Below are 230,686 nucleotides of genomic sequence, written 5' to 3'. Positions count from 1 at the left end.
GGTCATTACATCGCAGGTAGTGCATACGATGCACCTCTTTGAAACAGTGAGAGTGTTTGACCTTAGCTTCGAAGTGAATGGCCAGAACATTACAGCCCCGAACTGGGTGCACGTCTTTGCCATTGCCATCGAGTCGGCTATCCTGATGTTTATCCTGAACGGCAAGCGTCTTCCCTCGAAGATCTACGCAGTCGGATCACTGGCTACCAACCTGTTATATTATAAGGCCTGGCAACTGCCAATGTCGGGCATGGCTGCCAGCATACTGATCAGCACCATGCTGGCCGGTTCCATCTGGTTCTTCTCTGACCTCTTTGCCGAGAAAGTCGACGCCCCACGAATGAAGGCCAAGACTTCTGACGAAGAGGACAACCTGAAAGATCTCTTGGCCGAGGAAACCCGTAAGATCACCTTTAAAACTACGATGCCGGCAACCGCCCGCTAATATAGATACTAGGAATAGGTTAATGATTATATGCAGATGGTGTGCCGCAAGGCAACACCGTCTGCATATTCTGTTTTTTACATTGCGCGGCACATCTGGCGCGCAACGCTGGTCTTTCTGCCACAGAACCGGGGTATGCATATAGCATACTTATAGGCATGCATATAGCATGCTTATAGCAAACATATGGATACCTTATTGTAAGCTTAGTATGAGTATAGTAAAATGAAAGTTGCGAAGCTTGCCGGCGCTCTCCATTCATTATCTAATCCCGGCTCACATCCTTCAAAATAACGCGCAATTCATTCAGCATCATCGCCGTCGCGCCCCAGACAACCTCTCCTTCAATCTCGAAATGCGGCGCCATCATGCGATATTGCCCGGCTGCTAATATCTCCTTTTTCAGCACCGATTCTTCCCGCAACAGATCAAATAAGTCGCCATAGATCATCCCGGCCGTTTCATACGGATCCGGCTTGAACACAATCGGCCCGTGCATGGCCGCCACGACGGGTGTTACCGTGAAGTTGCTGGCGATCACAAACAACTCCGTCAGCATCCCCAATACCTCTACCCGGCTGCGGTCCAGCCCTATCTCCTCCTCGGCCTCGCGCAACGCCGTGTCTACGGCCGTCTCCCCCGCCTCGGCCTTGCCACCCGGCAGGCTGATCTGCCCGCTGTGCGCGCCGGCATACGTTGCCCGTTTGATCAGCGGCAGCTTTACAATGCCGGCTTCCGGATACAGCAGGATCAGCACCGCCCCCGGTCGCGCCGGGTTGCTGTGGTCCAGTTTGGGACGCCAGTGGCCGATGGGCTCGGCCTTCATCAGGTCGTGCGCGGCATGACCCGGTAACGGTAGCTGTAGCCGCGTGCGAAGGTCGTTCAGAAAGTGATCGAAGTTCATTTCGTCTTACAGTAATCCGGCAGCGTACCTCCTGGCAATTCACCGCGTTCGGCCGCCTGCCTGTATTCTTTGCACGCAGCGCCGGTGTTGCCTTGTTGGTGATAGGCTTCGCCTAAATAATAGTGCACCTTTTCGATGAAGGGATCGGCTTTCACCGCCCGCTCCAGCAACCGTAATGCGTCGGCGGGTTGCTTTTTAAGCAGGAAGTAAATGCCTTTGTTGCGATAGGCCCAGCCGTTATAGGGGTCGATGCCGATGCTGGCGTCGATGTCGGCGCGGCCGGCTTCGAGATCGCCGGTCATGAGCAATATATAGCCGCGGTTGTTGAGAAAATAGGCGTCGTCAGCCTTCAGCCGCAGGGCTTTCTCCACCAATCCCCTGGCTTCGTCGTAGCGGCCCTGGTCGGCGGCCACCATGGCCTGGGCGTTGAAGACGTTGGCTTCCTGGGGTTTTACTGCCAGCACGGCATCAAAGATCTGGCCGGCGCTGTCATATTCTTTCTTGTAGTAATACAACGTGCCGAGGTTCACCTGGATCTCTACATCCTGCGCATCGAGCGCACGCGCACGCCGGAACGACCTCATGGCGTCATCGAACTTCCGCAACTTGGTATAGATCAATCCCCGTACGACGTGTAGTGCCACGGTGTCGGGCTTTACCCGCTCGACATGCGACAGATCTTCTAACGCGCGATAATATTCCTGCACTTCATAGGCCGCGTTGGCTCGGTTCAGGTATGCCTCCCAGTAGCCCGGACGGCAGCGCAGCGCCTCATCATAGGCGTCGAGCGCTTCGGTATATTTTCGTTGTTGGTAATACAGGCTGCCCAGGTTATTCCAGGCATCGGCATAACACGAATCTAATTTGACAGCCTCGCGAAAATGACGTTCGGCCTCTTCCATGTTCTGCAGCGTCACCATCTCGTTGCCCTGCAGCAGGTGCCGCTGCATGCGCGTCTCGCGGCTGTCGCTGCACCCTGCCAGTAACCAAACTCCCCAAACACACCAAACAAACTGTCTCATAGTCTCTAATATAGACTGCTCTTTGTAGCAGTCGCCAATGTTAATCAAAATCTGTAAACTTCAGCCAACCGGCCAGCGGACAAACCTGCCCATGGGGCTACCAAACAAGCACCAGGAAGACCCTGCCTAACGGCAGGCAGGCTTTGCCAGGACGCTGTATACGCATACAACACTTGTAAGGCTCAAAAAATTTGCGGCACGGCTTTGACTTATCAACTCTATTCGTGTTATTCGCATCACAATATTATGATTAACACGATCACCATCGGCTTCCACCACCACCATCATGTACTCCACACGGTGCGTGGCATGGCCTATTAGTGATTATCTAAGAATACAAAAGATACAAGGCTTGTCACGATGTGACAAGCCTTTTTTATTTACTAACACGTATGAATACGCTACTTCGCATCGCCATTCAAAAATCCGGACGCCTGCAAGAAGGCTCGCTGGAGCTGCTCAAAGAGAGCGGCCTCTCCATCAGCAACGGCAAAGACCAGCTGAAAACGCAGGCTCGTAACTTCCCGGTAGAGGTACTCTTTCTCCGCGACGACGACATTCCGCAATATGTCGAAGACCAGGTGGCCGACATCGGCATCGTCGGCGAGAATGTATTTGCCGAAAAGAAAAAAGACAATCGCCTGATCAAGCGTCTGGACTTTTCCAAATGCCGCTTATCGATGGCGGTGCCCCGGGGCGAAAATTATACCGGCGTGCAGTGGCTGCAAGGCAAAAACATCGCTACCTCCTACCCCAACATCGTCAAAGGCTTCCTGGCCAAGCACAACGTGGAAGCGGGCATTCATGAGATCAGCGGCTCGGTAGAAATTGCACCGGGCATCGGCCTGGCCGACGCCATCTGCGATATCGTCAGCACGGGCAGCACGCTGCTCAGCAACGGTCTGCAGGAAGTGGAGATCGTCATGCAGTCCGAAGCGGTGATCATCGCGAGCCCGACGCTGTCGCCCGAAAAACAAAAGATCCTCGACAAGCTGTTGTTCCGCATCGAAGCGGTGAAGAAAGCCAAGAACAGCAAATATATATTATTGAACTGCCCCAACGAGTCGATCGAAAAGATCACCCAGGTGATACCGGGCATGAAGAGCCCTACCATCATTCCGCTAACGCGTGCGGGCTGGAGCTCGCTGCATTCCGTCGTAGACGAAAATGATTTCTGGGAGCGGATCGACCAACTGCGCGAGTTTGGCGCCGAAGGCATCTTGGTGGTACCGATCGAAAAGATGATTGTATGAAGACGTATACCAACCCCACTCCCGACACCTGGGCCGAGCTTTGCCAGCGTCCTCAGCTCGAGCTCGAGTTCCTGGAAAGCTCCGTACGCAACGTATTGAACCGCGTGCGTAAATCCGGCGACGAAGCGCTGCTCGAGCTGACAGCCCAATATGACAAGGTACAGCTCGCATCCCTGGAGGTTGGTGCGGCCGAGATCGAAGCCGCCGGCCGCGCACTGCCCGAAGCCCTGAAAGACGCTATCCGCACGGCCGCCGCCAATATTGAAAAATTCCACGCCGCCCAACGCCGCGATGTGTTGAAGGTCGAGACCACGCCGGGGGTACACTGCTGGCGCAAGGGTGTCGCCATCGACAAGGTGGGCATCTATATACCGGGCGGATCGGCACCGCTGTTCTCGACGGTACTGATGCTGGGCATCCCGGCGCGCCTGGCCGGCTGCCGCGAAATAGTACTTTGCTCGCCGCCGGACAAGACCGGTGCCATCAACCCGGCCATACTCTTTGCGGCCGCGCACGTCGGCATTAAACGCATCTGCAAGGTAGGCGGTGCACAAGCCATCGCCGCCATGGCCTACGGCACGCCGAGCGTACCGAAGGTATATAAGATCTTCGGTCCCGGAAACCAGTACGTTACCAAAGCCAAACAGCTGGTGCAGGAAGAAGGACTGGCCATCGACATGCCCGCCGGCCCTTCGGAAGTACTGGTCATGGCCGACGAAACCGCCGAGCCGGCCTTCGTGGCCGCAGACCTGCTTTCGCAAGCCGAACACGGCGAAGACAGCCAGGTGATGCTCGTACTGAACGACGCCCGTCTGCTCGCGCCGGTCGAAGCTGAAATAGAAAGGCAACTGACCCAACTGCCCCGCCGCGACATCGCCCGCAAGGCGCTGGCCAACAGCCGGGCCGTGGTGCTGGCCGACCGCCAGCAGGCCCTCGACTTCGTCAACACCTATGCGCCCGAGCACCTCATTCTCAACATTGCACGGGCCGACGCCGTAGCCGGCGCGGTGATCAATGCCGGCTCGGTGTTCATTGGCAACTATACCCCCGAGGCCATGGGCGACTATGCCTCCGGCACCAACCACACCCTGCCGACCAATGGCTTTGCGCGCGCCTTTGCCGGCGTGTCGCTCGAAAGCTTTATGAAGTATATCACCTTCCAGGAAGTAAGCGCAGCCGGCATCCGCGCCCTCGGCCCCGTGGTCGAGCGCATGGCCGAAGCCGAGCAACTGGAAGCACACAAAATGGCCATCCGTGTACGCCTGGACAAACTGGCCTCCAACCCCTGACCTACTGTATGAGTAAGAAAAAAGCATTTCCCGATATCAACTCCCTGGTGCGGAAGAACATTCTGACCATGAAACCCTATTCCTCGGCCCGCGACGAGTTTAAGGGCGAAGCCGATATATACCTGGACGCCAACGAAAACCCCTACCCGTCGCCCTACAACCGGTACCCCGACCCATTGCAACGGCGTGTGAAAGAAGAGCTGGCCGCTGTCCGAGAAGTCCGTCCCGAGCAGATCTTCCTGGGCAACGGCAGCGACGAGGCCATCGACCTCATCATCCGCGCGTTCTGCGAGCCCAACCAGGATTCGATCCTCATTACCGAGCCCACGTACGGCATGTACTCGGTATGTGCCGAAGTGAACGCCGTGAACGTGCAGCAGGTATTGCTCACACCCGACTTCGACCTCGACCTGGACGCTTTTCCTAAAACGTTTGACGCCACCACCAAGGTGATCTTCCTCTGCAGTCCCAACAACCCCACGGGCAATCTGCTGAGCCGCGACAAGATCCTGGAGGTATTGAAGCGCTTTTACGGATTGGTGGTGATCGACGAAGCCTACATCGACTTTGCCAAAGGCAAAAGCTTCCTGCAGGAGCTCGACAAATATCCCAACCTGGTCGTGCTGCAAACATTTTCCAAGGCCTGGGGCCTTGCGGGCTTGCGCCTCGGTATGTGCTTTGCGTCGGAAGCGATCATCAACGTGCTCAATAAGATCAAGTATCCGTACAACGTCAACATCCGCACACAAGAGCTGGCCCTCGATGCCATCGAGAACCGCCACGTGATGGAAGACGCGGTAAAGCAGATCGTACAACAACGCACCCGGGTGATCAAAGCCCTGGAGAAGTTGCGCATTACCGAGAAAGTGTTCCCCACCGACAGCAACTTTGTGCTGGTGCGTGTGCAGGATGCCCCGGCTACGTATAAATACCTGCTCGACCAAAAGATCATCGTACGTGACCGCTCGCGCGTGGTATTATGCTATAACTGTTTGCGCATTACCATCGGTACCGCCGGAGAAAACGACCGCCTCATCAACGCCCTGGAAGAATTATGAAAAAAGTATTGTTTATAGACCGCGACGGCACGCTGATACTCGAACCACCCGACGAGCAGATCGATTCGCTGGAGAAGCTCGAATATTACCCCGGCGTTTTTACCTGGCTGGGAAAGATTGCCGCCGAAGGCGACTACGAATTGGTGATGGTCACCAACCAGGATGGCCTCGGCACCAACAGCTTTCCCGAAGACACGTTCTGGCCGGCGCACAACCGCATGCTGCAAACTTTTGCCAACGAGTCGATCGTCTTCCCGAAGATCTTTATCGACCGCAGCTTTGCGCGCGAAAATAAACCCACACGCAAGCCCGGCACCGGCATGCTGACGGAGTTCCTGACCGGCGGGTACGACCTGGCCAACTCCTACGTGATCGGCGACCGCGCCACGGACGTAGAGCTCGCCCGCAACCTGGGCGCCAAAGGCATCTTGCTAAACAACGGCAGCCTGCAAGAGAAGCTGGACAGCCAGGGCCTCGCCCCGCACTGCGCGCTTGTTACCACCACATGGAAAGATATTCACGCGCTGCTGACCGCGCCGCCGCGTAAGGCGACCGTTAAGCGAACGACAAAAGAGACCGATATCGATATAGCCATCAACCTCGACGGCAGCGGCAAGTCGTCTATCCATACGGGCCTCGGCTTCTTCGACCACATGCTCGACCAACTGGCCCGCCACGGCAACATCGATCTGGAGATCCGCGTGAAGGGTGACCTGCACATCGACGAGCACCATACCATTGAAGACACCGCCCTTGCCCTGGGCGAAGCGTTCCAGCAGGCGCTCGGCGACAAACGCGGCATTGGCCGCTACGGCTTCTGCCTGCCCATGGACGACTGCCTCGCGCAAGTAGCGATCGACTTTGGTGGCCGCCCCTGGATGGTGTGGGATGCCGAGTTCAAGCGCGAGAAGATCGGCGAGATGCCGACGGAAATGTTCCACCACTTTTTCAAGTCGTTTTCCGATACATCGAAAAGCAACCTGAACGTGCGCGTGGAAGGAACCAACGAGCACCACAAGATCGAAGCGATCTTCAAGGCTTTTGCCAAGGCCATACGCATGGCGATCAGGAAAGAAGGCAACCAGTTGCCGTCAACAAAAGGAACACTGTAAACACAGGCCCCGAACATGAAGCTTGTTATCATTAAATACAACGCCGGCAATATCCAGTCCGTATCTTTTGCCCTTGAGCGGCTCGGTGTAGACTTTACAATCACCGACCAGGCCGAGGTCATTCAACAGGCCGACAAGGTGATCTTTCCGGGCGTCGGCGAAGCCAGTACGACCATGCAATACTTGCGCGACCATAAGCTCGACGCCGTCATTCGCGGTTTGCGGCAACCTGTACTGGGCATTTGCCTCGGCATGCAGCTCTTGTGCAGGCACTCGGAAGAGAACGATACACCCTGCCTGGGCATCTTTGAAGAGACCGTGAAACGCTTCGAGCCGCAGCCCGATAAGAAGGTGCCGCACATGGGCTGGAACAACCTCACGCTGACCGCCAACAGCTGGCTCGACCCGGCGCTGGAGAATAAGTTCGCCTACTTCGTACACAGCTACTATGTTCCTGTCTATGCACACACCAGCGCCCTCACGGAATATACCGTGCCGTTCAGCGCGGCCATGCACCGCGACAATTTTTATGCCGTACAGTTCCACCCCGAGAAATCGGCGGAAGCCGGCGTGCTGGTACTCCAAAGCTTTTTGAACGCCTAACCCCTCCTACTCCGTGAGAATCATACCCGCTATCGACATCATTGACGGTAAATGCGTACGCCTGACGCAGGGCGATTATGCGCAAAAGAAAATATACCACGAAAATCCACTCGACGCCGCGCGCGCGTTTGAAGACGCCGGCCTGCAATACCTGCACCTGGTCGACCTCGACGGCGCCAAGGCCGGTAAGGTCATCAACTGGGACGTGGCCGAAATGCTCACCCGCAATACCTCGCTGCAAATAGACTTCGGCGGCGGCATCAAAACCGACCGTGAAGTAAACGACCTCTTTGCCTTGGGGATACAACAGGTCAACCTCGGCAGCATCGCGGTAAAAGAACCCGAGAAGGTTGCCGGGTGGATCGAAACCTTTGGCGCACAGCGCATCATCCTGAGCGCCGACGTAAAGGACGAACGCATCGCCATTGCCGGCTGGCAGGAGAACGCGCCCATTACGATCACGCAATTCCTGCGCAACTATGTGCAGCTCGGCATCGAGTATGTAACGTGTACCGACATCCGCACCGACGGTATGCTGACGGGCCCTAACGTTGAGCTATACAAAAGACTGCTGCTCAATTTTCCGCAGTTGGCGCTGATCGCCAGCGGCGGGGTGAGCTGTATCGAAGACTTGCAGCAGCTGAAGCAGATCGGTGTCGACGGCGTCATCGTCGGCAAAGCCATCTATGAAGGACGAATTACCTTACCAGAATTAACAACGCTCTGACCGTGCTTACGAAACGCATCATCCCCTGTCTCGACATTAAAGACGGTCGTACCGTAAAAGGTGTCAACTTTGTCAACATCCGCGATGCCGGTGACCCGGTGGAGCTCGGCGCGCGATATGCCCAAGAGGGCGCCGACGAGCTGGTATTTCTCGACATCTCCGCCACCAACGAGCAGCGCAAGACCTTTGCTTCGCTGGTGCGCGACATTGCCCGTCACATCAACATTCCCTTTACGGTGGGCGGTGGCATCAGCAGTGTTGCCGACGTGGCACCCCTGCTCGAAGCGGGCGCCGACAAGGTCAGTATCAACTCGGCCGCCGTGCGCAACCCGGGCCTGATCGATGAGCTGTCGCGGGCCTTCGGCGCCCAGTGTATCGTCCTGGCAATCGATGCCCGCAAAGTAGACAACGCCTGGGTGGTGCACACCCACGGCGGAAAGAACGCCACGGATAAAAAACTTTTCACCTGGGCCAAAGAAGGCCAGGAACGCGGTGCCGGCGAGATCCTCTTTACCAGTATGGACCACGACGGTACAAAGGCCGGCTTTGCCAACGACGCGTTAAGTAAACTGCATGCGCTTCTGCAAATACCGGTGATCGCTTCGGGCGGCGCGGGTGGAGCTGAACATTTTATGGATACCTTTATACTCGGGCAAGCGGATGCTGCCCTGGCGGCCAGTATCTTTCACTTCGGCGAAGTAAAACTTCCCGAGCTCAAAGGCTATCTGCGGCAGCGTGGCATCAGCATCCGGTAAATACAACACGATCGTTACAACACCATGGCATCACGACCTACTATAAACTTTACCAAACTCGACGGCCTCGTGCCGTGCATCGTACAGGATACCCGCACACGGCGCGTACTGATGCTGGGCTTTATGAACCAGGAAGCCTACGACAAAACCGTGCGCGACAAACGCGTGACATTCTTCAGCCGCAGCAAACAGCGCCTCTGGACCAAGGGCGAAACGTCCGGCAATTTCCTGGAACTCGACGAGATCCTGCTCGATTGCGACCAGGACACCGTCTTGATCAAGGCAACGCCCAAAGGCCCGGCCTGTCACACCGGGGCCGACACGTGCTTTCAGGAAACCAACGATCATCCTTTCGACGTCCATACGCTCGAAGCCATCATACACGATCGCAAGGCCAACCCACGCAAGGGTTCGTACACCAACACCCTGCTTGACCTGGGCATTAACAAAGTAGCGCAAAAGGTGGGAGAAGAAGCTGTCGAGCTGATCATCGAAGCCAAGGACAACAATAAGGACTTGTTCCTGGGCGAAGCATCCGACCTGCTATACCACTACCTGGTACTGCTGACGGCCAAAGGCTATACGCTGGAGGACGTATTGAGCGTCCTGAAAAAAAGACATCAGAAATAAAACGATCCTGGCTCAGAAGCGGATGTCGGCATATACGCCGGCGGAATAGGTGCGGCATGAAAGGCGACCCTTCAGCGCATCAGGCTTGAACAACGACTTGTTCAACAGCATGCGTACACACTCCTGTATCCCCTCGGTAATGGACGGGTGCGGATGCACACATTCCGCCAGCTCTTCGATGCCCTTGTCCATCGAGATCAGCAACGCCACGGCCTGGATCGCGCTGGAGGCTTGATTGCCGATCACTTTCATGCCGAGGATCTTCATGTCGTCGTCATGCGTTACCAGCAATTTGATAAACCCCTGCGTATTGCGCTTGGCAATGGCCCGAGGTATACAGCTGTAGTCCAACGTCACCACCTTATAGTCGATGCCCCGTTCGCGCGCCTGGGTTTCGTTCAGCCCTACGCCCGCTACCTCGGGATTGAGGAACATGATCGTGCTGATGTTCTCATACAACAGCTTGCGGTCGGGGCTGCCGAAGATCTTTTCGACGGCATACCGCCCTTCCAGCTCACCGACGTTCACCAGCGAAATGTCGGCCGTGATATCGCCCACGGCATAAATATTGGAAATATTGGTTTGTGTATCGTTGTCTTCGATACCGCGCTTGGAAATGGTAATATTTACACCGCTGTCCCACAGGTCTTCATAGTTCGGCATACGCCCGACCGCCACCAGCGCCCTGGCGACGTTAAACACGGCTTTACTGCCGTCGTCGTACTCCAGCTCATACTCCACACGTTCGTGTTTCACTTCCATTCGCACCAACCGCGAGTTACGGTGTATCAGCACACCGCTGTTTTCCATATTCCGCTCGATCACGCGCACGATGTCTTCATCTTCAAATGGCAGGATGCGGTCACCTTTATCGATCAGGTGTACTTTGGTCTGGCCGAAGCCGGAAAAGATCGTGGCGTATTCGCAACCGATGACACCGGCACCGACGATCACCATACTCTCGGGAAAATCGTCCATCGTCTCCACGCCATCGCTGGTCATGACATACTTCTCGTCGATGGGCAGCTCGGGCAGGTAACGCGGGCGGCTACCGGTCGCCAGGATGATGTTTTCCGTCCAGACCACTTCGCGGCCAAGCACCGGATGGCTGATCTCTACTTCATGTTGGCTCAACAGGCGGGCTACGCCTTTCTTAAAGGACAACAGCCCGGCATAATGCGAATCGTGTATGAGTCGCAAATGCTCTTCCAGCATGTCCGTGCGTTCGGCCACGGCACGCCCGACCTCAGCTTGTATCTCTTTATAATTGATGCTGGGCACCTCCAGGTTAAAGCGCCGCAGGTTCTTGCGGAAGGAGGCGGTTTCGCGGGAGAGCTCCCACCAGGTCTTTGACGATAGGGCACCGTTGGTAACACCTGCACCGCCAACGTTGTTTTTCTCGATTAGCAGCACTTTCTTCTTAAAATCCAATGCGCGCATCGCCGCGGCATATCCCGAAGGGCCTGCCCCGATAACAACCAGGTCATATTTTTCCATAAAAAACCAAAAAAGACAATGATTTGTACACAAGATACGGTTTACCCCGCGGGTTCAAAACGGGATTTACCCTAAAAATCATTCTTCTTAAATACCGTGAAAAACCCCGCGCATAGTTCTGTACATTTATTCTTAGATTTGATCTCCTAACCCACCAGGGTCCAAGCCGAATGAGTCTTATCCATCCCGTACTATACGCAGGGCAAAAATTTGTCGACACGGCCGCGGGCAAGCGTGGGGTCATTCTCTCCAATGCCATCAGCCTGAGCCTGCTGGGCTTGAGCCTGATCTTATTCGCATTCTACTATATCTGGTTTGACTGGAACTTCGTCACGATCTCCATCCCCTGCGTGGGGCTGTTGGCCTGTGCCAGCATCCTGTTAAACTCCCTGGGGTACACGCACACCAGCCGTATATGGATCTGCGTCCTCATCCCCGGCCTCATCACGGCATTGTCTATTTACTCCAAACACATCTATTACGCCACGCAGGAAGAGCTGGATTACTTCACCTTCCGGTTCATTATCCTGGGCAGCTGTTCTTTTCCCTGGATATTCTTTTCCATCCGCGAGAAACGATACCTCATCGGCTGCTCCCTGGCAGGGCTTAGCATCCTGATGCTGTTCGACCCGCTCCACGCCGCTTTTGGTGTAGGCTATGACAAGCCGTACATGACCATCGAGATGTATTACTTTACCAACATTGTAATCTTTATCTCGTATTGCATCCTGATCAGCGCACTGGCCTTTCTAAAATGGATATCCGAGAAGAACGAGCTGCGCAGCCTGGAGCTGATCGAAGAATTGCACCAGGCCAATGAGCTGCTGACCGAAAAGAACGCCGAGATCGAAGCGCAAAGCGCAGAGCTGCAGGCCCAGAGCGACGTGCTCCAGAATAACCAAAAAGATCTCGTCAACGCCTACGATATCATACAAGAACAAAAGGAACGGCTGTTCTCCAAGAACCAGCTGCTTTCGACAGAGCTCCTGGCGAAAAACAAAGACCTCACCGATACCAACAGCGAGCTCATCAAACACAACAACGAGCTGCGGCAGTTCTCCTATACCGTGTCGCACAACTTGCGCGGACCGGTGGCCAGCCTGCTGGGCCTGGTAGACCTGGTACCACCGGACCGATTCCGACCCGAAGATGCCGAGGTGATGCAGCACATTCGCATTTCCGCCGAAAACCTCGACACGATCATCAAAGACCTTACGAAGATCATCGACATTCGCCACGACATCTTCAAGATCCGCCAGAAGATCATTCTTCAAAACGAGGTACACGATACGGTACAGCTACTGCAAAAGGATATTCACCAGCACCACATCGAGATCCGCACAAACTTCACGGCGTGCCCCTATATCTATTCCGTCAAGCCGATGGTGCATAGCATTCTGTACAACCTGCTGAGCAATGCCATTAAGTACCGCTCGCCCGAGCGTGCTCCCGTCATCGAGGTCAGCGCCCGCGAAAGCGACCGCTACACCGTGCTGGAAGTACGCGACAACGGCATGGGCATGGACCTGAAGCAGCACAAGGACAATCTCTTTAAGCTCTACAAGCGTTTTCATTTCCACACCGAAGGCAAGGGCCTGGGCTTGTACCTGGTCAAGCTCCAGGCCGAGGCGCTGGGCGGTACGGTGGACGTTGAAAGCGAGCTAAACCGGTTTACAACGTTTAAAGTATACCTGCGAAAACCCGACGACGTCGAGCGCCAGATACTCTATAAAGAATCCTACGCAGAGATATTCTTCGATGCCCGCCTGAACGCCACGGGAGTCATTTGGTCCGGCCCGGTCACCGACGAGCAATACCGCCTCGCCTATCGCAAGTGCCTGGACTTTGTCAAGACGTACAATTCTCCCAACTATATCGCCGACATTTCGCAACAGGGCCACATCGAAGACAACGAGCTGCAGTGGATGCTCGACTCCATCCTACCCGAAGCCGCGCGCAACGGTCTGCGTCGTATCGCGACGATACGACATGACGCCGAAGACGAACATGTACAGGAATACATACGGCGCATCGCAGAGCAGCTCCGGACACTGAACATCGTCAGCCGGTATTTCCGCACGTTCCAGGAAGCCACACTTTGGCTTGAACAGGAAAATGAACAGTTGGTGCTGAAGAACGCACCGGTAAAAAAACCGTAGCGCTCGATCAGCAACAGCCCCGTGCCAGTACAATTACAAGAAGGCCGGGCTGGTATATCGTTATTATTGTGGTAACTTACCCTTCCATCAAACCCGTGTAGACGATGTTTTCGAAAAATGCCCGCTTCTCCTGGGGCCGCGCCCTGGCGGTTTATAGCTATATCATATTTCTGACTGCCTGCAGCGACGACGACGCCCCGGAAACCAGGCCGGATGCCGAGCAGCCCACCGTTTCCGTCACCGGTCTTTCCAATGATGCGCGTGTCTGGAACACTATTACCCTCACCATCGAAGCCGGCGATAACGAGTCGGTAAAACAGGTAGAGATCCAGGTGGATAACGCCACCGTCCTCACAAGCATGGATCAATCCTTTACCTATGAGCTCGACACGAAGGACCTGGCAGACGGCCGGCATACATTGACCCTGCTCGTGACCGACGGAGCGGACAACACCAAAACACAACCGTATACCTTTTTCGTACAGAATACGCTGGTCTCGATCGACGTGCCGGAGGATTTTCCGGGCGCCGGCAAAAAAGGGTTTGTCCTTCTATCAGACGATGCGGGCCAGGTACTCGCAAGCCGCACGTACCAGAACGGCGACACCCTGCGCATCCGGAACGCCGCCTTTAACGGCGGAGAATTTTACCTGACCGAAGTATATATCGACGAGGGCGACAATTACCAGGAGCTCCGCACCTACACCCACATCCAACGCGGCGATACCTGGGCGCCGCGCCGTGGCGATATCCAGTTTGGCGTCACCCCACCGCCGGCCGGCACGGCATACCTCAACTTCACCAACGCACTACCCGACGTTACTTACGTCGTTACATCCGACGTCGAAGCCACCTTCGTGCAAAGCGATCTCCCGACCGCCTCCCTGGATCTACAGCGGGAAGATGGGAAACTTTACATTACCCGCAGCGAGAACGACCCGGACGAATACATGACGCACTACCTGCTCACCGCACCGGTGGCCATCGGCGAAAATGCCGGTAACGACGCGATCGATCTGGGCCAGGTCAGCAACGCGTTGACGATCGGGAACAAGGATCTCAGTATGCATGGCTTCCACGAGGGTAACCTGCACATTACCGGCCACGTGACCGCCGGCGATTACCTGAATAAATATGGGGTATCAGACAGTTACGTGGAAGATGATCACATCCGGTATCGTTACCCCGGCGAAGCGTTCGCGGCGTACTACTCCCGCGCCGACCTTTACGGCGACGGATATTCTATTCACAACTATGTCAACGGTCTGCCCGACGTAGAACCCCTGGATTGTGCGATCGACGTGCACCTGCATAACAATACCTTCACGGGCACCATCACCGGCGACGACATTGATTTTACGGAATTCCGCATCGGTTACGATAACCATACAGAGTGGTATATTTTTTCACCGGGCGGCACGATCGACTTTACGCTTCCCGATCTGCCGGACGACATTCTCGCATTTGTTTCACTGGAAAGTACCGGGCGTGTATCCAGCGCAGCCGCCATCCACAGCTTTGATTTCGATGGCTACGACGCTTTCCTGGAATATATCCAGTCGTCGGACTATGGCTCTCACTTCGCCGAAAACTTTGGTGCTGCCTATAAACGGTACGACGTGGCATTGAATCCGGATGCAACCGGACGCTTACGCCAACGAAAATACATACAGCCCGAGGATACAAAGCGAAAATAGTAGGGCGGAATACGAACCAGCTACGCATATATTTCCCAACATGCGGTTTTAACCATAAAAAGCCATGGCATAACGCCACGGCTTTTTTACTTTTACCGCATGGAGCAACTTGTCGAATGGGATAAAGCGTTTTTTTTATACCTCAACGGCCAGCATACATCCTGGCTGGACCCGATCATGATGGTGCTATCGCACCGGCTGACGTGGGTACCGCTATACCTGATGTTGCTGGTATTCATCATACGGCGCCACGGCCGGGAAAGCTGGATTCCCGTTGTCGGCATTGCCCTTACCATCCTGTTGGCCGACCAGGTATGCAGCAGCCTGCTAAAGCCCCTCTTTGCCCGGCTTCGCCCGTCGCACGAGCCGTCGCTCGACGGCCTGGTACACATCGTTGACGGCTACCGCGGTGGTCACTATGGGTTTGCATCCAGCCACGCCGGCAACACGTTTGGCCTGGCAATGTTCTTTGTGCTGCGTTACCACCGGATCTGGAAGTGGACGTGGATATTATTCCCGTGGGCCGCGATCGTGGCCTATACACGCATCTATCTCGGCGTGCATTATCCGGGCGATGTGATCGTAGGCGCCCTGATAGGCATGCTTGCAGCGTACGCCGGTCATAGGACCTGCCGCCTGCTGAAGAAGGCCATTCACGGCCGGCGCCCCACCTCGGCCGTCTAACACCTGGAAAGCCGGAGGTGCTACTTGCCCAGCAGCCGCTTTACATACTTGCCGATAATATCAAACTCGAGATTGACCGTGTCGCCGGTCTTTAGCTGGTGGAAATTGGTGTGCTCGTAGGTGTAGGGAATGATCGCCACGGTAAAGCCGTTATCGCGGCTATTAAAGCAAGTGAGGCTGACGCCGTTCACGGCGATCGAACCTTTCTCGACCGTTACATTGCCTTTGCCGGGGTCGTATTCAAAATCGAATAACCAGCTGCCGTCTTGCTCGGTGACGCGCGTTACCACGCCGGTTTGGTCTACATGCCCCTGTACAACGTGACCGTCAAAACGCCCGTTGTTGAGCATGCAGCGCTCCAGGTTTACGACGTCGCCCGGCTGCAACGCCCCCAGGTTGGATTTCTGGAGGGTTTCATCGATGGCTACAACCTGGTACCGGTCCGGTGCCGTCTCGACAACCGTCAGACAGACACCGTTATGCGAAACACTTTGGTCTATCTTCAATTCCTGGCTAAGGGCGCTGTTGATGGTAAAACGGCGATTGCTTCCCTCCTGGCGCACGGCCTCTACACGACCGGCGGCTTCAATGATCCCTGTAAACATGCTCCAAAATAGCGTTTTCCAGGCCCTTATGATAAACTATTTTGGTTTATAAAATAAACCACTTTACATTCATATAAACATTCACCCACTATGGAACCTACCGCTAACCCCATGACCGCCCAGGAAAGTCTGGACCTCATCACGCGCATGATCCGCCAGGCTCAGCACAATGTGCGGCAAAGCAGCTTCTATTTCCTGCTCTGGGGCTGGGTAGTGGGCCTAGCCCATGCCGGCGCCTACCTCCTGATCTTGCTGAACTACCCCCGGCCGTACCTGGTCTGGTTGATCACCATCCCGGCCTGGCTCGTCACGTTTTACAAGTCGTGGCGGCAGGACCGTACCGCCCGCATCGTATCGCATTTCGATCACATCAATTGGGCGCTTTGGATCGGCTTTGGCATCTGCATTTTTACCTTGATCGCCTTTGGGTATAAAATCAACTTTCAGCTCAACGCCGTCATTCTGCTGGTGTGTGCGCTGCCGACAAGCGTTACGGGCGTGATCCTGCGGTTCAAACCGCTGGTGTGGGGTGGCGTTTGTTTCTGGCTGTGCGGCATTGCCAGTTTCCTGCTACCGGCCTCGTGGCAGCACCTGGCAGGCCTTGTGGCGATCGTATCGGGTTATCTCGTGCCCGGGTATATGCTGCGCAATAGATCGAATAATGTTTAAGGACCTCGACCCGCTGTTACATGCGCAGTTGCGCCTGGCCGTCATGTCGCTGCTCATGAGTCTGGAGTCGGCCGAGTTTACATTTTTGAAGGAGAAGACGAACAGCACGGCCGGCAACCTCAGCGTACAGCTCGACAAGCTTGCCGAGGCAGGGTATATCTCGCTCGAAAAAACCTTTCGCGGCAAGAAACCGCTGACGACCTGCCGCATCACACCCAAGGGTGTAGCGGCCTTCGAGCAATATGTGAACGACCTCAAACAATACTTAAATCATAACCCCTTATGAAGAACACATTGATCCTCCTCCTGATGCTGGGCATGCACCTGCTGTTCAGCACGGCCGTATCCGCACAAGATGCCGGCACCGACAATCTCAAACCTTTTGCTGCCTGGATCGGCCACTGGCAAGGCGAAAGCTCCATGAAGATGGGCAACGGCCCCGCCCGTACTGCGCGCATGGACGAGCGCGTGGAATCAAAGCTCGAAGGCACCATCATTGTCGTCGAAGGCGTAGGCAAAGCGGTAAATGCCGCTACCCAGCAAGAGACGGTGGTACACCATGCCTTCGGAGTCTTGTCGTACGACCTGAACACCAAAGAGTACAAATTCAAAACATACCTGAAAGACGGCCGCGCCACCGAGGCCTGGGTGAAGCCTACCGGCGACAACGCCTTTCAATGGGGCTTTGATATTCCCAATCGTGGCAAAACCCGCTACTCCATCACCATCGACCCGGCAAAAAAGACCTGGCATGAGACCGGCGAGTTCTCCGCCGATGGCACCACCTGGTCACCCTTCATCGAAATGAACCTGACACGGGTCGATTAGTGTTCTGAATGTGCTAGTTTTACCGCCAGCACGTTTTACACATCAATACCGCTATGGAATTTGGAAAGGTCGATCCGGCCATGCTCGACACTATCGACTTTACGCTCCCCGCAGACCCGACCGAGACCCTGGCGATCCTGCAGGCGACGAACCATGCCAGGCCCGAGATCTTTGTGGGGTGTGCCAAGTGGGGACGTAAAGACTGGATCGGCAAGATCTATCCGCCCGGCACAAAGGAGTCGGACTTCCTGGAACACTACGCGCGGCATTTCAACTGTATTGAAATGAATGCTACGTTTTATGGCATGCCGACGGTACGTCAAACCAATAGCTGGCGTGAAAAGGTGGGACCGGACTTTAAGTTCTGCCCCAAGTTTACGGAAGAGATCACCCACATAAAGCGGTTGAAAGATGTACAGGAGCTAACCGATCGTTTCCTGGAAGGTATCGCCGGCTTCCAAAATAACCTGGGACCTATCTTCCTGATGCCACATCCCAACATGGGGCCGGAGACGCAGGATGTTCTCGCTGCCTTTTTGGAAACCTTGCCGCGCAACCTCGATGTCTTCGTAGAATTCCGGAACCCGGGTTGGTTCAGCGACGCGCAGGCGTTCGGGTCCGTGTTTGATATGTTAGCGCAAAACCATCGCGGTACAGTTATTTCCGATGCCTCGGGGCGGCGCGATTGCGTACATATGCGGCTGACGACGCCCGAGGCTTTCATCCGGTTTGTGGGCAATGGCCTTCATCCCACCGACTACACGCGCATCGACGAGTGGGTCCTGCGTATCAAACAATGGACGGGGTATGGCATTCGCAAGATATACTTCTTTATGCACCAGCACGACGAGCTCCACTCACCCGAGCTGATAAAATACTTCATCGCCGAGCTGAACAGACATTGCGGCACGCAGGTTCGGGAGCCCGCGTTTATTCCTCAGCAAAGCACGTTGTTCGATCTGCCGCCGGCGAGCGCCCCCGCCAGGCGAAGACCCTCACGAAGATCCTGAGCTATTGTACCGCAACCGTGTCGGCGCCTACTTCTTCGGTCATATCCACGACCGAGTCGGCTTCGGCATCATAGTCGCCAAGGTCGTCGTTATCGTCTTCCTCGTAGCTGAATACCAATCGCTGGATCTCTTTCCAGTCGGTATGGAAAATGGGTTCCGGTTTTATCGTATAGTTCTTCTTCAGCTGGATGATCTTCTCTGCGCGCTCATCCGTATCGGGGTGTGTGCTGATCCAGACAAGCTCCTCGGGCTGATCATGCTTGCGCGCAAGGCGGAAGAAAAAGTCGCTGAGGTGCTGCGGGTCAATATTCGCAGCCGACAGCGCTTCCACGGCAAACGCATCCGCTTCGGCTTCCTTGTCGCGGTCAAAGGCCGATGACGATAGCGTCCTGGCCGTTTCCCGGGCGATCTTACCGCCAGCTTCACCACCGGCAATGGAGAAGAGCATCGACAGGCCGATATCTTTGGTAAGCTTTTTCATAACGTGGTTCTTTTCTATATGCCCGATCTCATGGGCCATGACACCCGCCACTTCTTCGGCATTCTCGGCATACTCCAGCAACCCCGTAAACACCACCAGGTGGTCGTCCGGCAACGCAAAAGCATTTACCTCGCTGTTACGCACCAGGTGCAACTTGATCTTACTGCAGTCCAATTGTTTTCCTTCGCACAGACGCACCTTAATGGAATCAAGCATCGCCTGCAGCTTTTTGTTGTTCACCTCTTCACTGGTCAGTGTAATGCTTTCAAGAATGACCTCGCCAAGCTTTTGTTCGCTCTCCGCGGCGAATTTCTCCACCTGGTCACGATCAACAAAGTCGATGCGGCTGAGGAGAAACCACAGACCGAAGAAAGAGATGACCAGTACAGCAAACTGGATCAGTATTTTTTCCATGATATCAGTCTTTACAGATGAGGGCGGTTAACGGCCCGAAGAACCAAAATGACACATGTTGTCCCTTACGGGTAACAATCGCGGCGTATACCGTCGCAATAAACTCGCCGATGTTGAACAACACCACCGTGATCATATAAGCAACGTAGGTGTTCGTCACCGTGGCGTCGCGGAAGATAATGGATATCGTCCAGGCAAACCCGGCGCTGTTCATACACAGCACGGTAACCTGCGAAAGCAAGGCCTGTGTACAATGCCAGCGCACAAAGAAGGTACCCTTGCGATTGCCGAAGTAAAAGAATAGCGTAGCAAGCAGGTTGATAATGGGGAGTGGCAGGCCGGCGATCACCGCTACCACAGACATGAGATAGCTGTTCGATGCCTTTTCACTTTCGTAGTCATCGGGGCGGTATACAAATTCCGATACTTGAGCCATGGTTAAAGATCTTTTAGGATGTTCCAACCCCAGTTCACGAGGACAAGGGCGATTAGCGGTACATATAACAGCTTGTGTTGCTGCAGGCGAAGCTCCGCCCAACGGTAGGCTGCGGGCAGCGTACCCTTGCGCTGTACGCCGTCATACAACGCCCAGGCTGGCAGGATTGTCAACAGGATGGCGGCCACAAGGCCGAGGGGATTGATCCACAACGCTTCCTGAATATTTCCATGCAGGAGAGAAAGAAGGGACCGGGTAACACCACACGACGGACACGGTACACCTGTCATGTGCTTGAACACGCACAGCGTAACGTGGGCATGGTCGTCACCTCCGAAGAAGTGATATCCCAGCCAGGCATACCCGGCCCCAGACAAGAATACGATCAAACCATAAACACTGCGGTTACTGCGTGCCATAGATCGGATTCCGGTAAATGGTTTATACCACTTGCAGCAGACGTTCGAAGTTCACTTCGCGCGTGCGTGATTGGATCATGAACCAGTCAACAATGGTCCAGATACCGAGGCCACCGCACGTGAGAAGCTTTGCAATGCCAAGACCTGTGTCGCCAATCATGAAACGGTCGATACCAAGACCACCGGCCAGGATAGAAACGATCAGGATAGTAGTAGGGTCCTTCAAATTTACAGCGTGGAGTTGTGTAAAACGGCTTTCGTCCAACGCCACGAGGCGTTCGCGTATCAGGGCAACTTTGTTACCGTCGAAGAACTTGGCGTTCGTCATCAGGTACATGTCAATCTTAGATGAATCCATGATTATTAAGGAAAGGTTAGAATGGTGAATTTTCGTGAAAGATATCCATTACCGCAAAAAAGTCAATGAACATGACAGAAATGTGACCACTTTACAGTTTTTTCACCATCAAAGGGCCTTACGCCCTACCCCGCCGAAGGTATAAAGTGTGGCCTCCTGTACGGCAGCGGGCAGCACGAGCTGCCGCGAAGGCTGCGACAGGTAGCCCGCCCCGTAGAATAATTCCACACGCTGTTTCCGGCCGTCTGTATATACTACCTCCAGCCTGCAGTCGAGCGGCCCCGGTGTGATCCGGCGGCTCCCGGCCGGTATCGGCGCCTGGAACACCTTCAGACTATCGCGGTTTTGTGACGCCAGGAATAGCTCGCCGGTCGGCGTCGCCACGCGCACCAGCGCCTTGGCGTCGCCCGGCACATAGAAACCGCTTTGTTCTGACGATACCACACTAAAGCGCCCCTTTCCATCGCCCAGCAATACCAACCCGGTAAAGGCGTCGTACCGGCCCGCAAACACCTCGTTGCCATAGTCATTACCGACAAGCAGCACGTCCTGGTGGCCGTCGTGATTGATGTCGGCTGTCACCATGCCGTTGACAGGAGCTACCTGTACGGCCATCGGCAAGGCATGCAGGGCAAACGTACCTCCTCCTTTGTTTTCAATATAGGCCGAGCGCATCTGGTTCGCTTCGAGCACCACAGCGTCTTTCAGATCCTCAGACGAAAGAAGGCTTTCCATCGTCACCTTGCTGTATTGCTTGTAGCGTGCGTACTTGTTCCGGAACTTTGGGCTTTGTGAGTTTAGCTCATCCCAGAAGTGTACGGGGAACAAGCGCTTGGTATCGTCTGTCATAGACGTCTTCATGTAGCAAGCCAGCACAGGGTCGATGCTGCCGTTGCCGTCAACGTCCTTGGCGGTAAGGCGTAAGGGATATTCCCTGGTTACCTGGAAGCCGTTGTTATCGCCCAGGTTGCCGGCGATATAATCCGTGTCGCCGTCTTCGTCGAAGTCGCCGGCTACCAGGCTGTTCCACCATCCTACCGATGTTTCAACACCCGTCTGCCCCAGGCGTTGCAGCTTGCCGGCTTGATTCCGGAAGAACGTAACGGGCATAAACTCACCCGCGATGACAAGGTCGGTCTGGCCGTCGTTGTCGATGTCGGACCAGAGCGCATCCGTGATCATACCGGCGCGGCGCAACCCGGGGGCCACGGCGTCGGTCACATCGGTGAACCGGCCGTCCTTGTTTTGCAGCAGGTAGCTGTCGGGTGGCAGCGGATAGCTGCCGGGGATGACACGTCCCCCGACAAACAGGTCCAGGTCGCCGTCGGCGTCATAATCCGCCGCCCGTACACAGGCGCCGCTGGTCTGTACAACCGGGAGCCTATCGGGCGCCGCTGCAAACTTGCCTTTGCCGTTGTTGATGTACAGGCTGTGGCGATACCGTTCGGGCGTGGCGTTCTCGACACTTCCGGCCGCGACATACAGGTCGAGGTCACCGTCCAGGTCTGCGTCAAACAGCAGCAGGCCGGCCATCTCGCGTTCGTTGTCGTCCGACGTAAGTGCCTGGGGTTGGCGTTGAAAGGTGCCGCCCTTCTTTTGCAGGAATACCACTGGCTCCTGGTTCGCCGAGGCGCCGATGATCACATCCTCGAGGCCATCGCCGTTGACATCGCCGCTGCACAGCGCGGGCCCCGCCTGTGAAAATTTGTGCGGCAAGGTACGCTGCAGGTTGAAGTCGATCTTATCCTCTTCCTGGTGGCGGTACACAAGCCCTTCGGTCGCGGGCATCACTAGCGGGACCGTGGGATTGTCCATCCAGGCCGGCCGTGACGCCGGCCGTGCGTCCGCCGCCGGCTTCGCATCCACCACCTGGTTGGCTGCTACCTGCACCAACTGCTGCAGCTTGCCGTCCGGCCACGCGATCCACACCGTGTCTGCCTGACGGGAAGCCCCTAAACCGAAGTGCAGCACCGGCTCGACCGTAGACAGGAAACCACGGCTGGGATAATACTCCTGGTACTGCGTACGGTTTCCGTCGCGCAGCCACACTTTCGCGCCCACCGCCGCGGCACCTTGCGGGAACCGCACACGCAGGAAGTTTGTCGCGCGCGGTGCGTCACTCCCATTGGTATACAATGTATTTTCAAAGAACAGCGCGGCTTCGTTGATGTCGTTCACGACATAGTCCAGGTCGCCGTCGTTGTCAAAGTCCGCGTAGGCAGCGCCGTTGGAGAACGACGGTACGTCGAGGCCCCACGATCGGGTGGCATCCGTAAAGGTGAGGTCGCCATTGTTGCGGAAAGCATAGTTCGGTATGCGCACGACCGGGATCGAGTCGATGAGCTGCGCAGCACTGGCCACTTTACCCACGTCGTTGCGATAGTTGGAAAAATCTTTATCGGTTACGTCCTTCGGAAAACCGTTGGTAACAAGCAAGTCTTTGTAGCCGTCGTTATCGACATCGGCAAACAATGGCGACCAGCTCCACTCCGTCTGAAATACCCCCGCCAGCTGGCCGATCTCGCTAAACTTGATACCCTTCTCCAGTCCGTTGTTCAAATGCAGCATGTTGCGCACATACTGATATTCGTATCCGTACTTTTCGTTGTGGATGTAGTTCAGGTACGATTTGTTGCTGATCGTGGTTTTCTTGCGATCGTTGTTCTCCGGCAGCATGTCGGCGGTAATGATATCCGGACGACCATCGTTGTTGATGTCGCCAGCGTCGTTGCCCATGGAGAACTGGCTTTGGTGGCCGATGTATTCGGCAATCTGATTGCGGAATGTGCCGTCGTGCTGGTTGATGTATAACACATCGTTCGACAGGTAGTCGTTCGAGATATAGAGGTCCGGCCAGCCGTCGAGGTTCAGGTCGGCGACCGAGAGGCCCAGGCCGAAACCTTCCAGTGTGATTCCGGCCGCGACAGACACATCGGTAAAGGTGCCGTTGCCATTGTTGCGATAGAGGCGGTCGTTGTTCAGCGCCGTGCCATCGGCGATCTTGGGCCGGTAGTTGGTCGGCAGGTGATCCATGCGCTGGTTGATCAGCACAAAGAGGTCGAGATCACCATCGCGGTCGTAATCCAGGAAAGCAGCCGTAACACTATAGCCACCATCGGTAACACCATAGGCCCTGGCCTCGTCGGCAAAGACAGGCACCCCTTTGTCGTCAAGGCCTTTGTTGATGAACAACATGTTCTGGCGATCGGCCGAGTCGGCTTTCATGGTAGCACAGACATAGATATCCATCTTGCCGTCCTGGTTGACATCAGCGATGGCCACGCCGGAGTTCCACCGGCCGGGTATATTTACCTTTGCTGTCTCGGTAACATCCTCAAACGAGAGATCACCGCGATTGAGGTACAACCGGTTGGGCACGGCATTGCCGGCGAAGAAAATGTCTTGTAGGCCGTCGTTGTTAAAGTCGGCCACCCCTACCCCGCCGCCGTTGTAGATATACTCTTGCGTCAGGATGTTAAAGGAGTCGCTCTCTTGTATGGTATTCTCAAAATCTATACCGGTCTGGTCGGCAGACAGCCGCCGGAAAAGCGTATTCGAGGGTTTGTCGCACGAGCACGCCAGGAAGGCAACCAATGCAAGCGAAAATAAGGATGCTTTATACATGGATACAGGTCAGGCTAATAAAAAGGCAAGACCAATATAAACTGGTCTTGCCTTTCTTGAAAGTATTATCGGAATCTTAATACCCGGGGTTTTGCGTCAGCGCCGATTCGCCGCCGGTCTGCTCGAGGTCGATCTGGTTTTGCGGCAGCGGGTAGTACTCGTGCTTGTTTACAACAAAGGTTACACCTCTGTAAATGCCAAGGCGTGTACCTTCGTAATCCAGGTAGGCCTGCAGGTTCACCGGGTTGCCACTGGCGCTGGTGGTTTCACCCCACCGTACCAGGTCAAAGAAACGGTGGCCTTCCATGCCGAGCTCGAGCTTGCGCTCGAAGTGAATGGCGCGCAGCGCATAAGTAGCGTCGGGGAAAGAAGGATACTCGGCGATAACATATCGCGCAGCAGGCTGAGACGCTACCGTTCCGTCCAGGTAAGCGTCCCAGTCGGTCTTGCCGTTCTGCACGCTCACCTTTACAAAGCCTGCCGGGTTGGCGGCTCTGCGACGGATCATATTGACATATTCGCGGGCTTTCACCAGGTCGCCACCCGTGCCGGCTTTCACCAGCTCGGCTTCGGCTTCGGCCGCCCACAGCAGTACGTCCGCGTAACGAATGAACTGCACGTTGATACCGGTCAGACCTTTCGTCCACGAGCTGCCGTCGGTCACAGACGATTCGTCGGCTTTGGCATAAGCATGTTTCTTAGGCGAGTACGGTCCACCATTGGATTGCAGACGTACCCAGGATGCACCCGGGTGTGTACCCCAGTCCAGGTACGGCACACCGCGGCGGCCGATCGTCCAGTCGATGCGCGGATCGAGGTTGCCGGCGTCCGGTGAAAACGAAGCGTCGTCTACCGCAATGCCCATGTCGTCTTTCAACTGTTCTGTGGTGTTGTACGTCGCGTTGAGCAGCGGCAGACCGGCACCGTCCGTTCGGTATGAATTAGCCAGGTCGAACGACGGCTGGAAGAAACCGCAGCAACCACCGGGACCGTTGTTATAGGGCCAGTTCAGGATCTCGGAGAAGTTCGAGTTGTTACCGCCGGAACCGTCGTTGATCGATGCCTGGTAAGCGAACACAGATTCCTTGTTGTTGTCGTTCTTCATCTCGAAGTTGTCGTGGAACTTATCCATCAGGCCGTAGCGTGCGCCGCCGGGCGTCGTGCCTTCGGCAATGATGGCATCCAGCACCGCTTTGGCCTCCGTGAACTTACGCTGGAACATATAGGCTTTGGCCAGAAACGCTCCCGCAGCCCATTTGTTTGCGCGGCCCGCGGCCATGCCGCTGCCAGCCAGGTTGTCGTAGCCGAACTTGAAGTCCGCTTCGATGTCGGCCCAGATGTCCCGGTCGTTCGGAACTTTGTAGTTGCCCAGCAGGTAGTCGATCTTCTCGTCTACATACGGCACCATGTTCCACATCTTCTTCACTTCCATGTGATAGAAACCGCGCAGGAAACGGGCCTCCGCACGCAGCGTGGTTTTGTCGGCGTCGGAGATCTCGCTGGCATCCAGCTTGTCGAGGATCTTGATCGTCGAGTTCGCACGGTTGATACCGTCGTAGTTCGTGATCCACTTCGCATTGAAATAGCTGTTGGTCGACGTTGCCGTAAAGTTGGCAATCGGGTTGATATCCGACTGGTCACCGGCGTCAGACCCCTTGTGGGCGTCGCCACCGACGATACTGCCAAATACCCAACCGGTATTTGCACCGTTGTAGTTGCCTTGGGTACCCTTCAGGGCGGCATAGGCACCGATCAGGCTTTGCTCGGCACCTTTCTTCGTGATCACGAGCTCGTCGCCCAACGCACCCTTTTGCGGCTGCTCCAGGAAGCTGTCGTTGCACGAATAGGCAACCATGAGCGCCGCCGGAAACATCCAGGCTATGGTCTTGATGATTATATTCTTATTCATAGCAATTTCTGTTAAAGTCGTCTGTCAATTAAAGCCCCAGGTTGATGCCCAGAGAATAGATCCGCGTAGCTGGGTAGTTACCCACGTCGATACCCAGGGTCGTGTCGACACTGGAAGCGATCTCAGGATCTTTGCCCTGATACTTGGTGATCGTAAACAGGTTCACGGCCTGCAGGTATACCTTCAGTTGTTTGATGCGGGCACGGTCGAGCAGCTGCAGCGGCACGTTGTAGGTCAGCTGCAGGTTCTTCATCCGCATATACGCACCGCTTTCCACGTACCAGGAGTTAGCCTGGGTGTTGGTACTGAAGTTCGAGACGTTTTCGAAGATCGGCGTGTCGGCACCTCTGTTCTCCGGCGTCCACGAGCCGAGTGTGCGCTCTCCGATGGCAGCACCCGAGAAAGAAGGATAGAAATCGGTGAACCACTTCGAGAAGTTTACGATGTCGTTACCCGCTTTACCGTAGAAGAACGCTTCCAGGGTGAAAGCCTTGTAGTTTGCCATGATGTTCAGACCGTAGGTGAATTTAGGGATCGGCGTGCCCATGTATACCCGGTCGTTGGGATCGATGCGGTTGTCGCCGTTGATGTCGGCAAACTTAAAGCGGCCCGGGCCGGCACCATCCTGCTTCGGCGAATTCGCCACGTCTTCGGCGTCCTGGAAGAACCCGATGGTTTTATAACCATAGAAAGACGACAAGCTCTGACCTACCGCGTTGCGCACGAAGGTCAGGTTCCGGTACGTACCGTTGTCGAAGAAGTCGAGGCCGTCGGCAATGGTTTTGATCTCGTTGTGGATAAAGCCGATATTACCTTCCACCACGAAGTCGAGGTCGGTATTCACACGCTGGCGTTTGATGATCTGCAGATCCACACCGCGGTTGTCGATACTACCTACGTTCACGAAAGGATATTGCGAGAACACACCGCCGGTCGCCGCAAAGGCTGGGTTATACAGCAGGTCTTCGGTTTTCTTGCGCCATACGTCCAACACGATTTCGAGGGTACCTTTCATGAGGGTTGCATCCAGGCCGACGTTGGTGGTGATGTTTTTCTCCCACTTACCGGTAGGGTTACCGATCTGCAGCGGTATAATACCCGGTGATACCGAGCTGTTGGCACCGTTGATGTCGTAACCCACCGAAGGGTTACCACCATACAGCGTATACTGGTTGGTAGGATTGATGTTCTGGTTACCCATGATACCCCAGCCACCGCGTATTTTCAGGTCGTCCAGGAATGTGAGACCCTGCATAAAGCTTTCTTGCGAGATCCGCCACGCAGCCGTGATAGAGGGGAAGTAACCAAAGCGTTTTTCGCTACCAAAGGCCGACGAGCCGTCGTGACGCAGCGTGAAGCTGGCATAGTATTTCTCCTGGAAGTTGTAGTCCAGTTTACCGAACTCAGACACCAGGGTACGCGAAGTGCCTTGCGGGCCGCTGTTCACCTGGCGACCGGTAGACGACGAGTTCGAAATGCTGATGTAGTTCGGGTCGATACTGAACGGGTTCAGACCTACACCGTTGATGAAACGGCCACGGGCCGGATCTTTGATCGCTTCATACCCCACGAGCACTTTGAAGCTGTGCTCGTCGAGCTTCAGGTTGTAATTCACCGTATTGGTCCAGATCCAGTTGGCACCATAGAAACCAGCCTCGTTGATCGAGTACGCACCGTTGTTTTCGGAGTTCTCATACGTGCGGAAACCGAACTGCATGGCATAGCCGCTCGCCAGCGAACCACCAAACGATGTACGCACCGTCAGGTTCTTCAATACATCTACTTCGGCGTAAGCATTGCCGAACAGGCCCCAGGCCGTTTGCTGGTTGTAATCTTTGCTCAGGCGTTTCAAGCTGGCCACGGGGTTGGCCGGGTTGTTCAAGCCTGGCGCGGCCGTGCCGGCCCATCCACCAAACTCGTCGTAGACCGGGATGATCGGATTCATCCGGTATGCCATGTTCAGCTGGTTCTCGCTTTGCGGGTCACCGATCTGCGGGTTATCGCGATACGTTACCTGCAGGTTTTCGCCGATGCGTATGATAGACGCCGGTTTGAACTCCGAGTTAAAACGAGCAGTATAGCGTTTGAGGTATTGGTTGATGGCAATACCCTGCTGGTTGTAATAGCCGAGCCCCATGTAATAGTGGCTGCGTTCGTTGCCACCCGACAAGCCGAGGGAATGGCGCGTAACGGGGGCCACGCGGGTCATTTCGTCGTACCAGTCGGTACCTTCCTTGTTCGCACGCACGACTTGTCTGATCGAACCTTTGTCGAAATCCACGTTGTAGTTTTCACGGGCAATGGCAATGCGCGGGTCACCTTCGTTCACTCCGGCAGCCACAGACCAGTTGCCTTTATCATCTTGCACGGCAACGTTGATATAGTCCGGCAGCACAGGCGTAGCGCCGTCGCCATATTGCGGGTGCTTGGTATCCTGGCCTGCATTGCGGAACGCCTCCCAGGTCTTTTCAGCGGTTTGCTGCGGGTTGAGCAGCTCAATACCCTTGCCGGGAAAGTTCAAACCGACGCTCATGTCGTAGCTCACCTTAATGGTGCCGTCAGGCTTGCCATGCTTGGTCGTATACACCACAACGCCCGACGCAGCACGCGCACCATAGATGGAGGCCGCACCTGCGTCTTTCAACACCGTAGTAGACTCGATGTCGTTCGGGTTCAGGTTGTCGACGTTAAAGGTGGGTACACCGTCTACGATATACAGCGGCGTATTGTTTGTGAACGAACCATAGCCGCGAATACGCACCTGGCTGGTAGCACCGGGCTGACCCGAGGTGATCACTTGCACACCGGCCACGCGTCCCTGGATCGCCTGCTCCACGTTCGGGATCGGAATCGCTGTTGTGTTCTTATTCGACAGTGTCGATACGGCGGCGACGATATCCTGCTTCCGTTCCGTTGTATAACCCGTCACCACGACTTCTTCGAGGGACGCTACATCGGGATTCATGGAGATCGCAATCGACGTGCGGTTATCGACCGATACCTCCTGTGATTGATAACCGATGAAGGAGAACGTCAGCACGGGATTGTCCGTGCGCAAGGTTAAAGTATACTTACCGTCGGTGTCACTGGTGGTACCGTTGGTTGTACCTTTTTCAAGAATGCTTACCCCGGGAATCGGGGCGCCGGCCTCATCCAGGATCGTTCCGGAGACCGACTTCTGTGCGTAGAGCACACCGGCCGCGCTCATCAACCCTATCACCAGGGTGACGCGCAACCATAAGATATAAAGATTTTTCATCGTTCGCTCAGGTTTGGGTTATTGGAGGTAAAGAACACTGACTTTGTAAGTGGCCCAATACGTTACACCACCATCCAGACGACTGTCGGTCACAGGCAGCCGGAACGTTACGTTCTTGGCATAGTCTACCATGTCACCTTGCGCGAAGGGCACCCAGTTGCCGTTGGCATCCTGATACTCGAGGTCATTCGCCGAAGCAGTAACGCCGGCAGGCAGTTCTTCAATCCACGCCTCGGTGGAGAATTCCGTGCCGGCGATCTTTAACACCTTCAGCGTGACGGTAAAGTCTTCGACGGTACCTTCTACCGGGGGGACGAGGCTGGGAAACCGGAAATTCAGCTTCGGTGCGTCGGTGGCATAGACCCTATAGTCCTGTGTGCCGCCGGTACCCAGCGAGTCTTGTGAATAAGCCTCTACCGTAGCTGCGTCCGGATTCAGGTCGAACTCAGTGTCCTGCTTGAGCTTTTTATCGGCAAACTTGAGGTAGGAGAATTTGCCGGCCATTTCATAGTTCAAGGAGATCTTGTCGAAGGCCGTGGCGGGTGCGCCGGCCGGACCATAGAGCACGATGGTGTGATTGTCGTTGTCGACCGCACCGGTCAGCACTTTGTCTTTGAGGTCGCCTTCCAGCACTTTGCCGGTAGCAGCCTTAACGTCAAACGTCTGCTCGACCGGTGTGACATCTACCGTAACGGTGTAATTCACGGTAGTGCCATCGTTGGCTTCGACAGTATAGACAACCGGGTTGGTGAAATCGTTTGTCGTACCGTCGCTCGTTTGTGCCGTGCCGCCCACGGTCACGGTAGAGAAGGAACTTGCTGTAAACTTGGCCTTCAGCTTTGTCACGTCCGTACCATATGGCACCACGACTGTGATCGTCCGCGCAGCCTGATCGATCTCGGTGCTTGTACTCTTCTCGAATGAGAAGTCAGAGATCTCATTACGATTGCTGGTGATCGTTACAGTCTTTGGGTCCGAAAATGTTGATTTGACACTTTCTCCATCCGCGCTGTGGTTGTTGGTCACTACCACCGCCTCGAACGTTCCGACCTCTTCATACTTGAACGTCACCGTCGCCTTACCATCCTTAAAGTTGGTGATGCGGATCCCACCCAGATTGGGGCGTTCGGTACCGTACGGTAGTAGAGAAATGTCGCCTGCATTTACCTCGTCCACCACAAAAGTGAACTCGGTATCATTGGCCAGGCCGGAGGTTTTGTCCACCGTGAAGGTGGTTTTCGGAGGAGAAGATGCCTCGTCGTCGTCGCACCTGATCAGCAGCAAGGCCGCGGCACAGGCAAACAGAAAAGGAGTAAATCTTTTCATCATAAGGTTTACGTTTGGGTTAATTGATTTAGGTGAAAATTTCGATTCAAAACCCTGCTCCAGAATTTCGTTTCGGAAATCATACTATTTCGAAAGTAAATATTTCACCTTTCATGTAAGTAAAAAGCCGAAAAAATACTTTAGTAAACGTTACCACAAACGTTTCCGAATCCGTTTGTGAAAGTTGTTGCGCAAGCGTTTGCTAGTCGGTTATTGATTCAATTTGGGACAACATCCACTATTAAGAAATAAAATGCCGTGTTTTGCGCCAGAATCGGCACGTTTCCGACAACATGGATAATGTGCACGCGAACATACCGGCATGAATGCTTTCTATTGAGCCAAAAAAGCACGAGACCGCCGCAGGTGTCAGATTTTCCCCTGTAGAAACCATTTCCCAACAAAAAATTACCGGAAACGTAAGCGATAACTGTCCGCAAATGTCCAGATTGGGCACCTACATATTAAATAAGTATTTTCGGCCGATTTTTAGTTATGGAGCTTTACGATAAATACCCCGTCCACCTATCGAATTCCCTGGGAGGTAAAAAAGAACTTTTCACACCCGTCAATCCCGGCCACGTCGGCATGTACGTCTGCGGACCTACCGTCTATAACGATGTGCACCTGGGCAACGTCCGAACCTTCTTAACCTTTGATATAGTATCCCGCTATTTCCGCCACCTCGGCTATAAAGTGCGTTACGTACGCAACATCACCGACGTCGGCCACCTGGAGAACGACGCCGACGAAGGTGAAGACAAGATCTCCAAGAAAGCACGCCTGGAGCAGCTCGAGCCCATGGAAGTAGTGAAGCATTATACCGAGGGTTTTCACGAAGTATCGCGCCAGTTTAACATCCTGCCGCCCAGCATCGAACCGTCGGCTACCGGGCACATCGTCGAACAGATCCAGATCACGCAAAAGCTTATCGACCTCGGCCTGGCGTATGAGGTTAATGGCTCGGTATATTTTGACGTGCTGGCCTACGATAAAAACAACCACTACGGCATCTTGTCGGGCCGCGTCATAGAAGACCTGATGGAAAGCGGGCGCAAGCTCGACAGCCAGGACGAAAAACGTAACAAGATCGACTTCGCCCTGTGGAAAAAAGCGTCGCCGTATCACATCATGCGCTGGCCCTCCCCGTGGGGCGAAGGTTTTCCGGGCTGGCACATCGAATGTACCGTGATGAGCACGAAGTACCTCGGCGAGACGTTCGATATACACGGCGGCGGCATGGACCTCAAGTTCCCCCACCACGAATGCGAGATCGCACAAGCGGTCGGCGCCCACGGCAAGGCTCCCGCCAACTACTGGATGCACTCCAATATGCTAACGGTAAACGGTCAGAAGATGAGCAAGTCCCTCGGCAACTCGTTCCTGCCACGTCAGTTGTTCACCGGTGACCACCCCATGCTGGAGCGTGGCTACGGTCCGATGACCGTGCGCTTCTTCATGCTGCAATCGCATTACTCCAGCACGCTGGACTTCTCGAACGAAGCGCTCAACGCGGCCGAGAAAGGCTTCCGGAAATTATCCAACGCCCTGGGCATTATCAAAAAGATGAACCATCCGGGCGGCGGTGCCGCGACCGGCAACAGCGACCTCGACAAGCTGGTGACCGACGCCTATACCAACATGAGCGACGACTTCAACACCGCCAAAACATTGGCCGTGCTGTTTGAAATGGCGTCGCGCATCAACGACATGAAGTCGGGCAACCTGTCACTCAAGAGCGTGTCGGAAGAAAGCTTCCAAACATTTAAAAAGACCTATACCGCCGTCATGGAAGACGTGCTCGGTTTGCGCGAAGAGCAGGAGCACGACCACGAATTGCTGAAGGGTGTGATCCACGTGCTGATCGACCTGCGCAAGAAGGCCCGGGAAGACCGCAACTATGCCCTGTCAGACCGCATCCGCGACGACCTCAAGAGGCTGGGCGTCCAGCTGATGGACGGCAAGGAAGGCGAGATGAGCTATACACTGGAATAATATTACCGCACAGCGGCGACGCCTGGCGTTACCGCTGTGCTTTCTCTTTTTGAAGGCCATGCTGCGCAAGCTTTTTATATTGCCCATACGGTTCTACCAGCTTTTTATATCCCCGTTGTTGGGATCGAACTGCCGGCACACGCCAACCTGTTCGCAGTATGCCATCGAGGCCATTCGCGAGTGGGGAGTGTTCAAAGGCGTGTGGCTGGGGTTGCGTCGCATTGCGCGGTGTCACCCATGGGGCACGAGCGGGTACGATCCGGTGCCCCGGAAAAACCACGAAGCACAGTAAGGCGACACCGGCATCGTGGCCGTTGATCGTACCGTTGGTCAAATTCAATTTGCCTCCCTCCCGTTTTTGGCGTATCATCGTTCTGTTAATTCTTTTTGTAAACAACCATCACGATATTATCATGCCCCTGAAAAAGTCAACACCCCCGTCCGCTATCTCGCGGAGAAGCTTTATCAAAACAGCCGGTATGACGGCCGCCGCGTTTACCATCGTTCCCCGTTTTGTATTGGGTGGACAAGGTTATCGCGCGCCCAGCGACAAGCTCTACATCGCCGGCATCGGTGTGGGCGGCAAAGGTCAAAGCGATATTGCCAGCTTCGCCAAAAGCGGTAAAGCAGAGATCGCGTATCTGTGCGACGTGCACGACAGCCGCGCCGCCAACTCGGTGAAGGCTTTCCCGAAGGCCGTATACTATAAAGACTTCCGCAAGATGCTCGACAAAGAGCACAAGCATATCGACGCCGTATCGGTATCGACACCCGACCACAACCACGCCGTGCAAGCCATGGCCGCCATGCAGCTGGGCAAACACGTATATGTACAAAAGCCGCTGACGCACGACATCTACGAAGCCCGGATGCTGACCGAAGCCGCCAAAAAATATAAGGTGGTAACACAGATGGGCAACCAGGGTGCGTCCGGCGACGGGGTGCGCAAGCTGATGGAGTGGTACCAGGCCGGCCTGATCGGTGAAGTCAACGAGGTGTACTGCTGGACCAACCGCCCCGTATGGCCGCAAGGCATTGCCTGGTCGGATAAAAAAACCGCCGTGCCCGCTGACCTCGACTGGGACCTGTGGCTGGGCACAGCGCCGTATAAGGAGTACGTTGAAAAGCTCGTACCCTTCAACTGGCGCGGCTGGTGGGACTACGGCACGGGCGCCCTGGGCGACATGGGTTGCCACATTGTAGAACCCCCCTTCCGTGTACTCGGCCTCCAATATCCTACCGACGTAACCGCCAGCGTAGGAAGCGTCTACGTCGATGAATTTAAACGCGGCTATTTCCCCGACAGCTGCCCGCCGTCATCCTATACCGTATTGACCTTCCCCGGCAAGAACGGCAAGACGGTAAAAATGCACTGGATGGACGGTGGCATTCAACCCGAGCGCCCCGAAGAGCTTGGCGCGAACGAGATCATGGGCGACGGTGGCAACGGCGTGATCTTCATCGGCAGCAAAGGCAAGATGATGTGCGGCACGTACGGTGCAGACCCGAAGCTGCTGCCGACCTCGCGGAATAAAGAAGACAAAACCCCGCAGACCATCAAGCGCGTACCCGGTGGTGCCGAAGGCCACTATGCACAGTGGGTCGAAGCCTGTCTGGCCGGTTACGGCAAGATGGAAGTGAGCTCGCCGTTTGAAATTGCCGGTCCGTTGACCGAAACGGTACTGATGGGCAACCTCGCCATCCGCAGCTTCGACGTGCGCGTGCCAAAGGCCGACAAGCCCGACCAGTTCGACTTCCCGGGCCGGAACATCAAGTTGCTCTGGGATGGCGCCAACATGAAGATCACTAACTTCGACGCTGCCAACCAGTTCGTAAAACGCGAATACCGCCAGGGCTGGAAACTGGGCGCCTGAAAGCGCCCCGCCAACAGCGACTAATCTATAGGAGAGTCCCGCCGGAAGGTTTTCCAGCGGGACTTTTTGTTTTACCTTGCGCGCATTATCGATGCGGACGCCGCGGGGTTCTTGCAGTATGGGTACATCAGATCGTCGTTATCTTCTTACCGGGTTACTTTTCTCGATGTTATGGGCGTCGGCCTCCGTGGCCGGCAAGTTTGGCCTGAAAGGCGCAGAGCCGCTCGTTTTCTTCACCCTGCGTTTTCTGCTGGCGGGAGCCCTTCTGCTGGCGTATGTATCCCTGGTGGAGAAGAGCCGGCTGCCCGCAGGCCGGGAATGGGTACAGCTCACCATTTTTGGCACGCTGAACACCACCTTATACCTGGGCCTCTTTATCGTGGCTTTGCAGCACGTCACCCCCGGTATCACGACATTGGCGATCGCCCTGAATCCTTTGTTCATTAGTATCATGTCGGCGTTGCTGATGAAGCGCCGGGTGAAAGGCATCGAGTGGCTCAGCATTGCATTGGGTGTAGCGGGCGTGATCATCGCGGCCTATCCGCTGCTGCGCGACAGCCAGGCTACCACCACGGGCATGCTCTTGCTGGCCGCCAGCATGGTTGCCTACTCGTATGGCGCCGTGTATTATGCCGGCGTGGACTGGCAGCTTTCCCGCACCACGATCAACGCCTGGCAGGTATTCCTGGGCGGCATCCTGATTGCGCCCTTTGCCGGGCTGTTGCACAAGGTGCCCAGCCGGTTCGATCTTACCTTCTGGCTTTCGCTTGCCTGGCTTATTGTGCCCGTATCGATCGGAGCCGTGCAGCTCTGGCTGCGGCTGCTCAAGACAGACGCCGTGCGGGCCTCGCTCTGGCTGTACCTCTGCCCGGTGTTCGGCTTCCTGTATGCGGCCGTCCTGCTACACGAGCCGCTGACACTTTTTACACTTGCCGGTACGGCCCTGGTGCTGCTGGCCCTGTACCTGGGCCAGCAAAAACAGCAGCAATAGCCCCAGGCTACATCCTGCCGCTTTCGGCTGCACATTTGACAATATTTGCCTTTCTTTGCGGTTTAATAAAAAAGTATCTATGAAAGTACTCGTTCTCTGCGCCGCTGTCTTGACCGGAACTGTCTTGCATGCCCAATCTAAAAAAGAGCTTCAGGCCGAAGTCACCAAGCTGAAAGCCGAAATCACCGAATTGAAGAAGCCCAAAGATGTCGAACTGACCGACAAGCATAAGAAGGCCAGCTACGGCCTGGGTGTGCTGATGGCCGCCAACATCAAAACGCAAGGTGCAGACTCGCTCGACGTGGAAGCGATCAACATCGCCTTCCGCGATGTATTTCAAGGCAAGACGCTGAAGATCGAGAAACAGGAAGCGCTGACGATCGTACAGGAATATATGCAAGCGGCCATGGAACGCAAAACGGCTGTGCTGAAGGCTGAAGGCCAGGCCTTCCACGAAGGCAACAAGACCAAGCCCGGCGTCGTCACCACCGCCAGCGGCCTGCAATACAAAGTGCTGACCACCGGCAAAGGCAAAGCCCCGAGCGCCACCTCCAACGTGACCGTACACTACACCGGCAAACTGCTGGACGGCACCGTATTCGATAGCTCCGTCGAGCGCGGCGAACCGGCTTCCTTCGGCGTAAGCGACGTTATCGGCGGCTGGACGGAAGCCCTCCAACTGATGCACGAAGGCGACAAATGGGAACTCTACATCCCCTATGACCTCGCCTATGGCGAGCGCGGCGCCGGCGGCCAAATCCCCCCCTTCGCCACCCTCGTCTTCGAAGTTGAGCTGATCAAAGTAAACTAACAAGTATACTATACATCGCCCGACGGCGACGCTAAAGCCCTTGCTGGAAACCAGTGAGGGCTTTTTTGTTATGTGTCACCATACATCGACAACGCTCCCCCCTGCCTTTAACATCTCATTAACGACATCACGTCACAAATCAAACGATATTAGCCCACACAAACTCAACCCCATGAAATCATTCTATACCCTCTGCCTGATCATACTCTGCCACATCGCCTCCGCCCAGGTAGAGCTCCCCGACCCCAGCCCCGAAGCCTCATTCTCACAACACGTAGGCTATACCCGCATCAACCTCCGCTATGGTCGCCCTGCCGCCCGTAACCGAAAGATCTTCGGAGCCCTGGTTCCCTACGGCAAAGTATGGCGTACCGGCGCCGGCCGCTGCACCATCGTGCAATTTGACGCCTCCGTGACGATCGGCGGACGGAATATCCCGGCCGGGGCCTATGCACTATTGACAATGCCCAATACAAACCGCTGGACCGTTATCCTCAATAGCGACACAACAAAAGTCTACGGGCGACCAGACGACTATCGTACAACAACAGAATTGTACCGCTTCGACGTCACGCCCGAAAAGACCGCACGATACTACGAGTCGCTGAGCCTGATGCTCGACGTGACACGATACGACGCCGAGCTCACCCTGGCCTGGGAAAATACACAGATCCGATTCGGCATACAGACCCATAGCGACAGTGTGGCAACCGCCCGGTTGGAAACAGCATTGAAACAATCTCCCGACAATCCCGACCTCCTGGGCCAGGCGGTGGAATACATGGCGCTCCATTACAACAAGGACATGCCCCGGCAGTTGCAATTAGTCGACCGCGCACTGGCAATTGAGAAAAGTGCCTGGCTGTATCGACTGAAAACAGATATCTATAGCCGCCAGGGACGACCGGCAGACCTGCAGAAGACGGTAAAAGAAGCTGTGGCCTTTCTAAAGGAAACAAAGCCGGAAGGCTGGCAACGGACCATTGGACTATTTGAGGAACAATTGAACCACTAAAACACTAATGCTGGCGCAAGTTTAAGCGCGGAGCGCGGAACTTGTGCCACCAAGCCACCATACAACACCCCATAACTCAGGTATATATTACAGAGTATAGCCACCTCGTTTAACGACGGGATAAAACTTTTAAAGAAATTTTAACACGCCGGCGCACCCTATGAAATCATTCAAACGATTGTGGTGATCCCGGTAAACTTATCGGCACCAGCGACGCCTTTTCTTCCTTGTTTGAATAAAGTATATTTAACGTAACATGGTAAAGATAGTCGTTGTCGATCAGCACGCCCTCTCCAGGATCGGTCTGGTAGCGCTTCTTCAACAGGATGCGCGGTTCGAGCTGACGGGCGAGTATAAGAGCTTCCATGCCGTGCGTCCGCTCGTACCCACCCTTGCGGCCGACCTGGTCATCATCGATATTTCCCTGAACCGTGAAGGTGACGGCGAAGATGTCGCCACCTATGTCAAACAGCTGCGACAGGATATCAAGGTCATCATCCTCACCTTCCACAAAGAGGAATTTCACATTCTCAACGCCGTAGAAACAGGCATCGACGGCTACATCCACAAAGACGCAGAGCCCGAGGAATTGCTATTAGGCATCAACCGGGTGCTCGAAGGCGAGAAATTCTTTTCGCGCGAAGTCTCCAACCTCCTCATCGGCAACCTGGCCAAGAAAAATTACCGCGGCCACCCCTTCCTGACCAGCAAAGAGAAAGAGATCATCCGTTATATCATGGAAGGCTACTCCAGCAAAGAAATCGCCGCCCTGCTGGATGTCAGTCCCCGCACGATCGACACCCACCGCGCCAACATCCTCGGTAAATTTAATCTCAAGAACACCACCGAATTGATCACACGCATTGCAGAACAAAAGATCCGGTTGTAAATTCGCTTCGATCAGTGATTCGTTGTACAACAATAGCAAGCCCACGAGATTATCGCGACCTTACAGCGACCTTACAGTGACCTTATAGCGACCTTATAGCGATATTCAGCCATACCAAAGCCATACATCAGCCAGGGATAAGCCATACCAACGTTATCCCAACCTTATATATACATTTGGCACGAGGTGTTGTCATAAGATTCAGGTAGTGGATTAATAATTTCGTATTAACTATACCTGGCGCCGGCATTTAGCCCATCTCGGGAGACCGATGCTTCACTCGGCCCTGCCTGCCGGCAGGCAGGGTTGACACCGGCCAGATACAGCCAGCTTTTCTATCTTATCTCAACGCTAACGATCGAAAAAACCCCAATCCCAATTTCCCTTCTCACTACCGACACAAACCTCCGTATTTTTTCCAGCGCGGCCTAGGTAAAAATGCGGATTGATTCGATCGTAGGGTCGGTGTTACCTTACTATAGCAAAAAAACTATTCTGAAACCTAAATCCATGCTATATATGAAACCTATATTTCACCCGCTGCGCCTCTAAGCAGGCAGTCCATGTTTAAGATCTAACGGATCCTCTTTGTTTGCCCGGCGCGTCGGTTGCCTTTCAGGCCGCCTGATCGTATCCTATTTTCTTTTTTGTAAGGAACATTCACCCGCGTGGGGTGAAGCGAGATCGTATTGTTTAAAAAGTATACCCCATCCCAACATGAAGATGAAATTATTTATACCCTTTATATGTACACTCCTGCTGTCGGCTGCAGCCCTTCCCGGGCTTGCGCAGACAAAGACCATTACCGGTAAAGTATATTCCACCGATGGCACCCCTCTGCCCGGGGTGAGTGTCATCATTAAGGGAAGCGCCGGCAAGGGCACGCTGACGGATGCACAGGGACTTTATACACTGGAAGCCACGCCTGACGATGTGCTGGTCTTTTCTTTTATCGGCCTGAAGTCGAAGGAGATCGTGGTGGGCGCGGGCTCGACGATCGACGCGCCGATGGAAGAGTCGCTGAACGAGCTCACCGAGATCGTCGTGACGGGTACCCGCAGCGTGGGGCGTACGGTGCTGGAAACACCGGTACCGGTCGACGTTATTCCGATCCAGGATATCATGGGTGAGCTCCCCCAGATCGACCTGGGCCAGATGCTGGCGACCCTGGCCCCGAGCTTTAACGCCGTTCGTTCGCAAGGTGGTGACCTCGACTCGCACGTCGATCCCGCGCAGCTGCGCAACCTCGCGCCGAACCAGACCCTGGTGCTCGTCAACGGCAAGCGTCGTCACACGTCCGCGCTGCTGATCACGTCGACCGCCGTCGGAAGTCCCTCCACCTCTGTCGACCTGATGACCATTCCTGCATCGGCCATCGAGAAGGTCGAGATCCTGCGCGACGGCGCCGCCGCGCAGTATGGTTCAGACGCGGTGGCCGGGGTGATCAACATCGTGCTTAAGAAAGGCACCGACAAGCTTACCGGCAGCTTTACCGGCGGCGGCTACCTGAACTCCGGCGGTGATGCGGGTCCGTTGACCAGGAGCGGCGATCCCGACGGCTATAACTACCAGATGACCGCAAACTACGGCTTCTCACTCGGTACAAAAGGCTTTATCAATTTGTCGGGCGAAATCACCCAACGCCGTGCGACCCTACGCCCCTTCGTAAACGATTGGGAGGTATACGATGCTTCTTACCTGGGCAACACCCGCACGGATAAAAACGGCAATCCGATCATTACAAACCCGGAACTCATTTCAGCACAGGCTTCGGGAAACGAGGCACTCGCCTCATCCCTCCTCACACAAGAGGGGTTGATGAACGCCCGTGGTCTGTCGTGGGACGACTATGCCGTCTATGCCGGCATGCCCGCCATTACACTCGGCAGCTTGTTCTATAACTCCGAATACGCCATCGGCCCCCATACCACCTTCTATACCTTCGGCGGCATGTCGTATAAATTCCTGGAAGGATACTCCTGTTATTTCCGCCGGCCCGCGCAAACAGACCGATTCAATTACCTGCTGTATCCCAACGGCTTCCGTCCGCAGATGACCTCGAACACCGCCGACTTCTCTAATACGGTCGGCATCCGCAGTAAGACAGGCCTGTTCAATATGGACTTCAGCAATACGTTCGGTCGCAATAAGATGCGCATCGGCATGGTCAATACGTTTAACGCGTCTATTGGTTCCAACTCGCCGGTGGAAATGAACCTGGGCACGCACCAGTTCACACAGAACTCCACCAACCTCGACTTCTCTCACAACTTCAAAGATATCGCCAACGGTCTCAACATTGCATTTGGCGCAGAAATGCGCGTCGAGAATTACAAGATCATGAAAGGCCAGGATGAAAGCTTTGCCTTTGGTGATGCCGGCGTATTAAAAATTACGGAAGACGGCTATCTCGTAGGACCCGATGGCAAACCTCTCCAGAATGAAAAAGGGGAGCCGATCGTAGATGCCAATGGCGACCCGCTCTGGGTTCAACGCGGCGACGAGATCGTTGTTAAGAATTTTGCCTCCAACTGCCAGTGCTTTGCCGGGTTCGGCCCTAAAAACGAGCGTGATGAATATCGCACGATGCTGGCGGCGTATGTCGACGCAGAATTAGACCTGACCGAAGATCTGCTGGTGGCCGGTGCCACCCGGGTTGAAAATTACTCCGACTTCGGTAGTGTCGTGACCGGCAAAATCGCCGCGCGGTATACGGTGATGAAAAACCTGGCCGTCCGTGCTTCGGTATCTTCCGGGTTCCGCGCGCCATCCTTACAGGAATTAAATTATACCCATACCGCCACGGCGTTTCTTCCCGATGCAAACGGTGTTCCGCAACCGGTCGACAACACCACGTTCCCGACCAACAGCACTGCCGCCCGCGCCATCGGTATCCGGGAACTGTCGGAAGAACGTTCCACCAGCTACGGTGTAGGATTGACTTTCCAACCCACCATGGGATTTGAGCTTACGGTAGATGCCTATCAGATCGACGTGCGCGACCGGATCTTCCGCACGAACACGTTTAACGCCACCGAGGTGGGCCACAACTACGAAGAGGTGATCGGCGCCGGCAGCGAAGCGCAGTTCTTCGTCAATGGCGCGAACGTTCGCTCGAAAGGTATCGAAATGGTCGGCACCTATACTACCAGCCTGACCGGCACGTCACAGATCTCATTCAGCCTCGCAGCGATCCTGAGCAAAAATGAAATTACCAGGCGCAAGATCCTCGACCTCGATGTCGACAATCTGACCGACGAAGAGTTGGTTGAGAAATACCTGAACCGCCAGGTAATGGGTCAATTCGAGACCGGTACACCCCGCACCAAGATCATCGGATCGGTAAACTATCGCATCGGTAAACTTTCCACGATGGCACGCGGAACATATTTCGGAAAAGTTACCGAGCTCTCGATCGACGATGATGGTGCCGGAAATTACTGGGATCAAACGTTTTCGGCACAAACTATATTTGATCTCAGCTTTAACTATGACCTGAGCCCCAATATAAAATTATCCATTGGCGGTAATAATATACTCGATACTTATCCCGATATTATGCGTGTGGAGAACAGAGGATTCTACCTGTATTCCAACAATCAGCAGGGATCCAGCGGGGCGTATTATTATGGTCGTATCATGTTTAACTTCTAATGTGTATACCGCTATGAAATCTATCTATATCAAACAATCGATCCTGACCCTGCTTGGTCTCTGCCTGGTCGTTACCCTGATCACTTCCTGCGAGCAGGAAGAACTTGAGCCTGAGATGAATGCCGCCCCGGGCGGTGGCACTATCTCCACCTACAAGGCCTATACAATCGATGCCGCTCCCGGCAGCGAAGTACATGGCCGGATTGTTTTCTGGCAGGATAACGCCGGCCATACGCTTATACAGCTGTCACTCACCAATACAGATGAGGGTACGTCGTACCCCTCTGCTATATTCGACGGCGCCGTGGCGGAAGCATCCACTATCAAGCTCGAGCCGCTGTACGACATCGACGGCGCCACGGGATCTTTCAACACATCCAAATTCTATATCATAAGTGATAAAGAATTCTTCGAATCGCTCGACACCTACGATGCGCACGTGAGTGTGCTATTGGATGATGACATCATCGCGACGGGCGACGTCGGCGTGAATGCAGATCCTGTCGCCATCGGCGAGTAACGTACCCAGAACATGACATCCTACATCCACCAAAAAGAACAAAACATGAAAAACTCCGGTATCAGCAGAAGAACATGGTTGAAACGCAGCACCGTAACGGCCGGCGGTATCCTCACAGGCGTGGCCCTCTCCGAATCGCTCCTGGCAAAGCCCGCCTTCGGTATGGCGCCGCTCAAAGGAAGCTATCATCTACTCGAACAATATCACGTAGCACCGCCCGATATGGAAAACCTCAAGGCCCGCTTGCTGGCTAATGAGAATCCCTGGGGCCCTTCCAAGAAAGCCGTCGCGGCGATCGGGCTCGCCGCCGCCAAGGGCAATCGGTATGTATACAGCAGCTGTCTGAAGATGATCGAGATCGTCGCCGAAAAAGAAGGCGTCGCAAAGGAGAACATTCTGCTGGCGCCGGGATCGACCGATGTGCTGGAGAAAGTGGCCTTTGCCCTTTGTCGCACCGGCGGCAACGTCATCTCCGCAGACCCTTCCTATATGTCGCTCGTCAACACGGCCACCTCCATCGGCGCCACCTGGAAGAATATACCCCTGCGGGCCGACTATGCGCACGACCTGACCGCCATGGCGGGCGCTGTCGATGCGCAGACGAAGCTGGTCTATATTTGCAATCCTAACAATCCCACGGGTACGCTCACGCCGATTGCCGAGATCCAGACCTTCTGCCGCCAGGTAGCCCCTAAGGCGCCGGTCTTCATCGACGAAGCCTACCTCGAGCTGCTCGATGTACCCGAATCTCAAACCGCCGTAAACCTGGTCAAAGAAGGGCACGATGTGATCATCAGCCGTACATTCTCCAAGATCCACGGCATGGCGGGCCTGCGCATTGGTTATATGATCGCCAAGCCCGAGCGTGTCAAGATGATCCAGGACCTGGTCCGCACCGAAATGGGCATCAGCGTAACATCGCTCGAAGGCGCGCTGGCCAGCTTGCAAGACACCGAGTTTCAGCTCTTCACCCGCGCGAACAATAAAAAGAACCGCGAGTATGTATTCCAGGAGCTGAAGAAAGCCGGGCTCAATCCCATTCCGTCGTATACCAGCTTTGTATTGTTCCCGCTGCAAATGCCCGTCAGGCAAATGATGGATGGCATGCTGGCCAAAGGCGTGGGCATACGGGGCTATGACATTCACGGCAAGCCGTACGGGCGTGTGAGCGTCGGCACGATGGACGAGCTCAAGCTCTTTGTCAAAACACTCAACGAAATCGTCAGCTAACAAAAAAGCTGCACGGCCGGGGCACGATCCAACCGGAGCGGATCGTCTCCGGTAAAGGGCGGCGGCGGTAATAACCGTCGCCCTGTCTATCTATTTCCATCACTATTCCGAGAAGACTTTACGCATGAGCACTGCCACCACCAAGACCATATCGTTACTGCTGTTGATCCTCATCGGCTACCTGTTCCGAAACAAGATCAGGAGTAAAGATCAGCGCGACGGCATCAGAACCCTGATCCTGAGCCTGGCCCTGCCGGCCACCATCTTCATCGCCCTGCTCCAGATCGACTTTAAATCCGATCTCGTCGTCATCCCCATTCTATCCCTGGGCTTTAACATCATCATGCACCTGCTCATCGACAAGCTGCCGCTCCGACCGGTATTCAACATTCCGGTAAATCAATATCGCACCTTGATCATGCTCATCCCCTCCCTGGCACCGGGCCTTTCCTGTTTTCCGTTCATCATGGAGTATAGCGGACAAGGCCCGCTGGCAATGGCCGCCCTGGCCGACGTCGGAAACAAGATCTTCGTCCTCATCATCTCCTACACCATCGCCATGAAGTGGTACTACGAAAACAACAAACACCACACCGCCAATGGCCGCAGTAAAATAAAAGACCTTCTCCTTTCCCTCGTAAACGAACCTGTGAACATCGTAATCGTCACCGCCCTGACCATGCTGGGCCTCGGCCTCGGCTACGACGCCTTCCCGGAATTCATCCGCCTGAGCATCGACCGGCTCAGCGTCATGATGACACCCCTGGTCCTTTTATTCATCGGCATGTCCATGCGCCTCACCTGGGAACAGGTCCGCACGATCTTCTCATTTCTGTTCTTTCGCTCCGGCGTAGCGTATTTGATCAGTGGTATATTGTTGCTGTTGTTTCCGGTAAACGATATCCCAACCATCCTTCTGATCGTGGTCTTCCCCCAAAGTGCCTGCAGCTTCTGGCCCTGCGCACACATGGCCGCCGTAAGCCGGCTGGAAGCGAACAATGCAGTAAAGACCTTCGACCAGGACTTTGCCATGAACATATTGGCTTGCTCGATGCCATTCTCGGTCATCCAGATCCTCTCGATCTACGCCTCCGGTGATTTTTTCGCAGGAACGACGAACGTGTTTATTTGTGCGGGCGTGCTGCTGACATTGGCTGTCGTGATCACGGTTGTGTCCACGCGGCTGACGCCGGTATATCAGGAAGAGACGAGGGAGAATGCAACGGCTTCATAGCCACTGGCGCCAGTTTAGCGCGCAGCGCGGAACTTGTGCCTACCCGGTTGCCAGTCTTTGACTGGCGGGCAGATGTATTATTGCCTCGTCCTTTTCGTCAACTGCGCAATCCGCTGTACAAACTGCTCCCGCAATTCATCCATCAACTTACCACGATCAGGCTCAACAGCCAGTTGATAGCTCTGCGACTGAAGCAACGCTTCCAATGCCGCTGCCAGCTGCTCCTTCTTATGCAGTAGGAAATTGCGCGTAGCATTTCCCGCCACGGCATACGGCGTATGCCGCAATGGCTGTTCGCCCAGGATGTGCTCATGAAAATCGCGCAGCGCTTCGAGATCACCACGTTCGTATAACGCATTCAAATGCGTCGTCAACGCCGCCGCCTGCCGTCCCTCCGCTTCGCTCGCTTCGGGAAACTTATCGGGATGCACCTGTACAATCGCCTCGCGGTACAGCCGCTTTAACTCGGCCGGGCCGTCGCCAACCGGCGCGTCGTCTTCCCGCGTCTCCTGGGGCCGCAGCAGGCCCTGCGGTTCTTTATAGTTTTTTCCCCTGCGCTTCTGCTCGCGCCGCTTCTCTTTCTTCGCAGCCTTCCGGGCTTTATATACCGCTGTCAGGACGCGTATCTGCCGGATCTGCTCCCCCAGCTGCGCACGCACCGCCTGCTCAAAGGCGTTCAGCGTCGCCTCCGCCCGTTGCAGTTCAGCCTCCAGTCGCAGCACCTCCTGCTCCAGCCCTTCGGGAGGTTCAGCTAGATGCGCGGGGTGAACAGGCGTAGACATGGCAAACCGTATTATTCCAGGATCTCCTGCACGCGGCCGATCTGCCCGTCCTGCAGCCGCACCTTAATCCCGCGGTGATGTTTCGGCGCGGATGTCAACAGGTCTTTCACAATGCCTTCTGTGAGCGTGCCCGTCTTCTGATCCTTCTTCAGGACGATCTTCACATGGCTGCCGGGCTTTATGTTCGCGCGTATGGTTCCGTTCATAGACTTTTTGTTGAGGTTGTTTACTTCGCTTCGTACCGCCGGTATTTCTTATTAAATACCTGCTGCAACCAGATCTCCACTGTCACCGCACCCATAACCTGCTTCATATAGTTATGCTTGCCCTGTACGTGCGGCTCCAGGAACTTCGCGACGTAGTCATCCGATGTGTATTGTGCATACAACGCCGTTTTACGATCGAGCAGTTGCCGGATCGCGGCAGCGGTTTCGGGCACCTTGATCCAGTTGTATACGTCGGTGTACGAGGTCGGGATGCCCAGTTTGTACTTCACGGCATATACCAGCTTGTTATATTTCTTGCGCAGCGTATAGGCCAGCGTAGGATGCTCCACGAGCGGCACGCCGGAAGAAGCGTTGGGTATGGCCTTGTAGAACTCCGGGTATTTACGCAGCAGCGCACGATAATATACGCGGCTGTGAGCACGGTATTCGTCCGGCAGACCGTACGACAACGCCATGAGCTTGTTGTCCATGAACGGCACGCGCTGCGGTATGATCTTCGCCGCCTCTTCGGCGCCCATGCCGATCATGCGGCGGCCCCGGTTATAAAACAGGTACGGGTCTACTTTGTCGAGGTCGAAGAAGGAATCGTTCAGGTCACACTGGGTATGGTAGGGACCGTAATAGTGTCTGGCAACGTCGGCATTGATGCGTTGGCTCATGAAGGTCTTGCCCTTTTTGCTGAGGTACGTACCCCCGATCACGGCGTCGCCCAGGAAGCCGCTCAGGTTTACGTCCATCACGGCGGCGATCTTGTCCATGAGGTGCGAGTAGTGCATGTGGTACATGTTAAACATGCCGTCGGTCTTCCAGATACCGCTGAAGCGCCGTTCCAGCCAGTGATCCACATGTGTGTCGTAGGCGATGTGATTCACACCCGCCACCGCCACGACCTGTCTGGCCACCGCCACATCCGCGCTGCCCTCTATGCCAAACGTATACGTGGGCGGATGCTGCCGGTGCACCGCGGCAAGGATCGCGCGGGAGTCCATACCCCCGCTCAATGCCACGCCCACCGTGTAGCCGTCCTGCATCGCGCGCGACTTGTTGGCCTGGTCCAGCAGCATGCCCATTTCTTCGGCGGCTTCGTCCAGCGTCAGCGACACGGGCTTCATCGAGGCCCAGGTCCAATAACGCTTCTGCCGCAGGCTGTCGTCGTCCAGCGAGTAGGTATACCACGTAGACGGGGCCGCTACCCATACGCCCTCGAACCAGGTGGTGTCGCCCAGGAAATGCTCCAGATGCATAAAGCTGTCGACCATATCCCGCCGGATGCGCGGTGTGAACGTTTCGAGCTCGAGAAAACACTTTACTTCGGCGCCGAAGAGCAGATGGCCCTGGCCATGATACAGGTAAAAGGGGCGCAGGCCGTAGCGGTCCGCCATGACGTGCAGCTGGCGGCGGTCGGTGTCGTATAGCAAGGCAACGAATACCCCATCCACGCGGGCCAGCAGTTGTTCCAGGCGGCCGTCGCGGTAGTGTTGCAGGAGCGTGTCGGCAAATGCCTCTCCGGGTGCGGTGGACAGCTCCGGCTGATTGTATATCTCACCATCGACCCAGACGTGCAGACCTCCGGCTTGCGCCTGCTGGCGTGTCGTCTCTAAAAAGCCGAAGTACGACCGGTGCACGATCAGCGCGTGATCCGTAAACACCGGGGCCGCGGTAGCTTTGGGGGAATATACCGTTTCCTGCGCGGCGCGGGCCACGGACGCGTCGGTGACAGACAATGCACGACTACAGGCGCCTACAAATCCGGCCATCGTTATTTTATTATTTTAAATGGATCGATCAGTTTTACTTCGTTGCGGTATGCCACGTACAACAATCCCGCGCACAACACGCCATAGCCCAGGTGTACCGGCAGCGGATAATGCACGCCCAGCAGGGGCTCGCCCACCACGATGACGACAAACATCAGCAGCGGCGCAATAAATAATTTAAACGCATTGAAGCGCATCGTGTAATCATCCTTCAGATTATACCACAGCAGTACGAGCTCGACCGCATACGCTACTACCGCCGACGCCACCACGCCGTACAGCTGCCACTGGGCGATGAGCCCTACCATCAGGCCGATCTTCAGCGCCGAGACAAACACGTTGATGGCGGTAAGCGTGCCCATCTTCTTCAGGATGGTATACGGTGTGACAAAATACAGGCGCATCGCCCGGAAGATAAAGACCACGGCAATGAACGGTATATAGGGCAACGCGGCTGCATACCCGCTCTTTTTCACAAACAGGTCGACGATCCACGGTATGAAGGCGATCGACAGGCACAACATCAGCAGGATGACCGACACCAGCCCGTAGTAGTACCGGTTGATCTCCGGCGTGGCGGTCTTGACCTTCTGCTCGTTCATGCGCTGTACCACCTTGGGGCCGATGGTGCTGTTCAGTCCGTTGAGCGTAAGCTCGACCGGCACCAGGCACTTGGTGGCAAAGTCATAGATCCCGACCGCCGAAAACGTGAGGTAGATGGGGATCAGCATTTTGTCGAAATAGTTGATCACCCATTGCAGCACCTGGTATACAAACGCCAGGGCGTTAAACCGGGCGGAGGTCTGCAGCCAGGGGCTTTTGAAATGCCATCCGTACGCGCGGAACACGCGCACGAGTACCCACGCCGTCATGAGCCCGCCCGACAGCAGCCGGCCGCCCAGGGGGCCGATCAGCGTATCCGGAAAAAGGACCATGCCGGTGACCGACGTCACGGCAATGATCGTAAAGTTGATGACGTTGGCCCACAGGTATGTCTCCGACTTCTCGCGTGTCTGCAGCAGGTTACTGTGCACCTTGAAGATCGCCTGGAACACCCCGATGCCTACCGAGATCAGCCCGTAAGGATAAAACGAAAGTTGTTTCTTCTTGATGAAGTACGTGAAGAGGAACTCACCGCTCAGCGCAAAGAACAGCATGAGCACGACGCCCAGCATCAGCATAAAGATAAACGCCGAGCTGACATACATGCGCAGGCGCGCGGCATCGTGCTTCAGCTCATGATAATTTACATACAGGGACGTGTCGAAGCTGTAGGACGCCAGGATCTGCACCAGGGCCGAGAACGCCAGGCAGACCATACCCACCCCGTACAGGTCGGTGGACAGGTACTGGATGTAGAACGGCATGAGGATCACCGCGCTGGCCATGGGCAGCATGCCTGCCACGGTATAGATCAACGAACTCTTGATAAAGCCTTTACTGATGCGCACGGTGCCGAAGTATAGCGGGCAAAAGTAAGCACAAACCCCCGAAGATCACGGCCCGGCGTAAAAAACCTGCCCACCCCTTGGACGATATGGCGATCACGTTAACTTTACCGGAACAATCGTTTGATGCCTAACCTTAGCCTGTATGAAATACGCAACCCTGTCCGCTATGTTTTTTCTCCTGGCAGCCTGTACCTCCAAAGAAACCGGTCCCATCGGCACCGTAGAACGTCTTGACCCCGGCCTGGACGCCATTTTACAACGCGGCACGCAGCCCGAAGTGATCGCCTCCGGTTTCGAGTGGAGCGAAGGCCCCCTCTGGCTGGAAGAGACCAAGACCCTGATCTTCTCAGACGTGCCCACCAACACCATTCACCAGTGGTCGGAGGGCAAAGGAGTCTCCGTATACCTCACACCCTCCGGCTATACCGGCGAGACACCCCGCGGCGGCGAGATGGGCTCCAACGGCCTAACGCTTAGCCTGGATGGAAAACTGGTGCTCTGCCAGCACGGCGACCGCCGCGTGGCCATGATGGCCGCACCGCTCAACAACCCGCAGCCCAACTTTGTGACCCTGTCCGACACGATCGGCGGCAAAAAGCTCAGCAGTCCCAACGATGCCGTCTATCGCCCCAACGGCGACCTATACTTTACCGATCCCCCCTACGGCCTGCTGACCCAGGCCGATACCGACAGTGCAAAAGAGACGCCGATCAACGGCGTATACCGCATGTCGCACGGCAAGACCACGGTCGCGGTAGACTCGCTTACCCGCCCCAACGGCATCGCCTTCCTGCCGGGTGGCAAGACCTTCATCGTGGCCAACTCCGACTCGAAGAAAGCGATCTGGTACGCCTTTGACATTGCCGAAGACGACTCGATCGTAAACGCCCGCATTTTCTACGACGCCACGAAAGCAGCGTCCTCCGAACAAGGCCTGCCCGACGGACTGAAGGTAGACAAGCAGGGCAACATCTTTGCCAGCGGCCCCGGCGGCCTCTGGATCTTCAACAGCGCCGGAAAAGTGCTGGGCAAGATCAAAATGCCGGTGCCGGTGTCCAACTGCGCCCTGACGGCCGATGAGAAAACCCTGTTTATGACCGCGGATATGCACGTCGTACGCGTACATTTGCGGGACTAGTGTTGTAACCACTACACTTTACTGACTATACCTTAAAATCGCTTCTTCCGGATGCACGCCGTCAACCAAATAACCCCCGAAGTACTGCTTGTGATGTGCATCGGGGGAATCGCTTTTATCCTGATATTCAAGGCCATATTCCGCAAAGGAAGGTAAGGTTTGTGGCCGGTTTGCCACAATCGCCGACGATTCCGGCGATCAGTGACGCTTTTAATCGTCAGGATGATTTTATAATTTCAGCGGGGGATCGTTATTTACCCAGAACATTCAATGATCAAATCCTGTATGAAAAAGACACTTGCTCTGTCCGCGGCCCTTTTGATGGCCGTCGTGACATTTGCTCAAACCACCAAAAAGACCCTGGAACTGCCGGAATTCAAGGGAATCTATGTAAACTCCAACTATACCGTTTACCTGAAACAAACCAACAAGCAGGAGGTTACCGTAGAAGCCCTGACCGAGATCTTTTCGGTGAGCGATATCAAAGTCGAGAACGGCATCCTCATGATCAACATCGAGCGCAAGCCTGAGTCGCCCAACAAGAGCTTGTAGGCCAAGATCGACGACATCAAATTAAACCCCACCATGAAGCTGTTCGTAAGCGTGAAGAACATCAACGACCTGCAGGTGAACGGCGGCGGCAAGATCATTTCCGAAAACTCGATCGCAGCCGACTACGTCAACCTCGGTGTAAACGGCGGCGGCACGATGGACGTCGACCTCAAAGGCAACACCATAAAAGCCGAAGTGAGCGGTTCCGGCTCGCTGACACTGAAAGGCTATGCTACTTCGGTGGACGCTACCGTCAGCGGATCGGGCGCCATCAAAGGCTTTAACTGCCCGCTGGAAACAGCCAAGGTAAAAGTTACCGGCAGCGGCACCGCCGAACTGAACGTATCAAACAACATCGACGCCGTCATTCAGGGCAGCGGCAGCGTAAAACACAAAGGCAATACAAAGACCGCCACCAAGAAAATCTATGGATCGGGCACGGTGGACCGCGCTTACTAAGCACCGACCGCAGCCATATAAAAGGCCATTCTGCTTCGAGAACAGAATGGCCTTTTTGCTTCCAGCACGGACAAAGGCAGGGATGCCTTAGCGTTACGCCAGACTTCCGACAGGCTTACGCCAGAGATGAAATAGTTTCTAAAGGACAGGCGCATCTGCATGCCACTGGTTGCGGGCCTCCTGCCCTGCTCCCGGGTACCGTCTCTTACCGCGGTATCGTCATGTGTGTACTCACACCGATGCGGTTCCAGGCATTGATCAGCACCGAGGCCATAATGATCTGCGCGATCGTTTCAGCACTAAAGAACTTCTCAGCCTGTTTATATGTCTCGTCCGTCACGCCGTTCTGGTGAATGAGCGTTACCTCCTCCGTCAGCGCCAGCAGCGCTTTTTCTTCCTCCGTAAAAAGATCGGTTTCGCGCCAGGCGCTCAGTACAAAGAGGCGTTGTGGGGTCTCTCCATATTTGAGGGCGTCGCGGGTATGCATGTCGAGGCAGTAAGCACAGGAATTAAGCTGAGACGCACGGATCTTGATCAGTTCTTTCTGGATCGGTGTCAGATTGGTTTTGCTCAAGGCAGTGACGAGCCCCATCATGCCTTTGATGGCTTCCGGAAATACCTGATCGATCTTAATTCTTTGTTCCATTGTTGTTGTGGTTTGATGGAACAAAGGTACCGGGCCGCCGGGCCGCAATTCTTAAACAGGTTTAAGATCGCCTCTTCGCGCGGATCTCGCTCAGGTACTCGGGGGTAAAGCCGAGGAAAGACGCCAGCAGGTACTGGGGCACCCGTTGTACGAACTCCGGGTATTGCCGCGCAAAGTTCAGGTACTGATCTTCGCGCGAGAAATTATATTGCCCGCGGATGCGCCGCTGCGAGGCAGCGTGCGCCCGCTGGTGCATCAACCGGTAATAACGTTCCATCACCGGATATTGCGCCAGCATCTTTTCCTGCGCCTGGTAGTGCAGCGCCAATACCTCCGCCCGCTCGACGGCCTGAATGGAAAACAGTCCGGGCTTTTGATGGGTGAACGAATCGTAGTCCGCCATCCACCAGTTCTCCAGTGCAAACTGGATCGTCTGCTCGTCGCCTTTGTCGTTGATGTAAAACATGCGCAGGCAGCCCTTCACTACAAAGTAGTTCGCGTGACAGACGTTGCCTTCCGCCAGCAGGTTCTCTTTCTTCTTGAGGTGCAGGGGCGTGAAGCAGGCCAGTATCCCGGACATGTCTTCGTCCGGGATCCTGACAAACTTTTGAATATGTTGTTGTAAGGCAGATACCATGCGGGCACGTTGGCTACAGCTGCAACCTGATCCTGAGCTTGTTCAACCCGATCACGAGGGCCATGATGGCCACGGCAAACACCATCGACCACACGATGCCGACAACCCCTTCATACAGGAACGTGGGAAAATGCGTGTGGAGCAGGCGCAGAAGTGCATACAGGATAAACGGTATGATATAGGTCAGCAACGGGTTGGCGGCCGCAGGCTTAAAAAACGCCGTCCAGCGGTTGATGCGCTTCAGGTCGACGAGCCAATACAGCAGCGCGAAGATGACGCAGCAACTCGCCGCGCTGTAGAACGCCCAGGAAGGCGTAGCATAGATCTTGGAGATCTTGTAATACGGACGCAGCAGAAAGGCCGCAGCCACCAGGATGAGCGCAAACGCAAATACTTCAAGGAACCGGCGGTCATTGCTGTGCGCGTGCTTGCGGTCAAAGACAATGAGCGAGGTGGCGATGCCGCAGAGTACGATCGCCGTATGGATGGCATGCCCTGCCTGGCCGGCGATCCACCCCAGTACCGGCACATCTTTCACAATACCCGCTTTGCCAAGTATATACAAGCCCAGGCACAAAACGATGCCGGCGCAGATACCGAACAGCCTTCCGCGCGCCAGCTGGTACCACAGGCAAGCCACCAGGTACGCCCAGCCGATGAGACCCAGTATCCCCCACCATTGCGGTGTCATCGTTTCCGTGCCGTCTTCGCCCCCGCGATACAGCCACGCCAGCACCAACAGCAATACCACGCCCGCGGCCCGAAGGGCGTATACAACAGGCTTGCTCAGCGAAGTATAGACATTCCAGATCAGGATCACCCCAACGTAGAACAACAGCGACCACAACGCCAGCGAGATGACCATGGCAGCTTCATTATAGCCACCCTCGGCATTGACCATAAAGAAGCCAAGGACCAGTAGCCCGAGCGTGCGGAAGAGGATGTGCGCATTCAGTTGGACTACACTGTCGCCTTTCGCGCGGCGGCTGGCAATAGCGAAGGGTATAGACATGCCGACAATAAACAGGAAGGCCGGAAACACCACGTCGACAAACGTCATGGCGTCGGCTGTCGCTGGCATGTGTTTCATCCAGGCCGGTATGCCCTGCACGCCGGCCAGCTCGTTCACAAAGATCATGACCAGGATCGTTATGCCGCGAAAGGCATCGATCGATAACACACGTTGGGTTGTCAAAGAGTTTTGCATAAGGCTATCGGGTTAGGGGTTCCTGACGGTGCTGGTTCTTCCGGCGCGGCCGCGTGTATTGAATGCTTTTATTTTGATCTCTCCTTTGGCGGCAATGGGTGCTGTATAGACCGGGCTCTTCACCGTAGGCTCGGTGCCGTCGGTCGTATAGCGCAGCGTAAAGCCGGGCAGCTGTTGATTCACGACCACCTTGCCGTCCACCACGGCGGCCCCCGGCGACGGTATGCGGTACTGAAAACCGCCGGCATAATAATCCAGCCGGGGCAGCTCGCGCGTGCCGATGATAGTAGAGAACGACGACCATGCGTCGGTATACAGCGCCTCGCTCCGGGCCGGGTCTTTCTCCGTCGCCCACGCAGGGTCAGACGCCCAGGCGCGCTCGGCCAGGCCCAGCATCTTGGGCAATATTTTATACTCCAGCTGCTCCGGCCCGCGCACCGTTTCCTCCCAGATCAACCCCTGAATGCCGACAATGTTGGATTTGCCATAGTCGGTCAGGCGTTCCTTGCCGATAAAGATCGACCGGTCTAACGGATTGCCCAGGCGGTCTTCCTTCGCGTTTTTGAAATAGTCGTACGGAATGAAGTAGAAGGGCTTGTCTACGTCGACAAATGCGCCCCAGTAATAGCCGGGCTCGTCAAAGGCCTTGTATACCGCCATATCGAAGTACAGGTGGCTCACACACGACAGCACAACCTTGTAGCCTGCATTGGCCAGGCGATAGGCCAGGTCCTCGGAGCCCCAGCCCAGCGCATTGTTCCAGACATCTACCTGGAATCCCTTCTGCACAAAGTCGGGATTGGGTATATAGTGCGGTTTGCCGTCGAGCAGCGTCTTGCGCATGGCGATCTCTTCCCAGCCATACATATACAATCCTTTGCCGGCGGCCATCTGGCTTACCTTTCCATAGAAATAATACCACAGGTCGTTGGTTGTCTTGACCGTGGGCTCGGCGGCCATGAGTTTCTGCACGGCGGGAGATCTTTCCCACACGCCGGCCGGCACTTCGTCACCGCCGTAGTGAATCGTTTTAAGCGGTGCGCCGGCTTCCTTGTACAGGGCGATCACTTCGTCGGTCACTTTTTCGAGGAAGGTGTAGACAGAAGGCATGGCCACGTTCATGACGTTGTCCGTCCAGCCTTGCACGGAAAGATATTCCGAAGCGTCTTCCGGATCGCGCAGCAGGTAGCGGGCAGCCTCTTCGCGTTTCCCCTCCTGTTGCAGGCGTTTGGCGCGCACATTCATGGCTACCACGGCCGCGCGCGCATGGCCCGGCGTTTCCAGCTCGGGAATAACCTCGATGTGCCGCTCGGTAGCATACTTCAGGATCTCGATATAATCGCCCCGCGTGTAATAGCCCGAGCCAAAACGTCCGTTCACGTCCGGGCCGGAGCCGAAGGAAGGCTGCAGATGATCTTCGCCCGTCGTGGTATGGCCGCGGCGGCCGCCGATCTCGGTCAGTTCCGGCAGGCCGGGTATTTCCAGGCGCCACCCTTCGTCGTCCGTCACGTGAAAGTGCAGCACATTGAGCTTATACAGCGCCATCAGGTCGAGTAGCTTCAGGATCTCTTTCTTCTCCTGGAAGTTGCGGCAGACATCGATAAAGAACGCGCGGTACCCGAAGCGGGGGGCGTCTTGTACGGTCGTTTCCGGAATCCGGACCACGCTGTTGGGTGCGGCCCACGCCGCGGGTGGTATAAGCGTCTTCAACGACTGTATGCCGTAAAATATACCTTTGGCAGAACCTGCCGCAATGGTAATGCCCTCTGGCTTTACCTCCAGGCTATAGGCCTCTTCGGGCATCGCCTTCTGTTGCAGGATGATCTTGGCGGCGCCTCCCGTGGCCGCGGCCAGCAGCGGACGTTTGCCCAGCAACGTGGCGAGCTCGCCGGCCAGGTAATTGGCTTCACGTTTAAAGGCCGCATCGGCCTGGATCGGCACTTGTGGCGTCAGAATAAAAGTGCTGTTGCCGCTGCGGTACGACACCGGCGTCGGGAAGACAGGCGCCTGCTGCTGCACCGGTACTTCGCGGGAGCGCTTGTTTTGCTCGTACAACACCTGCGGCGTAATGAGCCCGATCTTGTCGCCGTCAAAGCGATTGTATTGGCGTGGTTCGGTAGAGGGCAGCACAGTATAGTTCGTTATCGGTATACCGGCAGCGGGCGCATCCTGCCACACCAGGTACAGACCGGCGGGGGCATCGGTATAATTGATCACCCAGTCGCGTGCGATAAACTCTACGCGCAGCGACTTGCCGGCCGGTATCCCGGCAAAGCCGGCTTGCGGCACCAGGCGGAACAAATCGCCGTTCAGGCGCTCGACGTTTACCCCACCCGTGGTCGTGCCCGCGAGGGGTGTGCGGATAAAATTGAAGTATAGCGTCCACCCTTCTTTGGGAAAATCAGTCTTGCCGGTGTTGGTGAACGTAAAGGCAGAAAGGAACTGCGTTCTGCCCTGGTAATTGTTCTCGACAATCTCCCAGCGCACCTGCAGGTACCTGACGTCAAAGCCAGGCGCAGCCAGGGTGGGTGCTGCCAGGGCCAGGACCAACAGCCAGGCAGCCAAAAATGTTCGTGTCATATTGGGTTGTTCGGTTAGGTCGGCGAATATGCGGAATTGTACTCTACCAAACTACCGTGTGCGCATGTGTCTGCTGCCATTGTCGTGCTTTTGCCAGAACACACGGTAAGGCGCTCCGATGTGCGTTGTGTGTGACGCGCCGGCAACTGTCGTATAGGGCAGGCGATGTGTCTATACCCCTCCGCCACACCCGGCGCAACGGTTTGAAAAACCTGATTTGGTTCGTCAACTTCTATTCCGCCGGCGGCTAAAAGGATGGGGCAACGGGGCCGGCGGGCATCCCGGTGTTGTCCGGGACACTAAAAAAACCGTGTTTTTAGGCTAAAAATGAAGAAAACTGCGAAAATTTGAAAATTCAAAAAATTCCTTACCTTGCATATGTTAATTGTCACGCTTTACTAAGACCCTCGAAGTAGTTTCCAGGTAAGTTTGCCAGTTCACACAAACTAATTTCTCATTTACTATTTTTCAACAATGAACATTTACGTTGCCAACATCCCTTTTAAGGCGTCCGAGCAGGAATTGAAGGGATTATTCGAAGAGTATGGCGAAGTTTCTTCGGCCAAGATCATCATGGACAAAGTAACGCAGCGCAGCCGTGGTTTCGGTTTTATCGAAATGGCGGATGAGTCTGCTGGTCGTCAGGCTATCACTAGCCTTAACGGATTCAACTTCCTGGGCAAAACCCTGGTCGTAAACGAAGCAAGACCCAAGACCGATGCTCCCCGCGGTGGCGGTGGTGGCTACAGAAGCGGTGGCGGTGGTGGCGGTGGTTACAACCGCAGAAACAACGACTATTAATCCCTAAAGGAAATACAAATAATGTCCTGGCCTCCACACCAGGACATTTTTGTTTTAAGCCACACAGGCGTTACTGCCATTAATTGTCATCCATACACTATAACGAGATAACCTTCCCTCCTCCGCATTTTCCTACACATTCTTCCCAAAAAATTACATGTCGGCCGGCTACGACTCGTCATACTCCATCACCATTTTGCGGATGCGATCTTCGATCTTCTCGGTCGTGAGTTTTTCGCGCATGCGGTCTACCATGATGGGAAAGGCAAAGGGCGTAGGCTTTTTGGGATACGTGATCATGATCTTCTGATGGGCGATGCGGTCCAGCGCCCGGCGCAGGCGCGCCTCCTCTAACTGAAAGTCCATCACCTCCTCGTAGGCCTGGCGCAGCAGCAGGTTGTGCCCTTCATAGTCGTGAAAGACGTTGAAGAACAACTGCGACGATGACTGCAGGTGCCGGTCTTTGACCGGCTTGCCGGGGTAGCCTTTGAACACCAGTCCCGAAATGGCGGCGATGTCGCGAAACTTGCGGCGGGCCATTTCGGTCGAGTTGACGCTGGCCTGAATGTCTTTTAACAGGTCTGTCGTGCCGAGCACGTCGGTCTCGAGTGCCTCTTCGATGGGGATCGGCTGATCGGACAACAGCTCGAAGCCATAGTCGTTCATGGCGATCGAGAATGTGATCGGCTGGATCTGGGCGATGCGATACGCCACCAGCGCCGCCACGCCCTCGTGCACAAACCGGCCTTCAAAGGGATACATCGTGACGTGATATCCCTCGTCGCTCTGAAAGTACTCTACCAGAAAGTCGCTTTTACCCGGCAGGTGCGAGCGCTGGCGCTGCAGGTCGAACAGCGGCCGTAAAAAGAGCAGCTCTTCGTCGTGCGCCACGCCGCGCACGACTTCGTCGAGCTTGTTGCGGATCAATTCACTCATCTGCGAGGAGAGCGGCATCCGCCCCCCTTGCCACGATGGCACCAGGCCGGACTTCTTGTTGGACTTGCGCACCCGCGCCTCCATGTCTTTGATGCGCACCAGCTCCAGGTTGCGGCCCGCGAACCAGAATACATCGCCGGGACTGAGGCGTGAAATAAAATACTCTTCGATCGTGCCCAGGTATTTGCCCGACACAAACTTGACGTACATCGAGCTATCGCTCACGATCGTGCCGATCGACAACCGGTGGCGCATGGCAATGGCGCGGTTCTCGACGCGGTACACGCCGTTGTGCGGCACCACCTTGCGGTATTCATCATAGGCCTGTAACGAGTCGCCCCCGTTGGTGAGGAAGTTGAGGATCCAGATCCACTCGTCGTCGGTCACGCTGGCAAAGCTGAAGGTGCCGCGTATCTCCGCCAGTGTGCTGTCGGCGTCAAAGCCGTCGGACACCGCGAGCGTCACCAGGTATTGCATCAATACGTCGAACGACCGGATATAGGGCAGCCGGTCTTCCACCACCTTGCGTTCGATCGCTTCTCGTATGGCCGCCGCTTCCATGAGCTCCAGCGAGTGTGTCGGTACAAAGTATATACGGCTTACGGCCCCCGGCTGGTGACCACTGCGGCCGGCGCGCTGCAGGAAGCGCGCAACACCTTTGGGCCCACCGACCTGCACCACCGTTTCCACCGGACGGAAGTCTACGCCCAGGTCGAGGCTCGACGTACAGACCACGACTTTCAGCTTGCCGGTGTGGAGCTGCTCCTCCACCCAGTTGCGCAGCTCCTGGCTGATCGAGCCGTGGTGCATCGCGATAACACCCGACAGCTCCGGCGCTTTGTCCAGCATCTTCTGATACCAGATCTCGGCAAACGACCGCGTATTGGTAAAGATCAGCGTCGTCTGACTCTTCCGGACAATATCGATGACCTTATCCAACAGCAGGATGCCCAGGTGTCCCGCCCACGGCATGCGTTCGAGTGTATCCGGCATGACCGAGATCACTTCGATCTTTTTTTGAATATCGGCGCGGATCGTTTTGAACGGACGGTCATAGTAATAATTTCCGAGCAAAGCTTGCAGGGCTTCCTCCATGTTGCCGATCGTTGCCGAGATGCCCCACACCCTGAATGCCGGCGCCAGGGTCTTGAGGCGTGACAACGCCAGCTCCACCTGCACGCCGCGCTTGCTGCCCATCAGCTCGTGCCACTCGTCGGCAACCAATACCTTCAGCTCCCGGAAGAAATCCGCGTAGCCCTTCTGTGCCAGCAGCAGGTGCAGGCTTTCGGGCGTCGTGATGAGCAGCTCGGGCGGTTTGGTACGCTGCGCGGCCCGCTCTTTGGTAGAGGTATCGCCCGAGCGCACGCCGACGCGCCACGGCAGGCCCAGCCCGTTGATCAGGCGGTTCGCCGACAGCTCGATCTCTTTGGACAGCGCCCGGATGGGCGTGATCCAGATGGCCTGCAGGCCGTTGTTGCGGCGCGTTCTGTAGTCGTCGGGATGGTTGCGTATATACTCCAGCATGACCGGTATCATCAGCGAGTAGGTCTTACCACTGCCCGTGGGCGCGTTGACCAGGCCGCTGTACCCGTCCAGGTATGCCTGCCACGATTCTTCCTGAAAAGGAAAAGGACTCCATCCCTGCGCGGAAAACCAGTCTTTTGCTATTTTTAGAACCTCCACGGACATACCGAACCAGGGTTGGGATCAGGAATATAGAACTTCCCACAGATAATGATAGATAAAAAAAACATTTTTGGCCTTCCGGGGTTTTTAGAACGTTAATAAACGGTTATGGGTAAATATTCGATCAAGGAACTCGAGAAACTTTCGGGTATCAAAGCGCACACCATCCGCATCTGGGAGAAACGCCATAAAATAATTGCGCCCGCCCGCACGACGACCAACATCCGGTATTATTCCGATGACGACCTCAAAAAGCTGATCAACGTTTCCCTGCTCAACAACAACGGCATCAAGATCTCGCGTATTGCCGAGATGAGCCTGGACGAGATGAATCGCAAGGTTCTTGAGATCAGCGAGCTGCGCGGCGACGCAGCCGTACACATCGACCAGCTCGTGCTGGCCATGATCGGCCTGGAAGAAGAGATGTTTGAAAAGAACCTGAATACGCTCATCCTGCGCTACGGTTTTGAGAAGACCATCTCGGATATCATTTACCCATTCCTTGAAAAGATCGGCATCCTGTGGCAGACGCAGAACATCACACCCGCCCACGAGCATTTTATCTCCAACCTCATTCGCCAGAAGATCATTGTCGCCATCGACGGCCTGACCCTGCCCGCCAAAGGTTCACGCAAGCTGCTGCTATACCTGCCCGAAGGTGAGATGCACGAGCTAGGTTTGTTATTCTATAACTTCCTGGCGCGCAAAGCCGGCTTCCGCACGTATTATCTGGGGCAGAATGTGCCGCACGAAGACCTGGTCAGGATCGTAGAGGTGCAACAGCCCGCCATCCTGGTAACCGTCATTACCAGTCCGCTCACCGGCAGTCTCGAAAGCTATTATAAGAAACTCACCCACGACTTTCCGAATCTTACCGTGCTCGCATCAGGTGTACAAACTACGCGGTTCCAGGGCGAGACGGTGGGCAACGTGCAGACCTTTTCCACACCCGCCGGGCTGCAACGCTTCTTCTAAGTCCCGAACGCGTTTTACACTTTCAAAATCCCGCGAAATCGTTAGCGGGTATGATATTTTCTTGTGTAAATTATCTATACAACGGCCGCTCACCGTTCGTCCAGTCATTTTATGCCTTACCCATTTCGTTTAGTTTTTTAAACAAAAAATTGAACAATCATTGCATCATTTTGTCATTTCAGTATATTTGTTGAATATAATTAGGTGTTATTTAAACAAAAAAAGACATGACCTCTGTCGAATTCACGTACCAAATCGCCCGCCTGCGACCTACCCTGCAGATGTTTACGCGCCGGTTCACCAGCGATCGTGAGGAATCACATGACCTTGTACAAGATACCATGCTCAAGGCCCTGCTGTACCGTGACAAGTTCCGCGACGAAACCAACCTGAACGGATGGCTGTTTACGATCATGCGGAACACGTTCATCAATAACTACCGGCGTTCACAACGGGCGCGTACCACGCACGACGACACGAAGAAGCTGTACCTGCTCAATCTCGAGGAGGAACACACTTTTGCCCGGCCGCAGGAGCGTATGCAGTTCCAGGAGATCTGGCGCAATGTGCACGCCATCAAAGAGGACCTGCTCATGCCGTTCAAGATGTATACCACCGGGTATCGCTACCACGAGATTGCCGAACGCCTCGGCATTCCCATCGGCACGGTGAAGAATCGCATCTTCCAGGCGCGGAAAGAGATCCAGAAAAGACTGCAGGGATATTAAACCATGCCGCGTGTAGCAGTAATCGGTTCCGGCTTTGCCGGGTTGTCGGCAGCATGTTTCCTGGCCCGTGACGGCTTTGATGTAACGGTTTTCGAAAAGAACGCCCGGGCGGGCGGGCGGGCCAGCGTCTTCGAGGCCGACGGCTTTACGTTCGACATGGGCCCCAGCTGGTATTGGATGCCCGACGTGTTCGAACAGTTCTTCGGACAGTTTGGAAAAAAAACCTCCGACTATTACACCCTCGGGCGGCTCGATCCCTCTTACCGCATTGTCTATGCAGCCGGCGATGTGCTCGACATACCCGCGGGCACAGAGGCCCTGTACCGCATGTTCGAGCGGCTGGAGCCCGGCAGCAGCCGGCAGCTGCAACGCTTCCTGGAGGAAGGTAAGTTCAAATACGACATCGGCATGCGCGACCTGGTATATCAGCCCGGGCTATCCGTGCGCGAGCTGCTGCGTACGGACGTGATCAGGAACACGTTCCGCCTGCACGTCTTCCAATCCATTTCGGCATACATCCGGAAGTTCTTTCGCGACCCGCGGCTGGTACAGCTGCTGGAGTTTCCCGTGCTCTTTCTGGGGGCTTCGCCCGAAAAGATCCCGGCGTTATACAGCCTCATGAACTACGCCGATATGGCATTGGGCACCTGGTACCCCCAGGGTGGCATGTACCGCATCATCGAAGGCATAACGGCGCTAGCCCGTACGCTGGACGTGCGTTTCGTCTTTAACAGCCCGGTAGAGAAGCTTGCCCTGGACGGCGCGGAGGCCACCGGCGTGGTCGTCGACGGTGTGTTCCACCCGTTCGACTATATCGTGGCCGGCGCGGATTACCACCACGTAGAGCAACACCTGCTGCCGGCGTCGCACCGGCAGTATAGCGAAGTCTACTGGCAAAAGCGCGTGCTGGCACCATCAAGCCTGATATACTTTCTGGGCATCGGCAAAAAGCTCCACGGATTGTTGCATCACACGCTGTTCTTCGACGAAGACTTCCGCCGGCATGCCGCGGAAATATACGATCACCCGCGGTGGCCTTCGGCGCCGCAGTTCTATGTCTCCTGCCCGTCACAGACAGATCCCACGACGGCGCCGGCGGGCTGCGAAAATCTTTTTATACTGATCCCCGTCGCACCGGGCCTGACCGACACCACCGCGATCCGCGAACAGTACTTACATCGCGTGCTGACGCGGCTGGAGCAGCTCACGGGGCAATCGGTGCGCGAGCATATCGTCTATCAACGCAGCTATGCCCACCAGGATTTTATACAGGATTACAACGCATTCAAGGGAAATGCCTATGGCCTCGCCAACACCTTGCTACAGACGGCGAACCTAAAGCCTTCCATGCGAAACAAAAAGGTACGTAACCTGTTTTATACAGGACAGCTCACGGTACCGGGACCGGGTGTACCACCCGCCCTGATCTCCGGCCAGGTAGCCGCGCGCGAGCTTATTAAAACCCATCAGGAATTTGTACATTGATCGTTATGAAACAGCTCTTTGACCATGTTTCAATACGGTGCAGCCGGCTGACGACAAAGGCCTATAGCACCTCGTTCTCGCTGGGCATCCTGTGCCTGGGCAAAGGGCTGCGCGACCCGATCTACTCCATCTATGGGTTTGTGCGTTTTGCCGATGAGATCGTCGATTCGTTCCACGACTACGACAAGGCCTCCCTGCTGACGCGCTTTCGCGAAGAGACCTATCGCGCGATCGAGGAAGGCATCAGCCTGAATCCTATTCTGAACAGCTTTCAACATACGGTTCGTCAGTACCAGATCGACCGCGCGCTGATCGACCAGTTCCTCCACAGCATGGAAATGGACCTGACGCACGTGGAATATACGCCGGAGACCTTTCAGGAGTACATTCTGGGGTCGGCCGAAGTCGTGGGCCTGATGTGCCTGCGGGTATTCTGCCAGCACAACGATGCCCTGTACCAGCAGCTGAAACCCGCGGCCATGCGGCTGGGGGCGGCCTTTCAGAAGATCAACTTCCTGCGCGACCTGCGGGCGGATTTCAGCGGCATGGGGCGGTCGTACTTCCCCGGCATCGATCTGCGCATCTTTAACGACACCTGCAAGGCGACCATCGAGGCGAGCATCGCCGAAGACTTTCGCGCCGCGTACGTGGGCATCAAAAAACTACCGCACGCCGCGCGACTGGGTGTATATGTCGCGTACGTATATTACCTTGCCCTCTTTCGGAAGATACGCAACACGCCGTCGGAACTGGTGATGAAAAGCCGCATTCGCATTCGAAACCGGCACAAGGCCCGGCTGTTGGCATACTCTTATGTGAAACATCAACTGAATATGATCTGATGGAACATGTGATATTGGTAAACGAGCAGGACGAGGCCATCGGAACCATGGAAAAAATGGAGGCACACCAGAAGGGCATCCTGCACCGGGCGTTCTCCATTCTGTTGTTCAACGCCAGGGGAGAGCTCCTGCTGCAGCAACGCGCGCTGGACAAATACCACAGCGGCGGGTTGTGGACCAACACCTGTTGCAGCCACCCGCTACCGGGCGAGTCGATGGAGGCGGCCACCCGCCGCAAGCTATACCAGGAAATGGGCATCGACCTGCAGCCGACGTTTGCCTACAAGTTTATTTACCGCGCTCCGCTCGATCACGACCTGGTCGAGCATGAATATGATCATGTATACACGGGCTTTTACGACGGCGCGCCGGCCATCAACCGCGACGAGGTAGCCGACTGGAAATACATGAGCCTACCGTCGCTGCAGGAAGACATGCGCCGGCACCCGGCGCACTACACGTACTGGTTCAAGCTCATCGTGGAACGAGGCCTGGAAAACCAGGGCATCGGCCGGGCCATCCTGAACGAGCGGTAGCCTTTGAAAAAAAAGATCTCCTCCTTTACCGCCGCGGCAGCCGCCGAAGTAATCGGCAACGATACGACTATATTCTGGTTCCGCCGTGACCTGCGTCTGACCGACAATGCCGGGCTATACCATGCCCTGCGCGACAACAAGCCGGTCGTGCCGGTCTTCATCTTCGACACCGAGATCCTCGACGCGCTGGAAGACCCCGGAGACCGCCGCGTAGCGTTCATTCATCAAACCCTGGCGGAGCTGAAAGAGCAGTTGGAGACACTCGGCACCTCCCTCGTCGTTTTGTACGGCAACCCGGTAACGCTCTACCGTTCCCTGCACCCACGCGCGGTCTATACGAACCACGACTACGAACCCTACGCCCGCGCGCGCGACAACGCCGTCCAGGCGCTGCTGGAGAAAAAAGGCGTTGCCTTTCATACTTGCAAAGACCAGGTGATCTTCGACAAAGACGAAGTTGTCAAGGACGACGGCAAACCCTATACGGTCTTTACCCCATACAGCCGCCGGTGGAAGGCCCGGCTTACGCCATTCTATCTCAAGCGTTACCCGGTGGAAAAATATACCGGCCACTTTAAGAAGATCAAACATCAACCGTTTCCTGCGCTGGAAGACCTCGGCTTCCGCGGCACGGGCGCGTCGTTTCCGGAGCGGGTGATCCGCACGGGCATCATCGAAAAGTACGATCGCACACGCGACTTCCCTGCGATACAGGGCACCACACGCCTGAGCATACATATACGCTTTGGCACGGTCAGCATCCGCAGGCTGTGCCAGGTGGCGCTGCGGAAGAACCCGGTGTGGCTGAACGAGCTGATCTGGCGTGAGTTCTATGCCATGATCCTGTGGCATTTCCCGCAGGTGCAGACGGCGTCGTTCAAGCCGGCGTACGATCGCATTGCCTGGCGCAACGACCCGGCGGAGTTCGACCGGTGGTGCACCGGGCAGACGGGCTACCCCATTGTCGACGCCGGCATGCGCGAGCTGAACGCCACGGGCTTTATGCACAACCGCGTGCGCATGATCACCGCCAGCTTTCTGACCAAACACCTGCTGATCGACTGGCGCTGGGGCGAAGCCTACTTCGGTCAAAAGCTGCTGGACTACGACCTGGCCTCCAACAACGGCGGCTGGCAGTGGGCGGCCGGCTCGGGCTGCGACGCCGCCCCCTATTTCCGGGTCTTTAACCCCGCGCTGCAAACAAAGAAGTTCGACCCCGATTACGCCTATATCAAAAAGTGGGTGCCCGAATACCAGGACGGCGCGTATGCCAGGCCCGTGGTCGAGCACGCTTTTGCGCGCCAGCGGGCGTTAAATACTTATAAAAAAACCCTTGGATAAACCGTCATGAAGATCTATTCTATAAAACACGTACAGGTACTACCCACATCGTTGGACGACGCCTGGAACTTCTTTTCGTCCCCGCGTAACCTGAGTCTGATTACCCCCGGTAAACTGAACATCCGCATTCAGCATATCTCAGGTTCGGAGAAAATGTATGCAGGACAGCTGATCCGCTATAAAATCAGCGTACTGCCGGGCATTACCGTCAACTGGCTTACGGAGATTACGCATGCACAGGAGCCACACTATTTTGTTGACGAGCAACGCTTCGGACCCTATGCGCTGTGGCATCACCAGCATTCGTTCCTCGCCGTGCCCAACGGGGTAGAGATAACAGACGAGGTGCACTATGCCATCCCCTTGGGCATCCTGGGCCGATTCGTCCACTGGCTGTTTGTGAAGCGTCGCCTAAATGCTATTTTTGACTATCGCCGCGAGGTGCTGAGTCGCCATTTTTCATAAGCCATGAGTACCCTTACCATCCTGCTGTGTGCGCTGATCGTGATCGGAACATTCCTGTTCTGGGAGCTCGTCGCCTGGTTTACGCACAAGTACATCATGCACGGTTTTTTGTGGGTATGGCACCGTTCGCACCACACTGTACATGACCACGCGCTCGAACGCAACGACTGGTTTGCCGTGGTCTTCAGCCTGCCTTCCATCGGCTTGTTTTACTATGCCACACTCGTAACCTACAATCCATACCTCCTGGCCGTGGGCCTCGGCATACTGTGTTACGGTATCTTTTACTTTATCTTCCACGACATCATCGTCCATCAACGCCTCCGGTGGCGGCCGTCCAAACGCAGCCGCTACCTGCAGCGGATGATCCACGCGCACTACATACACCACGCCCGCCACACCAAAGAAGGCTGTGAGGCTTTCGGTTTTTTATATGCTCCCCGGAAATACGAGCCGGGAAAATTTGAGTTTAAGAAAGACCGCCAGGAGACGCAATGACCAATACCCCTATCAAAACCATTTTGAACCCGCACTATCTTTACTTACTGCTCGACCTGCTTTCGTTTGCGTTTCCCTTTTTATGCAGCTTTTACCGGCCGGCGCCGTTTTACAAGCAGTGGAAATACCTGTGGCCGGCGATCCTGATCCCCGCTATCCTGTTCCTGGCGTGGGATGAAGTCTTTACCCGGGCCGGCATCTGGGGCTTCAACCCACAATACCTGACGGGTATTATGATCGGCTCGTTGCCCCTGGAAGAGATCCTGTTCTTTATCTGTATACCGTATGCCTGTGTGTTCACTTACTTTGCCCTGACACACCTCCTCGAACGGGACCGTCTCTTTCCGCACCAGGAGCTGATCACCAGCGCGCTGATCGTCGCCATGCTGGTCATCGGGATGTATCACCTCGAGAAACTGTATACGGGCATGACGTTCGTGGGCCTGGGACTTTTTCTGGCCTTCCAGCTGCTGAAGCTCCGCCCGCGGTATATGGGGCGATTCTACATCGCCTTTGCCGTGATCCTGATCCCGTTCTTCCTGGTCAACGGTATTCTCACGGGATCCTTCATCGAGGGCGAGGTGGTGTGGTATAACGACGCGCATAACCTGGGCATACGCATGGGTACCATTCCGCTGGAAGACCTGTTCTACGGCATGCTGATGATCGTGATGAACGTATCCATCTTCGAATGGCTGCGCCAGCGGTAGCTGCGGCAGGCCCATAAAAAAAGACCTCTGTCTGCACAGAGGTCTTTTTTATATCCGATCGTCTGGAGACTAGATCTTCTTTTCCAGTTCGGTGATCTTGTCTTGCGCTTCGTTCTTGCCCATCGACAGTGCTTTTTTGTACAGCTCGACAGCCTCTTTCAAAGTTTCTTTCTTCTTGCGGGGCGCCAGCTTGGTGCGGTTAGCAGCTTCTTCCACGGCCTGGGCACGGGCAAAGTATGCGTCGGCTTCGGTCATTTTGCTTTGGATCATCAGCTCTTGCACACGGGCTTCGATCAGGGCGAGCTCTTGTGTTTTGGTCTCGATCTGTATTTGCTTGTCCGATAGCTCGGCTTCCTGCATGCTTACCGTAGAGATCAGGTTCTGGTTTTCGCTGCGGTATTTTTCAACTTGCTCTTGCAGCTGCACGATCTCCTGTGTTTTGCTTTCCAGGTCGGCCTTCAGTTTCTTCAGAAGCTTAGCGTTTGCACTGTTCTTGGAGTTAGAAGACGCTACCGATTTTTCCAGGTCGTCGATCTTCTTTTGCGTGTCGCGCACATAGCCGTTGATGTCTTTCATACGCGATGTATAATCGTCGTAGGTAGTGCCTTCTACCATGTTTACGCGAAGCAGCTGGCGGCTGGCATCGATGGAGTCCATCAGCACACCTACTTCGGTCAGGGTATTGGCCATTTTCTGGCTGGTCTCAAGTTCCACTTTCAGAGAGTCCACCTGTGAGCGCAGTTGATCCTTCTCTTTTGTATCACACCCAAAAACAAGGGCGGCAAGCGGCAATGCAAAAACTAAATTTTTAGTCATAACTCGTTGATTTTAGAGGTTATAGGGCAAAAGTACAGTTGATTTTGCTGTCAAACGGTTGCACTACCACAAATTATTTTTGTTATACGCCGAATTGCCATTAGTGCCGTCCTGTAACCGTAATGTACCCATCGCAACATTACCGGGTTTTTCTTTTTACCATTCCCGGAAGGAATTACATTTGCCACCGTTTTGCAGCCAGCAGGGGTAACAAAGCACTTTCGGTCACCGGGCGGTGGGCATATTTTTTTATGTTGTGCCGCGGTTGTGCCGAGCGGCCGGCATCACCCCTCTCCCCCATGGATGCTTTCTTACCAGTCGGGCAGAGGGAAATGTTAGATTTTAGGAAAATAACAGCGGTTTAGACATATACACTTTTCCGGATTACGCACATGCCCAAACTGATAAACACTCATACCCGTATTGTCGATGAGGGCAAACCCCGTATCATCGTCATCGGCGGCGGCTTTGGCGGTCTGGAAGTCGTAAAAGGCCTCAAAGGTTTTAAGGCACAAACCGTACTCTTCGACAAGTATAATCACCACTGTTTTCAACCCCTGCTATACCAGGTTGCCACCTCGGGCCTCGAGTCCGGCTCTATCGTGTTCCCATTCCGGAAACGCTTTGGACCTCAACGCGACTTTTACTTCCGTTTAGGAGAAGTAACACAGATAAAACCCGAAGAAAATACGATCGAAACTTCCATCGGCAGTATAAAATACGATTACCTGGTACTGGCCAACGGTGCCACCACCAACTACTATGGCATGAAGGATGTCGAAGAGCACGCCATGCCGATGAAGACGATCGTCGACTCGATCAAACTGCGGAATCTCATCATACGCAACTTCGAAACCGCCCTGCTGACCGACGACCCGGAGCTGGTCAATAGCCTGATGGATATCGTGATTGTTGGCGGCGGCCCGACCGGCGTCGAGCTGGCCGGCGCGCTGAGCGAGCTGAAAAACCACGTGTTTCCGAAAGATTACCCCGAGCTGGAAATGAGCCAGATGGACATCCACCTGGTAGAAGCAACACCCAAGCTGCTGAACGGCATGTCCGACGCCGCCTCGAAAAAGGCGCTGGAGTATCTGCAGCACATGGGCGTAAAAGTGCACCTGAACTGCGCCGTAAAATCGTACGACGGCCACGAGACGATGTTCAACACCGGCGAGCGGCTTATTACGCGCACGATGATCTGGGCGGCCGGCGTGAAAGGCCAGCCGGTGCAAGGCATCGCCGCTTCGTCGCTGGGACGTGCCGCGCGCGCGACGGTAGACGAGTACAACCGTGTGAAAGGCTATGAGAATATCTTCGCCATTGGTGATGCAGCTATTATGACCGGCGACGCCGGTTTTCCCAACGGCCACCCGCAGATGGCGCAACCGGCTATCCAGCAGGGACGATTGCTGGCCCGGAACCTGCGCCGGCTGATCAACCAGAAGCCGCTCAAGCCTTTTCAGTACAAAGATCTGGGGTCGATGGCCACCGTTGGCCGCAACCGCGCCGTGGCGGACCTGGGCAAGGTAAAGCTCAAAGGATTTCCGGCATGGGTGGTGTGGATGTTCATTCACCTGATCTCCATCATGGGCTTTAAGAACAAATTCTTTGTTCTGCTAAGCTGGCTGTGGAGCTACTTTTCCTACGACAAGAGTAACCGCTTGATTATCGCCCGTCCCAAAGACGGCGTGCAATAGTATATGGCTAATTCATCTGATAAACACCTGACGCCGTTATCTGTTGGCGGTGTGCTGGTCTCGTTGGGCATTATTTATGGCGACATTGGTACTTCACCGTTGTACGTATTCAAGGCCATTGTCGGCACCCAGACGATCAACCAGGACCTGATCTTCGGTGGACTGTCGTGTGTATTCTGGACATTAACCCTTGTCACCACCTTCAAGTATGTATACCTGGCGCTGAACGCCGATAACAAGGGTGAAGGTGGAATATTCGCCCTCTATGCGTTAGTGCGCCGGTATAAAGCCGCGTGGGTGATCTATCCCGCCATCATCGGCTGCTGTACATTGATCGCCGACGGGTTTATTACGCCGGCCATCTCGGTGTCATCGGCCATCGAAGGCTTGCGCATTCTCAATCCTGAAATTCCCACCGTCACCATCGTGATCGTGATCATGACGGCGCTGTTCGTATTCCAGCAGTTCGGTACCAGCGTGGTGGGCAAGATCTTCGGCCCGATCATGACGGTGTGGTTCTGTACCATTGCCGCGTTCGGCATCATGCAGTTCTACGATCACCCGCAGATCTTCCAGGCGCTGAATCCGTACTATGCCTATCACCTCATTGCCGAATATCCCAACGGCTTCTGGCTGCTGGGCGCCGTGTTCCTCTGTACTACCGGGGCGGAAGCGCTGTACTCCGACCTGGGCCACTGCGGCAAAGGCAACATTCGTGTAGGCTGGACGATCGTCAAGATCGCATTGCTTTGCAACTACTTCGGCCAGGGCGCATGGTTGCTCGATCACCAGGGCACAGTACTGGGCGAGCAGATTCCGTTCTATGCCATCATTCCGCGCGACTTCCTGATCTTCGGGATCATCATCGCCACCCTCGCGGCCATCATCGCCAGCCAGGCGTTGATCTCCGGTACGTTCACGCTCGTAAACGAAGCCATGAAGCTGAAGCTGTGGCCCGCCACCCGCGTGCGTTACCCCAGCCAGGTGAAGGGCCAGATCTATGTACCGGCGATCAACTGGATCCTGCTGGTGGGCTGTATCGGCGTGGTGCTCATCTTCCGCGAGTCGTCGCGTATGGAAGGCGCGTACGGTCTTGCGATCACCATCAACATGTTGATGACCACCTCGCTGCTGGTGTTTTATTTTATCACCACCAAAAAGTCGAAGGTGCGCTCGGCCATCATGGCGGCGATCTTCTTCTCGCTGGAGGGCATGTTCCTCTTCTCGAACCTGGACAAATTCCATCACGGTGGCTGGTTTGCTTTCAGCATCGCCTTCCTGTTCTTTATCATGATGTATGTGTTGCTGCACGCACGCCGCCTGCGCGACCGGCATACGGAGTTCGTCGACTTAAAGCACTATGTGGGCATGCTGCAAGACCTGCAGGCCGATACCACGGTGCCGAAAGAGGCTACCAACCTGGTATACCTGGCCATGGCCGACAGCAAGCGCTATATCGACTCGAACATTATATACTCCATCTTCAAGAAGCGTCCGAAGCGCGCCGATGTATTCTGGTTCGTGCACGTCGATACCGTCGACAACCCGTTCACCAGCAAGTACGTGGTGGACACGATCATTCCCCGCAAGTGCTTTTTTGTGCGGATCAAGCTCGGGTTCAAGACCGATCACCGTGTAAACCTGTTGTTTAACAAGATCATCCACGAAATGGCTGACGCCGGCGAAATCGATCTGACCAGCCCCTACCCTTCGCTGCACAAATACAGCATGATGGCCGACTTTAAGTTTATCATCCTGCATTCCTGGGCGTCGTCAGACAGCGAGATCTCGAGCTTTGACCGGTTGATCATTCAAGGCTATCGCCTGTTGAAAGAATACAGCTTGTCCACAGAAGAGCTGTACGGCATCGAAGCCGCCAACCTGGAGCTGGAGCGGGTGCCGATACAGGTCGGCCCGCAGGCCCGCGTCAAGATCAAACGCGAGCGCGAAGATTAGGCCAAAAAGAGATCTCCACAATCGTTTTCGAAAACCAGCCGGGCATTGGAACCAACTGTACCGGCTGGCTTGTTTTCAGTCCATCAGCACACTATTTCATCGTGGCGAAAGTCTGCTCCTGGCATGCCGGAGAGCGCGATAAAGTATTGGCTGTTAGCAAGTTACAAGGAAACAGGCGCGTGTGGGCGGGAAGCAGGGATTAATCCAACCCTTGTACCTTTTAGATTGCAATTGCAATCGTAATCATTGTCCGCAATAATGTATATTTGGTATACGTTTTGCCAAAATAATGCGCATGAAACTAACCCCTGCAGCTCTCCTCCTGTGTTTGGCCTGCCCGCTGGCAAAGGCACAGTACAACCAGCATTTTGCTGCCCGTACGAGGCCCTCAGCACCGGTAAAGATCGACCTGCTTATGCCCGAAGAGGCCCAGGAGGTCGAACCAGAAGCACCGAGCAAGGGTCATGCCCTCTGGCAAGCGGTGCGCGTACCCACGGTCCTGATCGGCCTGGGCGTATATTCCACCATCCGCCCCGATGTCATTAACCGCTACGAAGTGCGCGAAGAGCGGAACGAACACCTGCCTAATTTCCACCATACCGCCGACAATTACCTGATGCACGCCCCGATCCTGATCGTGTATGGTTTGAATGCTGCCGGCGTAAAAGGCAAACACGACTTTAAAAACCGCACGCTGCTGCTGGCCAAATCAGAAATGATCATGGCTGCCCTGACGTTCTCCTTCAAGAAAGTGACCAGCGTGCCGCGTCCCGACGACAGCAATAACTTTTCTTTTCCTTCCGGCCACACCGCCCAGGCGTTTGCCACGGCAACGTTCCTGGCCAAGGAATATGGCGACCAGAGCGTCTGGTATAAGATCGGCGCCTATGGCATGGCCACCACGGTGGGCGCCATGCGCATCCTCAACAACCGCCACTGGGTGTCTGATGTGCTGGCCGGTGCCGGCATCGGGATCCTGTCGACGAACCTGGCGTATCTTACCCACCAATATAAGTGGAAGAATAAGAACAGCAACCTGACCATCGTGCCGGTGTATTCCAATGGCCCCGGCGTTTATATGGGGTTAAGGCTCTAGCATTTCCATAAAAGATACCACGTTGTAAAAGCCGCCGTTGGGTGGCTTTTTTGTTTGTATGGCAACCGTGCCGCATATCGGCCGGAATCGCGAGCGCCTTCCGGCACGGAGCCATAAGCATGACCAGAGCATGCCTTTAGTATGCCTTTTCCCGGCTTTGTGTAGGGCTTTGATACGGGTAATGCTCCTCCGTACGCCCTATTTTTCCTTACCATGCGCCGTTTCTCTCCTATCTTCTGATCATCTTTGCCCACCCGATTAGACGTCTACCCCAATTTTGGGGTGAACAGCGCTTTTGGGCCAAAAGAATCTTTCTTAGATTTCTTTGCAACCTTAATTAACTTTACATCGTTAAGTAAATAACCACTGAACAATATGTCCATCGCGGAAAGAAAAGAACGTCAAAAGATCGAGTTGCGGACCAAGATCCTGGATGCAGCCCGCACGTTGTTCCTGGAGCAGGGCTATGAACAGACCTCCATCCGCAACATTGCGGACCGGATTGAATACTCTCCCACTACCATCTATCTCTATTTTAAAGACAAGGACGACGTCTTTTATGCGCTTCACCAGGACGGTTTCGCCCTGCTGCGGCAGTTCATGCGGCCGCTGGAGCATGTATCAGACCCCTTTGAGCGGCTCAAGGCCCTGTCGAAGGTTTACACCACCTTTGCCATGGAAAATACCGAGCTCTACGACCTGATGTTCACCATGCCGGCTCCCATGAAGGCACTGGCGGAAAAGGAGGAATGGACCGAAGGTGACAATGCTTTTAACTTCTTGCTGCAAACCGTACGCGAATGCCAGTCTCAAGGCTATTTTGAGGGCATGGATGCAGAGGTTCTTTCCTACACCGTATGGTCGATGGTCCACGGCATTTGCAGCCTCGAAATCCGTGGGCGTTGCGTTAAGGTACTCAGCGAAGCCACCTATGAAAACATCGTATCCAAGGCGACTGCCCAGGTGGTGGAAATTTTGGATCGAATGCACACCAAACGCTAGACTAAAAAATTTTGCCTTACGACTTAACAGTGTAAACTAAATAATCAATGAACATTCAATCATCCTTCCGCCGCCTCAGGAACGCCTGCTCCCTCCTGGCGCTGACCCTGATCCCGGCCGGTATGTATGCGCAGCCGGTGCTCGATGGCTACGTGGCCGAAGGGCTTCGCAGCAACATCGTGCTGCAACAGCGAAACATCTCGCTGCAGCAAGCCGAAAACTCCCTGCGCATCGCTCGCACCTACTTCCTCCCATCGGTCACCTTGCTCGGCGATTATACTTCGGGCAAAGGCGGTCGGAGCATCGACATCCCCATCGGCGACCTGCTTAATCCGGTGTATTCATCGCTCAACCAGCTCACGGGCAGCGACGCTTTTCCGCAGGTACAGAACGTCAGCCAGAACTTCTTTCCGCACGACTTCTACGACGCCAAGGTGCGTACGTCCCTGCCGTTGATCAACACCGACCTGTATCTGAACCGCGCCATTCAGCACGACCAGGTGGTGTTGAAACAGTTCGAGGTCGATGCTTATAAACGCCAGCTGGTGTTCGACATCAAACGCTCCTACTACGATTACCTCGCGGCCGTCGAGGCGGTAAAGATCCACGAGAGCGGCCTGGTACTGGTCAATAAGAATGTAGAGATCAATGAATCCCTGACACGCAATGGCAAAGGCCTTCCCGCCAACCTGCTGCGCTCGCGCAGCGAAGCCGATCGCCTGCGGGCCGACCTGAACAGCGCCAGCAACACCGCCGAGAACGCGCGTCGTTACTTCAACTTCCTGCTGAACAAACCCCTGGAAAGCACCGTGACAATAGACACGGCGGTAATGAGCATGCCGCTGCCCGACACGGTGCAGCAAGATGCTTCCGCGCGTGAAGAGCTTTCGATGCTGCGCACGGCAAGGGCCATCAATCAATCGCAGATCCGCATGACCCGCCTCAACCGGGTACCCAAGCTCAGCGCGTTCCTGGACCTTGGCTCGCAGGCTACGCATTGGGAGTTCAACAACGACTCGCGCTATTACCTGGTGGGCGTACAGCTCTCGCTGCCACTCTTCCAGGGCTTCCGCAACGGTTATACCATCCGCCACTATCGATACGATCTGCAAAAGACGGAGCTGGAGCTGAGCAATACCACGCGACAGCTGGAGCTTGCTGCTTCCATCGCGCAAAACGACTTACAAACCGCGACGCAGAACCTGCAGGCGGCGCACCAGCAGCAACGGTCGGCACAGAGCTACTTTACACTGATCGAAAAAGGATATCAGCAAGGTGTCAATAGCCTGATCGAGTTCCTCGACGCCCGCAACCAGCTGACAGCCTCCGCCCTGCAGCTCAACCTGCGCACCTTCGATGTGCTGCGCGCCGCGGCTCGGCTGGAGCGCGAAACAGCTTCTTATACCCTCACATCAAACTAACCGGTTCTAACGACCTCAACATACGCACTTATGAAACGCATACGCATTTTCGTCCTTTCTTCCCTGGCGATCATCGCCACCCTGGCCACGATGCAGGCTTGCTCTGACAGCAAGGGGAACACCCGCACCATTCCTTCGCGCTCCGAGCCCGTGCCTGTAAAGGTCATGGCGCTGGAGAAAAATACTGCTGCTACGGCGGTCATTGCTTCCGGACAACTCAGCACCGAAGACGAATCCATCCTGGCCTTTAAGATCGGTGGCGTGGTAAGCCGCGTGCTGGTCAAGGAAGGAGACGCGGTCAAAAAAGGACAACTGCTGGCGACGCTCGACCAGACCGAGATCGATGCCACCGTCGCACAAGCCCGCCACGGCTTTGAGAAAGCCCAGCGCGACTATGAACGCACCAGCCACCTGTATACGGACAGTGTCGCTACGCTGGAACAATGGCAGAACGCTCAGACCGCGCTGGACGTGGCACGCGAACAGCTTGCCGCGGCCCGCTTTAACAAGAGCCACGCCGAGATCCATGCCGCCGGCAACGGCTATGTATTGAGCAAGTTCATCCATCCCGGTCAGGTGGTAGGCGTAGGCGAACGCGCATTGCAGTGTAACGTTACGTCCAGTGGCAATTGGATCCTGAAAGTGAGCGTGAGCGACAAACAATGGGCTCTGCTGACGGTCGGAGAAAAGGCCACGATCACCATCGATGCCTTTCCCGATCAGTCGTTCCCGGCTGTTATTTCGCGGAAGTCTGAAACGGTCGATCGTCAGACGGGTACGTTTACGGTCGAGCTTCGCCTGGAGGCTACCCGGGCACGCCTGGCGACGGGTATGTTCGGCTCCGCGAAGATCCAATCCGCGCAAACCAATACCTTCTGGTCGGTGCCATATGAGAGTGTGCTCGATGCCAGCGGCGACGAAGGATTTGTGTTCGTTACCCACGACGACAAGACCGCGCATAAGCAGCGCGTTACGGTCGCGTCGTTCGATGGTGAACACATCAACATCCGCGGCGGCCTGGAGGATGCCGGTAAGCTCATCATCTCCGGCAGCGCCTACCTGTCTGACAACTCTCCTATCACCATTATACCGTAAACTGTATGAAGATCTCCGAATACGCTGTCAAGAATTATCAGTTTACGCTGATCATGTTCCTCATGGCCGCTGCGGTGGGCATCACCACGCTGCTGACCATGCCCCGGGGTGAAGACCCCGAAACCGAAGCGCCGCAGTTCTCTGTCGTCGTAGTATATCCCGGCACCAGCCCCAAGGACATGGAAGAACTGGTGGTCGACCCGATGGAGGAACGCATCCACGAACTGGACGACATCAAGAAGATCAAGACCACCATCAAAGACGGCCTGGCCGTGGTGAACGTGCTCTATAAGTACGAAACCGATCCCGACGATAAGTACCAGGAAATGGTGCGCGAGATCGGCAGCCTGCGCCAGGAATTGCCCCGCGACATCTATAGCATCGACATCATGAAATTCCAGCCTTCGGATGTAAACGTGCTGCAGGTAGCCCTGGTGTCGGACAATGCTTCGCGCAGCCGTCTGAAAGAGTATGCCGAAAACCTGCAGGACGAGCTGGAGCGCCTGTCGCCGCTGAAGAATGTAGAGATCCATGGCCTGCCGGAGCAGATCGTACGCGTAGACCTGCGGCTGGAGAAGATCGCCCAGATGCACATTCCCCTGGAAGCCATCACGGGCAGCCTTCAAAGCGAAATGGCCAACATCCCGGGGGGTAGCGTCGTGGCGGGTTCCAAATCCCTCAACATTAAAACCAGCGGCAACTATACTTCCCTGGAAGAGATCAAAAACACGATCGTCTATACCGCCAACGGTCACAACATCCTGCTACGCGACGTGGCCGACGCTTACCTCACCTTTGAAGAGAGCAATCACACCACACGGCTGAATGGCCACCGCAGTGTATTTGTCGTAGCGGCACAAAAGGCCGGTTTTAATATATCGAGCACAAAGGAGATCTATACGCCGGTGCTGGAAGAGTTTGCCAAAACCCTGCCCGGCAACATTGCCATGGTCAAGAACTTCGATCAGGCCGACAACGTCAACAAACGCCTGAGCGGTCTGGGCATGGACTTCCTGATCGCCATCCTGCTGGTATCCATCACATTGTTGCCCCTGGGCTGGCGTGCCGCCATCGTGGTCATGATCTCGATTCCGCTGTCGCTTGCGATCGGCCTGGTGATGCTCAACCTGTTCGGCATCAGCCTGAACCAGCTGAGCATCGTAGGCCTGGTGGTAGCGTTGGGGTTGCTGGTGGACGATAGCATCGTCGTGGTCGAGAACATCGAGCGCTGGATGCGGGAAGGCCACTCGCGCCTGGAGGCGACGATCAAAGGTACAAGCCAGATCGGCCTGGCTGTTATGGGTTGTACGGCTACGCTGATCATCGCCTTCCTGCCGCTGGTATTTTTGCCGGAAGCATCCGGCGACTTTATCCGCGGTCTACCCCTGGCGGTGATCTTCGGGGTCTTTGCCTCGATGATCGTATCGCTGACTGTGATTCCCTTCCTTTCCAGCCGCCTGCTCAAGAACCACAGTGGCGAGAACATCTTCCTGAAAGTATTACAACGCCTTATCTCGGGCAGTTATGCACGTCTGCTGGATAAAGCCCTGAAGCACCCCATCGCCACGCTGATCATCGCCGGTGTGATCTTCTTCGGCTCGCTGCAGCTCTTTCCCGTAATCGGGTTCAGCATCTTCCCGTCATCGGAAAAACCGCAGTTCCTGATCAATACCATTACACCCTTGCAGACCAGCCTGGAACAGACAGACTCGGTGGCGAGCTATGTTGAAGCAACGCTGGATACTATACCTGAAGTAAAATATTTTGCTACCAACGTAGGCCGCGGCAACCCGCGGGTATACTACAACGTGATCCAGGAAAACGAACGCACCGACTTCTCGCAGACGTTCGTACAACTCGACGAGCACGCTTCGGTCGATACGAAAATGGCCATCATCAATTCGCTGCGGGAAAAGTTCAAGGACTACCCCGGCGCCAAGATCGAGGTCAAGAATTTTGAGCAAGGTCCGCCAGTACTGGCCCCCGTCGAGGTACGGCTCTTTGGTGACAACCTCGATACGCTCCGCGCACTGGCCGGCCGTGTAGAGGCCATGCTGAAACAGACATCCGGTACGATCTATGTAAACAACCCGGTCAGCAACCTGATGAGCAACATCCGCGTCGATATCAACCAGGAGAAGTCGCGCATGGCGGGCATCAACACCGTAGACATCGACCGCACCGTACGCCTGGCCGTGGCCGGCCTGAACCTGGGGAATTTCTCCGACAGCGACGGCGAGGACTACGACATCGTCGTGACCACGCCCAAACAAGAGCGCGCCACACTGGCATCGCTCGACAACCTCTTCGTCAACAACCGGAATGGCGCCGCTATACCCCTGGCGCAGATCGCCGAGCTGAAGCTGGAGACCTCCCCCATCAGCATTGACCACTACGACAAGATCCGTATGGTAGCGGTCTCGTCGTTCGTTGAAAAAGGTTATCTCAACGACCGCGTCATTACCGAAGTGGTGGACAAGATGAACCACATGAACTTACCCGCCGGCTATAGCTACCGCATGGGCGGCGACGTAGAGGCCAGCCAGGAGTCGTTCGGCGGACTGGGCACGATCATTATCGTCACGGTGTTCCTCTTCGTGGCAGTGCTGCTGCTGATGTTCAAGACGTTCAAGAGCCTGTTGATCGTGTTGAGCGTGATTCCCCTGGGAATCGTGGGAGCGGTGATTGGACTGTTGGTGACCGGGAACACACTGTCGTTCGTCGCGATCATCGGATTGATTGCGTTGGCGGGAGTAGAAGTGAAGAACTCTATCTTGCTGGTGGACTTCACCAACCAGCTGCGTCAGCAGGGTAAATCGGTAGATGACGCAATCCGCGAAGCGGGTGAAGTGCGGTTCCTGCCAATCGTGCTGACATCGCTGACAGCGATCGGCGGTTTGATGCCGATCGCGTTGTCGGTCAACCCGTTGATCTCGCCGCTGGCGGTAGTGTTGATCGGGGGGTTGATCAGCTCGACACTGCTGTCGCGGATCGTGACGCCGGTGGTGTATAAGTTGATCCCGCCGAGGATATAGTGATTTCCAGTATGTATATGAAAGGCTCCGGTGAATACCGGGGCCTTTGCATTTTTTGCCGGCATGTCTGCGCGAAGCGGAGACGGGCGCCAGCAAGCACGGCCAGCAGATCCGGCGACTACGACGTCCGCCGTTTTGCGCCCCGCACGGCCTCTGCCGTCCAGGGGTCTTCGGGCCAGTGGTGGCGCGGGTAGCGCATGCGTAGCTCTTTGCGTACTTCGTGATAGGTGGTTTGCCAGAAGCTCTTGAGGTCTTGCGTTACTTGTACCGGTTTGTAGCCTGGTGACAGCAAATGCAGCAGCACTTTCGTGCGTCCCTCGTTGATCGAAGGCGTTTCCAGCAACCCGAACATCTCTTGCAGCCGTACTTCGATGACCGGAAACCGACCGTCGACAAAATACTGCAGCTGGATCATGGAGCCGCTCGGCACCTGGATCCGCACCGGCGCCAACGTGTCGAGGCGGCTGCCGAGCTCCCAGGGTAATAAGGACGGAAGGATATCGTGCCAGTTCAGGCGCTGCAATTCACTGAGCCGCGACAGGCCTGTCAGGAACGGTGCCAGCCAGACCTCCAGCGTTTGGAGTAGGGCTTCCTCTTGTACGTCCGGCCAGGACTCCCCGGGGCGCCAGTGTTTCAGGCTCATGACACGGGCCTGCCACGCTTGTTGTGCCTCATCCCAGCCAATGGCCTTCAGCCCTTTGTCGCGTATATAGTTGCAAATAACCGCGATGCGGTTTTCATCCGACACCTGGCCCAGCGGTTTGCTTTCCAGCAACAGGGTGCCCACGCGCTTTTCAAGGTTGCCGACGACGGCTTTGCGCTCGTCGTCCCAACGCACCACTTCCTGCTCGCGTGCCTGGGCCACCAGGTCTGCGGGGCTGACGGCTGTCGCGAGGAAGATCTTGCCTTCGCCGCTGCCGGCATCAAGCTGTGCGACGCACAACCACGTCTCGCGGTGCAGCGGGTCGTGCTCCTGCAATTTGGCCACGCGGCCGTTGGCCAGCTTGTAGCGCTCGCTGTTCTTGCCTTGCTGCTGCGCGACACGCTCGGGGTATGCGGCGAGCAGCAGGCGGCCGATCGTTTCGTCTTTTGGGATGATGTTGTCTTCTTCCACCTTCAGCATGCGGCGCCAGTTGGCCGCCAGCTTCTCTACGCGCTCCAGCACACCGCGGTCGGCGAAGGACTTCTCGCCTTTACGCCACTTGCGCAGGGCCTCCACGCGCAAGGCCAGGTCGGCGCCGGCTTCTTTCGGTAACGGGTCACGCTCTTCCAGCAGCGCCGCGATGTCGGCCGCCAGGGCCACTTGCTTGTCGGCCGCGGCTTCCAGTAACAGGTGGGCTATACGCGGATGTGTCGGTAGCTTCAGCATCTCCCGGCCGCGGCCGGTAATGATACCTTCGTTTGTGGCGCCGAGCGCCTGTAACAATTCCTTTGCCTGGTTTACAGTTCCTGCCGGTGGCACCGTCGCCCACGTGAGCTCCCGCATCTCGCGCACGCCCCACTGGCTCAGCTCGAGTACGAGGGGCGCGAGGTCGGCTTCTACTATTTCCGGCGTCCGGTTTGCGACGAGCGTGGCCTGGATCGACTCCGTCCACAATCGGTAGCACGTGCCGGCGGTCAGGCGGCCGGCGCGGCCGGCGCGCTGGTCGGCAGCATCGCGGGTCACCCGCACGGTGTCGAGCCGGGTCAGGCCGCTGCGGGGGTCGAACCTGGGCACCCGCGCCAGGCCGCTGTCGATCACGATGCGAATGCCCTCGATCGTCAACGACGTTTCGGCGATCGACGTCGCGATCACTACCTTGCGCCGGCCCGCCGGGTGCGGCAGAATGGCTTCCTGTTGTTTCTGAAAAGGTAGATCACCATACAGTGGGTGCAGGCTCGCGTCTATACCCTCTTCTTCCAGCAGCGATTGTACACGGTTGATCTCGCCTGCGCCGGGCAGGAAGGCCAGTATATCTCCCTCCTCATCACGCCAGGCGCGGCGGATGGCTTTGGCCATGCGGGTAGCGATGGGTACAAACTCGTCGTCCTGGCTATAGCGTATGGCCACCGGGTACTGCCGGCCGGTGGAAGTAATGATCGGTGCTTTTAGCAATGCCGAGAGATAGTCGCCGTCGAGCGTCGCCGACATGATGAGGATACGCAGGTCGTCGCGCAACAACTGTTGCGCTTGCAGCGCCAGGGCCAATGCCAGATCGGCGTGCAGGCTGCGCTCGTGAAATTCGTCAAAGATCAGCAGGCCGGCTTCCTCCAGGCTGTTGTCAGTCTGTAACATGCGGGTCAGGATGCCCTCGGTCACGACTTCGATGCGGGTCTGTTTACCGACACGCGTCTCGAACCGCACCCGGTAGCCGATGGTATCGCCTACACTTTCATCGCGCAGGTTAGCCATGCGCTGCGCCACCGACCGTGCGGCCAGGCGGCGGGGCTCCAGCATAATGATCTTTTTACCCTGCAGCCAGGGCTCCTCCAGCAGCTCCAGCGGCAGCACGGTGGATTTTCCCGCGCCCGGGGGTGCCTGAAGAATAGCGATGTTGGATTCGGCGAGCCTCGTACGGAGCGCCGGAAGTGTCTCGAGAACTGGATACTGCATTACAGCGGCAAAGGTAATGCACAAGAGTGGGAAGTCCGAAAGAGGCTATTCGACCGGCGGCGAGGTCTGGTCCAGCAGGCGGTAGAGGCAGTAGGTTACATACGCGCCGCTGCCGGGGCCGTACCAGTTCATGAGGCGGGTTTCGTAGTGCTCCCGGTCGTAGTAACGGTCGTTGGTGACGTAGCCGATATAACCACCGTTAAAGCTGGTGACCATGACGTGCTGGCCCCGAACCGCCGCCAGCGAGTCGAGCGGCCTGGTGAGCTCGCCCGAATAGTCACACGGCGTGCCCAGCATGATCAGGTTGCCCATGCGCAGGGTAGTGAGGTATACCGGGTATTCGCCAAAGGCGGCGCGGAACAGCCAGGGTCGTACGCCCCAGTCTTCCAATACTTTGGCATTGGGCCGCGGCAACGCCAGCCGTACGCGGTACATGCCCAGCGTGGTATCGGTCACGGGCTGTAGGGCGCCTCGGTGTGCCTGAAAGGCGTCCTTCAACGTCGTGGCCATCCAATCGATACACGGTTCGCCGAACTCCGGCGCCGCGGCTTTGTGGCTGCCTACGGCGCCCGCCATATACATGGCGAACGTATAGCCCGCCTTCTCCATGGCGTCCACCAATTCACCCGGATAGTCGCGTGACAGCGCCAGGTCTTTCGAGAACAGGCACGTGGCGTGGGCGGTAAAGCTCATCAGCAATAACCGGGTGCTGTCCGTGCGGCGCACTTCCAACACGCGCAGCAGCGAGTCGACACCGCCGTCTTTTGACAGCCGGTTCAGCACGGCGTTCCCGACGGGAATTTCGGCCGTCCGCAACTGCGCGGGCACAAGGTTGGCGGATGCCTTTTGAATGGATTCTTTGATCTTGTGAACAATGAACTGGACGACGGTGTCCTCATAGCTTCCGTACAGGATGCCTGTCGCGCCTTCGCCCCAGTTGCCGATGCTGTTGTGGGTATGCGTGGCGCCGAGATACGTATTGTCGATGTGAAAACCGATGTCCGGCAACTGGCGCTGCAACAACGCACTGACTGTTGGCGGAATGATGAGCAGGTCGGCGCTGACGATGGCGACGCGGGCCGTGCCATTGTCGACCACCATGGTGCGGACGTATATGGAGTCACGCACGCTGCTATATACCTTCCCCATGCGGTTGCCATAGCCGGCCAGGGCGATGGGTGCCGCCGGTGTCAGATTCACCTTCGCATATCCCACGGCGAAGCCTTTCATTTCTTCCGACACGAGGGGCTGTACGCTGTCCAGTCGTTGCATCATGGTTTTGTAGGCAGCCTGCTCGCGCACAGGGGTGCGGCGGAGCGGCACGATGCTCACCAGCAGGAATACGAGGACGATGCCCAGGGTGACGGCAAGGGTGATGCCGGCGTAGCGAAGGATTTTCCGGATGATCATGGCTCCCCAAGATACGGTTTTCAGCTTACCGGGCACAGCCCGGCGTGACGTGCGGGTACAATTTTTCCCTGTATGGAGTATAGTTTCCAGCATTGACAGCGGATTATGAATAGGTTACCCGTGGTATTCGGTTCTTTCTTGAAATGGCTCTGGCCCGGCCGGCGTCAGCACGGTGGCGTGCTGTTACTTTTCTTCAACGCCTTTACCGGCGCGTGTACATTCGGTTCCACACCTCTACGGTGCTTGTTTGGCGTAATGCTGGCAGGTGTGCTCTCGACCGGCTGCGGCTTCGCCCAGCCTATGCAGGATGATTCAACACAGATCTTGCAACATGGCGAATTGCTCTTCCGTCGTCATTGCAACGCCTGTCACAGCGTGCACCGTGAGGTGGTCGGACCCATGCTGGCCAGCGTCACCAAGAAACGCAGCCATGCCTGGCTGATCCGTTTTATCAGCAACTCGGAGCAAGTCATTGCCTCCGGCGACGCATACGCACGCCACTTGTCCGATGCGTATAACAACCAGGTGATGCCGACTTTTTCTATGTTGTCGCAGCAAGACATCGCATCCATCCTGGCGTATATCGAGCATGAGTCACTCGTGCAGGTGGACGAAACGCCGGTACACGACCGCATCACGGTCAAGAGCGATAGCAGTATACTGCGCGGCCGCGTGTTGTTCCGCGACCAGTGCTCGTCGTGTCATTTCATTCACTATGAAGGGCGATATGCCCCGGCCCTGGGCAGCGTCTCCAAGCGCCTACCGCGGGAGTGGCTGATCCCCTTCATTCAAAATTCACAGAAGGTAGTTCGAAGCGGTGACGAATATGCGGAGGCACTTTTCGAGCGTTATCACAGGCGGGTCATGGTCCCGATGAATTTTCTGACTGAAAACGACATTACTGACATCCTGAATTATATTGCATATTCGTCCACAAGCATGGTCGAAACCGTCGCGCCGGAGGAGCGAGCCCATGGGCCGGGCGTGGTCACGAACACGGCCGCTGACGGCGAAGTACCTGATCAAGAAACACGTCCCACGTTTTCTTTGCAGACCACGTCGTGGATGCTGATCACACTGTTCGTTGCATTGACGATTATTGCCGTGATCGGTACCGCCTTTGCTATCAAAATGCTTCGTTCGTTGTGGCGTAAAGATTAAGTTCGACTCCAACCCACTGCCGTCGTCATGTATACACCTTCCCCAGTTTACCGGCGGCTATCACGGTTTGTGGGATATTGGTATCTTTTGCCCAAATTCACCGTATGGTCAAGTTCTATCTGTCTCCTGAAATCACGGCACACCACGCTCCGATCACCTATATCCTGTCCCTATGGGGCAAACACACCGGCTGCGCTGTAACGTTTGCTCCTACGCCCGAGGGCGCCCTTACGATCGGAACATCGGCCGACGCCACCTTCCGCATCGGCGGCGGCTTTCAACCCGACGACTTCCGCCAGGTTGCGCTCAGCCCCATGGGTATGCTGACCGGTACCGACGATCAACCCGACATCTTGCGCACTGCTTTCTACCTCATCAATACCCTGCAGGAATACAACGCCCCGCAACCCGACGCACTGGGCCGCTTCCAGTATGTCAACAGCTACCAGCATCGGCTGAATGTTGCGCGTGAGAACATCGTACAACGTTGCTTTGATGCCGTCTCGAAGGCGGCAGGCGTCGCACCCCGCCGGGAGAAAACACAATTCATGCTCTCACACGACATCGACCTGGTACATCGCGCCGTAATTGAAGACGGCTTTAACGTGTTAAAGAAAGGCCGCATAGACCAGTTCCTGGCCATCCTCATGCGGGCAGCGATGGGCCGCCCCGATTGGCTCAACATCGACCAGATCGTGAAGATTGAAAGCCTTTACGACTGCCGGTCGGTGTTCTTCTGGATCGTAAACCGGGGCGGGCTGAATGCCGACTATACCTTCCACTCGCCGCGCATGCAGCGTCAGTTCCGGGCAGTAACGGCCGGTGGATCGGATAACGGTTTGCACAAGAGCATCTCGGAGGAGTCGTTTGAACAAGAGCTGCAAAAATACGGACCGGGTGCCATTTCCAACCGCTACCATTACCTGAAGTTCCACCTTCCTCAGGCCTATCACGACATCGAGGCTGCCGGCCTGAAGCTGGACGCCAGTGTGGGCTTTGCCGAAGAAGCCGGCTTCCGCAACAATTATGGCCTGCCCTTTAACCCCTATAACTTTCAGACCCAAAAGCCTTTCCCATTTTTAGAAGTACCCCTGCACGTCATGGACCGTACGTACTTTCAATACAAGAAATTCACCCCGGCAGCGGCGGAAAAAGATATTTTAAGCTTTTTTGACCAGCACCGTGAAAATTGCGTGCTTTCCGTGCTGTGGCACAATAACTTCTTTACAAACTATAAGTTTAAGGGCTACCTGGACCTCTACAAGAAAATACTGGCTTATATTCGCGACAATAAACTCAAGACCGTCTCTCAACAGGAGATCATCAACCAGTATTCCATTCACTAATGGCCATAACCATACGCTTACTTCGCGACGACGAAATTCAGTTAGCCAATAACTTTTTTAATGCCATCTACGGAACGAACCGCCCGCTGGTAAACTTCCGATGGGAGTTTCTGGAAGGACCGTTTGGCAAGGCTATTTACGTCGTAGCGATCGATGACAGTGTGACCGACACAACAAAAGTAGTGGGCATTCAGTGCGCTATTCCTATCGAGCTGATCAACGGCCGGGGTGAACGGGTGTTAACCGCCAAGTCGGAAGATACGCTGGTCGACCCCGCGTACCGCGGTCAGAAGATCTTCGAGCGTATGTACGACCTGTTGTTCGAAGCCTGCAAGAACGCCGGCATCCGCTACATCTGGGGCTTCACGCCCGCGAAGAAAGCATTCGAACGCATTGGCTTTGCCATTCCGTTTGCGACGGAGCAAGCCCTGCTGGTATTCCAGCCCATGGCGGCCTATCGTTACCTGAAGAGCCTGAACGAGCAGAACAAGACCCTCGACAAAGTAAAGGTCCTGGGTCTGTGCTTTCTGTCGTGGCTGAAGGGCATAAAGCTTATGTTTACCGGCCGCCTGGCGCTGACCGAGACACCGCTCTCCGGTAAAGACAAAGCCTTTCAAAAACACTATGCCGGTCAGGACCTCTTCACCTTACACGAGACCACTGCATACCTCACCTGGCGCCTGGCGCACAACCCCTTTGGCAATCATTACCGCAGCTATCAATCCGCCGACGGCACGTTTGATGCGCTTGTGAACAGCCGCCCGAACGTGGGGTATATCGAGCAGGTCTTTACCCCTGTCGAAAACCGGCACCATGCCGGCATTCACAGCCTGGTAGACATTCTGCGCAAACAACGTGTGCCGCTGATCCGCACCTTTAACTTTAGTTCTAACGACGTGTTGAAAGCGCAGGGGCGGCAGCTATCGGAAGCGGGGTTTACGTATCTGAAACGAGGCAGCTTTTTTGTCTGGAAGTCTCTGGATGACCAGGACCGTATAAAACCTTCGCAGTTGCTGATCAACCGGTTGTTTACACAGGGGAACCTTTAACGGAACTCTCGGATCAGTGCCGACCCTGGGGCCAATTCAACCATCTCCCCTACAACGCCAATAATTCTGCAACCCTGCTTCTAAACGCTTCTGCTTCATAGTATGCTTCGTCCGGTCGTGTACAAAAGGCTGCAACCTCTCCTTTTCTTATAACCGATATCCCGGCAAGGGTTCCTTCAAATTGCAGGACATAAAAGTCATCGCCCTTCCAAATATCGAGCATAACGGCTCCCGAATCGAATTCATGAGTTTCATATTTTAAGTGAAGGCTCTTGAGTTGTGAAACAACTTCCTCGTACAGGGCAGTACTATTCATAGCGATCTAGGCTTTCACACACAAAAAAGCCCCGGCTTAGTCCGGGGCTTTTTTATGTATATATTAATGCAATAGTCAGTTATTTCTTCTCTACGAGCGCATTCAGATCGACCACGCGCACCTCCACACGTCTACCCTCCTCTTTCGAAGCCGTAGCCGTAGTCTGCGATGCACCGTAGCCCTTTGCTACAATGCGGCGGCGTACAACGCCCTTGTGGTTGAAGTAGTCCAGCACGGCGATCGCACGCTTGTTCGAGATCTCGCGGTTCAGCTCTTCGCTGCCTTCTGCTGAAGCGAAGCCCGAGATCTCGACGCCCAGGTCGGGGAACTTGCTGAGCTCGGCCAGAACGGCGTCGAGCTGCGTGTTATATTGGGCTTTCAGGTCGCTCTTACCGGCGTCGAAGTAAATCTTGACAAACTTGGTGAGCGACGCTTTGTCAAAGGTCGATTTCTTCACAGCGTTCTCCTTCTGTTTTTTGGCTTCTTCCGAGAAGCTGAACGTGGGCAGCGAGAAGATGGTCTTGCCGTCGATCTTCTTTTGCTCGAACTTGCTTTCGTCGCTTTCGTCGTAGTAATAGGTACGTGACGCTACCTCGATACGGGAGTTTTCCTTCTCATTGAAGTTTACGTCCTCGATCGGGTTCTTCATCTGGATCAGGTCCGTGAGGTAGTCGATACCTTCTTTATCGCCGGAGGCCATCAGGTCCAGCATCAGGTCGTATACATCGACGTTACCCCCTTGTACCAGTTTGGCTTCGTGTGTTTTACGCAGGTCGGCCTTTACGTCCTGGTCTGTGTCGTAGAAGGCATTCTTAACTTCTACCTCCTGCCCTACGACGACGTCAAATTGTTTGATGGTACGCAGGTTGATCATCTGGTACAGCTCGTAGAAGTACGTCTGGTTCGGAATGTTGATGTTCAGCGTATAGGGCAGGAAACCTTCCGATTCGATCACCATGTCGTAGTTCTTCGACGGCGGCAGAATGACGAGGTAATTGCCCGTCTTGGGATCGGGATCGTATACGAAGTCGAGCTTCTTGCCGGTGCTGTTGTCGATCAGGTAGATCTTCGTCGGCATGGGTTTACCGGTTTCGGCATTGAGGATCTTACCCTTGATCATCGTCAGCGGAATGTCAGCCGATGATGCCGGCATGTCGAGGTAATAGATGTCCTGGCCGCCATGGCCGCCTTTGCGGTCCGATGAAAAATAGGCACGGGTACCGTCGGCGATCAGGGTAAAATAATTGTCGTTGGCCGTGGTGTTCACGGGGTAGCCCATGTTCTCGGGCGACGACCATTTCTCACCGACCAGCTTCGACATAAAGATGTCGCGTCCGCCCATGGAGTTGTGGCCGTTCGAGGTAAAGAACAGCGTTTTCTGGTCGGGGTGAATGAAGGGCGCATCTTCGTCTGCCTTGGTGTTTACGGGAGCCCCCAGGTTTACCGGTGCGGTCCAGCTGCCATTTGCCTGCAGCGTGGTCCTGTAGATGTCCAACCCGCCCTGGCCGCCGAGGCGGTCGCTGGCGAAGTAAATGGTCTTGCCGTCGGGCGTGATGCTGGCGGTAGACTCCAGGTATTTGGGGGTGTTGATGTTTGGCGTCAGCAGCGAAGCCTTTGACCAGGTGTCGCCTGTTTTGGTGATCTGATACAAGCCGCCCGGATCGGTAGCACCGCCCATGAAGACGATCATCTTCTGGCCGTCGGCTGAGATGCCGGCTGTACCGACGTTGTAGTTGTGGGCGAGCGGAATCTGTTTTGGCTCCGTCCAGCTGCCGTTGTTGTTGTAGGATATGTATAGCTCTTCGATGAACTTGTCGCCGGTGCGGGTCTTGCCCGTGTTGGGGCGCAGGGCCGTATAGGCCATTACGCTTTCATCGGCCGACACCACGGGGTTGTACTCCGTGTATTGGGTGTTGATCATCGAGTTGAAGTAGTTCACTTTAAAGTCGCGCGGCACCGACATCAGGGCCATGGCGTTGGAGCATGTGCGAATGGCGTCGTCGGCCTGCGCGATGGCCTTTTTGTCGGCCTTGTTGCTCAGTTGGCGGAACCTGGTGAAGCTCTCGAGCGCTTTGGGCACGTTCTCATCCTTGAGGTAAAGATCGCCCAGGTCGTAGTGCAACGTGGTGGGTATGCTCTTGCCGTTGGCGACGGCATACTCGAAGTACGGGATCGCTTTGATCTGTTCGGTCAGCTCGGGAGACTTCTGGTAACAAACACCAGCCCGGTAGTGTACCATAGGATCTTTTTCGCCCGCCTGGATGGCTTCCTGGTACTTGGCCAACGCGGCCTCGTAGCTCTTGATTCCGAAATAGCGCTCGGCTTCCGCCAGCGATTTGTTGCTTTGCGCAAACAAGGATCCTGTTGCAAAAAATAAGCTGAGCAACAGATAAATACACTTCTTGATCATAAGAAACTCGGTTCTATTTTGGTTTTCAATACTACAAAGAATATGGACGACTTTAAGCACATGGCGTGCCACAGATTCGTCGTTTTGGGAAGTAAACCTACATGCATGCTGCATCGCCTGCCCGGTTAACCCTTCTGACGCAAAACCACCCGGTCGATATCCGTTCGACGAAAAGTGGGGTAAAATCCGGTTTTTACTTCCGAATATAAAGTATCACTTGAGGTTACAAAGTTAAGAAGTTCGGAACTAATGTCTTGCAGAGGTACTAAAAAAGTACTACATGGTCTCTGATTATAGGATATTCCCTGAAATATCCCGACTTTTATGGCTATCCGTCGAATTGGCATGAAAGCACAAATACTGCGTTTTCTGGATGTTGAGTATGGTGAGGGTAGCCGGGTGGCCCTCCTCCTGATCATGAGTTTCTTCATGGGCATGTTCCTGGCGACTTTCAGCGTGGCATCCCAGACGCTGTTCCTGAAATACTTTGACGAGCAGCGCGATCTGCCGATCGCCCTGTTGGTATCCGGTGCTTACGCACTGGCAGCCACTGCGTTATACAATTTTTTTCAGAACCGCATTCCTTTCCAGCGGCTGGCCGCTTTCAGCCTGACGACCATCATTATCCTGACCGCCTTTATCGAGTTTGGCGAGTCGGCGCTCCAGGACTCCGAGAGCATCTACTTCTTTGGTTTTACCGTACTGGCACCGTTTTCTTTCATCATCTATCTCATCTTCTGGGGCTCGTTCGGCCGTGCGTTCAACCTGCGGCAGTCCAAACGCCTCATCGGCACGGTAGACCTGGGCGCTATGATCGCTTCTTTTATTGCCTTCTTCTCGATCACGCAGTACCTGCAGGCCGAAAACGCGGACACCGAAAATCTATACTCCGTGGCACTGGTCAGTATCCTCGCCTTTACGGTTTCATTTTTATACCTGTCCATCAAGTGGCTAAACAAGCGACGTACGTTTGCCGAAGAGAAGACGATCTATAAGAAGCTTGTCATCGGCGACTTTATTCAAAACCGGTACATCTTGTACATGTCGTTGTTTGTCGTGGTATCGATGCTGGCGGCGAACTTCGTGGACTATTCCTTCCTGAACGTTACCACGCTGTACATGGACGAAAGCCGTCTGGCGAGCTTCATCTCCTCCTTCGAGATGACGATCGTGATCTTCGGGTTCCTGTTCCAGACGATCGCCACCGACCGCATCATCCGCGAGTACGGCATGCGGATCTCGCTGCTGGTAACGCCGGTGCTCATCGGCCTGTTTACCGTGGCCGCGTTGATCCTGGGTGCTGTCTTTGGCTATTCCCCTCAGGACAACCTGTTTGTGGTGTTCTTCCTGATCATCTCCATCAGCAAGCTACTGATCCGCTCGCTGAAGGACTCGCTGGACAACCCCACCTTTAAGTTATACCTGCTGCCGATCGAAAGCCATATCCGCATCGACGTGCAGACCAAGATCGAAGGGCTTGTGACCGCCTTCGCCAGCTTGCTGGCGGGTGCGTTGATCTTGCTGATCAACCGGGTTGAAATATTCGACCTGTTATACATCACGCTGTTTACGGTGCCCCTGCTGGCCTTCTGGTTCTTCGTCGCCAACCGTATGCACTCCAGTTATCGCCATACTCTGCAAAACGCCCTTGTGCGCAGTAAGGGCACCGGTTCGCGTCAGCGCGAAAAGGAGTATAACCTCAGCACAGTATTAGAGAAAGAAGTCAACAGCACGGCAGAAGATAAAGTGCTCTACGGTTTAACGCTCATGGAGAAGCTGGAACCGGCTGTGTTCGAGAGCACCATCACCCGCCTGGCCGAACGGCCGCTGTCGGCGGCGGTGCGCAAGTTCGCGCAGGAAAAGATCCAGTTGCTGGGGCTTACCGCCGAAATCGAAAAGAGCGAGATCCGTACCCTGGCCGAGAAGGCCTATGGCGAATTGGAGGATGGCGATGTGCTTTCCATCGCCCCGGAAAAGTTATTGCGTCTGAGTAAATCCGTGCGTCAGGCCGATCGCCTCTTGGCGGCCAAGCTGCTGCGCAAGCTGATCGGCCCCAAAACGATCTTCGTGTTACTCGAGCTGCTGCGCGATGCCGATCCGCGCGTGCGTTACGAAGCGCTTTATACTGCGCGCAAGGTAAAACGGCCGGAGACCTGGCCGATCCTGATCGAGCTGTTAGGCTCGCCCTGGTATAGCCACCATGCTTCCGCCGCCTTGCAAGAAGCGGGCGAGCCGGTACTGGCGGCCCTCGAGGCGGCCTTTCACAAGTCGGGCCAGAGCGACCTGGTCATGCTGCGCATTGTGCAGATCATGGGCCGCATCGGCGGGCGCCATGCGCTGGAGCTGCTGTGGAGCAAAGCCGATTATCCCGACAAACGTATTGTCAAACAGATCCTGTTCTCCCTGCGGTTCATCAACTACCAGGCTAAAGGCCGTGAGCTGCGCGACGTGATCAACCTGCTGGAAACCGAAATGAGCAAGGCCATCTGGAACATGGCGGCCCTGCACGAGCTGCCGGAAACGGAAACATTCCAGTACCTGCGCGAAGCGTTGGAAGAAGAAGTGGCCGAGAACTACGACCAACTCTACATGCTGCTGTCGATCCTATACGATCCGCAGTCCGTGCAGCTGGTGCGCGACAACATCGAAACCAACGACCCCGACAACATTGCCTTTGCCATGGAGCTGCTCGACCTCTTTATCGATGCCGAGCTCAAGCCCAAACTGCTCCCCCTTCTGGACGACTCGCGCACATCGGTCAAGCTCAAGGCGCTGCAGCTATACTTCCCGCGTGAAAGTTATAACCCGGTACAGGTCATCAATTATATCCTGAACCGCGACTTTAACCTCAACAACCGCTGGACCAAGGCGTGTGCCATTCACGCCGCAGCCTTCCTGCCGGAGTTCCGCATCAGCCGCGGACTGGTGGCGCAAATGTTCAATTCGGACAGGCTTCTGCAAGAGACCGCCGCGTGGGTGATCTACCACAAAGATCAGCAGGCGTATCAGGCCATCCTGGACCGGCTGCCGGAGCGTGACAAGAAATTTATCGATTCGTCGATCGAGAACAACCGCCTGCTGGACGGCCTCAACGACGGTTTTTTCCTGTGGATCGAAAAAGTTATGTTCATCAAGCAGGTGCCGGCTTTCCGGTCGATACACGGCTCGTTGCTGGCCGACCTGGCGGACAAGATCATGCCGCTGGACTTCGATCCGGGCGAGCGCATTCGTTTGAATGGTGAAGACCACAATGCGCCGATCCTCATTGCGGCACACGGCGAGATCGTGCTGCGCCACGCCGGCGAGACTGTGGCCCACCTCAAGAAAGGTGACATCCTCGGCGAACTTTTTAGCGACACTGCCGTAAAGGCATCCGAAGCCGTCGCGCCCGGGCGAGCCGTTGCCTTCCGGATCAACGCCATGGACTTCTATTTTGTCATGGCCAACCACCACGAACTGGTGCAGGGGCTCATCAAGAACCTGAAAGAAGAACAACCCACGCCGATCGAATAATACCCTAAACGCATCATCTATACCGCATCTATACCAAAAGACCATGCCCTTCGATATTGACGTATTAATTGTCTATGCTGACCGCGACAATGAACCTGCCCACGCCGGTGAGCCCGGCTGGGTAACGCAGTTCCGCAAGTTCCTGGAGCTGATGCTAACCCAGGTGCTGGGCGAAAAACCGAACGTACAGCTCAAAAGCGAATCGTCGCTGCGTGGCGGTGTAGATAACGCGGCCGTGTGGGTGGCGCTGCTCTCGCAGGATTTTGTCCAGTCGGGCCGTTGCTTAGATCATATAGAAGCCGTCTTTAAACATGCCGGCACCGAGGCCCGCAGCCGCGTCTTCAAAGTATTCAAGACCCCGCTCAACGTGCAGGATCAGCCGCCACGGCTGCGCGAGCTGCTGGGATATGAAATGTACCAGCTGGATCCCGACTCCGGCGAGATCCGCGAGTATACCGATTACTTCAGCACCGAGGCTGAGCGTCAGTATTGGATGAAGATGGTCGACCTGGCCTACGACATCTACGAAACGTTGCTGCGCCTGCGCAACAGCACCTCACCTACCGAAAGTAAAAACCTGTACAAACGCAAAACCATCTACCTGGCCGAAACGGCCCACGACCTTTCGGTACAGCGCAACATCATCAAACGCGAGCTGCAGCGCCACGGCTACACGGTGTTGCCCAACCAAACGTTGCCGGGCAGCGTACAAGAGCTGGAGCGCCTCGTGCGCCGCGACCTGGACGAGTCTGCGCTTTCGATCCATTTGATCGGCAATGCCTATGGCGAAATACCCGAGGGTTCCGACCGCTCGCTCGTAGACATTCAGAATAAGCTGGCGGCTGAAAAAAGCCTGCAAACAAAAGAGCATGCCCAGGCCTTCACACGCCTGATCTGGATCTCGCCGCACCTGGCCCACGCCAGTGAAAAACAAAAAGGTTTTATCGAAACCATCAAGCGCGACGTCGAAGCGCAGGAAGGTGCCGAAATATTGCAAACCCCGCTCGAGGATTTCAAGAACATCATGCGGGAAGAGCTGGAAGAAGCGGGCGGCAAGCGTGTGTTTGCCGAGACCAGCGGGCGCTCGATCTACTTTATGCACGACAAAGTAGACCACCGTGAGGCGAAGCCCCTCATCGACGTGATCAGACAGTCGGGCTTTGAAGTGCTAGTACCCTCCTTTGAAGGAGACCTGCTGGACCTGCGTCAGCAGCACATCGACCACCTCTGCAACCTCGACGGCGCCATCATCTATCAGGGAAAAGTAAACGAACAGTGGGTGCGCATGAAAGCCCTGGACCTGTTAAAGGCGCCTGGTTTTGGCCGGCGCAAGCCCATCGTAGCAAAAGCGATCGTGACAGCACCCGGTGCCAGCCTCGACCCGGCCGGTTTTAAGAGTCAAAACCTGCAGGTCATAGAAGAAGATGCAAACAGACCGCTGGAGTCCCTGAAGAACTTTTTACTTGAATTTAACGCCTGATCATGCACGCTGTAGCAGAAGACAGTTTAACGGCCAACCCCTTCCCCGGGCTGCGGCCGTTTAAGATCGAAGAGAGCCACCTCTTCTTTGGCCGCGAGGGCCAGAGCGACGAGGTGCTGCTCAAGCTTTCGAAGAACCGCTTCGTCGGCGTGATCGGTCCCAGCGGTAGCGGTAAGTCGTCGTTTATATACTGCGGCGTCATGCCCATCCTCTACGGCGGCTTCCTGACCGATGCCAGCCCCAACTGGGAAGTGGTCGTTACCCGTCCGGGGGCAGGCCCCATCGATAACCTGGCCGAGGCGTTGTTAAAGAACAACCGCGAGTATCTCAAAGCCGACGCCGAAGAGAAACGCATCAAGCGCACCATCTTCTCGACGTTGCTGCGCAGCAGCTCCCTGGGGCTGGTGGAAGCGATCGAACAAACGCGCAAGGACGCTGACGTGAACTACCTCATCCTCGTCGACCAGTTCGAGGAGCTGTTCCGCTTTAAAGAAGGCCTCGATGCCAACTCGGTGAACGAAACGCTGGCGTTTGTCAACCTGTTGATGGAAGCGGTGAACTATCCCGATGCGCCGGTATACGTGGCCATCACCATGCGTTCCGACTTTATCGGCGACTGCGCGCAATTTCCCGAGCTTACGCGTAAGATCAACGACAGTCACTACCTCATTCCCCAACTTACCCGCGACCAGAAACGCAAGGCCATCGAAGGCCCAGTAGCCGTGGGAGGTGCCCTGATCGCGCCGCGCCTGGTGCAGCAGTTGCTGAATGACCTCGGCGACAACCCCGATCAGCTGCCAATCCTGCAACACGCGCTGATGCGTACGTGGACCTACTGGTCAAAGTACCGCGACTTTGACGAAGAGCCGGTAGACCTGAAACACTACGAGGCCATCGGCACGATGTCCGAGGCCCTCTCCCAACACGCCAACGAAGCCTACGACGAGCTTTCCGAAGACGAGAAGCGCATCTGTGAAATGATGTTCAAGGCCATCACGGAAAAACGGGGTGAGAACTTTGGCATCCGTCGGCCTACCAAGTTGCACGAGATCGCGGCGATCTCGGATGTGACCGAAGAAGATGTTATTGCGGTGATCGATCGCTTTCGCGAACCGGGGCGTTCGTTGCTGACGCCGGCCGCGGGCTCGCCGATCTCGTCGAAGTCCATGGTCGATATCTCGCATGAGAGCTTGATGCGGATCTGGGTGCGCCTGAAGAACTGGGTAGACGACGAAGCCGAAGCCGTGCAAATGTATACCCGCCTGGCCGAGGCCGCTGCGATGCACCAGGTAGGCAAGGCCGGCTTGTGGCGCCCGCCGGATCTCCAGCTGGCGCTGAACTGGCAGGCCAAACACAAGCCCACCCTGGTGTGGGGACAGCGTTATAACCCGGCCTTCGAGCGTACCATGATCTTCCTGGAGTATTCGCGGAAGGAGTGGGAAACCGAGCAGCGCATCAAAGAGCTGGAGCAAAAGCGCAAGCTCAAACGCGCCCGGGTCATCGCCCTGATCATGGCTACGGCCGTGGTGATCTGTTTGTTGTTCCTGATGTATGCGTTCGTGCAGAAGGCACGTGCCGACGAGCAGTTCCAACTGGCGCAAGTACAGCGCCTCAAGGCAGAGAATAACGCCAAAGAGGCCGAGCGTCAGAAAGGCGTAGCCGAAGAAAAACAACGCGAAGCCGAACGGGCCACGGCTGCCGCCCTTTCCGCCAAGGAAGCCGAAGCCAGGCAACGCGAGCTCGCCCAGCAGGCCGAACGCGCCGCGGTGGAAAACGCCGAGCTTGCCAAACGCAATGCGGCCGAGGCCCGCAAGAATGCCGAAGAGGCACGCCTCAACGCCCTGCGCGCGCAGACCAACGAGAAGTTTGCCAAGGAGCAGGAGCTCATCGCCATTCAGAACGCCAAGGAAGCCATGCGGCAGCGTTACATCGCCCAGGCCAAAGCCATGGCGGTGAAGTCGAAGGAATTGAACGACATCGAGCAACAGGCGCTGATCGCCCAGCAAGCCTATAAGTTCAACTCGGAGCACGAAGGGTATATCTACGACAACGATATCTACAACGGCCTCTATGCCGCGCTGAAGAAGCAGGATCACCCGCTGACCAAAAGCCTGGAAGCGCACGAACGGGGTGCGGCCCGTGCCCTTATGTCGGCTCCGACAGGCAACCATTTGTTCTCGGCGGGCAGCGACGGCAAGATCATCCGCTGGACCGAACAAGGCAACCAGTGGAAGTCAGAGGTGCTGGTGAAACAAAACAACTACCAGTATTATACCCTCGACATCAGCCGCGACGGCCGTTGGCTTGTGGCGGCCGGTCTGAATACCCTCAGCGAGTCGCGCAACTTTGTCGAGCTCTATGACCTCGATAACATCGGTAGCGCTCCCAAGCGCATCGACGGTTATACCTATGCCATCGAGAACCTGCGCTTTACACCCGACGGTAAAGGCTTCTATGCCCGTGATAATTCCGGCAAGAGCATCCGCTACAGCGACCTGAGCACCAGCCGCGAGGTCATCGCCGCGCCGGTGAAGATCAACGCCATCGACCTGAGCGCCGACGGTTCGCAACTGGCGGGCGCCGGCGACAACGGCAGCATGTTCCTGTGGGATACGCGTAACAACTATGCCCCGGTGGAAATAAAAGCGCTGGGTGCACACCTGTCGTCAGTAGCCTTCGGGCCGGAAGGCCGCCGCATTGTGCTGGGTGACAACACCGGTATCGTGAAGATCTTCGACTATCAGGCCAATATGGTGATCCGCGTACTGTCGGGGCACACGTCGGAAATCGCCGAGATCCGCTTCAACCACGCGGGCAACTTCCTGGCTACTGCCAGCAAGGATAAGACGGTGCGCCTCTGGAACCTGAACCACCTCAAGGAGCAGCCCATTGTGCTGAGCGACCATAGCGATTGGGTCTGGAGCGTAGCCTTTACGCCCGACGACGAGCAACTGCTCGCCAGCATCCATAGCTCTGTGGAGACGGTGAAGGGCGTCGAGCACACCATACACGCATGGCCGACCAAAATACCGGTCATGGCCGACATCCTCTGCGGACGCGTACGGCGTAACATCAGCAAAGATGAGTGGGAGATCTTCGTGGGGGACGACCTTCCCTACGAGTCTACCTGTGCCGCGCTGCCACCCAACAATGACTAATGCCGATGAAAAGATCTATACCTCTCGTTCTCCTGATGCTGTTCATGTCGCTGGAAGGATATTCTCAGCTGGTTTCCTGCTCGCAGACCTTGCGGCTGGCGCGCTCGACGTATGAGCAGGGCCGCCTGCATGAAATCCCGGCGCTGCTTGCCAAATGTCTTGCCGGAGGCTTCTCCCAGCAAGAGAAAGTGGAAGCCTACAAGCTGCTTTGCCTGTCGTATATATACCTGGAAGAGCCACAAAAGGCAGACGAAGCCATGCTCAGCCTGCTGCGCACCGACCATTACTTCAAGATCAATCCGGGTACTGATCCGGCGGAGTTCATTGCGCTCTACAACACCTTTCGCACGCATCCCATTTACCGTATCGGTGGCAAGCTGGGCGTCAACGCCAGCGCTCCAAACGTCGTCACGGCGGTGGAAGCCAACGATGGCGAAAGCAAATACAACCGTCAGATCGGCTTTCTGGTGCACGTGTCGGGTGAGATCCCGCTGACCGACAAGCTGATACTGAACCCCGAGCTTGGCCTGGCACAGCGCAACTTCGAGTATACCAACCACGTGAGCTTTACCGACACGACGTTTACGACTACCGCCGAGGAAAAACAGACCTGGATCACACTGCCTGTAACGTTGCGCTATCAAATAGCGCGCAAATCGTTTATGCCCTACGTGGGCCTGGGCGTAGAAGCGGCATACCTGGTGAACGCTTCGCTGAACGGCAACCGCACCCGCCAGGGCTTCCAGTTCATTGAAGACAAATCGTTTGACCTGAAGCCGCAACGGGAGCAATTCAACATCAGCGCCGTGGCCACGGCGGGCGCACACTTTCCGCTGGGCAGCGGCTTTGTCGTGACCGAGCTACGGTTTGTGTACGGCATCACGAAAGTGAATTCCGACAAGACCGCCTTCGCCGTCGACAGCAGCCTGCCTTTTGAATATGGCTACGCCGACAGCGTCTATAAATTAAACTCTTTGTCGATCACGGCAGGGTATGTATACAACATCTTCAACCCCAAAAAACTGAACAAACGAAAATGAGGGTACGCATTATACTCTGCGGGCTTGGGCTTTATTTCTGGGGTTGCAACAACATCGAGGACGCTTCGCCTTCCGACCGCAGCACCTTTATGCATTTTTATGAGGCCCCGCACAACCTGTACGGGGTGCAGGCCGAACCGCTTGCCGACGGGTATATCATCGTGGGGAACGAGCTGCTGGCCAATGGTAACCAAAACGGCTACATCATCCGCACCGACAGCCGGGGCCAACGGGTTGCCGACGATGTGGTCCTGGAAGGCGGCTCGATCAGTGATGTGAAGGTGACGGCCGACGGTTACTACGTAATCGGCGATAGTATAAAGTCCAACCTGGAGTCGGGCGACGTGTCGGTGTTCGACCTCGTGGTATACTCCGCTCGCCTGTTCAAGCTGGACTTAAACGGAAACATCGTGAAAAAGCTCGTCATTGCCGACCGCGAGAACGCTACCAACATGACCGATATACACGGTGGTGCCCTGACGTTAAACGAACAGGGCCAGGTCGTGGTATTGGGTACCTTGCGCAAGGCGGGTGCTGCGACGACCGAAAACCCGTATCTGACGGTGCTGGAACCACAGGGGCTGAATACCGTGTGGACACGCACGTACGACGTACTGGAACGCGATTATGTCAATACCCGCGCGGTACACGTTGCCCCGTCGGGCACGATCATCTGGGCTACGGCATTGCTGCGTGAAAATCAGAACTTCTCACGCTCGTTCCTCGGCATTCCCTATATCCAGGAGAATTCCACATTTGAGAACTTTGCCCAGTTCGGCGAACAGACAGAACAACAACTCTACGCACACGATATACAGCCTGCCGCTTCGGCGACGTCCGGCTTTGGTGTGATCGGCACGTATGCCACGCCGACGGGCGCCAACGCGAATATGTTCTTTCTGCGGGTCACGCAAACCGGTGGCATTATACCGGGCAGCGAGCGTTACTTCGACGGCATCCTGTCGGCAGAAAATGCGACGGTGGGTGAAGGCGATTCGCAAAGCGAGGATACGGGCGATGCGCTGACGGCCACGCGCGACGGCGGTTTTGTACTGGCCGGCTCGATGCTCACCACCCCGGCACGCGGCAAGGGTGGAAAAGATATATTCCTGGTAAAGGTGGACGCTTTTGGCAATGTGTTGTGGAATAAAATCCTGGGCGGTACGGGCAACGAAACTGTCAGCAGCATCCGCGAAACCGCCGATGGCGGTTTACTTCTGTGTGGCGCCAACGAGGTATCCGGTTTGTCTTCGATCTTTATTATCAAGACCGACGCAAACGGTGAACTGACACAATAACCCGTTTTGCCGGTGGCTGCGGCCTGCCGGCAAGACGATCATTCCGACGCTATAGTTTAGTACAAATATTTTATTGTTTTCACGCATGTATCATTCTACTCTGAGAAGGTGTTTTACGGTTCTGCTCGCACTGACGGGTCTGTCTGCTTTTGCGCAGCCCGCCAATTACCCCACGGGCTTAGTAGCTACAACACTTAGCGCCACCTCCATCAGGATCGACTGGGTGGGGTCGGCGGGTAGCCCTGCGCCCACGAACTATGTCATCTATGTCAAGAGCTCTACGGGCACCATTACGCCCCCGACAGACGGTACGTTGTTGCCGAACGACGCGAGCTACGGCGACGGAGCGGGCTTTGAGCACGTAGCTGCGGCGGCCAGTACATTCACCTTTAACGGTTTGCCCACAGACGAAACCTTTACGTTCGTGATCTACCCGTACATAACAGGCGGCACACCCGATCCCGACTATAAGACCGACGGTACCGCGCCTTCTGTTACCGGCTCGACCAAAGCGCCCGTCATGGTATCTACCACGCCGGCCAGCAACATCACGGTGAACAGCGCCGACCTGGGCGGCGAAGTCGGCTCCGCGCCCAACAACATTACCGAACGTGGCACGGTATGGAAAAACGGCTCCGGTGTAACCCTCGGCGACAACAAGCTGGCCGAGGGCGGCACGGGCACGGGCACCTTCACGGACAACCGCGGCAGCCTGCCATCCGGGGTAAGAATCTATTACCGGGCGTATGCCACAAACGCTGTTGGCACTACGCTGTCGCCCGAAGCATCATTCTTTACGTATTCTACCGCGCCGGTCTCACAGCCCAGCATCACTGCAGAAGCCCAAAGCACGACCGAGATCAGACTGACATTCCCGGCGGCCAGCACGATCTCAAGCGCAGTGGGGTATATCATTCTCCGTACGACAGGCTCCGCCCCCACGGCGGCCAGCATCCAGGACGGTATTGCTCCCGGCTCGCTGAACCTGAATGGCGCCACGCTCGTGACGACCATTACCAACACCAGCACAACGACCTACACCAATACGGGGCTCACCCCCAACACGCGTTATTACTATGCGGCTGTACCGTTTAACTGGAACGGCACGGACCCCGAGACCTATAACTATCGCGGCGGCGCATTCAATACCGACGACGATGTGACGCTGTCGAGCGCCTCCACGGTGGTGTTTACCAACGGCTCCACCGCTTCAACGCCCATCGCTTACCGGACTTACCAAAACGGCAACCTGAACAACGACGGCAGCAACAGCATTCAGCTGGCCACCTTCCAGCTCCGCGATGGTGGTGCATCGAACAATGATGCCGACACGAAGCCCACGCTGCTCAAGAGCATTACCTTCAGTATCACCAATGCTGCGAACCTGCGCCGGGTAGCGTTGTACAACGGTACGACGGAAATCACCGGCACCGAGCAGGATGCGGCGAACACGGTAACCTTCACGGCCAACAGTGCTATTCAGGCAAACGACAACGGCAACACCAGCTTCTCGATCCGTGCTACCTTTAAAACGTCTGTCACCGACAATCAAACGATCCACTTCACCGTCACCGGTGTCACGACCGATCCGGGCACGCCGGGCTCCAACTTTGCGGCGGCCAACGGGGGCGGCGCTGCTTCGTCGCCGTCTACCGACAACAAGATCAATGTGGTAGCTTCGAAGTTCCTGTATACATCGATACCGGGTACGCCCCTGAGCACCGGTACCGACTTCGACCTCATCGTACATGCCGTCGATGGCGGCCCGTACAATAACCGGGACCTGGACTATAACAAACAGGTAACGCTCGAAGTGAGCGGTGGCACCGGCACGCTACAGCCTGGCGGCACCAACATGACCCCCCATCTGCTGAATGGTGAGTACGAATGGTCGAACGTCTCGTTCGCTGTTGCCGGCACCTACGCCCTTCGGGTGACCGATGATAATTACAATCCCGATCCCGACCTGAACGAAGTTTCCGGCAACGTAACGATCACCAGCGCGGGGGTCAACATCACTCCACCCCCATCAACCCTAAACCTGTGCTTTGGCGGTATCGCTCAACCGCTTGGTAATATCGTGATCGCGGAGACTGATGTGACCGACTTCTCCAACTCCGGTACGGTGTCGCTGGCTTTGCCCCCGGGCTTTGTCTTTGATCAGACTGTTACCACCCAACCCACTATTTCTCCGGCTGGGAATGCCGATATCTCGAGTCCCTCGAACCTGAGCTATCCCGCCACAAACGTGGTGGAGTTCAGCTATACCGTCAGCGGAATGGACAAGCTTTCGACCATCACCATCACGGGATTAAAAGTTCGGTATACAGGGACTACAGCAAGCTCGGGTAACATTACCCGTCTGGGTGGTACAGCCAATATTGCGGGCGACCAGGTGAGTGATGCCAAATCTCACGGGGCTGTTTCCGCTGCTTCGGGCACCGCCCCTTCGCCTTTCACGTTTACAGTGGCTGCGCTCGCCGGTGAGGTGCCGGTAGCGCCTACGCAGAAGCGTTTTAGCAAAAGCGCCAACGCCGTACGCCTGATCGGCCAACCCGCCGGCGGCGTTTTCAGCGGCCCCGGGGTGACCTTTACCAGCGGCGAGTATCGCTTCAATCCCTCCACCCTCTCTGCCGATACGTATACCATCACCTATACGTACAAAGACGGTACGGCCCAGCAATGCGAATTCGTGCATACCGAAGATTTCGAGGTATACGTCACGAACATCACCAACCTCGAGCTGGAGTACTGTAACAATGCAGCACAATCTCCGGCACTGAGCGTAAGCCCGTCTTATATCACGAGCAAGTATGGTGCGGGGTATTCATTCCAGAAATTCGTGTATTTCGATCCCTCGGTAGGCCAAACGGATATCACGGTACCGGCTACCAATATCTTCGACCCCAAGCAAGCGGTATACCAGCCGATCTACGCGCAGACGGCGACCATCTACGGGACCTATGGCATCTGGATCGGCTTTGTGGTCTCCAACGGTGTGTCGACTTTTCCGGAGTGGCAGCTGGTGCCCATCAAGCAGGCACCGGCAGTGAACTTTTTTATTCCCAAGACCCAGTTCTGCTCGAACGAGGCTCCGGTGATCCTGACGGGCGATCCTGCTAACTCGGATACACCCACCGACGACTTCTTCACTGCGACCGGTACTGCCGTGACTTCCGTGACATCGTCTGGTACACCGCGTGTGTGGTCGTTCAACCCAGCATCGGTTACCGGCGTTACCACTGCTACGCCGGTGACATTCAACCTGACCTATACATACCGCGACCCGAATACGGGTTGCCAGAACACTTCTGCGCCTCAGTCCATCAAAGTAAGCGCTCGTCCACCGATCGTACCGACGGCAAGCATAACGCCCGGAACCTCAATCGAAGTTTGTCAGGGCGGGACCATAGGTTCGTTCGCGGCCACCGAGATCACGGGTACTTCCTATTTTTGGTACTCCAACAACCCACCTACTACCCTCGTTGGCGCCGGTAATACATTTGTGCCACCCGTCAGCAATCTCATTGTCGGCACGGCCAATTTTTATGTTACACAAAGCATCAACGGTTGTGAAAGCACACAGGCTCCCCGGTCGCTGTCGGTGCAGGTAAAGGCCAGCCCCGCGGCACCGGCCGCGGATTTCAACCGCGAGTATTGCCAGTTCCAGAACATACCCAGCAGTGAGCTGCAGGTGACCGGTACGGCCGTGAAGTGGTACGATGCCAACAACGTCCTGATACATACCGGCGGCAGCCCGTCTGCGGCAAACCTCGAGATCGACAATACCGTTCCCGGGCCCTATGGATTCTTTGTGACCCAGACGGTGGCGGGCTGCGAAGGTGCTCGCACAAAAGTAGGCGTTACCGTAAAACCGTTGCCGAACCTGGACATCCTTCCGACCACGGGCGATCCGTTGAAGATCTGTGTAACCGGTGGCGCGCAAACCTATCAGGCCACGGACAATGGCGCCGCCGCCTCGAACGGCACCTGGTCGGGTACCGGCATTACGTCGGCCCTGGTACCGAACGCCGCGGCCGGCACCGTGCAGCTCAATGCCGCGGTGTTGTCACCGGGTGATTATACGCTTCACCTGGTGTATCAGAATCCGGTAACCTCATGCTCCAACACCAAGGACCTCGCGCTGCGGGTACTTCCCACAATCGACCCCGACTATTCTATTGGTACGGCCTGTAACGGCTTCCCTGTAAGTATCACCAATAACTCGACGATCGTCCCGGCTAACGCCACGGCTACCATCGCCTCCACCAGCTGGATCTTCGGCGACGGGGCTTCGCTGGTAGCGGGCAGTGGCGCGATCCCGGCCGGTACGAACAACGGCAAAACGACCGGTACATACTTCAGCCCGGACCATATCTTTAACGGGATGGGTAACTTCCTGGCCCAATTTACCATGGTCACTTCCGATGGCTGTGTTATCACACCGCCGCAGATCCCGATCACGATCAACCCGATTCCCGACGGTTTCTTTGGCTGGCGTAACGTATGCGTAGACCCTTCCGGCGGCTCGGATACAGAATTTCTCGCCGGTACCAGCAACATCACAGAGGCCAACATCCAGTCATACGACTGGACCTTCGCCAAACACAACCTGCTCGCGATCGGCAGTGCAGGCACAGGCAAAGCGCCCCATGTAAACTATACATCTGTGGGTGCTGACACGGTGCGTTTGATCATTACTACGACAGCGTCGTGTAAGGATACGATCCAAAAGCCGGTGTACATGGTACCTTCCTTCGGCCTGGTGACGGAAGAGACCGCCTATACACAAGACTTTAACGGCACGGCTGACGGCTGGATCGCCGGCGGTGTACGCTCGTCGTGGGCGCATGGCCACCCGGCGGGCACGACGGTGAACGTCGATGCTTCGGCTAACGGCCAGGGCGATGCCTGGGACACCAACCTGACCGGCACCAGCAACGCCGGCGAGCAATCGTGGGTCATGAGCCGTTGCTTCGACTTCTCGCAGGCGGAGAAGCCGATCTTCTCCTTCGATATCTGGTCCGATACGCCTGCCGGTAACGACGGTGCCGTACTGCAGTACAACACGAGCGGCCGGATCGAGGACGAATCGGAGTGGCAGGTGGTGGGGCAGATCGGCCAGGGTGTGAACTGGTATGACGAGAGCGGGATTTCGAGCCGCCCCGGTAACCAGGCTGCCAACGACCTGGGCTGGACGGGCGCCTACGGCGCGTGGAAGACCGCTACCTTCAAGCTCGACAACCTCATCGGCCAGCCGAATGTCGTCTTCCGCATTGCCTTTGCCAGCAATGCGCCGCGTCGCGAAGGATTTGCTTTTGACAACGTGTTCGTCGGCGAGCGTACCCGTACCGTGCTGGTCGAGAACTTTACGAATTCGTCGGCTGCCGGCAACGGCACCGCGCACAATGCCTTGTTCAACAACTTCTCACAGGGCTCTCAGGAGATTGCCAAGATCCAGTTCCATACGGCGTTCCCCGGCAGCGATCCGTTGAACACGCTCAACGCCGAGATCAACAACGCCCGCACGGCATTCTATGGCATTACCACCTCGCCTACTTTCAGTCTCGACGGTAACGTGGTTAACACACTGCCTGCATTGGAAGCCCTGTACAACGAACGCATCCTGACCCCCTCTCCCATCCGCCTGGATGTAACGATGACGAAAGACGGCGAAGTGGTGAAGATCAAAACCACGATTACCAACGCCACCACACAAGTGATCCCCATGACCGGGGTGAACGTATTCACCACTGTCGTCGAAAAAACCATTACGGATCCTGCTTACCTGGGCAGCAGCGGCAACGCCGAGTTCCAGTATGTGGCAAAAGAGATGCTGCCGACCGCGGCGGGCGTACGCATCACCGAGGACCTCGCGCCAATGCAAACCATCACCCTCGACGATGTGGTCTGGAGCAAACGCGACCTGCTGACCAGCGGCGAGGGTTCCGTGGTGGTATTCGTGCAAAGCATCGAAGGCGGTAATAAAGAAGTTTTTCAGGCAAAAGTGATCGACGCTACGGTAGAGCCGGACTTTGTAACGGGCATCGAGCCGGCCTTCGGCGAACAGGTGCGTGTATACCCCAACCCCGCCCGCAGCGAAGTAAACATCGACCTGCCGATGAAGGCAGCGCAGGATCTGCCGGTGAGCCTGGTGGACGGATTTGGTCGCACGGTATACCAGCAGGTGTTCACACGCGGCGACAAACGAAAGACCATTTCCACTGCAAACTTCCCCGACGGCGTTTACATTCTACAGCTCCGTTCGGCAGAAGGCGGCGTGATGCACCGCAAGCTGGTGATCACACACTAATGCGGTATATAGGCTGGCAGGGATGGCAAGCGCTCCGTCTTGTTTTCCTGCCAGTCTACTTGAAAATAATAGTGGCTCAGGCCATTCGTTACCACCAGGTAGGGAGCCCGTAGCGTGGCGTTGTATGTCGAGGCCTGGTGAATGGTATTTTGATTGATCGCCTGGGTCGGCGCCTTACACTCGATCACCATCCAGGGTGCACCCTGCCGGTCGAATACAACAATGTCCGAGCGCTTCGACAACTGGTTATACGACAACCCACCCTCCACACGGATCAATGCCCGCGGATATGCCAGGTCCCGCAACAGGTGGTGCACAAAATGCTGCCGCACCCACTCTTCGGGGGTCAATACCAGGTACTTCTTTCGCAGCACATCGAAGATCCAGTAGCGATCGTCGGCTTTCCTGACCTGGTATTCAAATGGCGGAAGGTTGAGGTCATACATACCCGGGCGAAGATAGGCAGTTTTCGCACATAAACTTTTGGTACATTAGGGGCATGAAGACGAAACAGGACATCGTGGAGAACTGGCTGCCCCGTTACACCGGGCAGGCACTCAATGAGTTTGGGGAATATATACTGTTGACCAATTTTGACAACTATGTGCGCATGTTCGCTGAGTGGCATAACGTGCCCATCATCGGCCAGGACCGCGCCATGCGCAGCGCCACGGCCGAAGGCATCACGATCATCAACTTTGGGATGGGCAGCCCCAACGCCGCCACGATCATCGACTGCCTCAGCGCCATCAAACCCAAGGCTGCGCTCTTCCTGGGCAAGTGCGGCGGTCTCAAAGCCAAGAACCACATCGGCGATCTGATCCTGCCCATCGCGGCCATTCGCGGCGAAGGTACCTCCAACGATTACTTCCCTGCCGAAGTACCCGCCTTGCCGTCGTTCGCGCTGCAGAAGGCGATCTCGACGACCATCCGCGATCACAAACAAGACTACTGGACCGGCACCGTCTATACCACCAACCGCCGCGTGTGGGAGTGGGACGAAGAGTTTAAAGAATATCTGCGCAAGATCCGCGCGCAGGCCATCGATATGGAAACGGCCACCATCTTCTCTACTGCCTTCTACAATAAGATCTCCGCCGGTGCCCTGCTGCTGGTATCCGACCAGCCCATGGTGCCCGAGGGGGTCAAGACCGAAGTCAGCGACCTGAGCGTTACGAAAAACTTTGTGGAGCTTCATCTCCGCATCGGCATAGACTCGCTCCGCCAGTTGATCAACAATGGAATGACTGTGAGGCACTTACGGTATTAACCGCCGTATTATCAAAGGGGTTATAAAGTAATTTGAGGGAGAAACTTTGTTTCGTTTATTTCGTTTATTACTTTAGGGTAACGAAGGCGATATGGAGACGGTAATTCAGCGGACGACACGGAAAGATCAGGAAATTGCAACCAAGTCAATTTCTGCCTTGAACTCTACAGCAGCTTTCTTGAAAAAGAAGCCCAACGTTGTAAAGATCAAGATTCAGGAAAGTGACGAGTTTGTGACCGTTCCGGGCAAGGCGCTTGAATTGTTGTTTGACATTCTTTCCAATATGGCCGAAGGAAAATCCATCACACTCATTCCGTCAGAAGCAGAGGTCAGTACGCAGCAAGCGGCTGACATGCTGAATGTATCAAGGCCTCACGTTGTAAAATTATTAGAGCAAGGTTTGATCCCCTATAAAAAAGTAGGCAGCCACAGAAGGATCTTATTAGAAGATCTGGTCGCCTATGAGGCCAAACAAAAGGATCAGCGCACTGCAAGCCTCAAACAGCTGGCTCAGCAGGCTCAAGATTTGAGTTTAGGCTACGAATGATCCACTCCCCCCGTTTCACTGTTATCCTCGATGCTTGTGTTCTCTATCCCGCGCCTGTGAGAGACTTGCTGTTACACCTCGCGGCAGTCGAGCTGTATAAACCCAAGTGGACGGATACGATTCAGCACGAATGGATCCGGAATCTACTCCAAAATCGCCCCGACATTACCGTGGGACAATTGCAAAAGACGGTAGACAGTATGAACACGGCGTTTCCCGATGCCAATGTCGAACGATACGAAGCGCTCGTTTCCTCCTTTACCTTGCCCGATCCCGACGATCGGCATATCCTGGCGGCAGCCATTCGCTGCCAGGCAGAGCTTATCGTTACCTCTAATACGAAGGATTTTCCGAATAGCTACCTGCGGGAATTTGATATAGAGGCGCAACACCCCGATGTGTTTATTTCGAATGTGATTGACCTGAATCCTACCGAATCTATTCGGGCATTCAAGCAACAAGTGTCATATCTAAGAAACCCTTCCAAGACCTACCTGCAGGTACTCGCCACGTTGGAAAAATGTGGGTTGCCACTGACCAGTAAAAGGCTCCTGGCCCTGCTATAGCACACTAGGCTTTCCGAATCGCTTTCGTCCTGACCGTAAACAACACTGCTCCGCCAACAATAAAATACAACGCCAGTGCCAGCGCGCTATATCGCATGCTGCCGGTCAGGTGATCGATAAATCCATAAGAGAAAGTACCAAACACAATGGCGAGATTATATGTCACATCGTAGAAGCTGAAGTATGACGCGTGATCGATCGTGTTGTCGGGGATCAGCTTGGAATAGGTTGCGCGCGACAGCGATTGAATGCCGCCCATCACCATGCCCACGACAAATGCCAGGATATAAAACTCATACTCTGTCGTGATAAAGTACGCGCTGACGCAGATGCCGATCCAGATCATGATCATGACCGTCAGCGAAAAGCGGTTGCCTTTGGCTTGCGACAGGCGTGCAAAAAGCCATGCTCCCAGAATCCCGACCAATTGTATGATCACGACGGTAGCGATGAGGCTGGTGGTGCCTAAATGCAGTACATCGGTGCCGAACAACGTAGCCAGGTACATCACGGTTTGCACACCGCCGTTGTAAAAGAAAAATGCGAACAGATAGCGTTTCAGGTCGGGCTGCTGACGCAGGCTGCGCCACACCTTGCGGATCTCCTCGTAGCCCTTCGTCCAGATGCTGCTGCCTTCCAGCTTGCGCTCCGCGACATTCTCCGGCAGCAAGGCAAACGGTATCATCGAAAAACCTATCCACCATACGCCTACCAGCAAAAACGAAAAGCGTGTAGCCTCACCTTCTGTAAAGCCAAAGGTATCTGCGCCCAGAATGAGCACGGTACAAATGACCATCAGCAGCACGCTGCCGAAATACCCCATGGAGTAACCGTTCGCGCTGGTCGCGTCATAACGGTCGCGGGTTACGATCTCGGGCAGGAAGGCGTCGTAAAACACCAGGCTGCCAGAGTACCCTATGCTTGCCAGGATGGAACATACAATGCCCCATTCCAACCACGATACGTTTTCAAAGAGGTATAGTCCCATGCACGATAAACTTCCGAGCCAGACAAAGATCTTCATAAAAGTCTTTTTCCTGCCTGTATAGTCGGCCACGCCGGAGAGCAACGGCAGGATGGCCGCTACGACCAGGAAGGAGAACGACAGGGCGTACGAATACAACACCGAGTTCTGCAACGTAAAACCCAGAAAGTTCACCTGGTCCGTGCCACTCGATACTGCTACTTCCTTGTAGTAGATCGGAAAAATGGCCGTGATAATGATCAGCGAATACACCGAGTTTGCCCAGTCAAACATGTACCAAGCCCGTACGGTGCGGGGGTTATTCAGCGTGGCGGTGGCGGTTATGCCATTCATGAGCAATCAAAGTTTAGCGGGAAATGACGATAGACAAATGCCGTATTGCCCCGGGGGCAACCCCGCGAATATACAGTTTTATTGCCATTTCCAACGTATGCAACTCCCCCGGAAAGTCACTTGGATCAGGCATTTCCGAAGAGGATAAAGGCAATGATCAATGTCACGATAATATTAAACAGCTGTGCGATCAGAAATGCATAAAGCGGCTTGCGACTCTCGGCGTTGAAGAGGTCAGAGAACTTGGTTTCGAGTCCAATGCTGGTAAACGCCAGGGCAAACCACAACAGTTGGATGCTCTTCAGGTTTTTTGTTATCGGCTTCAGGGCATCCTTCGAGATCACATGCGGTATTTCAAACTCCAAGTGTAGTTTGCTGAACCCGATGATCGATCCGCCCGAGGACAGGAACGTAAATAACAACGATGCTGCGATGAAGCCCAGTACAAACTTCGGAAAGCGTTCCCAGATCACGGCCAAGGTGGGCTGTCTGGCGGCATCCTGGGTCTTTCCTTCGTTGGTATAGGTCCAGTAGAGACTGATAGCAAATGCTGCCAGTCCCAGCAGCACGTTTTGCGAGAACTTGACGATGGTACTAATCTTGAGCGCCGTTTCTCCCACCAGCGTGCCCGACGCCACTACTGCTCCCGTTGTATCGATGCTGCCCCCGAGCCAGGCGCCTGTAACCGCTTCGGGAAAATGGAAGTAGCGGGCGATGTACGGCATAAAGATCATCATAGGAATGGCGGTGATCAGCACGAGGGAAATGATATACGAAAGTTTCTTTGTGTCGCCTTTGATGGCACCGGCAGTGGCAATCGCCGCAGATACGCCGCAGATCGATACGGCGCTTGACAACATCATGGTCAGCTCTCCGTCGAGCTTAAACTTCCTGCACACCCAGAAGGCAAAGTACCATACGGATACCACCACCACCAGGGCCTGGATAAGTCCCAGGGAACCGGCGGTGAGAATGTCGGTAAAGATCACCGATGTACCCAGCAGCACGAGGCCGATCTTTACAAACATCTCGGCGGTCAATGCCGCGCGGAACCAGTCGGGCAACTTGATGGTATTGCTCACCAGCAAGCCGATGGAAAGACTGAAGATCACCGCCTCGAGGCCCAGCCCCTTGATGCCGCTGTTGCCGGCAATGATCAATGCCACTATCGTCAGCACGGCGATCAGCGGAAACGCCTTCACAAATGCCGTCACCGATTTTCCCGTCAACCACGCGCCAAACAGGCCCAGGACAAATACAAACAGGAACTGCACGAGGATCGCGCCGAGGTTGGCCTTTGCCAATACGTCGGCCAGGCCCTCGGCATCTTTCCAACTATAGGCCGGTACAGGCACGAGGTAAAAAAAACTGATGGCAATGATCAGGAAGCCGAGGACCACGACGGCCCAATCTTCGTGTAGCGGGGTTCTTTCTTTGGCGATTGTTGTGTTGCTCATACCCAGGTGGTTATCGGATCGAAAAAAATGTATGTCTAAAAATATCGTTTAAGGCCCGGCGGGCGGCATGAAATCCGCACATGCCGTGTACCCCCCCACCGGGCGGCGTAGACGACGAGCAGATATAGATGCCTTTGGCGGAGGTACGGTACGGCGAGAAGCGCAGCGCGGGCCGTGTAAAAAGCTGCCCGAGATCAATGACTCCCCCGTTGATGTCGCCGCCGATATAGTTGGGGTTGTGCTCCTGCATCTGCAGCGTGTTCATGGTATGCCGCGCGATGATGCGGTCGCGGAAGCCTGGAGCAAACCGCTCGACCTGTTTTTCAATGGCCTCTGTCATGTCGCGCGTCGAGCCGTGCGGCACGTGGCAATAGGCCCACGCGGTGTGATGCCCGGCGGGGGCGCGTGTGGGGTCAAATATACTTTGTTGTGCCAGCAGTACGAACGGCTTGTCTGCATGCCGGCCGGTGGAAGTCTCATATTCCGACCGGGCAATCTCTTCAAACGTGTTGCCCAGGTGCACGGTACCGGCGATGCGGCAGGCCGGTGCGGTAAAGGGCACGGGTCCGTTCAGTGCCCAGTCGACCTTAAAGACACCCATGCCGTAGCGATAGCGTTGCAGCTGCCAGGTATAGAACGACGAGAACGTGTGGCCCGCGATCTGCAACAGCTGGCGCGGCGTGACATCCAGCAGCACGGCCTTCGCCGAAGGCAGGTCGCCCAGGTTGCTGACAAAGAACTCCGTTTGGATGGTTCCGCCAAGCGACTTAAAGTATGACACCAGCGCGTTGGCGATGGATTGTGATCCGCCCACCGGCACCGGCCACCCTTTTATATGCGCATTTGCCATCAGCACCAACCCGATAGCAGCCGATGAGAGATTGCTCAGCGGTTGTATGCCGTGTGCGGCCATACCGGCCCAGAGACCCTTGCCTTGCGGCGTAGAAAAGCGACGTGCAATGGCGTTGGCTGAACGCAGCGCATTTACGCCAAACCGGGCCATGGCCACGGGGTGGCGCGGTATGGTCAGCGGTCCCAGCACATCTTCGGCCAGGTGCGGCCAGGTATCGGCTACGGGTTTGATCAGGTGGCGATAGACGTGCTCATCGCGGCGCAGCGCGCGGGCGGTCACATCGAGCGACATGTCGAGAAAAGCTTCGCTACCGTCTTCCAAGGGGTGGGCCGCCGCAATGTCGGGCAGGATATATCGCAGGCCGTGCTTTTCCAGCGGCAGCTTGCAGAAGAACGGCGATGCGATCGCCAGCGGGTGTATGGCCGAGCATACATCGTGCGTAAAGCCCGGCAGCGTCAGCGCTTCCGAGCGCATGCCGCCACCCAGGGTATCTTTCCCTTCTATCAGCAACACCGAGCATCCCGCCTGCTGCAAAGTGATCGCGGCGGCCAGGCCGTTCGGCCCCGATCCCACTACGATTGCGTCATATTCTGTTTTCCCCACGTCGTTACCTATTTGATCACCTTCTTCCCGCTTCCGGCTGCAGCAGTACCTCGCCGGTACGCTTGATGCGCCACGCCGTGACGGGATTAAAGTGATAGCCACCTTTACTTCCCCCGCGGGCGTCCGAAAGCTGACGAAAAGTAGGCTGAATATAACCGGTTTCATCGATTGCACGACTCATAATTTCAGTCTCTTCACCATTCCACTGCCATATATAGCGAAATTGGGTGTGCGCCTTGTCCAGTACCGGCTCCTGCAGGCGCGCGGGCGCCCAGGTCTTGCCGGCGTCGGTGCTCACCTCCACCGCCTGAATTTTGCCCCGGCCACTCCAGGCCAGGCCTCGTATCTCGATCCAGCCCTTGCCGACATGTGCCGGGTACGCGGGAAATGTAATGATCGAACGGGCATCCATCACAAAACTGAACTGCCGCACCTTGCCGCCACCGATCGACTCGGTGTATTTGGATGTCTCCTCGCGCGTCATGAAGGGCTGGTCCGACAGCTCGATGCGGCGCAGCCACTTCACGCTGGTGTTACCCTCCCACCCCGGCAGCAACAACCGCAGCGGGTATCCCTGTTCGGGCCGGATCGCTTCGCCGTTCTGCGCGTAGACGATCATCGCGTCCTCCCACCCCTTGCTCACCAACACGCTGCGCGTCATCACGGCCGCGTCGGCACCTTCGGCCAGGAACCACGCCGCCGCAGGCTTCACGCCCACCTCGCGAAACAACGTGGAGAGCATGACGCCCGTCCATTCGCTCTGGCTCGTCAGGCCACAAATCTCCTGCGGCGTGAGCGCCTCGCTGCCGCCGCGAAAATTACCGGAGCATTCAACAAAGCAGATCCGCGATACCGAGGGGAAGCGTTTCAGCTCCGCCACCGTAAAGATCATCGGTTTCTCCACCATGCCATGGATCATCAGCTCATGGTGTTGCGGGTCGATCCGCGGCACGCCGCCATGGTTGCGCTCGAAGTGCAGATCGGACGGCGTGATCATGCCGTAGAGATCCTGCAACGGCGTACGCGACGATGTATCGGACGGCTTCTTGTGCGGTGTTTCAAACGGTGAACGCGTACCCAATACCCCGGGCGGCGTGCCCAACCTCTTGGTAGTATCCTCCAGGGTCTTCTCCGCTTCGGTCACCGCGGCCTGCAGCCGTTTGCCAAACGCTGTTTGCACCAATACAACGGCTGCCGTAGCCGCCCCTCCCAGCCAGGTACGTCGTTTCATTACGGTACCCGTGTGTACCGGTGCCGTTGTATTGTGCTGGATCCCTTCGTTATCTTGCTTCATAAAAAACCTCCTCGTGTTACCGTACTTCCGGCCCGCCCTTGCGGTCGTCGGGCACAAACATTTCCTGCGCGGGCATCACTACCTGCGGCAGGTTCTGTTTGGTCAGTACCGTGGTCGAATCGATCATGCCGTTGGCATGCAGCAGAAATGCCGTCAGGCTGTACACCTGCCCGGGCGTCAGTGACCCGGAGCTGTCGTACGGCATGGCCCGATGTATATAGTCGTACAGGGTACTGGCGTACGGCCAGTAGTCGCCGATCGTCTTTTCCTGTTTGTTCTTACGGGTTGTATCTCCCTGAATAGAGACCAGTACGTTGTACGGTCCCTCTACGCCGGTGCGGCCATGACAGCGCGCACACTTTTGCTGGTATAGCCGCCGGCCCTTCGGCACGGTGCCGGAGCCGTTTGGCAGCCCCTGTCCATCCGGACGAACATCGATATCGAGCCTGGCGATCTCGGCGGCAGTAGCCACACGCCCCAACCCTGACGTTGCCGGCCAGGCTTCTTCGCCCGTCGTATCCTCCTTGTTACCAAAACAGGAGGCAAGCGCGAACACTAACACCACCACGTATAGCGCCCGCAGCCCGCCTGCCTGAAAAGTCCCTGGTCTGTTGCGACCGGCAATAAGTGAAGCCGGCACCGTACCTAACCCAAATAAAGAACGCATGCCGACTCCCTTACTGATTACTGATAATCGCCTGCCTGCAGCGTACTGCCCGACAGCGCGTATTGTTTATCCTGCCGGTCCAGCACGACATATAACGAATCTTGTTTCTCATCAACCCCGCGCAAGATCACACGCGCTCCCCCACGCTCTACCGCGTAGTGCAGCACCATGCGCTTGCGTTCATCATATTTTCCTTTTTCCCGGGCAAACTCGCGGTCGCGCCGCGTCGAAGCTGCCAGGGCATTGATCTTCGTGGTTTCGTCGCCGATATGCGCCCAGGCTTGGCGGCTGATCCAATCGTCGGCGTAAATGCCTTCCTTTTTAACTTCAGGTTTTCCCTTCTTCGCCAGGCGTATCGCATCGGGATCGCCACCGTCGCCGCCTGCCCCGGCCGTTACGTTGCGGCGGTCGGGTACGGCTTTATACTTGTCTTGCAGGTATAATACATGGTCGACCGTATCCGCGAAGTAGTGAAATACGCGGCGGCCACCGCCAACACCCGCCAGCTCGAATGTGCGGTTGATGTCGCGTTGCGGGTCGCCGCCGCCGTTCGACAAGTCGAGGTCCGTGGCGCGGTTTACTTTAAACGTCAGCGTGGTCCAGTTCTCCAGGGTCACTTCCGACCACCGCACCGAGTCCAGCGGCGCGTAGGCTATCGCCTGATCGTTGACACGGAACTCGGTCACATTGTAATATCCGCGCAATGCCGTCACACCTTTGGTAGACGGTTGTTTATACGGATCGTACCAGAAGTTTACCAGTTGCAGGTAAAAGAGCACCACCAGGAAGATCAAGATCGTAAGCGACTTGAGTCCGATGCGCACGGCCTGCTGCCACGGTTTGGCCAGGTACGGGTAAAACGACACCAGGTTAGCCGGTTGCTCCAGGATCAGCAAGCGGTATAATGCCGGGATATAATGCACCAACAGGAAGCCTGCCAGCAACACAAAGTACGAGCTGTAGACGTGCACACCGCCGTCGTAAGCAAAGTTCACATAGACGATATCACCCAGCGCACCAAACAGCAAGGCTGCTCCTAACAATGTTGTTTTCCGAAAAAACAGTAAGGTGCCGGCCGCTACTTCCACAACACCGGCAAACACCTGGTACCAGGGTACAATGCCGATGGACAGCCAGTAGATCTTCTGCGCGGTAAAATCACCAAAGTCGGTATTGAGCAACGCTGTCGACGGGTATGGCATTTGCACCGGCAGCAGTTTGGTAAAACCAAAGCCGATGATGCCGATCCCGGCGCGATAACGCACGATGGCGCGCAACCAGTAGTATAATACGTTATATTCTTCCGGTTTGCGGCGAATGCGATCGACGACTGTCCAGACAATACCTGCGGCCAGTGACACCAGCAGGGTTATGACCCAGTTGGCATAACCCGCCAGCGGGCTGCCAAAGATCTCGTTGCCGAAGAAGTTCAGACCCGAGCCGAACCGCGCGATGTCGTACAGGTCGCGGTAGTGCAGGTTAGTCCAGTCGATGGACCACACATGTTTATACCACTCCGGGTTATTGGGAATGCTTAAGCTGATAAAGAAAATAAACGCTACCCGGAAGGCAAGCTTTTCGGATTCCTTCCAGGGGCGGCGGAATGTGCTGCGTTCGTTCATAGGAGTGGTCGTTTTATAGTTTCAGTCCTCTGCGACGGCCAACTTTGGCCGCTTCGTCGAGCAGGTATCTCTTGTCGATCCTGCGCAGCTCGACGTATACCGAATCTTTTGCCGCTGTAACACCCGCCAGTGTAATGGTCTGGGTGTCCGGGCGTGTATAGTGCAGGGTCAGCAGCTTGCTGTCGCGCTCGCGGAAGGTCAACACACGGTTTATCGTGTCGGCATCGTACCGCAGGTAATGGCGTCCGGTCGTACCGGCATACTCGTAGTTACGGTCATCGTCGTTTGCAAAGAGCTCTTCGGTGCCGGCCATCACCAGCGGTGCGGGCTGATTGGTGCGGATGCTGAGTGTCGCCCATTTTTCGAACGCCACATCACGCCAGCGTTGTGCGTCCGTCGCGCCGGGCGATATCGTGCGACCATTGACGCGGAAGGTATGCACGTCATAAAGCCCTGCGGCGTTCGCCAAGCCTGGCGCGTGCGGAAACTGGTACCCGCCCTGCCGGTAGGTTTGCAGGCTTTGGTATCCATACCAGCCCACCAACGCGACAAAGAGCAGCTTCAACGACCAGCGACCATACCGTTGCCAATCGGCCTTACATACCGGTTGATAGCGATTGGGCTCTGTCGGCAGCTCAAACGACGTAAGTCGTAAGAGGCGCGGCACATCGTACGCCAGCACAAACGCGGCAAAGGTGATCAGCAGCAGGCTGTATACATATTCACCGCCTTCGTACGCCAGGTTCGACATCAACACGTTGCCCGTAAACGGCAGCACGATAAACGCGCCAATGGACGCTGTCTTGCGGTATACCAGCAGCAGCGCGGCTGCCGCTTCGACCAAGCCCAGGAACGATTGGTACCCGGGCACGATACCGGTGCTCATGGAGAAGAGCTTCCAGGCGCTGATATCGCCATAATGTGTGTTGAGGTTCCCGACCGACGGCAGCGGCATTTGTTGCGGATAGAACTTGATCAGGGCATAGGCCAGCAATGCAAAGGCTAACCGGTAGCGCAGGATCACACGCAATGCGTAGTACAGATTCGTATACTCTTTGCGTTCGCGATCCCAATAACCCCAGAGCGCCGTAGCGGCCGCCGCCAGCGCCGCGGCAATGCCCCAGTCGGCAAAGACCGGCACGTCGCCAAAGAAACGCGGCGTATAACGGGCGGCATAGAATATATCGCGCAGCGACAGGAAGGCGCCATCCGGCTCAAACAGGTCGCGGTAGTATTTCCAGTCGAGGGGTACGATCTGAATGAGGAAGTACACAAAGAAGAAGCGGAAGGCCGTCTTCTCCCAACCTTTCCAGGCAGGGGCCTGATCATGCTCGCCAGCCGGCTTCACCACGGGCGAAGCGGCATAGGCCTTGACCCGTTTTACGGGTGCGACGGGGGTTTCTACCACGTTCATAACAATCAGCGGTTAAGGGTATAAGGTCGTCTATTTGTATGCGTCGTTCTGTTCAAGCGTCTTGTCCACGAGGCGCTCGGCGGCGGGGATCGGCATGACGTACCGCCCTTTGTCACTGATGCTCAGTACCGCGGCCGCGCGGTCCGTACGCACCAGGTCAAACCAGCGGTGATGCTCGAAGGCAAACTCCACGCGGCGTTCCAGCTCGATGGCATCCAGGATTTCCTGTTGTGTGGCAGCGGTGCTGCCCGCCAGGCCGGCACGTTGTCGCACGGCATCGAGATCGTCCACGGCTTCGGTCAGCTTTTCCCGTTGTGCCCGCGCTTCCGCGCGGATCAGGTATAACTCGGCGATGCGGATGACAAACGCGGGGTCGGCGCCAGGCTTGCGGTAATAAAGATTGTTGTACCAGTTACCGGAGCCATCTTTCGCGATCAGGGTATTGCGGTTTCCACCGATCCCGGCGTTGTTCAGCAGTGCCACGATCTCGTCGCTCGGCGCCCACTGCCGCGTGCCGCCGTTGGCCTGAATCTGCCACGATGTGAAGTGGTTGTTTATTTCGGTGGTACCGTTGAAAAAGATCTCGAGCACAGACTCTACCGAACCACGCACGGTCGCGGGAAAGAAGAACGAGTTATAGGGCGCTACCAGTTTGTAGCTCGCTTCGTCGGCGATGAGCTTATCGGCATACCCTTCGGCCAACGCCCACTCGCGCTGGTACAGATGGTAGCGCGCGCGCAGCGCCCATACCGTCTTGCGTGTGGCCCGGTAGCGGTCTGTCGTCTCGGGCAGCAGGGGCTCGGCAGCCTCCAGGTCGCTCAATACCTGGGCGTACGCTTCCTCCACCGTGCCGCGGCCGATGCCGACGTTGTCGGTCGCTACTTCGGTCGGTTTCGTAATGATCGGCACGCCGCCCCACACCCGCGCCAGGTCAAAGTATGCCAGCGCGCGAACGAAGTATGCCTCGCCGAGGTATTGATCGCGCAGTGCCTCGGTCAGCGTGGGGTCGCCGGTGATCAGCGGCACCTTGGCCAGTACGTTGTTCGCCAGGTTCACCACGCGGTAGATGTTCGTCCAGGTAGCGCTTACCGTCGAGTTCTCGGCGTTGACAAAATGTTTCTCAAACTCGCCGATCTGTGACTGTGAACCCGTCCACTTCACGTTGCCGCCCGAAAGGTAGCCGATCGCTTCGAACGACGGGCTGCCGCCCGACGTCGTACCGTTTTCAGAATACGACGCAGCGCCGTAATAGAACTTGTTGTACATGGCCCGCACGGCCTGCTCGGCCGAGGTCTTATCAAAAATGGGGTTTGTATCGGGGATCGTTTCTTTCGGCCGCACGTCCAGGTAGTCGTCGCAGGACGCGGCCGCGATCAGCGCCAGTAAAAATCCGATGTATATACGATATGCTTTCATGAATGCGTATGATTAAAGTCTGAGGTCAATACCGATCTGCAAGCCGCGGGGTTGCGGCGGTGTGCCCAGGTCGATGCCGGGTTCATTCTGGCTGCTGCTGGAGCTGGACTCGGGGTCCAGGCCGGTATAGTCGGTCAGCAGCCACAGGTTGGTGCCTACGGCATAGATGCGCAGCTTTTCGAGCTTCAGCCGCTCCGTGACAGACGACGGCAGCGTGTAGCCCAGCGTGAGGGATCGCAGCCGCAGGTACGAACCGTCTTCCAACCACCGACTTCCACCATCGCGGTAGTTGTTGACGTTCGTAACCTGCGGTCGCGGTACATCCGTGATGTCACCCGGCTTCTGCCACCGCGCCAGGTTGCTGGCAAAGATCACCCGGCTTGCGTCGCGTGCCCCGCCCCCCTCTCCAAAGAACTTGTTGTGATTATATACTTTGTTGCCATACGAGAAGGCAAAGAATACGTTCAGATCAAAGCCTTTATACGTCACTTCGTTGGTGATACCGCCGAAATACTTTGGCCAGATGCTGCCGATCAGCTGGCGGTCGTTGACCGTAATGCCGGGCACGCCGTCTACGTCCTCGTATACCGCGTCGCCTGTCTGCGGGTCGACATACAGTTGTTTATACACCCAGAACGAATACAGCGGCGAGCCTTCCCGTTGTAAGATCAGGTCGCGGCTGCCAAAGCGCAGCGGCGTTTCCAGCTTTTCGATCTTGTTGACGTTGCGTGAAACGTTCAGCGACGTGGTCCACGTCAGGTCGGTCTTGCGCAGGTTGACGGTTGTAATGCCGAGCTCGAACCCGCGGTTGCTCACCTCGATGGCGTTATCCCAAATCGACGTGAAGCCGGTCTTCGAAGGAATGTTTCGCTTCAGCAGACCGTCGTGAGTATATTTATCGTATGCGTTAACCTCGAATGTCAGGCGACGATCGAGCAGCGTCACGTCCAGGCCCAGGTTCCATTGGCGGGTCTCCTCCCACTTGAGGTCGGGGTTGGCCAGCTGTGAGGGCGCAATACCTGGGTTGCCGTTGTATGACGCCCCGGCGCCCCATTGTCCTTGCCAGGCAAAGTCACCGATGTTCTGGTTACCCGAAATGCCAAAGCTTGCGCGCAGCTTCAGGTCCGAGATCGTCTCCACATCCTGCAGGAAGCCCTCTTCCTTGATACGCCACGCCACACCTACCGACGGGAAGTAGCCCCACCGGTTGTTGGCACCAAACCGCGACGAGCCGTCGGCCCGGAAGCTGACATCCAGCAGATACTTGTCAGCATAGTTGTAATCCAAGCGGCTGAAGAATGATACCAGCGTGCTCCTGGTCCAGGTTTGTGAGCCCTTTACGGTGGCCGCCTGTGAAATGAGCTTCACCGAGTTGTTGGCAAAGCCAGAGCCCTCCGCATACGTACGTGTTGTAGCATCGCTTTGCAGCGTATTGCCGACCAGTATGCCGACTGTATGGGCGCTGCCGAAGGTGTGCCGGTACGTCAGCACCTGCTCGTTGAGCAGCGTGGCGTTTTGCGATATCCCCGACGTGGCCAGGCCCGTTTTTCCTCCCACGGTCGTAAACGTATTCCAGTATTCCGATTCCTCGTAGTTATTATAATCGGCGCCAACGCTGGTACGGAACTTCAGCTCGGGCAGCAGGTCGGCTTCGAGGAAGAGGTTGCCGACATAACGAAGGCTCCGGGAATTGACGTCGTAGTTATCCAGCAACAGCGTCAGGTTGTCGAAGTTGCCACCCGCTACCAAAACGCCGTTTGCATCGTACGGCGAGATATAGGTGGGCGTATGCAGCGCCGACTGTAGCAAACCACCTTGCGGACCGTCGCCGGCGCGCGCCTGGTTGCGATAGGTACGGGTAAAGGTATTGCTCACGCCCACCAGCACTTTATCGTTGATGCGCTGGTCGAGATTCACCTTAAAGCTGGCGCGTTCGAAAGTAATGGGGCGGATGATCGCCTCCTGCGTGTTATAGCCAGCACCGATGTAGTACCTGGTTGTCTTTGTACCACCGGCGAGTGACAGGTCGTAGTTCTGTAAATGCGCGGTGCGGAACAGCTCGCCCAGGCGATCGTAGGTCTGCTGATCTTCGGGCAGGCCACGCGGCGCGGGCGTTTCATTGGGGCGATCGTCGTGTGCGCGGAACGGTACGGTCTTATACTTCGCCATATCGGCCGTGTTGCCGGCTGTTTCGGCATCTTTATAGGCATTGCTATAAAACTCGTTCACTAGCTGCGCGTGCTCGGGGCCCGTCGTCAGGTGCCACAGCTTTGCGGCTTTCGCCCAGCCGTGGGAGGCGTTGAAGCTGATGGTCGGTTTCTGCTCGTAGTTGCCGCGCCTGGTCGTGATGACGATCACGCCGTTGGCTGCACGCGAGCCATACAGGGCGGTGGCCGAAGCATCCTTTAATACCTCGACACTCTCGATGTCGGCGGGATTGATGTCGGCGATCGGCGATGTCGCTTTACCACCGGTGTTGATCTTTTGCAGGCTGTTGCTGTTCACAAAGACCCCGTCGACGATGTAGAGCGGGTCGACATCGGCGTTGATCGACGTCACGCCGCGGATGCGCACATTCACCGCCTCGCCGGGCACGCCCGTGTTGCTGGCAATCTGCACACCGGCGATCTTGCCTTGCAGCTGTGCGTCAAAGCTGCCCGCGGGAATCGCTTTGGTCGCGGCAGGGTCTACTTTGGCAATCGAGCCTACCAGGTCTTTGCGCTCGCGGGTGTCGTACCCGACGATCACAATTTCCTGTAATTCGTTGATGTCGGTCTTTAACCCGACGTTCAGCGCCGTATGGTTGTTCACCGCCACCTCGGCGGAAGCAAAACCGATGCTTGAAAAGACCAGCGTGCCGGCGGCGGGCGCCGTGATCGTATAGGTGCCGGCGGCGTCGGTAATGGCGCCGGCATTGGTTCCTTTTACGACGATGTTTACGCCGGGGATCCCCTCTTGCGTGTCGTCAGCGGTAACTTTACCGCTTACTGTGATGGTGGCGTCCTGACCATAGGCGGACAGCGCGAGCAGCGTGCCGGCGAGCAGGAGCAGCACGGTATACCATGGCTGCGTGTGACCGTGACGATCAATGCGTGAATGTAAAGTAGAATTCATGCGGTAGTGTTGAAACATGGATGAAGTGGTCCAGCGGGGCATGGCAATGCCAGAGCACGAACATCAGGGTGGGAAGACCACGAAACGAGGTCTTTAGGGTCTCAACTAAATTGACTACCTTGGCCTGATGATCCTGCTATACGTCCAGTATGTGCCGGGTCAGATACGGGGGAGAAAGAAGATTCTAAACTTTTCCAGAGCGACGAATCCCTTTTTCCCCTTTTTCTAAACTCCTTTTTGCGCTGCTGCTACCAGTTTAATATCAAGTGTAAATTCGTTTTCAATGGCTTTGTCACCCAGGTTCTCAAAAAAGTTGGTCGACCGGTAGCGAATGTCATATTTCGTGCGGTCTACTACGATCCTGGCGGTGGCCGTTAATTTCCTGCCGTCCTTTACCACAGACGCGGGAAACTCCACGTCGTTGGTAATGCCTTTGATCGTCAGCTTGCCTTTTACCAGGTAGGTCGTACCTGCCTGCGGGGTAGCGGACGTCAATGCGAAGCTTGCTTTCGGAAACGCATTGACCGAAAAGAAGTCTTCGCCCTTCAGGTGTCCTACCAGCCTGGCATTCGACTGCGGGTCGGTAATATCGGTCACTGTGATCGACGTCAGGTCGATATCGAAGCTGCCGCGCTTCAGGGCCTTGCCTTCCAGCGCCAGCTCGCCGGCGGATAACTTCACGGCCCCGGTATGCGCCCCCGTTACCTTTTTGGCTGTCCACACCAGCGTACTGGCTTGTGTGTCTACGACAAATTTTTCTTCCGCGGGCTTCTCCAGGAAAGCCGACAGTGCCAGCAGCCCCAGTATCCAGCACAAGGGCGTAGCAATCGTTCTTCGTTTCATAGCGGTTAGCATATTGAATAGGTTCTTTTATAGCGACCCGGATCCAGCAGGATCCAAAGCCGATGCGGCAAAGGTATTATAATTTTCCATTCACACACTATAAGTCTATAGAATAGATAGATAATTTAATTATTAGAGGCTAAATCGTGGGCTAAAGGGTTATTTTCCAGCATTTGAAAAAACGTGACCACAACTTTTGAGGCTTAGACAAACATCCTTTTACTAAATACCGCCAACCTTCTGGCATTATATGTAGTTAATTACGTAATTGGTTACATAATTTATCCAACCATGGAATTCTATAATAAAACCGGCAAAATGGCCCTTGGCAGCCGCCTCCGCCGGCTCAGTGAAATGATCACCGAAGAGGCCGGCGACGTCTACCGCCTGTACGACGTCAACCTGCAGCCGAAGTGGTTTCCCGTGTTCTATGCTTTGTCGGAAGGCGGTCCCCGCACGATCACCGAGATCGCGCAGGAGATCGGCCACTCCCACCCTTCTGTCAGTAAGATTGTCCAGGAAATGGCGCAGCAGGGATTGGTCAAGGAGAAAAAAGGAAAAGACGACGGCCGCAAAAATTTCGTTACCCTGTCCCCACAAGGCCAGCAGGTGCAGGAAAAGATCCAGGCACAATACAATGATGTGAACGCGGCCGTTGAAAAGGCGCTGGAGGAAACCCAGCATAACTTATGGAAGGCGCTGGAAGAATGGGAGTTCCTGTTGGCGGAAAAGAGCCTGCTGCGTCGTGTGCAAGAGGCCCGGCGCACCCGCGAAGGCAACCGCGTCACCATCGTTGACTATACACCGGCCCATCAACAGGCGTTTCGCCTGCTCAACGAGCAGTGGATCACCACGTACTTTAAAATGGAAGAGACAGACTATAAATCACTCGACCACCCACAAGAATATATACTGGATAAAGGCGGCCACATCCTGATCGCCCTCTACGACGATACAGCGGTCGGTGCCTGCGCGCTCATCCCGATGGATGCCACTACCTTTGAGCTTGCCAAGATGGCGGTAGCGCCCGAGATGCAAGGACGCCACATTGGGTGGACGCTTGGCCAGGCGGCATTCGAAAAAGCCCGTGCGCTCGGTGCCACTAAATTATACCTCGAAAGTAATACGATACTCAAGCCTGCCATTCACCTATACCATAAACTGGGATTTAAGAAAGTTACCGGCCTGCCCTCTCCCTACGAGCGGTGTAATATACAGATGGAAGCGATATTATAGCCGTTTCTCAAAAAAACACTTGTGATTGATGGGCTCTATTAAATAAAAAATCGCAGACGGAAGTAAACCTCCGATCCGCGATCTTCATCATTATGCTATCTCTTCCTACAGCAGTATAATCTGCCCGAAGTGATATGCCTGGTGCGATGTCCGGCTCAACAATACATTCAGTTTATTCCGGGTCGGCTCTTTGGCAAAGTCCTCGGCCGATACCGAGCTGTGCTTGCCCAGCCACTCTTCCGGAGTGAGGTTACGCAGCGCGGGTGTAAGCTTTGCATTTACGTCGTACCAGTACTTGCGCAGCTCGGCGGTTGCGGGGATCGGCACGGTGCGGTCGGGTGTGCGGATGAAGAGGTCTTGTAATTGCGGATACATTCTTTCGCCGAGGCCCAGCAGGGTAAAGAGGTTGTCGTTAACGGCTACCAGGTGCCCGAGCACATATACCCCCCGGTTGCGGCCCGGGGCGATCTCGGATTCCAGTTGTTGGTCGGTGAGCTTTTCGAGGTGTTTGTCGAAGCGTTCGATCTGTGTTTCCCAGGCACTCAGGGCCAGGTTGATGATAAAGCGTGTGTCTGTAGCGGTGGTTTCCATAAAATGACTTTCAGGATGAACCCGTCTTACATCCCAAAAGTTCAGGCGTGGCGAAATTCTTCCGTCAGGCCGGTATATATACCTGGAACACAGCACCCTGTCCCGACATGCCGTGAGCCTCGATAAAGCCTTCGTGGTTCTCGGCGATGCGGCGGCAGATCGCCAGCCCTACTCCGGTACCTTCGTAGCGGTCGCGGCGGTGCAAACGCTGGAAGATGCCGAAGATCTTTTTACTGAACTCGGGCTCAAAGCCAATACCATTGTCAACTACCGTGATGCAGTGGTATCGCCGGCCGGCATCGGCTTCCGCAAACGGCATCAACGTGCCGGGTACCAGTGTGGCCTGCACCTGGATGCGCGAGGGTTCGTCCTCCTTCGCGAATTTCAACGCATTGCCGATCAGGTTAAACAAGAGCTGGTGGATCTGGAACGGTATGCCGTTGATCGTCGGCAAGTCATTGAACGTAACGGTAGCGTTCTTCTCTTCCACCCGCTCGCTAAGCTCCTCGACAACCTGTGTGACGGCGGTTTGCAGGTTGATGGACTCCAGGGTGCGGTCCGCGCTGGTGGTGCGGGAGTAGGTCAGCAGATCTTCGATCAGATTCTGCATGCGTGCGGCGGCCCGTTGAATGCGGTCAAAATGATCGCGTCCCTTTTCCGACAGGCGGTCATAGTCGAGCTCGAGGATGCGCGAGGAGAATGCGCGGATCTTGCGCAGGGGCTCCTGCAGGTCGTGGCTGGACACATATGCGAACGACGACAACTCCTGGTTCATCTTCTCCAGCTCTTCGTTCTTACGCTGAATGGCATCCTGCGCTTTCTTGCGTTCGCTGAGGTCGCGCGTAACTTTTGAGAACCCGATCACGCGGCCGTCGTCGTCGTGCAGGGCGGTGATCAAAATACTCCCCCAGAACATGGTGCCGTCCTTGCGCACCCGGTACCCCTCGTGCACCGCCTTGCCTTCCAGCAGCGCTTTCTGCAGCAAATGGTCGGGCAACCGGCTCTCCTGGTCCTCCCGGGTATAGAATATCTTGAAGCTCCTGCCAATCGCCTCTTCGGCCGTATAACCTTTGATCTTCTCGGCGCCTTTGTTCCAGTTTTCGACTATACCTTCCGGGCTCAGCAACAGGATCGCATAATCCTCTACTTCGTCGATCATCCGGTGATACCGTTCTTCACTGGCCTGCAGCTCCTGGTTTCGAAGCCGAAGCTCGCGCGTGCGTTCGGCCACCAGTCGTTCCAGTCCGCGGTGCAGGGCCACTTTCTCGTTGAGCGGCCGTCGTCCGGTAATATCCTGCGTGAAGCACCGGGTATGAACAAAATTTCCGTTCTCCCACAACACGCTGGAGCTGATGAGCACATCGCGGACGGAGCCGTCCTTGTGTATCATCGACACCTCGTGCTGCCGCAGCAGGTCGTTGGCGGCCAGGCGGCGCAAGATCTCCGCCGCCTCGTCGGGATTTCCGTGGAACTCGGCGATATGATGCCCTATATATTCGTCGGCGCGGTAGCCGAGCATGTCCAGCTCGGCCTGGTTCGCCCATAGTATAATGCCCTCGGCGTTCACCCAGTGAAGGCCGATCGGCGCAGTATCCACATAATCCTGTAAGTAACGCTCGCGCTGGCGGCGACCCGACACATCCTGAATGATGATGGTATACCCGCGCACCTCCTGATGCTCGTGCACGTCTGCCGTAACCGAGATCTCCACGGGACAATACTTTCCACCCCGCAGCAAGCGATATGGAAACGACTGCCCCATACGGCCAATAGCGACCAGATTAAAACGAATGCGATCGAAGAACTGCTCTCCGAAAATTGCCGACAACGGCTGTCCCGGCGCAGCAGTATATTCCGTGCCGATCCATTCCTGAAAGGCACCATTTGAAAACTGGTAGCGAAATTCCCGGTCTACGTACAACACGGGAAACGGGATGAGATTGAGAGAATCCGTTTGCAGCTCGATCATAGCGAAAGAGTAAAAATACGCTTTCAGTGCAAAACGACCGTCAATTACCCTGAGGATTTATTTCCCCACCAGGAAATCGCCCTGCGAAACGACAGCATGCAGGTTTAATTGCAATACGCCCTCCAGGAGCGACGTCAGTTTGTTAAAATTGTAGGGCTTCTTCATAAACAATCTTGCGCCCAGCTCAAATGCCTGCCGGACAGCCTCTGGTTGTGCCGATGTGGACCATATGACGATCGGTAAGTCCTTAAACCGTTCATCACCTTTGATTTCCGCCAGGCACGTCAGGCCATCTTTTACGGGCATGTTCACGTCGAGGAACAGCACATCGGGCACGTGCGAAACATGTTGCAGTTTGTCCATCAGCTCGACACCATTTCCTACACAAACCACCGAGGGCCCTGCCCCCAGTTCCGCGATCGCATCACCGAACAGCATACAGTCGTCTGCATCATCATCCGCAAGCCAGATCGTATGTATAGGCATAACTTTCACATTCCGTAAACGCAATATATACCATCCACTCAAAATCACGCAAGTCGGAGATCGGGTGGCGGAATGCGGCAATATAAGGATTTATTTCACCGGGTCGTTGTCGGCCCCTGTGTCACGGCTGCCCGCTGAAGGCCGGTCGACGCCTGCATAGTCTGTTGCTGTACGCCGGCTCCGGAAAAAAGCCTTGCCAAAATCTTCGATAAAGTCTTCCTGCCGGCGATTGACGTTGTGCAACATGATATGGTCGCAGCCGGCTTCCTGGAATGCCTGGATCTTTGTTTTGAAGAAAAGTGGGTCATCGGAAATCGGCAGGCGTTGGTTCACTTCCTCGCGTGTAACGTCCTCTCCGGCGGCGTCGAAATCTGAAACATGTTGCAGCGAGGCGAGCAGATGCTGCGGCAGGATGTTGTTTCGCCATTGCTCGTATGCACCTTCCTGTGCCACTGTCAGATCGCGCGCATACGACAGTTGAAATTTAAAGTATATGGGTTTGCCCGCACCTCCGTTTTCACGGAAGGCCTGGATGAGCTTGCCGGCGGAGGCGGGGTCATTGGCCGTGATGAGCAAACCGTCGGCCCATGTTCCATGCAGGGCGGCGGTCTCTGCCGACAGCGCAGCGCCCAGCAACGCCGGTGGAGTCTTCGGCAGCGTATACAGCCGCGCCCGGTGCGTTGTAAAATGCCCGTCGTGGGAAACTTCTTCGCCGGTGAACAGGCGTCGTATGATCTGCGCTGCCTCGTGCAAACGCTCATTGCGGATCTTCTTTTCCGGCCAGGTACTGCCGGTGATCACTTCGTTCAGCGCCTCGCCACTGCCCAGCGTCACCCACAGGCGCCGCGGAAACATCTGCTGTAACGTGGCGCATGCCTGGGCGATGATCGCAGGATGATACCGTGGCCCCGGCGCGCAGATCATGCCGAACGGGATATGCGTGGCTTGCATGGCCGCACCGAGCCAGGCAAATGAGAACCCGCTTTGCCCCTGGCGTTCACTCCACGGATGAAAATGGTCGGAAGAATGGATCGCCTCAAACCCGGCCCGTTCCGCGAGCTTGGCCAGGCGCAGCAGCTCGCGCGGTGAAAATTGTTCGTGGGATGCCTGATAACCGATCATCTCGTTTTACATTAAGTTCTTCGTCATCATACGACAGTATTGGATTGCCTCGGGCACTTCGATGTCCAGGTAATCGCGGACAGCCAGTGCGTGGCTTTTCCACAGGTATCGAAATTCGGACTGGTGCTCCAGTTGCTTCTCTTTGAGAAAAAAGACTTTGACGACATCCTGCACCGAGCGGCCCTGGTAGTTATTCGGCGTCGTCAGATAAGATAGCACTTCTTTGTTCGCTTCGTCTTCCAGCAGGCGCGGGTCGTGGGTGTCCAGCGTCTTGTCGCGTTGCTCCACGTAGTCGCATTTACCGGCCAGAATATGCTGGAGCGGATAACGCTCGTGAATGCGCGCGGCGATGGCCTGCCCGAACGGAATCGGCTTGTGTATTTCGAAGACACCGTATCGCTTGTCGCCGCCCGCCGCCACCTCAAATGTCTGCCGCAATGTTTCCGAATACGTCAGCGACGTGCTCAGGTTCAGAAAGCCGCTGGAGAAATCTTTTTCATTTGCTTCGGATGAGTTCGTGACGATCACCGCTTTTCCTTCCTGCCGGTCTTCTACCTCCACATTCATCTGGTGATCGGGCTTCCGCTCGGCGCGGTAGATCCGCAGGCTGTTGAGCCGTAGCCGCCCGGTATCAAAAAACAATTCCATAAATTCCTTTGTGGTATACCGGTACAAGCTCAATGTCCTGAGCTTAGACTCCGCCATGCAGTAATATACCGGGCGCGGCATATTGTTCGTATGCAGTACCCCGCCGTTGCGGCTGCTTGTTTTCATGGGCTCCTCCGACTTTCTACTGTCATGCTTCACTGCTGCAAAAGATTATACTCCATACCGGCATCTCACCCGCCGGTCTCGCTGTCGGGCGCGTCCACCGGCTTCGACTCCGGCGACCGGTATTGACGCAAAAAGATCGACAACACCACGATCGAGATCACGGCCACGAACTCACTCTGCCAGTTTTGAAACGACTCGAACCAGAACCGGCTCTGGCGCATATAGTCTGAAAGGCTCACCACCGGCTTGCCCTTCAATACCTGCTCTTCGTTAAAGTTGCTCAGGCTGCCGTTTGCGTGCAGTGCAAAGCTTACCAGGAAAAGAAACGCAAACGCCAGCGACAACGAGTGCTTGTACAGGGCCAGCGTGAAGCCACCCTTTCGCACCGGCCAGGGTGCATCCTTGCGCGTGGGGTCGGGCTTCCGGTCCACCTCCTCTTCTTCGTCCAGCGGTTTTGATTCACTCGATCCCTGCTGGCGCAGGAAAATGGTTAGGACCACATACATGGCCATTTGAAGGAACTCACTTTCCCAGTTCTCAAAGGTTGCCTGAAAAAAGTGTCCGGTCGTCAGGTATTCCGATAGGGCAACGGGCGCGGCGCCATACTCCTTCAGCTCTTCGTTGTGCTCGCGCAACCCGGTAAAGATCTGACCGGTAATGGATACCAGGAAGAGCACTATGAGCACGATGGATAAACTATTGCGGTAAAAGAAAGAATGCTTTTTCATGGCAGAACATAATATTCCGGTGTGACCAAAACCATGCCGTGCGGCATTAGTGGCCGTACGTGCTTTCCTGTTGTACCACCGGCTTACAGCCCCGATGCCGCATCATGCCGATGCCGAGCACCAGCCCTGCCGTAACGATCGGTCGGGGTTGAGGATCGCCCGGTATTTCCCGAAGCGACGCCGGTACGCATACCGAGCACTACGCCCGCCAGTAACGCGACAATGGCAACGAGCGTCAACAGGTATTGATAAAATGCGTCGTTCCAGATCCCGGCTTGTAACGTCTGGTTGCACGTCACGCAACAAAGGGTCTCACCGTCGGTATAGAGCGATGTATCCATGTATATAGTTTTGTTGGCAATTTTCACGTACGGGATTTTCCGGATCTATAACCCTCCTGGGCTTCTGGATGATCACGCATCGTTATACCACTAAAACATAATGCCCGTGTTGCCCTTGCTCCCCATCCTGTAGATATACATCCGCCGCCCGGTCTGGATGACCGGTGTTGTCGCGCGGGACCTGTATTTGCATACTGTCGTAAAAACCAACATTCATACCGATATGAAAAAGTCTGAAAAAACAGCGATCTCCGAGGAGATGGCCTCTAAGCTGGGCAAACTCTTCGAACAGGAAATACGTGACATCTATTGGGTGGAGAAAGCACTGCTGAAGGCGCTGCCCAAAATGGCCAAGAAGGCGACGTCGCCGGACCTGGTAACAGCCCTGCAAGACCACCTAACGGAGACGGAAGAGCAGGTATCACGCGTTGAGCGGATCTTCGGGATGCTCAACAAAGAGCCGCGGGCAAAAAAATGCGAAGCCATGGAAGGCTTGCTCAAAGAAGCGGAGGAAGTGACCGGCGAAGCCGAAGAGGGTGCCATGCGCGATGCCGCCATTATCGCGTCCGTGCAGAAGGTCGAGCACTATGAGATCTCGTCGTATGGCACCCTGCGTACCTTCGCGCAAACACTGCAGCTGGACGAAGCGGTCACGATTCTCGAAACGACGCTCGAAGAAGAGAAAAAAGCAGATACGCTCTTAACCGAAGTGGCTGTTTCAAATGTCAATAACGAAGCGGCCTGGGAGCCTGCGGAATAACAGGTCGTTTGTTTTGATTACGTTGTATAGAGGTTGAACAGCCCATCGCATGATGGGCTGTTTTGATTTAACGACGTATGGCCGTTCCTGCTCGACCGCCAGCTTCCTGGCATAGATGGGCTCGACCTTGCCACCACCTGAAAAAAACAGCAGGCGACGAAAAATATACCGATCATCATCTCGGCGTCACCCAACATCACTGCGCTGGCGCAGTCGGCCGGGGCGGACGATGTGATCGAAAAACCGTTCCTCCTCCAGGAGCTGCGGCAAATGATCGCCAACCATATCTAGACCACGGTCGCTTCGCTGTGGACGTCGGCGGCCCGGCGCCGCAAGCGGGCCTCTATAAAAGCACGCAGCGTACGCGAGGAAAAAGGTTTCTCGACAAAGTCTACGGCACCGCGGTTCAGCGCTTCGATCGCGGCTTCCTCGCCGATGTACGCCGACAGTAAAATGACCGGGATGCCGGCGTAGGCAGGATCGTTGCGCAGCGCGCTTACCAGGCCGTACCCATCCACCTCCGGCATCATCACATCCGACACGATCAACGCCGGGCGCGTGCCTTTGCCGAGCAGGTCGAGCGCCATCCGGCCATGGTTGGCGGACACCAAGCGGTACGCCGGCGAAAGCATGTTGACCAAGTAGGCGCGCATGTCGATGTTATCGTCTACGACCAGGATCAACGGCCTGGTATCCTCGCCACCTTTCTTCGACGCCGGGCTTTCAGGCGGAGCTTGGGGAAGCCAGCCGGCGGCGTCTTCCACGAAGTACGTTGCCGTATCGGCGTCGCCCAGCCGCGCCGCGGTCTCAAAGATTTGCCGTGCGGGCAAGTGCGCCTTGCCTTTGCGCAGGGTCACGGTAAATGTCGTTCCTACGCCTTCTTCGCTTTTTACCTTGATGGTGCCGCCGTGCAACTCGATGAGCTCGCGCACCAACGCCAGCCCGATGCCGGTGCCTTCGTAGGTCCGGGCCCTGGCATTCTCCTGCCGGTAGAACCGCTCGAAGATCCGCGCCTGGTTCTTGCGGGGAATGCCGATGCCGGTGTCGCGCACAATGAGCTGAACGCCGAACTTCTTATCGCGCATCTTTACCTCCACCTTGCCCTGGTGGGTGAACTTGAAGGCGTTCGATAAGAGGTTGAGCACGATCTTCTCCCACATGTCGCGGTTGACATAGATCTGCTCCGACGGGACATCGCTTTTCACGACCAGCTTCAATCCCGCGTGCTCGAACAACGGCCGGAAGTTGGCCGCAATCTCGGCGGTGAGCTCACCCAGCCGCGTGGGTTGAAAAAGAGCATCGATCCGCCCGGCCTCTACGCGTGAGAAGTCGAGCAGGCTGTTGACCAGTTTCAGCAGCCGGAACACATTGCGCCCGGCAATGCTCAATGTACGCCGATGGTCGGCCGAAAGCCCGCTTTCGGGGCGCAGCACATCCTGCAACGGCCCCTGGATGAGGGTAAGCGGCGTACGGAACTCGTGGCTCACATTGCTGAAGAACTGTGTCTTGGCCCGGTCCATTTGCTGCAGCTTATCGTTCAGCGCCTACAATTGCCGTTCGGACTCCTGCCGCGCGGTAACATCGCTGAGCAGCACCGCCACGGTATGCGTGGATGCTTCGCCGGTCGGAAAAGCATATACTTCGTAATACTTCGTTTCCTGCTGGTCGCCCGGCATGATCAGCCGCACCGGCGCTTGCATGGCCACCACCTGCTGATACGCGTTGAGCCACGCTTTTGCGTGAGCGATGTCGAGCGACGTCAGCGTCTTACCGGCGGCGTCGGCCAGGCCGGTCACCTTTTCAAAGGCAGGGTTCACCTGTAAGTAGGTAAAATCCACCGCGTCGCCCTGCGGGTCGTACTGCATCTGCACCAGCGCAAACCCCTGGTCGATGGACCGGAACAGCTCCTGGTATTGTGCCTGCGCGCGCTGCGCCACCAGCTCGTTCATGCGCAGGATCTGCTCCTGTTTCTTTTTCTCGAGCGTGATATCTTCCGCGCTCACGATCACATAGTCCTGCCGGTCCGTGCCCATTCTCTGCGCCCGTGCGGACTGGGGCCCCCGTGCCTCGTCGGCATCTCCGAAGGAACCTTCGAGCTGCAACCGCATTACCTTTCCATCCTGCGCGATGATGCGGACGGACGATGCGTGTGAACCTGTTCCCCGCCTGATGATCGCGCGGAACGTGTCGATGTCATCCGGATAGATGAGGTAGTTCGCGTCCTGGAAATGCACGATGTAGTCAAAGTTCACCGGCAGGCCGATCGGCGATGGGCACGCTGCCATCGTCTCGTCGTCCACCTGCCAGGTACCGTCAAAGTCGCGGAAGGCAGCATGGACGAGGCATCGCAATACGTCGTGATCCGTTTGGGTCATATCTCCCGACGAATAGGGGCTTTCCATGTTTTTAGGGATTACGTATACAATGCGCGCAAGATCATTCCAGCGCAACAACTAAAATCAAGCGTTGAATGGTCAATAAACCAGGCAGGTATTGCAAGTTACAATAAAGCTATAAAGTACCAAGCTTTATCCGCTACCTGTCACTGCTTTCTCCCAGCGTTCGTTCTGGCAGTTGGTACAGGTGGGGCCACCGCGCGTGCATCCACATTGCCAGTATACCTCCACATCCGCTGCTATATCCTGCTCCCGATAAAGTCTGTATCCCGGGGATCAGCTTGAGCCCCGGGCGGGGCGGTTCGTTCCGTACGAAGGTAAAAAAGCCGCCCGCTTCGAAATATACCCTCTTGACCTGTCCCAGGTGGGTGAACCCTTTTGAGCGCAGGTGTGCAAACAGCCGCTCGCGGATAATGCCGACGCGTGCGAGCGCCGGCAGCTGCAGCACCGAGTCGACCGCCAGCGTAGTGATCTTGTCCTGCGATATACTTTCAAACCAGCACACCACGGTCGGGTGCCAGGATCGGCACTCACGGCCGCCGCCAGGGTGCTTATAGCGAGCATCTCGTTCTTGTTTAACCGAGCCGCATACGGGGTAAACATCCGCAGCGCGTGTATACCCGCAATTGCCGCATACCCCCCTGGCCAGGGTCGCTGGCGGGCAGCACGTCGAGGAGCCGCGCGTCGTCGGTCGGGTAAACCGACAACCCGGGACGGGGGTGGCGACGCTTTCTTCCCGCTTCCGTGCCTGTGGATATATCGCCCCGCGGGCGTTACCCCGACCCGCGTCTGGCGGCAGAAGTGTCACACTGTCCGCAAACGTCTACAGTAATCGCCCCTGTATAGCGGCACACCGGGCTACCATGAATGTGGCTGCGGACGCCCGGTGATAAACACCGGCAGCGATCCACAGCCACGGCTTGCTTCGCTTACTTTATTTTACTTGCCTGACGGCCTCCAGCGTCCGCGTGTATTTCCGTCGTACCACGAACTACACTATTTCGCTCCGCGCTCCACACGGCATCGGGCATTGTTTTTAGCGTTTGTTCTCCAACCATACAGCTATGCAACTTTCGCTTGGATCATCGACCGATCGCATACCCCCGGAACGCGACCTGATGCGCGAGATGGCTGCGTACGAAGCGCTCTGGAATACCCCGGATGCCTCCATGCGCAAGCTTGCCGCGCTCTTTGCCCGCCATCCCGGGCAACCGCCCTCGGCGCTCGTGGCCGAGCACGACATCGCGCAGAGTCGTCAGCAGCTGCAGGCCCTGCTGGAAGGCACCGTGCCGCCGGGCATCCTGTTGCACGGCACGCCGGAGTATCCCGCGCGCCTACGCGACGCCGAGCATCCGGTCGAGCTGCTATATTATCGCGGCGACCTCTCCCTGCTCCAAACGCGGCTGGTAACGGTGGTCGGCACACGTCACCCGACCGCCGAAGGGCTTGCGCGCACCACGCGTCTTGTCGGGCTCCTGGTAGGCGACGGCGTCACGATCGTTTCGGGTCTGGCAGTCGGTATCGACGCCGTTGCTCACCGCGCGGCGCTGGTAAACAACGGCCGCACCGTGGGCGTGATCGGCACGCCGCTGAACCACACGTACCCACCGGCGCACGCCGATCTGCAGGAGACCATTGCCCGTCGGCATTTGCTCATCAGCCCCGTGCCCTACAGGCGCTACGCGCGGCAGGGCTACCAGCAGAACAGCAAATTCTTTCCCGAACGCAACAGGGTCAGCGCGGCGTTGAGCGAAGCCACGATCATCGTCGAAGCAGGCGATACCTCCGGCACGCTGGGCCTGGCCCACGCCGCATTATACCAAAAGAGAAAAGTATTTATACTGGACAGCAGCCTGTCAGACGCGGGTTTGCGCTGGCCCCGGCGGCTGGAAGCGCGGGGCGGCATACGGGTAACGACATACGACGACATCCGGCGCGCGTTGCAGCTATAGCTATAGCACTGCTTCGCCGGATGTCCTTGTACCGCGAAAGGCCGCTTACGATCTTTTGAGAAATACCAGTAGTCCCAGCACCGACACGGTCAACAATCCAAAGGCCGACAGCATCATGACAACGTCCCGCACGTTTTTACCGGCCCAGTCCAGGAGCAGGTATTTGTGAAAGATCGCAAAGGAATAGCCTTCCACGCGGTCGGCGGTGTTGATGCTGGCCGCCAGCCGCGACGTTGCCGTTTCTATGTACAGTGCATGCTCGTCGGGCGTGTCGTACTGCAGGCGCACTACCGGCAGGCGCTTAAAGACAAAGCCATACTCGCGGCTTTCAAATCTCGGAACGAGCTCTGCTTTTAGCAAGGTGGCGTTCTGATCGACGCCACCACCCGGCACGTCGCCCATCTCGTCGCAACAGGCGGCCGTCATGCTGGTGGTATGGCTTAGCACCGCCAGGAATTTCTTGCCGAGGAATCTGGCATAGGCCAGGTCGCCATTCTCCCACACCCGCCCGTCGGCGGCGTCGATGTATACCGTTTGTGCAGGCTCGTCGTCGTTGGGTAAATAAAACGCCTGGAAGTAATCATGCTTGCTTTTTCGTACGATCGAAAGATTATACAGCCGCTCCCAGTCGAGGTCCAGGGCAAGTGACGCGGTCGTCAGCTCGCGTGTCAGGATGGCGGGCTCGTAGATCATTTCGGGCAGCACGTTGGGCTCGAGCTTGCGCGTGGCGTGAAAGGCGCCGCTCATGGTAAAGGCCAGCGCGACAACGGCGGTGGCGACACCGAGCTGCCGGTGATATTTCCGGAGGCCTTTCTTTTCGGTCGTACCGGTAAGCTTTTTAAACCGCCGCCAGAAAAGACCATAGATGACGATGCCCGTCACGGCCGATGCCAGGATGACACCCAGCAGCAGCACCATGATCGTTATGCGCAGCGTATTGTTTGTGATCGTCCCTACAAAGGACCAGTTGTGAAAATTGTCAAACACCCACAGGAACGCCTTGCGCGAGGTGGTGTTAAACGTACCTAACCGGCTGGACGCCGTTTCCACATATACATCCATGCCGTCGGGCCGGTCAAAGCTGACTTTCCACACCGGCAGGTAGCGGTTCACATATTTGTATTGCTGCGTGAATTCTTTTTGAAGTGTCACCGACGTGATGGTGCTGGTCTGATCGTCGAGGAAATACCGCGCCATAAACGCGGCATATTTCTGATCGCCGTCGGGTAACGCTTCGCCGGTGGCCGCGTTGTAATACCGCAGGTAGCCGTCGATGCCTTTAACCTGGTAAAACGTCTGCCTGTCAAAGGCTACCAGCCGAAAGTTCCTGAAGTCGGCTACGGTATTCTGATGCAGCACGTCTTGCAGGGACAACGCGATCTGCGTTTTATCGAGTGCCTTCGGCATCATGAATTCGCGCGCAATGGTGGGTTTAAACCAATGCGACAGAAACGGATGCATCAGCCCGGAGAGGCACCAGAAGATGACCGGCACGATCGTGATCAGGCCGATGATGCGGTGCCATTTGTAAAGATTCCGTCGCCGTGTGACGCTACGATTGGCGGGCTGCGCGGGTGCCCCGGTGGTGACCGGCGCGCCGGTCTGTTGAAAGGCTGCCGTCGGGTTATTTTCCATCGCTGTTATTTTTACCGGTAAAATTGTATTGAATGCCGAACATGAATGTGCGCGGCGCCGCCGGGGTATAGGTCGTGCGGTCGGTGGCGTTGTTGCCGCGGGTGGCGTTGGGCGAGTACAGCACATCGCCTACGTTGAGGACGTTGGTATATACTTCGACGCTCTTCCACTGGTAGCCGATGCGGTAGTTGACCACGTTGCAGGCATCGTACCGCACGGTGTTGATCTGGTTCTGGTAGTAACCGCCCACGTGCTGCCACTCCAGCGACGTACGCAGGTTTTTTACAAAGGCCGGGTAATAATAAAGCTCGGTGTTCCAGCTCCACCGCGGGGCCGTGGGCATATCGAACCCGCCCAGGTTCTGGTACTGATCGGTGGCGCGCGTGCTGATCTGGAAATCTTCAAACCGGTGCAGCGCATGTGTGCCGCCCAGGCGGAAGAAGAGCTGTTGCGAGGGCTTTACCGTCAGGCCCAGCTCGACGCCGCGGTGCAAGGTCTTGCCCGCGGATTGATAGTCGGTGGAGTTGTCGGGCTGGCGGATGTTCAGCAGCTCGTTGGTACCGTTCATCTGATAGAGCGCCGCGTCCAGGTATACTTTGTTTTCCCAGAATGCCGCCCAGCCGCCGACCTCGTAGTTTTGAAACTGCGCCGGTTTGAGGTTGTAATAAAATTCGGCGGGCTCTGTGTTAGGCTTGCGGCGGAAGATCGATGTCAGCGCCGGCGGTGAGAAGCCCTGCGAGTAGTTGGCGTAGAGTCCTTTGTCTCTGCCCAGGTCGTAGGTCAGGCCGATCTTGGGTGTGATCTTGCTATACGACTTGCTGCCGGCGGAGCTTTCCAGGTAGTTGTCGTAGGTGAACGACATGCGGTCATATCGCGCACCCGCCGAGAACCGGAGGTTCTTTACCGGCGAGAAATCATACTGCAGGTAGCCGGCGGCATTGCGGATCTTCGCCTCGTAGTCGGCCAGCCGGATGTCCGGTCGCTCCTGCAAGAGGGTATATTGCTCGACCGACTTGCCGTCGGCGCGCAGCTTCGCGTTCAGATCGATCTGATACGACCCGTAATCGTTCGGCGAATAGTCGTACATACCGCCGGCAATGAGGCGCGCGTCGAGAAATGAAAATTGCTGGCTGTGCTGCGCCAGGACGCCATAGCTCTTGAAGTTGTTGGAGTTGATCTCGCCGCGCGCTTTTGTCGGATCGTTCGTGGCGCTCGGGGTCGGGTTCCAGCGGATGCCATACGTGGGGTTTTGGCCGTGGTCGTTGTTGCGGTTAAAGAGTGTGACGAATGTCTTCGCGCCGGCATGCCAGTCGTGCTCGAGCGTCAGACGCGAGCGGTTGGCGTCGGACTTCCGGTAGGTAAAATCGGTCGTGCTTACATACTGGCGGCTGAAGAAGGCGACGCTGTCTACGCTGCCGGCGGTATTTGAAAAGTAGGTGCCGTAGATAAAGTTTCCTGTCAGGCGTGTGTTGGACGTGAAGTGATATTCCAGGCGGGCGTTCACGGTGGTTTTGTCGTAGTCCGAGTTGGCCATCCAGGAGTCGGTCTGCTCGCTGCGCATGGTGGCCACGTAGAAACCGAACTTACCGGTGCGCGCACCGGCACTTACCTGCAGACGGCGATAGCCGAAGTTGTCAAACTGAATGCCCACTTTGGCGGTGGGCACGGCCGTGGGGCGTTGCATGATAAAGTTGATCGCTCCGCCGATCGCTTCGGCGCCATAGATGGACGACGCGGGGCCTTTTATCACCTCTACCGAGCTGATGGCAAACTGGTTGATCTCCAGCAGGGCGTTGTGGTTGAATACGCCCAGCGGCCGGATGGGCACGCCGTCTTCCAGGTACAAAAAATAACCGTTGGTGGTCATTGGCTGGCGTATGGACATGGCGTGCTGCTCGTTGTTGTAGTTGACCATCAGCACGCCCGGCACCTTGTTGAGCGCCTCCACCAGCTGGGTGGGCTTGGTCTCGTCCAGCAGCCGGGGCGACAGTTTGGAAATGGCGATGGGTGTCTCCGTGCGCAGTGTAGCCTCGCGGTTGGCGGTGACGACCACGCTTTGCATCTCCTGTGCCTTGGGCAGCAGGGCGATGCGCAGCGGCTCGCGGCCGGCCTCCAACTCCTGTGTTTCGTAGCCCACCATCGACACCCGCACGCGCGGATGCTCGTCGGCGGTGGTCAATTCAAAAAGGCCGGACGCGTCGGTGACGGCCCCTACGTTGGTGTTTGACACCAGCTGAACGGTGGCTCCGATGCTGGGCTCTTTCGTCTCCGCATCGTAGATCGTTCCTCGAATAACATGCTGACCAAAGGTCGGTATAGTAATAAGGCAGAGCCCTAAAAGGGTATAAAATGTTTGGTTCATGAACCCGGTAATAGTTGAAATAATACATAAGACCCCTTCCGCGTACAGGCGCACGGGGAAGTCATGGCAAGCGGGTACGCTTGCGGCTTATGCTATACGGGCGGGTGGATGAAAAATGGCGCGCAGACAACCGGCCAGCGGGCTGCACCAATCGTGGGAAATGCCGGGGGTATTGCCGGCTTCTTTTGCAGCGAAGTCAGGCATCGCTACGGCGGTACAGAACAGGTTGATCTCAAACGCCATGGGCAGGGTGTGGCGGGCGGCCTCGTCGTTGTCCGAAACGTGGACCGCCAGGTCGTCGGTAAAATCGTAGTCGCTGCTACACATTGCAATGGGCACTTCGGCGATCAGGCCCAGGGCAAATGCGATCTCCTGGCGTTGCTGATACAGGTAAGAAAGGAAACCAACGCGACTGGCACAATGCAGCATCATGCAGGTCAGAATCAGTATTACCATTCCTTTCTTGAACATGCGCCAAAGATAGCGGCGGAAACGGGACCGTCCAAAACACCTGCAAAAAATCACTGAAAGTCACTCGATTTATATGAAAATCGGCTGGATGCTGACAAAAGTCAGTCCCGGCGTCGGCATGTGGCGCCGGGCTGCTTGCGCGAGGAATTGTTACGCCCTTACAGGGCTTTGATATCATCGGTTGTGTCTATAGAAGGCCTGCGCTGTCGCTTCAGCCTGGGCTATTGTGTTGCGCCCTTTCAGGGCAGCGTAGCGTCTGTGGTGTTTCCCGGGCTTCCGCCAGCGCTCTCGGGGCGGGGTGCTTGGGTATTGAGGTGTATATTCTTACATTTGTTTATATGTTGTGTGTTTATACCTTATTATTAATTGTGGATAATTTGTTTGTAAATTCTTTTACGCTTGCCGGTCGGCGTGTGTCTTTTATTCCAAAGTCTTACTGAAGTATAAAATGCGGTTTTTCAGGTCTGGGAGTGGACCGTGAGTGGAGGATGAGTGGAGAATGTATACTTTTGGTATATGTTTGCTATGGCTTTTCTATAGGTTAACCATAAGGTTGGGGGATGCTGTGATGGACCGATGTATGGATTATGCTGGAGGTTTTGCTATATTCGATTATACAACAACAAATGATATGGCTGTAGTCGTAGGAGATTCTCCGTTAAAGGATATTAGTGGAACGATTGATGAACTTGTATTTAAGAAATACAAGGATAAGACTGTTGTTACGCGGAGGCCTTCGCGAAGCCGTAAAAAGAATAGTCCGCTTCAACAGCTTAGTTGTAGCCGGTTTAAGGAGGCTTCGCGGTATGCCCGCTCGATCCTTCGCGATCCTGTGAAGCGGGAACATTACCGGAAGCTTGCGGTCAAGCTGAAGAAACATTGTGCGTATAATGTTATCATCTCCGAGTATATGCTGCGTGTCAGCATCGAGGCGAAGGACGTTAAAGCTTCTACGAGGGGCCGGGCTCGTATCGTACTGACTGCCACCAAGAAGGGTTTCAAGGTAAAGCAGGTGGATGTAAAATTGACTTCGTCTACCGGTGCGGTCCTGTCATCGGGGCAGGCGCGCCAGATCAATAGTACGGATTGGGTATATACTTCGAATATGCCATTTTCTCACCCTTGTATACTGACGGTTACGGCGATCGACGCTTTCGACCAGGCGTCGATCGAGAAAATCACGTTTCCTTTAGCGCCCTTGTCTCCTTGAAAGGCGCCAACGCTCAGGGCGGGTGTATAGGATTGCCCGAGGGGTTGTTGTAGCGCCTCGAACGTGGTCCGGAACTGTCGCGGTTACCCCGGCATTACCGGTTCAATGCCCCCAGGAATCTTTCGGGATAACGCGTGCCGGAAACAACGCCGGCCGGCATGATCGCTACTATGCTTGCCAGGTCGGCGCCGCTTAATTGTACCTGCGCGGCTGCGATATTTTCTTCCAGGTGTCCGATCCGTTTCGAGCCGGGTATGGTAATGACATCCTCGCCCTGGGCCAGCACCCAGGCGATGGCCAGCTGCGCCGGCGTGCAGCCCTTCTCCCCTGCCATGGCTTTGACTTTGTTCACCAGCTCGAGGTTCCTGTAAAAGTTTTCGCCCTGAAACCGGGGCATGTTCACGCGACTGTCTTTGATGTCCTCCGGCTTTTGAAATTCACCACTTAAGAAGCCGCGGCTCAGCGGCGCATAGGCCACCAGGCCGATGCCCAGCGCGCGGATCGTCGGAAGCACTTCGGCTTCGATGTCACGGCTCCACAACGAATATTCTATCTGCAGGGCCGTAACGGGATGTACCGCGGCAGCCTTTCGAATGGATTCCGCCGACGCTTCCGAAAGTCCGATATACCGGATGACGCCTTTCTGAACGAGGTCGGCCAGCGCGCCGATGGTCTCCTCGATCGGAATATCGGGGTCGACCCGCGCCGGTGTATACAAATCGATATAGTCGGTCCCGAGCCGGCGCAGGCTGTAGAAGACCGCATGCCGGAGATAATCGGGGTGTGTATGGACCGGGCCGGGCGCCATGCCGCCGTTCGGGCCGGCCGTGACGAGCTGGCCCGTCTTTACCGAGAGAAAAGCCTTGTCGCGTTTTCCCTGGATCGCCCGGCCGATCAGCAGTTCATTATGGCCTACGTTGTAATAGTCGGCCGTATCGATAAAATTGTGGCCAAGCTCGAGCGCACGCTCCAGCGTGGCCATGGCTTCCCGTTCGTCGGACGGTCCGTAGGCGCCCGACATGCCCATGCAGCCCAACCCCACGGCGGATACTTGCGGGCCGTTCTTTCCCAATGTTCTGTTCATAGCTTTTCTGTTTTGATGCGCAAAGCTTGACAGAATACCGTTGCCCATGCCGGACAAACCTTAGTTCCTGCTGGACAAATCCTGAGAGAAGGCTCCCGCTGTTCTTACTCTAATAATACTTCACAGTCAAAGCCTTTATTCGGCAAAATCCTGATTATTTGATCCGCTGAGATCCCGCGGGGACTATCAATACGCAAGATCTTGTCACAATCTTCCAGATCAAAACTCCATTTCGTATGCGGTATGTCTTCCAACTGTGTTTTTACCAACGCTATGTCGTTCGTTGTAACTACCGAGGTCTTAAATACATAGATCATTTACTCCATACTTTAGTGATCGCCGATCTCCGTCTTACAGTGGATGGTTTTCGTTGTGCATAAAATCATTCCGTGATCAAATCAATGACCTTCTCGGGGTCGGCGTTACTGTTCACCCAGATGTCTTCTATTGTCCTTGCATTTTCAATCGATATTCCATTTGCTTTTAATCTTTTTGCCGCTTCCGAATACTCGACTTCCAGTGCCTTGAATGCGTCATTCATGGGGGCTTTTATTATTCTATTTATAATAAGCATGTCTACCGGGGGATGCATGCTTTCTAAAATAACCAAGGCAACGGTCAGGGTTACGGCGCCTGCCAAAGCCGGAAGAAAAATCCCTCTTCTAAAATGAATTTTTAATGCGCTCCAATTGAGGATCACGTGAAAAATGGCACATATCACGAAAAACACCCCTAAACATTCGTGCACTACTTCTGTATAGCCGTCGAATAAATGAAAAAGCATCAGTAAACCTGACAGTCCTACGACGAGAAATACCAAGGATATAAACGGCGTAATATAATTTCTGCTCAGCTTCATACTTTATGGATCTATTTAGTCAAACTTTGAAAACCTGTGTTCCAGATCCGTCAACCATTTCACCCGCTTTTCCTGGCCTACGGATTTTACCGATGTAAAACTGATCCAGCTCAGGTTCTTGTATCCCATCGTTTTGAAAACACTTCTCAACATTACTTTTCTGATCAAATTTCCGATGAGTAACGAATACAGGATCCTGGGCTTGTTCATGGTGGTAATGACGGTTATGCTTTTCAGGTCTTTTAAGAGGGGTATTAATCCAAATCCTCTTGGATGGTGATCGTACACCACGCCCGGGGCCAGCACCCTGTCAATAAACCCCTTGGTTGTTGCCGGCATGATGTCCCACCAGATTGGAAAAATAAAGATGATGTGGTCCGCTTTCTTCAGGCGTTCGGTATATTCCATTACCTGCGGGTCTACCGGTTTATGGTCCACAAAAGCTTTCAGGTCGGACGGTGACATGGCCGGGTTGAATCCGTCATGGTCGAGGTGCATCAGGTCAACTTCGTGACGGGCTTTCTGGAGTCCTTTCGTTACCACGTTCAGGATAGCATTGCAGTAACTGCCCTCGTATGGATGATTAAATACGATCACTGTTCTCATTTTCTACTGTTTCAGTACAGTACAAATTTGAGACGCCTTTCTGTGCCGGGACGATAACAATTGTAAAGAAATGACCCGCCCCGAAAAAATAAAAAAGCAACACCGTGCCCTACCTGTTCGGCTACTGCGCTGGGAGAACTTAAGGAGCTTATTTTCTGTTCCGGATCCGGCTCAATGAAACCGATGTGATCCCCAAATACGAGGCTATGTAATGTTGCGGAACGCGTTGAACGATATGGGGGTATTGCTCGATCAATTCTTCGTAGCGCTTTTGCGGATTACTTTTAAGATGCGTGTAAAAAAGCTGCTGCGCCTGAAAAAGTCTTCTGAATAAATGTTCGATCAGCTCTTTTCTCAATTCGGGTGATTTTTCAATGATCTCCAGAAAATCTGTTTGTGAGACTGTTTGTAATACACAGGGTTCCAGGCTCTCGATGCTGTACAGGCTCGGCTGGTTTGTCCTAAAACTTTCAATAGACGAAACGCTGTCGCCTTCAAAGAAGAATTGGGTCGTTATTTCTTTACCGCCATTATTCACCCAGGTTCGCAAGCAACCTTTTTCGATGAAGAACATCGTCTTCGAAACTTTTCCTTCTGCCAACAGCAGGGTCTTTGCAGGAACTTCCTGTTGTTTAAAATAATGACGGAATTTATTCCATTCGTCTGTCATTGTTTACAATCGTTTTAGGGGCGCTGTTATGGTATTGACAAATCTTGTAACGTTATTCCTTGCCGGCCAATTCCTGAAAGAAGGCGCCAACGGTCTGGCCGGTCTCTTTTTTGAACAGGCGGGAAAAATAATCGGGATCGCTAAAACCCAGCTGAAAGGCAAGCTCTTTTACGGTGGTCGTTTCGCGGTAATACAAGCGGCGCCGGGCTTCCAGGATCAGGCGACTTGTGATATACTCTTTCGGCGACTGTCCTGAATAGTGTTTCACCAGGGTATATAAGCTGTTGGGATTGAGGGCGAGCTCTTCTGCGATGTCTTCCACCCTGGGCTGCTCGGTGAGGTTGTCTTCGATGAAGGCCTTAAAGGCTATGTATTTGGAGAGCCTGCTGTCGACGGGGGATTTGTCGGTGGCAAAATACGCGGTGTTGATCTCTGTCAGCAAGCTATTCAAATGCGCCAGGATGAGCTCGGGCTCGGTGTTCATCGAGCTCAATAATCCGAGGAGCATCTCTGATACAGGTTTTAGCCGGCGCGCCGCGGCCGGTGTAAGCTGGATCTTCTGACTGTTTAACGGATCGATCAGGAACGGATATTGCCGGGGCAGTAACGACAGACAGTTCTTGTCGAATCCGATCTTGAAATAGTCTGTTTCCCGGCGCTCCTTGGGAAGCTCGTGGATCTGGTTCGGCAGGATAAAAAGTAATTCGTTGTTTCCGACATCGTATGCCTGCAGATCGACCACGTGCCGGGCGCTGCCGTCGATCATCAACAGAAAAAAGTAATATGACCGTTGCAGCGTGGGCCCAAAGGTGGCCGTGATCTGCGGCGGCAGATGGCCGAACTCCGGCGCCACCGCGCGGATGGCCAGTTTGTTGTTCTGCGTAAAGCGGTCCAGGAACGGCTCCGTACTTTTCATACACAAAAGTAGTGAATGTTGATCAACCGCAGGGTGTATAAAAAAGCCTCCCGAAGGAGGCCTTTTATTACTCATTTTTTTTCTGACGGCGGTTTGACTTACGCCAGGACGCTACCGGTTGGTTCCTGTCAGTACGCCAGCTCCACTGTATCTTTAAAAATAGTCTCGTCGTGGATGCTGCGCAACATAAAGTCGGCTACGTCGGCGCGGGCGATCTTCATGCCTTTGGGCACAAAGGTACCGACGGACGATCTGTATTTCCCGGTAAGGGCGCCGTTTGTGAGCTGTGGCGGCCGCATGATCGTCCAGTTGACTGCGCTCGCTTTTACGATGTCTTCCATGCGCAGCAGGTCGGCGTACATGTGCTTCAGGATGCGCTGAAGTATGGACGTTGTCGCCCACCGGATCAGGAAATTATGCGTGGGGTTCACCTCGAGTCCCGACGCGGAGATCACAAACAACCGGGTTGTGCCCGCCTGTGTCATGGCGCGCAGGATATGTTTATCGCCAGCGGAATATAGTGTGGTTTCGGCTGTTGAATTTTTGCCTATGGCCGAGATGACCACATCTTCTTTTTCGAGGATCCCGTTGAGTGTTTCCGGCGCCATGACATCGGCTTTTCGTATGGTTAACGCCGGGTGACGCAAGGTAAAGACGGCGGGGTTCCGTACGATCGCCACGACCGGGTGCCCCCGGTACAAGGCTTGCTCTACAGTGGGTTTACCAATGCCTCCGTTGGCTCCGAAGACCACCACACGGGGGTGTATAGTTTTATTTGTATCCATTTGATCTTTTAGAGGTGTTAGTAGAATTTTTACGAAACGGTATCAATTGAATCTGAATACGCTCAGGACGAAGATCACGAGGAATAGCACCAGCTGCGTGAGCTGTACGGCGGTCATTCCGGATCGTAGCGTCTGCACGTTTTGCTCCTGCGTCATCCGCGCATGGATCCGCTTGCCGAGGATCCTGCGAAACGACAGGGCATTGATGATCAAGAGGAGCAGGATGCCCATCTTGACGCGAAGCCACAGCTGTTGTCCCCACACGGCGTGCAGGTAGACCATCATGGTGACGCCGGCGGCGATGGTCAGCAGCATGCCGATGCCCATCACGCGCTGCAGGCGTCCTATAATTTTCTCTATCAGGATGCCCTCTTGTGGTTGCCGTGGGTCGCTGTTCCAGAAATACCGGAACAAGATCAGATCCATTAAACTCATTCCTGCCGCCACGGTGATGCCCGCGATGTGCAATGTCTTGGCGGCGTCGTAAACCTGCTGATTCATAGTATCTGTTTCGTTGTGTTGCCGTAAATGTATTAGGTTTACGATGCGGTCATGCCGAAAGCTGAGCGGACGATCGGGAATTTGTTACGAAACCGAAGTAATCTTATGGTGGTCAACAAAACAGTCGAGCTGGTGAATGCATGGGCCCGGTACGAGGCAAAATATCCGGGTGGCGATGTCGCTGACTTTTGCCGTTACTACCTGGCGCACCAGGATGTAAAGGAAGTAAAGGGCACGCTGGTGGGCGGTGTGGTGCCGAATATAACCGACAGTCTGCTGCTCAAGATCATGGGGCGGATCAGCAAGCTGAACATGCAATATGCTTCGAAGGCGCTGAGCGGTACGGGTCTGGGTCAGATCGAAGAGTTCGGCATCCTGGTACACATCAAACAAAATGTCAACCCGCGGAAAACGGATGTGATCTATGCCAGCCTGCTGGAGCTCAGCAGCGGGTCGGACATGCTGAAGCGGCTGCAGAAACGCGGCTTTGTGCGCGAGTATGTGGATGAGGACGACCGGCGTTCCAAACGTCTTGCGCTTACGGCGAAGGGAGAAACGGCGGTCGACCAATGCCATCAACGCATTGTCCAGAACGCACGCATGCTGCTGCACGACCTGGACGACGCCGACAAGAAGCTCTGCATTCAGATCCTGAAGGGTGTGGAAGTCAAGTTCTCCAGGCTCTGGCCGGAGCACAAGGGCAAGCCATTTCCCGAAGTATATACCAGTATCGTAAACAGCGCAACGTGATCATCGGTCGACGTGCGCGGGCCGCGGCTAGACGGGGGCGTCTACGTCACTCATGAGATTGCGTAGGACAGGCCAAACGTTGGCGGCGATCACTTCGTAGCCTTTTTTGGAAGGGTGAAGGCCATCCGGCAGGTTCAGGTTGCTGACGCCGGCGACGCCTTCGAGGAAAAACGGGACCAGCGCTGCCTGGTGCTCGTCGGCGAGCTTGCGGAAGATCGCCCGGAATTCGTCGAACTTGCCGGGGGCCAGCTGGTTGGGTATTTCCATTCCCATGACGGCCAGCTTGCACTCTTTGTGTTTGGATCGAACCTTTCGCAGAATGCTGTTCAGGTTGAGGTAGGTAGACGACACGGGCAAGCCGCGGATGGCATCGTTGATGCCGAGCGCCAGTACGAAGATCTCTACCGGCGCGCTGATCCAATACTCCAGTCGCCCCAGTCCCCCGGAGGACGTGTCGCCGCTGATGCCGGCGTTGACAATCTCATAGCGCAGGTTCTCGGCCTCGATCCTGGCGCGGATCAATGCCGGGAACGACTCTGCTGCCGGATCTTTTAATCCATATCCCGCTGTCAGGCTATCGCCAAAAAATACGATTCGTTTCACTCGGTCTTTTATTTACTATTTTTCTTCACTCCGCCTCAAAGATAGCGGGTATCTGCTGAACATCCAGCATGCGGCAATCGTTCCGTCGCCGTGCGGAACGGATTGCGGAGCGTTTCTCATTTTTTCATCCGGGAATGCAACGCCGGAGGCCTCCTCGCGCGTACACAGGAGTTGTTCCTGCAGGGCTGTGTCTACAGCCACTGCGTTATACGGTCGTTGTTTTCGATGGTGAGAATAATGCCCGGTCAGCCGGGTGGGGCACCCAGGTGGTTACGGCACCCGGCCGCCCAGATCGTACTGACGTCTCATTCGTTCTTGAGCGACTCGACCGGGTTGACCGACGCGGCTTTGAACGACCGGTATCCCACGGCGCCGACGGCGATCAGCAGACCGCAGGCTCCGGCGATGAGCACGGAAAACAGATCGAAGTCCGTTCGGTAGGCAAACGACTGGAGCCACTGTTCCATGCCGTACCACGCCAGGGGTATAGCAATAACAAAGGAGATAAGCACGAGCCGCACCAGGTCTGAGAGGAGCAACACTGCCACCTGCCCGGCGGTTGCGCCCAGGATTTTCCGGATGCCGATCTCTTTGGTGCGCTGGGCCGCGGTATAGGTGATCAGACCGAACAAGCCCAGGCATGCAATGAGAATAGCCAGGACGGTGAACGCCGCAAACACGGTGCCCAGCCGTTGCTCGGCGCGGAACAGCGAGTCGAAGTCTTCGTCTACAAACGAATACTCGAACGGTTGGCCGTTGGCATACTTTTTCCAGGTCGCTTCGGCAAACGCTATTTTCTCCTGCATGTCTCCCGGCGTGAGCCGAACGGCCAGCGTTCGGTTCACTTCGGGATTCAGGAATATAGCCAGCGGCTGCACCTCCGACTTTAGGCTTTCAAAATTAAAATCCTTCATGATCCCGATGACGGTATACATGTCGTCATCCGCAAACCCGACCTGTTTTCCTTCGTGGTCTTCCACGCCTAATAATTTTGCGCATGCCTCGTTGATGACGACGGCGCTGGAGTCGGATAAAAAGTCGCGCGAAAAATAGCGCCCGCTTTTCATTTCATAGCCCATGGTGGCGACCAGGTCCTGATCGGCCGCGCACAGGTACGTGCCGACCAGTTGCTGTGATCCTTTTACCTTCAGGAACACGGTGCTGAGGATATTCGGCGGCAACGCCTGCGCGAAACTGGCGTTTGCAAATCCTGCGTGCTTCATCAATTCATCCTTAAATGTGAGGCAATGGTCGCCGAGGACATATGTTTGCGGGATGCGCAGAATGTTTTCCTTGTCAAAGCCCAGATTATGGTCCCGGATAAACCGTACTTGTTTGTAGATGATCATGGTACCGACGATCAGGGCCATCGAGATGGTGAACTGAACGACGACCAGTGTGCTGCGGAGAAAGGATCTTTCGCGGCTGTGCAGGCTGTTCCCCTTCAAGACCTTTGCCGGGCTGAAGGCGGTCAGATGAAAGGCCGGATACGTTCCGGCGAGCAGGGCCACCACGACCAGGAATACGATCAACGACGGCACTACATAGCGGTTGCTCAGCAGGTCCAGGCGCAGGGTTTTCCCCGTGAGGTCGTTAAAGGGTCCCAGCGCGATGTAGGTAAGTATCACTGCCAGTACTCCGGCTACAAAAACATATAAAAGCGACTCCATCAGGAATTGGGGAATCAGCCCATGGCGTGTGGCGCCCATGGTCTTTCTAACCCCTACCTCTTTTGCCCGGCTGACGGCACGCGCGGTGGCCAGGTTCATGAAGTTGATGCAGGCGATCACGGTCAGGAAGATCGCGGTGATGCCGAAGATATATACATACCGGATATCGCCGTTGGCTTCGAATTCGTTGGTGAGATTGGATTGGAGGTGAATGGACAAGAGCGGTTGAATAAAAAAGCTTACGTGGTCTCCGCTCCTGACAAACTGATCATGAGAGATACCCAGGTCCTTCTCAATTCCCGGTACGATCCGCTGTTGCGCAAATACATCGAGCTTTCTGTCTATCTCTTCGGTGCCTTTTTGATGATATGTCTTAAAATATGTTTTTGCGCCGTAACATCCCCAACATTCGTTGGTGGCAAAGGGTATAGACTCCATGGACAGGACCATGTCGTACTTCATGTGGGTGGCGGCGGGTACATCTTCAAAGATGCCTGTGACTTCGGTAAGCTTTGCATCTCTTCCGACGATGAGCTGTTTGCCGACCGGCGACTCGCCGGAGCCTTTGTATCCGAAATATTTTTCCGCGGCCGACCGGGAGAGCACGATCTTTTGCGGGCCTTTCAGGCATTCTTTTGCGTTGCCTTCGATCAGGTCCTGGCCGAAGAATTCAAAAAAGTTCGAGTCTGCTACCAGAAATCGTTTTTCAATAAATGCCTTGTCGTGATACCGCACGGGGTTGTCGATATCCGCCACGCGCACGACGGCTTCGACATCGGGCATTTCAGCTTGCATGGCGGCGGCCAGCGGGGCGCTGGTGCTGGAATACAGGATCTCATCGCCTTTAAAGGTTTCGTTGATACCCACGCGGTAGATCCTTTCTGCGTCGGGAATATGGCGATCATACCGTGCTTCATCGGCGATATATATTCCGATGAGCAATACGGACGCCAGCCCCACGGAGAGGCCGGCAACGTTGATCAGTGAATAAAGCTTTTGCCGTTGGGAGGCGCGCAGCGCGGTGATGAAGTAATTTTTCAACATGATCGTTTGGGTTGTTCTGAACGAAATGGTGTTCCTTAACAAAATGGAAGGGTGCGAAAAGCTCAGAATATTCCAGACCAGTTTTTTGCGTGCCTTCCGGGCGCCGTACCGCTCGATGTCAAACTGGTATTTCTGCAGCAGATCGCCTTCTATCTCCTCCGCCAGATAGTCCGGGCAGACGGCATTCAAAAAGCGGATCGACCATTTCGGCAGGACATCGTCAGGCTGCTTCATGCGCGTTACATTTTCAGTTGAGGCACCATGTTCCACAATTGGATCCGGGATTCTTTCATCGCCTTGAGCATGCCGAGCCCTTGCCGCGTGATGGTAAAGATCCGCTTCCGCCTCCCTCCTCTTTCGCTTGTCGCACCACCGACCTTCGACTGCACCAGTCCTTTATCCTCCAGCCGGTACAGGGTGATGTGTACCGAGCTGAGCGTGATCTCCCGTTTCAGTTCCGTCTCGATCTTCATGGCGATGGCCGCTCCGTATGCGTCGTCTTGCAGGGCCGCCACCATCGTCAGGATCAGTTCTTCGAATTCGCCCAGGTACTCCTTGCCCATTTGCTTCTATTTTGTAAAGTAAATGTAACAGATGTGTTTTACATTTGCAATGGGGCACTGTCTTCGTGAAAAGGGCACATTATGCCCTACCCTGCATGTCGCCGGCTAAGCTGTAAAGTCGGTGATGCCGGAAGAAGCCTGCCATTGCTCCATCTCTTTTGTCAGCTGAACGACCTTTTCTTGAGCCCTGGCAAAGGCATCGCTGCCCAAGAATATGTTTACCGGGGGGAGCGCACTGTTTACGATCTGTATAAAGACGTCTGCTATTTTATCGGGATCTCCCGATTGCGCGCCATCCAGTTGCTGCATTTTTTCATGCGAAGCCCGTAGGTGATCATAGTCTTCGATGCGGGCGTTTCCATAGGCAATGGAATCGGGTCTGGCAAAGTTCGTCCTGAACCAGCCGGGCATCACATTGATCACATAAATACCCAGCGGCTTAAGGTCGTTGGCCAGTGCCTGCGAGAGTCCACTGACTGCAAATTTGGCGGCGGAGTATATACTCCATCCCATGCCCGGGGCAAAACCCGCAATGGAGGAGATATTGATTATATACCCGCTACGTTGTTTCCGTAAGTATGGCAGCGCGTGCTGTATGACACGAACAACGGCAAAAAAGTTGATCTCAAAATTCTCCTGGATCTCATGTTGTGTCAGTTCTTCGACAGCGCCTCCCAGCCCATACCCTGCATTATTGACCACAACATCGATACTTCCGAATTTATCGACCGCTGCACGGAAAGAAGCAGCGACAGCATCCTCGCTTTTCAGGTCGACCGCGAGCGGCAAAAAATTGTCCTTATCCTGTATTTCTTCGAACGCTGTGATATTGCGGGTTGTTGCAATGACCCGGTAACCTTTCGATAACAGCTGTCGGACCAGCGACAGACCCATGCCTTTGGATGCGCCGGTGATATACCATACCTGCCTTTTGCTCATACTTTTTTTGAGGCAAAACTAGGCGGCCCGGTGATGTCAAAACTATCAAATTCAAACCGATGATATCCTGTATCAAACCTTCCGGAATGACAAAGGGCTATGGCTGGTTTGTTTTTTAAAAAAAGCATTGAACTGCGAAGCGGTCTCAAACCCCAGTGCGTATCCGATTTCAGAAACGGTCCAGTCGGTGTGCCTTAGCAAGGCCTGTGCTTCTGCCGACAGCCGATCGGCAATGTATTCGGACGTTGTTCTTCCGCTTTGCTGTTTAACAACGCGGTTCAAATAATTGACGTGAACGGATAATAGATCCGCAATCTTCCGAGGGGATCGAAGATCAAATCGCTGCGCGGGGTGTTCTATCGGAAATTGACGTTCGAGGATCTCATTAAAAACAGCCATGATCCTGGTGCCGGCATTCACCGGCGATGTGATGTCGGCGGGGTTCAGTTTCAGGCCCAGGTAGATCAGCTCCAATGTATAGCTTCGAATGAGCTCGTACTTGTAGGCAAACGTTGACTGCACCTCTGCTTCCATCTTCTGGAAGATGATCGCTATCTGATGTGTTTGCTCTTTATTTAAAGGGAATACCGGTTTGGCTCCGGCAGCGAACAGGGCGTGCGCTTTTACGGTTTTTAAATTCTCGCCCAGGAATCCATCTCTAAAAACACAGAAATAACCTTTGCTGCCGGCATGCAACGGTTCATAGGTATACGGAACCGATGGATTAAAATATAACAGCGTGCTGCCGCTTACCGGTATACTTTTGTCCGCGTAGTGAAATATGTTGTCACCCTGGAACAGCATGATCTTGTAAAAATCGCGGCGTACGAAGGCCGGAGAGGACTGTCCTGTACGCACGCGTTCTTCGATATTGAAGACATTGAACTCGCCGAAGCCTCCGGGGTCCACGGTATGCGGGGAGCTTACTTTATGACGGTAAAAAGAGCCTAGCGATTCGGCAGCCATGGACAAATGTAAAAAATAGCCGGCTTTTATAAACCCCTCCTGGCGCCCGTTGCAAAATGGCTACATGTTGGACTTTATTACGGCGTGGATCGTCGCGGGCGACCTGAAGTCGCGTCAGGCTGCCGACGACTGTGAAACGGTGGCCTTGCGCACGCCGGTGCTTTCTAACATCCCGGCGATCTTATTCACCATATAGATCGATGCTTCGATCTCGTCGTTGCGGATCGCCACGCTTTCGATGTTGAAACCGAAGGGGATGGCCCGGCCGGCGCAGAATGCCGTCAGTTCCGCGGCTATCTCCAGGCAGACCTGTACGGATCGTTCGAGCATATTTCCGGCGGTACGGAAGTCCTGCTTCAGATCGTCGGGCACGTGGATGCCCAGCCAGTCCATGAAGCTCAGCGTCTTTTCGGAGCCACAGACGGTGAGTGTGAAAATGATCGTGGGGAAGTCTGCCTGCCGGGCTTTGCACGTTTGCTCCAGGTCGGCGATCACTTGTTTGGCATAGTCGACATTAAAGACGCACTGGGAGATGAAGTACGATACGCCGCAGCCGGCTTTGTCGAGAATGCGTTTGTCCTCGTCGTTCAGCACGGCGTGTCTTTCGGGGATCGTCACGGCGCCTATGACGGACGTTGCCTGGTGCTTGCTCCAGATCCTGTAGGCTTCCGGCAAGCTGGTCTTTACGGGATAGTCCGGTGCGGGCACGCCGACGAACACGGGGTAGAACGTATGGGTATGAAGTTCTTCGAGCCAGTCGGACAGCTCGTCTTTTGAGAATTTGCCGGCGGGGCGGTAGATGATCTTCGGCACTTTGAGGTCCTGCAGGTAGCGGCGGGCGAAGTCAAACGGGTCTTGTGCCTGGAAGAACGGGAAGGGTCTTTCGGCCGATGTGCGGGCGGATTCGTCCTGTACGTCGTACACGATGAGGGCGTCGATGTCGAGCGGAAAAAGTCTTGCCATGGTCTTGCCGGCGATCTCGGTGGTGCGCTCGGGCGTGGTGCCCATTTTGGGCGGCGTGATTCCATACGTGAGGATACCCGACTCACGAGACTTGATCTTGTCTAAAAACATACTACAGTGTGCCTTGAATATTATACAATGTTATTCATTATTCGTTTTTTAACCTACGGTATACCCCGTTAATGTAGGAAACTGCGGGCGTTGTTGCCCGCAGTCTATACGTTCGTTAGGTTATGCGTCTACCGGGATCGTCTGCCGTGCCTGGCGGGCGGCGGCCACCATGTTCTCCAGGGCGGCTTTTGTCTCCGGCCATTTACGGGTCTTGAGACCGCAGTCGGGGTTCACCCATAGGTGTCGCGCGGGCAGCAGGCTGGCGGCTTTGGCCAGCAGTGCGGCCATCTCGTGGGTAGTCGGTACGCGCGGCGAGTGGATGTCGTATACACCGGGGCCGATCTCGTTGGGATAGTCGAAGTGCGCGAATGCCTGGAGCAGCTCCATCTGCGAGCGCGAGGTCTCGATGGTGATCACGTCGGCGTCCATGGCGGCGATGTGCTCGATGATGTCGTTGAACTCGCTATAGCACATGTGGGTATGGATCTGTGTCTTGTCTTCTACGCCTCCGGCCGAGATACGGAAGGCTTTTACGGCCCAAGCCAGGTACTGGGCGCGTTTGGCTTTGCGCAGCGGGAGGCCTTCGCGGATCGCCGCTTCGTCGATCTGGATGATGCCGATGCCGGCTTTTTCCAACGCCAACACTTCATCGCGAATCGCCAGGGCGATCTGGTTGGTGGTTTGCTCGCGGGACTGGTCGTCGCGTACGAAGGACCATTGCAGAATGGTGACGGGGCCGGTCAACATGCCTTTCATGGGCTTGTCGGTCTGGGCGGCGGCAAAGGTGCTCCAGCGCACGGTCATGTCTTTCGGGCGGCTTACGTCGCCGTAGATCACCGGCGGCTTCACGCAACGGCTACCGTAGCTTTGTACCCAGCCGTTCTTCGTGAACAGGAAACCGTCGAGCTGCTCGCCGAAGTATTCTACCATGTCGTTACGCTCGAACTCGCCGTGTACCAGCACGTCGATGCCGAGCTCTTCCTGCCAGCGGATGGCGTCGATGGTCGCTTGCTCGATCGACTTTTCGTATTGCGCGACGGTGAGCTCGCCACTTTTTAGTTTGGCGCGCAGCTGGCGGATGTCGTCGGTCTGCGGGAATGATCCGATGGTTGTCGTGGGGAAGGCCGGCAGGTTAAAGCGCCGGTGGTGCAGCTGCTGGCGTACGGGGAATGCGCTCGTGCGCGTTGCATCGGCTTCGGTGATGGCGCCGACGCGGTTCTTGACGGCGGCCTTGTGAACCTTCTGCGATGCGCGCCGGCTTGCCTGGGCCTGCTGGTTTGCCGGGAGCGGCGCGTTGTTCCCTTCGGCGATCTGCTTGAGCGCAGATACTTCGTCCAGTTTTTGTTTGGCGAAGGCCATCCAGTTCCGGATCTCCGGGTCGATGGCCGTTTCGAGATCGAGGTCGATGGGGCTATGCAGCAGCGAGCACGACGGTGCCACGATCACCCTATCGGCTCCTATCTTCTGTACGGCTTTGTCGATGAGGGTCAGCGATCGCTCGTAGTCGTTTTTCCAAACGTTGCGGCCGTCGACCACGCCGAGCGACAGTTGCAGCTGTTCGGGGATCCGCGCGAGCACTTCGTCCAGTTGCCCGGGCGCGCGCACCAGGTCGATGTGCAGCGCATCGATGGGAAGGTTTACGGCCAGCTGGGTGTTGTCTGCGAGGGCTTCGAAATATGTTGCCACCAAGAGCCTGACGCCGCTTACCTGGCTGGCTATACGGCGGTAGGCATAATCAAATGCTTCTTTTTCTTTTTTGGAAAGGTCCAATGCCAGGCAGGGCTCGTCCAGCTGGATCCACGTTGCGCCGAGCTGGCGCAGGCGGTTGATGATCTCTACATATACCGGCACCAGTTTTTTGACGAGGTCTGCGCGTTCAAAGCCTGCCTCTTTTTCTTTGCCGAGCAACAGGTAGCTGACGGGGCCGACGAGTACGGGCTTGGCTTTGGGGCCGAGCAACGCTTTGGCGCTGGTATACTCACGGAAGATCTTTTCGGAGAGGATCTTAAACTCCTGGGTGGCGGTGAACTCCGGCACGATGTAATGATAGTTGGTGTCCAGCCATTTGGTCATCTCCATGGCGGTGAGATCCAACCCTTCTTTTTGATACCCGCGGGCCATGGCAAAATACAGGTCCATTTCGCCGTTGCCTTTTGCTTTCGCCAACAGCGGCGCATAGCGTTGCGGTATTACGCCCAGCAGCAGGCTGGTGTCGAGCACCTGGTCGTAGAAGCTAAAGTCGTTGCAGGGGATCAGGTCGATGCCGGCGGCCAATTGGGTCTGCCAGTTCTCTTCTTTGATCGTGCGGGCGACCTGTGTGAGCTCGTTCAGGTCGATCTTGCCGGCCCAGTACTGTTCGTTGGCTTTTTTCAGTTGTCGTTGGCTACCGATGCGCGGGTAGCCCAGGTTTTGCGTTAGCATTTTTTGAATTGGTTTGGTTCATAATACCCGGCAAAGGCAGGTCTCCTGGCTTGTGACATTTTCCGCCGTCCTTCCCGTGCCGATGTATCGGAACAGTGGACATTGCTGGCGGAAAATTGTGCGAGGTCACTTACAGTTGCGCGACAGCCCGTGATTTGCACACGGTTCCCTTTTCAGTCCGACGCTTGTCGGACACCATTTTCCCGGGGGATGTACAGAAAGAACTTTGATCTCTTTTATCGGCCTAAAGCAGTTCTAAATTCTGAACAAATGTATTAATTTGGTTATAAACGCTTTAAAATGGCTATCAATTCGGTTTAATAATCTACATTTGTTACTTTATTAAAAATATTTTTCTATACACCCCTCCTCTTTACGGCCTGAAAAGGAAATTATTCTATGGAAGAAACACTCGACGACACCGACATTCAGCTCTTAAAGCACCTGGGGGCAGACTCCAAGGTGACGATGAAGGAATTGGCCGCGAAGGTGAACCTGTCGCCGTCGCCGGTCTTTGAACGCGTAAAACGTCTGGAGGCGAACGGCTATATAAAAAAATATATCGCCCTGCTCGATGCGGAGAAGCTCAACTTCGGCCTGATCGTCTTTTGTAACATCAAGCTTAAGCAACACGACAAAAGCATCGGCCGGTCGTTCGTGACAGACATCCTTCGGCTGGACGAGGTGGTGGAGTGTTATAATATTTCGGGGGACTACGATTTTCTCCTCAAGGTATATGCACGGGATATGAAGCACTACCAGGACTTTGTTTTTAACAAGCTGGGGTCGGTGAAGAGTATCGGGAGCACGCATAGTACGTTTGTGATGTCGGAGAATAAGAACTCGTATAATATCAATTTGTAGCGGTGAACGATCTTCTGCCTGTGTCTTCCCACAAAAACATACCGCATTATCGTCTTACACCCCAGACCAGGAACGGGATCGTAACGGTCGACCTGTCGCGCTATGAGGACTATAGCCGGCACGTTGTGGTGGAGCCGCACCGCGACGATCACTTTACGTTGCTGGCGCTGCAGTCCGGACGCATTGAACTGTCGGTCGATTTTGAGCCGGTCACGATCACCACGCCCACATTCTTTCTGATCGCGCCTGAGCAGATCCATCAATTGGTGGGCATGACCGATGCCGTCGGCTGGTTGGTGAATGTAGAGACGGGGGTATTTCCCGACGATCTGCGCGTGGCGATCGACCACTACCTGCGCGCACCGCTGCCGCTGGAAAAAGATCCGCCTGCGATACCGCACGTGTTCTCGCTGCTGCGGATGGCGGATGAACTGCGTGCGGGCACCGCGAACGGTTTTGTCGATAAGGCGATCCAGTCTGTGGTGCTCAGCGTTGTGTCGTTAGGGTTGTCGCTTGGGGAATCCAACGTACCGGCCACGTACCCTGTGGGGCGAAACGGTTCCCTGTACCGGCAGTTCAAGGTATTGCTGGAGCAACATTACAGGACGTGGAAGCAGACGTCGGTTTATGCTGCCTCCCTGGCGATCTCTGCCAGCCACCTCAACGACACGGTAAAGGCTGTATCGGGGTGGACGGTGTCTGCGCATATTCAGACACGAAACATACTGGAAGCGAAACGTATGCTGTATACTACCGACCTGACGGCCGGCGAGATCGGGTTTGCGTTGGGGTATGAGGACCCTGTGTATTTCGGTAAGCTCTTCAAGAAGCACACGCAGCTGACGCCGCAGGGCTTTCGCGCGAAATTCCGCGAATAGGACTATCCCTTCCGTAACGAAGACTACGCTGTTGTCCTTCCCGCCGGTAGTTTTGCGTGCCTAAACATGAAACGACATGCAACAGGAATTAGACTACGGGCTTCTGACCCGGGCTATACGGGAAGTGGGCCAGACCTTCCTGGCGGATTTCCGCAAAACGGCAATCCCCCAAACGATGGACGACCTGCTCACCGCCGTGCGGAATATCGAGGACACGTGCTTTGAGGCCTTGCAGCGCCGCATCGATCTTTATTATCCCTCCATCCCGTGGGTGGACGACGACGAATTTACAGCCGACACCCAACGTCGTCCCGCGGAGCATGATGAATACTGGCTTTGTGACACCATGGATGGGGCGATACAATACCTGCAGCACATCCCGGGCTGGACGATCAACGTCGTGCTGGTCCGGAAAGGCCGTCCCTATTTCTCGGTCGTGTACGATGCGCTGACAGACGAGCTCTTTTGGGCGGTCGACGGCCAGGGTGCTTACCTCTACGACCGGAAGCTCCGGACCAGCACAAAGACGGTCGGTGACAATATGCTGGCGGTATGGGAATACGGTCATCAACTAAAAATGCATCCCGGCTGGCGGGATAAAACGGCTGATGCGGTTACGGGTCTCCTGGATTGTTTTGGGATCGTCCGGAACTACGGCCCGCATGGCTTGCAGCTCGCTTACCTGGGTGCCGGGCGGATCGATCTTTTTCTTCAAGACGACCTGGACACACACAACTGGCTGGCCGGTATGCTCATTGCCCGGGAGGCGGGCGCGCAGGTGCTATCGGTTGACGCGGCTCACTGGCAGTGGGGCGACGAGGGGTTGCTGGCGGGGACAGCCAACGCGGTTAAGCTTTTCTTACAGACATATAAAAAGTGATGACTATCGCGATCGCAGGAGCTGCTGCGGGGATCGGCCGGGAAGCTGTGAACCAGGCACTGGACAAAGGACATACGGTAATCGCGTTGTCGACCAACGTCAGCGGTATAGCACGCCGCCCCGGGCTGACCATTATACAGGGCAGCGCGGCAAACATATCCGACTTAAAGAAGGTCATGGTGCGGAGCGACGCGCTCCTGATCACGGTCGGTACGAAGAAAAAAAAGAATACCACCTTATTCTCTGAAATCGCGCGCGCCCTGGTTGCCGCGGCGGACGAGGTACAGTATACGAAGCCGGTGCTGATCATCACCGGTTTCGGCGCCGGCGAGAGCGCGTCGTACCTCGGCTTTTTTATGAAGATGGTCATTCGTCTTTTTCTTCGCGATCAATACCTGGATAAGACCGTGATGGAACAGATCATTACCGCTAGTCATTTGCAGTGGGGAATAGTCAGGCCGGGTATGTTGACGAATGCTCCTCTTTCAGGGCACTATGGAATTTTTACGGCCCTGGAGCCACAGATGAAGGTTGGCAAGATCAGTCGGGCGGATGTTGCGGAGTATTTGCTGAAGGAGGCGGTTTTGCAGGAGAATTTGGGGAAGAAGGTGACGTTGACGTAGATCGATTTTTAATTTGTTCGTTTCTTTTGTGTGAGAATGGCAGAAATGCCCCCGGGGAATTTCGCAAATAGCCTCTCTACCTGATCGGCTTATAGACTACTTTTGAGTATGATCCAGCGGATCAAAAGAAAAAGCTATTCACCAAAATATATCGTGTATGAAAACAAAGATCTGGGCCAATTTCAGCGTAAAAGAACTAGAACGGACGACTAAATTCTATAAGCAACTCGGATTTAAACACAACGGGGCGTCGGAGCAGCTGACCAGCTTCTTCTTTGGGGAGGAGAACTTTATCATCCACTTCTTTTTGAGGGATGTGCTCGAGCCCGCGATGAAGGGGCCGATCAGTGATGCAAAGGCTGGGAATGAAATTATCTTTACGCTTTCTGCTGATAGTAAGGAAGAGGTGAATCGGTGGGAGAAGGAAGTGCGGCAGGCGGGGGGAACGATCGTTTCCAAGCCGGAAGAGTTTGGGGAGGGGTATTATGGGTTTGTGTTTGCTGATTTGGATGGGCATCGGTTTAATGTGTTTTATATGTAGTTGCGTAGCGTGAAAAACGTATACCTAAATGCCAGCACGAGCGTGGGCTATGACGAAAAAGACGACGGGACCGGGGCGTCTTATATAGTGGCGCAGGTTACGACGGTGCCGTTGGGGAGTCTGGAGACTCCCCCTCATGGTAGGCACAAGTCTTCGACCCGCGGCGGGTCTGAGACTCGCGCCAGATACTAATGCATATAGGGGCTTCGCCCCTATGACCCCAAACTTTGCTGTTACCAACGCGCTACAGCTCGCGCCGGTGTTTAGTGGCCAACGAAGCGTGGGCGCGCCACCGGCGCCGGACAGTGCAGCTTCCTTAGTCGTTCGAGTCGGTGTTGTGGAGTTTGTCGACGACGGTGCGTTGCGAGGTGTAGATGCCGGTGGGGCCGCTGAAGTAGTAGGCGGTGAAGCAGGCTATGGCGAAGTAGAGGGCGTTGTCGGCGCCGAAGAGCTCGATGCCCATGATGGTGCAGGCGATGGGGGTGTTGGTGGCGCCGGCGAAGACTGCGATGAAGCCCAGGCCGGCCAGGAGGTCTACCGGGGCGCCGGTGAGGACGGCCAGGGTGTTGCCGAGGGTGGCGCCGATAAAAAACAGGGGTGTTACTTCGCCGCCTTTGAAGCCCATGCCCAACGTAATGGCTGTTAGCAGCAGTTTGATACCCCAGCTGTAGTAGTGCGCGCCGCCGGGTGTGAAGGCGCTTTGGATGCTGACACCGTCGGGGTCGGGGGTTGTTACGCCCAGGCCGAGGTAATCGAAGGTGCCGATGAGGTAACTGATGCCTACGACCAGGACGGCTCCCACGACGGGTATAAGCCATTTGTATGTGATGTAGCGATTGCTCCAGTGTTTGATGTGGTGCGTGGTTTTGGCGAACAGCCAGGCGGCCAGGCCGAAGATCACGCCGGCGGCGATGACCTTTGCCAGCAAGATATAATCGGTTTTCAGGAAGGACGTGATGTGCTGTTGCGCGGGGCGAAAGTGAATGCTGTAGTGCGTGTGCTCGATGCCGACGGTCAGGCAGGTGACGTCGGCCACCACGCTGGCGATGAGACAGGGGACCAGGGCGTCGTATTTGATCCGGCCGACGGCCAGTACTTCCAGGGCGAATATGGCCCCCGTGATGGGCGTGCCGAATACGGCGCCAAAGCCGGCGGCGACGCCGGCCATCAGCAACACGCGGCGATCCTGGTGATCCAGGCGGTACCACCGGGCAAAGAGCGAGGATGTGCTCCCTCCTATCTGCACGGCGGTCCCTTCGCGGCCGGCCGAGCCGCCAAAAAGGTGTGTTATGACCGTGGTGAATAAGATCAGCGGGGCCATGCGGGCGGGTACCCCGCCCCCCGGGTTGTGGATCTCGTCGAGCACGAGGTTGTTTCCCGCGTCGGTGTTCTTGCCGACGACCTTATATAGATACCAGATCGCTATGCCGGCGAGGGGCAACAGCCAGAGGAGCCAGGGGTTTGCCCAGCGGGTCTGCGTGGCCAGGTCCAGCAGCCAGAGGAAAAGTGCTACGAGCAATCCCACAACGATGGCTACGGGCAGGATCAGCAATGTCCAGCGTAGTAAGTGCTTTGCAATGAGGAGATGTTCGAATGAAGATTCAGGTTTATGCATACCGCTCTCCTGCGCCGTTGTTTTCTGTAAGACTATAGTAATGTTACCGGCGGATATTGCTCTTAAAGGTAGTGTTTTTTTGGGGAACCTTTTGAATAGGGAAATATAGTCGGCGTTGCCATCCGAAGGCGGTCGGGAGACCGCCACCATACGGGGCACCGGTGGCGCGCCTGCGCTTCGCCCGGCGCTAACACCGGCGCCAGATGCGGGCCATACCCGGGCGCATCACTCCCGCTCTTCACACTCACACTGTTTCAATGGCTGTGGCCTTCTTCTTCGCTGTTGTTCATGGCGGACAGCAAGTCGTACGCGCCTTTGAGCACGATGTTCCGGGCACTGCGATCGAAGCCTTCGGGGAGGATCACTTCGGTATAGCCGTTGTCGGTCACGCCCACGCCTACTTCGACGGCCTGGAAGCGATAGCCGTGTTGCTCATCGTCCTCGTGCGTGTCGGCTTCGGCTTCTTTGCCGGAGGGTTGGTGCGCTTCTTCGCCGGCGAGCTGTGTGAAGAAGTAATACTTGCCCCCGTTGTTGACGACGGCTTCGTTCGGCAGCGCGTCGGTCTGTGATGCGCCGGTTTCGATGGTGGCTTTGAGGTACATGCCTGGCAGGAGGTTCTTATCTTCCTGCTCCAGGTGGCAATGCACACGTACGGTGCGCTCGGGGCTGATCTCGCGGCCGATGAGGTGTACTTCGGCCAGGCGTTCTTTCGACTCGTTGGCCAGGATGAAGCGCACCTGCTGCCCTTCCCTGACTTTGGGTACATCTTTTTCAAAGACCATCAGCTCGACGTGCAGGTGCCGCGTATCGACGATCTCAAAGATCACTTCATTGGGCTGCACGAACTTTCCGATGTTGGCGTTCACCTCGGTTACATAGCCGCTGATGGGCGACACCACGGGGATCGAACGCAGGATGCCTGTCTTCAGGATGTTCTCCGCGCGGATGTTCAGCAGGGAGAGCTTTTGTTTCAGTGCCTCTACCCGCGAGCGGGTGGACTGGTAGTCGGCTTCCGCTTTTTGAAATGTCTTCATGGCGCTGACGTTTTCGCGGCTCAGCTCCTGCTGCCGTTTATACTCGCTTTCCAGGTAGCCGAGCTGGCTTTGGGCATCGACGTAGTCGTGCTGCATCTGGATATAATCGGGGTGTTCCATGCGGGCGATCACTTCGCCTTTGTTGACCCATTTGCCTTGCAGCAGGTCGGTGTCTTTCAGGATGCCGCCGAAGGGCACCGAGATGCTGACCTGGTTTTGCGGCGGCACGTCCAGCAGGCCGTTCACTTTCAGCAGGCCGGTGAGCTGCCGCGGTTGTACGGCGCCGAGCCCGATGCCCACCGATCTATACTGTATCGCCGACAGCTCGACGGTGCCTTCTTCTTCGTGGTGATGCTCTTCGTGCGCCGGTCCTGCTTTTTCTTCTTTTGAACCGGAACATCCCGCTGCCAGCAGGATGCTTGCGGAGAACAGGGCTATGCGCAGGGATTGTAGTCTATATTTATTTGTTTTCATGTAGTGCGATGGTTAGCGTTGTCCCAGCAGGAGCTCGAGACGAACGACTGCCTGGTTATAGTTGTTTAATGTTTCCAGGTAGCCTACCTGCAGCTCGGCGGCGGTGCTGACGGCCTGGATGAGCTCCAGGTAGCCGATCTCTCCGCCGCGCAGGGCGAGGTTTGCCTGTTTGAGGATCAGCTCTGCCCGGGGCAGCGCGCTGCTTTCGTAGTAGGTCAGCGAGGTATAGAGCTTGTCGACTTCCTGGTTCAGGACGGACACTTCGCCGCTGTAGTTGCGCAGCTCCTGCTCGTAGCGGGTCTGCGCGGTGAGGCGGGTATATTCCGCCGCGCGTACGCGGGCTACCTGGGGTTTAAACCAGAGCGGGAAGCTCACGCCTACTTCGAAGCCCTGGTAGCGGTCGCTTTTTGTCGCCAGCGCGGTGGTGCCTTCGGCACGCGGTGTGCCGATGAGGGTCTGGTTGAAGTAGCCCAGGATCAGCTCGGGGGCGAGGCCGCTTTTTTCGACGGCGCGTTCTTTCGACGCAACGGCTACCTGCTGCCGATACCAGCCTATGCGCGGGTTTTCGGGCCCCGCGGCGGTATCGGCGGCCGGACGCGGGCGGGCGGTAAGCTTTATACTCTCTACGTCTACGCCGGCGGCGCTGTGCAACACGGTCTGCAGCCGTTGTTTATAGATGTCGATGTCACGCTGGTTCTGGTGGAGCTGGGTTTGCGCCTGGAGGTACCGGCTCTCGGCCGTGACCTTTTCCAGCAGGTTAGTTTCGCCGGTGCGCTGGCGCAGCGCGGCGGCTTGTGCAAAGGCTTTCCACAGGCTGTCGGTGCGGGTGTACCACGTGTTAAGCGCGTGCAGGTATGCGAGGTGATACCATGTCGACTTTACCTGGTATGCGATCTCGTTCTGTGTAGCCGCCAGCGTAAGCTCGCTGCTTTTGATGTTGGCATCGCCCAGGGCCGCGCGCGCGGCAAATACCGTCGGGAACGGAATGGTCTGACTCACGGTGATGTTATTGTCGGCTTTCTCGTAACTGTTGTACTGGCCGATCATGCCCACGGCGGTGAAGCGGCCGATGTCTCCCGCGGTTTTCCGGAGGCTTTGCTTGGCTTCGACATCATACTGCGCGGACTGTACTGTCTTGTTGCTGGCCAGGCCTTGCTGCACGGCTTGTTCGAGTGTGAGCGTTGTTGTTTGTGACCAGGCAGCCGGCGCGATGGCCAGGCAGAGCCCTATCACGATTGTCTTCTGTATGTGATGGATGTGTTTGCGCGCTTTCATTTGTTGTCTCGTTTCAGGCCGCCTTCGAAATAAATATATAGTATCGGTAAGACGACCAGTGTCAGGAGCGTTGATGTTACCAGGCCGCCGATCACGACGGTGGCCAGCGGCTTTTGCACTTCGGCGCCGGCCGAGCCGGACAGCGCCATAGGAAGGAAGCCCAGCGAGGCTACCAGCGCGGTCATGAGCACGGGACGTAACCGTGCGGCGGTGCCGTGCAGGACGATGGCGTAGAGGTCTGTCATGCCTTCTGTCTTCGACCGGTTGAACTGTGCGATGAGGACGATGCCGTTGAGCACCGCCACGCCGAACAGCGCGATGAAACCGATGCCGGCCGAGATACTAAACGGCATGCCGCGCAGCACGAGCGCGAAGACGCCGCCGATGGCCGCCATGGGTATGGCGGTAAAGATCAGGATCGATTGCCGCATGGAACCGAAGGTGAAATACAAGAGCAGGAAGATGAGCAGCAGCGCCGCCGGTACGGCGACCGACAATCGCTGTTGTGCTTTCTGCAGATTCTCAAACTGGCCACCGTATGTGATATAATAGCCGGTGGGCATCTTTACCTGTGCATCGATCTGCCGCTGTACTTCTTTGACGACGCTGGCGATGTCGCGGCCGCGAACGTTGAAGCCTACGATGATCCGTCGTTTGGCATCTTCGCGCTGGATCTGGTTCGGCCCCATCCTGAACTGTACATCGGCCACTTGCGAGAGCGGCACCTGATTTCCGTTGGGTGCCGTGACAAAGAGGTCCTGAACGTCTTCGATACTTTGCCGGCTTTGTTCGGCCAGACGCACGACCAGGTCGAAGCGCTTTTCACCTTCGTATACCAGCCCGGCGGCCTGTCCGGCGAATGCCGTGCTGATGGTTTGATTGACGGTCTCTACGTCCAGGCCAAAGCGGGCCAGCCGCTCGCGGTCAATGCCCACGACGATCTGCGGCAGGCCGGTGATCTTCTCGAGGTACAGATCGGTCGCGCCGTCTACGGTGCCGACGATGCCGCCGATCTTTTGCGAGAGCTGTGTGAGCTGCTCCAGGTCTTCGCCGAAGATCTTGATGCCTACATCTTGTCGTACGCCTGAAATAAGCTCGTTAAAGCGCAACTGGATGGGTTGTGAGAAGCCGAAGTTTACACCGGGGATGGCTTTTAGGGCGTCCGACATTTTGTCGGCCAGTTCCTCTCGTGTTTTTGCCGATGTCCACTCCTGCTTGTCTTTCAGAATGATGGTCAGGTCGCAGGCTTCCATCGGCATGGGGTCTGTCGGGATCTCGGCGGCGCCGATCTTTCCGATGACGCGTTTCACCTCGGGGAACTGCTTCATCAGGATGGCCGACGCCTGGGTAACTTTATCGACGGTCTGCGAGAGCGAGCTGCCGGTCAGCAACCGGGTTTCGGCGGCGAAGTCTCCTTCTTCCAGGGTGGGTATAAATTCGCCACCCAGGCGCAGGAAAACGACCAGAGCCACGACCAGTATCGCTACCGATGCGGCCACGACCAGGGCTTTGCTGCGCAATGCGCCGCGGATGACGGGTGTATAGATCCGCTGGAAGAAGTCCATGATCCTGTCGGAGATGTTCTTCGTGTGCGTGATGTCCTTGCTCAGGATCCATGCCGACATCATGGGGATATAGGTCAGCGAAAGTATGAAGGCGCCCAGGATGGCGAAGCCTACGGTCTGTGCCATGGGCCGAAACATTTTTCCTTCGATACCTACCAACGCCAGGATGGGCAGGTATACGATCAGAATGATGATCTCGCCAAAGGCGGCGGCGCTTCTGATCTTGCGGGCGGAGTCGTAGACTTCGTCGTCCATCTGTTCTTGTGTGAGCCGGCCCGCGGGGCGCATGCCCAGGTGGTGCATGGTCGCCTCCACGACGATGACGGCGCCGTCGACGATGATGCCGAAGTCGATCGCGCCCAGGCTCATCAGGTTGCCCGACACGCCAAAGGCGTGCATGAGCGCGACGGCGAAGAGCATGGCCAACGGTATGACCGACGCCACGATCAGGCCCGCCCGCAGGTTGCCGAGGAACAGGACGAGCACAAAGATCACGATCAGGGCGCCTTCTACCAGGTTGCGGGACACGGTGTGTACGGCGCGTCCTACGAATTCACTCCGGTCTATAAAGGCTTCTATCTCCACTCCTTCGGGCAGGGTCTTTTTGATCTGTTCCATGCGCGCTTTCACGCGTTTCACCACTTCGTTGGAGTTCTCTCCCTTGAGCATCATGATGATGGCGCCCACCTTCTCACCCTCGTCGTTCCAGGTGAGGGCGCCGTAGCGGTTGGCGGTGCCGAAGCGGACTTCGGCCACATCGCGAACCAGTACCGGTAGCCCTGACGTTGTATTATGCACTACAATCTGTTCGATGTCGCCCATGGAGGTGATCAGGCCTTCGCTGCGAATGAACCAGGCACTCGGTTTCTTGTCGATGTACGAGCCGCCGGTGTTTTGGTTGTTGCGTTCGAGGGCGGTAAAGATGTCGGTGATGCCGAGGTTATAGCTGCGCAGCTTGTCGGGGTTCAGGGCGATCTCGTACTGTTTGAGATACCCGCCAAAGCTATTTACTTCGGCAATGCCGGGTGTTCCCAGCAGCTGGCGGCGCACGATCCAATCCTGGATGGTGCGGAGTTCCATGGCGTCGTATTTTTGCTCGTATCCGGGTTTGGCGTGGATGACGTACTGGTATATTTCACCCAGGCCGGTCGATACCGGTGCCATTTCGGGTGTGCCGATGCCCGCCGGTATATTTTCTTTTGCTTCGGTGAGCTTTTCGTTCACCTGCTGCCGCGCCCAATAGATGTCTGCGTCGTCGTGAAAGACGATCGTGACGGAGGAGAGACCGAAGCGGGAGACCGACCGTACCTCGGTGATCTCGGGGATGACGGCCATGGCCTGCTCGATGGGAAAGGTGATGAGGCGCTCTACTTCCTGCGCGGCGAGCGAAGGCGACAGTGTAATGACCTGCACCTGGTTGTTGGTGATGTCGGGCACGGCATCGACGGGTAGCCGGGTAAGCGAAAAGATGCCCCATGCCACCAGCCCGAGCGTGAGCAGGCCGACGATGAGCTTATTCTTTATTGAAAAATAAATGATCTTGTCTATCATAATTACCGATCGTGTTGAATGACGGGGATGACGGTGACCGATCGCGCGCAAGCTGACGAGCCGTAAGGACGCTTTGCCTGTATATCGTCATGGGAAATGCTTACGCCAGAAGCCGGTTCATCGTGCCCCTGAGAAAATAGCATGGATGCGTGCTAGCTTATCCTGGGTGGTTGCCAGATCGACAGATCAACCGATTGGAAAAGATGTTTGAGTGGAGTGGCGGGTTCGCCGGTGTATGCGGGATTAAAGACAACGAAATGGAAATACGACGGTTGTGTGATCTGTACGCTGCAGCAGCTGCATACGCAGAAGGGTGAGCAGAAGTCGGCTTCGTCGGTGGAGTGATCGTGACCGGAAATTACCAGCGAGGTATCGGCTTTCGTTTCGTCTGCACAGGTGTCGCCGTCGGAACATGGCATGCATGCCAGGACCGTTAAAATAACTGCTAATATGAAACACACCGTTCTCACGTCGGCAAATATAGGTCAAATTCCGTGCAATCGTGTTGCACCTCCCGGTTTTTTCGGCCTTCGCCGTGACGAGATCCCGGCGTATGTAAGGTATTGGGCGAATAACACGATGTTTTCCCGGTCCGGCCCGTTGTTCCATCGTATGACGGCACGACTAAGGTCTGTGTGTGGTTTCGTTTGTGGCGCCGGTTGCCACGGTATAGGCTCCTATGCTATACCATTTGCCAGTCCATATTCTTTTGCCATGAACGTGGCTGCGACACGGCTGTGGCGGTGTGGCCGGAGGGGAACGAATTGCGTTCGTCTGTGTCCGGCCGGGGCACGGCGGTGATCTTCTTTAGCGGAAATGTGATGGCCGCTACCAGGAGCTCCGACTTGATGATGAGCGCGGTGCGGTTGGCCAGGTCGTTCCTGCTTTTTATACCGGCCAGGTTCAAGCCGTATACCGCTGCGATGGGCGCGTACTGAAGGTAGTTGTCGGCGTGATGCCGGAATGCGGGCGTTACTTCATCCCGCGCTTCCTTGAACTCTTCCCGATCGAATGTTTCGTTATCGGTAAAGGAAAAGAGGCTTAGGGCGGTGAGCATGACCGGTGCTTTTGTTGCGTTTATCCAACGTGCTTTGCGCGGGGGTGTGTAAAGGTCTGTTTGTAGGTGTATGGTGTCGCGTGGTTGGTGCTGTGGGGGGGACGCTTCTTGTGCGGAGGTTGTCAATAGTGAAAATTGGAGGAGAAGGAAGAATGTGGTTTTCATGATGAAAGCGTTGCTATAGATCTCAATCTGTTGTTGCAATGTTAACTATGGATATTGGAGAGATTCTGTTTATTGTAAACATTCGAGTAGTTACAGATTGTCTGCAGCTGATGGCTGTTGCCTGGGGGCTTGAAAACGATAGGCGGGGCGGCCGGGGGTCGGAGACCCCCTCCGTTGCGTGCATGAACAGTGTTGGGCACGAGTCGCCCTCCCTACGGTCGGAAGACTCGCGCCAGGTACTGATGTGTGCAGGGGCTACGCCCCTACTACCCCTTACCTTCTTGCTGGTGCAAAAAAGTCAGGGTATAGAAATTGTTGGTACAGGGCTTGATCCTATGACAGTGTCGCGCGGGTAATCTTAGAACTGGATGGAGAAGGTGTGGGTGGCGTTGCTAAAATTATAGCTCATTTTGTAGCCGCAGCTGTCGCAGATCTTTTTGACGATGGCGAGGCCCAGGCCGGTGCTGTTGGGGTGTGTGCTTTCTTTTCGGAAGCGTTCTTTCATTTTTTCAAAATCAATTGCCAGCAGCTTGCCTTTGTTTGATACTGAGAAGGTGCGTTCGTGGATGGTGATGACGATGTCTTCTTTTTCGGCGCTATACCGGATGGCGTTGTTCAGGAGGTTTGTGATGAGCACTTCCAGCAGGGTCTTGTTGGCTTGCAGGGGAAGTGGCTCGAGGGCGGTGCGTATGCCGATGTCGTGAAGGGCGGCGACCGGTTTCTGGATGTTGACCTGGTGCTGCACGAGCGCGGCCAGCTCGATGGGCTCTTTTTCCAAGAACTGCTCGTTGTCGATCTTACTCAGCAGCAACAGGTTCTTGTTCAGGCGCGACATGCGCTGCGCGGTGGCTTCGAGCTCCATCAGGGTTTCGGCTTCGGTCTGTGTCAGGTTGGGGCTTTGCATGAGCGCATCGAGCTTGCTTTGAAAGATGGCGATGGGTGTCTGCAGCTCGTGGGAAGCATTTTCGATGAACTCCTTCTGGTTGAGGTATACCATCCGGCTTTTCTCGGTGAGGTGACTGAGCGCTTTGTTCAGGTCGTTGAATTCGAATATGTCGGACTCTACCAGCGGTATGGTCTCGCTTTTATCGAGCTCGAACGCCCGGAGGCGTTCGAGGGTGTTGTAAAACGGTTTCCAAATACGTTTTGCCAGCCGGCGGTTGATCAACAGCAGGCCCGCCGTCAGTAAGATCGAGACGATGACCTGTACGGACCCTATGGCCAGGGCCAGGTCCTGGCTATCCACGAGCGATGTGCGTACTTTCAGGTCGTATCGTTTGCCTTTGACGGTAATGATCGTGTGGAGCTGCCGGAACGGTCTTGTCTCGCCTTCCAGGCTGTCGTAAAACGATACGGTGCTGTATTCTCTTGCCGCCGGGCCCTCTGCGCCCGGCTTGATGTGAACGTTATATGACAGTTGATCGATCACGCCCAGATCGGTTTCCAGATCGTCCAGGTATTCGAATTGCTGAATGTGGTGTGTGAACTGGTCGGCTTGCAGCGACAGTGATTCGTCTATCTCTTCGCTGAGTATGGCGCGCACCGATAAAAAAGATACGGGGATGCTGATGATGAGCAGGATCAGGGAATACAGCAGCAGGCTGCGGAGATTGACTTGCAGTAGTCTCATGCGGAAAATTTATAGCCCAGGCCGTATACGGTCTTTATATAGTCTTCGCTGCCGGCGTCGGTCAGTTTGCGTTTGAGGTTCTTCATGTGCGAGTAGATGAAGTCGAACTTGTCCAGCAGCTCGGCATTGTCGCCGGATAAGTGTTCGGCAATGGCATTCTTTGACACGACCCGGTTCTTATTGGCCGTGAGAAACACTAGCAGTCCATACTCCATGCGGGTGAGGTCCAGCTCCTGGCCGTTTACGGTAACGGATTTTCCGAAAAGGTCGATGGTGATCTCCTGGAATACGATCTTATTGCTCCCGTCGAAGCGCTTGCGGCGGATGACGGCCGACACGCGGGCGATGAGCTCGGGCATAAAGAACGGTTTGGCCAGGTAGTCGTCTGCACCGAGGTTAAGCCCTTTGACTTTGTCCTCCACCGAATTGCGGGCGGTGATGATGATGACGCCGTCTGTTTTGTTGAGGCTTTTGATCGTTTCCAGGATGGCCAGGCCGTTGTCGTCGGGCAGGTTGATGTCGAGCAGTATGCAGTCGTAGTCGAACATGGGGATCTTCTCGTTGGCCTCGGCGGCGGTATAGGCGGCCTCGCAGACATAGCCTTCTGTCCGCAGCGCCGTCACGATGCTTTTCGCAAGCTGCTTTTCGTCCTCTATGATCAGTATCTTCATATTGTATTTGCCTTTTTTTCCTTTCCGGCGCCCTTATTCCCGGCGGTGCAACGTTCAACCAAGATAACGGTTTTACTCATGCCATCAGAATTTATAGGTGTAGCCGGCGCGGATCACCTGTGTTTCGTAATAATCGGTGCTGCGGTCGTGAAAGCCATCGCCGGTGACGCGCCGTTTTATCCGCAGGGTGTTTGCCAGAAGCGCTGCACGGCGGTGAACAGGAGTAGCGGTACTATAAAGGCGACGAGCTTTTTCATGGCAGCGGGTTACGGGCATTTGCTTTCATGTGTCCATCGGTAAAGGAATCGCTGGCGGCCTGATACCAGGCGATGGCCTCCCGTACGTGTTTGTGATCGCCGGTAGTGGGTATACTTTCGTTGTCGGGTGTTAACCGGAAGGTTTCGACTTTGGCCTGCGGGGAAAGAATGACCAATCTGCCGTCGTGGATATAGCCCAGGTTCTGATAGGTGCTGATGAAGGCGCGTTCGCGGCCTGGTTCAAGCTGGTACATGTCATAGCCAAAGAAGTTGCTGGTATAGGAGAAATTCAGCAGGCCCAGCAGCGTGGGGCCTATGTCGATCTGGCTCATCAACCGGTCCATGGTGCCCGGCATAATATTACCCGGTGAATAGATCAGCATGGGAATATGATATTTGTCTACGGGCAGCTCGGTCTTGCCGGCGCTGGACGCGCAGTGATCGGCTACGATCACAAATACCGTATTATTGAACCAGGGTTTCCTCGAGGCTTCGCGAATGAACTTGCCGATGGCGTAGTCGGTATACTTCACGGCGCCGTTGCGGGATGTGTGCGAGGGGATGTCGATGCGGCCTTCCGGGTAGGTATACGGACGGTGGTTGGAGGTGGTCATGATGTGTGAGAACACTTTTTTGCCAGGCCCCTGGGCATCTATCTTCCGCAAGGCCAGCGTGAACAGGTTTTCGTCGGCCACGCCCCAGATGTTTTCGTAGTCGATCTCCTCACCTTTCAGCGCCGAGCGATCGATGACGTTATAGCCGTTGTTTCCGAAGAAATAGCCCATGTTGTCGAAGTAGCTATACCCGCCGTAGATAAACTGGCTGGTATAGCCTTTTTCGTTAAAGACATGTCCCAACGAAAACAGCGCTTCGTTGTTGGGGCGGCGTACGACGGATTGGCCGGGGGTGGGCGGCACACAGAGCGACAGTGCCTCGAGCCCCCGAACGGTACGCGTGCCGGTGGCATAGAGGTTTGTAAAGAGCAGGCTGTGACCGGCCAGCGAATCGAGAAAGGGCGTGACGCCGTCTTTATTTCCGAACTTGCCCATGAAGTCGGCGCTGAAGCTTTCGACGCTGACGAGCACGACGTTCCACTTTTTTTCGGGGCCCGCATTCCGGATCGCCCGGACGATGCTGTGGGGATCGCTTGAAAGGAATTGGGCTTCGGGGGTTTTCAGATCTTTACGGACGATACGGAATGCCTCGTCGGTATCCATGCACGCATAGAAGCGATCGTAGTCCAGCTCGTTGTGACGGTAGGCGGCAAACAGCTCGTACATGCCATTGCCGGCCAACTCATTCACAAAGGCGTTTTTGCTAAAGTGGTGGAGCTTTGTCGTTACGGTGAGCAGGGACATACTAAAGACGGCGGTGTACAGTGCGAAATACAGTGCTCTCTTTTTAAAGGGTACGTATTGTCCTTGTGAGCATTCGATCCAGGATTTAAACAGGAGGACGATGGCGGTCGTGGCTACGATGGTGCCGGCCATGATCCACCCCATGGGGTAAGACTGGTTAATGTTGCCGATGACTTCTGTCGTATAAACAAGGTAATCTACGGCTATGAAATTGAAGCGGGCATTGAACTCGTCCCAGAACAACCACTCGGCCACGCCATTAAACAGGAGGATATAGGTCAGGACAAAGAACCAGCCGTATAGCACGTACACGTGCCCGGGCCGGGCATATACACGCTGCGGCACCAGCCACAGGTATAACACCAGCGGCATGGCGAAATAGATGGCGTTGACGAAGTCGTATAGCAGCCCGATGAAGGCTATTTCCAAGTCGTTCATAAAACTGAAGTCGACCTGTGCCGACACTTTAACGGCCAGCAGCAGCCGGGTGAATACAGAAATGCCGATAAGCAGAAAAAAGAGCAGCAGGATCAGTCCACTGCGGTTGCTCTTCACGTGTGTCAGCTGAAGGTTCATACAGCAAATGAGCCGATCATTTTTGGAGAGAATCTGGAACCATTCTGTAGACTTTCTGTAGACTTTCTGTAGACTATAGATGCTTGTTTTGTTGCTCCCTATTCAGCCGCGCCACCGTGTGGCACTTTTCCTTTGCGTTTAAGCTCTTGCAGCTTCTTTCGTTTTGCCGGTTCCCAGTGCGATGCGGCGTAGCCGGTAAAATAGCGGTGGCGTTGCAGGAATTCGATGTTTATGTTGATCCAGTCGCGTTTCGACAGGGTCTCGCCTTGTTGCTCGTTCAGTTCCTTATACAGTCTGCGGGCCCAGTGGGTATAGTCGTCGCTGGCCAGGTGGTAGAGATCGGCGTCGTACGTCCGCCTATGATTCCAGGATCTCTTTCCGGTATCGTGTCAGCATGGACGATTTGGACAGGAAGCCCAGGTAGATGCCGTTCTCTACCACGGGCAGGTTCCACCGGTTGGTGCGGTCGAACTTGGCGAATACCTCGTGCAGGTTTTCGTTGAGCTCTACGATGGCGTCGGGTTTGTCCATGAGGTCTTTTACATAGGTCGTTTCATACTTCTCTGTTTCGAACATGATGCGCCGCACTTTGTCCATGTGGATCAGGCCGACGAGCCGCAGGCCCGTATCGACCACGGGGAAGATATTGCGCTGGGAAGCGGAGATGGTTTTGACCAGGTCGGTGAGCCGGGCGTCGGGCGAGATGACCGAGAAGTTCTTTTCGACGAGCTCGGCCAGGTTCAGGCGGCTGAGGAGCAATTTGTCGCGGGTCTCGAAGGTCGAGTTGAGGAGCCGGGCCAGCTTTTTACCTTCGAGCGACATGGGTTGGAACAGGTGCGTTACGGAGAGGCTGAGCGCCGATACGATCATGAGGGGTATGATGAGGTTATACCCGCCGGTGATCTCGGCGATGAGGAAGATGGCCGTCAGCGGTGCATAGAAGACGCCGCTCAGGATGCCGGCCATGGCCACGAGGGTCATGTTGCTGACGGGCAGCTGCGCCCAGCCGAGGTAGTTGACCAGCCGGGCGAAAAGAAAGCCCAGGTACGAGCCTACGACCAGTGACGGCGCAAAGCTGCCGCCGTTGCCGCCGCTGCCGATGGTGATGGCGGCGGCCATTATTTTGAAAAAGATCAGCCCCCCCACGAAGAGCAACAGGGTAAGCTCAGAGTGCACCAGGTGGTTGATGATGCTGCCGGCGGCGAGCTGTGATGCATCTTTGCTCTCCAGCATGCGCACCCCTTCGTAGCCCTCGCCGAAGAGCGGCGGGAATAACGTGATCAAACCAAAGAGCAACAGGCCTCCGATGATGACCTTCGCCCATTTGTTAGAGACCTTTTCGAACCGCGCTTCGATGGCATGAAACACTTTTGCGTAGCAGAGCGATGTCAGTCCACAGAGGATGCCGAGAATGGCATAGAACGGTACGTTGTGATAGTTGAAGGGTTGTTTGAGCGCGAAGGCCAGGGTGACGCCTTCGGCCAGGATGATTTTCGACACCAGCGCACCACAGGCGGCCGCGATGATGAGCGGTATAAAGGCGGCGGCGGTGGCATCGGCAATGAGCACTTCCACGGCGAACAGCACGCCGGCGATGGGTGAATTAAAGGCGGCGGCTATGCCTGCGGCGGCGCCACAGCCGAGCAGCACGGTGCGGTCGCGATAGGTCAACTGGTTTACGCGTCCGTAGTTGGAGCCGATGGCGGAGCCTGTCGATACCATGGGTGACTCCAGGCCGAGGGAGCCCCCGAAGCCAACGGTCAGGGCACTGGTCACTACATGAGCAAACGTGTCTTTCGCCGGAAGGAAGCTGGATTTCTTGACGATGCTGTATACTATCTCTGCACTGCCCTTTTTTAATTGTCCGTTGAGGAAATACCGGATGAAGAATACGGTCAGCGCGATGCCCAGCAGCGGGAATACGGCGAATACATAAAACTGGTCGGATGCCTGCGAGCTGGCTACCAGGTGGCCGATCTGGTGAACGCCGTATTTCAATACGATGGCGGCAAAGCCCGAGGTTAATCCTACCAGGCCCGCGGAAACAGCCAGGAAGTTACGATCGGAGAGCTTGCTTTTGAGAAAGAGTATGGGATGAGAGAGTAGTGTGATCATGGCGCGCTCAAGTTAATAACTTTGGCGAGCCAAACGCCAGAATTTGCGGGTAGTACGTTAAACCTACGCAAATAGACTCATTTACTTGTCTTTATGTAAAATAAACTTTACATTTAGATAAATAAACAAGACTATGTTTAAAATGCTGTTTCCGTACCACCCTGCTGTTAAAATACTCGGGGCGGCGCTGCTGCTGTTTGCCGGTGCCGGCGTTTTTTATAAGACCCTGGTCCTGCATGACTACGTTTCGTTTGCGCCGGCCTTCCAGATCGCGTCCCTGGGCCTGGTGTTTATATTTTTCTCGAAAGAGAAGTATGACGACGAACGGATCCATCAGATAAAATTTCGTGCGCTGACCTGGGGTGTGCTGACGGCGTATTTTGTTACCTTGGGTATTACGTATCTCTTTCGCACGCTTTCCGCGCATGAATTTCTTTGTTTCGCGTTGCTGTTGACCACCGGGATGTTCTATTTCCTCAAGCTGCGGGCATGAAGAACCTGATCAAAGTGGAACGTGCGCGGCACAATATCACGCAGGCCGAGCTGGCGGAGCGCGTGCAGGTGTCGCGTCAGACGATCAATTCGATCGAAACGCAGCGGTTCATTCCGTCGGCGGTGCTGGCGTTGAAGATCGCGAAGGTTTTGGAGGTTCCGGCGGATGCGTTGTTTACGCTGGAGGATGCCGATTGGAAAGCCTAGCGTCGACCTGCAGCTCTACACGGTCGGGGCGCAGAGTGACGAGCGGACGGACAACGGGCTGGGTGCTGCCCGGATGTATATCAAAGTGCTTCAGGAAGGCTTGCAGAAATATACTCATCTCGGCCATGGCGAAGTTATTGCCGATACACAGGCGTGGGCCGGCGCCAAACGGATAAAAGATCTTACGGGTATTCTTCTCGCCTTCGCCCAGGAAACGGGCGGGCTGGAAGGCCAATGGCTCACGCCAGTGTTTGGGGTCGCGGTGAAGACCGTAGTAGAACGACACGACTACGGTGCCTTTGCGGATGCGGTAATTGTTATACACGTCGTCTTCCAGCGCCACGCGGTCGCTGATCCAGGCGGGTGGATACAGGCGCATGCTCTCTTTGACGACGGCCGACAGGGCAGGATGCATCACGGCCTCGTTAAGGGTAAGCGTTGCCGTCGCCTCGCGCAGGGCGATCAGCTCTTCGCGGTTATTGGCGAGCAGGTATAGGGCCCACGCCAGCGCGTTGGCGGTCGTTTCGTGACCGGCGATGAGCAGGATGAGGATCTCATCGACCACCTGGCTCTCGGCCATGGGTTCGCCGGTGTCTTCATAACGCGCGTCCAGCAACATGTCGAGCAGGTCGTTGTGTTTGGTGTTCTGGCCGGTGCGCTGGCGGATCAGGAACCGGATGACCTCGCGGGCTCCTTCAGCCTTTCGGAGGTTGGCATTCATTTCGCCGGAAAGGCGGAACCACCAGCGGTTATAGGGTTGTCGTACGTCTTTGATGACGAACTCCTGTACTTCGCTGATGAAGCTGCCTAATTGTTTGCGTTTGTCGGCGGGTACGTCGACGTTGAACAGCGTGTCGATCACCATGTCGAACGCGAGGCGGTGCATCAGCGGGTATACGTTTACCGTGCCCGTGGGAAAGCCGGCCAGGAAACGGTTGACGGTATTCTGCATGATGGTATACAACGCCTGGATCTTGTCCATGTGAAAGCCGGGCTGGATCAACCTGCGCTGCCGCAGCCAATAGTCGCCGTTCACGGTCAGCAGCCCTTTGCCGAGGAAGCGCCCGAGGTAATCGGTTTGTATGGACGACTTCTGATAGTTGCGATGGTTATTCTTGAGTACATGCTCGATGAGGCCGGGGTCTTGTGTCGCCACCACGCGCATCATGCCGAGGTTTACGAAATAGGTGCCGTCGAAACGGCGCATGCTTTCCTGCATGGTCTGGATGGGCTTCCGGGCCGACTTGTAGGTTCGTACCAACGATCTCAAAAAGCCGTAGCCGGGAAGCGGTGCCGTGGTGCCTGTTGTTTGTCGCATGCGCGTTGTTGTCAATAGACGAAGATACGCAAACAGCGGGTTCGTTCGTGCCGGGCTGCGCGGATAATCGGAGGTGGCCCGACTTTTGGATACTGGTATAGTACAAAACCAGACAACGATTTTAGCCATGAAAACGGATCAACCTATTACTCCCACCCCACCGCATCCAGGTTTCTTTGAACGATTTTCCGGGGTGGCGACGCATGCCGCGGGGAGTACTCCCGCGTTTATCGTCGCGTTAACGCTGGTGCTGGCCTGGGCGGTGACCGGGCCTATATTCCACTACTCGGAAGAGTGGCAGCTGGTGATCAATACCGGTACGACGATCATTACGTTCCTGATGGTGTTCATCATTCAGAAGTCACAAAACAAAGAATCCCTGGCGGTTCAATTAAAGTTGAATGAACTTGTAGCTGCGCACAAACATGCCAGCAACCGCCTGGTGAATGTGGAGAATATGACCGAGGATGAATTAAAGGTCATTAAAAAGTATTATGCTTACCTGAGCGAATATTCGAAACAGGAAGAAAGCCTGCAGCAATCGCATTCGATCGACGAGGCAGAGGCCACGCACAATTTTAAGAAGAACGCCGACCGGCAGCTGGAGCACTGAATCTTTGCGAGGTCGGCGGTACAGCCGCGGGCAACGTACTGGTCATTTTGAGGCTCATGCAGGCCGGTTGTTGCCGTTCGTCAACACATTCCATGAGCGTGTGATATCGCTGTTTATAGGAAGAAAGGCCCCTGCTACGGGGCCTTTTATGCTGCGGCCCCAACGCCTATGTGTTGACTACCGTGCCGCCGTTTGGATGAAGCACCTGGCCGGTAATAAAGGCGCTTTCTTTCGACGCCAGGAAGACGTAACACGGGGCGATCTCGACGGGCTGCGCCGGGCGTTTCATCTTCGTGTCTTTGCCAAACCGGGCAACCTTCTCTTCATCAAACGAAGCAGGAATGAGCGGTGTCCACACGGGACCCGGTGCGACGGCGTTCACGCGAATGCCGCGATCGGCCACGGCCTGCGAGAGGCTTCGGGTAAAGGCGACGATGGCACCCTTTGTTGACGAGTAGTCGATCAGCGAGGGATTGCCGCGGTAGGCGGTGATCGACGCTGTATTGATGATCACACTGCCGGGCCCGAGGTGCGGCAAGGCGTATTTACACAGGTGGAAGTGTGCGAAGATATTTACCTTGAAGGTGTGCTCGAGCTGCTCGGCCGAAATGTCTTCCACGCTCTTCTGCTCGTATTGCACCGCGGCGTTGTTGACGACGATGTCAATTTTGCCAAAGCGGCTTATGGTTTGCTCGACGATCAGTTTACACTCGCCTTCCAGCGATACGTCTGCGGCGATGAGCAGGGCTTCCTTGCCATACTTGCGCATAGCCTCCGCGGTCTCTTCGGCGTCGAGCTTTTCGTCAAGGTAGGCCACGGCTACGTCGGCACCTTCTTTTGCGAATTGCACGGCCACGGCGCGGCCTATGCCGCTATCGCCGCCGGTGATGATCGCGACTTTGCCTTTGAGGCGGCCCAGGCCTGGATCGTCGTTGTCATATACCGGCTTGGGCACCATTTCTTCTTCTATACCCGGCTGCCGCTCCTGGTGCTGCGGCGGAATGTTTTTCGGCATTTTTACCTGCGTCGTTTCCATAATAGTAGGCGTTTGTATTGAATAGCACAGGCCTAAATTATTATTCCTTCCGTACCGCCGCCGGAAAGAGCCGCCGGCCAACGTACTATCGATGCGCATATCCCGGGAGATGCGTGCGGTGGGCAAAAACATTCCCGTTCAAGATGGGAGACGGTGGCCAGCGGATCTCTGTGACTTTATTGCCGGGCGTAGACCAGCAGAGAGGCTTTGGCCAGGGTGTTCATGTTCAGGATAAAGCTGGTGAGGGCTGCGCTGGCGGTTTCGTTCACCGGTATACATTCTTTGAGGGCGTGCACGGTGATGAGGTAGCGGTGGAGCTCGCCGGCGGGGGGACACGGGCCGAAGTAACCTTTTACGCCGACATCGGTCAGTCCGCCGACGGCGCCGGCGGGCAGGTTGTTCCCGGAGAGGCTGCCGGCATCGCCGGGTAACGATGTGACGGTCGGCGGAATATTATATACTACCCAATGCCACAGGCCACTGCCGGTTGCTGCGTCCATGTCGTGCATGGTGATGGCGAATGCTTTGGCATCGCGGGGTGCGTTCTCCCAGTGTAATTCGGGTGAGATGTTTTCGCCGGGGCAGCCGGGGCCCTGGCCGAAGTGTCTATTGGTAAACTGCCCGCCGACGTCGTGGCTTTTTAATGTGAAGGTGTGTGTTGTTTTTGTTTCCATTGTCCTTTACGTTTTACTTGTTACGCAAAGGTATCGGAGGGCGTACCAGCTACTTTGTCGCCAACCGATCAAAGACTGTCGGCATCAGCTCATCTTTTGTTGCTGGAATTGTTTGGGGCTGATGCCGTATACCTGTTTGAACGATTGCGAGAAACTGGAATGGTTTTCAAACCCGACCTTGTAAAATACCTCGCCGGGGTTTTCGTTTTGCAGCAACAACGACGTTGCCAGCTCCATTCTCCGCTGCAGGAAGTATTGGCGGGGCGCCATACCATAAATCTTCCGGAACCTTCGTTTGAAGGTAGAGACGCTTGTATGGCAGAGGAATGCCAGCTCTTCCAACGTGAGGTTGCCGGTGATGTTTTGCTCAACGGCTTTCCGGATCTCGAAATCCGAATATTCTCCCTGGCTTCTCGTTTGAAATGATATCATCTCGGTCGGGTATTTCTCCAGGAGATACAGCATCAGCTCTTCAAACTTCAATTCTACCTTTTTGTCTGAAAACGACGTTTTAGGCTGGATGAATTTGAGATAGGCTATATAGTTCCGGATGAAGGCATCTTTTTCAAATACGATGAATGGCTTGTCGTCTTTGCCGGGGCGAACGCCGATCTTCTCTATTATGGACGCATACTTTATAAAAAACTTCGCGAGCCCGGCGTTGTCGAAAAACAACATCGTGCTCCGATAATGATTGTTCACGGGAAGCTTTTCGGTCATTAAACAGTTGCCCGAAGAGAGTAAGGCAAATTGTGTGTCTTTGACTACCGTGGCATGGTCTGCATAGTGCACGACCTTTTCGCCTTGTTCCAACAACGTGATGAGGTTATGCTGAAGAAAGATCTTATTTCGTCCAACCTGTTTATCGGCAACATAGTTGTAGATAAATAAATCTTCCTGTTTTTCGGCTGTCTGACGTTGTTGTGTCATATGAAGACCCTGTGTTGCCCGGTCTCAAAGGTAACAAACTTGCTGGATTCTGCGCCGGCGTGTACGGTGTTATGCCCAGGCCCGGCTGTTGTACACGGGCGCGGGATTTACGGGCAGGAACACGGTAAAGGTGCTCCCCTGCCCTACGGTGGACTTGACTGTGATAAAGCCGCCGTGGAACCGTACGATCTTTCTGCAATACGCCAGGCCCCGGCCGTAGCCCTGCCGGGTGACTTCGTGGTCGGGCTGCGAGAAGAGGTGGCCGATCTTGTCGAGCTCCATCGGCTCTATGCCGCGGCCGTTGTCGTCGACTATAATTTCAACGTATTCGGCTGCAGGATTTGCCGGGAAGATGTCTTGCAGCTCATCGCCCCACAGCCGATAGGACGAGATCTGGATCAGCGCCGGAACGCCGGGTCGGGAAAACTTCAGCGCATTATGGATGAGGCGGTGAAAGAGGTGCTCGAGGTGAAAACGGATGCCGGCGGCGGCGGGAAGATCGATCACATCGATCGTTCCCTGCTTTTCGTGTATGAACTCCCGCAGCTGAACGGCTACATCGGCCATGAGCTCGCCCAACCTCAGCTCTTCGTAGAAATAGCCACGATCGGTTAACCGGGGATAGTCTGATACGTCTTTCATCATCACCCCAAACTGCTCGGCAAAAGCGTTGATCCTGGTGGCCAGCGTCTTTGTTTTTTCGGTGTCGCCATTGTTGGCGGTACCGGCTATAAGACTGCTAAAAAGCCGGAGCTTCCGCAGCGGCTCGGACAAGTTGTGGTCGGAGATGTAGTGGTACTGGCGATCCTCTTCCACCGTTCCGGCTACGCGCCGGTTAAGGATCCCGATGGCACGGTTCCTGTTTTGGATCTCGTCGACACTGTGCAGGTGAAAGGAGATGAGGTCGGCAAACAACATGAACAAGCCGAGGGTCTGCGAATTCCGGAGGCGTGCCGGTTTTGGATCGAGGGCGCAGAGCGTGCCGAAAAAGGTACCGTTCTTCAAAACGATGGGCACGGAAATATAGCTTTGAAAGCCGTACTTCCGGAAGGCCGGATGGTCGCTATACTTCCCATCGAAGGCCATATCGTCGATGACCACCGGTTTTCGGCTGACGCGGATCTCGTTACAGATAGTCGTTTCGACTCGGAGCTCGCCGCCTTCTTTCACGCCAAAGGCGATCTCATCGCGCACGCTACACGCTATCCACCGGTCGCCGGTGACGCGGGCTATGGCGGCGAAGCCTAAGCCGGTGGTGCGGCAAACGACTTCCAGCAACGTATGTACGATGGGAATTTGCCTGACTTTCTGAACGTCCTCTGAAAGACTATCGGTCTTTTGAATCATCGGGTAGCATGGGCGGAGGGCGCTCAAATATAAACCATTGTATATCAGGAGGAATGCCCAGGAGCAAATATCCGGGTTTTCCCGGAGTAAATGCCCGCCTGCAACCCGGTGTAGCCCCCGGAAATCACGGCGACGTCTGTATTACCAGGACAGCGCCTGTGTGCTGTCCTGGTACATACGCTTACTTAGCCTTAGAACCGAACTTCTTTGCCGGCGTCTTGCGACGTGACTCGTAAGCCACCTCATATTTCTGTTTTTTGTTGACGTACTCGCGGTCTTTCGGGCCCGGTTTCGAAGAAGCTTTTTTGGCAGTCTTCTTTGCTGCTTTTTTGGGTACAGCCGTGGCAGTCTTCTTTACTGCTTTCTTCGCTGTTTTTTTCGCTGTCTTTGCCATAGCGTTTTTTGTTTATAGGGCAAGCGCTAAATTTCTGTGCCTGCCGCCGGATAAAAAAAATCCAGCCAGATGTTTACCTGGCTGGAAGAAGATGATCTCGTAAGCGCGTCAGCGCTTAATCCTGTGTATCGGTCTTTCGATCGATGCGGTATAACCTGCCCTCATCGGTCACCGCGTACAGGGCGTTGTCGGTCCCCTGGGTGATGTCGCGGAAGCGTTGATTTTCGGAGGCGAGTAATCTTTCTTCGCCTACGACGCGATTGTCTTCCATCACCAGGCGTGCAATGTGTTTAGCGCTGAGCGAACTGATAAAGAGGTTGTTCTTCCACTCGGGCACACGATCGCCTTTATAGAAGGTAATGCCGCTGGGTGATATGACGGGATCCCAATAGTAAACGGGTTGTTCCATGCCCTCTTTCTGCTGGATACCATCGCCGATGGTTGCGCCGCTATATTCGATGCCATAGGTAATCGTCGGCCAGCCGTAGTTCACACCGGCGCGTATGCGGTTCACTTCGTCGCCGCCACGTGGCCCGTGCTCTAGTTCCCACAGGTCGCCCGTCTCGGGGTGCCGCGCGATGCCTTGCGGATTACGGTGACCGATGCTATAGAGCTCTGGCAGTGCGCCGTCGCCGCTGAACGTCGGGTTACCCGATGCAGGTTGACCGTCTGTCGTGATGCGAACGATCTTTCCCAACGACGATTCGACAGACTGTGCCAGTGGACGAGTGGGCAAAACGGAGCGCTCGCCGGTGCTGAGGAACAGATTGCCGCTGCCATCGAAGATCACGCGGCCGCCATAATGTAAATCACTGGGGTATGCCGGGGTTACGCGGTATATCACGGTAGCATTTTCAATCTTCGTTTCATCGTCTGCAAGTCTGCCCTTTGCGACGGATGTAACGGTTCCGCCGCTCACGTTTTCGGAGAAGGCCCAATATACCATCCGGTTAGAAGCAAATTGAGGATCGAGACAAAGTCCTAACAACCCGCCCTGGCCGGCGGAATTAACATCGGGTATGCCGGTGATGGCACTGCTCACGGTACCGGTAGCGGTAACGATCCGCATGGTCCCACCTTTCTCGGTGATCAGCAGGCGTCCGTCGGGAAGGCTGGTGACTCCCCAGGGCGCATCCAGATCGGAAGTAATGATCCGTGATTCATATTCGGTGGTCGTGAGCACTCCGTCTATCCGTGTCTGTCCTTCGAACGCAGGTTCATAGTCGGTGTTCGGGGGATTGGTCTCTACCGGTGGAGCGGGTTGGTTACCGTTGTCGTCGTCGGCATCGTCATCCGAGCAGCTAAACGCCATAGCCGCCATGGCGGCCAGTATGATAAGATAATTTTTGAGTTTCATGCGTGATCAATTACGTTATGATTTCTTACCGATAAAAAACCATACCGTCCTTAGGGGTATTTCCGGGGACGAACGAACAATCCGGCACACGAAAATCATATGCGCGGGAAAATAAAAAAGCCCTTCCTACCGAGGCAGAAAGGGCCAAAGGGTTTTAAAATTTGATTACCAGACGGTTATCCGCTCGCTTTCGGGTTTATACATTTTATCGCCCGGCTGCACGTTAAATGCATTGTAGAAAGGGGTGAAATTCATCAGCGGCCCGTTCACGCGCCACCGTGCCGGCGAGTGTGCATTCGTGTTCACATACATGCGTAAAAATGCATCCGTTGTTTTCACGCGCCAGATCCTTGCGACCGAGATAAAGAAGCGTTGGTCGGGTGTGAAGCCGTCTATTTTTGTGGTGTCTTTACCTTGTTCAGTCAGCTTGAAAGCGTCGTATGCAATGGCTACGCCGGCAATGTCTGCGGTGTTCTCTCCCAGTGTCAACGCGCCTTTTACGTGTACCGTGTCGAGTACGGTAAACTTGTTATACTGATCTACTACTTGCTGCGTTTTTGCTTTGAACTTTTCATAGTCGGATTTTGCCCACCAGTTCTTTACATTGCCTTCTTTGTCATACTGTGCTCCCTGGTCATCGAACGAGTGTGTTATTTCGTGGCCGATCACCATGCCGATGCCGCCGTAGTTCAGCGCGTCGTCTGCCATCAGGTCGAAGTATGGCGATTGCAAGATGCCGGCGGGGAAGACGATCTCATTGAGAGGCGGATTATTATATGCCGTGACCGTTGGCGGTGTGGTATACCATTCGTTCCGGTCGACGGGCCGGCCTACTTTCGCCACCGCGTAGCGGTATTCATTCTTATTGGCCGACAAGCGGTTTTCAAAATATGCATCCCGTTTTACTTCTACGGTCGAGTAATCCTTCCATTTGTCGGGATAGCCGATCTTTTCGGTGAAGGCATATAGTTTCTCCTTTGCTTTTGCCTTGGTGGAATCGCTCATCCAATCCAGTTTGTCGATGCGCGTTTCAAAAGCTGTTTTCAGGTTGCCGATCAATACGGCCATACGTTTCCTGGCAGACTCGGGAAAATACTTTTTCACATAGAGCTGCGCGAGCGCTTCGCCCAACGATCGGTCTACCGCCTGCGTCATTTCTTCGGCGCGTGTTTTTTTAACAGCCTGGCCCGTCAACACTTTTGTATAGGCAAACGCGGCATCGGCAAATGGCCGGCTCAGCATGTTTGCATAGCTGGTCAGTGTGTTGGCTTTCATATAGACTTTCCAGTCGCCGATCGCGACCGACTTCAACAGGACGTTCAGCTTGTCATAGTAGCCGGGCTGCGCCATGTTCACCGAGTCTACTTTCACGCCGAGGTCGTTCAACAGCGTTGGCCAATTCAGGTTGGGATGTTTCTTTGCGAGCGCGGCTACGGCCAGCTTGTTGTAGTTGGCCTTTACATCTCTAAGCTCGATGTTCGTGCGGTGTGCTGCGGCCAACTGCTTTTCGACTTCATAGGCTACCGACGCGTTTTTTTCCGCGGCAGCGGCGTCGCTTCCCGTCAATTGAAACAACCGGGTGAGGTATGTCTTATAGGCGTTTTGAATGGCGAGTGTTGCCGAGTCTTTCTGGAAATAATAATCTCTTTCCGGCAAGCTTATGCCGGTTTGATAGAGCTGGACGATGTTGATCGTACTCCTTTTATCGTCGGGCCCTACATTAAAACCGATGAGGGAGCCGGTGCCTACTTTTTGCTCTTCGGCTACCAGCTTCAACAGCGTGGGTACATCGGTCACGGCGTCGATACGCGCCAGCAGCGGTTTGATCGGATCATATCCGCGTTTGTCGATCGTGACGGTATCCATGCCCGATGCATAGAAGTCGCCCACTTTCTGTTCGATGCTTCCGGCGGGATTGTTGCTGTTGGCGACGCTGTCCAGGATGCCCTTGAGGCGTATGCGTTGGGGGAAATTCAGAAAGGAATATGAGCCCACGCCGGTCTGGCCGGCCGGGATCTGTGCTGTGTCGTACCAAATGCCATTGACGTAGGTAAAAAAGTCATCACCGGCTTTCTTTGTAGAGTCTATACCCGTGATGACGATGTGTTTTGTTTCGGGGGCCTTTTGTTTACAGGCGCCCGCGAGTACCAGTGCGACTGAAAGGTATGCGAGTTTTCTCATGGTGTTTGTTTAGGGTTAGCGACATTAAAATAGGCTATGTTTTGATGTTAGCCATGTTTTTGACCTTAAAACGGGCTCTTTTTGTCCTTATAGGCTTCAACATTGGGTTTGCCATGAGGTTTTGGCGTGGTCGGGCATACATTTTAGTCGTCATGAGGGGTATGGATCTATTTCCGGACACACTCCCGACGCCGCTCGGATTTCGCTATGTGGCCGATTTTCTGACGGAAGTCGATCATTTCCCTGCCCGTGGCGCGCCGATCGCTGTATATCATGAGAGACCGGCACGGTCGGAATGGCAGTACAGTATAGCATAGCACCGGTGAAAAACACGCGGTATTCGATCACGCTTCGCACGCTTGCATAAGGTGCGGGTATATCCTCGAGGGCTTGACGCAACGGTGACGCCCCTGACGACCGACCTGGCCCGATTTTTTTACCCTTGCAATCGTATTCTAATTCTTCTGAATATGTCTACTATATCGTACACGATCTTTGTCGATTCGAATAACCATCGTTATGCTATCAATAGCGATGATTGCACAACATTCGCTACCGATCCGGTTGATACCCAATACCACATGTTTCCGGTCGATTCAAAGGATCAGATCAAGAAAGAAGAGACTGTCGCTATGTTCAAGTCTGATATCGAGCCCGCAGGCTGTATTGTAACGGAGCCCGTTTCTTAATGTCACGTGAACATTTAAACGACATGATCGAAAAAGAAATTCTCGACTCGCTCGCCGAGCAGCTGACGACCAAATCGCAGACCGTCGCCGTGGCAGAAAGCGTCACCGCCGGTCTGATCACAACGACGCTTTCCCGCGCCGACAATGCCACGCAGTTTCTGCAGGGTGGCCTGACGGCGTATAACCTCGGGCAGAAGTGCCGTCATTTGCAAGTCGACCCCATTCAGGCCGATGCTACAAATTGTGTTTCAGAAACGGTCAGTGAAGAAATGGCCGCCGGCGTGGCCCGGTCGTTTTTGTCGAACTGGGGAATTGGAGTAACGGGCTATGCCGTGCCGGTACCGGCGCTAAATATTCATTCTTGTTTTGCGTTCTTTGCTTTTGTCTTTGAAGGACAAACTATAAAGAGCGGACGGGTACAATCAGACCTGAAGACCCAGGCACAGGTACAGGAACACTTTGCAGCGCTTATTCTCCAGGCATTCCTGGAAACGGTCCGCGTCCATAGCCTGTAATCGCTGCAAGCAGGCATCTGTCGTTTTTGTACCGACCGTTGTCTTACGACGGTATCATTGTAAATTATCGTTCATACGCTTTCAGAAAATAAAAAGAGGCAGCTCCCGACGGTTGGGAGCGCCTCTCTTTAACCATCGAGAAATGGTTGTACCCTGACGTGCTTACGCCAGTTCTGTCTTATCGTGGCCACCCACCTTTACGATCTTATTGTAAATACCGAAGAGCAGAAAAGGTGCGGCCCATTGGCCTATAAAGAGAGCAAGGTGGTTCTTTCCGGCGATTTTCAGGCCCAGCGATACGGCCATGGCCCCCACCGAGGTCCAGAGATAAGCATCGGACGGAACACTCGCCGTGTATTCTTCAATATTCCGGGCAATAGGCCCCTCCTTCTTCTTGGTCAAGCCGTCGGCTCGCCGCGTGCTGGTTGCGAGTTCTGTTTCCATGATTTTGTGATTAAGGTTTAACAAATTACAACTGTCGTGACCTGCGCTATAAATTCATACCATAGAAGATGGTCAACAGCTACGACCGGAGCGCGGGAGGTCCGCATGCGCTGCCCTTAGTTTTAGGAAATGCTTTCTACACACATCGCCTGTACAGAAGGTCTTGCCGATAACAATAAAATCCTGTGTTGGGTTTTTCCGATGACGACTGCCATCATGATATATATTTTCCTGCAGCGCGTGATCGTACCGCGCTTCCCCAACCAGGGATAAATTTTTCTTCCATTCGACACCGCTTCCCCAAAGCTCTTTATAAACTGTACGTTTGCCTTGTACGTTGCCCATGGCACTGCAATTGAGCATACATGCCATCACGGTTTGTGTTTATAAAACGTGATAATCCCCGTACGGGAAAACAGGTAATAACAAGTAACACTAAAAAACACGGTTATGAGCAGTACATCCAGGGAAGAAGGTGCCGGCGAAGCATTCACCAAGCACCAAAAAGCGATAGACGAAGCTATCAACGAACGCACCAAGGAGGATCGCGGCCCGTCCGCCGACCCGAATAATCCGCGGAACCGTGACCGGCAGTCGGACACAGCGCACAAGAAGACCGGCGGTGGTAAGCAGAAGAACCCCGGCATGTGACCAACATTTCCATAACGCCGTAAAAGACTTACAATTCAACACGGGCCTGATCATGACAGGCCGCCGTGACTGCCAGGATGGACTGGCAAAAAAAAAGGCACCGTTGCCGGTGCCCTTTTCCTTAACCTCAATCAAAATCCCGTGTCGGATGCAGACCGCGGCACGGGTGTATCGTGCTATGCCGTAGCCACGGCGTTCTTGTCTTCAATGGGTTTACGGTGCCACCACGAGGCGAGTATGGAGCCGGTAATGTTCATGAGCGGGCCGAAGATGGCGGGTGCCAGGCCTACCGTAGCGGCTTTGCCCATCTCTTTGGCAATACCCGAGGCGAGGCCTCCGTTTTGCATGCCTACTTCGATGGCGATGGTGCGGCAGTCCTGCTCCTTCATCTTGAAAAGGCGCGCCGACCAATACCCCAGCAGGTAGCCGGCGGTGTTGTGAATGAGCGACGACACGATCAGCAAAAGGCCGATGTCCAGAAGGTTGTCGCGGCCGTTGGCCGTAATGATCAGGATGATGAACGCAATACCGGCCATCGACACGACAGGCATGGCTTTGTCGAGCCAGTGTGCTTTGCCGCGGAAGAAATGGTTGAAGATCAACCCGGCCACTACGGGCAAGATGACGATCTTGGTGATGTCCCACATCATCTTCGTTACTTCTACTTCCACGAACTGGCCTGCCAGCAGCTTCATGAGCAGGGGCATCAGGATGGGTGCGAGAAAGGTGGAGACGGTCGTGAGCGTGATCGACAGCGCCAGGTTGGCTTTGGCCAGGTACGAGATGACATTGGACGCCATGCCGCAGGGCGAGCACCCGATCAGGATGACGCCGGCCGCAATCTCGGGGGGAAAGTCAAATACGTTGGCGAGTGTAAAGCCCAGCAGTGGCATGATGGTGAAATGATTCAGCGTACCTACGATCACGCCCTTGGGCATTCTGACGACGCCGATAAAATCGTTCAGGCTCATTTCCGTGCCCATGCCGAACATGATGATCTGCAGCAGCGGTGTAAAGAGATTGTCGAGGCGATACCCGTTTACCGAAACGAAGTATTGTGGGTAATACATGGACGTGGTCACGGCAGCCAGGATCATGATGGTATAAGAGAATCCTTTGAACGCCGGATAGCCGCGTACGCCAATGGCCAGCGCCAGAAAGAAAACGATGAACATTATACCGGAGAGCCGGAGCTCGTCCTCGCCAAAACGTACGTCGCCGGTCAGCACCAGCGCGACAGCCGCCACCAGGAAGGCGACAGCGGTAACTAGTAGAAGCTTATATTTTGTCATGGTTGTTTAGGTCGGAAAATAAAGACTTCCACGGTCCGTAGCCCACAGCCCACAGCCAAACCTCCGTGAACCATGAACTACAGACCCTGGATGTCTACCACGTTCGGTTTTTCATATACTCGTCGAGCTCGGCACGCTTCATGGGAATCTCGTTCGGGTGCTTGTCCAGCCACTGCAGGAAGGCGTCCTTCACTTTGTCGGTCCATTGGTTGTCGATCTCTCCGGGGGTGAACTTCTGCTCGCGCAGCATATCGAACGCGAACTTGTCGCGCAGCTGCAGGAACTCGGCGGTTACGACCACCTTCTGGGCCAGGTGTGCCGGTATAAAGATCACACCTTCGTCGCGCGCCAGTACCAGGTCACCGGGCAGTACCATTACCTTACCGATGCGGATGGGTGTGTTGAGGCCCATCAGCACCGAGTTCTCGAGGAAGGTCGGGTCCCACTCGCGCACCCAGGCGTTAAAGCCTTTAATCCGGGCGAGCCCCTCCGGGTCGCGGGCGGAGCTGTTAAACACCACGCCGTTGCCCGACTTGGCATAGATGGAGTTGCCGAGGTTGTCGCCGATCAGCGTACCGGCTTCGATCTTGCCAAATCCGTCGGCCACATAGATGTCGCCCTTTGAAAGCTTGTCGATGGGCCACGAGTTGGTGTTGCCGATGCGGCCGTCTTTTTTGCCACGATCCTTTATATTTTTCTCTACATCCGGGCGGCTGGGCATGAACATGGCCGTGTATGCGCGGCCGGCCATGGGCTGGCCACTGTTCAATACTTTAAAGTTGCCTTCAAACTGTGACACGTAGCCTTCGTTGCGCAGCACGAGCCAGGCTTCTTCGATCGACACGTTTTTGGCGCGGGCCACGAGCTCATCGGGAATGCGGGGGCGGCCATCAGGAAACCGCTCCCCTTTCCATTCCGATGTAAGAAAGATGAGCTCCTCTTTCGGTATTGTTTGTGCCTGCACAGGGGCCGTCAAGGCTCCTGCTACGAACAGCAGGCCCAGTATCACGTTCTTTTTTTTCATGGTGAGCATTAGCATTTATTTCTTGTTGGCGAAGGCGGCCGCGTTGGGGTCGGTCGTCCACGATGGTTTGGAGATACCGTTCAGGTCCCATACCACCTCGCCTGCGCGCAGTGTCAACTCGCACTCCAGCTTCTTCGTTCCTTCCAGTTTATACCCTTTGGAGTCTACATATCCATATTTACCCGTCAGCATGCTGAATACGGCTACGTCAGCCACTGCGCCGGCGGTAAGATGCCCGAGGTCGTCGCGGCGGATGACCGATGCCGGTGACCATGTCGAAGCTTTGAACACCGCTTGCAGCGGCATGCCCAAGGCTACAAACTTCGACATGACGTTGAGCTGATCTTTCATGCCCGCGTTCATGCTGGCGGTGTGGATGTCGGTGCTGATGGTGGTGGGGTAAAATCCTTGCCGGATGGCCGGTATAGCTTGTGAGAACATAAAGCTACCGCCGCCGTGGCCCACATCGAAGACGATACCACGCTTGATCGCTTCCTGTACATAGGGAAACGGGTTGCCCTGGTCATCCATCACCGGACCGCGGCCGGTGAGGCGCGCATAGGTATGGGTAAAAATGTCGCCCGGGCGCAGGTGCGTCAACAGCAGGTCGCGCAACGGCAGCGGCGGCACGTGGCCACCGAAGTCGATCATGACGGGTACGTTGGCAATCTTACCGGCCGCTACGGCACGGTCTACCGGATCCCATTCTATACCGGAGAAGTGCGCTACTTTGATACCGACGATCTCTTCGTTCTGGCGCACGACCATGGCGGTCATACGGCTGTCCATGTCGGCGAGGTTCTGCTCGTATGGCCCTCCGCGCATGCCTTCGCCTACGATATTGAGGAACGACAGCACGCGGGTCTTCGAGTGCTCGATGACGTTGCGTTTGAAGGTACTGAAAGTCTTCCAACCGGCTCCGCCGGCGTCCACTACCGTGGTGACCCCCACGCGGAAGGTAAAGCCATCGGGCGGCAGGGCTTCAAAGCCGTCGCTGAGGTAGTGGTCGGGTTGTGTGCCAAAGAAGTTGTGCGAGTGTATGTCGATCAGGCCGGGGGTTACATACATGCCTTTGACATCTACCACGAGTGCCGCTTTTTTAGCATCTATATTTTTAGCGACGAGCGCAATCTTGTCGTCTTTGATGGCGACGTCCATGACATCATCGATGTTGTTTTTGGCGTCGACTACGTGGCCGCCTTTCAGCAGCAGGGTATACTCCTGGGCAAAGGCCGCGCCTGTACACAGCAGGAGCAGGCAGAGGAAATACAGTTTACGAGTTACAGTTACGTACATAGGATAAGGTCCGTTTCGGGTGTTGGTGTGTGGTGGTCTTTCTTTACTGGCAGACAGTACAATAATGCCCGACGGGGTGCGATACCTGTCGGTTCTGATGCTCCTTTACCGGAGAAGGCGCTGCCGGTATTCTCTACCGGCAGCGTAACCAACTAAATATAGGCGATGCAGTCCATTTCCACGAGCGAGTCGCCGGGCACGCCACCGTATACGGCTACTGTCGTACGTACGGGAGGCTTGTCACCGAACTTGCCTTTGTAGGCTTCGTTCATGGCTTTGTAGTCGTTCAGGTCGTGCAGGAACACGCTTACCTTTAATACTTTCTTCATGGAAGAACCTGCTTTAACAAGCTCTTTCTCCAGTTCATCGAGTACGTGGAGCGTGTGGGCAGTAATGTCGCCATCGAAGTGGGCGCCTTTGCCTGCCACAAACACGAGGTTCCCGAACTTGGTAGAACCGGAAAACAACGGGACATCCTGATCATCCTTCACGACGTTGAATACCTCTTTTTCCGGTGCAGCATCGCTTTTTGCGTTGGCTACCACGCCGAGGCCTACAACGCCGGCAGCGGATGTAAAGATTTTCTTGAGGATCGATCTTCTTTGTTCTTTCATGGGCTGTTATACGAATAGTGAAACAATTATTTAGGGTTGTCTTCAATTCTCTTATGCCACCGCTTTCGTCAGCTCCTCTTTCAAGCGTGTGGCGACGATCTTCTCCTGTCCCGGCTTCAGCATGAATACGGTGACCTGGACGTTGTTGGGTTCTCCCCCGCCGGCGATCTCGATGGATGGGCTGGCATTGCGCAAGTTTTCCTTCAGCTTCTGGCTGGTGATTTTTACCGACTCGTTCCAGGTGATGTGCAGGGTCGGCGTGTGATTTCCCAGCATGGGCACTTTCACTTCGGTTGTCACACCGGGAACGCTTTTGACGGCGTTCTGAATGTGCGCAATGCCGGCCTCCCACTCCTTCCACTCTTTGTCGTGGTCGTATTTGATATAGCTGTCGATCGCGACGTACATACCGAAGATCTCCTCTTTGTTGATCTTAAATCCACGGCCAATGTTAAAACCTCTTGGCGGCATGTGCAAGCGTGCGGCGGCAATGATCTCTTTTTTACCCATGAGCAGGCCTGCGCTCTGCGGACCGCGAAGGGCTTTACCGCCCGAGATCACGACAAAGCTAAAGCCCATGTCGTTGAAACGCCAGAGGTTCGATACCGGCGGTACGTCGGCGGCGATGTCGATGGAGGTAGGAACGTTGTATTTTTTTCCCAGCGCTACCCATTCTTCGTGCTGGATCTTGCCCAGGTCGGATTGTATGTGCAGGAAGTGCATGAGTGCCGTGCGTTCGTTCACGGCTTTGGCCACGTCTTCGGCGGTCTCTACCCACACGATCTTACAGCCGGTATTGGTCAATGCGTGGTTATAAACAATGTCGTGCCCCTTCTGGATGATGACTTCGGATTTCATGCCGGTATACTCCAGGTGCGGCAGTTGTTCTACTTTCTTGACGTCCATGCCGGTGAGGATACCGGCCAGGCCGAGGGTCATGCCGGAGAATGCGCCCGAGGTTACGACGGCGGCTTCGGCGTGCACAAGCCTGGCGATCTGCTCGCCTACTTTGTCCTGTGCTTCGTCCAGCATGCAAAATTCTTTGGAGGTGAAGTTGATGGCATCCATCACTTCGTCGCGCATGAGCGAACCGGTCATCGCGGTATAGGTACCAGCAGCGTTGATGAAGGTACGTACGCCCAGCTCTTTAAATACGTCGCGTTTCGGCGGGGTCTTTTGCGCCGGCGCAGCCAGCACGGAAAAAGGTGCGACGCTGCCTACGATGCCACCGATCACGGGAAAAGAAGAAAGGCGGCGGATGAGTTCTCTACGGTTCAGCATGTATACTAGGGTTGTTTTGGGTGTCTAAAAATCTGGACTCCGATGCGTTGACGAATATAGGTGTTGGGGCAAGCGGAGAAAATATAAAAGCTTGTAGCGGCGGGATGTGGTATATAAATGGTAACACCGGCGGGATGTAAAAGGCCGGTGTGCGTGTGTGCACACCGGCCTTTATCCGATGTTATTTACAGTTCGCGAGCGTCCCACCAAACTCGGCCGTTCAGGTCGTCGCCTTTCCATCCGTACTCATTCATTTGCCGTTGAAGGGCATCCTTGTACGAAGTTGGATTCAGCGTCTGTTCGGTGTTCGGATATAAAAAGCGGCGGATGATCTGGTTGTTTGTAGCGTTCCCCGGATAGTCGTTCGGTGTCAGGGCCGGATAACCGAGTCTTCGATAGTGGTTATACGGTTCTTGTGCTTCAGGGAACGATCCCATCCAGAACTGAGTGTAGATTTGCGCCAGGGCCGGTTCAATGTTATCCGGGGTTGTCGCTACCAGTGGATGCGCTATTACATATGCATCAATATCTTCCTGAGCGATGGCACCGGCTGCGCCCACAGCAATTTCCCATTGACGCATCGCGGCACGAATACCGGTTTCATACAGCGCGGCAGCCGTCTGACCGCCATACCAACCGCGCAGTGCAGCTTCTGCCAGCAAGTAATTCGATTCGGACACGGTGAATATCAACAGTGCGCCATCTTCTTTGAGCACGGTGGCAGGGTTAGGCTGCGAGAGAAAAGCAAAGTCAGGCGGTGCTTGTCCCGGCTCTCTGTCTGACATACCCTTTTGCAGACCGGGGTCATTCTCAGGCTCGCCGTCTATCCATACTACCGATAGCACCGGCAGACGCGGGTCGTTGTTATCCTTCAACGAATCGATGAACGTCTCCTGATATTTGCCGCCTTCTTTGTTGTTAACACCATCCGCAGAGCGGTAGTCGTCATCCAGCAAGCGATACGCCAGAGGATTGCGTGTAAGGGTCTGGCCGGTTGCGTTATAATTTCGAATAGCAGCGATATCTGCATCATTCAGAATGACGCCGCCGGCAATCGCGCGCTCCACCCATGTCTTGGATTCGCCCGGTTGTACCTCGGTCAGACGCATTCCAAGCCTCAACATAAGCGAGTAGCCGAACTTTTTCCACTGATCGATATTTCCTCCGTAAATCACGTCACCTGCACCAAAGGTAGCGCCGTCGCTATTGAAAGCCGCAGTAGCCTCCTGCAGCTCTTTCAACATATCGGCATATATCTCAGCCTGCGGTGTATATTTTGGTTGGTAAATACCCTGAATGTACCCCATGCCCCCCTCGGTATAGGGTATATCGCCATAAAGGTCGGTCAGTCGGTGGTAACAGTAAACACGCCAGATACGCGCAATGGACAGCTTGTTAACTTCCTCTGGCTTATCCAACATAACCTTGATCACCTCATTGATTTCGTTGATCTGGTTGGAATAGCTGTCGGAGAAAGGCCCGGATGTACGGGTCTGCTGTGCAGTCGTATATTTTGAACCAAAGCCAGCGATATCGTTCCAGCTTGTCGTGTATTGCATGGTACCCATTAGCAAGCCGGGATGGTTCCCCAGCGGCTGCGTACCATCATAGATGGACTTGCTGAGAATGTATTCAGGTGTTGATGTCTGAATAGCGTCGGGATTGACGTTGACGTCGCCAAAATCATCGCAAGAATTCACCAGCAGCATACCTGGCAGCAACATCAGAGATGCATATTTTTTTAGTGCGTTTTTCATTGTCGTGGATTTTTCGATTAAAACTTAACCATCAGGTTGACACCGTAAGACCGCGTACGGGGGAGCCCGAGGGACTCAATACCTTGCGCAGGGCCATTGGTCAGAGCCTGTTCAGGGTCGAAGTTGTCCGTCTTTTTATACAAGATCGCCAGGTTTCGGCCTACAAGCGACAGCGTTGCCGACTGTATCTTCAGGAACTTCACTTTTTCAACCGGCAGGCGATAAGACAAGATAACCTGACGCAGTTTCACGAAGCTGGCATCACTTACAAACAATTCGGTATAGCGGTTCTGCGCATTCCAATATGCGTTGCGCAAGTTCTCTACCGGTACAGTGTAGTCATATGCGGCACCTTCTTTTGTGACGCCTTGTAAACGTAGGCCGTTTTCGCGACCCGGCAGTGTCATTTTATGCAAACCGAGTCGGGTTGCGTACACTTCGGTTACCGAGAACACACTGTTGCCGAACTTGCCGTCAACCAAAATACCGAGACTGAAGTCTTTGTACCGGAAATCGTTGCTCAAACCCATAGTAATGGGCGGTACACCTTTGCCGAGCTCCTGATTGGCATCGGTCCATTCTGCCACGTTCGAAGTCGGGTTATAGACAATCGTACCGTCTTCAGTTCTCAGCTTGCGATGCCCGTAGATTGCGCCGTAAGTGTTGCCGACATTGTTACGGATGGTGGCGTTGCCGTTCGCGGAAGCACCTAACTGCAGTGTGCTAATACCCGGTGCCAGTTTCAGCACCTCGCTCTTGTTGTATGCAAAGTTGTAGCTCACGTCCCAGGTAAAGGCACCCACACGCGCTGGCGTAGCGTTGATCATCAATTCAATACCGCGATTGCTCAGCTCGCCGGAGTTCAACACGGCATTGCTATAACCGGTAGCCACCGAGATCGGTACGGCCACGATGTCATCTGTCGAGCGACGATCGTACAGCGCTACATCAAAGCCCAGGCGATTGTCGAGTAACTGTACATTAAAACCAACTTCCGTTGTTGTCGAGGTAAACGGTTTCAATTCTGCATTTGTAATGTTCTTTGTTCCCGGGTTAACCTCCGTTACGTTCTGTAACGGTACAGTGTTGCTCGGAACGCTGCTGTAAGTCAGATTGATCTGGTAGGGATCAGGTCCACCACCGCCCACTTGCGCCCAGGAAGCGCGGAACTTCACAAGGTTAAACGCGGTCGGCATTGTGATAGCATCCGACAACACGAAGCTTGCCCCGACACTCGGATAAAAAATACCATTGTTGTCAGGACTCAATGTTGAGAACCAATCCTGGCGACCTGTTGCCGTCAGGAAGAGATACCCTTTGTAATCGAAGTCGACTGATCCGAATATCGAGTTTGTCTCCGTGCGACCTAAATATGGTCTGGCCGATGACGTGTTTAAGTTCGTGAAGCTATAGAAATAAGGCTGGGTAAATTCCTGGCCGCGCATATCCATGCGTTTCTCAACAAAGCGACGACTGTTGAAACCGCCCAATATGTTAAATCCAATAGATTCGCTAAGCTGTTGCTTAAAGTTCAACGTTGCCATTGCATTCGTCTCAGATACTTCCGATTCAATACCAAGGTATTCGCCTTTCAATACATACGCGGTTCCGGTAGGCAGTATGTGCTGGAAATCGTAAGAATAAAAGTCGCGGGTAACAGTACCTTTAGCCGTCAGATTCTTAAGAATGTCGTATGTTACACTCGCCTGCCCGATAAAACGGTTCTTTTCATCGCGTTGTTTGATTTTATTGATCACGAAATAGCCGTTCGTAGCAATCGGAACGTCATTCCATAGCGTTTCATTACCAAGTGCATCATAACCCGGGTCGAGCCAGCGTACATCCACGGTGTTTGCGACCTCATAAGGAGTCCAGTTCGGGTTACCCAACGCGTCACCGGCATTGGGACGATTTTTGCCTTTCTCCAATGTGTATTGCACCACGGTTTCTACCCGCAACTTATCGCTGAGCTTTCCGCTAAGATTCAAATTAGCGGTTTTTCGGTTGTAGGTTGTATTGGGTAAGATACTAGTCGCATCGAGATCAGAGAGCGACAAGCGATAAAGTATCGATTCATTACCGCCCGAAAGAGCAACTGTGTTGGTAAACGTCTTGCCCGTTTGGTAGAAATGCTTCAAGTTATCCTTCTGCGCTGTATAGGGGTGATTCTTGCCGTCGGCGGCTACGTAGTTGGTGTTGCCGTCGATACGTGCACCGAATGACATCCGGCCAGTGCCAACTGCGGCCGACTGAGTTGTCGGCATCACTCCTTTGTCCCCTTGACCGTACTCATACTGCCAGTCAGGAAAAACCGCGACATTATCCAATGTATACGTAGTATTATATTCTACACCGATACCTTTGCGGGCAACACCTTTTTTTGTGGTGATCAGGATAACACCATTCGCGCCGCGTGAGCCATAGAGTGCTGCAGCCGTACCACCTTTCAATACTGTGATCGACTCGATATCGTCAGGGTTGATCGCAGCGATACCATCACCACGGTCGACGTTGGTGGCCAGGTTACCATTAGCGCCGTTGGGAGACGAAGAACCGCCAGGCACCGAGTTGTCGATCGGCATGCCGTTGATTACATACAGCGGCTGGCTTTGCCCTGTCAGAGAGCCGTTACCTCGGATGATTACACGGCTGGAACCACCAGGACCTGTAGAAGAACCCGTAGCATTCAGACCAGCGATCTTACCGCTAAGCGAGTTGGCCACGTTCACTTCACGGGCCTGTGTGAACTCTTCGCCTTTCACCTCTGTAACAGAGTATGCGAGAGCGTTTTTATCTTTCTCGATACCGAGGGCCGTTACCACGACCTCACCGAGTGTCGACATTTCTACCACCATCGTCACATTCACGACCGTCTGTGCGGGTGCGAAAGCAACTTCCTGTGTGGCATACCCGATGAAGGAAAATACGAGGGTACCGCCTTCGTCAGGGACCGACAGGGTATACTTTCCGTCGCCGTCGGTTGTCGTGCCGATTGCTGTACCCTTCACCACCACGTTTACGCCTGGCATGGTCATGCCGTCATCCTGTGACGTAACAGTGCCTGTAAGCGTGAAGTTAGGTGAGCGCTCATCGCGCGCTGCGATTGACGCCTCCACATTCGCAGTGGCATCCATCGACGTGAGCGAGCCAAAGGGAGAAGTACTATCGTCCTGGGCGAAGATGGAAAACTGGTTCTTATTGATCTTTTTATACTGGAGCTTGCAGTGGTCAAGCATTTTGTCAAGCATCGCTTCCGCTGCCAGACCTTCTTCCAACCAGGCGGCCGAGATGGTCTTGCCTTCCAGTAGCCCCGCCCGATAGGCGAAGCGGATATTGTAACGTTTCTTAAGGTCGTTCAGGGCTTCCTTCAGACTAACCTGTTGGTCTTCCACGAACCCGGGGTCTGAAGAGACCTGCAACCCGCGCAGCGCGCGGGCGCTCGCGGTCGACGCAAACTGCTGTGCGAAGCTGACGGGTACCGTCGCGCCCACCATGTACAACAGTAGCGTACTCTTAGCCAGTAAGCTGGAGTTAAAGTGTTTCATAATTAAGAATTTAGGTAAGGTCGTAAATTTATTTTTTCGATAGCACGATGTGTTTTTCTGATTTCTGTTCTACGTTTAGCTCAAGTGTTGCAGAGACGGTCGCCAGCAGCTCGGGAATGCTGGATACATTGATCTCGCCTTCGATCTTCAGGTTCAGCAACTTGTTGTCTTTCACATCGACTGTGTAGCCGTGATATTGAACAAGTGTCCTGACGATCTCTTTCAGCAACGCGTCGGTGAATACAAAGTCCTGGTTGATCCACGCGGCAGATTGTTGGGGTTTCTCTAATTTCTTCTTAGCGATCAGGTTTTGGTTGGCAAATTCGGCATAGTCGCCGGGTAACATGATTACGTTCGTCATCGTGTCTTCTGACGGACTGGCCAATACAACCTTTACCTTACCGGTAATAAGTGTTACATCGGTCTTATCAGCCTGGTCGCGCACATTGAAAGAAGTACCCAATACTTCGATCTCGACGTCACGGCCGTGCACCAGAAAACGTTCCCCTTCCCGAATGTTCAACGTGTCTTTATTGATATGTTTCACATTAAAGAAAGCCTCTCCTTCGAGCCACACTTCACGAAGTGTCCCGTCGGTCCAGTTATCATTATAATATAGTGTCGAGTTGCCGTTGAGTGTCACTACCGAGTGATCGGGCAATACGACTTTGGTTACTTCATTATAGGCGGTATGAACACTTTCGCGATGATCGGCCAGGAACCAATACGCGGCGCTGGCAGACACCAGCAACGTCGTTGCGGCTGCCACTTTCATATAGAGCGGTATACTCTTGCCACGCATTGCCACCGGCTCTTCTTCACGCTTAACGTCGGCTTGAATACGGTTCCATAGCTGCTGGCGGCCCATCTCGTTGGCGAAGCTGTCCTGGCTGCGATAGGCAGTAATGATCTCTACCGCCTGGGTCATGATCTCTTCCTTTTCAGGATAGGTGTTGATCACCTCTTTCCAGAACACATTAGCGTCCGGCTCGGCGTTGATCGCCCAACGGACAAACGAGTCATCTTCCAAAAAATCCGATAACGTGTACTTCTCGTATTCCTTCATTTGCATGTGCTCCTAAGTAGTTTCTTACAACGCCTACTATACCGTTCGTTAGGCAAATTATCCCTTGCAAAACGATGGAATTGCAGAAACTTATTAAAGTTCTTACATGCGACAGCCTAATTAAATAGTGGCTGGTCGCGTTTTTCATACGCAGTAAAAGATCGTTGTTCCCGGAAATCGGGATCAAGTTTGGATGGGTTCGGGGTCAGTTAACAGTGTGTGGGCGTGTGTGTTGGGCTGCGAGGGTTTGCGGTGGCTATGATAAAACTGCCGTTTCAGGTTTCGGCAAGCATAGGCACCAGAGGAGGCAAACCAAGTAGTGCAGCGTATCTTTCAGGTTGTCAAGGGCTTTATACCAAAGTTTATACACGGAGTTTATATGGATCGACATGACTTCGCCAACTTCTTCATACGAGAGTCCCTCGTAGAAGCGCAGGTATACGATTTCCTGCTGGCGAGGCGGCAGTTTGCTCACTACCTCTTTTATCATGTCCTGCATATGTTGTTGCTCTTCGCGTAAGATCAACTGGTTATCATACGATACTTCGAACGTATAATCATAATCATCGGAAGCCGAAAACGAGAGCTTGGATTGGGTTTTCAGCTTTCTAAACAATGAGTGACGCAACGCTTTATACAAATAGTTCTTTACAGAAGTCGGCGTACTGAGCGTTTCGCGGTTGGTCCACAACTTCACAAACAAATCCTGGATAGCATCTTCGATCAGTGCGACGTCGCGGGTGAATTTATAACCATAGTTATTCAACCGACGGTAGTACTCCTCGTAGAGACGGCTATAGGCATGCCATTCTCCTCGTTTAAACGCGTTCCAAATACTTTGTTCCTGCTCAGCGTGCATCCGAAAACCTAGTAAGTCAACAAATTGTTACCCCACACGTAACTCTATACACACACCGTACATCGCTGTACGGCTTGTTGATATTTCATTCCATTACTCCGCCGTTCCCGGCGAAATACGTGTTTTGGTTCCTCATGCAGAGCGGGTCGCTACACCATAGCCCTGGTCATCGCAATTAAATGAGGGGTATTCTTTTAGCTGCCCTGCAACTTTCACGGAGAAGAGGAAGCCTTGCACGATCGCCGGTGCCTCCGGCTTTTCCGATCGCTTGAGCTGCCTTCGTCATCATGATCTTTCTCACTTTGCTCAGGTTGTTTAGTAGCTGGGGTTTAAGGCCAACAGTTATTAACCACTACCAAATTGATACTTTTTGATCACATTCAAAAAATTTCCTTAAAATTATTTTATAGTGCCGGAGAATATTATTCGGCTAGTTCCGCACTGTGTAAAAACTCCTACAGTCTACCCTCATGTCCACACACCGGATTTTTCCGGTCAGCAATGTGCTTTTATTCAGTTTATTGGAGGATTCAGGCCGTTTTTTCCTTATAATATAAAGGGTGGTGAATACGCGCCCTTCACACACTTCCTCCTAACTTGCTGCCAGATTTTTACTGATGATGTCATTAGCAGGTATACACCGCTATCTTTTTGAGCGGATCGATAACAGCGGGCTGGTCCTATTCCGAATATTTTTTGGCCTCCTGATCTTCCTGGAGGTGGTCGGCGCCTTCATCACCGGCTGGATACAGGAAACATTTGTCGCACCTCAACATGCCTTGCCTTTTATCGGTTTTGAGTGGCTGACCCTGCCCGCCCCCCTCGCTGTATATATCTATTATGGTTTGATAGCCGCGGCCGGTCTTTGCATCATGCTGGGGCTTTACTACCGGGCGGCCGCAGTAGCCTTTACCCTTTTGTGGTGGGGATGTTACCTGATGCAGAAGGTGCACTATAACAATCATTATTATCTCCTGATCCTGCTGGGACTCTTTATGGTCGCAGTACCGGCCCACCGTTACCGGTCCCTGGACGTACGTCGTAACCCGTCGCTGTTACAGCATACGTGCCCCCGGTGGTGTGTGTTGATCTTTTGCCTGCAGGTGGGACTAGTGTTTACGTATGCTTCGCTGGCCAAGCTGTACCCCGACTGGCTGGCGGGCAAACCGATCGCCATCTGGTTTGACGCCAAGGCACACTACCCAGTACTCGGGCCACTCTTTGGTCAGGCCTGGTTCCGCACGTTCATTATATACGGCGGCATTTTCTTCGACCTGCTCATTACGCCCTTGCTGCTGTGGCGCCGCACGCGCGTGCTGGGGTTTGTGCTTTGCATCATCTTTAACATCTTCAACTCGATCACGTTCCAGATCGGCGGTTTTCCGTACCTCATGATCGCCCTCACGCTATTCTTCTTCCCGCCGGAGACCATTCGTAAGATCTTTTTCCGGAAAAAGATGTCTGCACAACCGGCCAACAAGGTGTATACCGCCCGTCATAAGAACTGGGTGACCACGGCGTTGGCGCTATACTTTATGGTGCAACTGCTATTGCCCTTACGTCATATGCTCTTCCGGGGATCCGTCTTCTGGACGGAAGAGGGTCATCGCATGGCGTGGCATATGATGTTGCGCACAAAGAGCGGACACTTATCGTTTGAAGCACGCACGGCCAATGGTCAGTCCGTGCCGGTCCAACTGCGCGATTACTTTACCAACCTGCAGATCCGCGCCATCTCGCGCAGCCCCGACATGATCTGGCAGGCTGCGCAAATTATTCTACGCGACCTGCGTGCAAAGGGCCACGCGGATGTGGCGCTGTATGCACACTCGCAGGTGAGTCTGAACGGTGCTCCTTTAAAAACCTTTGTTGATCCGACAGCAGATTTTGCCAAAATATCCTGGAAACCTTTTCAACGCTCTGCGTGGATCGTCGATTGACGATAAGACGTGTCATTACAGCTTTTATTATTACCTGATAGTACGTATAGGAATATACGTAGTTATATCCCGGATGAGCCTGCACGTTATGTGCATGCGGAATATTTTTTTATATTAATCATGATGCTTCCCGGAAGCATATCGGGTTCTTATCATCAACACACATTGTATGGCTGTAATTACCGTTCCGCTGCGATGCCTGCTTTTGTCATGGGTGCTTATCATGAGTTTTCAGGAGAGCGCAGCACAAAAGATTATTCATTTTCGCGATGACGAAACGACGGTTCCCATCGGCCGCTCGGTGTATTATTATAAAGACGAGCGTGCGACGTTAAGCCTGGACGATGTTCGTCATGAGCCGATCGCGAGTCAATTCCAACGCTCGGAGGCTTCCTGGCCTCACTTCGGCACCACGCAGGCGGCGGTATGGCTTCGCTTTACTGTCGTGAATCACACCCAATCCGGGTGTGTGCTCGAAATTGCCGAACCCGGCCTGCAACATATTCAGCTCTTTGCACCTACTGCAGCGGGCAACTATGAAGGTCATACCTTCGGCTTACTTCACCCCATGAGCAGCCGCCCGATCAAGAACAATTATTTTTTATACCGCCTCGTGGCCGCCGGCGACAGCACGCCGCATACATTCTACCTGCGTGTAAAAACTGACGTAAACCTGGACGTGCCGATGACCATCGGCAGCTTTAAGGGCGTGCTGGATGCCCAGCGCGCACGCAACCTTTCGTTTGGTCTTTTGTGCGGACTCTTGATCATCATGACATTTTCGTGTCTTGTCACGTATTTCATCGTACGCGAGCGCAGCTATCTGTATTATGCCTTACACCTTTTTTCGGTGCTGCTCTTTATCGATATTCTCTACATCGGCGCGGGTTTTGAGTACCTGTGGCCGGAGACGCCGTGGATCAACGAATACCCGATGCTGTTCGGTGGCATTTCCAGCGCATTGATCCTGCTGTTCTCCAGCTGCTTTCTTCAATCTGGCATCTACGCGCCGCGCTTGCACCAGGGTTTACCGATATTCTATATACTGCTGGCGTTGTCGGGCGTGCTGTTCTTTGCGGGAGCACCGTTAGTCGGCAATGCCGTCATGCAGATCGTTACATTATTGGCAACGCCCTACCTGCTGACCATGGGTGTAACGGCCTACCGGAAACAACATCCACAAGCAGCGGTCTTTATCGCGGCGTTGTCATTCTTTATGGCGGCGGTATTGATATTCCTGCTGTATGTCAATGGGGTTCTGCCGGCAGGGTTTTATACGCGTAACTCGTTTATGATCGGCGCGGTAGGCCAGAGTATTTTGCTGGCGTTCGGCCTGGCGGGCAAAGTGGACCTGCTGCGACAACAAAAAGAACAAGCCCAGGCAGAGGCGATGGCTGTAACCCTGCGGCAGAACGCCGAACTGGAGCGGCTGGTAGCCGAACGCACGCAGGAGCTCATTTCGCAGAACGAAGAAATCGCCGCCCAGAACGAAGAGATCTCGTCGCAGTTGGAGGAGCTCACCACGCAACAGGAGCAGATCGAGGTGCAGAACCTGGACCTGCAACGCAGCAACGAAGCGCTGCGTGTTGCGCGCCAGACTGTCGAGAAACAACACCACCAGCTGCAACGCCACGCTGACGACCTCGAAAAGCAGATCAGCGCCCGCACGGAAGAGCTCGTCGTTTCCAACGCCGAGCTGCTGGACCAAAATAAACAGCTGGAACAATTCGCTTTTATCGTGGCCCACAACCTGCGGTCGCCGGTAGCACGCTTACTGGGATTAACCAACCTGGCCAAGCTGATCGATCGTCATAGCAACGAGGTGGAGATCATCTTGCAAAAAGTGGCCGAAGCGGGTAAAGATCTTGATACCGTCATTCACGACTTGTCCAACATCCTGGAAGTGCGCAACGGTAAGGACAAACAGTTTGAGACGGTAAGCCTCACGCTGCGGCTGGCCAGCGCGTGCATGGCATTGAAAGAAGAGATCGACGCAAGCCAGGCACGCATTACACAGGATTTCTCCGCCGCCGATGCGCTGTATACCATCTCTCCGTACATCGAAAGCATTCTATATAATCTCATCAGCAACGCGATTAAATACCGGCATCCCGACCGCACCCCGGTGATCAGCGTCCGTACGGCGGTAGTCGACGGCGTCGTTCAGCTGATGGTAAAAGACAACGGCCTCGGGCTTGACATTCAGCGCCACGGCGCCAAGCTCTTTCATTTATACCAGCGCTTTCACCGCGACGGCGAAGGCCGGGGTATCGGGCTGTATTTGGTCAAGACACAGGCAGAAGCTATCGGCGCGCATATTTCCATGCAAAGCAAACCTCAGGAAGGCAGCGAGTTTACAATGGTATTTGACAAGGTACCGACGCCTCCCACGCAGGAGCCGCGGCAGGCTGTCCCGACATTACAAGGTGCAGGCACAATGCCGCGTGCGAAGCTTGCGTAACGGTAGATTACCATCACAACTCTATCCCTGAGGCCGGGCCGGCATCCGGGCGCAGAACCCTGCTCATCTTATAGAACAGGGCTCCCTACATATATACTTCCGGGTTGACGACGTTGGGCAGCCGCTCGCCGCGCAGACCAGCAATGACGTTGCGCGCGGCAAGGGTGGCCATGGCACTGCGGGTCTCCTGCGTGGCAGAGCCTATGTGCGGCAATACGGCCACGTTCTCCATGGACAACAAGGGATTGTCTGCGGCCATGGGCTCGGGATTTGTTACATCGAGGCCTGCACCCCAGATCACACCCTGTTGCAGTGCGGCGATCAGGTCGGGCTCGTGGTGTATGCCGCCCCGTGCGGTGTTGATAAAGATGGCGGTGGGTTTCATGCGCCGGAAGACACCAGCGTTAAACGTACCGGCAGTTTCGGGCGTGAGCGATGTATGTACGGACAGTACATCACTCCCGGCGAGCAGCTCGTCAAACGATACACGCACCGCGCCCAATGCGCGCTCGGCCTCTTCGTTGTGGCCGCGGTTGTGATACAAAATGCGCATGCCGTATACGGCCCGGCAACGACGCGCCATTTCGTAGCCGATCTTACCAAGGCCCCAGATGCCGAGCGTCTTGCCATTGAGGTCAATACCGAGGTCGGCCGTAGGATCGGAAAAACCCCATGCTCCCTGGAGGATCTTTTTGTGCATATAGATTGCTTTGCGTGCCACAGCGGCCATGAGCAGAAAAGCCGTATCGGCCGTGGCCCCGCTCAGTACGCCGGGCGTATTGCCGATGGGTATCCTGAGCCGTGTGGCCGCAGGCACGTCGACATTGTCATATCCCACCGAGTGCAGCGATACTACCCGCAGGTGTGCGCAGGCCTCGAGGAACTCGACACCAATCCTGTTGTGGCCGGCGCTGAGCAGGGCCTGGTGGCTTTTACAGTACCCGATCAGCTCGGCGGTGGTCAGGTCGCGCTTTTCGGTCCACTCCGTTATCTCGATAGAAGCTTCGCGCAGCAACTGCAAGCCGGCTTCGGGTATTCTGCGTGTGATGAAAACCTTCATGGCTATTTTCTTTTCGGTGATGATGTAAAATGATCCCAGGTTGCCTTGCTGATGTCGGCAATGATCTTTTCGTTCACTTCCGGTTTTTCGTGTGAGTCGGATACCAGCACGACGATCGTATAGGTGCGGCCATCAGGCAAGACCACCACGCCCACGTCGTTGACGGCAGCGGTCAGTCCCTGCTCGTTGGTGTTGGAAGTACCGGTGCGGTGCCCCACGGTGGTGCCGGCAGGCAGGCGGCCCTTGAGGCGTTGGGCACCCGGCACCGTCGCTACCATCATCTTCCACAGTACCGCGCGGCTGCCGGCGGCCAGGTGTTTGCCTTCGTAGAATTCCGTTAACATTTTGGCCATGGCCACGGGGGTCGTCCAGTTGGTATACTGTACATCCCAGGCGCGGCTCATTTCCTCTTCCGTGGCCACGATCGCCATGTCGGCAATGCCCAGGCTGTGGATGTAACGATCGGCCACGGCTGTGCCGCCGATGAGCCGGAACAGGATATCGCAGGCGTTGTTGTCGCTATAAGTGACGGTATATTTCAACAGCTCTTGCACGGTGACATCTACGTTGCCTTCGGGGTATTGCTCGCGCAACGGACTATACGTCGGCAGCATGTCGGCCTTGGTAACGTGTACTGTTTGATCAAGACGCAGCTGCCCCTGGTCGATCTGGTGGAAAACGGCCAGGGCCAAGGGGAATTTATAGGTGCTTTGCATGGGGTAACGGTGCCGGCCGTGCACGGTCAGTGTATCCTGCCCGAAGGGGCCGATAATGGCTATGCCAACGTTTGCCTGACGTGTATCGATAAGGGAGCGGATCTTTTTTCGCAGGACGTCGGTTTGTGCAGAAACAACGGACGTTACCAGAAAGAGGACCGCGGCGGTGGTGGTTTTAAGACACATACAGTTACGGGGTTCGACCAAATGTAATAACAAGGAACGGTTGGCTCACAGGTTTTTGAGCGATCAATTTTTTTATGAACGTACGAGCATCGATATTTATATTTTAATACGCCATGAAAATAGGAATAGCCGCAGACCATGGAGGTTTTGAACTGAAAGAGGTCCTTGCTTCCTTTCTCCGCGCCCAGCACTACGAGGTCCAGGATTTTGGTGCTTTCGGGCTCGATCCCGCCGATGATTATCCCGATATGGTCGTGCCACTGGCGCGGGCCGTTGCCGCGGGCCAAGTGATCCGGGGCATTGCCGTATGTGGCAGCGGCGTAGGCGCATCGATCGCCGCCAACAAAGTGCCCGGTGTGCGGGCGGCCCTCGTGCACGACTATTTTTCCGCCCACCAGGGCGTAGAAGACGACGACATGAACCTGCTCTGCCTGGGCGGGCGTGTGACCGGCAGCGAAATGGCCAAGGAGCTCATCCTGGCCTTTTTAAAGGCGCGCTACATCGGTGCCGAGCGGCACCAGCGCCGCCTGGACAAAGTACATCGGCTCGAAAAAGAATAACACAACTTTAGTATTACTGCAATTTAATCAGCAAACCAAAATGCAAGGCGATCAGTATGTTTTAGGAATGGTAGGTTTAGGCGTCATGGGTCGTAACCTGCTGTTGAATATGGCCGACCACGGCTTTAAAGTGGCCGGATACGATAAGGATGCTTCGAAGGTCGAGGCGCTTCGTAACGAAAAGGTTAAAGGAGAAGTAAAGGGTTTTACATCGCTTCAGGAGTTTATCGGCAGCCTCAGCAAGCCGCGCGCGGTGATGCTGCTGGTGCCTGCCGGTAAGATCGTAGACAGTGCCATTGCCGAGATCACACCCCTGCTGGACAAGGGTGACCTGATCATTGACGGCGGCAACTCGCATTTTATGGATACCAACCGCCGCGCGGAAGAGCTGGAGGCCAAAGGCCTGCACTTTTTCGGGATGGGCGTGTCAGGCGGTGAAGAGGGTGCCCGCAATGGCCCGAGCATGATGCCGGGTGGCGACCCGAACGCCTATAAGGTTGTACAGCCGATCTTTGAAGCCATCGCGGCGAAGGTCAACGGCGACCCGTGCGTGACGTATATCGGCCCCGGCTCGTCGGGCAACTTCGTAAAGACCGTTCACAACGGTATCGAATATGCCATCATGCAGCTTATTGCCGAGACCTATGAAGTGATGCGCAAGGGCCTGGGCCTGTCGGGCGAGCAAATGCACAGCACCTTCCGTACATGGAACGAGGGACGCCTGCAGTCTTTCCTGATCGAGATCACCCGCGACATCTTTGCCTATAAAGAACCGGGCAGCGCCCAATTGCTGCTGGACAGCATCAAGGACGAAGCCAAGTCGAAAGGCACCGGCAAGTGGACCTCGCAGGTAGCGATGGATCTGCAGCTGCCGATCACAGCCATCGATACCGCCGTGTCGATGCGCGACCTGTCTAAATACAAAGCCATCCGTACGCAAGCCGCCAGGCTGTATACCGACAACGGCCTGAAGCTGTCCGTAGACCAGGCTAAATTTATACAATCCCTGGAGGAAGCGCTGTACTTCACGACGGTGATCGCCTATGCGCAGGGCATGCACCTGCTATCGCAGGCGTCAAAAGAGTATGGTTATAACCTGCAGCTGGCCAACATCGCGCTGATCTGGCGCGGAGGTTGCATCATCCGCTCGACCTTCCTGCAGTCAATACACAATGCCTACAAAAAGGACAACACCCTGCCGCACCTGCTGCTGGATGCCGACATCGCCGCGCAGATGAAAGGTGCGCTGGCCGGTATGCGTCAGGTGGTGTCTACCGCCGCGGCTACCGGCATTTCGGTGCCGGCCTTTGCCGCGTCGCTCAGCTACTTTGATGCGCTGCGCAGCGAGCACATGCCTTCGAACCTCATCCAGGCGCAACGCGATTTCTTCGGCGCCCACACCTATGAGCTGATCGGCAAGGAAGGCGTTTTCCATACGCAGTGGACTAAAAAGTAATCGACCTAATCACGACGTAACCATTTTTGCTTTTATTACATGAGTGCAGCAACCGACGCCATTAAATCCGAGCCAACGATCTTTTTTCTCTTCGGTGGCACCGGAGACCTTACCTCGCGCAAACTCGTGCCGGCGCTTTACAATTTGTATATCGACGGCCGGATGCCCACGCATTTTCAGATCGTGGCCATGGGCCGGACACAATACAGCAACGACGCTTTCCGCGACGTCCTGCTGAAAGACATCAAACAGTTCTCACGCAAACGGGTAGGCCAGGCACCGCCGGAAACATGGGACCAGTTTGCCAAACACATTTTCTTCCAGGTATCGGATATCAACAATCCGCAGACGTACCAGGAGCAATCCGAACGTATTGCCGAGTTTGGTAAGATCTGTAGCGGAGAGCCGAATGTGGTCTATTACCTGGCCGTCGCCCCGCGCTTCTTCAGCACCATTGCCGAAAACATCTCGAAGTTCAAGCTGGCCGCCAACCCGGAAAAGGCACGCATCGTCATCGAGAAACCTTTTGGCCATAACCTGGAGTCCGCGCGCCAGCTCAACCAGTTGCTGGGCGGCGTGTTCTCCGAACAACAGATCTATCGCATCGACCATTACCTGGGCAAAGAGACCGTGCAGAACATCCTGGCCCTCCGTTTCTCCAACTCGATCTTCGAGCCGCTGTGGAACCGGAATTATATCGACCACATACAGATCTCTGTATCCGAGCAATTGGGCGTGGGAAGCCGTGGGGGCTACTACGACGAATCCGGTGCGCTGCGCGATATGATCCAAAACCACATTCTACAGCTGCTCTGCCTAGTGGCGATGGAACCGCCCACAAGCTTCCAGGCTGACGAGGTACGCAACAAGAAAGTGGACGTGCTGCACTCGATGCGCAAGTTCACCGCCGAGGATGTCAAAAAGAACGCCGTACGCGGCCAGTATAGCAAAGGTTGGATGGAAGGCCAGGAACTCCCCGGCTATCGCGAAGAGCCCGGCGTTGCGCCGGACTCAAACACCGAGACCTTTGCCGCCATCAAGTTCCACATCGACAACTGGCGTTGGCACGGTGTGCCCTTCTACCTGCGCACCGGTAAACGCATGCACCAGTCGTCGTCGGTCATCATGATCCAATTCAAGGATGTGCCACACCTTATCTTTCCGTCGGAAGCGATCGAAGGCTGGCAACAGAACCGGCTGATCATCAGCATTCAGCCGGAGATGAGCGTGCGCCTGCAGATACAAGCCAAACGCCCCGGCCTGGACATGACCCTGAACCCGGTGGACATGATTTTCGACTATAACGGTACGTATACGGGGGACACTCCGGAAGCCTACGAGACGCTGCTGCTCGACACCATGCTGGGTGACCAGACGTTGTTCATGCGCGGCGACCAGGTAGAGGCTGCATGGGATTTGGTCATGCCGATCCTCAACGCCTGGGGCGGTAAGAAAAGCATCAGTTTCCCGAATTACCCCGTTGATTCATGGGGCCCTGAAACCGCTGAGTCACTCATTGCCAAAGACGGTTTCCATTGGTTTACGCTACCCCTCAAAAACTCCAGGAAGTAATCTATGCTCCGCATCTTTGACAATACCGATACGCTACTGGCAGCGCTGGCCGACTTCATTGTAGACAGTGCCCGGAAGGCAATTCACAAGCACGGACGTTTTTCGTTTGTACTCTCGGGGGGCAGCTCGCCCAAAAAACTATATACCTTGCTGGCCTCGGATGCCTACCGGCCGAAGATCGACTGGACCAAGGTCTTTTTCTTCTTTGGCGACGAGCGCTACGTGCCCGCCACGCACGCAGACAGCAACTATCGCATGGCGCAGGAGACACTGTTTACGCCGTTGAATATCACCCCGGGCCAGGTGTTCCGCATGAACACCGACCTGGCGGTAGACGCGGCGGCGGAAGGCTACGAACAGGACATCCGTGGCTACTTTGTCGAGAAGCCCATCTGTTTTGATTTCATCCTGCTGGGGTTGGGCGACAACTCGCACACGGCGTCGCTATTCCCGCACACGTCGGTCCTCCATGAGAAAGATGCGCTGGTGAAAGGTCTCTACATCGACGAGGTGAAGATGAACCGCATCACGCTGACCGCCCCGGTGATCAACCGCGGGGCGATCATCGCCTTCCTGGTGTACGGCGCCGGCAAAGCCGAAGCGGTGCACCACATTCTGGAGGATGGTCAGAACATCGACGAATATCCCGCCCAGCTCATTCACCCCGAGCAGGGCGAAGTAGTGTGGTTTTTAGACGAACCGGCCTCCGCAAACCTGTCTGCTGCCGTGAAAAAGGGCAATTGACGCTTATCCGGCAGGTATGCCGACATTTCTGACGAGCCCGGGGCCACGACTTGCCGTACGCCCCGGGCTTCGTTATTTTTACGGCATGGCGCAACAGCTACGCAGAAACTGGGCGGCTTTCCTGGGGTGTGTTCTGATCATCCTGATCGTTGCCCACAACACCGGCCGTGACAAGACCTTTCATGTACGCACCGAAACCGTTCAGCTTCAATCGCTGAAGGAGGTTGTTGCTTTAACCAGCAGCGTCGTCAAGCCTTTGCTGTATACCAACGTATCCGGCCTGGGCAAACTGCCTACCGCAGAAGCAAAAAGAACCTTTATCGCCACGGTGCTGCCGTCTATCCTGGTGGCCAAATACCAGATCGAACAAAACCGCGAGAAGATCTATATATTACAACGCAAGCGTTACTGGAGCGCCGGCGACAGCGCATTCTATTACGACATGCGCCGGCGTTACCGGGCCGTGGGCCTGACAGACCTGCCCGACCGCATGGTGACATTGCCCAACAGCGTGATCCTGGCGCAGACAGCGGTCGAGAGCGGCTGGGGCCAATCGCGTTTTTTTCTGCAAGCCCGCAACCTGTTCGGCATCTGGTCTTTCAACGCCAGGGAACCGCGCATAGCCGCTTCACGGAAGCGGAAGACCAAACAGGTATATGTACGCGCGTACGACGACATGGCGCAGTCCATCGGCCACTACTTCGAGATCCTGGCGCGCGCCCGTTCCTACCGGGAGCTGCGCGAAGCGATGCAGCATACGCAAGACCCGTTTGAGCTTCTCCCCCATCTCAAGTATTACTCCGAACGCCGGTCGGCCTACACGCAGCAGCTTAAGAAGATGATCATTGCCAACAACCTCACGCAATATGACACCTACCAGCTGGACCCGGCTTACCTTCACCCGGACTAACGTCGTGGCCCGGCGTATCCCGCGGCCGCTGTTCTGCTTACCGTTTCTGATCGTGCTGCTGGCGTGCACCAGCACGGCCGAAAAGCAACCCGGAAGCGGTCCGCGAAAAGACATTGTATGTTTTGTATACCACCGCGTAGGAGATAGTCGCTATCCAACCACCAACGTATCCACAAAAGACTTTGAGGCGCACCTGGCATACCTGGCAAAGAATAAGTTTCAGGTATTGAGCTTTTCGGACGCGATCGACTATCTACAGTCCGATGCCCCGCCGCAAAAGACAGCCGTCATTACCGTCGACGACGGGTATACCAGCTTCTTTCGCAACGGTCTGCCGCTGCTCAAAAAGTATAACATGCCGGCTACACTGTTTATCAATACCAGGACGGTAGGCGGTGGCGATTATATGGATTGGGAGCAGCTCCAGACAGCGCTGGCCGGCGGCATGGAGATCGGCAACCATACCCACTCGCACGACTACTTTCTGAATCAAGGCGCCGACTCGCGCTACGAGACCTTCCGGCAGGAGATCATCCAAAGCCAGGACATCATTGAAAAGCACCTTAACAAAAAGCCTGTTGTTTTTTCATACCCGTATGGCGAGTTCGACGACAAAATGAAACAGACGGTAAAAGATCTCGGGTTTAAAGCCGCAGCGGCACAGCTGTCAGGAGTGTTGTACAATGGTACCGATCTGTTTATGTGTCCGCGCTTTCCCATGGCCGAAGCGTATGCTGCTAAGTTTGCGGAGAAGGCCGCCATGCGTGCGCTGGATGTAACGACACCGTCGGCGCCCCGGGCCTTGCCTGACAAACGCCCGGCGTTAACGCTCACCTTTAAAGGCAAGGATATTCAAACAAAACGGCTGCAATGTTTTGCCCAGGGCAGCCCTTGCTCGTGTCGCATTACCCGGCAGGATACCACGGGACTGATAACGGTTTCGTTGCAGGCAGGCGCCGCCATTGCCGGCCGTCGCAGGACGCTGTACACGCTGACCGCTCCGGGTAAAAACGGCGGTTGGTACTGGTACAGCCACCTGTGGATCAACACGAAGGTAAAGTAAGCGGCCCCTCAAGATTGCCGTGGATTTTCCCGGGGGAATAGCGAAATGCTTTTATCTTTGCCGCACTTCAATAACAATGTGCTATGAGCAAGCCTAAGGGATTTACGACAACGCTGCTTCACTCCGACCGCCTTTTAAAGCCTGAATTCGGCGCGCTGCATCAACCGATCCATACCGCCGTAACCTGGGGATATGACGATGTGCAGGGCCTGGTAGACGTCTTTCAAAACAAAACCAAGGGGTATGCATACTCGAGGCAGGGTAACCCTACCACCACCGCGCTGGAACACAAGGTAACGCAGATGGAAGGGGGCATGGCCACTGTTACCTTTTCTACCGGCATGGCAGCCATTACCGCTACCGTGCTAGCCCTGATCAAAGCCGGTGACCACATCGTAGCAAGCTCCTATCTCTTTGGCAACACCCGCAGCGTGATGCAAACCTTTATGGACATGGGTGTAGCCATCTCGTTCGTAGACGTTACCGACGCGAAGAACGTAGCCGACGCCTGCCGCGACAATACACGCATGGTGTTCGTGGAAACCATTGCCAACCCTGCCACGCAGGTGGCGGACCTGGCCAACATCGGCGAGCTCTGCGCAAAGAAGAACCTGGTCTATGTAGTCGACAACACCATGACCTCGCCGTACGTGTTCAAACCGGTTTCGGTCAACGCCAGCCTGGTCATCAACTCGCTCACAAAATACATCGGTGGTCACGGCAACGCCCTCGGCGGCAGTGTGACGGATACCGGCCTCTATAACTGGGAGCAATTCCCGAACATAACCGCTGTGCTCCGCGCGCAGATCAAACCCGCCATGCTGGGCATTACGCAGATCCGCAAACGCGGCCTGCGCGACGGTGGTGGTACGCTGTCTCCGGAAGCCGCGCACAGCATTTCCGTTGGCGCCGAAACACTGGCCCTGCGGTTGGAACGCGCCTGCCACAATGCCCAAACGCTGGCCGCGTTCCTCGAAGCGCATCCGCTGGTTAGCAAAGTATATTACCCCGGGTTGGCCAGCCACCCGCAGCATGCCCTCACATCGTCGCTGTTCCATCGCCACGGCGGCCTGATGAGCTTTGTCGTGGACTCGACAATTGATTGTCTGGCATTCCTCAACCGCCTGCAGGTGGTCATCAAGTCCAGCAACCTGGGCGATACGCGCACATTGGCCATACCGGTAGCACAAACTATATTCTTTGAACTGGGCGCCGAGCGCCGCGCCGAGATGGGTATACCGGATACAATGATCCGGTTGTCCGTGGGCATCGAGGATACAGAGGACCTTATTGAAGACTTCCGCCAGGCGTTAGAGGCTTCGGGATCCTAAGACCAGAATTTCGACCAGAGGATTACCGTGACCTTTTAGCGACCTTACAGTGACCTTATAGCGACCTTATAGCGATATTAAGCTGTACTTGAGCCATACTTGAGCTGTAGTAAAGTCATATCAAAAGTATCCCAAGCTTATCGGATAGCGGTCGATTTTTATGCCGTATCATGATGCCCCCGGGAGTATTTCCAGGCACATCATGATACAAATTCCTTTTGACAACGGCGCTATTGGCCGTCGGCTAACGCATCGGCCGTTGCATACACAGGATAATCCGTATAGCCCCGCGAATCGCCGCCAAAGAACGTGGTGCGGTCCGCTTCGTTCAGGGGCAGATTGTTTTCCAGGCGTAACGGCAGATCGGGATTGGCAATGAAAGGACGGCCAAAGGCGATGAGGTCGGCCCAGCCCCTTTCCAGCGCCTCCTGCGCACGCGCCAGAGTATATTTACCCGCGTAGATGAGTGTCCCCCGGAAGGCTTTGCGATATGCTTCTTTAAACGCTATGGACATGACGGGAGCATCCTCCCAATCCGCCTCGGCTATATGGATGTAGGCTATGCTCGCTTCGTCGAGGATGCGGGCGGCGGCAATATAGGTTTCTTCAGGATTGTCGTCTACGGCACCCATATGTGTTGTCAGGGGAGCCTGCCGCACGCCTACCCGCCCGCCACCGATGGCATCTGCTACCGCCGTCACGACTTCTTTCAGAAAACGCAGCCGGTTCTCGAGTGAGCCGCCATATTCGTCGGTGCGAAGGTTGGTTTGTGAGTCCATGAACTGCTCGATGAGATAGCCGTTTGCGCCGTGCAGCTCGACGCCGTCAAAGCCGGCTGCGATGGCGTTGCGTGCCGCCTGGGCGTAGTCCTGTACGATCTGATCTATCTCGGCCACCGTCAGCGCGCGCGGTGTGGAGTGTTGTTCCATCGCGCCCGTGCCGGCGGCGGAGCCTTTTCCTTCGGCATCGACAAATACTTTAACACCTTCGGCCACGACGACCGATGGCGCTACGGGCGCCTGGCCGTTCTCTTGCAGCGACGTATGCGACACACGCCCGACGTGCCAGAGCTGCGCGAAGATCACCCCACCCTTTTTATGCACGGCACGCGTCACTTGTTTCCAACCCTCGACCTGGGCAGGTGTATAGATGCCGGGGGTCCAGGCATAGCCCTGGCCCTGGCGGCTGATCTGGGTGCCTTCTGAAATGATCAGACCGGCAGAAGCGCGCTGGCCATAATATTCGGCCATCCTTGCGGTGGCCACTTCACCCCCGCCCGCACGTGAGCGGGTCAAGGGCGGCATAACAATCCGGTTCTTTAACAGTAGGCTTTGGAGCGTATAACCCTGGAATAACATAGTTGTGTTTGTTTAAATACTGTTGATTTCTTTTCCTCTACTACGCGAAAGTCCTCCGGATCGTGCTATTATCACAATAACTTAAATAGTAGATTTGTATCAGAAAAATGATAGTGCCCGCAGGGGACTCGTTCACACCAATCTCACGGCTATGCTTCTGAACCTGGAATGGCTACGCACTTTTAAGGCGATCTACGACACCGGCACGCTTACCGGCGCAGCGCAACAACTCTATATTTCCCAGCCCGGCGTAAGCCTGCACCTCAGCTCACTGGAGGCCTATACCGGTTATAAGCTCTTCGACAGGTCGGCCAAAAAGATGGTGCCGACCGAGCGCGGCAAAGTGCTGTATAATTTTATTCTGGAGTCGCTCACCAAGCTGGAAACGGCGGAGCAGATCTTTCACAAGAGCTCCAGGACAGAGCGATCGACGATCGGCATCGGCATGTGCTTCGAGACATTCCAATTTACACTGGAGAAACATATCAGCTCGCTGCCGTTCAACGTGATCATCAAATTCGGTGAGTATCCGCAGATGCAGCAGGACCTGGACAAGGGGTTGCTGGACTTGATCATCACTCCGCAAAAGGGTCAGCAGAAGAACCTGGACTATGTACCGTTTTCGAAAGAGTGCATTGTATTGGTCTGCGGAAACAAGACGCGCACCACGGCCCTGGAATCACTTCTAAAAAAGAAAGACCTGGAAGGCGCCAGGCAATGGTTGAAACAGCAGATCTGGTACAGCACCGCTGCCGACATGGAGCACCTGAAGCGTTTCTGGTTTAATAACTTTAACGAACACCCCGACTTCAAGCCCAACTACATCGTGCCCAACATCAGCTCGATCGTACGCTGCCTGAGCGATGGCGAAGGATTTTCGGTCGTCCCCGACTTCCTGTGCCGCGAAGCTGTCGCCACCCGAAAGATGCGTATCGCCTCTACCGGTACGAAGGTGATCGAGAACGTCCTCTACTTTGCCACCCGCAGGAAAACGATCTACGAGCGAGAGATCGCGCAAGTGAAAGCAATCTTCGAAAAGGAAGAATTCTAAAAAAAATCTCCCACCGGCGGCCGGCGGGAGATCGTAGTGTACTGTTGCTGATGCCTGCTTAGTCTCTTCTTCTGGATGTGTTGCCGCGATGTTCCCGCGGCGACTCCATACGGCGCGGACTTTGCCGTTCCTGCGTCATGCGCTGCTGGCGCATTTGCGGTTGTTCCTGACGACGCTGCTGATCTTGCATCCGTTGCTGCTGTTGCTGGTCCCGCACACGCTCCTGCTGACGTTGCTGCTCTTGCATGCGTTGTTGTTGCATACGCTGTTGCTGTTGCTCCTGCTGACGTTCCTGGATGCGCTCTTGCTGGCGCTGTTGCTCTTGCATGCGTTGCTGATCTTGTTGACGCTGCTGGCTGCGTACGCGTTCCTCCTGCATCCGGCGGTTGGCATCATCCCGCAAGGTCCGCTCACGGGCTTCCTGACGGCGGGCATCATCACGCTCCCGATTTTGTTTGTCCAGGGCATCGCGCAGGCTTTCGTTGCCACGCTGGTCCTGTGGCTGACGCAACCGCTCCTGGCCCTGGTTAGGCTCACGCCCCTGCTCCTGCCGTCTTCTGTTCTCGGCGTCACGTGAGCCTCCCTCGATGCGGCGATTGTCGTCACGGTTTATTTCAGGCCGTTGCCATTGCCGGTCGCGTGTCTCGCGACGACCCTCGTCAGCCGACCGGCGGTTGGCCGCATTGTTATCCAGACCGTTACGCAGGTCTGTGGTGGAGCGTCTATCCCGGCGCTCTACCCGCGACGGAATCGCCTGCGCCCGGGACTCGCGGTCGTTGTCAATATCCGGCTTGTAGAAGCTCACCCGGTCGCGTTCGATCTCCGTCCTGCCGGGACGTCCGCGGTCATTGACGGCATACACCGGCACGCGGGTGTTGTTCACGCGCTCTATCTCCCGGCGCGACGGCCCCGTAAAGTACGTGCGCCGGCGGCTGTCGGTATAGTGGTGCGTCACCACCGTGGTCTGGTGAATGATCGTTACCACCTGCGGGCGGGGTACGCAGTGACGATGAATGGTGCGATAGGTTATATAGCGACACGGCACGAAGCTCCAGTAGCGATCGGGAATGTCGTAGTAGTTATACGAAACACTCACGGTTATACCCGGCATGAGCGGCGCCCAGCCATAATAACCGCCACCACCTCGCCACGCTACCCAGGCCGGTCCCCAGACCGTATCGGGCACCCACATCCAACCGTAGAAGTCGTCGTAGAACCAGCGCCCGTAGTGAAACGGTGCCCATCCCCAGCCGTAATCCGATACCCATGTGTTACCGTACTCCGTATTGATCCAATATCCGTTGGTAACATAGGGGACGAAGTCGCGGTCGACGCGCGGCCGCCAGACGTAGCCGTAGTTTTCATACGCTATCCAAGTGCCATGCGGCTGCAGCTCGTCATAGAAGACTTGCAATGTAACGCCGCCTCCATCGTGGGCCATACTGACTGTCACGTTTAGCACGCTCACAAAAAAGGCCGCCGCGATCATCATGATCCATTTATTCCACACCTTTTTCATAGTTCATGTTTGTTAGTACTAGCTATTAAACGAAAAACTATGCCATAATTTTGTATTAAGACGATTGCGACGACGTGCGACGATCAGTACTTGCGACTGACTTTGTCAAAAACCGGTGTAGTGTACGATTCCAGCTGCCAACTGCGGAAAATTTCTTTCAGTTTCGCGTCCAGTTCGTCACCCCAAAGATTTTTCGCCACAATGTATCCCTTGGGATCGATCAGATAATTCTGAGGCGTATCCTGTATTCCATATAACTTCGCAACGGGGCCGTTAAACCCGCCCAACGAGATGCCAAGGATCGCAAACTTCCGCTGACCGTACTGCTCATAAAGATCTTTCAGTTTCCGGTACTCTGCCGGACAGTATTCACAACTGCTGGACCAGAATTCCAGGAGCACATAACTGCCGCGATACGCCCATAGTGTGTGCACCTCGCCGATGTCGTTCGCCAGGCTGAACACCGGCGCCTGCACGCCAACCGCCGTTCGGTTAACGGTGTTGCGGTAGTCCCGAATGTCACGCGCTTCCGGCGCCCGCGTCACCGATGAGCTCAGCGATTTGAGTAACATATTGCATAGCCGTAGATCATCGCCGTTCTTGCGTTGTATCGCCCGCAGGGCCAGCAACGACACAAGGGAGTTTGGATGCGAAAGAACAAAGTTGCGCAAGGTTATATTGTAATAATCTCCCTCCACCATTTCGTAAGCCCGCAGCAGTTTCTTAAACCCAGCCGAATCTGCATATACACGCTCGAGCTCAGGATAATAATAACAATCACGACGACTCAGAAACTCGTCTTCCACCTTTTTTAATTGGCGATAATCATTACTGTACCGTCCACCGGCAACAACATAATTGCTGAGCGAGTCCGAGCAATAGATCGTTAGCGCGGCCGGTTCCAGGTAGAACTTCAATGCATCACCATGGGTAACGTCGGGCAGGCGACGGCCGGCGGCACGAAGCGCTTCCTGCGATATTTGTGTTAGATAGGCCTCTCCAGACATGGCAACGGTGCCGCGGAACTGCGCTTTGCCATGAACTACCACGGCACTGTCGTAGTGCGCATGCTCAGACCCGCTGCCTATACCGTCATACCACAGGTATAGCATGCGGGGTTTTCCCGACATGCTACTCAGATCAACCTCTACGGTGTAGTGATGTTGAGCGTTTACCATGGCGGCGCACAACAGTAAAATGCTTGTTATTATAGTTTTCATGAATCGTTCTGTTTTATGTGTTAATTATTTGATCACATGTACACGCCAGGACCAACCCAACAGGCAATATGCTCCTGATGAGGTCTGCCAGGGCAGCTCATACATGGTTCTCTCCGATAAACTTCAGGGTGTATCCAGCCGTCTCGCGAGGCCGGCTGGATAGATCTTTTATTGCTTACTGATCGCTTCCAGGTTTGTCAAATAGGCACCTCCCACCGGCAGCGTACGGCCGCGCAGCGTTACCTGATGTCGCTCGATCTTTTCTATTTTGGCAATGGCTATGACAAACGACCGGTGTATCCGCACAAACTTACCGGCCGGCAGCAGGTTTTCCACTTCGACCATAGTCATGCGCGACACGACATCGCGGTCGTGTAATTTGAACGTTATATAATTACCGGCGGCTTCCAGATAATCAATTTCACTAAACAGTACCCGCACCTGCTCGTAGCCGGTCCGGAGGAATATATACTCCTTGCTATTACCCGCATTCCGAAAGCCATAAAGCTCATGAGCCTTGTTACACGCCTTCATAAATCGTACCAACGAAAATGGTTTGAGTAAATAATCGACCGCGTCGAGTTCAAAACTGGTCACGGCGTGTTCGGAATATGCCGTGGTAAAGATGACCAGCGGCATTTTATTCAGGCTTTTCAGAAAATCGATACCCGTTATATCGGGCATCTTTATATCGAGGAACAACAAGTCTACCGGGTTGCGCTGCAGGTAATCCATGGCTTTGAATGCGTCTGTAAAACATTCTTTCAACTCCAGGAAGGGCACCTTGGCGGCCAGGTTTTTAACTACGTCCAGGGCGATGGGCTCGTCGTCGACGGCAATGGCGGTCATCATACTTTTTCGGTTAGCTGGACGGTGACGTGAACAAAGAACTCGAGGGTCGTCTGGCGCACGACCAGCTCATGTTTTTGCGGATATAGCAGCTGCAGCCTTAGCCGCACATTTTCCAATCCGATACCATTCTTATCCGCCTCGATGTCGTGGTCTTGTTTTTCGTGCACGGTATTGCGCACATCGAAATATAGTGTGCCTTCGCGGATCTGTAGCGAGATGACCACTTGCGACGGCTTGCGCAGGCTAATGCCGTGCTTGAAGGCATTTTCGACAAACGGGATCAGGAGCATGGGCGCAATGTACAGACCGTTCAAGTCCTCTTCGATGTGCTGCGAGATGGTAATGTCAGGCGACGATTGTATACGCAGGGTCTGCAACGCCACGTAGTTCTGCAGGTATTCGATCTCACGCGCCAGCAGTATTTTGTCCTGCGTGTTCTCGCGCAGCATAAAGCGCATCATATCACCCAGCCGTTGGATGCCCTCTCCCGTACGCTCGGCGCTTTCCTGCAAAGCCGTACCGTAAAGGGTATTCAACGCGTTGAACAAAAAGTGCGGATTGATCTGCGACCGCAGAAAGTCCAAGTTGGCCGACGAGCTTCCCAACGCTGTCTGGAGCGATGTGAGCTGCCGGCGCATGGTCAGGTTACGTTGATATATCAGCCAATACAGCGGGGCGCATATAAACACCTGAAAGAATCCGTTCGCGGTCACAGTCACCCACATCGCCTCGCGTTGCCTCCACCCGGTACCGGCCACGACAAAAAGGAGCAAGCCGACGCCCACGCAGATACCGGCAATCCGCAACAGGTAGCCCCAAACACCTTTTTTTAAGGCGTCTTCAATAAGGATCGTAAAAGAAAGTCCATACAGCAAGATGCTGAACAGCACAATGCCCATGCCCTGGAGGATCGGCATCGTCACCGTCCTGAAGATAACGATCCCTACCCCAACCGCTCCCCATACCACCAGCGCCAGGAAGACGTTTTGCGCCACGGCGCTGTATTGGGGCAGCAGCTGGGCAATGCGCGTCAGCACGTTTGCAATGATCCGCTTGGCGAACGTATAGCCTGCGAGTGCGATCAGCGCCCACACGGCCGTCACCAGGCTCTGCTTGATCATTAAGTTATGCGCATAGTCGGCTGTCTTGATCTCAAACAGGTAACGCCGCAGCCAGGTGTCCGTAACCGTCAGCAACAGCCAAAGAGCACCGAGCAACAAGGGTATCAATAAAATGCCCCAGATCATCCGGCGCCGCACCAGCATGCACGGAATGGTCACAAAATTCCAGAGCAGAAAGGCACCATAATAACCGGTCAGCCGGGCTACCTGGGGAAAGAAATAATTCTTGGAGTACGAGTAATGCAGGTGGTTCTCCCAAAAAAACTGCCGGTAGGGTGTCCACACCGGTACCATGTTGCTATTGGACACGTCTATCAGTAACAGGATAAGCGCAAAGGCGTACAGGACCGTGGCCCCCCAGAATTCCGTCCGTTTCAGATCAATCTTCTCTAACATTGTCGCGTATATATTTTCCAATCCTACCCGAAAGATACTGGGACTGGCCCCGCCTGCCAAGCAAATGGGGTGAATGCCCGTTCTGGTGGGATGAAAAATTACCGATTGCTAGTTAATTAAAAGGCCCACAACGTGAGCCCTTTTTCTGCCATTGAAATTAAACCGCCTCAATCCAATGCCGGCTGCATATGTGTTGAAATACCGATCCTGTTCCAGGCATTGATCGCGATGATCGCCATGATAGCTTGTGCGAGCGTCTGCTCGTCCAACACCCTGGCGGCATGCTGATAGGTCTCATCCGACACGCCCTTGTTGATGAAGGTGACCTCCTCGGCCAGAGCCAGCACGGCTCTTTCGGTTTCAGAAAAGAAAGGAGTCTCCCGCCAGGCATTCAGGGCATAGATGCGTTGTTCGGTCTCCCCCATTTTCCGGGCATCCTTGGTGTGCAGGTCGATGCAATATGCACAACCGTTGATCTGCGAAACTCTGATCTTGATCAGCTCCTTTACCGTCGGTGTTAAATTTGTCTTCGAGAGATATTTCTCGAAACCAAACATTACCTCATAGGCCTTCGGTTCTATCTCTTTGATAACCACTCTTTTGCTCATACGTGCTTCTGTTTTGATTTTTACTGATGCAAAGTTGCGCCTTGCGCAGGAGTAAAAACTTAATGTACTTTAAGAAAAAACGTGCCACCGCCATGAACCACCATGAAGCGCTCTTCAATCACATCAGACGGTTCACGCCGCTCAGCGCAGATCAGGCACAGGTATTGACATCGGCGATCAAATACAAAAAGATCGATCGCAAGGATTTTCTGTTGCAGGAACACCACGTGTGTACAGCCTATTATTTTGTGCTGACGGGATGCCTGCGATACTACCGAAACACAAAGAATGGCGTGGAGCAGATTCTCCAATTTGCCATTCCCGGTTGGTGGCTGAGTGACTTTCAAAGTTTTGAAACGCAAAAGCCATCGGAGTACACTATCCAGGCTGTTCAGGATTGCGAGCTGCTCGTGTTGCACCGGTCAGACTATGAAGCGGTCTTTAACGCGGCGCCTGCGTTTAATACATACTTCCGGTTGATGATGCAAAAGGCTTATACGGCCTCGCTGAAGAAAATTGAGCTCTTGCTCTGCGAATCAGCAGAAGAACGATATTCACAATTCGTAGCAGATTTCCCGGGCTTTGTTCAGATCGTCCCCCAATATATGCTCGCATCCTTTCTGGGCTTTACACCGCAGTTCCTCAGCATGCTGCGGGCAAAAAAAGATCTGTGACATCACTCCCCACCGAGGATCTCGACATACCCGTCCGTGCCGTTCACCCGGATCCGCTGACCGTCTTTGATCAATGTGGTAGCATGCTCCACACCCACCACGGCAGGCAATCCATACTCGCGCGCAATCACAGCGCCGTGGGTCATCAGCCCCCCCGCTTCGGTGATCAGGCCTTTGATAGATAAAAACAGGGGCGTCCAACTCGGGTCGGTAAAGGATGTGACCAATATATCCCCTTCTTCCAGGTCGGCATCCTCCATCTTTAAGATGACCCGCGCACGCCCTTCGATGACCCCGGAAGAGACCGGCAGGCCGACGATAGCATCCGCCGGAAGATTTTCACGTTTATAGGCACCGGTGACGATCTCGCCATCCGACGTGATCACGCGTGGGGGCGTCAGTTTTTCATATACCCTATACTCGTCCTTACGTTTGCTGATAACCTGATAATCCAGCGTATGTGTGCGCACAGCTTCGTGAAGCTCTTCAAAGGTGAGATAAAAGATATCTTCCGTTTCATGGATAACTTTTGCCCGTACAAGTTCGCCGGCCTCTTTGAGCAACGCCTGCTTATACACCCAGTAGCGACTAACGATATCGTATTTCGGATATTCGCGATAGCCGGCAAAGTTCCGGATCAGGCCGATCATTTGTTTCGCTTCCCCGGCTTTTTGTTCACCATCCGGTAACTGCCTGAGCCGATCCAATAACGTCTGTTCCTTTTGCAACGCCTCCCGCCGTCCTTGCTCGAATTTCCGATGACTGGCCTGCGGCTCGACATTCTTAATATTGCGGAGAATGACAGGAACCAGTATGGTAGGATCTTCGCTCCAACGCGTTCTTGTAATATCGATCTCGCCCGCGCAGCGCATGCCGTATTTCTGAAGATATGCCTCGATCGCCTCCCGGGCCTCTTGCCCGCCCTCAACCTTTACCAGCTCCTCTAAGAAATCCTCGCTGTCGACATGGTGCAAATATCCGATCACGGCCGGATGCGAACGGATCACATCCGCGACATCCAACAATGCCAGGCCCATTTCCGAAGTAACGTTATTGGACACAGATTGCGACAACGTGTCCGCTACGCTGATCTCACCCAGCCACTCCTTCATCTTTTCATTGATCCAGAACGCAGCATCCATTGCCCCCATGATCGCGGCCATGCTCTGCGGATCAAACAGACTCTTCCTTAATTGCTGAAGATCTTCCAGAATAACCGCAAATACCTCCGGACCTGACTTCGTCAGAATGGTTTGCTTTAATGCTTCGATCGAAGCCTGGCTGCGTGCGATCAGACCGGAAACAATAGACGGATCGTTTTCAAGTTGCGTGCGAAAGCCCGACGTCGAAACGACATGGCTGTTCTTACCGGCGCTCTCCGCAGGCAGTGACTTTATAAAGTCTCCCCGCTCCAGTACGGTCATCAGAGCATCCTTAATGAGCGGATCCCCTTGCCCCAGGGTATCGAGTATTGTTTGCCGGGTAGCGGGCGAAGCAAGTCGCTGCGTAACATCAACAAACATCCTCCCACCGGCAATAGCCATGGGAGCCGCCGTGATTAGTTGTCGGACCGATAGCCCTAAGGGTTTCATAGCATCCGTCATCATTTGCGGATGCCCTACCGACACGTATATATGATTCTCCTGATCGCTCTCCCGGGGGATGGGGAATAAGGTAGTGATCGGCCGACTCTGCACGATGTAAAAAGTATCTTCGGCCAAACACCATTCAATGTCCTGTGGGTATCCGAAATGTTGCTCGATCGTCCGGCCGATGCGCGCCAGGCTTATAATCTGACGATCCGTGAGTGCTTGCTGGCCTTGTTGTGCCGGTTCGACCTCCTGTGTCTTTGTTCCGCCATCTTCCCGGGTATAAATAGCCAGTTTCTTGGTCCCTGTCTTCTTATCGACCATCTGGCCGTCGCGCACTTTATATACATCCGGATATACCATGCCGGCCGCCAGTGCCTCTCCCAGGCCAAAACTGGCATCTATGGATAGCACCTTTCTATTGCCGGTGACCGGGTCGGCGGTAAACATAATTCCCGCCACCTGTGGAGAGATCATCTTCTGCACCACAACAGCCAGGTGCACGTCGCGATGACCAAACCCCTGCTGAAGACGATACACCACAGCCCGCTCTGTAAACAGCGAGGCCCAGCATTTGCTGATATGCCGTATGATCGACTCCAGACCGACCACGTTCAAATAAGTATCCTGCTGCCCGGCAAAGGAGGCCGCCGGGAGATCTTCCGCAGTAGCGCTTGACCGTACAGCGAAGGCCTCCCGATCATCAAACTTCGAGAGAAAGCGGGCGATCTCTTCGTAAATCTCCGAAGGAATGGTTGCCTCCTCAATCACCCGACGAATCCCGGCACTAAGCTCACCGATCTTATCCCGGTCCTCCACCTTCAGACGGGATAACTGACTCACGAGCGCATCTATGGCCGTGTTTTCCTTCAGAATCCTGGCAAAAGCTGCCGTGGTAACACAAAAGCCATCCGGCACAAATATGCCCGCTATCCGGGTAAGTTCGCCCAGGTTCGCACCCTTCCCCCCGGCTACGCTAAGCTGTGTCTTGTCGCATTCCCGAAGACCCAGCACAAATGAAATTTCCCTGATCATACTTGAAGCGTTTTTGTTTGAAGTCGTTATCTGGTGTTGACCCTATCCGTTGTCTCCTCCATTATTTCAATGGCTTTCAAAAAGTAGGTTTCAAGAACTTTGAGCTCTTTACCGGAAAAGGAAGCTATTAATTTTTCAGAATGGCTCCGAAACTCCTTATAGAGGGGCTTGAAAAGTGCCATGATATTTTTTGTATTGGGCTCGATGAGAACCTTTCGCCGATCGTCTTCCGCAAAGCGCCTTTTAACCAGCTTCTTCTTTTCAAACCGGTCGATCAACCCCGTAACAGCACCGGTCGTAAGCCCGGTTAGTGTAGCAAGCTCTCCCGCTGTCATTTGGCCCTTCTCCAATAAAAAGCCTAAGTATTTATGGTCCGTGCCCGACAGCCCCGCCTTCCGGCCAATGGCCTCGTGCATTTGAATAGATGTGTAGGCATACTGCTGGCTCAGTTTCCGTATTTGTCTGGCGGCATCCTTTTCCATATTGTCTTACTTAATAAATATCTTAGTAACAAAGATAATTTAACTACTTACAAATCCAAACACGGTAAAAACCTCGTGGGTTGATCCGTCCACAGACCGATCCCGGCCCCAACCGGACGGCCGTAAATGTCGTTTTCATAAAGTACAACCATAAAAATGGAGGGCGTGTCCAAAACAAGTATTATTGTGTTCCAAAAGCGCCGAATAATGAAGGAATCAGATATGAACAACTGCTTTGACGCTATACTCCAGCACATCGACCGTCGCATAAGCCTCAGCGACGGAGAAAAGAATCATGTTCGTGCTGCCTTTAGCATTCGCGAGCTGCTCCCCCGTCAGTATCTGTTGGCGCAGGGCGAGGTCTGCCGGTACGAAAGTTATGTGTGCAAGGGCTTCCTGCGTTCTTTTCACGTCGATGCCCGGGGTAATGAGCATACGCTGCATTTTGCCCTGGAAGATTGGTGGATCTCCGATCTGAATAGTTTCATCCGGCAAAAACCGGCAAGCCGTAACATCATCGCGCTTGAAAAAACAGTGGTCTTGCAGATCGATATCGAGCAGCGGGAAGAGCTGCTGCTCCTGGTTCCGAAAATGGAACGCTTTTGGCGCATACTGAACGAGCATGCCAGCATGGCACAGGATGAGCGCATCCTGAACAACATCAGCATGCCGGGGGCTGAACGTTACCAGGCCCTGGTGAAAAAATATCCCGACATTGAACAGCGTCTACCCCAAAAACACATCGCTTCGTTCCTGGGAATAACACCTGTATTTCTAAGCCAGATCCGAAAAGAGATCGCCAAAAAATAGCGGGAGGCCATGGGCGTCCCGCTATTTTGTGCCTACTACTTTTTCCAGTCGGCGGCATCGTCTGCTACAGCGACGGCTTCAATCTCGATGAGTGCATCGGGAGAGAACAAAGAAGATACTTCAAAGATCGTATCCGCCGGATAAGGGGCCGTAAAGTACTTTCCTCTAAGCGTTACGATCTTATCGAAGTTCGCCATGTCTCGTAATAATATCGTTACTTTAACAACATTCTTCAGGCTGGAACCTCCGGCGAGCAGCACTTTCTCCAGGTTTTCAAAAGCCTTCTGCGCCTGTATATCAAAATCTCCGATGCCAACCAATTGTCCCTGGTCATCCAGGGCTGTTTGGCCGGAAATAAACAGGAGTTCTCCTACGCGGTAGCCTTGTGCCAGGCGAAACGGAGCATAGGTATCTGGTATTACTTTTATCTGAGCAATTTCTGTTTTCATTGTTTTTTATGATTTAACAGAACAAAGATAGCGCCCGTCTTCCCGTAGGAACGTTCAATTATTTTAAGAAAGAGGGTTAAACTATTTTATCTTTCCGCGGAGTCGCCGTTATGCCGGGAGGTACATACCTATATCGCGCCTATTTACTCAGTCAAATGGCGGTTTCACTTAGTCCAGGGTGCAATTGCTTCAATTAGTCGCTAGTATTGACCTTCATCAAATCAACTGCTATGAAGTATATACTGTCCTTTTTTCTGATCTGCACGATCACCACGTTGTTCTCACAGTCTTCCGGAAATAGTCGCTATCATCAGACGGAACCGGAGGAACATCAGCCTCAGGCTGTGATCCATGACGGCCAGATCACACTCACCGTCAGCGGTCTGCTAAACGCCAAAGCCGATACCTTCGTTGCATTTTTTTCCGTAACCCAGTTAGGCGTGACCGCCACCAGTGCCGATTCGCTCATGACCTTGCGCATCAACCGCCTCCAGGCCGCATTGCGCCGGCGGCACCGCGATACATTGGTTGTTCACACCGACATGATCTCCCTTGTGCCCAAATATGACATCCGCATATTCAAGAGGGTTTTCAGCAAGACTTATAATGAAGTGCCCGATGGATTCGAACTGCAAAAGAACGTGACCGTAACCTATCACACCGCCGCCGATCTGAATATGATTGTGACCGCGGCAGCCCAGGCGGAGATTTACGATCTCGTGAAGGTGGACTACTTTCTTGATAACGTAAAGAAACACTACGACCAACTCCGCACGCAATGCCAGGAGGCAATGAAAGTCCGCATAAAATACCTCGAAAGCGTGGGCATAAGGGTGGATACCTTGCGAAGGGTATTTGACGACGACTTCGTGACGGTACTCCCGCAAACGCGCTACGGAAGCTATAGCTCCCTGTCAAGACCATCGCTGAGCGCGATGAATAAAGATGACGTCGAGGGCGGGAAGTTTCATTCCGTAGAAGCGTCGCCGTCCAAATACTATGAAGCAGTACCGTACACTCGATACGATGTGGTGATCAACCCCGTAGTGGCCGAACCCGCGGTACAATTAACGTATCAGATGAGTGTACAATACACCGTGCCGGAAGCAAAGCCAAAATTGATGCTGATTACCCCCGCAGGCCATCTTCAAAAGATCGGCGAGATGTGATCCAGAACGCAACTCGGTATAGCCACAAACGAGCAGGCTTTTCTGTGCGGAGCTGGGGATTACTCGCGTGATCCCACGGGGTGGGCTTCAATCCAATGAATGCCCCTGACAAAGTCGGGAGGGCATTCATTGGATTGGCGGGGAG

At 55.1% G+C, this 230,686-nt stretch carries 190 protein-coding genes, 1 pseudogene and 1 riboswitch (1 of these 192 cut by a window edge); of the genes and pseudogenes, 87 read left to right on the top strand and 104 right to left on the bottom strand.

Annotated features, from left to right (window positions below; genetic code table 11):
• Positions 1-445, top strand: the 3' portion of a protein-coding gene (locus tag KK078_RS00955) for a hypothetical protein (RefSeq protein ID WP_254088352.1). 59 nt of this gene lie to the left of the window's left edge; 445 of the gene's 504 nt are visible here — the last part of the coding sequence; its start codon lies off the left edge, out of view; its stop codon occupies positions 443-445.
• Between the two features lie 265 nt (positions 446-710).
• On the opposite strand, the gene KK078_RS00950 is transcribed toward KK078_RS00955, so the two are convergent.
• Together KK078_RS00950 and KK078_RS00945 are read right to left on the bottom strand one after the other, a co-directional pair.
• Positions 711-1,349, bottom strand: a complete 639-nt coding sequence (locus KK078_RS00950) for an NUDIX hydrolase (RefSeq protein WP_254088351.1) — start codon at positions 1,347-1,349, stop codon at positions 711-713.
• Positions 1,346-2,371, bottom strand: a complete 1,026-nt coding sequence (locus KK078_RS00945) for a tetratricopeptide repeat protein (protein WP_254088350.1) — start codon at positions 2,369-2,371, stop codon at positions 1,346-1,348. The genes KK078_RS00950 and KK078_RS00945 overlap by 4 nt, the downstream gene beginning before the upstream one ends.
• A gap of 392 nt (positions 2,372-2,763) precedes the next feature.
• Here KK078_RS00945 and hisG point away from each other — a divergent pair, with 392 nt between their 5' ends.
• The 8 genes from hisG to hisIE are packed head-to-tail and all read left to right on the top strand — an operon-like array spanning position 2,764 to position 9,798.
• Positions 2,764-3,624 (top strand): ATP phosphoribosyltransferase, encoded by an 861-nt coding sequence (gene hisG, locus KK078_RS00940; protein ID WP_254088349.1) that lies wholly within the window; start codon positions 2,764-2,766, stop codon positions 3,622-3,624.
• The gene (gene hisD / locus KK078_RS00935) at positions 3,621-4,913 is read left to right on the top strand and encodes a histidinol dehydrogenase (RefSeq protein ID WP_254088348.1); all 1,293 of its coding nucleotides are present in this window, start codon (positions 3,621-3,623) and stop codon (positions 4,911-4,913) included. Before hisG ends, hisD begins: the two co-directional genes overlap by 4 nt.
• 8 nt (positions 4,914-4,921) lie before the next feature.
• Positions 4,922-5,971, top strand: coding sequence for a histidinol-phosphate transaminase (gene hisC, locus KK078_RS00930; protein ID WP_254088347.1), 1,050 nt, complete (start codon positions 4,922-4,924; stop codon positions 5,969-5,971).
• A complete protein-coding gene (hisB, locus tag KK078_RS00925; RefSeq protein ID WP_254088346.1) occupies positions 5,968-7,083 on the top strand; it encodes a bifunctional histidinol-phosphatase/imidazoleglycerol-phosphate dehydratase HisB in 1,116 nt (371 codons plus the stop codon). Before hisC ends, hisB begins: the two co-directional genes overlap by 4 nt.
• Before the next feature lie 15 nt (positions 7,084-7,098).
• Positions 7,099-7,686, top strand: a complete 588-nt coding sequence (hisH, locus tag KK078_RS00920) for an imidazole glycerol phosphate synthase subunit HisH (RefSeq protein ID WP_254088345.1) — start codon at positions 7,099-7,101, stop codon at positions 7,684-7,686.
• Between the two features lie 13 nt (positions 7,687-7,699).
• Positions 7,700-8,413: a 1-(5-phosphoribosyl)-5-[(5-phosphoribosylamino)methylideneamino]imidazole-4-carboxamide isomerase gene (gene hisA, locus KK078_RS00915; RefSeq protein ID WP_254088344.1), complete on the top strand. Its 714-nt coding sequence runs from the start codon at positions 7,700-7,702 to the stop codon at positions 8,411-8,413.
• Positions 8,414-8,415: 2 nt separating this feature from the next.
• Positions 8,416-9,168: an imidazole glycerol phosphate synthase subunit HisF gene (hisF, locus tag KK078_RS00910; RefSeq protein ID WP_254088343.1), complete on the top strand. Its 753-nt coding sequence runs from the start codon at positions 8,416-8,418 to the stop codon at positions 9,166-9,168.
• A gap of 24 nt (positions 9,169-9,192) precedes the next feature.
• Positions 9,193-9,798, top strand: coding sequence for a bifunctional phosphoribosyl-AMP cyclohydrolase/phosphoribosyl-ATP diphosphatase HisIE (hisIE, locus tag KK078_RS00905; protein WP_254088342.1), 606 nt, complete (start codon positions 9,193-9,195; stop codon positions 9,796-9,798).
• Between the two features lie 12 nt (positions 9,799-9,810).
• Here hisIE and KK078_RS00900 read toward each other — a convergent pair whose 3' ends face one another.
• Positions 9,811-11,295 carry a dihydrolipoyl dehydrogenase family protein gene (locus KK078_RS00900; RefSeq protein ID WP_254088341.1) on the bottom strand — a complete coding sequence of 495 codons (1,485 nt, stop codon included), beginning with the start codon at positions 11,293-11,295 and terminating at the stop codon, positions 9,811-9,813.
• 170 nt (positions 11,296-11,465) lie between these two features.
• Here KK078_RS00900 and KK078_RS00895 point away from each other — a divergent pair, with 170 nt between their 5' ends.
• From KK078_RS00895 to KK078_RS00885, 3 genes are all read left to right on the top strand, one after another.
• A complete protein-coding gene (locus KK078_RS00895; RefSeq protein WP_254088340.1) occupies positions 11,466-13,454 on the top strand; it encodes a sensor histidine kinase in 1,989 nt (662 codons plus the stop codon).
• 104 nt (positions 13,455-13,558) lie between these two features.
• Positions 13,559-15,151 carry an Ig-like domain-containing protein gene (locus KK078_RS00890; protein ID WP_254088339.1) on the top strand — a complete coding sequence of 531 codons (1,593 nt, stop codon included), beginning with the start codon at positions 13,559-13,561 and terminating at the stop codon, positions 15,149-15,151.
• A gap of 99 nt (positions 15,152-15,250) precedes the next feature.
• Positions 15,251-15,835, top strand: coding sequence for a phosphatase PAP2 family protein (locus KK078_RS00885; protein WP_262898558.1), 585 nt, complete (start codon positions 15,251-15,253; stop codon positions 15,833-15,835).
• Between the two features lie 20 nt (positions 15,836-15,855).
• Here KK078_RS00885 and KK078_RS00880 read toward each other — a convergent pair whose 3' ends face one another.
• Positions 15,856-16,440, bottom strand: coding sequence for a riboflavin synthase (locus KK078_RS00880; protein WP_254088338.1), 585 nt, complete (start codon positions 16,438-16,440; stop codon positions 15,856-15,858).
• Between the two features lie 90 nt (positions 16,441-16,530).
• Between KK078_RS00880 and KK078_RS00875 the strand changes: the two genes are divergently transcribed.
• The 4 genes from KK078_RS00875 to KK078_RS00860 are packed head-to-tail and all read left to right on the top strand — an operon-like array spanning position 16,531 to position 18,947.
• Positions 16,531-17,109 carry a hypothetical protein gene (locus KK078_RS00875; RefSeq protein WP_254088337.1) on the top strand — a complete coding sequence of 193 codons (579 nt, stop codon included), beginning with the start codon at positions 16,531-16,533 and terminating at the stop codon, positions 17,107-17,109.
• Positions 17,102-17,395 (top strand): winged helix-turn-helix domain-containing protein, encoded by a 294-nt coding sequence (locus KK078_RS00870; RefSeq protein WP_254088336.1) that lies wholly within the window; start codon positions 17,102-17,104, stop codon positions 17,393-17,395. The genes KK078_RS00875 and KK078_RS00870 overlap by 8 nt, the downstream gene beginning before the upstream one ends.
• Positions 17,392-17,937, top strand: coding sequence for a hypothetical protein (locus tag KK078_RS00865; RefSeq protein ID WP_254088335.1), 546 nt, complete (start codon positions 17,392-17,394; stop codon positions 17,935-17,937). Before KK078_RS00870 ends, KK078_RS00865 begins: the two co-directional genes overlap by 4 nt.
• A 53-nt stretch (positions 17,938-17,990) precedes the next feature.
• Positions 17,991-18,947: a DUF72 domain-containing protein gene (locus KK078_RS00860; protein ID WP_254088334.1), complete on the top strand. Its 957-nt coding sequence runs from the start codon at positions 17,991-17,993 to the stop codon at positions 18,945-18,947.
• Position 18,948: 1 nt separating this feature from the next.
• On the opposite strand, the gene KK078_RS00855 is transcribed toward KK078_RS00860, so the two are convergent.
• The 8 genes from KK078_RS00855 to KK078_RS00820 all read right to left on the bottom strand — a co-directional run bounded on the left by KK078_RS00855 (position 18,949) and on the right by KK078_RS00820 (position 31,176).
• Positions 18,949-19,842, bottom strand: coding sequence for a M48 family metallopeptidase (locus KK078_RS00855; protein WP_254088333.1), 894 nt, complete (start codon positions 19,840-19,842; stop codon positions 18,949-18,951).
• A gap of 4 nt (positions 19,843-19,846) precedes the next feature.
• Entirely contained in the window at positions 19,847-20,278 is a 432-nt protein-coding gene (locus tag KK078_RS00850; protein ID WP_254088332.1) for a hypothetical protein, read from the bottom strand.
• Between the two features lie 2 nt (positions 20,279-20,280).
• Positions 20,281-20,697 carry a DUF2752 domain-containing protein gene (locus KK078_RS00845; RefSeq protein WP_254088331.1) on the bottom strand — a complete coding sequence of 139 codons (417 nt, stop codon included), beginning with the start codon at positions 20,695-20,697 and terminating at the stop codon, positions 20,281-20,283.
• A 22-nt stretch (positions 20,698-20,719) separates the two neighbouring features.
• Positions 20,720-21,055, bottom strand: coding sequence for a TM2 domain-containing protein (locus KK078_RS00840; protein WP_254088330.1), 336 nt, complete (start codon positions 21,053-21,055; stop codon positions 20,720-20,722).
• Between the two features lie 108 nt (positions 21,056-21,163).
• Complete coding sequence (locus tag KK078_RS00835; RefSeq protein WP_254088329.1) at positions 21,164-24,679, bottom strand: VCBS repeat-containing protein; 3,516 nt, start codon at positions 24,677-24,679, stop codon at positions 21,164-21,166.
• Positions 24,680-24,755: 76 nt separating this feature from the next.
• Complete coding sequence (locus tag KK078_RS00830; RefSeq protein ID WP_254088328.1) at positions 24,756-26,588, bottom strand: RagB/SusD family nutrient uptake outer membrane protein; 1,833 nt, start codon at positions 26,586-26,588, stop codon at positions 24,756-24,758.
• Positions 26,589-26,616: 28 nt separating this feature from the next.
• On the bottom strand, positions 26,617-29,847 hold the full coding sequence (locus KK078_RS00825) for a SusC/RagA family TonB-linked outer membrane protein (RefSeq protein ID WP_254088327.1): 3,231 nt from the start codon (positions 29,845-29,847) through the stop codon (positions 26,617-26,619).
• An 18-nt stretch (positions 29,848-29,865) separates the two neighbouring features.
• Positions 29,866-31,176 carry a hypothetical protein gene (locus KK078_RS00820; protein WP_254088326.1) on the bottom strand — a complete coding sequence of 437 codons (1,311 nt, stop codon included), beginning with the start codon at positions 31,174-31,176 and terminating at the stop codon, positions 29,866-29,868.
• 492 nt (positions 31,177-31,668) lie between these two features.
• On the opposite strand from KK078_RS00820, the gene cysS reads away from it, so the two are divergent.
• From cysS to KK078_RS00765, 11 genes are all read left to right on the top strand, one after another.
• Positions 31,669-33,168 carry a cysteine--tRNA ligase gene (gene cysS / locus KK078_RS00815; RefSeq protein ID WP_254088325.1) on the top strand — a complete coding sequence of 500 codons (1,500 nt, stop codon included), beginning with the start codon at positions 31,669-31,671 and terminating at the stop codon, positions 33,166-33,168.
• 58 nt (positions 33,169-33,226) lie between these two features.
• Positions 33,227-33,460: a membrane protein insertion efficiency factor YidD gene (gene yidD, locus KK078_RS00810; protein ID WP_254088324.1), complete on the top strand. Its 234-nt coding sequence runs from the start codon at positions 33,227-33,229 to the stop codon at positions 33,458-33,460.
• A 121-nt stretch (positions 33,461-33,581) separates the two neighbouring features.
• Complete coding sequence (locus KK078_RS00805; RefSeq protein ID WP_254088323.1) at positions 33,582-35,042, top strand: Gfo/Idh/MocA family protein; 1,461 nt, start codon at positions 33,582-33,584, stop codon at positions 35,040-35,042.
• 91 nt (positions 35,043-35,133) lie between these two features.
• Complete coding sequence (locus tag KK078_RS00800; RefSeq protein WP_317195859.1) at positions 35,134-36,033, top strand: DMT family transporter; 900 nt, start codon at positions 35,134-35,136, stop codon at positions 36,031-36,033.
• 79 nt (positions 36,034-36,112) lie between these two features.
• Positions 36,113-36,844, top strand: coding sequence for an FKBP-type peptidyl-prolyl cis-trans isomerase (locus tag KK078_RS00795; protein WP_262898556.1), 732 nt, complete (start codon positions 36,113-36,115; stop codon positions 36,842-36,844).
• 172 nt (positions 36,845-37,016) lie between these two features.
• Entirely contained in the window at positions 37,017-37,859 is an 843-nt protein-coding gene (locus KK078_RS00790) for a DUF2911 domain-containing protein (RefSeq protein WP_254088321.1), read from the top strand.
• 256 nt (positions 37,860-38,115) lie between these two features.
• Entirely contained in the window at positions 38,116-38,748 is a 633-nt protein-coding gene (locus KK078_RS00785; RefSeq protein ID WP_254088320.1) for a LuxR C-terminal-related transcriptional regulator, read from the top strand.
• Between the two features lie 717 nt (positions 38,749-39,465).
• A complete protein-coding gene (locus tag KK078_RS00780; protein ID WP_254088319.1) occupies positions 39,466-42,402 on the top strand; it encodes a TonB-dependent receptor in 2,937 nt (978 codons plus the stop codon).
• Positions 42,403-42,415: 13 nt separating this feature from the next.
• Positions 42,416-42,922 (top strand): hypothetical protein, encoded by a 507-nt coding sequence (locus KK078_RS00775; RefSeq protein WP_254088318.1) that lies wholly within the window; start codon positions 42,416-42,418, stop codon positions 42,920-42,922.
• Between the two features lie 12 nt (positions 42,923-42,934).
• On the top strand, positions 42,935-44,152 hold the full coding sequence (locus KK078_RS00770; protein ID WP_254088317.1) for a pyridoxal phosphate-dependent aminotransferase: 1,218 nt from the start codon (positions 42,935-42,937) through the stop codon (positions 44,150-44,152).
• 124 nt (positions 44,153-44,276) lie between these two features.
• Positions 44,277-45,386 (top strand): AEC family transporter, encoded by a 1,110-nt coding sequence (locus KK078_RS00765; RefSeq protein WP_254088316.1) that lies wholly within the window; start codon positions 44,277-44,279, stop codon positions 45,384-45,386.
• Between the two features lie 77 nt (positions 45,387-45,463).
• Here the strand turns inward: KK078_RS00765 and KK078_RS00760 are convergent, their stop codons facing one another.
• The 4 genes from KK078_RS00760 to KK078_RS00745 are packed head-to-tail and all read right to left on the bottom strand — an operon-like array spanning position 45,464 to position 49,603.
• Positions 45,464-46,168, bottom strand: coding sequence for a J domain-containing protein (locus tag KK078_RS00760; protein WP_254088315.1), 705 nt, complete (start codon positions 46,166-46,168; stop codon positions 45,464-45,466).
• An 11-nt stretch (positions 46,169-46,179) separates the two neighbouring features.
• Positions 46,180-46,374, bottom strand: a complete 195-nt coding sequence (locus KK078_RS00755; protein WP_254088314.1) for a YwbE family protein — start codon at positions 46,372-46,374, stop codon at positions 46,180-46,182.
• Between the two features lie 20 nt (positions 46,375-46,394).
• Positions 46,395-48,152: an asparagine synthase-related protein gene (locus tag KK078_RS00750; RefSeq protein ID WP_254088313.1), complete on the bottom strand. Its 1,758-nt coding sequence runs from the start codon at positions 48,150-48,152 to the stop codon at positions 46,395-46,397.
• Between the two features lie 2 nt (positions 48,153-48,154).
• The gene (locus tag KK078_RS00745) at positions 48,155-49,603 is read right to left on the bottom strand and encodes a lipopolysaccharide biosynthesis protein (RefSeq protein ID WP_254088312.1); all 1,449 of its coding nucleotides are present in this window, start codon (positions 49,601-49,603) and stop codon (positions 48,155-48,157) included.
• Positions 49,604-49,745: 142 nt separating this feature from the next.
• Between KK078_RS00745 and KK078_RS00740 the strand changes: the two genes are divergently transcribed.
• On the top strand, positions 49,746-50,741 hold the full coding sequence (locus tag KK078_RS00740; RefSeq protein WP_254088311.1) for an SMP-30/gluconolactonase/LRE family protein: 996 nt from the start codon (positions 49,746-49,748) through the stop codon (positions 50,739-50,741).
• A gap of 270 nt (positions 50,742-51,011) precedes the next feature.
• Positions 51,012-51,752: pseudogene (locus KK078_RS30745) on the top strand (head GIN domain-containing protein).
• A gap of 205 nt (positions 51,753-51,957) precedes the next feature.
• Here the strand turns inward: KK078_RS30745 and KK078_RS00725 are convergent.
• The 4 genes from KK078_RS00725 to KK078_RS00710 form a co-directional block, all read right to left on the bottom strand.
• Positions 51,958-52,398, bottom strand: coding sequence for a carboxymuconolactone decarboxylase family protein (locus KK078_RS00725; RefSeq protein ID WP_254088308.1), 441 nt, complete (start codon positions 52,396-52,398; stop codon positions 51,958-51,960).
• A gap of 61 nt (positions 52,399-52,459) precedes the next feature.
• Positions 52,460-53,035 carry a Crp/Fnr family transcriptional regulator gene (locus KK078_RS00720; RefSeq protein ID WP_254088307.1) on the bottom strand — a complete coding sequence of 192 codons (576 nt, stop codon included), beginning with the start codon at positions 53,033-53,035 and terminating at the stop codon, positions 52,460-52,462.
• A gap of 13 nt (positions 53,036-53,048) precedes the next feature.
• Positions 53,049-54,242 (bottom strand): DUF5009 domain-containing protein, encoded by a 1,194-nt coding sequence (locus tag KK078_RS00715; RefSeq protein ID WP_254088306.1) that lies wholly within the window; start codon positions 54,240-54,242, stop codon positions 53,049-53,051.
• Positions 54,243-54,254: 12 nt separating this feature from the next.
• Entirely contained in the window at positions 54,255-56,822 is a 2,568-nt protein-coding gene (locus tag KK078_RS00710; RefSeq protein ID WP_254088305.1) for a family 20 glycosylhydrolase, read from the bottom strand.
• A 474-nt stretch (positions 56,823-57,296) separates the two neighbouring features.
• Here KK078_RS00710 and KK078_RS00705 point away from each other — a divergent pair, with 474 nt between their 5' ends.
• Positions 57,297-57,623: an RNA recognition motif domain-containing protein gene (locus KK078_RS00705; RefSeq protein ID WP_254088304.1), complete on the top strand. Its 327-nt coding sequence runs from the start codon at positions 57,297-57,299 to the stop codon at positions 57,621-57,623.
• Between the two features lie 168 nt (positions 57,624-57,791).
• On the opposite strand, the gene KK078_RS00700 is transcribed toward KK078_RS00705, so the two are convergent.
• On the bottom strand, positions 57,792-60,248 hold the full coding sequence (locus tag KK078_RS00700; RefSeq protein ID WP_254088303.1) for a ligase-associated DNA damage response DEXH box helicase: 2,457 nt from the start codon (positions 60,246-60,248) through the stop codon (positions 57,792-57,794).
• Between the two features lie 105 nt (positions 60,249-60,353).
• On the opposite strand from KK078_RS00700, the gene KK078_RS00695 reads away from it, so the two are divergent.
• The 9 genes from KK078_RS00695 (at position 60,354) to KK078_RS00655 (ending at position 67,825) form a co-directional block, all read left to right on the top strand.
• The gene (locus KK078_RS00695; RefSeq protein ID WP_254088302.1) at positions 60,354-61,220 is read left to right on the top strand and encodes a MerR family transcriptional regulator; all 867 of its coding nucleotides are present in this window, start codon (positions 60,354-60,356) and stop codon (positions 61,218-61,220) included.
• Positions 61,221-61,447: 227 nt separating this feature from the next.
• On the top strand, positions 61,448-61,948 hold the full coding sequence (locus KK078_RS00690) for an RNA polymerase sigma factor (protein ID WP_254088301.1): 501 nt from the start codon (positions 61,448-61,450) through the stop codon (positions 61,946-61,948).
• A 3-nt stretch (positions 61,949-61,951) separates the two neighbouring features.
• Positions 61,952-63,433: a phytoene desaturase family protein gene (locus KK078_RS00685; RefSeq protein ID WP_254088300.1), complete on the top strand. Its 1,482-nt coding sequence runs from the start codon at positions 61,952-61,954 to the stop codon at positions 63,431-63,433.
• Between the two features lie 5 nt (positions 63,434-63,438).
• Positions 63,439-64,275 (top strand): phytoene/squalene synthase family protein, encoded by an 837-nt coding sequence (locus tag KK078_RS00680; protein ID WP_254088299.1) that lies wholly within the window; start codon positions 63,439-63,441, stop codon positions 64,273-64,275.
• Entirely contained in the window at positions 64,275-64,811 is a 537-nt protein-coding gene (idi, locus tag KK078_RS00675) for an isopentenyl-diphosphate Delta-isomerase (RefSeq protein WP_254088298.1), read from the top strand. The genes KK078_RS00680 and idi overlap by 1 nt, the downstream gene beginning before the upstream one ends.
• A gap of 3 nt (positions 64,812-64,814) precedes the next feature.
• Positions 64,815-66,152: a cryptochrome/photolyase family protein gene (locus KK078_RS00670; RefSeq protein WP_262898555.1), complete on the top strand. Its 1,338-nt coding sequence runs from the start codon at positions 64,815-64,817 to the stop codon at positions 66,150-66,152.
• 6 nt (positions 66,153-66,158) lie between these two features.
• Positions 66,159-66,617: an SRPBCC family protein gene (locus KK078_RS00665; protein ID WP_254088297.1), complete on the top strand. Its 459-nt coding sequence runs from the start codon at positions 66,159-66,161 to the stop codon at positions 66,615-66,617.
• Positions 66,618-66,620: 3 nt separating this feature from the next.
• Complete coding sequence (locus tag KK078_RS00660; protein WP_254088296.1) at positions 66,621-67,115, top strand: sterol desaturase family protein; 495 nt, start codon at positions 66,621-66,623, stop codon at positions 67,113-67,115.
• A complete protein-coding gene (locus KK078_RS00655; protein WP_254088295.1) occupies positions 67,112-67,825 on the top strand; it encodes a lycopene cyclase domain-containing protein in 714 nt (237 codons plus the stop codon). Before KK078_RS00660 ends, KK078_RS00655 begins: the two co-directional genes overlap by 4 nt.
• A gap of 69 nt (positions 67,826-67,894) precedes the next feature.
• Here the strand turns inward: KK078_RS00655 and KK078_RS00650 are convergent, their stop codons facing one another.
• Positions 67,895-68,641: a hypothetical protein gene (locus KK078_RS00650; protein ID WP_254088294.1), complete on the bottom strand. Its 747-nt coding sequence runs from the start codon at positions 68,639-68,641 to the stop codon at positions 67,895-67,897.
• A gap of 392 nt (positions 68,642-69,033) precedes the next feature.
• Between KK078_RS00650 and KK078_RS00645 the strand changes: the two genes are divergently transcribed.
• The 7 genes from KK078_RS00645 to KK078_RS00615 all read left to right on the top strand — a co-directional run bounded on the left by KK078_RS00645 (position 69,034) and on the right by KK078_RS00615 (position 79,943).
• The gene (locus KK078_RS00645; protein WP_254088293.1) at positions 69,034-70,338 is read left to right on the top strand and encodes an NAD(P)/FAD-dependent oxidoreductase; all 1,305 of its coding nucleotides are present in this window, start codon (positions 69,034-69,036) and stop codon (positions 70,336-70,338) included.
• Positions 70,339-70,341: 3 nt separating this feature from the next.
• Positions 70,342-72,294 carry a KUP/HAK/KT family potassium transporter gene (locus KK078_RS00640; protein ID WP_254088292.1) on the top strand — a complete coding sequence of 651 codons (1,953 nt, stop codon included), beginning with the start codon at positions 70,342-70,344 and terminating at the stop codon, positions 72,292-72,294.
• 295 nt (positions 72,295-72,589) lie between these two features.
• Entirely contained in the window at positions 72,590-73,390 is an 801-nt protein-coding gene (locus KK078_RS00635) for a phosphatase PAP2 family protein (RefSeq protein WP_254088291.1), read from the top strand.
• 375 nt (positions 73,391-73,765) lie between these two features.
• Positions 73,766-74,392: a TetR/AcrR family transcriptional regulator gene (locus KK078_RS00630; protein WP_254088290.1), complete on the top strand. Its 627-nt coding sequence runs from the start codon at positions 73,766-73,768 to the stop codon at positions 74,390-74,392.
• Between the two features lie 47 nt (positions 74,393-74,439).
• A complete protein-coding gene (locus KK078_RS00625) occupies positions 74,440-75,813 on the top strand; it encodes a TolC family protein (RefSeq protein WP_254088289.1) in 1,374 nt (457 codons plus the stop codon).
• Positions 75,814-75,843: 30 nt separating this feature from the next.
• The gene (locus KK078_RS00620; protein WP_254088288.1) at positions 75,844-76,908 is read left to right on the top strand and encodes an efflux RND transporter periplasmic adaptor subunit; all 1,065 of its coding nucleotides are present in this window, start codon (positions 75,844-75,846) and stop codon (positions 76,906-76,908) included.
• Positions 76,909-76,913: 5 nt separating this feature from the next.
• A complete protein-coding gene (locus tag KK078_RS00615) occupies positions 76,914-79,943 on the top strand; it encodes an efflux RND transporter permease subunit (RefSeq protein WP_254088287.1) in 3,030 nt (1,009 codons plus the stop codon).
• A 118-nt stretch (positions 79,944-80,061) separates the two neighbouring features.
• On the opposite strand, the gene hrpB is transcribed toward KK078_RS00615, so the two are convergent.
• Together hrpB and KK078_RS00605 are read right to left on the bottom strand one after the other, a co-directional pair.
• Positions 80,062-82,536: an ATP-dependent helicase HrpB gene (gene hrpB, locus KK078_RS00610; RefSeq protein WP_254088286.1), complete on the bottom strand. Its 2,475-nt coding sequence runs from the start codon at positions 82,534-82,536 to the stop codon at positions 80,062-80,064.
• Positions 82,537-82,581: 45 nt separating this feature from the next.
• Positions 82,582-83,946, bottom strand: coding sequence for a neutral/alkaline non-lysosomal ceramidase N-terminal domain-containing protein (locus KK078_RS00605; protein WP_254088285.1), 1,365 nt, complete (start codon positions 83,944-83,946; stop codon positions 82,582-82,584).
• A gap of 105 nt (positions 83,947-84,051) precedes the next feature.
• On the opposite strand from KK078_RS00605, the gene KK078_RS00600 reads away from it, so the two are divergent.
• The 3 genes from KK078_RS00600 to KK078_RS00590 all read left to right on the top strand — a co-directional run bounded on the left by KK078_RS00600 (position 84,052) and on the right by KK078_RS00590 (position 87,502).
• Positions 84,052-85,107, top strand: coding sequence for a c-type cytochrome (locus KK078_RS00600; protein WP_254088284.1), 1,056 nt, complete (start codon positions 84,052-84,054; stop codon positions 85,105-85,107).
• A gap of 104 nt (positions 85,108-85,211) precedes the next feature.
• Positions 85,212-86,453: a DUF7033 domain-containing protein gene (locus KK078_RS00595; RefSeq protein ID WP_254088283.1), complete on the top strand. Its 1,242-nt coding sequence runs from the start codon at positions 85,212-85,214 to the stop codon at positions 86,451-86,453.
• Positions 86,453-87,502, top strand: a complete 1,050-nt coding sequence (locus KK078_RS00590) for a GNAT family N-acetyltransferase (protein ID WP_254088282.1) — start codon at positions 86,453-86,455, stop codon at positions 87,500-87,502. The genes KK078_RS00595 and KK078_RS00590 overlap by 1 nt, the downstream gene beginning before the upstream one ends.
• A 49-nt stretch (positions 87,503-87,551) precedes the next feature.
• Here KK078_RS00590 and KK078_RS00585 read toward each other — a convergent pair whose 3' ends face one another.
• Together KK078_RS00585 and KK078_RS00580 are read right to left on the bottom strand one after the other, a co-directional pair.
• Entirely contained in the window at positions 87,552-87,818 is a 267-nt protein-coding gene (locus KK078_RS00585) for a hypothetical protein (RefSeq protein WP_254088281.1), read from the bottom strand.
• 79 nt (positions 87,819-87,897) lie between these two features.
• Positions 87,898-90,228, bottom strand: a complete 2,331-nt coding sequence (locus tag KK078_RS00580) for an OmpA family protein (protein WP_254088280.1) — start codon at positions 90,226-90,228, stop codon at positions 87,898-87,900.
• 345 nt (positions 90,229-90,573) lie between these two features.
• Between KK078_RS00580 and KK078_RS00575 the strand changes: the two genes are divergently transcribed.
• From KK078_RS00575 to KK078_RS00550, 6 genes are all read left to right on the top strand, one after another.
• On the top strand, positions 90,574-93,741 hold the full coding sequence (locus tag KK078_RS00575; protein WP_254088279.1) for a HEAT repeat domain-containing protein: 3,168 nt from the start codon (positions 90,574-90,576) through the stop codon (positions 93,739-93,741).
• Positions 93,742-93,784: 43 nt separating this feature from the next.
• Positions 93,785-95,221, top strand: a complete 1,437-nt coding sequence (locus tag KK078_RS00570; RefSeq protein ID WP_254088278.1) for a DUF4062 domain-containing protein — start codon at positions 93,785-93,787, stop codon at positions 95,219-95,221.
• A gap of 2 nt (positions 95,222-95,223) precedes the next feature.
• A complete protein-coding gene (locus KK078_RS00565; protein WP_254088277.1) occupies positions 95,224-98,379 on the top strand; it encodes an nSTAND1 domain-containing NTPase in 3,156 nt (1,051 codons plus the stop codon).
• Between the two features lie 5 nt (positions 98,380-98,384).
• A complete protein-coding gene (locus KK078_RS00560; RefSeq protein WP_254088276.1) occupies positions 98,385-99,419 on the top strand; it encodes a porin family protein in 1,035 nt (344 codons plus the stop codon).
• Positions 99,416-100,717, top strand: a complete 1,302-nt coding sequence (locus tag KK078_RS00555; protein ID WP_254088275.1) for a hypothetical protein — start codon at positions 99,416-99,418, stop codon at positions 100,715-100,717. Before KK078_RS00560 ends, KK078_RS00555 begins: the two co-directional genes overlap by 4 nt.
• Before the next feature lie 85 nt (positions 100,718-100,802).
• Complete coding sequence (locus KK078_RS00550) at positions 100,803-107,030, top strand: T9SS type A sorting domain-containing protein (RefSeq protein WP_254088274.1); 6,228 nt, start codon at positions 100,803-100,805, stop codon at positions 107,028-107,030.
• Here KK078_RS00550 and KK078_RS00545 read toward each other — a convergent pair.
• Positions 107,027-107,476: a type I restriction enzyme HsdR N-terminal domain-containing protein gene (locus tag KK078_RS00545; RefSeq protein WP_254088273.1), complete on the bottom strand. Its 450-nt coding sequence runs from the start codon at positions 107,474-107,476 to the stop codon at positions 107,027-107,029. The two genes, KK078_RS00550 and KK078_RS00545, sit on opposite strands and share 4 nt — an antisense overlap.
• A gap of 53 nt (positions 107,477-107,529) precedes the next feature.
• Here KK078_RS00545 and KK078_RS00540 point away from each other — a divergent pair, with 53 nt between their 5' ends.
• The 3 genes from KK078_RS00540 to KK078_RS00530 all read left to right on the top strand — a co-directional run bounded on the left by KK078_RS00540 (position 107,530) and on the right by KK078_RS00530 (position 109,413).
• Positions 107,530-108,300: an AMP nucleosidase gene (locus KK078_RS00540; protein WP_254088272.1), complete on the top strand. Its 771-nt coding sequence runs from the start codon at positions 107,530-107,532 to the stop codon at positions 108,298-108,300.
• Between the two features lie 91 nt (positions 108,301-108,391).
• Positions 108,392-108,847, top strand: coding sequence for a helix-turn-helix domain-containing protein (locus tag KK078_RS00535; protein ID WP_254088271.1), 456 nt, complete (start codon positions 108,392-108,394; stop codon positions 108,845-108,847).
• A 56-nt stretch (positions 108,848-108,903) separates the two neighbouring features.
• Positions 108,904-109,413: a PIN domain-containing protein gene (locus KK078_RS00530; protein ID WP_254088270.1), complete on the top strand. Its 510-nt coding sequence runs from the start codon at positions 108,904-108,906 to the stop codon at positions 109,411-109,413.
• A 4-nt stretch (positions 109,414-109,417) separates the two neighbouring features.
• Here the strand turns inward: KK078_RS00530 and KK078_RS00525 are convergent, their stop codons facing one another.
• From KK078_RS00525 to KK078_RS00480, 10 genes are all read right to left on the bottom strand, one after another.
• The gene (locus tag KK078_RS00525) at positions 109,418-110,731 is read right to left on the bottom strand and encodes an MFS transporter (RefSeq protein WP_254088269.1); all 1,314 of its coding nucleotides are present in this window, start codon (positions 110,729-110,731) and stop codon (positions 109,418-109,420) included.
• A 125-nt stretch (positions 110,732-110,856) separates the two neighbouring features.
• A complete protein-coding gene (locus tag KK078_RS00520) occupies positions 110,857-112,188 on the bottom strand; it encodes a YeiH family protein (RefSeq protein ID WP_254088268.1) in 1,332 nt (443 codons plus the stop codon).
• 10 nt (positions 112,189-112,198) lie between these two features.
• Entirely contained in the window at positions 112,199-113,644 is a 1,446-nt protein-coding gene (locus KK078_RS00515; RefSeq protein ID WP_254088267.1) for a phytoene desaturase family protein, read from the bottom strand.
• Positions 113,645-113,660: 16 nt separating this feature from the next.
• Positions 113,661-114,875: a sulfite dehydrogenase gene (gene soxC, locus KK078_RS00510; RefSeq protein WP_254088431.1), complete on the bottom strand. Its 1,215-nt coding sequence runs from the start codon at positions 114,873-114,875 to the stop codon at positions 113,661-113,663.
• A gap of 79 nt (positions 114,876-114,954) precedes the next feature.
• On the bottom strand, positions 114,955-115,605 hold the full coding sequence (locus tag KK078_RS00505; RefSeq protein ID WP_254088266.1) for a c-type cytochrome: 651 nt from the start codon (positions 115,603-115,605) through the stop codon (positions 114,955-114,957).
• A 17-nt stretch (positions 115,606-115,622) separates the two neighbouring features.
• Positions 115,623-117,227 (bottom strand): hypothetical protein, encoded by a 1,605-nt coding sequence (locus tag KK078_RS00500; protein WP_254088265.1) that lies wholly within the window; start codon positions 117,225-117,227, stop codon positions 115,623-115,625.
• A 13-nt stretch (positions 117,228-117,240) separates the two neighbouring features.
• Positions 117,241-118,641, bottom strand: coding sequence for a DoxX family protein (locus KK078_RS00495; protein WP_254088264.1), 1,401 nt, complete (start codon positions 118,639-118,641; stop codon positions 117,241-117,243).
• 30 nt (positions 118,642-118,671) lie between these two features.
• A complete protein-coding gene (locus tag KK078_RS00490; protein ID WP_254088263.1) occupies positions 118,672-120,057 on the bottom strand; it encodes a RagB/SusD family nutrient uptake outer membrane protein in 1,386 nt (461 codons plus the stop codon).
• Between the two features lie 12 nt (positions 120,058-120,069).
• A complete protein-coding gene (locus KK078_RS00485) occupies positions 120,070-123,171 on the bottom strand; it encodes a SusC/RagA family TonB-linked outer membrane protein (RefSeq protein WP_254088262.1) in 3,102 nt (1,033 codons plus the stop codon).
• A gap of 225 nt (positions 123,172-123,396) precedes the next feature.
• Complete coding sequence (locus KK078_RS00480; RefSeq protein ID WP_254088261.1) at positions 123,397-124,014, bottom strand: YceI family protein; 618 nt, start codon at positions 124,012-124,014, stop codon at positions 123,397-123,399.
• Between the two features lie 291 nt (positions 124,015-124,305).
• On the opposite strand from KK078_RS00480, the gene KK078_RS00475 reads away from it, so the two are divergent.
• Positions 124,306-125,250, top strand: a complete 945-nt coding sequence (locus KK078_RS00475) for a bifunctional helix-turn-helix transcriptional regulator/GNAT family N-acetyltransferase (protein ID WP_254088260.1) — start codon at positions 124,306-124,308, stop codon at positions 125,248-125,250.
• Between the two features lie 105 nt (positions 125,251-125,355).
• On the opposite strand, the gene KK078_RS00470 is transcribed toward KK078_RS00475, so the two are convergent.
• The 7 genes from KK078_RS00470 to KK078_RS00440 all read right to left on the bottom strand — a co-directional run bounded on the left by KK078_RS00470 (position 125,356) and on the right by KK078_RS00440 (position 131,261).
• Complete coding sequence (locus tag KK078_RS00470; protein WP_254088259.1) at positions 125,356-125,841, bottom strand: DinB family protein; 486 nt, start codon at positions 125,839-125,841, stop codon at positions 125,356-125,358.
• A 64-nt stretch (positions 125,842-125,905) separates the two neighbouring features.
• Positions 125,906-127,810, bottom strand: coding sequence for a PAS domain-containing sensor histidine kinase (locus KK078_RS00465; protein ID WP_254088258.1), 1,905 nt, complete (start codon positions 127,808-127,810; stop codon positions 125,906-125,908).
• A 57-nt stretch (positions 127,811-127,867) separates the two neighbouring features.
• Positions 127,868-128,296, bottom strand: a complete 429-nt coding sequence (locus KK078_RS00460; RefSeq protein WP_254088257.1) for a response regulator — start codon at positions 128,294-128,296, stop codon at positions 127,868-127,870.
• A gap of 90 nt (positions 128,297-128,386) precedes the next feature.
• Positions 128,387-129,418 (bottom strand): TIGR03885 family FMN-dependent LLM class oxidoreductase, encoded by a 1,032-nt coding sequence (locus tag KK078_RS00455; RefSeq protein WP_254088256.1) that lies wholly within the window; start codon positions 129,416-129,418, stop codon positions 128,387-128,389.
• A 6-nt stretch (positions 129,419-129,424) separates the two neighbouring features.
• Positions 129,425-130,192, bottom strand: coding sequence for a hypothetical protein (locus KK078_RS00450; RefSeq protein ID WP_254088255.1), 768 nt, complete (start codon positions 130,190-130,192; stop codon positions 129,425-129,427).
• 65 nt (positions 130,193-130,257) lie between these two features.
• Positions 130,258-130,920, bottom strand: a complete 663-nt coding sequence (locus KK078_RS00445; RefSeq protein WP_254088254.1) for a DUF6766 family protein — start codon at positions 130,918-130,920, stop codon at positions 130,258-130,260.
• 83 nt (positions 130,921-131,003) lie between these two features.
• A complete protein-coding gene (locus tag KK078_RS00440) occupies positions 131,004-131,261 on the bottom strand; it encodes a hypothetical protein (RefSeq protein ID WP_254088253.1) in 258 nt (85 codons plus the stop codon).
• 223 nt (positions 131,262-131,484) lie between these two features.
• On the opposite strand from KK078_RS00440, the gene KK078_RS00435 reads away from it, so the two are divergent.
• Positions 131,485-132,021, top strand: a complete 537-nt coding sequence (locus KK078_RS00435; RefSeq protein ID WP_254088252.1) for a YciE/YciF ferroxidase family protein — start codon at positions 131,485-131,487, stop codon at positions 132,019-132,021.
• A 287-nt stretch (positions 132,022-132,308) separates the two neighbouring features.
• Here the strand turns inward: KK078_RS00435 and KK078_RS00430 are convergent, their stop codons facing one another.
• The 3 genes from KK078_RS00430 to KK078_RS00420 all read right to left on the bottom strand — a co-directional run bounded on the left by KK078_RS00430 (position 132,309) and on the right by KK078_RS00420 (position 134,925).
• The gene (locus KK078_RS00430; protein WP_254088251.1) at positions 132,309-133,541 is read right to left on the bottom strand and encodes an ATP-binding response regulator; all 1,233 of its coding nucleotides are present in this window, start codon (positions 133,539-133,541) and stop codon (positions 132,309-132,311) included.
• Between the two features lie 24 nt (positions 133,542-133,565).
• Positions 133,566-134,423, bottom strand: a complete 858-nt coding sequence (locus tag KK078_RS00425) for a nitrogen regulation protein NR(II) (protein WP_254088250.1) — start codon at positions 134,421-134,423, stop codon at positions 133,566-133,568.
• Positions 134,424-134,556: 133 nt separating this feature from the next.
• Positions 134,557-134,925, bottom strand: a complete 369-nt coding sequence (locus tag KK078_RS00420) for a DUF421 domain-containing protein (RefSeq protein ID WP_254088249.1) — start codon at positions 134,923-134,925, stop codon at positions 134,557-134,559.
• Between the two features lie 556 nt (positions 134,926-135,481).
• Between KK078_RS00420 and KK078_RS00415 the strand changes: the two genes are divergently transcribed.
• Positions 135,482-136,369: a DNA-processing protein DprA gene (locus KK078_RS00415; protein ID WP_254088248.1), complete on the top strand. Its 888-nt coding sequence runs from the start codon at positions 135,482-135,484 to the stop codon at positions 136,367-136,369.
• Positions 136,370-136,414: 45 nt separating this feature from the next.
• Here the strand turns inward: KK078_RS00415 and KK078_RS00410 are convergent, their stop codons facing one another.
• From KK078_RS00410 to KK078_RS00400, 3 genes are all read right to left on the bottom strand, one after another.
• Complete coding sequence (locus tag KK078_RS00410; RefSeq protein ID WP_254088247.1) at positions 136,415-138,004, bottom strand: PepSY-associated TM helix domain-containing protein; 1,590 nt, start codon at positions 138,002-138,004, stop codon at positions 136,415-136,417.
• Positions 137,994-140,366, bottom strand: coding sequence for a TonB-dependent receptor (locus KK078_RS00405; RefSeq protein WP_254088246.1), 2,373 nt, complete (start codon positions 140,364-140,366; stop codon positions 137,994-137,996). Before KK078_RS00405 ends, KK078_RS00410 begins: the two co-directional genes overlap by 11 nt.
• An 87-nt stretch (positions 140,367-140,453) precedes the next feature.
• Positions 140,454-140,798 (bottom strand): hypothetical protein, encoded by a 345-nt coding sequence (locus tag KK078_RS00400; RefSeq protein WP_254088245.1) that lies wholly within the window; start codon positions 140,796-140,798, stop codon positions 140,454-140,456.
• 670 nt (positions 140,799-141,468) lie between these two features.
• Between KK078_RS00400 and KK078_RS00395 the strand changes: the two genes are divergently transcribed.
• Complete coding sequence (locus KK078_RS00395) at positions 141,469-142,047, top strand: hypothetical protein (protein WP_254088244.1); 579 nt, start codon at positions 141,469-141,471, stop codon at positions 142,045-142,047.
• A 94-nt stretch (positions 142,048-142,141) separates the two neighbouring features.
• Here KK078_RS00395 and KK078_RS00390 read toward each other — a convergent pair whose 3' ends face one another.
• The 7 genes from KK078_RS00390 to KK078_RS00360 form a co-directional block, all read right to left on the bottom strand.
• On the bottom strand, positions 142,142-143,131 hold the full coding sequence (locus KK078_RS00390) for an aldo/keto reductase (protein WP_254088243.1): 990 nt from the start codon (positions 143,129-143,131) through the stop codon (positions 142,142-142,144).
• Positions 143,132-143,513: 382 nt separating this feature from the next.
• Entirely contained in the window at positions 143,514-143,990 is a 477-nt protein-coding gene (locus tag KK078_RS00385; protein WP_254088242.1) for a DUF4405 domain-containing protein, read from the bottom strand.
• A 15-nt stretch (positions 143,991-144,005) separates the two neighbouring features.
• Complete coding sequence (locus tag KK078_RS00380; RefSeq protein ID WP_254088241.1) at positions 144,006-144,596, bottom strand: NAD(P)H-dependent oxidoreductase; 591 nt, start codon at positions 144,594-144,596, stop codon at positions 144,006-144,008.
• A 148-nt stretch (positions 144,597-144,744) separates the two neighbouring features.
• Entirely contained in the window at positions 144,745-145,266 is a 522-nt protein-coding gene (locus tag KK078_RS00375; protein ID WP_254088240.1) for a Crp/Fnr family transcriptional regulator, read from the bottom strand.
• Positions 145,267-145,318: 52 nt separating this feature from the next.
• Complete coding sequence (locus KK078_RS00370; protein ID WP_254088239.1) at positions 145,319-146,182, bottom strand: AraC family transcriptional regulator; 864 nt, start codon at positions 146,180-146,182, stop codon at positions 145,319-145,321.
• A 128-nt stretch (positions 146,183-146,310) separates the two neighbouring features.
• Complete coding sequence (locus KK078_RS00365; RefSeq protein WP_254088238.1) at positions 146,311-146,967, bottom strand: NAD(P)-dependent oxidoreductase; 657 nt, start codon at positions 146,965-146,967, stop codon at positions 146,311-146,313.
• Between the two features lie 42 nt (positions 146,968-147,009).
• A complete protein-coding gene (locus KK078_RS00360) occupies positions 147,010-147,468 on the bottom strand; it encodes a hypothetical protein (protein ID WP_254088237.1) in 459 nt (152 codons plus the stop codon).
• Between the two features lie 105 nt (positions 147,469-147,573).
• Here KK078_RS00360 and KK078_RS00355 point away from each other — a divergent pair, with 105 nt between their 5' ends.
• Positions 147,574-148,218 carry a MarR family winged helix-turn-helix transcriptional regulator gene (locus KK078_RS00355; protein WP_254088236.1) on the top strand — a complete coding sequence of 215 codons (645 nt, stop codon included), beginning with the start codon at positions 147,574-147,576 and terminating at the stop codon, positions 148,216-148,218.
• A gap of 27 nt (positions 148,219-148,245) precedes the next feature.
• Here the strand turns inward: KK078_RS00355 and KK078_RS00350 are convergent, their stop codons facing one another.
• The 7 genes from KK078_RS00350 to metE form a co-directional block, all read right to left on the bottom strand.
• Positions 148,246-148,821, bottom strand: coding sequence for an arylesterase (locus KK078_RS00350; RefSeq protein WP_254088235.1), 576 nt, complete (start codon positions 148,819-148,821; stop codon positions 148,246-148,248).
• 305 nt (positions 148,822-149,126) lie between these two features.
• Entirely contained in the window at positions 149,127-151,769 is a 2,643-nt protein-coding gene (locus KK078_RS00345; RefSeq protein ID WP_254088234.1) for an ABC transporter permease, read from the bottom strand.
• Between the two features lie 5 nt (positions 151,770-151,774).
• The gene (locus tag KK078_RS00340) at positions 151,775-152,098 is read right to left on the bottom strand and encodes a PadR family transcriptional regulator (protein WP_254088233.1); all 324 of its coding nucleotides are present in this window, start codon (positions 152,096-152,098) and stop codon (positions 151,775-151,777) included.
• Between the two features lie 105 nt (positions 152,099-152,203).
• Positions 152,204-153,037 (bottom strand): SDR family oxidoreductase, encoded by an 834-nt coding sequence (locus tag KK078_RS00335; protein ID WP_254088232.1) that lies wholly within the window; start codon positions 153,035-153,037, stop codon positions 152,204-152,206.
• A gap of 72 nt (positions 153,038-153,109) precedes the next feature.
• On the bottom strand, positions 153,110-154,003 hold the full coding sequence (locus tag KK078_RS00330; RefSeq protein ID WP_254088231.1) for a helix-turn-helix domain-containing protein: 894 nt from the start codon (positions 154,001-154,003) through the stop codon (positions 153,110-153,112).
• Positions 154,004-154,117: 114 nt separating this feature from the next.
• Positions 154,118-155,077, bottom strand: coding sequence for a methylenetetrahydrofolate reductase (locus KK078_RS00325; protein ID WP_254088230.1), 960 nt, complete (start codon positions 155,075-155,077; stop codon positions 154,118-154,120).
• A 120-nt stretch (positions 155,078-155,197) separates the two neighbouring features.
• Entirely contained in the window at positions 155,198-157,498 is a 2,301-nt protein-coding gene (metE, locus tag KK078_RS00320; RefSeq protein WP_254088229.1) for a 5-methyltetrahydropteroyltriglutamate--homocysteine S-methyltransferase, read from the bottom strand.
• Between the two features lie 20 nt (positions 157,499-157,518).
• Positions 157,519-157,713, bottom strand: a riboswitch (cobalamin riboswitch).
• A 184-nt stretch (positions 157,714-157,897) separates the two neighbouring features.
• Between metE and KK078_RS00315 the strand changes: the two genes are divergently transcribed.
• The 5 genes from KK078_RS00315 (at position 157,898) to KK078_RS00295 (ending at position 161,284) form a co-directional block, all read left to right on the top strand.
• Positions 157,898-158,362, top strand: coding sequence for an Lrp/AsnC family transcriptional regulator (locus KK078_RS00315; protein WP_254088228.1), 465 nt, complete (start codon positions 157,898-157,900; stop codon positions 158,360-158,362).
• Positions 158,363-158,382: 20 nt separating this feature from the next.
• The gene (locus KK078_RS30595) at positions 158,383-159,240 is read left to right on the top strand and encodes a helix-turn-helix domain-containing protein (protein ID WP_254088227.1); all 858 of its coding nucleotides are present in this window, start codon (positions 158,383-158,385) and stop codon (positions 159,238-159,240) included.
• Positions 159,241-159,316: 76 nt separating this feature from the next.
• A complete protein-coding gene (locus KK078_RS00305) occupies positions 159,317-160,120 on the top strand; it encodes an inositol monophosphatase family protein (RefSeq protein WP_254088226.1) in 804 nt (267 codons plus the stop codon).
• Positions 160,120-160,743 carry an NAD(P)-dependent oxidoreductase gene (locus KK078_RS00300; RefSeq protein WP_254088225.1) on the top strand — a complete coding sequence of 208 codons (624 nt, stop codon included), beginning with the start codon at positions 160,120-160,122 and terminating at the stop codon, positions 160,741-160,743. Before KK078_RS00305 ends, KK078_RS00300 begins: the two co-directional genes overlap by 1 nt.
• Positions 160,744-160,900: 157 nt before the next feature.
• Complete coding sequence (locus KK078_RS00295) at positions 160,901-161,284, top strand: VOC family protein (RefSeq protein ID WP_254088224.1); 384 nt, start codon at positions 160,901-160,903, stop codon at positions 161,282-161,284.
• A 316-nt stretch (positions 161,285-161,600) separates the two neighbouring features.
• On the opposite strand, the gene KK078_RS00290 is transcribed toward KK078_RS00295, so the two are convergent.
• The 11 genes from KK078_RS00290 to KK078_RS00245 form a co-directional block, all read right to left on the bottom strand.
• Complete coding sequence (locus KK078_RS00290) at positions 161,601-162,899, bottom strand: voltage-gated chloride channel family protein (protein ID WP_254088223.1); 1,299 nt, start codon at positions 162,897-162,899, stop codon at positions 161,601-161,603.
• A gap of 254 nt (positions 162,900-163,153) precedes the next feature.
• Positions 163,154-164,407, bottom strand: a complete 1,254-nt coding sequence (locus tag KK078_RS00285) for an efflux RND transporter periplasmic adaptor subunit (RefSeq protein ID WP_254088222.1) — start codon at positions 164,405-164,407, stop codon at positions 163,154-163,156.
• A gap of 12 nt (positions 164,408-164,419) precedes the next feature.
• Positions 164,420-165,682: a TolC family protein gene (locus KK078_RS30590; protein WP_317195858.1), complete on the bottom strand. Its 1,263-nt coding sequence runs from the start codon at positions 165,680-165,682 to the stop codon at positions 164,420-164,422.
• Entirely contained in the window at positions 165,679-168,798 is a 3,120-nt protein-coding gene (locus tag KK078_RS00280) for an efflux RND transporter permease subunit (protein WP_317195857.1), read from the bottom strand. The genes KK078_RS30590 and KK078_RS00280 overlap by 4 nt, the downstream gene beginning before the upstream one ends.
• 152 nt (positions 168,799-168,950) lie before the next feature.
• Positions 168,951-169,259 (bottom strand): DUF6660 family protein, encoded by a 309-nt coding sequence (locus KK078_RS00275; protein ID WP_317195861.1) that lies wholly within the window; start codon positions 169,257-169,259, stop codon positions 168,951-168,953.
• 221 nt (positions 169,260-169,480) lie between these two features.
• Entirely contained in the window at positions 169,481-169,855 is a 375-nt protein-coding gene (locus KK078_RS00270; protein WP_254088220.1) for a phosphatase PAP2 family protein, read from the bottom strand.
• A gap of 523 nt (positions 169,856-170,378) precedes the next feature.
• Complete coding sequence (locus KK078_RS00265; protein ID WP_254088219.1) at positions 170,379-171,650, bottom strand: sensor histidine kinase; 1,272 nt, start codon at positions 171,648-171,650, stop codon at positions 170,379-170,381.
• A complete protein-coding gene (locus tag KK078_RS00260; protein WP_254088218.1) occupies positions 171,647-172,321 on the bottom strand; it encodes a response regulator transcription factor in 675 nt (224 codons plus the stop codon). The genes KK078_RS00265 and KK078_RS00260 overlap by 4 nt, the downstream gene beginning before the upstream one ends.
• An 84-nt stretch (positions 172,322-172,405) precedes the next feature.
• Positions 172,406-172,597 (bottom strand): hypothetical protein, encoded by a 192-nt coding sequence (locus tag KK078_RS00255; protein WP_254088217.1) that lies wholly within the window; start codon positions 172,595-172,597, stop codon positions 172,406-172,408.
• Positions 172,575-174,512 (bottom strand): LTA synthase family protein, encoded by a 1,938-nt coding sequence (locus KK078_RS00250; protein WP_254088216.1) that lies wholly within the window; start codon positions 174,510-174,512, stop codon positions 172,575-172,577. The genes KK078_RS00255 and KK078_RS00250 overlap by 23 nt, the downstream gene beginning before the upstream one ends.
• 357 nt (positions 174,513-174,869) lie before the next feature.
• A complete protein-coding gene (locus tag KK078_RS00245) occupies positions 174,870-176,627 on the bottom strand; it encodes a chloride channel protein (protein ID WP_254088215.1) in 1,758 nt (585 codons plus the stop codon).
• 133 nt (positions 176,628-176,760) lie between these two features.
• Between KK078_RS00245 and KK078_RS00240 the strand changes: the two genes are divergently transcribed.
• Both KK078_RS00240 and KK078_RS00235 read left to right on the top strand, forming a co-directional pair.
• Positions 176,761-177,120 (top strand): hypothetical protein, encoded by a 360-nt coding sequence (locus KK078_RS00240; protein ID WP_254088214.1) that lies wholly within the window; start codon positions 176,761-176,763, stop codon positions 177,118-177,120.
• Positions 177,117-177,326, top strand: a complete 210-nt coding sequence (locus tag KK078_RS00235; protein ID WP_254088213.1) for a helix-turn-helix transcriptional regulator — start codon at positions 177,117-177,119, stop codon at positions 177,324-177,326. Before KK078_RS00240 ends, KK078_RS00235 begins: the two co-directional genes overlap by 4 nt.
• Here the strand turns inward: KK078_RS00235 and KK078_RS00230 are convergent.
• The gene (locus KK078_RS00230; protein WP_254088212.1) at positions 177,295-178,644 is read right to left on the bottom strand and encodes a cytochrome P450; all 1,350 of its coding nucleotides are present in this window, start codon (positions 178,642-178,644) and stop codon (positions 177,295-177,297) included. The genes KK078_RS00235 and KK078_RS00230 overlap by 32 nt on opposite strands.
• 127 nt (positions 178,645-178,771) lie before the next feature.
• Here KK078_RS00230 and KK078_RS00225 point away from each other — a divergent pair, with 127 nt between their 5' ends.
• Positions 178,772-179,257 (top strand): low affinity iron permease family protein, encoded by a 486-nt coding sequence (locus KK078_RS00225; protein ID WP_254088211.1) that lies wholly within the window; start codon positions 178,772-178,774, stop codon positions 179,255-179,257.
• Between the two features lie 166 nt (positions 179,258-179,423).
• On the opposite strand, the gene KK078_RS00220 is transcribed toward KK078_RS00225, so the two are convergent.
• The 7 genes from KK078_RS00220 to KK078_RS00190 form a co-directional block, all read right to left on the bottom strand.
• Positions 179,424-180,293 carry an SDR family oxidoreductase gene (locus tag KK078_RS00220; protein WP_254088210.1) on the bottom strand — a complete coding sequence of 290 codons (870 nt, stop codon included), beginning with the start codon at positions 180,291-180,293 and terminating at the stop codon, positions 179,424-179,426.
• A 176-nt stretch (positions 180,294-180,469) separates the two neighbouring features.
• Positions 180,470-180,967, bottom strand: coding sequence for a YbhB/YbcL family Raf kinase inhibitor-like protein (locus tag KK078_RS00215; protein ID WP_254088209.1), 498 nt, complete (start codon positions 180,965-180,967; stop codon positions 180,470-180,472).
• Positions 180,968-181,051: 84 nt separating this feature from the next.
• Positions 181,052-181,897 carry a helix-turn-helix transcriptional regulator gene (locus KK078_RS00210; RefSeq protein ID WP_254088208.1) on the bottom strand — a complete coding sequence of 282 codons (846 nt, stop codon included), beginning with the start codon at positions 181,895-181,897 and terminating at the stop codon, positions 181,052-181,054.
• 69 nt (positions 181,898-181,966) lie between these two features.
• Positions 181,967-183,244: a sensor histidine kinase gene (locus KK078_RS00205; protein ID WP_254088207.1), complete on the bottom strand. Its 1,278-nt coding sequence runs from the start codon at positions 183,242-183,244 to the stop codon at positions 181,967-181,969.
• Positions 183,245-183,425: 181 nt separating this feature from the next.
• Positions 183,426-183,638 (bottom strand): hypothetical protein, encoded by a 213-nt coding sequence (locus KK078_RS00200; protein ID WP_254088206.1) that lies wholly within the window; start codon positions 183,636-183,638, stop codon positions 183,426-183,428.
• 115 nt (positions 183,639-183,753) lie between these two features.
• On the bottom strand, positions 183,754-184,995 hold the full coding sequence (locus KK078_RS00195; protein WP_394370538.1) for a PQQ-dependent sugar dehydrogenase: 1,242 nt from the start codon (positions 184,993-184,995) through the stop codon (positions 183,754-183,756).
• A gap of 165 nt (positions 184,996-185,160) precedes the next feature.
• Positions 185,161-187,176, bottom strand: coding sequence for a M13 family metallopeptidase (locus KK078_RS00190; RefSeq protein ID WP_254088205.1), 2,016 nt, complete (start codon positions 187,174-187,176; stop codon positions 185,161-185,163).
• Between the two features lie 470 nt (positions 187,177-187,646).
• Between KK078_RS00190 and KK078_RS00185 the strand changes: the two genes are divergently transcribed.
• Positions 187,647-187,865, top strand: a complete 219-nt coding sequence (locus KK078_RS00185; RefSeq protein ID WP_254088204.1) for a hypothetical protein — start codon at positions 187,647-187,649, stop codon at positions 187,863-187,865.
• 23 nt (positions 187,866-187,888) lie between these two features.
• Positions 187,889-188,380 carry a CinA family protein gene (locus tag KK078_RS00180; RefSeq protein ID WP_254088203.1) on the top strand — a complete coding sequence of 164 codons (492 nt, stop codon included), beginning with the start codon at positions 187,889-187,891 and terminating at the stop codon, positions 188,378-188,380.
• 162 nt (positions 188,381-188,542) lie between these two features.
• Here the strand turns inward: KK078_RS00180 and KK078_RS00175 are convergent, their stop codons facing one another.
• On the bottom strand, positions 188,543-188,824 hold the full coding sequence (locus KK078_RS00175) for a hypothetical protein (protein ID WP_254088202.1): 282 nt from the start codon (positions 188,822-188,824) through the stop codon (positions 188,543-188,545).
• Between the two features lie 450 nt (positions 188,825-189,274).
• Between KK078_RS00175 and KK078_RS00170 the strand changes: the two genes are divergently transcribed.
• Positions 189,275-189,475, top strand: coding sequence for a hypothetical protein (locus tag KK078_RS00170; protein WP_254088201.1), 201 nt, complete (start codon positions 189,275-189,277; stop codon positions 189,473-189,475).
• 176 nt (positions 189,476-189,651) lie between these two features.
• Here the strand turns inward: KK078_RS00170 and KK078_RS00165 are convergent, their stop codons facing one another.
• From KK078_RS00165 to KK078_RS00125, 9 genes are all read right to left on the bottom strand, one after another.
• The gene (locus KK078_RS00165; protein ID WP_394370537.1) at positions 189,652-190,767 is read right to left on the bottom strand and encodes a bile acid:sodium symporter family protein; all 1,116 of its coding nucleotides are present in this window, start codon (positions 190,765-190,767) and stop codon (positions 189,652-189,654) included.
• 94 nt (positions 190,768-190,861) lie between these two features.
• A complete protein-coding gene (locus KK078_RS00160) occupies positions 190,862-191,791 on the bottom strand; it encodes an RraA family protein (RefSeq protein ID WP_254088200.1) in 930 nt (309 codons plus the stop codon).
• Positions 191,792-191,806: 15 nt separating this feature from the next.
• Positions 191,807-193,087, bottom strand: coding sequence for an amidohydrolase/deacetylase family metallohydrolase (locus tag KK078_RS00155; protein ID WP_254088199.1), 1,281 nt, complete (start codon positions 193,085-193,087; stop codon positions 191,807-191,809).
• Positions 193,088-193,239: 152 nt separating this feature from the next.
• Complete coding sequence (locus KK078_RS00150) at positions 193,240-193,701, bottom strand: RidA family protein (RefSeq protein ID WP_254088198.1); 462 nt, start codon at positions 193,699-193,701, stop codon at positions 193,240-193,242.
• A 51-nt stretch (positions 193,702-193,752) separates the two neighbouring features.
• Entirely contained in the window at positions 193,753-194,982 is a 1,230-nt protein-coding gene (locus KK078_RS00145) for an aminotransferase class V-fold PLP-dependent enzyme (protein WP_254088197.1), read from the bottom strand.
• Positions 194,983-195,167: 185 nt separating this feature from the next.
• Positions 195,168-196,739 carry a SusD/RagB family nutrient-binding outer membrane lipoprotein gene (locus KK078_RS00140; RefSeq protein WP_254088196.1) on the bottom strand — a complete coding sequence of 524 codons (1,572 nt, stop codon included), beginning with the start codon at positions 196,737-196,739 and terminating at the stop codon, positions 195,168-195,170.
• A gap of 17 nt (positions 196,740-196,756) precedes the next feature.
• On the bottom strand, positions 196,757-200,284 hold the full coding sequence (locus KK078_RS00135) for a SusC/RagA family TonB-linked outer membrane protein (RefSeq protein ID WP_254088195.1): 3,528 nt from the start codon (positions 200,282-200,284) through the stop codon (positions 196,757-196,759).
• A 28-nt stretch (positions 200,285-200,312) separates the two neighbouring features.
• Positions 200,313-201,356 carry a FecR family protein gene (locus KK078_RS00130; RefSeq protein ID WP_254088194.1) on the bottom strand — a complete coding sequence of 348 codons (1,044 nt, stop codon included), beginning with the start codon at positions 201,354-201,356 and terminating at the stop codon, positions 200,313-200,315.
• A 250-nt stretch (positions 201,357-201,606) separates the two neighbouring features.
• Positions 201,607-202,209, bottom strand: a complete 603-nt coding sequence (locus KK078_RS00125; protein ID WP_254088193.1) for an RNA polymerase sigma factor — start codon at positions 202,207-202,209, stop codon at positions 201,607-201,609.
• A gap of 617 nt (positions 202,210-202,826) precedes the next feature.
• Between KK078_RS00125 and KK078_RS00120 the strand changes: the two genes are divergently transcribed.
• Together KK078_RS00120 and KK078_RS00115 are read left to right on the top strand one after the other, a co-directional pair.
• Positions 202,827-204,149: an HTTM domain-containing protein gene (locus tag KK078_RS00120; protein ID WP_254088192.1), complete on the top strand. Its 1,323-nt coding sequence runs from the start codon at positions 202,827-202,829 to the stop codon at positions 204,147-204,149.
• 169 nt (positions 204,150-204,318) lie between these two features.
• The gene (locus KK078_RS00115; protein ID WP_254088191.1) at positions 204,319-206,610 is read left to right on the top strand and encodes a 7TM diverse intracellular signaling domain-containing protein; all 2,292 of its coding nucleotides are present in this window, start codon (positions 204,319-204,321) and stop codon (positions 206,608-206,610) included.
• A gap of 85 nt (positions 206,611-206,695) precedes the next feature.
• On the opposite strand, the gene KK078_RS00110 is transcribed toward KK078_RS00115, so the two are convergent.
• On the bottom strand, positions 206,696-207,670 hold the full coding sequence (locus KK078_RS00110) for a 2-hydroxyacid dehydrogenase (protein ID WP_254088190.1): 975 nt from the start codon (positions 207,668-207,670) through the stop codon (positions 206,696-206,698).
• Positions 207,671-207,672: 2 nt separating this feature from the next.
• Positions 207,673-208,572, bottom strand: coding sequence for a class A beta-lactamase, subclass A2 (gene bla / locus KK078_RS00105; RefSeq protein ID WP_254088189.1), 900 nt, complete (start codon positions 208,570-208,572; stop codon positions 207,673-207,675).
• A gap of 113 nt (positions 208,573-208,685) precedes the next feature.
• Between bla and KK078_RS00100 the strand changes: the two genes are divergently transcribed.
• From KK078_RS00100 to KK078_RS00070, 7 genes are all read left to right on the top strand, one after another.
• Positions 208,686-209,132: an RpiB/LacA/LacB family sugar-phosphate isomerase gene (locus KK078_RS00100; protein ID WP_254088188.1), complete on the top strand. Its 447-nt coding sequence runs from the start codon at positions 208,686-208,688 to the stop codon at positions 209,130-209,132.
• Positions 209,133-209,172: 40 nt separating this feature from the next.
• On the top strand, positions 209,173-210,588 hold the full coding sequence (gndA, locus tag KK078_RS00095) for an NADP-dependent phosphogluconate dehydrogenase (protein ID WP_254088187.1): 1,416 nt from the start codon (positions 209,173-209,175) through the stop codon (positions 210,586-210,588).
• Between the two features lie 39 nt (positions 210,589-210,627).
• On the top strand, positions 210,628-212,160 hold the full coding sequence (gene zwf / locus KK078_RS00090) for a glucose-6-phosphate dehydrogenase (protein WP_254088186.1): 1,533 nt from the start codon (positions 210,628-210,630) through the stop codon (positions 212,158-212,160).
• A gap of 3 nt (positions 212,161-212,163) precedes the next feature.
• Positions 212,164-212,904 carry a 6-phosphogluconolactonase gene (gene pgl / locus KK078_RS00085; protein ID WP_254088185.1) on the top strand — a complete coding sequence of 247 codons (741 nt, stop codon included), beginning with the start codon at positions 212,164-212,166 and terminating at the stop codon, positions 212,902-212,904.
• Between the two features lie 16 nt (positions 212,905-212,920).
• The gene (locus tag KK078_RS00080) at positions 212,921-213,814 is read left to right on the top strand and encodes a glucosaminidase domain-containing protein (RefSeq protein ID WP_254088184.1); all 894 of its coding nucleotides are present in this window, start codon (positions 212,921-212,923) and stop codon (positions 213,812-213,814) included.
• Positions 213,771-214,877 (top strand): polysaccharide deacetylase family protein, encoded by a 1,107-nt coding sequence (locus KK078_RS00075; RefSeq protein ID WP_254088183.1) that lies wholly within the window; start codon positions 213,771-213,773, stop codon positions 214,875-214,877. Before KK078_RS00080 ends, KK078_RS00075 begins: the two co-directional genes overlap by 44 nt.
• An 83-nt stretch (positions 214,878-214,960) precedes the next feature.
• Positions 214,961-216,208: a cystathionine gamma-synthase family protein gene (locus KK078_RS00070; RefSeq protein ID WP_254088182.1), complete on the top strand. Its 1,248-nt coding sequence runs from the start codon at positions 214,961-214,963 to the stop codon at positions 216,206-216,208.
• A 230-nt stretch (positions 216,209-216,438) separates the two neighbouring features.
• Here the strand turns inward: KK078_RS00070 and KK078_RS00065 are convergent, their stop codons facing one another.
• Positions 216,439-217,566, bottom strand: coding sequence for an alkene reductase (locus tag KK078_RS00065; RefSeq protein WP_262898553.1), 1,128 nt, complete (start codon positions 217,564-217,566; stop codon positions 216,439-216,441).
• A 151-nt stretch (positions 217,567-217,717) separates the two neighbouring features.
• Between KK078_RS00065 and KK078_RS00060 the strand changes: the two genes are divergently transcribed.
• Entirely contained in the window at positions 217,718-218,617 is a 900-nt protein-coding gene (locus KK078_RS00060) for a LysR family transcriptional regulator (protein ID WP_254088180.1), read from the top strand.
• Between the two features lie 58 nt (positions 218,618-218,675).
• Here the strand turns inward: KK078_RS00060 and KK078_RS00055 are convergent, their stop codons facing one another.
• The 5 genes from KK078_RS00055 to KK078_RS00035 all read right to left on the bottom strand — a co-directional run bounded on the left by KK078_RS00055 (position 218,676) and on the right by KK078_RS00035 (position 224,333).
• The gene (locus KK078_RS00055) at positions 218,676-220,136 is read right to left on the bottom strand and encodes a DUF6600 domain-containing protein (protein WP_254088179.1); all 1,461 of its coding nucleotides are present in this window, start codon (positions 220,134-220,136) and stop codon (positions 218,676-218,678) included.
• Between the two features lie 83 nt (positions 220,137-220,219).
• Positions 220,220-221,356, bottom strand: coding sequence for a redoxin domain-containing protein (locus tag KK078_RS00050; protein ID WP_254088178.1), 1,137 nt, complete (start codon positions 221,354-221,356; stop codon positions 220,220-220,222).
• 168 nt (positions 221,357-221,524) lie between these two features.
• Positions 221,525-222,205 carry a LytR/AlgR family response regulator transcription factor gene (locus KK078_RS00045; protein ID WP_254088428.1) on the bottom strand — a complete coding sequence of 227 codons (681 nt, stop codon included), beginning with the start codon at positions 222,203-222,205 and terminating at the stop codon, positions 221,525-221,527.
• On the bottom strand, positions 222,205-223,725 hold the full coding sequence (locus KK078_RS00040; RefSeq protein ID WP_254088177.1) for a sensor histidine kinase: 1,521 nt from the start codon (positions 223,723-223,725) through the stop codon (positions 222,205-222,207). The genes KK078_RS00045 and KK078_RS00040 overlap by 1 nt, the downstream gene beginning before the upstream one ends.
• A 167-nt stretch (positions 223,726-223,892) precedes the next feature.
• Positions 223,893-224,333 (bottom strand): carboxymuconolactone decarboxylase family protein, encoded by a 441-nt coding sequence (locus tag KK078_RS00035; protein WP_254088176.1) that lies wholly within the window; start codon positions 224,331-224,333, stop codon positions 223,893-223,895.
• A gap of 62 nt (positions 224,334-224,395) precedes the next feature.
• Between KK078_RS00035 and KK078_RS00030 the strand changes: the two genes are divergently transcribed.
• Positions 224,396-225,007: a Crp/Fnr family transcriptional regulator gene (locus KK078_RS00030; RefSeq protein ID WP_254088175.1), complete on the top strand. Its 612-nt coding sequence runs from the start codon at positions 224,396-224,398 to the stop codon at positions 225,005-225,007.
• Between the two features lie 2 nt (positions 225,008-225,009).
• Here KK078_RS00030 and ppsA read toward each other — a convergent pair whose 3' ends face one another.
• Both ppsA and KK078_RS00020 read right to left on the bottom strand, forming a co-directional pair.
• The gene (gene ppsA, locus KK078_RS00025; RefSeq protein ID WP_254088174.1) at positions 225,010-227,631 is read right to left on the bottom strand and encodes a phosphoenolpyruvate synthase; all 2,622 of its coding nucleotides are present in this window, start codon (positions 227,629-227,631) and stop codon (positions 225,010-225,012) included.
• Positions 227,632-227,657: 26 nt separating this feature from the next.
• A complete protein-coding gene (locus KK078_RS00020; protein ID WP_254088173.1) occupies positions 227,658-228,113 on the bottom strand; it encodes a MarR family winged helix-turn-helix transcriptional regulator in 456 nt (151 codons plus the stop codon).
• 207 nt (positions 228,114-228,320) lie between these two features.
• Between KK078_RS00020 and KK078_RS00015 the strand changes: the two genes are divergently transcribed.
• Positions 228,321-228,923: a Crp/Fnr family transcriptional regulator gene (locus tag KK078_RS00015; protein WP_254088172.1), complete on the top strand. Its 603-nt coding sequence runs from the start codon at positions 228,321-228,323 to the stop codon at positions 228,921-228,923.
• A 35-nt stretch (positions 228,924-228,958) separates the two neighbouring features.
• Here KK078_RS00015 and KK078_RS00010 read toward each other — a convergent pair whose 3' ends face one another.
• On the bottom strand, positions 228,959-229,372 hold the full coding sequence (locus KK078_RS00010; protein ID WP_254088171.1) for a RidA family protein: 414 nt from the start codon (positions 229,370-229,372) through the stop codon (positions 228,959-228,961).
• A gap of 230 nt (positions 229,373-229,602) precedes the next feature.
• Between KK078_RS00010 and KK078_RS00005 the strand changes: the two genes are divergently transcribed.
• Positions 229,603-230,541: an SIMPL domain-containing protein gene (locus KK078_RS00005; protein ID WP_254088170.1), complete on the top strand. Its 939-nt coding sequence runs from the start codon at positions 229,603-229,605 to the stop codon at positions 230,539-230,541.
• Positions 230,542-230,686 lie beyond the last annotated feature (145 nt).

The organism is Dawidia soli, from assembly GCF_018598185.1.
GTDB lineage: Bacteria > Bacteroidota > Bacteroidia > Cytophagales > Cyclobacteriaceae > Ohtaekwangia > Ohtaekwangia soli.
This window is presented reverse-complemented; position numbering and strand designations above follow the sequence as displayed.

Coding starts and splice junctions, on each gene's coding strand:
- hrpB (WP_254088286.1), bottom strand. CDS start 82,536: ATGCAGTATCCAGTTCTCGAGACACTTCCGGCGCTCCGTACGAGGCTC.
- KK078_RS00540 (WP_254088272.1), top strand. CDS start 107,530: ATGAAGACGAAACAGGACATCGTGGAGAACTGGCTGCCCCGTTACACC.
- KK078_RS00415 (WP_254088248.1), top strand. CDS start 135,482: ATGCAACTTTCGCTTGGATCATCGACCGATCGCATACCCCCGGAACGC.
- KK078_RS00885 (WP_262898558.1), top strand. CDS start 15,251: ATGGAGCAACTTGTCGAATGGGATAAAGCGTTTTTTTTATACCTCAAC.
- KK078_RS00155 (WP_254088199.1), bottom strand. CDS start 193,087: ATGTACGTAACTGTAACTCGTAAACTGTATTTCCTCTGCCTGCTCCTG.
- KK078_RS00010 (WP_254088171.1), bottom strand. CDS start 229,372: ATGAAAACAGAAATTGCTCAGATAAAAGTAATACCAGATACCTATGCT.
- KK078_RS00585 (WP_254088281.1), bottom strand. CDS start 87,818: ATGAATAGTACTGCCCTGTACGAGGAAGTTGTTTCACAACTCAAGAGC.
- KK078_RS00435 (WP_254088252.1), top strand. CDS start 131,485: ATGAAAAAGTCTGAAAAAACAGCGATCTCCGAGGAGATGGCCTCTAAG.
- KK078_RS00580 (WP_254088280.1), bottom strand. CDS start 90,228: ATGATCAAGAAGTGTATTTATCTGTTGCTCAGCTTATTTTTTGCAACA.
- KK078_RS00260 (WP_254088218.1), bottom strand. CDS start 172,321: ATGAAGATACTGATCATAGAGGACGAAAAGCAGCTTGCGAAAAGCATC.
- KK078_RS00605 (WP_254088285.1), bottom strand. CDS start 83,946: ATGATCATCCGGAAAATCCTTCGCTACGCCGGCATCACCCTTGCCGTC.
- KK078_RS00860 (WP_254088334.1), top strand. CDS start 17,991: ATGGAATTTGGAAAGGTCGATCCGGCCATGCTCGACACTATCGACTTT.
- KK078_RS00545 (WP_254088273.1), bottom strand. CDS start 107,476: ATGTATGACCTCAACCTTCCGCCATTTGAATACCAGGTCAGGAAAGCC.
- gndA (WP_254088187.1), top strand. CDS start 209,173: ATGCAAGGCGATCAGTATGTTTTAGGAATGGTAGGTTTAGGCGTCATG.
- hisIE (WP_254088342.1), top strand. CDS start 9,193: ATGGCATCACGACCTACTATAAACTTTACCAAACTCGACGGCCTCGTG.
- KK078_RS00710 (WP_254088305.1), bottom strand. CDS start 56,822: ATGACACGAACATTTTTGGCTGCCTGGCTGTTGGTCCTGGCCCTGGCA.
- KK078_RS00450 (WP_254088255.1), bottom strand. CDS start 130,192: ATGAAAACAAGCAGCCGCAACGGCGGGGTACTGCATACGAACAATATG.
- KK078_RS00075 (WP_254088183.1), top strand. CDS start 213,771: ATGACACCTACCAGCTGGACCCGGCTTACCTTCACCCGGACTAACGTC.
- KK078_RS00225 (WP_254088211.1), top strand. CDS start 178,772: ATGAAAACGGATCAACCTATTACTCCCACCCCACCGCATCCAGGTTTC.
- KK078_RS00110 (WP_254088190.1), bottom strand. CDS start 207,670: ATGAAGGTTTTCATCACACGCAGAATACCCGAAGCCGGCTTGCAGTTG.
- KK078_RS00180 (WP_254088203.1), top strand. CDS start 187,889: ATGATCGAAAAAGAAATTCTCGACTCGCTCGCCGAGCAGCTGACGACC.
- KK078_RS00170 (WP_254088201.1), top strand. CDS start 189,275: ATGAGCAGTACATCCAGGGAAGAAGGTGCCGGCGAAGCATTCACCAAG.
- hisB (WP_254088346.1), top strand. CDS start 5,968: ATGAAAAAAGTATTGTTTATAGACCGCGACGGCACGCTGATACTCGAA.
- KK078_RS00575 (WP_254088279.1), top strand. CDS start 90,574: ATGAAAGCACAAATACTGCGTTTTCTGGATGTTGAGTATGGTGAGGGT.
- KK078_RS00140 (WP_254088196.1), bottom strand. CDS start 196,739: ATGAAAAACGCACTAAAAAAATATGCATCTCTGATGTTGCTGCCAGGT.
- KK078_RS00750 (WP_254088313.1), bottom strand. CDS start 48,152: ATGGCCGGATTTGTAGGCGCCTGTAGTCGTGCATTGTCTGTCACCGAC.
- KK078_RS00520 (WP_254088268.1), bottom strand. CDS start 112,188: ATGAGCAACACAACAATCGCCAAAGAAAGAACCCCGCTACACGAAGAT.
- KK078_RS00430 (WP_254088251.1), bottom strand. CDS start 133,541: ATGGACCGGGCCAAGACACAGTTCTTCAGCAATGTGAGCCACGAGTTC.
- hisG (WP_254088349.1), top strand. CDS start 2,764: ATGAATACGCTACTTCGCATCGCCATTCAAAAATCCGGACGCCTGCAA.
- KK078_RS00330 (WP_254088231.1), bottom strand. CDS start 154,003: ATGGCTGCCGAATCGCTAGGCTCTTTTTACCGTCATAAAGTAAGCTCC.
- KK078_RS00300 (WP_254088225.1), top strand. CDS start 160,120: ATGACTATCGCGATCGCAGGAGCTGCTGCGGGGATCGGCCGGGAAGCT.
- KK078_RS00615 (WP_254088287.1), top strand. CDS start 76,914: ATGAAGATCTCCGAATACGCTGTCAAGAATTATCAGTTTACGCTGATC.
- KK078_RS00590 (WP_254088282.1), top strand. CDS start 86,453: ATGGCCATAACCATACGCTTACTTCGCGACGACGAAATTCAGTTAGCC.
- KK078_RS00355 (WP_254088236.1), top strand. CDS start 147,574: ATGGTGGTCAACAAAACAGTCGAGCTGGTGAATGCATGGGCCCGGTAC.
- KK078_RS00215 (WP_254088209.1), bottom strand. CDS start 180,967: ATGGAAACAAAAACAACACACACCTTCACATTAAAAAGCCACGACGTC.
- KK078_RS00315 (WP_254088228.1), top strand. CDS start 157,898: ATGGAAGAAACACTCGACGACACCGACATTCAGCTCTTAAAGCACCTG.
- KK078_RS00425 (WP_254088250.1), bottom strand. CDS start 134,423: ATGGAAAGCCCCTATTCGTCGGGAGATATGACCCAAACGGATCACGAC.
- KK078_RS00335 (WP_254088232.1), bottom strand. CDS start 153,037: ATGAGCAAAAGGCAGGTATGGTATATCACCGGCGCATCCAAAGGCATG.
- KK078_RS00760 (WP_254088315.1), bottom strand. CDS start 46,168: ATGTCTACGCCTGTTCACCCCGCGCATCTAGCTGAACCTCCCGAAGGG.
- KK078_RS00550 (WP_254088274.1), top strand. CDS start 100,803: ATGTATCATTCTACTCTGAGAAGGTGTTTTACGGTTCTGCTCGCACTG.
- KK078_RS00560 (WP_254088276.1), top strand. CDS start 98,385: ATGAAAAGATCTATACCTCTCGTTCTCCTGATGCTGTTCATGTCGCTG.
- KK078_RS00460 (WP_254088257.1), bottom strand. CDS start 128,296: ATGCCTATACATACGATCTGGCTTGCGGATGATGATGCAGACGACTGT.
- KK078_RS00070 (WP_254088182.1), top strand. CDS start 214,961: ATGAGCAAGCCTAAGGGATTTACGACAACGCTGCTTCACTCCGACCGC.
- KK078_RS00115 (WP_254088191.1), top strand. CDS start 204,319: ATGGCTGTAATTACCGTTCCGCTGCGATGCCTGCTTTTGTCATGGGTG.
- KK078_RS00870 (WP_254088336.1), top strand. CDS start 17,102: ATGTTTAAGGACCTCGACCCGCTGTTACATGCGCAGTTGCGCCTGGCC.
- KK078_RS00240 (WP_254088214.1), top strand. CDS start 176,761: ATGTTTAAAATGCTGTTTCCGTACCACCCTGCTGTTAAAATACTCGGG.
- KK078_RS00210 (WP_254088208.1), bottom strand. CDS start 181,897: ATGACACAACAACGTCAGACAGCCGAAAAACAGGAAGATTTATTTATC.
- KK078_RS00455 (WP_254088256.1), bottom strand. CDS start 129,418: ATGATCGGTTATCAGGCATCCCACGAACAATTTTCACCGCGCGAGCTG.
- KK078_RS00950 (WP_254088351.1), bottom strand. CDS start 1,349: ATGAACTTCGATCACTTTCTGAACGACCTTCGCACGCGGCTACAGCTA.
- KK078_RS00565 (WP_254088277.1), top strand. CDS start 95,224: ATGCACGCTGTAGCAGAAGACAGTTTAACGGCCAACCCCTTCCCCGGG.
- KK078_RS00890 (WP_254088339.1), top strand. CDS start 13,559: ATGTTTTCGAAAAATGCCCGCTTCTCCTGGGGCCGCGCCCTGGCGGTT.
- KK078_RS00405 (WP_254088246.1), bottom strand. CDS start 140,366: ATGAACCAAACATTTTATACCCTTTTAGGGCTCTGCCTTATTACTATA.
- KK078_RS00765 (WP_254088316.1), top strand. CDS start 44,277: ATGAGCACTGCCACCACCAAGACCATATCGTTACTGCTGTTGATCCTC.
- KK078_RS00400 (WP_254088245.1), bottom strand. CDS start 140,798: ATGATGCTGCATTGTGCCAGTCGCGTTGGTTTCCTTTCTTACCTGTAT.
- KK078_RS00165 (WP_394370537.1), bottom strand. CDS start 190,767: ATGACAAAATATAAGCTTCTACTAGTTACCGCTGTCGCCTTCCTGGTG.
- KK078_RS00235 (WP_254088213.1), top strand. CDS start 177,117: ATGAAGAACCTGATCAAAGTGGAACGTGCGCGGCACAATATCACGCAG.
- KK078_RS00325 (WP_254088230.1), bottom strand. CDS start 155,077: ATGTTTTTAGACAAGATCAAGTCTCGTGAGTCGGGTATCCTCACGTAT.
- KK078_RS00640 (WP_254088292.1), top strand. CDS start 70,342: ATGGCTAATTCATCTGATAAACACCTGACGCCGTTATCTGTTGGCGGT.
- KK078_RS00570 (WP_254088278.1), top strand. CDS start 93,785: ATGCCCTTCGATATTGACGTATTAATTGTCTATGCTGACCGCGACAAT.
- KK078_RS00770 (WP_254088317.1), top strand. CDS start 42,935: ATGACATCCTACATCCACCAAAAAGAACAAAACATGAAAAACTCCGGT.
- idi (WP_254088298.1), top strand. CDS start 64,275: ATGGAACATGTGATATTGGTAAACGAGCAGGACGAGGCCATCGGAACC.
- KK078_RS00635 (WP_254088291.1), top strand. CDS start 72,590: ATGAAACTAACCCCTGCAGCTCTCCTCCTGTGTTTGGCCTGCCCGCTG.
- KK078_RS00665 (WP_254088297.1), top strand. CDS start 66,159: ATGAAGATCTATTCTATAAAACACGTACAGGTACTACCCACATCGTTG.
- KK078_RS00945 (WP_254088350.1), bottom strand. CDS start 2,371: ATGAGACAGTTTGTTTGGTGTGTTTGGGGAGTTTGGTTACTGGCAGGG.
- KK078_RS00015 (WP_254088172.1), top strand. CDS start 228,321: ATGAAGGAATCAGATATGAACAACTGCTTTGACGCTATACTCCAGCAC.
- KK078_RS00200 (WP_254088206.1), bottom strand. CDS start 183,638: ATGGCAAAGACAGCGAAAAAAACAGCGAAGAAAGCAGTAAAGAAGACT.
- KK078_RS00695 (WP_254088302.1), top strand. CDS start 60,354: ATGGGTAAATATTCGATCAAGGAACTCGAGAAACTTTCGGGTATCAAA.
- KK078_RS00845 (WP_254088331.1), bottom strand. CDS start 20,697: ATGGCACGCAGTAACCGCAGTGTTTATGGTTTGATCGTATTCTTGTCT.
- KK078_RS00065 (WP_262898553.1), bottom strand. CDS start 217,566: ATGTTATTCCAGGGTTATACGCTCCAAAGCCTACTGTTAAAGAACCGG.
- KK078_RS00800 (WP_317195859.1), top strand. CDS start 35,134: ATGCGGACGCCGCGGGGTTCTTGCAGTATGGGTACATCAGATCGTCGT.
- bla (WP_254088189.1), bottom strand. CDS start 208,572: ATGTGTCTTAAAACCACCACCGCCGCGGTCCTCTTTCTGGTAACGTCC.
- KK078_RS00040 (WP_254088177.1), bottom strand. CDS start 223,725: ATGTTAGAGAAGATTGATCTGAAACGGACGGAATTCTGGGGGGCCACG.
- KK078_RS00045 (WP_254088428.1), bottom strand. CDS start 222,205: ATGACCGCCATTGCCGTCGACGACGAGCCCATCGCCCTGGACGTAGTT.
- KK078_RS00795 (WP_262898556.1), top strand. CDS start 36,113: ATGAAAGTACTCGTTCTCTGCGCCGCTGTCTTGACCGGAACTGTCTTG.
- KK078_RS00145 (WP_254088197.1), bottom strand. CDS start 194,982: ATGCTGAACCGTAGAGAACTCATCCGCCGCCTTTCTTCTTTTCCCGTG.
- KK078_RS00345 (WP_254088234.1), bottom strand. CDS start 151,769: ATGAAGCAGCCTGACGATGTCCTGCCGAAATGGTCGATCCGCTTTTTG.
- soxC (WP_254088431.1), bottom strand. CDS start 114,875: ATGAAACGACGTACCTGGCTGGGAGGGGCGGCTACGGCAGCCGTTGTA.
- KK078_RS00895 (WP_254088340.1), top strand. CDS start 11,466: ATGAGTCTTATCCATCCCGTACTATACGCAGGGCAAAAATTTGTCGAC.
- KK078_RS00265 (WP_254088219.1), bottom strand. CDS start 171,650: ATGAGACTACTGCAAGTCAATCTCCGCAGCCTGCTGCTGTATTCCCTG.
- KK078_RS00555 (WP_254088275.1), top strand. CDS start 99,416: ATGAGGGTACGCATTATACTCTGCGGGCTTGGGCTTTATTTCTGGGGT.
- KK078_RS00505 (WP_254088266.1), bottom strand. CDS start 115,605: ATGCGTTCTTTATTTGGGTTAGGTACGGTGCCGGCTTCACTTATTGCC.
- KK078_RS00495 (WP_254088264.1), bottom strand. CDS start 118,641: ATGAACGTGGTAGAAACCCCCGTCGCACCCGTAAAACGGGTCAAGGCC.
- cysS (WP_254088325.1), top strand. CDS start 31,669: ATGGAGCTTTACGATAAATACCCCGTCCACCTATCGAATTCCCTGGGA.
- KK078_RS00700 (WP_254088303.1), bottom strand. CDS start 60,248: ATGTCCGTGGAGGTTCTAAAAATAGCAAAAGACTGGTTTTCCGCGCAG.
- hisH (WP_254088345.1), top strand. CDS start 7,099: ATGAAGCTTGTTATCATTAAATACAACGCCGGCAATATCCAGTCCGTA.
- KK078_RS00785 (WP_254088320.1), top strand. CDS start 38,116: ATGGTAAAGATAGTCGTTGTCGATCAGCACGCCCTCTCCAGGATCGGT.
- KK078_RS00680 (WP_254088299.1), top strand. CDS start 63,439: ATGAAACAGCTCTTTGACCATGTTTCAATACGGTGCAGCCGGCTGACG.
- KK078_RS00775 (WP_254088318.1), top strand. CDS start 42,416: ATGAAATCTATCTATATCAAACAATCGATCCTGACCCTGCTTGGTCTC.
- KK078_RS00250 (WP_254088216.1), bottom strand. CDS start 174,512: ATGAACCTTCAGCTGACACACGTGAAGAGCAACCGCAGTGGACTGATC.
- KK078_RS00865 (WP_254088335.1), top strand. CDS start 17,392: ATGAAGAACACATTGATCCTCCTCCTGATGCTGGGCATGCACCTGCTG.
- KK078_RS30590 (WP_317195858.1), bottom strand. CDS start 165,682: ATGAAAGCGCGCAAACACATCCATCACATACAGAAGACAATCGTGATA.
- KK078_RS00525 (WP_254088269.1), bottom strand. CDS start 110,731: ATGAATGGCATAACCGCCACCGCCACGCTGAATAACCCCCGCACCGTA.
- KK078_RS00050 (WP_254088178.1), bottom strand. CDS start 221,356: ATGAAAACTATAATAACAAGCATTTTACTGTTGTGCGCCGCCATGGTA.
- KK078_RS00005 (WP_254088170.1), top strand. CDS start 229,603: ATGAAGTATATACTGTCCTTTTTTCTGATCTGCACGATCACCACGTTG.
- KK078_RS00395 (WP_254088244.1), top strand. CDS start 141,469: ATGGCTGTAGTCGTAGGAGATTCTCCGTTAAAGGATATTAGTGGAACG.
- KK078_RS00295 (WP_254088224.1), top strand. CDS start 160,901: ATGAAAACAAAGATCTGGGCCAATTTCAGCGTAAAAGAACTAGAACGG.
- KK078_RS00385 (WP_254088242.1), bottom strand. CDS start 143,990: ATGAAGCTGAGCAGAAATTATATTACGCCGTTTATATCCTTGGTATTT.
- KK078_RS00445 (WP_254088254.1), bottom strand. CDS start 130,920: ATGAAAAAGCATTCTTTCTTTTACCGCAATAGTTTATCCATCGTGCTC.
- KK078_RS00725 (WP_254088308.1), bottom strand. CDS start 52,398: ATGGAACAAAGAATTAAGATCGATCAGGTATTTCCGGAAGCCATCAAA.
- pgl (WP_254088185.1), top strand. CDS start 212,164: ATGCTCCGCATCTTTGACAATACCGATACGCTACTGGCAGCGCTGGCC.
- KK078_RS00655 (WP_254088295.1), top strand. CDS start 67,112: ATGACCAATACCCCTATCAAAACCATTTTGAACCCGCACTATCTTTAC.
- KK078_RS00645 (WP_254088293.1), top strand. CDS start 69,034: ATGCCCAAACTGATAAACACTCATACCCGTATTGTCGATGAGGGCAAA.
- KK078_RS00440 (WP_254088253.1), bottom strand. CDS start 131,261: ATGGATACATCGCTCTATACCGACGGTGAGACCCTTTGTTGCGTGACG.
- hisD (WP_254088348.1), top strand. CDS start 3,621: ATGAAGACGTATACCAACCCCACTCCCGACACCTGGGCCGAGCTTTGC.
- KK078_RS00280 (WP_317195857.1), bottom strand. CDS start 168,798: ATGATAGACAAGATCATTTATTTTTCAATAAAGAATAAGCTCATCGTC.
- KK078_RS00175 (WP_254088202.1), bottom strand. CDS start 188,824: ATGGAAACAGAACTCGCAACCAGCACGCGGCGAGCCGACGGCTTGACC.
- KK078_RS00485 (WP_254088262.1), bottom strand. CDS start 123,171: ATGAATTCTACTTTACATTCACGCATTGATCGTCACGGTCACACGCAG.
- KK078_RS00535 (WP_254088271.1), top strand. CDS start 108,392: ATGGAGACGGTAATTCAGCGGACGACACGGAAAGATCAGGAAATTGCA.
- KK078_RS00595 (WP_254088283.1), top strand. CDS start 85,212: ATGGTCAAGTTCTATCTGTCTCCTGAAATCACGGCACACCACGCTCCG.
- KK078_RS00850 (WP_254088332.1), bottom strand. CDS start 20,278: ATGGCTCAAGTATCGGAATTTGTATACCGCCCCGATGACTACGAAAGT.
- zwf (WP_254088186.1), top strand. CDS start 210,628: ATGAGTGCAGCAACCGACGCCATTAAATCCGAGCCAACGATCTTTTTT.
- KK078_RS00270 (WP_254088220.1), bottom strand. CDS start 169,855: ATGCTCACCGCCCTAAGCCTCTTTTCCTTTACCGATAACGAAACATTC.
- KK078_RS00135 (WP_254088195.1), bottom strand. CDS start 200,284: ATGAAACACTTTAACTCCAGCTTACTGGCTAAGAGTACGCTACTGTTG.
- KK078_RS00120 (WP_254088192.1), top strand. CDS start 202,827: ATGATGTCATTAGCAGGTATACACCGCTATCTTTTTGAGCGGATCGAT.
- KK078_RS00650 (WP_254088294.1), bottom strand. CDS start 68,641: ATGACTAAAAATTTAGTTTTTGCATTGCCGCTTGCCGCCCTTGTTTTT.
- KK078_RS00030 (WP_254088175.1), top strand. CDS start 224,396: ATGTACTTTAAGAAAAAACGTGCCACCGCCATGAACCACCATGAAGCG.
- KK078_RS00055 (WP_254088179.1), bottom strand. CDS start 220,136: ATGAAAAAGGTGTGGAATAAATGGATCATGATGATCGCGGCGGCCTTT.
- KK078_RS00185 (WP_254088204.1), top strand. CDS start 187,647: ATGTCTACTATATCGTACACGATCTTTGTCGATTCGAATAACCATCGT.
- KK078_RS00630 (WP_254088290.1), top strand. CDS start 73,766: ATGTCCATCGCGGAAAGAAAAGAACGTCAAAAGATCGAGTTGCGGACC.
- KK078_RS00690 (WP_254088301.1), top strand. CDS start 61,448: ATGACCTCTGTCGAATTCACGTACCAAATCGCCCGCCTGCGACCTACC.
- KK078_RS00380 (WP_254088241.1), bottom strand. CDS start 144,596: ATGAGAACAGTGATCGTATTTAATCATCCATACGAGGGCAGTTACTGC.
- KK078_RS00875 (WP_254088337.1), top strand. CDS start 16,531: ATGGAACCTACCGCTAACCCCATGACCGCCCAGGAAAGTCTGGACCTC.
- KK078_RS00245 (WP_254088215.1), bottom strand. CDS start 176,627: ATGATCACACTACTCTCTCATCCCATACTCTTTCTCAAAAGCAAGCTC.
- KK078_RS00365 (WP_254088238.1), bottom strand. CDS start 146,967: ATGGATACAAATAAAACTATACACCCCCGTGTGGTGGTCTTCGGAGCC.
- KK078_RS00305 (WP_254088226.1), top strand. CDS start 159,317: ATGCAACAGGAATTAGACTACGGGCTTCTGACCCGGGCTATACGGGAA.
- KK078_RS00410 (WP_254088247.1), bottom strand. CDS start 138,004: ATGGAAAATAACCCGACGGCAGCCTTTCAACAGACCGGCGCGCCGGTC.
- KK078_RS00375 (WP_254088240.1), bottom strand. CDS start 145,266: ATGACAGACGAATGGAATAAATTCCGTCATTATTTTAAACAACAGGAA.
- KK078_RS00100 (WP_254088188.1), top strand. CDS start 208,686: ATGAAAATAGGAATAGCCGCAGACCATGGAGGTTTTGAACTGAAAGAG.
- KK078_RS00490 (WP_254088263.1), bottom strand. CDS start 120,057: ATGAAAGCATATCGTATATACATCGGATTTTTACTGGCGCTGATCGCG.
- KK078_RS00835 (WP_254088329.1), bottom strand. CDS start 24,679: ATGTATAAAGCATCCTTATTTTCGCTTGCATTGGTTGCCTTCCTGGCG.
- KK078_RS00500 (WP_254088265.1), bottom strand. CDS start 117,227: ATGAACGAACGCAGCACATTCCGCCGCCCCTGGAAGGAATCCGAAAAG.
- KK078_RS00480 (WP_254088261.1), bottom strand. CDS start 124,014: ATGAAACGAAGAACGATTGCTACGCCCTTGTGCTGGATACTGGGGCTG.
- KK078_RS00390 (WP_254088243.1), bottom strand. CDS start 143,131: ATGAACAGAACATTGGGAAAGAACGGCCCGCAAGTATCCGCCGTGGGG.
- KK078_RS00160 (WP_254088200.1), bottom strand. CDS start 191,791: ATGAAAAAAAAGAACGTGATACTGGGCCTGCTGTTCGTAGCAGGAGCC.
- KK078_RS00255 (WP_254088217.1), bottom strand. CDS start 172,597: ATGCCCGTAACCCGCTGCCATGAAAAAGCTCGTCGCCTTTATAGTACC.
- KK078_RS00290 (WP_254088223.1), bottom strand. CDS start 162,899: ATGCATAAACCTGAATCTTCATTCGAACATCTCCTCATTGCAAAGCAC.
- KK078_RS00715 (WP_254088306.1), bottom strand. CDS start 54,242: ATGCAAAACTCTTTGACAACCCAACGTGTGTTATCGATCGATGCCTTT.
- KK078_RS00190 (WP_254088205.1), bottom strand. CDS start 187,176: ATGAGAAAACTCGCATACCTTTCAGTCGCACTGGTACTCGCGGGCGCC.
- ppsA (WP_254088174.1), bottom strand. CDS start 227,631: ATGATCAGGGAAATTTCATTTGTGCTGGGTCTTCGGGAATGCGACAAG.
- KK078_RS00820 (WP_254088326.1), bottom strand. CDS start 31,176: ATGATGAAAAGATTTACTCCTTTTCTGTTTGCCTGTGCCGCGGCCTTG.
- KK078_RS00780 (WP_254088319.1), top strand. CDS start 39,466: ATGAAGATGAAATTATTTATACCCTTTATATGTACACTCCTGCTGTCG.
- KK078_RS00130 (WP_254088194.1), bottom strand. CDS start 201,356: ATGCAAATGAAGGAATACGAGAAGTACACGTTATCGGATTTTTTGGAA.
- KK078_RS00060 (WP_254088180.1), top strand. CDS start 217,718: ATGCTTCTGAACCTGGAATGGCTACGCACTTTTAAGGCGATCTACGAC.
- KK078_RS00020 (WP_254088173.1), bottom strand. CDS start 228,113: ATGGAAAAGGATGCCGCCAGACAAATACGGAAACTGAGCCAGCAGTAT.
- KK078_RS00755 (WP_254088314.1), bottom strand. CDS start 46,374: ATGAACGGAACCATACGCGCGAACATAAAGCCCGGCAGCCATGTGAAG.
- yidD (WP_254088324.1), top strand. CDS start 33,227: ATGCTGCGCAAGCTTTTTATATTGCCCATACGGTTCTACCAGCTTTTT.
- KK078_RS00790 (WP_254088321.1), top strand. CDS start 37,017: ATGAAATCATTCTATACCCTCTGCCTGATCATACTCTGCCACATCGCC.
- KK078_RS00740 (WP_254088311.1), top strand. CDS start 49,746: ATGAAATACGCAACCCTGTCCGCTATGTTTTTTCTCCTGGCAGCCTGT.
- KK078_RS00205 (WP_254088207.1), bottom strand. CDS start 183,244: ATGATTCAAAAGACCGATAGTCTTTCAGAGGACGTTCAGAAAGTCAGG.
- KK078_RS00340 (WP_254088233.1), bottom strand. CDS start 152,098: ATGGGCAAGGAGTACCTGGGCGAATTCGAAGAACTGATCCTGACGATG.
- KK078_RS00470 (WP_254088259.1), bottom strand. CDS start 125,841: ATGGAAACCACCGCTACAGACACACGCTTTATCATCAACCTGGCCCTG.
- KK078_RS00465 (WP_254088258.1), bottom strand. CDS start 127,810: ATGATCGAGCTGCAAACGGATTCTCTCAATCTCATCCCGTTTCCCGTG.
- KK078_RS00370 (WP_254088239.1), bottom strand. CDS start 146,182: ATGAAAAGTACGGAGCCGTTCCTGGACCGCTTTACGCAGAACAACAAA.
- KK078_RS00125 (WP_254088193.1), bottom strand. CDS start 202,209: ATGCACGCTGAGCAGGAACAAAGTATTTGGAACGCGTTTAAACGAGGA.
- metE (WP_254088229.1), bottom strand. CDS start 157,498: ATGCTAACGCAAAACCTGGGCTACCCGCGCATCGGTAGCCAACGACAA.
- KK078_RS00150 (WP_254088198.1), bottom strand. CDS start 193,701: ATGAAAGAACAAAGAAGATCGATCCTCAAGAAAATCTTTACATCCGCT.
- hisC (WP_254088347.1), top strand. CDS start 4,922: ATGAGTAAGAAAAAAGCATTTCCCGATATCAACTCCCTGGTGCGGAAG.
- KK078_RS00285 (WP_254088222.1), bottom strand. CDS start 164,407: ATGAAAACAAATAAATATAGACTACAATCCCTGCGCATAGCCCTGTTC.
- KK078_RS00620 (WP_254088288.1), top strand. CDS start 75,844: ATGAAACGCATACGCATTTTCGTCCTTTCTTCCCTGGCGATCATCGCC.
- KK078_RS00855 (WP_254088333.1), bottom strand. CDS start 19,842: ATGGAAAAAATACTGATCCAGTTTGCTGTACTGGTCATCTCTTTCTTC.
- KK078_RS00195 (WP_394370538.1), bottom strand. CDS start 184,995: ATGAAACTCAAAAATTATCTTATCATACTGGCCGCCATGGCGGCTATG.
- KK078_RS00840 (WP_254088330.1), bottom strand. CDS start 21,055: ATGGATTCATCTAAGATTGACATGTACCTGATGACGAACGCCAAGTTC.
- KK078_RS00660 (WP_254088296.1), top strand. CDS start 66,621: ATGAGTACCCTTACCATCCTGCTGTGTGCGCTGATCGTGATCGGAACA.
- KK078_RS00230 (WP_254088212.1), bottom strand. CDS start 178,644: ATGCGACAAACAACAGGCACCACGGCACCGCTTCCCGGCTACGGCTTT.
- KK078_RS00600 (WP_254088284.1), top strand. CDS start 84,052: ATGAATAGGTTACCCGTGGTATTCGGTTCTTTCTTGAAATGGCTCTGG.
- KK078_RS00035 (WP_254088176.1), bottom strand. CDS start 224,333: ATGAGCAAAAGAGTGGTTATCAAAGAGATAGAACCGAAGGCCTATGAG.
- KK078_RS00880 (WP_254088338.1), bottom strand. CDS start 16,440: ATGTTTACAGGGATCATTGAAGCCGCCGGTCGTGTAGAGGCCGTGCGC.
- KK078_RS00080 (WP_254088184.1), top strand. CDS start 212,921: ATGCCGACATTTCTGACGAGCCCGGGGCCACGACTTGCCGTACGCCCC.
- KK078_RS00900 (WP_254088341.1), bottom strand. CDS start 11,295: ATGGAAAAATATGACCTGGTTGTTATCGGGGCAGGCCCTTCGGGATAT.
- KK078_RS00705 (WP_254088304.1), top strand. CDS start 57,297: ATGAACATTTACGTTGCCAACATCCCTTTTAAGGCGTCCGAGCAGGAA.
- KK078_RS00685 (WP_254088300.1), top strand. CDS start 61,952: ATGCCGCGTGTAGCAGTAATCGGTTCCGGCTTTGCCGGGTTGTCGGCA.
- KK078_RS00825 (WP_254088327.1), bottom strand. CDS start 29,847: ATGAAAAATCTTTATATCTTATGGTTGCGCGTCACCCTGGTGATAGGG.
- KK078_RS00475 (WP_254088260.1), top strand. CDS start 124,306: ATGGAATTCTATAATAAAACCGGCAAAATGGCCCTTGGCAGCCGCCTC.
- KK078_RS00830 (WP_254088328.1), bottom strand. CDS start 26,588: ATGAATAAGAATATAATCATCAAGACCATAGCCTGGATGTTTCCGGCG.
- KK078_RS00805 (WP_254088323.1), top strand. CDS start 33,582: ATGCCCCTGAAAAAGTCAACACCCCCGTCCGCTATCTCGCGGAGAAGC.
- KK078_RS00720 (WP_254088307.1), bottom strand. CDS start 53,035: ATGGTATCTGCCTTACAACAACATATTCAAAAGTTTGTCAGGATCCCG.
- KK078_RS00625 (WP_254088289.1), top strand. CDS start 74,440: ATGAACATTCAATCATCCTTCCGCCGCCTCAGGAACGCCTGCTCCCTC.
- KK078_RS00220 (WP_254088210.1), bottom strand. CDS start 180,293: ATGGAAACGACGCAGGTAAAAATGCCGAAAAACATTCCGCCGCAGCAC.
- KK078_RS00360 (WP_254088237.1), bottom strand. CDS start 147,468: ATGAATCAGCAGGTTTACGACGCCGCCAAGACATTGCACATCGCGGGC.